Source organism: Rothia sp. P4278 (genome assembly GCF_048512945.1).
Classification (GTDB): domain Bacteria; phylum Actinomycetota; class Actinomycetes; order Actinomycetales; family Micrococcaceae; genus Rothia.
In genome coordinates this window covers 56,777-239,837 of sequence record NZ_JBLXXU010000004.1, presented here as the reverse complement: position 1 = coordinate 239,837, position 183,061 = coordinate 56,777, and the positions used below count along the sequence as shown (strand labels likewise).

General features: G+C 56.3%; 157 protein-coding genes, 2 tRNA genes and 1 riboswitch (1 of these 160 only partly in view). Of the genes, 61 read left to right on the top strand and 98 right to left on the bottom strand.

Annotated features, from left to right (window positions below; genetic code table 11):
* Window positions 1-144 precede the first annotated feature (144 nt).
* The 5 genes from dnaG to dusB all read right to left on the bottom strand — a co-directional run bounded on the left by dnaG (window position 145) and on the right by dusB (window position 6,760).
* Window positions 145-2,055 carry a DNA primase gene (dnaG, locus tag ACN085_RS09210; protein WP_419111345.1) on the bottom strand — a complete coding sequence of 637 codons (1,911 nt, stop codon included), beginning with the start codon at window positions 2,053-2,055 and terminating at the stop codon, window positions 145-147.
* Between the two features lie 39 nt (window positions 2,056-2,094).
* On the bottom strand, window positions 2,095-3,435 hold the full coding sequence (locus ACN085_RS09205) for a deoxyguanosinetriphosphate triphosphohydrolase (protein WP_419111344.1): 1,341 nt from the start codon (window positions 3,433-3,435) through the stop codon (window positions 2,095-2,097).
* 32 nt (window positions 3,436-3,467) lie between these two features.
* Window positions 3,468-3,983, bottom strand: a complete 516-nt coding sequence (locus tag ACN085_RS09200) for a GNAT family N-acetyltransferase (protein ID WP_419111343.1) — start codon at window positions 3,981-3,983, stop codon at window positions 3,468-3,470.
* 463 nt (window positions 3,984-4,446) lie between these two features.
* Window positions 4,447-4,818, bottom strand: coding sequence for a DUF6176 family protein (locus ACN085_RS09195; protein ID WP_419111342.1), 372 nt, complete (start codon window positions 4,816-4,818; stop codon window positions 4,447-4,449).
* Window positions 4,819-5,560: 742 nt separating this feature from the next.
* Complete coding sequence (gene dusB, locus ACN085_RS09190) at window positions 5,561-6,760, bottom strand: tRNA dihydrouridine synthase DusB (protein WP_419111341.1); 1,200 nt, start codon at window positions 6,758-6,760, stop codon at window positions 5,561-5,563.
* Window positions 6,761-7,001: 241 nt separating this feature from the next.
* Between dusB and ACN085_RS09185 the strand changes: the two genes are divergently transcribed.
* Both ACN085_RS09185 and ACN085_RS09180 read left to right on the top strand, forming a co-directional pair.
* A complete protein-coding gene (locus tag ACN085_RS09185; RefSeq protein ID WP_419111340.1) occupies window positions 7,002-7,541 on the top strand; it encodes a hypothetical protein in 540 nt (179 codons plus the stop codon).
* The gene (locus ACN085_RS09180; protein WP_419111339.1) at window positions 7,513-7,896 is read left to right on the top strand and encodes a hypothetical protein; all 384 of its coding nucleotides are present in this window, start codon (window positions 7,513-7,515) and stop codon (window positions 7,894-7,896) included. The genes ACN085_RS09185 and ACN085_RS09180 overlap by 29 nt, the downstream gene beginning before the upstream one ends.
* 88 nt (window positions 7,897-7,984) lie before the next feature.
* On the opposite strand, the gene ACN085_RS09175 is transcribed toward ACN085_RS09180, so the two are convergent.
* Window positions 7,985-8,317 (bottom strand): MGMT family protein, encoded by a 333-nt coding sequence (locus ACN085_RS09175; RefSeq protein WP_419111338.1) that lies wholly within the window; start codon window positions 8,315-8,317, stop codon window positions 7,985-7,987.
* A 3-nt stretch (window positions 8,318-8,320) separates the two neighbouring features.
* Window positions 8,321-9,328: a GNAT family N-acetyltransferase gene (locus tag ACN085_RS09170; protein ID WP_419111337.1), complete on the bottom strand. Its 1,008-nt coding sequence runs from the start codon at window positions 9,326-9,328 to the stop codon at window positions 8,321-8,323.
* Window positions 9,329-9,515: 187 nt separating this feature from the next.
* On the opposite strand from ACN085_RS09170, the gene ACN085_RS09165 reads away from it, so the two are divergent.
* On the top strand, window positions 9,516-10,136 hold the full coding sequence (locus ACN085_RS09165) for a GNAT family N-acetyltransferase (RefSeq protein WP_419111336.1): 621 nt from the start codon (window positions 9,516-9,518) through the stop codon (window positions 10,134-10,136).
* Between the two features lie 287 nt (window positions 10,137-10,423).
* On the opposite strand, the gene ACN085_RS09160 is transcribed toward ACN085_RS09165, so the two are convergent.
* Entirely contained in the window at window positions 10,424-11,806 is a 1,383-nt protein-coding gene (locus tag ACN085_RS09160) for a glycine--tRNA ligase (RefSeq protein WP_419111335.1), read from the bottom strand.
* A 142-nt stretch (window positions 11,807-11,948) separates the two neighbouring features.
* Between ACN085_RS09160 and ACN085_RS09155 the strand changes: the two genes are divergently transcribed.
* On the top strand, window positions 11,949-12,167 hold the full coding sequence (locus ACN085_RS09155; protein ID WP_419100238.1) for an RNA-binding S4 domain-containing protein: 219 nt from the start codon (window positions 11,949-11,951) through the stop codon (window positions 12,165-12,167).
* 161 nt (window positions 12,168-12,328) lie between these two features.
* Here ACN085_RS09155 and ACN085_RS09150 read toward each other — a convergent pair whose 3' ends face one another.
* Window positions 12,329-13,012, bottom strand: coding sequence for an alpha/beta hydrolase (locus ACN085_RS09150; RefSeq protein ID WP_419111334.1), 684 nt, complete (start codon window positions 13,010-13,012; stop codon window positions 12,329-12,331).
* Between the two features lie 349 nt (window positions 13,013-13,361).
* Here ACN085_RS09150 and ACN085_RS09145 point away from each other — a divergent pair, with 349 nt between their 5' ends.
* From ACN085_RS09145 to ACN085_RS09135, 3 genes are read left to right on the top strand one after another with little or no spacing between them, the layout of a single operon-like run.
* Window positions 13,362-15,530 (top strand): S9 family peptidase, encoded by a 2,169-nt coding sequence (locus tag ACN085_RS09145; RefSeq protein WP_419111333.1) that lies wholly within the window; start codon window positions 13,362-13,364, stop codon window positions 15,528-15,530.
* A 40-nt stretch (window positions 15,531-15,570) separates the two neighbouring features.
* Window positions 15,571-16,545, top strand: coding sequence for a hypothetical protein (locus tag ACN085_RS09140; RefSeq protein ID WP_419111332.1), 975 nt, complete (start codon window positions 15,571-15,573; stop codon window positions 16,543-16,545).
* Window positions 16,546-16,571: 26 nt separating this feature from the next.
* The gene (locus ACN085_RS09135) at window positions 16,572-17,513 is read left to right on the top strand and encodes a hypothetical protein (protein WP_419111331.1); all 942 of its coding nucleotides are present in this window, start codon (window positions 16,572-16,574) and stop codon (window positions 17,511-17,513) included.
* Window positions 17,514-17,919: 406 nt separating this feature from the next.
* Here ACN085_RS09135 and gatB read toward each other — a convergent pair whose 3' ends face one another.
* The 9 genes from gatB to ACN085_RS09090 form a co-directional block, all read right to left on the bottom strand.
* A complete protein-coding gene (gatB, locus tag ACN085_RS09130) occupies window positions 17,920-19,419 on the bottom strand; it encodes an Asp-tRNA(Asn)/Glu-tRNA(Gln) amidotransferase subunit GatB (protein ID WP_419099816.1) in 1,500 nt (499 codons plus the stop codon).
* Window positions 19,420-21,009 (bottom strand): Asp-tRNA(Asn)/Glu-tRNA(Gln) amidotransferase subunit GatA, encoded by a 1,590-nt coding sequence (gene gatA / locus ACN085_RS09125; protein ID WP_419111330.1) that lies wholly within the window; start codon window positions 21,007-21,009, stop codon window positions 19,420-19,422. It lies immediately after the preceding gene.
* Window positions 21,010-21,018: 9 nt separating this feature from the next.
* Complete coding sequence (gatC, locus tag ACN085_RS09120) at window positions 21,019-21,315, bottom strand: Asp-tRNA(Asn)/Glu-tRNA(Gln) amidotransferase subunit GatC (RefSeq protein ID WP_419099818.1); 297 nt, start codon at window positions 21,313-21,315, stop codon at window positions 21,019-21,021.
* Between the two features lie 197 nt (window positions 21,316-21,512).
* Window positions 21,513-22,220 (bottom strand): transglycosylase family protein, encoded by a 708-nt coding sequence (locus ACN085_RS09115; RefSeq protein WP_419111329.1) that lies wholly within the window; start codon window positions 22,218-22,220, stop codon window positions 21,513-21,515.
* A 529-nt stretch (window positions 22,221-22,749) separates the two neighbouring features.
* Window positions 22,750-24,888: an NAD-dependent DNA ligase LigA gene (ligA, locus tag ACN085_RS09110; RefSeq protein WP_419111349.1), complete on the bottom strand. Its 2,139-nt coding sequence runs from the start codon at window positions 24,886-24,888 to the stop codon at window positions 22,750-22,752.
* 184 nt (window positions 24,889-25,072) lie between these two features.
* Window positions 25,073-26,149 (bottom strand): PP2C family protein-serine/threonine phosphatase, encoded by a 1,077-nt coding sequence (locus ACN085_RS09105; RefSeq protein WP_419099820.1) that lies wholly within the window; start codon window positions 26,147-26,149, stop codon window positions 25,073-25,075.
* Complete coding sequence (locus ACN085_RS09100; protein ID WP_419099821.1) at window positions 26,146-27,273, bottom strand: adenylate cyclase regulatory domain-containing protein; 1,128 nt, start codon at window positions 27,271-27,273, stop codon at window positions 26,146-26,148. The genes ACN085_RS09105 and ACN085_RS09100 overlap by 4 nt, the downstream gene beginning before the upstream one ends.
* 280 nt (window positions 27,274-27,553) lie before the next feature.
* The gene (locus tag ACN085_RS09095) at window positions 27,554-28,027 is read right to left on the bottom strand and encodes a PH domain-containing protein (RefSeq protein ID WP_419111328.1); all 474 of its coding nucleotides are present in this window, start codon (window positions 28,025-28,027) and stop codon (window positions 27,554-27,556) included.
* Between the two features lie 99 nt (window positions 28,028-28,126).
* The gene (locus ACN085_RS09090) at window positions 28,127-28,984 is read right to left on the bottom strand and encodes a biotin--[acetyl-CoA-carboxylase] ligase (protein WP_419111327.1); all 858 of its coding nucleotides are present in this window, start codon (window positions 28,982-28,984) and stop codon (window positions 28,127-28,129) included.
* 116 nt (window positions 28,985-29,100) lie between these two features.
* Between ACN085_RS09090 and ACN085_RS09085 the strand changes: the two genes are divergently transcribed.
* The 8 genes from ACN085_RS09085 to ACN085_RS09050 all read left to right on the top strand — a co-directional run bounded on the left by ACN085_RS09085 (window position 29,101) and on the right by ACN085_RS09050 (window position 39,437).
* The gene (locus ACN085_RS09085) at window positions 29,101-29,379 is read left to right on the top strand and encodes a YciI family protein (protein WP_419099824.1); all 279 of its coding nucleotides are present in this window, start codon (window positions 29,101-29,103) and stop codon (window positions 29,377-29,379) included.
* 223 nt (window positions 29,380-29,602) lie between these two features.
* The gene (locus ACN085_RS09080) at window positions 29,603-31,207 is read left to right on the top strand and encodes an acyl-CoA carboxylase subunit beta (RefSeq protein ID WP_419111326.1); all 1,605 of its coding nucleotides are present in this window, start codon (window positions 29,603-29,605) and stop codon (window positions 31,205-31,207) included.
* A 14-nt stretch (window positions 31,208-31,221) separates the two neighbouring features.
* Window positions 31,222-31,539 carry an acyl-CoA carboxylase subunit epsilon gene (locus tag ACN085_RS09075; protein ID WP_419099826.1) on the top strand — a complete coding sequence of 106 codons (318 nt, stop codon included), beginning with the start codon at window positions 31,222-31,224 and terminating at the stop codon, window positions 31,537-31,539.
* Between the two features lie 92 nt (window positions 31,540-31,631).
* Window positions 31,632-33,335, top strand: coding sequence for a DUF885 domain-containing protein (locus tag ACN085_RS09070; RefSeq protein WP_419111325.1), 1,704 nt, complete (start codon window positions 31,632-31,634; stop codon window positions 33,333-33,335).
* A gap of 196 nt (window positions 33,336-33,531) precedes the next feature.
* Window positions 33,532-35,055 (top strand): aldehyde dehydrogenase family protein, encoded by a 1,524-nt coding sequence (locus ACN085_RS09065; protein ID WP_419111324.1) that lies wholly within the window; start codon window positions 33,532-33,534, stop codon window positions 35,053-35,055.
* A 171-nt stretch (window positions 35,056-35,226) separates the two neighbouring features.
* Entirely contained in the window at window positions 35,227-35,922 is a 696-nt protein-coding gene (locus ACN085_RS09060; RefSeq protein WP_419111323.1) for a Maf family protein, read from the top strand.
* Window positions 35,923-36,028: 106 nt separating this feature from the next.
* Window positions 36,029-37,846 carry an acetyl/propionyl/methylcrotonyl-CoA carboxylase subunit alpha gene (locus ACN085_RS09055; protein WP_419111322.1) on the top strand — a complete coding sequence of 606 codons (1,818 nt, stop codon included), beginning with the start codon at window positions 36,029-36,031 and terminating at the stop codon, window positions 37,844-37,846.
* A 199-nt stretch (window positions 37,847-38,045) separates the two neighbouring features.
* On the top strand, window positions 38,046-39,437 hold the full coding sequence (locus tag ACN085_RS09050) for an MFS transporter (protein ID WP_419099831.1): 1,392 nt from the start codon (window positions 38,046-38,048) through the stop codon (window positions 39,435-39,437).
* Between the two features lie 86 nt (window positions 39,438-39,523).
* Here the strand turns inward: ACN085_RS09050 and ACN085_RS09045 are convergent, their stop codons facing one another.
* The gene (locus tag ACN085_RS09045; protein WP_419099832.1) at window positions 39,524-40,939 is read right to left on the bottom strand and encodes an NAD(P)H-quinone dehydrogenase; all 1,416 of its coding nucleotides are present in this window, start codon (window positions 40,937-40,939) and stop codon (window positions 39,524-39,526) included.
* A gap of 174 nt (window positions 40,940-41,113) precedes the next feature.
* Here ACN085_RS09045 and ACN085_RS09040 point away from each other — a divergent pair, with 174 nt between their 5' ends.
* The 4 genes from ACN085_RS09040 to ACN085_RS09025 all read left to right on the top strand — a co-directional run bounded on the left by ACN085_RS09040 (window position 41,114) and on the right by ACN085_RS09025 (window position 44,831).
* On the top strand, window positions 41,114-41,938 hold the full coding sequence (locus ACN085_RS09040; protein WP_419099996.1) for a purine-nucleoside phosphorylase: 825 nt from the start codon (window positions 41,114-41,116) through the stop codon (window positions 41,936-41,938).
* 75 nt (window positions 41,939-42,013) lie between these two features.
* Complete coding sequence (locus ACN085_RS09035; RefSeq protein ID WP_419111321.1) at window positions 42,014-43,702, top strand: phospho-sugar mutase; 1,689 nt, start codon at window positions 42,014-42,016, stop codon at window positions 43,700-43,702.
* A gap of 22 nt (window positions 43,703-43,724) precedes the next feature.
* Complete coding sequence (gene deoC, locus ACN085_RS09030) at window positions 43,725-44,417, top strand: deoxyribose-phosphate aldolase (RefSeq protein ID WP_419099834.1); 693 nt, start codon at window positions 43,725-43,727, stop codon at window positions 44,415-44,417.
* Between the two features lie 87 nt (window positions 44,418-44,504).
* Entirely contained in the window at window positions 44,505-44,831 is a 327-nt protein-coding gene (locus ACN085_RS09025) for a hypothetical protein (protein ID WP_419099835.1), read from the top strand.
* Window positions 44,832-44,918: 87 nt separating this feature from the next.
* Here ACN085_RS09025 and mfd read toward each other — a convergent pair whose 3' ends face one another.
* The gene (gene mfd / locus ACN085_RS09020) at window positions 44,919-48,560 is read right to left on the bottom strand and encodes a transcription-repair coupling factor (protein WP_419111320.1); all 3,642 of its coding nucleotides are present in this window, start codon (window positions 48,558-48,560) and stop codon (window positions 44,919-44,921) included.
* 544 nt (window positions 48,561-49,104) lie between these two features.
* Between mfd and ACN085_RS09015 the strand changes: the two genes are divergently transcribed.
* The 10 genes from ACN085_RS09015 to ACN085_RS08970 all read left to right on the top strand — a co-directional run bounded on the left by ACN085_RS09015 (window position 49,105) and on the right by ACN085_RS08970 (window position 60,718).
* Window positions 49,105-49,701, top strand: coding sequence for a hypothetical protein (locus tag ACN085_RS09015; protein WP_419111319.1), 597 nt, complete (start codon window positions 49,105-49,107; stop codon window positions 49,699-49,701).
* 5 nt (window positions 49,702-49,706) lie between these two features.
* Window positions 49,707-52,850 carry a fibrinogen-like YCDxxxxGGGW domain-containing protein gene (locus ACN085_RS09010; RefSeq protein ID WP_419111318.1) on the top strand — a complete coding sequence of 1,048 codons (3,144 nt, stop codon included), beginning with the start codon at window positions 49,707-49,709 and terminating at the stop codon, window positions 52,848-52,850.
* A 399-nt stretch (window positions 52,851-53,249) separates the two neighbouring features.
* On the top strand, window positions 53,250-53,996 hold the full coding sequence (locus tag ACN085_RS09005) for a CDP-alcohol phosphatidyltransferase family protein (RefSeq protein WP_419111317.1): 747 nt from the start codon (window positions 53,250-53,252) through the stop codon (window positions 53,994-53,996).
* Between the two features lie 5 nt (window positions 53,997-54,001).
* Window positions 54,002-54,925 (top strand): glycosyltransferase family 2 protein, encoded by a 924-nt coding sequence (locus ACN085_RS09000; RefSeq protein ID WP_419111316.1) that lies wholly within the window; start codon window positions 54,002-54,004, stop codon window positions 54,923-54,925.
* A gap of 6 nt (window positions 54,926-54,931) precedes the next feature.
* Window positions 54,932-56,221: an O-antigen ligase family protein gene (locus tag ACN085_RS08995; RefSeq protein WP_419111315.1), complete on the top strand. Its 1,290-nt coding sequence runs from the start codon at window positions 54,932-54,934 to the stop codon at window positions 56,219-56,221.
* Entirely contained in the window at window positions 56,221-57,747 is a 1,527-nt protein-coding gene (locus ACN085_RS08990; protein WP_419111314.1) for a lipopolysaccharide biosynthesis protein, read from the top strand. Before ACN085_RS08995 ends, ACN085_RS08990 begins: the two co-directional genes overlap by 1 nt.
* Before the next feature lie 41 nt (window positions 57,748-57,788).
* Window positions 57,789-58,997, top strand: a complete 1,209-nt coding sequence (locus ACN085_RS08985; protein WP_419111313.1) for a YveK family protein — start codon at window positions 57,789-57,791, stop codon at window positions 58,995-58,997.
* A 6-nt stretch (window positions 58,998-59,003) separates the two neighbouring features.
* Entirely contained in the window at window positions 59,004-59,453 is a 450-nt protein-coding gene (pssD, locus tag ACN085_RS08980) for a PssD/Cps14F family polysaccharide biosynthesis glycosyltransferase (protein ID WP_419099844.1), read from the top strand.
* A 14-nt stretch (window positions 59,454-59,467) separates the two neighbouring features.
* The gene (locus ACN085_RS08975; RefSeq protein WP_419111312.1) at window positions 59,468-60,043 is read left to right on the top strand and encodes a glycosyltransferase; all 576 of its coding nucleotides are present in this window, start codon (window positions 59,468-59,470) and stop codon (window positions 60,041-60,043) included.
* Window positions 60,044-60,211: 168 nt separating this feature from the next.
* Window positions 60,212-60,718, top strand: coding sequence for a DUF2505 domain-containing protein (locus ACN085_RS08970; protein ID WP_419099846.1), 507 nt, complete (start codon window positions 60,212-60,214; stop codon window positions 60,716-60,718).
* A 77-nt stretch (window positions 60,719-60,795) separates the two neighbouring features.
* Here ACN085_RS08970 and ACN085_RS08965 read toward each other — a convergent pair whose 3' ends face one another.
* The 7 genes from ACN085_RS08965 to rfbB form a co-directional block, all read right to left on the bottom strand.
* Entirely contained in the window at window positions 60,796-61,224 is a 429-nt protein-coding gene (locus tag ACN085_RS08965) for an adenylyltransferase/cytidyltransferase family protein (protein ID WP_419099847.1), read from the bottom strand.
* A 238-nt stretch (window positions 61,225-61,462) separates the two neighbouring features.
* Window positions 61,463-61,921 (bottom strand): Fe-S cluster assembly sulfur transfer protein SufU, encoded by a 459-nt coding sequence (gene sufU, locus ACN085_RS08960; RefSeq protein WP_419104459.1) that lies wholly within the window; start codon window positions 61,919-61,921, stop codon window positions 61,463-61,465.
* A 99-nt stretch (window positions 61,922-62,020) separates the two neighbouring features.
* Window positions 62,021-63,328: a SufS family cysteine desulfurase gene (locus tag ACN085_RS08955; RefSeq protein WP_419104458.1), complete on the bottom strand. Its 1,308-nt coding sequence runs from the start codon at window positions 63,326-63,328 to the stop codon at window positions 62,021-62,023.
* Between the two features lie 115 nt (window positions 63,329-63,443).
* Window positions 63,444-64,037, bottom strand: coding sequence for an aminoacyl-tRNA hydrolase (gene pth / locus ACN085_RS08950; RefSeq protein ID WP_419111311.1), 594 nt, complete (start codon window positions 64,035-64,037; stop codon window positions 63,444-63,446).
* Between the two features lie 88 nt (window positions 64,038-64,125).
* Window positions 64,126-64,749, bottom strand: coding sequence for a 50S ribosomal protein L25/general stress protein Ctc (locus ACN085_RS08945; protein ID WP_419111310.1), 624 nt, complete (start codon window positions 64,747-64,749; stop codon window positions 64,126-64,128).
* 237 nt (window positions 64,750-64,986) lie between these two features.
* On the bottom strand, window positions 64,987-66,405 hold the full coding sequence (rfbD, locus tag ACN085_RS08940) for a dTDP-4-dehydrorhamnose reductase (RefSeq protein ID WP_419111309.1): 1,419 nt from the start codon (window positions 66,403-66,405) through the stop codon (window positions 64,987-64,989).
* Complete coding sequence (rfbB, locus tag ACN085_RS08935; protein WP_419111308.1) at window positions 66,405-67,403, bottom strand: dTDP-glucose 4,6-dehydratase; 999 nt, start codon at window positions 67,401-67,403, stop codon at window positions 66,405-66,407. Before rfbB ends, rfbD begins: the two co-directional genes overlap by 1 nt.
* An 84-nt stretch (window positions 67,404-67,487) precedes the next feature.
* Between rfbB and rfbA the strand changes: the two genes are divergently transcribed.
* From rfbA to ACN085_RS08915, 4 genes are all read left to right on the top strand, one after another.
* Complete coding sequence (gene rfbA / locus ACN085_RS08930; RefSeq protein ID WP_419111307.1) at window positions 67,488-68,348, top strand: glucose-1-phosphate thymidylyltransferase RfbA; 861 nt, start codon at window positions 67,488-67,490, stop codon at window positions 68,346-68,348.
* A 127-nt stretch (window positions 68,349-68,475) separates the two neighbouring features.
* Window positions 68,476-69,915, top strand: coding sequence for a polysaccharide biosynthesis tyrosine autokinase (locus ACN085_RS08925; protein WP_419104453.1), 1,440 nt, complete (start codon window positions 68,476-68,478; stop codon window positions 69,913-69,915).
* 94 nt (window positions 69,916-70,009) lie between these two features.
* Window positions 70,010-70,867, top strand: a complete 858-nt coding sequence (locus ACN085_RS08920) for a nucleotidyltransferase family protein (RefSeq protein WP_419111306.1) — start codon at window positions 70,010-70,012, stop codon at window positions 70,865-70,867.
* Window positions 70,864-71,163 (top strand): PqqD family protein, encoded by a 300-nt coding sequence (locus tag ACN085_RS08915; RefSeq protein WP_419104451.1) that lies wholly within the window; start codon window positions 70,864-70,866, stop codon window positions 71,161-71,163. The genes ACN085_RS08920 and ACN085_RS08915 overlap by 4 nt, the downstream gene beginning before the upstream one ends.
* A gap of 67 nt (window positions 71,164-71,230) precedes the next feature.
* Here the strand turns inward: ACN085_RS08915 and ACN085_RS08910 are convergent, their stop codons facing one another.
* The 12 genes from ACN085_RS08910 to ACN085_RS08855 all read right to left on the bottom strand — a co-directional run bounded on the left by ACN085_RS08910 (window position 71,231) and on the right by ACN085_RS08855 (window position 86,409).
* Window positions 71,231-72,352: a glycosyltransferase gene (locus tag ACN085_RS08910; protein WP_419111305.1), complete on the bottom strand. Its 1,122-nt coding sequence runs from the start codon at window positions 72,350-72,352 to the stop codon at window positions 71,231-71,233.
* A gap of 21 nt (window positions 72,353-72,373) precedes the next feature.
* Entirely contained in the window at window positions 72,374-73,315 is a 942-nt protein-coding gene (locus ACN085_RS08905; RefSeq protein WP_419111304.1) for a glycosyltransferase family 2 protein, read from the bottom strand.
* 1 nt (window position 73,316) lies between these two features.
* On the bottom strand, window positions 73,317-74,288 hold the full coding sequence (locus tag ACN085_RS08900) for an acyltransferase family protein (protein WP_419111348.1): 972 nt from the start codon (window positions 74,286-74,288) through the stop codon (window positions 73,317-73,319).
* 976 nt (window positions 74,289-75,264) lie between these two features.
* A complete protein-coding gene (locus ACN085_RS08895; protein ID WP_419111303.1) occupies window positions 75,265-76,338 on the bottom strand; it encodes a glycosyltransferase family 4 protein in 1,074 nt (357 codons plus the stop codon).
* Window positions 76,339-76,914: 576 nt separating this feature from the next.
* Window positions 76,915-78,165 (bottom strand): O-antigen ligase family protein, encoded by a 1,251-nt coding sequence (locus ACN085_RS08890; protein WP_419111302.1) that lies wholly within the window; start codon window positions 78,163-78,165, stop codon window positions 76,915-76,917.
* 2 nt (window positions 78,166-78,167) lie between these two features.
* Window positions 78,168-79,301: a glycosyltransferase gene (locus ACN085_RS08885; RefSeq protein WP_419111301.1), complete on the bottom strand. Its 1,134-nt coding sequence runs from the start codon at window positions 79,299-79,301 to the stop codon at window positions 78,168-78,170.
* Window positions 79,292-81,535, bottom strand: coding sequence for an N-acetylneuraminate synthase family protein (locus ACN085_RS08880; RefSeq protein WP_419111300.1), 2,244 nt, complete (start codon window positions 81,533-81,535; stop codon window positions 79,292-79,294). The genes ACN085_RS08885 and ACN085_RS08880 overlap by 10 nt, the downstream gene beginning before the upstream one ends.
* 6 nt (window positions 81,536-81,541) lie before the next feature.
* Window positions 81,542-82,264 carry a cytidylyltransferase domain-containing protein gene (locus ACN085_RS08875; protein ID WP_419099866.1) on the bottom strand — a complete coding sequence of 241 codons (723 nt, stop codon included), beginning with the start codon at window positions 82,262-82,264 and terminating at the stop codon, window positions 81,542-81,544.
* Between the two features lie 5 nt (window positions 82,265-82,269).
* On the bottom strand, window positions 82,270-82,947 hold the full coding sequence (locus ACN085_RS08870; protein ID WP_419111299.1) for a hypothetical protein: 678 nt from the start codon (window positions 82,945-82,947) through the stop codon (window positions 82,270-82,272).
* 386 nt (window positions 82,948-83,333) lie between these two features.
* The gene (locus ACN085_RS08865) at window positions 83,334-84,344 is read right to left on the bottom strand and encodes a CgeB family protein (protein ID WP_419111298.1); all 1,011 of its coding nucleotides are present in this window, start codon (window positions 84,342-84,344) and stop codon (window positions 83,334-83,336) included.
* Window positions 84,341-85,282, bottom strand: a complete 942-nt coding sequence (locus ACN085_RS08860; protein WP_419111297.1) for a glycosyltransferase family 2 protein — start codon at window positions 85,280-85,282, stop codon at window positions 84,341-84,343. The genes ACN085_RS08865 and ACN085_RS08860 overlap by 4 nt, the downstream gene beginning before the upstream one ends.
* Window positions 85,283-85,305: 23 nt before the next feature.
* Entirely contained in the window at window positions 85,306-86,409 is a 1,104-nt protein-coding gene (locus ACN085_RS08855; protein WP_419111347.1) for a Coenzyme F420 hydrogenase/dehydrogenase, beta subunit C-terminal domain, read from the bottom strand.
* A 308-nt stretch (window positions 86,410-86,717) separates the two neighbouring features.
* Between ACN085_RS08855 and ACN085_RS08850 the strand changes: the two genes are divergently transcribed.
* The gene (locus ACN085_RS08850; protein ID WP_419111296.1) at window positions 86,718-87,824 is read left to right on the top strand and encodes a polysaccharide pyruvyl transferase family protein; all 1,107 of its coding nucleotides are present in this window, start codon (window positions 86,718-86,720) and stop codon (window positions 87,822-87,824) included.
* Entirely contained in the window at window positions 87,821-89,284 is a 1,464-nt protein-coding gene (locus tag ACN085_RS08845; RefSeq protein WP_419111295.1) for a lipopolysaccharide biosynthesis protein, read from the top strand. Before ACN085_RS08850 ends, ACN085_RS08845 begins: the two co-directional genes overlap by 4 nt.
* A 66-nt stretch (window positions 89,285-89,350) precedes the next feature.
* Here the strand turns inward: ACN085_RS08845 and ACN085_RS08840 are convergent, their stop codons facing one another.
* The 4 genes from ACN085_RS08840 to ACN085_RS08825 form a co-directional block, all read right to left on the bottom strand.
* Complete coding sequence (locus ACN085_RS08840) at window positions 89,351-90,331, bottom strand: ribose-phosphate diphosphokinase (RefSeq protein WP_419111294.1); 981 nt, start codon at window positions 90,329-90,331, stop codon at window positions 89,351-89,353.
* Complete coding sequence (glmU, locus tag ACN085_RS08835; protein WP_419111293.1) at window positions 90,331-91,812, bottom strand: bifunctional UDP-N-acetylglucosamine diphosphorylase/glucosamine-1-phosphate N-acetyltransferase GlmU; 1,482 nt, start codon at window positions 91,810-91,812, stop codon at window positions 90,331-90,333. Before glmU ends, ACN085_RS08840 begins: the two co-directional genes overlap by 1 nt.
* A gap of 66 nt (window positions 91,813-91,878) precedes the next feature.
* Window positions 91,879-91,950 (bottom strand) — tRNA-Gln (locus ACN085_RS08830).
* A 125-nt stretch (window positions 91,951-92,075) separates the two neighbouring features.
* The gene (locus ACN085_RS08825; protein WP_419099873.1) at window positions 92,076-92,576 is read right to left on the bottom strand and encodes a hypothetical protein; all 501 of its coding nucleotides are present in this window, start codon (window positions 92,574-92,576) and stop codon (window positions 92,076-92,078) included.
* A gap of 262 nt (window positions 92,577-92,838) precedes the next feature.
* Here ACN085_RS08825 and ACN085_RS08820 point away from each other — a divergent pair, with 262 nt between their 5' ends.
* Together ACN085_RS08820 and ACN085_RS08815 are read left to right on the top strand one after the other, a co-directional pair.
* A complete protein-coding gene (locus ACN085_RS08820; protein WP_419111346.1) occupies window positions 92,839-94,671 on the top strand; it encodes an ABC-F family ATP-binding cassette domain-containing protein in 1,833 nt (610 codons plus the stop codon).
* A gap of 145 nt (window positions 94,672-94,816) precedes the next feature.
* A complete protein-coding gene (locus ACN085_RS08815) occupies window positions 94,817-95,464 on the top strand; it encodes an SA1002 family membrane protein (protein WP_419111292.1) in 648 nt (215 codons plus the stop codon).
* A gap of 22 nt (window positions 95,465-95,486) precedes the next feature.
* Here ACN085_RS08815 and ACN085_RS08810 read toward each other — a convergent pair whose 3' ends face one another.
* Complete coding sequence (locus ACN085_RS08810; RefSeq protein WP_419111291.1) at window positions 95,487-96,419, bottom strand: 4-diphosphocytidyl-2C-methyl-D-erythritol kinase; 933 nt, start codon at window positions 96,417-96,419, stop codon at window positions 95,487-95,489.
* Entirely contained in the window at window positions 96,416-97,306 is an 891-nt protein-coding gene (gene rsmA / locus ACN085_RS08805) for a 16S rRNA (adenine(1518)-N(6)/adenine(1519)-N(6))-dimethyltransferase RsmA (RefSeq protein WP_419111290.1), read from the bottom strand. Before rsmA ends, ACN085_RS08810 begins: the two co-directional genes overlap by 4 nt.
* 165 nt (window positions 97,307-97,471) lie before the next feature.
* On the opposite strand from rsmA, the gene ACN085_RS08800 reads away from it, so the two are divergent.
* On the top strand, window positions 97,472-98,725 hold the full coding sequence (locus ACN085_RS08800; protein ID WP_419111289.1) for a glycosyltransferase 87 family protein: 1,254 nt from the start codon (window positions 97,472-97,474) through the stop codon (window positions 98,723-98,725).
* Here the strand turns inward: ACN085_RS08800 and ACN085_RS08795 are convergent.
* Complete coding sequence (locus ACN085_RS08795; RefSeq protein WP_419111288.1) at window positions 98,684-99,763, bottom strand: TatD family hydrolase; 1,080 nt, start codon at window positions 99,761-99,763, stop codon at window positions 98,684-98,686. The two genes, ACN085_RS08800 and ACN085_RS08795, sit on opposite strands and share 42 nt — an antisense overlap.
* Window positions 99,764-99,768: 5 nt before the next feature.
* Window positions 99,769-100,653, bottom strand: coding sequence for a 16S rRNA (cytidine(1402)-2'-O)-methyltransferase (rsmI, locus tag ACN085_RS08790; protein WP_419111287.1), 885 nt, complete (start codon window positions 100,651-100,653; stop codon window positions 99,769-99,771).
* A 68-nt stretch (window positions 100,654-100,721) separates the two neighbouring features.
* On the opposite strand from rsmI, the gene ACN085_RS08785 reads away from it, so the two are divergent.
* Entirely contained in the window at window positions 100,722-102,329 is a 1,608-nt protein-coding gene (locus tag ACN085_RS08785) for a dolichyl-phosphate-mannose--protein mannosyltransferase (RefSeq protein WP_419111286.1), read from the top strand.
* A gap of 14 nt (window positions 102,330-102,343) precedes the next feature.
* Here the strand turns inward: ACN085_RS08785 and ACN085_RS08780 are convergent, their stop codons facing one another.
* The 4 genes from ACN085_RS08780 to ACN085_RS08765 form a co-directional block, all read right to left on the bottom strand.
* Entirely contained in the window at window positions 102,344-103,369 is a 1,026-nt protein-coding gene (locus ACN085_RS08780; RefSeq protein ID WP_419111285.1) for a TIGR01906 family membrane protein, read from the bottom strand.
* Window positions 103,370-103,483: 114 nt separating this feature from the next.
* Window positions 103,484-104,746 (bottom strand): Ig-like domain-containing protein, encoded by a 1,263-nt coding sequence (locus ACN085_RS08775; RefSeq protein WP_419111284.1) that lies wholly within the window; start codon window positions 104,744-104,746, stop codon window positions 103,484-103,486.
* A gap of 188 nt (window positions 104,747-104,934) precedes the next feature.
* The gene (locus ACN085_RS08770; protein ID WP_419099887.1) at window positions 104,935-105,198 is read right to left on the bottom strand and encodes a DUF3499 domain-containing protein; all 264 of its coding nucleotides are present in this window, start codon (window positions 105,196-105,198) and stop codon (window positions 104,935-104,937) included.
* Between the two features lie 18 nt (window positions 105,199-105,216).
* The gene (locus ACN085_RS08765; protein ID WP_419111283.1) at window positions 105,217-105,690 is read right to left on the bottom strand and encodes a WhiB family transcriptional regulator; all 474 of its coding nucleotides are present in this window, start codon (window positions 105,688-105,690) and stop codon (window positions 105,217-105,219) included.
* Between the two features lie 314 nt (window positions 105,691-106,004).
* On the opposite strand from ACN085_RS08765, the gene ACN085_RS08760 reads away from it, so the two are divergent.
* Window positions 106,005-106,754: a TIGR03089 family protein gene (locus ACN085_RS08760; protein WP_419111282.1), complete on the top strand. Its 750-nt coding sequence runs from the start codon at window positions 106,005-106,007 to the stop codon at window positions 106,752-106,754.
* Here ACN085_RS08760 and ACN085_RS08755 read toward each other — a convergent pair.
* Window positions 106,705-107,280, bottom strand: coding sequence for a GtrA family protein (locus ACN085_RS08755; RefSeq protein ID WP_419111281.1), 576 nt, complete (start codon window positions 107,278-107,280; stop codon window positions 106,705-106,707). The two genes, ACN085_RS08760 and ACN085_RS08755, sit on opposite strands and share 50 nt — an antisense overlap.
* Window positions 107,281-107,542: 262 nt before the next feature.
* Between ACN085_RS08755 and ACN085_RS08750 the strand changes: the two genes are divergently transcribed.
* From ACN085_RS08750 to ACN085_RS08735, 4 genes are all read left to right on the top strand, one after another.
* Window positions 107,543-108,718, top strand: coding sequence for a 5-(carboxyamino)imidazole ribonucleotide synthase (locus ACN085_RS08750; RefSeq protein WP_419111280.1), 1,176 nt, complete (start codon window positions 107,543-107,545; stop codon window positions 108,716-108,718).
* 64 nt (window positions 108,719-108,782) lie between these two features.
* Complete coding sequence (purE, locus tag ACN085_RS08745; RefSeq protein WP_419111279.1) at window positions 108,783-109,421, top strand: 5-(carboxyamino)imidazole ribonucleotide mutase; 639 nt, start codon at window positions 108,783-108,785, stop codon at window positions 109,419-109,421.
* Window positions 109,422-109,565: 144 nt separating this feature from the next.
* A complete protein-coding gene (locus ACN085_RS08740) occupies window positions 109,566-111,107 on the top strand; it encodes an LCP family protein (RefSeq protein ID WP_419111278.1) in 1,542 nt (513 codons plus the stop codon).
* A 40-nt stretch (window positions 111,108-111,147) separates the two neighbouring features.
* Window positions 111,148-112,167, top strand: coding sequence for a lipid II:glycine glycyltransferase FemX (locus ACN085_RS08735; RefSeq protein ID WP_419111277.1), 1,020 nt, complete (start codon window positions 111,148-111,150; stop codon window positions 112,165-112,167).
* Between the two features lie 83 nt (window positions 112,168-112,250).
* On the opposite strand, the gene glpX is transcribed toward ACN085_RS08735, so the two are convergent.
* Window positions 112,251-113,246, bottom strand: a complete 996-nt coding sequence (gene glpX / locus ACN085_RS08730) for a class II fructose-bisphosphatase (protein ID WP_419104418.1) — start codon at window positions 113,244-113,246, stop codon at window positions 112,251-112,253.
* A 200-nt stretch (window positions 113,247-113,446) separates the two neighbouring features.
* Here glpX and ACN085_RS08725 point away from each other — a divergent pair, with 200 nt between their 5' ends.
* From ACN085_RS08725 to ACN085_RS08715, 3 genes are all read left to right on the top strand, one after another.
* A complete protein-coding gene (locus ACN085_RS08725; RefSeq protein WP_419111275.1) occupies window positions 113,447-114,166 on the top strand; it encodes a DUF4245 domain-containing protein in 720 nt (239 codons plus the stop codon).
* 97 nt (window positions 114,167-114,263) lie between these two features.
* The gene (locus ACN085_RS08720) at window positions 114,264-114,890 is read left to right on the top strand and encodes a carbonic anhydrase (RefSeq protein ID WP_419099897.1); all 627 of its coding nucleotides are present in this window, start codon (window positions 114,264-114,266) and stop codon (window positions 114,888-114,890) included.
* A 69-nt stretch (window positions 114,891-114,959) separates the two neighbouring features.
* Complete coding sequence (locus tag ACN085_RS08715; protein WP_419111274.1) at window positions 114,960-116,366, top strand: class II fumarate hydratase; 1,407 nt, start codon at window positions 114,960-114,962, stop codon at window positions 116,364-116,366.
* Between the two features lie 63 nt (window positions 116,367-116,429).
* Here ACN085_RS08715 and ACN085_RS08710 read toward each other — a convergent pair whose 3' ends face one another.
* From ACN085_RS08710 to ACN085_RS08700, 3 genes are read right to left on the bottom strand one after another with little or no spacing between them, the layout of a single operon-like run.
* The gene (locus ACN085_RS08710; RefSeq protein WP_419099899.1) at window positions 116,430-116,915 is read right to left on the bottom strand and encodes an NUDIX hydrolase; all 486 of its coding nucleotides are present in this window, start codon (window positions 116,913-116,915) and stop codon (window positions 116,430-116,432) included.
* Window positions 116,916-116,953: 38 nt separating this feature from the next.
* The gene (locus tag ACN085_RS08705; protein ID WP_419111273.1) at window positions 116,954-117,487 is read right to left on the bottom strand and encodes a prepilin peptidase; all 534 of its coding nucleotides are present in this window, start codon (window positions 117,485-117,487) and stop codon (window positions 116,954-116,956) included.
* A gap of 9 nt (window positions 117,488-117,496) precedes the next feature.
* Window positions 117,497-118,258, bottom strand: a complete 762-nt coding sequence (locus ACN085_RS08700) for an isoprenyl transferase (RefSeq protein WP_419099901.1) — start codon at window positions 118,256-118,258, stop codon at window positions 117,497-117,499.
* A gap of 159 nt (window positions 118,259-118,417) precedes the next feature.
* On the opposite strand from ACN085_RS08700, the gene trhA reads away from it, so the two are divergent.
* Window positions 118,418-119,158 (top strand): PAQR family membrane homeostasis protein TrhA, encoded by a 741-nt coding sequence (gene trhA, locus ACN085_RS08695; RefSeq protein WP_419111272.1) that lies wholly within the window; start codon window positions 118,418-118,420, stop codon window positions 119,156-119,158.
* 105 nt (window positions 119,159-119,263) lie between these two features.
* Here trhA and ACN085_RS08690 read toward each other — a convergent pair whose 3' ends face one another.
* Together ACN085_RS08690 and mca are read right to left on the bottom strand one after the other, a co-directional pair.
* Window positions 119,264-119,632, bottom strand: coding sequence for a hypothetical protein (locus ACN085_RS08690; RefSeq protein WP_419111271.1), 369 nt, complete (start codon window positions 119,630-119,632; stop codon window positions 119,264-119,266).
* A 68-nt stretch (window positions 119,633-119,700) separates the two neighbouring features.
* Window positions 119,701-120,663 (bottom strand): mycothiol conjugate amidase Mca, encoded by a 963-nt coding sequence (gene mca / locus ACN085_RS08685; protein ID WP_419111270.1) that lies wholly within the window; start codon window positions 120,661-120,663, stop codon window positions 119,701-119,703.
* Between the two features lie 114 nt (window positions 120,664-120,777).
* On the opposite strand from mca, the gene ACN085_RS08680 reads away from it, so the two are divergent.
* Together ACN085_RS08680 and greA are read left to right on the top strand one after the other, a co-directional pair.
* Complete coding sequence (locus ACN085_RS08680) at window positions 120,778-121,215, top strand: DUF4307 domain-containing protein (protein ID WP_419111269.1); 438 nt, start codon at window positions 120,778-120,780, stop codon at window positions 121,213-121,215.
* A 155-nt stretch (window positions 121,216-121,370) separates the two neighbouring features.
* Window positions 121,371-121,871, top strand: coding sequence for a transcription elongation factor GreA (greA, locus tag ACN085_RS08675; RefSeq protein WP_419104411.1), 501 nt, complete (start codon window positions 121,371-121,373; stop codon window positions 121,869-121,871).
* Window positions 121,872-121,995: 124 nt separating this feature from the next.
* Here the strand turns inward: greA and ilvA are convergent, their stop codons facing one another.
* The 4 genes from ilvA to ACN085_RS08655 form a co-directional block, all read right to left on the bottom strand.
* Entirely contained in the window at window positions 121,996-123,252 is a 1,257-nt protein-coding gene (gene ilvA, locus ACN085_RS08670; RefSeq protein WP_419104410.1) for a threonine ammonia-lyase, read from the bottom strand.
* A gap of 11 nt (window positions 123,253-123,263) precedes the next feature.
* Window positions 123,264-124,544, bottom strand: coding sequence for an AI-2E family transporter (locus tag ACN085_RS08665; RefSeq protein WP_419104409.1), 1,281 nt, complete (start codon window positions 124,542-124,544; stop codon window positions 123,264-123,266).
* A gap of 212 nt (window positions 124,545-124,756) precedes the next feature.
* Entirely contained in the window at window positions 124,757-125,620 is an 864-nt protein-coding gene (locus ACN085_RS08660) for a Bax inhibitor-1/YccA family membrane protein (RefSeq protein WP_419111268.1), read from the bottom strand.
* Window positions 125,621-125,736: 116 nt separating this feature from the next.
* Window positions 125,737-126,636 carry an HAD-IIB family hydrolase gene (locus ACN085_RS08655; protein WP_419111267.1) on the bottom strand — a complete coding sequence of 300 codons (900 nt, stop codon included), beginning with the start codon at window positions 126,634-126,636 and terminating at the stop codon, window positions 125,737-125,739.
* A 441-nt stretch (window positions 126,637-127,077) separates the two neighbouring features.
* Here ACN085_RS08655 and ACN085_RS08650 point away from each other — a divergent pair, with 441 nt between their 5' ends.
* Window positions 127,078-127,971, top strand: a complete 894-nt coding sequence (locus ACN085_RS08650) for a hypothetical protein (RefSeq protein WP_419111266.1) — start codon at window positions 127,078-127,080, stop codon at window positions 127,969-127,971.
* Window positions 127,972-128,228: 257 nt separating this feature from the next.
* Here the strand turns inward: ACN085_RS08650 and ACN085_RS08645 are convergent, their stop codons facing one another.
* The 20 genes from ACN085_RS08645 to ACN085_RS08550 form a co-directional block, all read right to left on the bottom strand.
* Entirely contained in the window at window positions 128,229-128,795 is a 567-nt protein-coding gene (locus ACN085_RS08645; RefSeq protein ID WP_419111265.1) for a hypothetical protein, read from the bottom strand.
* 426 nt (window positions 128,796-129,221) lie between these two features.
* Window positions 129,222-129,500, bottom strand: a complete 279-nt coding sequence (locus tag ACN085_RS08640; RefSeq protein WP_419111264.1) for a hypothetical protein — start codon at window positions 129,498-129,500, stop codon at window positions 129,222-129,224.
* A 100-nt stretch (window positions 129,501-129,600) separates the two neighbouring features.
* Window positions 129,601-129,677, bottom strand: a tRNA-Leu gene (locus tag ACN085_RS08635).
* Window positions 129,678-129,750: 73 nt separating this feature from the next.
* Window positions 129,751-131,136, bottom strand: coding sequence for an NAD(P)/FAD-dependent oxidoreductase (locus ACN085_RS08630; protein WP_419099914.1), 1,386 nt, complete (start codon window positions 131,134-131,136; stop codon window positions 129,751-129,753).
* Window positions 131,137-131,310: 174 nt separating this feature from the next.
* Entirely contained in the window at window positions 131,311-132,687 is a 1,377-nt protein-coding gene (locus ACN085_RS08625) for a S8 family peptidase (protein WP_419111262.1), read from the bottom strand.
* An 8-nt stretch (window positions 132,688-132,695) separates the two neighbouring features.
* Complete coding sequence (locus ACN085_RS08620) at window positions 132,696-133,652, bottom strand: exopolyphosphatase (protein ID WP_419104402.1); 957 nt, start codon at window positions 133,650-133,652, stop codon at window positions 132,696-132,698.
* Window positions 133,653-133,706: 54 nt separating this feature from the next.
* Window positions 133,707-134,273 (bottom strand): DUF501 domain-containing protein, encoded by a 567-nt coding sequence (locus tag ACN085_RS08615; RefSeq protein WP_419099917.1) that lies wholly within the window; start codon window positions 134,271-134,273, stop codon window positions 133,707-133,709.
* A gap of 77 nt (window positions 134,274-134,350) precedes the next feature.
* Window positions 134,351-134,971: an FtsB family cell division protein gene (locus ACN085_RS08610; RefSeq protein WP_419111261.1), complete on the bottom strand. Its 621-nt coding sequence runs from the start codon at window positions 134,969-134,971 to the stop codon at window positions 134,351-134,353.
* A 227-nt stretch (window positions 134,972-135,198) separates the two neighbouring features.
* Window positions 135,199-136,479: a phosphopyruvate hydratase gene (eno, locus tag ACN085_RS08605; protein ID WP_419099919.1), complete on the bottom strand. Its 1,281-nt coding sequence runs from the start codon at window positions 136,477-136,479 to the stop codon at window positions 135,199-135,201.
* A gap of 277 nt (window positions 136,480-136,756) precedes the next feature.
* On the bottom strand, window positions 136,757-137,536 hold the full coding sequence (locus tag ACN085_RS08600) for a MazG nucleotide pyrophosphohydrolase domain-containing protein (protein WP_419111260.1): 780 nt from the start codon (window positions 137,534-137,536) through the stop codon (window positions 136,757-136,759).
* Window positions 137,520-138,731: an adenosine deaminase gene (locus ACN085_RS08595; RefSeq protein WP_419111259.1), complete on the bottom strand. Its 1,212-nt coding sequence runs from the start codon at window positions 138,729-138,731 to the stop codon at window positions 137,520-137,522. The genes ACN085_RS08600 and ACN085_RS08595 overlap by 17 nt, the downstream gene beginning before the upstream one ends.
* A gap of 112 nt (window positions 138,732-138,843) precedes the next feature.
* Window positions 138,844-140,820, bottom strand: coding sequence for a hypothetical protein (locus ACN085_RS08590; protein WP_419111258.1), 1,977 nt, complete (start codon window positions 140,818-140,820; stop codon window positions 138,844-138,846).
* Between the two features lie 48 nt (window positions 140,821-140,868).
* A complete protein-coding gene (locus ACN085_RS08585) occupies window positions 140,869-142,167 on the bottom strand; it encodes a thymidine phosphorylase (protein WP_419111257.1) in 1,299 nt (432 codons plus the stop codon).
* Window positions 142,168-142,294: 127 nt separating this feature from the next.
* On the bottom strand, window positions 142,295-142,696 hold the full coding sequence (locus tag ACN085_RS08580) for a cytidine deaminase (protein ID WP_419099924.1): 402 nt from the start codon (window positions 142,694-142,696) through the stop codon (window positions 142,295-142,297).
* Window positions 142,697-142,755: 59 nt separating this feature from the next.
* Window positions 142,756-144,048, bottom strand: coding sequence for an ABC transporter permease (locus ACN085_RS08575; protein ID WP_419111256.1), 1,293 nt, complete (start codon window positions 144,046-144,048; stop codon window positions 142,756-142,758).
* Window positions 144,049-144,050: 2 nt separating this feature from the next.
* On the bottom strand, window positions 144,051-145,349 hold the full coding sequence (locus tag ACN085_RS08570; protein WP_419111255.1) for an ABC transporter permease: 1,299 nt from the start codon (window positions 145,347-145,349) through the stop codon (window positions 144,051-144,053).
* A gap of 2 nt (window positions 145,350-145,351) precedes the next feature.
* A complete protein-coding gene (locus ACN085_RS08565) occupies window positions 145,352-146,929 on the bottom strand; it encodes an ABC transporter ATP-binding protein (protein WP_419111254.1) in 1,578 nt (525 codons plus the stop codon).
* A 196-nt stretch (window positions 146,930-147,125) separates the two neighbouring features.
* Complete coding sequence (locus ACN085_RS08560; protein ID WP_419111253.1) at window positions 147,126-148,226, bottom strand: BMP family lipoprotein; 1,101 nt, start codon at window positions 148,224-148,226, stop codon at window positions 147,126-147,128.
* 303 nt (window positions 148,227-148,529) lie between these two features.
* Window positions 148,530-149,756 carry an amidohydrolase gene (locus ACN085_RS08555; protein WP_419111252.1) on the bottom strand — a complete coding sequence of 409 codons (1,227 nt, stop codon included), beginning with the start codon at window positions 149,754-149,756 and terminating at the stop codon, window positions 148,530-148,532.
* Window positions 149,757-149,983: 227 nt separating this feature from the next.
* Window positions 149,984-150,745, bottom strand: coding sequence for a hypothetical protein (locus ACN085_RS08550; protein WP_419111251.1), 762 nt, complete (start codon window positions 150,743-150,745; stop codon window positions 149,984-149,986).
* Window positions 150,746-151,159: 414 nt separating this feature from the next.
* On the opposite strand from ACN085_RS08550, the gene ACN085_RS08545 reads away from it, so the two are divergent.
* Window positions 151,160-151,891 carry a hypothetical protein gene (locus ACN085_RS08545; RefSeq protein WP_419111250.1) on the top strand — a complete coding sequence of 244 codons (732 nt, stop codon included), beginning with the start codon at window positions 151,160-151,162 and terminating at the stop codon, window positions 151,889-151,891.
* 314 nt (window positions 151,892-152,205) lie between these two features.
* Here the strand turns inward: ACN085_RS08545 and ACN085_RS08540 are convergent, their stop codons facing one another.
* From ACN085_RS08540 to sdhC, 4 genes are read right to left on the bottom strand one after another with little or no spacing between them, the layout of a single operon-like run.
* The gene (locus tag ACN085_RS08540; protein ID WP_419099931.1) at window positions 152,206-152,991 is read right to left on the bottom strand and encodes a succinate dehydrogenase iron-sulfur subunit; all 786 of its coding nucleotides are present in this window, start codon (window positions 152,989-152,991) and stop codon (window positions 152,206-152,208) included.
* A gap of 1 nt (window position 152,992) precedes the next feature.
* Window positions 152,993-154,756 carry a succinate dehydrogenase flavoprotein subunit gene (gene sdhA, locus ACN085_RS08535; protein WP_419099932.1) on the bottom strand — a complete coding sequence of 588 codons (1,764 nt, stop codon included), beginning with the start codon at window positions 154,754-154,756 and terminating at the stop codon, window positions 152,993-152,995.
* A gap of 40 nt (window positions 154,757-154,796) precedes the next feature.
* A complete protein-coding gene (locus ACN085_RS08530) occupies window positions 154,797-155,282 on the bottom strand; it encodes a succinate dehydrogenase hydrophobic membrane anchor subunit (RefSeq protein WP_419099933.1) in 486 nt (161 codons plus the stop codon).
* A 3-nt stretch (window positions 155,283-155,285) separates the two neighbouring features.
* Window positions 155,286-155,666, bottom strand: coding sequence for a succinate dehydrogenase, cytochrome b556 subunit (sdhC, locus tag ACN085_RS08525; RefSeq protein WP_419111249.1), 381 nt, complete (start codon window positions 155,664-155,666; stop codon window positions 155,286-155,288).
* Between the two features lie 310 nt (window positions 155,667-155,976).
* Between sdhC and ACN085_RS08520 the strand changes: the two genes are divergently transcribed.
* Together ACN085_RS08520 and ACN085_RS08515 are read left to right on the top strand one after the other, a co-directional pair.
* A complete protein-coding gene (locus tag ACN085_RS08520) occupies window positions 155,977-157,086 on the top strand; it encodes a mannose-1-phosphate guanylyltransferase (RefSeq protein WP_419099935.1) in 1,110 nt (369 codons plus the stop codon).
* Between the two features lie 101 nt (window positions 157,087-157,187).
* On the top strand, window positions 157,188-158,507 hold the full coding sequence (locus tag ACN085_RS08515; protein ID WP_419111248.1) for a hypothetical protein: 1,320 nt from the start codon (window positions 157,188-157,190) through the stop codon (window positions 158,505-158,507).
* 110 nt (window positions 158,508-158,617) lie between these two features.
* Here the strand turns inward: ACN085_RS08515 and ACN085_RS08510 are convergent, their stop codons facing one another.
* From ACN085_RS08510 to ACN085_RS08500, 3 genes are all read right to left on the bottom strand, one after another.
* Window positions 158,618-159,154 carry a 2'-5' RNA ligase family protein gene (locus ACN085_RS08510; protein WP_419099937.1) on the bottom strand — a complete coding sequence of 179 codons (537 nt, stop codon included), beginning with the start codon at window positions 159,152-159,154 and terminating at the stop codon, window positions 158,618-158,620.
* Window positions 159,155-159,172: 18 nt separating this feature from the next.
* On the bottom strand, window positions 159,173-160,234 hold the full coding sequence (trpS, locus tag ACN085_RS08505) for a tryptophan--tRNA ligase (protein ID WP_419111247.1): 1,062 nt from the start codon (window positions 160,232-160,234) through the stop codon (window positions 159,173-159,175).
* Window positions 160,235-160,329: 95 nt separating this feature from the next.
* Window positions 160,330-160,782 carry a hypothetical protein gene (locus tag ACN085_RS08500; protein WP_419111246.1) on the bottom strand — a complete coding sequence of 151 codons (453 nt, stop codon included), beginning with the start codon at window positions 160,780-160,782 and terminating at the stop codon, window positions 160,330-160,332.
* Window positions 160,783-160,853: 71 nt separating this feature from the next.
* On the opposite strand from ACN085_RS08500, the gene ACN085_RS08495 reads away from it, so the two are divergent.
* The gene (locus tag ACN085_RS08495; protein ID WP_419111245.1) at window positions 160,854-161,579 is read left to right on the top strand and encodes a GntR family transcriptional regulator; all 726 of its coding nucleotides are present in this window, start codon (window positions 160,854-160,856) and stop codon (window positions 161,577-161,579) included.
* Between the two features lie 84 nt (window positions 161,580-161,663).
* Here the strand turns inward: ACN085_RS08495 and ACN085_RS08490 are convergent, their stop codons facing one another.
* Complete coding sequence (locus tag ACN085_RS08490) at window positions 161,664-162,548, bottom strand: bifunctional methylenetetrahydrofolate dehydrogenase/methenyltetrahydrofolate cyclohydrolase (RefSeq protein ID WP_419111244.1); 885 nt, start codon at window positions 162,546-162,548, stop codon at window positions 161,664-161,666.
* A 2-nt stretch (window positions 162,549-162,550) separates the two neighbouring features.
* Window positions 162,551-163,834 (bottom strand): serine hydroxymethyltransferase, encoded by a 1,284-nt coding sequence (gene glyA / locus ACN085_RS08485; RefSeq protein WP_419111243.1) that lies wholly within the window; start codon window positions 163,832-163,834, stop codon window positions 162,551-162,553.
* Window positions 163,835-164,568: 734 nt separating this feature from the next.
* Here glyA and ACN085_RS08480 point away from each other — a divergent pair.
* Window positions 164,569-166,287, top strand: coding sequence for a substrate-binding domain-containing protein (locus ACN085_RS08480; protein WP_419111242.1), 1,719 nt, complete (start codon window positions 164,569-164,571; stop codon window positions 166,285-166,287).
* Window positions 166,288-166,482: 195 nt separating this feature from the next.
* On the opposite strand, the gene purH is transcribed toward ACN085_RS08480, so the two are convergent.
* Window positions 166,483-168,090: a bifunctional phosphoribosylaminoimidazolecarboxamide formyltransferase/IMP cyclohydrolase gene (gene purH, locus ACN085_RS08475; RefSeq protein WP_419111241.1), complete on the bottom strand. Its 1,608-nt coding sequence runs from the start codon at window positions 168,088-168,090 to the stop codon at window positions 166,483-166,485.
* A gap of 116 nt (window positions 168,091-168,206) precedes the next feature.
* The gene (purN, locus tag ACN085_RS08470) at window positions 168,207-168,776 is read right to left on the bottom strand and encodes a phosphoribosylglycinamide formyltransferase (protein ID WP_419099945.1); all 570 of its coding nucleotides are present in this window, start codon (window positions 168,774-168,776) and stop codon (window positions 168,207-168,209) included.
* A 125-nt stretch (window positions 168,777-168,901) separates the two neighbouring features.
* Between purN and ACN085_RS08465 the strand changes: the two genes are divergently transcribed.
* Window positions 168,902-169,309 carry a hypothetical protein gene (locus tag ACN085_RS08465; protein ID WP_419099946.1) on the top strand — a complete coding sequence of 136 codons (408 nt, stop codon included), beginning with the start codon at window positions 168,902-168,904 and terminating at the stop codon, window positions 169,307-169,309.
* 81 nt (window positions 169,310-169,390) lie between these two features.
* On the opposite strand, the gene ACN085_RS08460 is transcribed toward ACN085_RS08465, so the two are convergent.
* The gene (locus ACN085_RS08460; protein WP_419111240.1) at window positions 169,391-171,112 is read right to left on the bottom strand and encodes a DUF6350 family protein; all 1,722 of its coding nucleotides are present in this window, start codon (window positions 171,110-171,112) and stop codon (window positions 169,391-169,393) included.
* 163 nt (window positions 171,113-171,275) lie between these two features.
* Here ACN085_RS08460 and ACN085_RS08455 point away from each other — a divergent pair, with 163 nt between their 5' ends.
* Window positions 171,276-172,049, top strand: coding sequence for an SDR family NAD(P)-dependent oxidoreductase (locus ACN085_RS08455; RefSeq protein ID WP_419111239.1), 774 nt, complete (start codon window positions 171,276-171,278; stop codon window positions 172,047-172,049).
* Window positions 172,050-172,079: 30 nt separating this feature from the next.
* Here ACN085_RS08455 and ACN085_RS08450 read toward each other — a convergent pair whose 3' ends face one another.
* Entirely contained in the window at window positions 172,080-172,511 is a 432-nt protein-coding gene (locus ACN085_RS08450; protein ID WP_419111238.1) for a plasmid stabilization protein, read from the bottom strand.
* Window positions 172,508-172,708: a nuclease PIN gene (locus ACN085_RS08445; protein ID WP_419104369.1), complete on the bottom strand. Its 201-nt coding sequence runs from the start codon at window positions 172,706-172,708 to the stop codon at window positions 172,508-172,510. Before ACN085_RS08445 ends, ACN085_RS08450 begins: the two co-directional genes overlap by 4 nt.
* 35 nt (window positions 172,709-172,743) lie before the next feature.
* A riboswitch (SAM riboswitch) is annotated at window positions 172,744-172,870 on the bottom strand.
* Between the two features lie 154 nt (window positions 172,871-173,024).
* Here ACN085_RS08445 and ACN085_RS08440 point away from each other — a divergent pair.
* Together ACN085_RS08440 and ACN085_RS08435 are read left to right on the top strand one after the other, a co-directional pair.
* Window positions 173,025-176,711 carry an SNF2-related protein gene (locus tag ACN085_RS08440; RefSeq protein ID WP_419111237.1) on the top strand — a complete coding sequence of 1,229 codons (3,687 nt, stop codon included), beginning with the start codon at window positions 173,025-173,027 and terminating at the stop codon, window positions 176,709-176,711.
* A gap of 103 nt (window positions 176,712-176,814) precedes the next feature.
* The gene (locus tag ACN085_RS08435; RefSeq protein WP_419104367.1) at window positions 176,815-178,128 is read left to right on the top strand and encodes an MFS transporter; all 1,314 of its coding nucleotides are present in this window, start codon (window positions 176,815-176,817) and stop codon (window positions 178,126-178,128) included.
* 99 nt (window positions 178,129-178,227) lie between these two features.
* Here the strand turns inward: ACN085_RS08435 and ACN085_RS08430 are convergent, their stop codons facing one another.
* The gene (locus ACN085_RS08430) at window positions 178,228-179,067 is read right to left on the bottom strand and encodes an aldo/keto reductase (protein ID WP_419104366.1); all 840 of its coding nucleotides are present in this window, start codon (window positions 179,065-179,067) and stop codon (window positions 178,228-178,230) included.
* 100 nt (window positions 179,068-179,167) lie between these two features.
* Window positions 179,168-181,531: a Tex family protein gene (locus ACN085_RS08425; RefSeq protein ID WP_419111235.1), complete on the bottom strand. Its 2,364-nt coding sequence runs from the start codon at window positions 181,529-181,531 to the stop codon at window positions 179,168-179,170.
* A 282-nt stretch (window positions 181,532-181,813) separates the two neighbouring features.
* Between ACN085_RS08425 and ACN085_RS08420 the strand changes: the two genes are divergently transcribed.
* Window positions 181,814-183,061, top strand: the 5' portion of a protein-coding gene (locus tag ACN085_RS08420; RefSeq protein ID WP_419111234.1) for a TY-Chap domain-containing protein. It continues 201 nt past the right edge of the window; the window shows 1,248 of its 1,449 coding nt (coding positions 1-1,248); it begins with the start codon at window positions 181,814-181,816; its stop codon lies off the right edge, out of view.

Below are 183,061 nucleotides of genomic sequence, written 5' to 3'. Positions count from 1 at the left end.
TAACCCTTCGATTAACAGTCGAATGCTCTGCCAATTGAGCTACGGGGGAATGTTGTGTGCGATATTGTTGTCGCTGCAACGTGTAATAACTTTACGCGAGGTCGGGGGCCTGCGCAAATCGAGATTAGGTTAGCTCAGTCACATTTAGTCTTGGCCTTGCATTTTGGTGCGGCGGCGTAGTTCCAGGGTGAGGAGCTGTTGTTGGATCTGGCGGAAGGTTTCTGCGTCAGTTTCGGGGTTGATCCGTTGGAGTTGCATGAGGAGGTCTGATTTTTGGCGGGTGATTTCCTGTTCAAAGAGGCGGTTGAGGATGTCGCGGCTGTAGCGCTGGAGCTGTTCTGGGGTGCGGGCAGGTATGGGGGCTACGGTAAGTTCTGCGATGAGGGCGTGGACGGGTTCGGGTGCCTGGCTCCGTACGGTGTTGACCCAGGCGTGCCCGGCAGCTGGTGCCATGGTTCCGGCTGCCCCGATAATGCCTTGGGCTATGCCACTGTGGGCGCGGTAGCGGTAGTGGACGGTGGCGAGTTCTTGCCACTGTTCCAGGCTGAGGGATTCGGGGTATTGCAGGATGACTTCGAGGGCTTCGCGTTCGGTGCGGGCGGCGGGGTCGCGCAGGTCGGGTAGCTCGTAGGGGTCCTGTTCCGCTGCGGTGTTGACGGTTTCTTGTTCTTGGCGGGAGGCGGCTCGTTGGGCTTCTGCGGCTTCGGCTTTTTGGCTGGCGCTGGCCTGCGGGTGGTTGATGGCGTAGGTGACGGCGCGTTGAACTTCGGCCGTCTCTAATCCTAGCTGGCCGGATACCTGGCGCACGTAGGCGGGGCGCAAGGCCGCGTCCTTAATGCCGGCGATGATGGGGGCGATAGCCCGCATACCGCGCACACGGCCTTCGAGGGTGCTCAGGTCGTAGTTGGCAAGGGTCGCGTCAATGGCGAACTCAAAGAGGGGTCGGCGGGACTCGATCAGGGACCGCACGGCGGAGTCGCCGCGTGCAAGGCGCAGGTCGCAGGGGTCCATACCGTTTTTGGCAACGGCAACGTAGGTTTGGGCGACGAAGCGCTGGTCTTCGGAGAAGGCGGCCAGGGCGGCTTTCTGCCCGGCGGCATCCCCGTCAAAGGTGAAGATAACCTCTCCCCCGGTGCCGTCATCGGAGATCAGGCGGCGCACAATTTTGATGTGGTCGGTTCCGAAAGCGGTGCCGCAGGTGGCCACGGCGGTATCGACCCCGGCCAGGTGGGCGGCCATAACGTCGGTGTAACCTTCGACCACCACGATCTGCTTCTTCTTGGCGATGGGCCGCTTGGCCAGGTCCAGGCCGTAGAGCACCTGGGATTTTTTGTAGAGGGTGGTCTCTGGGGTGTTGAGGTATTTGGGGCCCTGGTCATCGTCAAAGAGACGGCGGGCACCGAAGCCGATGGTTTCACCGGTGATGTTGCGGATGGGCCAAATGAGCCGGCCCCGGAAACGGTCGTAGAGACCGCGCTGGCCCTCGGAGAACATGCCGGTGGCGCGGAGCTCGTCGGTGGTGAAGCCCTTGTTCATGAGGTATTTGAGTAGGTTGTCCCAGCCTCGCGGGGCGAAGCCCACACCGAACTTTTGGGTGGAGGCGGGGTCAAAGCCACGACCTCCCAAGAATTTTTGGGCTTCTACGGCAGCGGGTGTGTAGAGGTTCTTCTGGAAGAACTCGGTGGCTATCTTGTGGGCATCGAGCAGGCGCTGGCGGCGGCCCACTTCTTCCCTGCTCATGCCACTACCTTGCTCATAGTGCAGTTCGTAGTTGATGCGGGCGGCTAGCTTCTCCACGGTTTCGGTGAAGGAGGTGTGGTCCATCTCCATGAGGAAGCTAATGACATCCCCTGATTCACCGCACCCGAAGCAGTGGTAGGTGCCCATCTGTGGGCGCACGTGGAAGGAGGGGGTTCGCTCATCGTGGAAGGGGCACAGACCCTTAAAGGAGCCGATACCGGCTGATTTGAGGGTCACGTACCCTTCAATGATTTCGCGGATGTCAGTGCGGGTGCGCACCTGATCAATATCTTCTTTTCTGATTAAGCCTGCCACGGGTTCAAGTTTAGTTGAGCGGTCAAGCCGGCGGGTGACCTACCAGAGGGGTTTGTCCCCGATCGCCCAGTGGCTACCGGTGATGCGTTTGAAAAGAGCGGCGGCTGAGCGGTCGGTTAGGCAGGCAACCTGGTCAATGACCAGGCGCAGGCGGGCGGTGTCCTCATTGGGGCCAAGCTCACGCAGGTCAGCGGCAAAAACCGGGTCCAGGTAGTCCGGGTTATCGAGTAGGGCGTGGACCAGGAACTCCAGGATCTCCTGCTGATTCTCGGAGTGGGCACCGGCATCACGCGGGGTCATGACAAAGGCGGTGGCAATGCCTTTGAGCACCGCAATTTCGTGCTCGGTTTCTTCTGGCACAACCAGCTGGGCCTGGTAGCGGGTGAGTGGTTGGTTGCCGTAGAGCTGGCGGGTAGCCACCATAGAACTGACGGCAAAACGGCCAATCAATTTGGAGGTCAGCGCCTTGAAAGCGGCCATCGACGAGCGGGTGCCGCTCATGTAGGGCACCCAGCGGCCCAGTGCTTCGAGTCGGCTTAGGGCCTGGTCCAGTGTGGAGTCCTCCACACCCGGTAGGTACCATTGGCGGGTCTTCTCAAAAACAGCTTGGCGAGCGGTGGGTTCTTTGAGCTGGTGCAGTTGCAGGTGCCCGCCAAAGACGGCGTCCTCCACGTCGTGTACCGAGTAGGAGATGTCGTCTGCGAGGTCCATGACCTGCGCTTCAATACATTTCTGAGTCGGTTCGGCACCGGCTTCGCGGGCACCGGTGCGGAACCAGTCAAAGACGGGCAGGTCATCGGTGTAAACCCCAAATTTGCGGTTGGGTTTGCCGTCGGTTCGGGCTGGTGCGGCCTGGCGGGTCCAGGGGTACTTGCAGGTGGCGTCCAGGGCGGCGCGGGTCAGGTTGAGCCCGGCTGAGCCACCGTCATGGCGGATAACTTTGGGTTCCAGGCGGGTGAGCAGGCGCAGGGTTTGGGCGTTGCCCTCAAAACCACCGGCGTCGGTGGCTAGACGGTCCAGGGCGGTTTCGCCATTGTGGCCGAAGGGTGGGTGGCCCAGGTCGTGGGACAGGCAGGCGGTGTCTACCACGTCTGGGTCACAGCCCAGCATACGGCCTAGTTCGCGCCCGATTTGGGCGACCTCTAGGGAGTGGGTCAGGCGGGTACGCACAAAGTCGTCTGTGTCCGGGTCTACCACCTGGGTCTTTGCCCCCAGGCGGCGCAGGGCTGAGGAGTGTAGGACGCGGGCGCGGTCGCGTTCGAAAGGTGAGCGGTAGACAAAGCGGTGGTGTTCGGGTACCCAGCGGGCGGCATCGGCGCTGGTGTAGCCGGGGGTGGGTGCTTGTTCCGGGGTGGGAACCTGGTCGGGTGTGGGTGTCATGCCCTGCTTTCTGGCTGGTGGGTTGTCGCGGGTTAGAGGTCGTCGCCCTGGTCAAGGCGGTATTCGGCAGGCCAGGTGACTTCCCCGGCCAGCGGCGGGTAGTCGGGTGTCAGGTTAAGCGCTTGCAGGTTCTGGGCCAGCTCGGCGGGGGTCATACCGTCAATGTAGGCGCGTACACCGCTGTGGGCCGCCGGCCTAAACCCGAAGCGGCAGTAGTAGGCGGGATCGCCCAGCACAATGACACTGGTGGGGGCGTTGGTTTCTTGGGCCAGTTTGCCAGCTAGTTCGAGGGCCTGGTGGACCAGGGTGGTACCTGCTCCCCTACCCCGGTGGTTGGGGTGAACGGCCAGAGTTGCCAGGGCGAGGGCGGGCCAGGAACCGACCCAGCAGCGGCTGAGAAGCACATAGCCAGCGAGCTCGGGGCTGTCTGCGGTGTCGGCGTGAGCGACCAGAGAAATACCGGGTTCCCAGGCGGCGGGGTTTGCCCCGTAAGTCGGTGACCAGTTGCGCTTGGTAGCCTGTAGGAAAGACCCTCTGGAGCAGGGCATCGATGGCCGGCACATCGGCGGGGCTTTCGGGGCGAACGGTGTAGCTGGTCATAGCTTCTAGTCTAGTGGCTGGGGCAAGCCGGTAGCCGCTGGGGCGTTCCCAGTCTCCGCTTCTATCTCGCCCCCCAAGCATATGTGCCGTAAACCTTCTGGGGTGCCTTCTTTGTAGGACCCCTGAAGGTTTGCGGCAGACACTGAATTGCGATATGCGCCAGGGGGTGTGCCGTCCTCCCGGTGGGGCCAGGGTTCTGCGCTGCTAGCGGGACCGCCGAACCAGCTGAGGCAGGCTCCATCAGGTCAGAGCTCTTCAAGTTCTGTGATTGATCTTGACAGATTGTCTTCGCACAGGAGCCTGGCTGGAGCCTGTTGTACAGGTAGCTTGTAGCTGGCAACCCATTCTGTGATGAGGGAATCATGGGCCTGGATAGGTGTTTGAAGTTTTTTCAGGTGGTAATGGCGGAGTCTAGGTGTTTTCTTGTTTGAGAGGTTTCATGGAGGCCTGCACCCGTTCGGGCATCATGTGGACGCGCGGGGTGAGTTGCTGGGGCTCGTAGGTGGGGTCGATACATTCACGCCAGTAGTAGACGTGCTTTTGGTCCAGCCAGTGCGGGGAGTCGCGAACCGAACGGCTTGCGCCTCGCTCGCCTTGAACGGAGTACCAGTAGAGGTAGTCCACCCCGTCGATAGTCTCAGCGAAGATGGTCTCCACATACATTTCTTCTGGTTCCAGGGTCTCTCGCACAGCTTCCATATTGGAGTTGAGGAAGGCCAGCCACTCATCCACCAGGGCACGCTTGCCCGGAAGAACACGAAAACGGGTAAGTTCAATAAGCATGGTTCCAGGGTAGCTTTCAAGGCTTATGTTTCCTACTACCGAGCCATGGCCTAACGGTGTTGACAACGTAGATTACATTTTTAGCGATGACGCTACACCCCATCAGAAGTTCAACGAAGTAAAACATGATAAACCTACTTTCAGCGATTTACATAGATGGTCATCAAAAAACTGGTACTTCCCCATGAGAAACCAACAAAGCACCTCCCCCAACCTTGTCGATATTCCATCAGCAATTTTGTTTTGCCCTAAAAATGATTAGGCAACGATGAGGAGCTCCTTCCATGGCTTCCATCATAAGATTACAGGAATTAAACAAGATAATAAAAATACATGTTCAAAATTATTTCAAAACTGGCCTAAGCGAAGCACAGTTGATGCATATGCCCCCATAATTATGGGGAAGGTCTCGGATACTAAAAATACATAGAACTACCCCGCCACAAGTCAAACACCAAAGCAGGAATCCAAGACAGAAGCAACTCTACCAGCTCCAAAGCGGTACGCCCCAAAGAGTAAAACGAGATAGACCGGTTACTATACAAGACAAACCTTTACAGTAAATCAGCCAACGCCTAGCAAGGGCACCCCCTTATCTTTATCCACAACGCCGTCACCATACTCAAACGCGACATCTAGATTCCTGACTGAAGCGCGGGGGTTTCTTTCCAGGTGTGAAGGTTAGCCCCGCCTGGGGAAAGATAGCCCGCATCTTGGCGGTGGCAGTTGTGGGCAGGCCGGTTTACCCGCCGCTGATGTCCAGTTCAGCGCCCACTAAGCCTAAACGTTCTGCGTCGCCCAGCAGGCGGGAGTCCAGCCAGCCGTCCGGCAAGTGCGGTTTCTTGGGGTTGCCCGCGCGCCCGCGCGGTCCCTCAACGGCCTCACCCGGGTAACCAATGGAATGGTCCAGCTCGGCCAGGTATTCGCGGAAGGCCTCCAGGGTAGGCACCGTGGACATCTTGGCGCGCAAACGCCCGCCCACCGGGTAGCCGTGGAAGTACCAGGCCACATGCTTACGGATCTCCCGCAGGCCACGAGTCTCGTCCCCAAAGGTCTCCACCAGTAGTTCCGCGTGCCGGTAAATCATGTCGGCTACCTCAGACACAGCCGGGCGGTGGCGTTCCTCAGAGCCCTCAAAAGCGTTCTGCAGGTCGCCAAAAAGCCAGGGACGGCCCTGGCAGCCACGCCCCACCACAATACCGTCCACGCCGGTCTGCTCGACCATGGCGATCGCGTCCTCGGCTGAGAAAATATCGCCGTTGCCTAAAATCGGCACATCGGGAATGGCCTCGCGCAGGCGCGCGATAGAGTCCCAGTCAGCCTTGCCGGAATAGTGCTGGGCGGCGGTACGCCCGTGCAGGGCAATCGCGGCGACCCCGGAGTCGCGCGCAATCTTAGCCGATTCCAGGTAGGTCAGGTGGTCCTCGTCAATGCCCTTACGCATTTTGATGGTCAGGGGAATATCCTTGCGGGAGGCCTCGCGCACAGCGGTCTGCACGATGGCGGTAAAGAGGTCAGTCTTCCAGGGAAGGGCCGAGCCGCCGCCCAGCTTGGTGACCTTGGGGACGGGGCACCCAAAGTTCAGGTCAATGTGATCGGCGCGGTCTTCTTCAACTACCAGGCGGATCGCCTTACCCACGTTCAGCGCATCCACACCGTAAATCTGGATAGAGCGAATCTGCTCGTCCCCATCGTGCTCGATGATACGCAGGGACTCCGGGTTACGCTCCACCAGGGAGCGGGCGGTCACCATTTCGGTGACGTAGAGGCCACCGCCGTACTCGCGGCAGAGCCTGCGGAAGGCCTTATTGGTGACCCCTGCCATGGGGGCCAGGACGACCGGGGTGTCAATGGTGTGCTTGCCCAGCTGCAGGGGCGGCAGCTTGAGCTGTTTGGTGCGGGCCTGCTGGGGGCTATCGGTGGATGTTTCTTCTGTGATCACCTAGCAATTCTGGCATAAACCCAGCGCGGGCGCAGTGGCTGGTGCCCCAAAGCGGGTGTGCGGTGCATAACCTGGCAGCTGTTACCCGAACAGCCGCACCGTCGCAGCCTGGTCTGGGGCAGGTCCTTGCGGCCCCAGACTTACCCAAAATGAGTACCGTCAACAAGTCTTGACAGGCACTCAGATTTTATTTCATACTTGTGGAAAGTCAATCTTTCTTGACAATTCCCCAGGAGGGTTTATGGATTCCAAAGACCCGCTCATGCTCGCGGTAGGCGCAGCCCATGCCGAGGTCACCCGCGCCAACCAGGCCCTTGAACAAGCAGTAGAGGCCGCCCGCGCAGGCGGTGCCACCTGGCAGCTCATCGGCTCAGCCATCGGCGTGACCAAACAGGCCGCCGCCCAACGTTTCTCCGACTCGGTCTATAACGCACGCTCACTGCCCCAAATCGAGACAAAACTGCAACAGGTAGCCGAAGCCGTCTTTGCCGCGCTCGCCCACAGCGACTACCAACACGTCCACCACCACATGACCTACACCGCCGCCCGAAAGCACTCCAAACGCAAGCTGGCTAAGGTCTGGCAGCAGGTCCTTGAGGCAAACGGCGACTTTATAGAGGTCCAAAGAACCGTGATTGAACAGGCCACCTTAGGCTATACCCTCACCTACCGGCTACGCCACCAGCGGGGCGAGCCGGTCGGCCAAATCTCCTTTAACTCAGCCCACAGGATCACAGGATTGGTGATATTCAATGACGACTCAGCCGAACTCCCCTGGTAGCGGCTCCTACGCACCCCTGGCCATGGTAGCGCTCTGGGGTTTACATGGGCTTATCGCCTGGTACCTGAGCCGGGACCTCTACATGACGGCCTTTGGGGTAGGCATTGTGGCCGTGGGTACTGTACTGACTCAGTTCTTCTCCAAACCCCAAGGAGCCCAGGCTATGGTCTGGCGGCCCGGCATGATGGCCTGGAATATTGTAATCTGCTGGTGTCTCTGGGGTGCCCTCCATGCCCTCTGGAATTTTGACGCTCTCTTTGCAATAATATGGCCGGCTATTGGCTACATCGCAAACTATTCAGGCCAATCATCTACCGGCAGGGGACGCCGCCGTGCCCAGGACATAGGGGTCTAAGGCACACACTAGCAGCAAGGCCCCGCCCTTTCGCTCTTGGGCCCGGTGGATAACCTCCGGCCTAAGAGCGAAAGGGCGGGGCCTTACGTCATACCTCTAGTTCAGCCAGCCAAGTGGCAGATAATTGAGCCAGTTCCGGCAGGCTTACCCGAGCTTGCCGCAAGTCAACCCGCCCGTCAGCGGTCAGGGCAGTACCCTCAGCTCCCCAGCGCTCGGTAGCAGGTGCGGCATGACCGGGTATCTCACCCCGGGCATTACACACGCGCCACCAGGGCGCCCCACTCCCCCAGGTCGCCATCACCCTGCCAACCACACGCGGAGACTCCCCGGCAACAGCACCCACATCCCCGTAAGTTGCCACCCGCCCGGGCGGAATAGATTCAGCAACCCTCAGGATGCGCTCAACCCGTACATCCTCCATCGGTTAGGCATCCGCAATCACCAGAGTTTCGCTGGTGACCTTTGCGGAGCCCATCTTGATGAGCTGGTCAATCAGCACAGCCAGATCTTCCATCGAGTCATCCACCTCAAGGGAGACCGCGTACTGGCCGGTCATGACCGAAAGTAGCTGCATAATAGCTTCACGGGCCTGGGGGTGGCCCAGCCGGTAGCCCACGGTGATTTCGGTAGCATCGTCCTCGGAGATTTCCATGAGGCCCGCGTCAACAGCCAGGGGCCGGTAGCTAACAGCAAAGGCCAGAATGTCACCTTTTTTACCCTCGGCTTGAGCGCGCAGAATATCGTCACGCAGCACGACCGCGCCGAGCGCTTCAGCTTCATCAGACAGGAAGAGCCTGTTTACCCGCCCAATGGACAGGTCAGCGGGCTGGTCCCAGCCGTGAATGCCCCGGTAGAACTCCCAGAAGCGCTGGGTCAGTTCCACAGAGCCGGTGGCTAGGTCTTCGATGGTCTGGGTCATGCGTTCGGAGGCGTCTTGGCGCAGGGGCACCGGTGGAACAGTACCGGCTTCAATGCGAACCATCCGCGAGCGCTGGATAACTTCAAAGCCCTGGGCCTGAGCAAATTCTAGGCCGCTAGAAGCCGGCTCTACCTTGGTGCGGAAGGCGCTGACACCACTGGGGGCTGCCTGGGCAGCGTGTTTGAGGGCGGCGATTAGGTGGTTGCCGAGGCCGGTTCGGCGATGGTCGGGTGCTACTTCCAGGTAGGCCCAGAGTCGCTGTGGGTGCAGGTCGGTTTCGTAGATGGTACCTGCGGCGACCGGAACCCCCTGGTGTTCAGCAACCAGGGTGCGGCTAAAGGGCGCGTCTGTATCAGGAGAGAAGGATGAGCGGAAGGCTGCGACCTGGCGGTTTTCGGGGTCCTGCCAGTATTGGAGCATTTCCATGTCGTCGCCGGTGCGCCAGGGGCGTAGGGTGTAGCCGACGGATAGGGGGGTCTTGGTCTCTGGTGCAGTGGGGGTGGTCTTGTCCACGGGGTTCTTGTCCTTGGCTCTTAGCGGGGTCTACCCCTCTACTCTAACGTCCCCTAGGGCTTCCCTGCCTGCCACTGAGGCGGGGTGGGCGCCCGAATGTGAGCAAGCTCCGCCCTGTAACCTTCTCTTCACCCGCTAGACTAGGAGAGCTTAAAGTTTATTTGACTCTATCGCTTAGTGTGGTTCCATGACATCCCTTTTTTCTCACAAACCAACCCTGACCGGCTCTTTAGTTCAGTTACGCCCTTTTAACGATTCTGCTATCGATGCCATGATTGAGATTCTGCGTGAGCCCGATGCTTTGCGTAAGACGGCTTCGGCGCATTCCCGACTCATTGGTGGCACTGATGCTGATGAGCAGGCAACCCGTGACTGGTATGCACTGAGGAATACAAAAGATAACCGTCTTGATTTGGCTGTTTTTGCCCCGGCCCTGAACCGCTACGTGGGTGAGGTTGTCTTCAATGAATACAATGCGACCAGCAGGTCCGTCAATTACCGTATTTGCATCAGCTCAGCGGGGCAGAACCGGGGTTACGGTACTCAGGCAACCAAACTGATGGTGGATTACGGCTTTGAGCACCTAGATTTGAACCGAATTGAGCTGGAGGTTGTCGATTTCAATCAGCGTGCCCGCCACGTTTATACCTCCTGCGGTTTTATTCCGGAGGGGCGCCGCCGCCAGGCATTCTTCATTGATGGCACTTACCACGACGCTGTGATCAAGTCGGTCCTGCGGAGCGACTGGGAGGCCAATCGTTCTATGAGCGGTCACCTGAATGTGAACTACGCGTCCGTAGAAGTTTAGGTTCATGCCCCTAGCTAGTGTCTTATAAGGCAAAAGCCGCCCGCTCCTGGTAACAGGGGCGGGCGGCTTTTTTGGCCTGATTTTTGCTGGTACTCCGGGCCAAATGCACTACCTTTGCCTCGGCAGCTGGCTCGGAGCTGGACTTAAGGGCCATTTCCGACCGAAGACGGCACCGCTCTCTGGCAACTGGCGGGGCTGGCCTTAAGGGTGTTGCTGAAGAGCGGTGACCTGTTTAAGGCTGGTGTTAAGGGTATTGCCAGAAACAGCAAGGTCCCAGAGAACCAGACTTACTTGGTCAGCTTGGCTGCAAGGTAGGCGGTGACCTGGTCCAGGGAGACGCGCTCCTGGGTCATGGTGTCGCGCTCGCGGATAGTGACAGCCTGGTCTTCTAGAGTGTCAAAGTCCACGGTGATGCAGAAAGGTGTGCCGATTTCGTCCTGGCGGCGGTAGCGGCGGCCGATTGCACCGGCGTCGTCATAGTCGATGTTCCAGTTGCGGCGTAGCTCATCGGCCAGTTTCTTGGCGGTAGGAACCAGGTCTTCCTTCTTGGACAGGGGCAGGACGGCGGCCTTGACAGGCGCCAGTCGCGGGTCCAGCTTGAGGACGGTGCGCTTGTCTACGCCACCCTTGGTGTTGGGGGCTTCGTCTTCTACATAGGAGTCTACGAGGAAGGCCATCATAGAGCGGGTCAGACCGAAGGAAGGCTCGATGACGTAGGGGACGTAGCGTTCGCCGGTGCCCTGGTCGAAGTATTCGAGTTTAGCGTTGGAGTGTTCGTTGTGGACGCCCAGGTCGTAGTTGGTGCGGTTGGCTACGCCCATGAGTTCGCCCCATTCGCCGCCCTGGAAACCGAAGCGGTATTCCAGGTCCATAGTGCCTGCGGAGTAGTGGGCGCGGTCTTCGGCGGGTACATCGAATTTGCGCATGTTGTCGGGGTTGATGCCGAGGTCTACGAACCAGTTCCAGCAGTCTTCGATCCACTGGTCGTAGTATTTGGGTGCGTCGTCGGGGTGGACGAAGTATTCGATTTCCATCTGTTCGAACTCGCGGGTTCGGAAGATGAAGTTGCCGGGGGTAATTTCGTTGCGGAAGGCTTTACCGATCTGGCCGATACCGAAGGGCGGGCGTTTGCGGGCAGCGGTGACGACGTTGTTGAAGTTGACGAAGATGCCTTGGGCGGTTTCGGGGCGCATGAAGTGCAGGCCCTCTTCGTTGTCGACGGGGCCCAGGTAGGTTTTCATGAGGCCGGAGAAGTTTTGGGGTTCGGTCCACTGCCCCTTGTTGCCGCATTTGGGGCAGGTGATGTCGTACATGCCGTTTTCGGGCTGGCGGCCCTTCTTCTCAACGAAAGCTTCGATGAGGTGGTCTTGGCGGTGCCGGGAGTGACAGGACAGGCACTCAACTAGGGGGTCGGTGAAGGTGGCGACGTGGCCGGAGGCTTCCCAGACCGCCTTAGGCAGGATGATGGAGGAGTCGAGGCCGACCATGTCTGCGCGGCCGCGGACGAAGGTCTGCCACCACTGCTGGCGGATGTTTTCTTTGAGTTCGGCACCGAGCGGGCCGTAGTCCCATGCGGAGCGGGAGCCGCCGTAGATTTCACCTGCTTGGAAGACGAATCCGCGTCGTTTTGCCAGTGAGATGACGTTATCAAGTTGTGACTTCGGTGCCATGTTTTTTGGTTTCTCCTGTGAGCCTGCGCCACCGGTTGTGGCGTGCTTGGATTGTGGGGGTAGTGCCCGGTTGGGCACACTGCCTTTAAGCCTACCGCACCGGTTGAAGGCGGGGAACCAACTGGTCGCTAGACTGGAGGCTATGAGTATTGAGTCTGTGTTTATTCGTGATGAGATGATTCGGCTGGGCCAGTTTTTGAAGCTGGCGAACCTGGTGGAGAACGGGGTTCATGCCCGTGAGGTGATCCGGGACGGCCTTGTTAAGGTGAACGGTGATATTTGTGAGCAGCGTGGCCGCCAGTTGCATGCTGGGGATAGGGTAACTCTCAATGGGGTCACGGTGCAGGTGGCGCACGACTAGGTAAGCGTGAACTCAGCACCCTAGCGGCCAAGACCCTTAACGCCAGCCCCGAGCCAGTTGGCCGCTAGGGTGCTGAGCCAAGGGCCTCAGCCTAGGCTTTGCTCTTTTGTGCCCTAGTACTGGCGGGCTGTTTGGCATGATTCAGCCCGCCGGTTTTCTCTTTAGTTCAAGATGTTCTCGCGGATAAAGGTGCTCATGTGCGCTAGTTCGCTGGGGGCAATCCCGTGGCCGATGCCCGCGTAGAGGTAGTCGGTAAGGGCGGTGTGGTCTTTGACCCATTCTTGGGTGAAGCTGATCTTTTCGGCGGTGATGATGGGGTCAGCTTCGTCCCGGCCCCAGAACAGTGGTAGAGGTTGAGCGGTGAGCTCGGCATCTTTGAAGTAGCCCTCTCCCCCGTCGACCACATAGCCGGACAGCCCAATCACAGTGCGCACCAGGTCGGGCCGGTGGCGGGCAATGCTGGTTGCTATGGCCATACCCTGGGAGAAGCCAAGCAGGTTGAGGCTGCGGTAGTTGGCGGCAAGGGGTTCTAGCCATTCCAGGACGTAGTCCACGGCCAGTTCGATGGCACGGAACCCTACGGTTTCTAGTTGTTGGTTGAGGGGCCACCACTGGTAGCCCAGGGCGGGTGCGCCAATGAAGGCGTCCTTGGCGTCGGCGGGCAGGGCGTAGCCTACCGGCTGGGGTGCCCGTACTGAGGCGTAGGTGATGCCCTCTTGGGGCAGGTGGTTGACCAGGCCCATGAGGTCTTGTTCGTGGGAGCCGTAGCCGTGCAAGAGGACGACCAGGTGGGTGCCCTTGCGAAAGGGTTCAGCTTTTGAGTAGGTAAGGGTATGGGTATTCATGGGCTTAGTCCTTAGCTGGTGGCTCATTTTTCTCAACTTATCATGGGTGGCCAAGCTGAGCCACGGCATGTGGCAGGGACGCTCGTTGAAGGTCTCGTGACTCATCTGCTTCTGCCAGCTTCAGATAAGGTCTTTCCTGGTGTCTAAAAACTGACCAACTACCTAACAATCACGACTCTCACTAGATAAAAGAGTCTCATTGGTCGCAAAAAAGCTATAGACTGCGTACACTCAGGATATTTGGTTCCACCAAATTACTAGAAAGTTGGTAGGCATTTTCTACCCTGACCGGGTAGCCCTACCTGCCTTGTAGCACACACCCACAGATCTGGCTGAAAGGTGACCGAGCATGCCCGTGCCCCCTCTTGCCCAACGTACCCCTCTTGAACGTACCCACCACGGTGATACTTTTATCGACCACTACGAGTGGCTCCGCGATAAAGAAAGCCAGCAGGTACTGGACTATCTGAAGGCAGAAAACGCTTACACCGAGGCCGTGACCGCCGACCAACAGCCCCTACGTGACGCTATTTTTGAAGAAATCAAGGGCCGCACCCAGCAAACCGACATGTCGGTGCCTTCGCGCAGGGGGGCCTGGTGGTACTTCAATCGCACCGTCGCCGGTCAGCAGTACCCGATTATGTGCCGGGTTCCCGCTCAGACCGAGGGCAGCCTGGCGGAGCGCTACGAGCCACCGGTCGTTCAGCCCGGCCAGCCTCTTGACGGTGAGCAGGTCGTCCTGGACTGTAACGACTTCGCCCGCGACATGGCTTTCTTCTCACTGGGCTCTTTTCAGGTCACCCGTGACGGCACCCTTTTGACTTTCGGTGTTGATGACTCCGGCGATGAACGCTACACCCAGTACTTTAAGAATCTGGAGACCGGTGACTTCCTCCCCGAAACTTTGGAGAACATCTTTGCCGGTGCTTTCTTTGCCTCCGGCGCAAGCCACCTGATCTACTCAGTGGCTGATGAGTCCTGGCGGCCCTATGAGATTCGCGCTCATGCGCTGGGCACCAGCCCGGAGCAGGACATTGTGCTCTACCGCGAGGACGACCCCGGTATGTGGCTGAGCGCGAACATGTCCTCATCCCGCACCCATCTTGTGATCACATCTGCCAACTCTGAATACTCAGAGACTCGCATTATTAACATTCACGAGCTGGGCCAGCTTGAGCCCACCCTCATCCTGCACCGGGATGCTGGGCTTGAGCACACCACCGACATTATCGATGTCAACGGAACCGGCTACCTAGTACTGGGGCACAATTACCAGGCTCCTAACGGTGAGGTTGTTCTTGCTCCCCTGCATGACCGGTATCTTGCTTTTGAGGACTTCCGGGCGGGCTGGCTTCCTCTGATGCCGCACAGTTCCGATGTCAGGATTGAGGGCTTCAAGTTCTCCCGTAACCACTGGGTGGTTATGGCACGTGAGAACACCACGGTCAAGGTCTTTATTGCCCCTCGGAATGCTCTAGCAGAGCAAATTGCAAACCCGCATGCTCAGGGAATTGAGCTCTATGAGCCGGGCGGTTTTACCGATGAGCTTTATACCTCGGCCTTTTCGGGGGTCAATATCATGTCCCCGGTGATACGGCTGAACTACACCTCCTATCTAACCCCCAATAGCGTCTACGATTATTTCCCGGACAGCGATGAGCTCATTTTGCGCCGGCAGACCCCGGTCCTTGGCTACCAGCCAGAGCAGTACACGGCCTACCGCATGTGGGCACCGGCTGAGGACGGGGCTATGATTCCGCTGTCTGTCATGCACCGCGCTGACCTGGATCGGAGTCAGGGACACCCTGTGATTCAGTACGGCTACGGCTCCTACGAGTCCTCCATGGACCCCTATTTCTCAACGGCCCGCCTGAGCGTGCTGGACCGAAACGTCGTTTTCGTTGTTGCCCATGTTCGGGGTGGCGGGGAGCTGGGCCGCGCCTGGTACACCGAGGGCAAGAAACTGGCTAAGAAGAACACCTTTACCGATTTCATTGCTGCTACCGACTTTTTGGCACAGCAGCCCTGGGTTGATGCCTCCCGCATCGGAATTATGGGCGGTTCTGCCGGTGGTCTACTGATGGGTGCGGTGGTGAACATGGCTCCCGAGAAGTACGCCGCTTGTCTTGCACAGGTACCCTTTGTGGATGCTCTGACCACCATTCTTGATCCTAACCTGCCGCTATCGTCCCTGGAGTGGGAGGAGTGGGGCAACCCCATAACCGACCGTGAGGTCTATGAGTACATGAAGTCCTACAGCCCCTACGAAAATATCCGCCCGGTTCGCTACCCTGCTATTGCAGCGGTCACCTCGCTCAATGACACCCGAGTTTTCTATGTGGAGCCAGCCAAGTGGGTTGCCGCTCTTAGGCACACCATTGCGCAGGACTCCCCCACGCCTCTGCTGAAGGTTGAGATGGAGGGCGGTCACGGTGGCGGTTCGGGGCGCTATACCGCCTGGAAAGAAATCGCCTGGGACTATGCCTTCTTACTACAAAAGTTAGGTGCTCAAGACTGAGCGGACACAGGCCGGACGGCCCCTTGCATAAGTTACGACTATGACAAACAATATTTCAAAGGTCCCTCTGAGCATCACTCAGGAGGTCTTACTCTCCATTCTCAGTAAACCTGCTTACCGGGCTCAGTGGATGCCCTATGCTCAGAGGCAAAGGGGCTCTTTGGTCAACCAAAGAGCTGTAGCCACCTTCATCGCCTATCATCTCTCTGATGAGACTGGCACAGAGGTATCAGTAGAATCGCTCAAGGACCGCGTATCACGCGCACTCACGGGCTATCTACCCTCCGATTCAACGCTTCAGCTCTTTGCGTCCGCTTTTGGTTTCACTCTCTCAGAGCGCCAGGAGCTACGCCAAGCCCTTTCGGCAGATACCTTCTCTCGCAGGGCTATATCCACTACCTCGGCAGATGAGGAAGAGCCACCAGATGCCCTAGAAAGAGCACGTTCAGACTATACTTCTTTGTCCACTATCATGATCTGCCATACGGATAGGGAGGGCCTTTTAACCAGCATCGACATTACAGAAGTGATCCAAGCTGACAGGGATCATGTCACCCGTATCCTACCCCGCTTTGAGGCCCCTCAGGCAGACTTTAATCTGCTGGAGGGGGGTCAGCTACAGGTGACCCAGGCGCCGGAGAAGATCAAACCCCACGGGGAGGATAACACCCTGTGGGAATTGGTTATCCGGCCTCCTAGCCCCATCCGTAAGGAACAGATCCACCAGGTACGGTATCGAATCGATATCGACCCCTCTGAAGATCAGCTCATAGATAACCAAAATTGCATCACCCTGGGGCCTTTTGAAAAGGCCCGTTACAATTTCACCTTAGTGATTGATGGACAGGCGCCCCTGAAGAACATGGTCAAAAAAATCTGGGGACCCACCATCGATGAATCCGAATTGATTGATTCTTCTAGCCTGCCCGACCAGTCCTATCATTCCCTGTCCCTACCCATTATTCAGGACACCATTGTTGCCTACCAGTGGGAGCACTCCCACTCAGATTCTTAAGGCTTTGAGAGAAAGTCACTCTAGTCATGAATCATAATCCTGATTTTCCTTCCCTGGACGAGGGTGCCCAGCTACCGGCGCCCCATTCTTTTCGTGACCAGTCGGTCAAACTAGCCAGCGCGATTCTGCGCCAGGAGCTACTTTCGGCAAGCAACCGCGCTATCTGGTCTAAGCACACCGCTTCAGATGGCGATCCGCCCTCCCAGACTCTCTCGGTCAGGGCCATATCCAGGGCCATCGCCGCCCATTGCAAACACTATTATGGTCAAGACTGCTCCAGCAGCCGCTATAAAGACCGGGTCAGCCGCGCTATTCGCGGGGAGCATATCAGTCTTGACACCCTCAATCTTTTCACCGAAACCTTCAGTTTCAGCCCCTCTGCCAGCGCTAGCCTCCATGAAGTACTGACCACTGGGATCGAGACGGATGAGATGCTCGGAATGCTCAGAGTGGTGCCCCAGGCATCAATCGTCAGTTCCTTTACCAGGGTTGATTTAGCCCCCTCCGATCAGGATGGGGAGGACCATGTCATGGCTCATATCAACGCCAAGCTCCTGAGCCTAGAGACCGGTTGCTCGGCCTTGCTACTACCGCTTTCAGCTACTAGCACAGTCACCGTCCGAGAGAGCAACTTCTTACTCAGCAGGCTAGAGGGTGGCCCGGAGTGGGTTTTTACTCCCATGCAGTACATACCACCCCTGCAAACCTTTATGCTCAGGTTTTCTGTCCTTATTCAGGCCCCTGCCGATTCCGAGGGCTTCCGAAAAATCCACTTCCCCTTAGCGACGCGCGTTCATTCCACCGGGATCCGGGTTGAGACGGGAGGGCAGAAGAAAGACATCGAAATTCTACTGGAGGGTCGCGGGTCCAAAGCAGACACAACTTTAATCCATGAAACAGTGGAGGACTACTCGTCCTGTTTTATCCCCCTACTCAGCGACGACTATCTGGTGGTTCGATGGCGCTAGCAGCTACCTTTTCCCGGTGCTACATAAGAACGACATGGGCACTTATAGAATCAAAGCACCGGTTGAGGTAAAACGGCTGAGGCCCTCTTGAGGGGTTCCTCAGCCAGCCAGGAGGGCTCTGACCAGCCTGACAAACCGCAGGTGCTCACCTCATATCTGCAGGCATGCTGGTCAGTAGGATCTCTCCCCCCAGAGATCTGGCTCTCCTAAGGGCGGAACCCACCCGGTCATTGATTCAGGTAGTTTTGGTGCGATATAGCTCCTGAATCTCTAGGGCTTGTTTTTCAAGCCCAGCTCTTGGCCCGAAAGGTCAAGATGATGCCCCCTAGGGTATAAATGGTGCGAGTCAAACAGCCCACCTGCTAGCAGGTGGGCTGTTTGCTATTGAGGCCCCTTTTAGAGGCTTTTATACGGCCAGTTTTTCTAAAATCAGCTCGCGCACACGTCCGGCATCTGCCTGCCCACGGGTTGCTTTCATGACCTGGCCAACGATAGCGCCAACAGCCTGAATCTTGCCGGCCCGAATCTTATCGGCAACATCGGGCATAGCTGCCAGAGCATCGTCGATAGCGGCGGTCAGCGCCCCATCGTCAGAGACAACAGCAAGGCCGCGTTTCTCGACGATTTCAGCGGGTTGGCCTTCACCGTCAATGACAAAGCCAAGTACCTGGCGGGCAATCTTGTCGTTAATCTTCTGAGCTTCAACCAGCTTATTTAGCTCGACAACGGTCTGGGCAGTCACACCGGTTTCCGTCAGTTCAACTTCACCTTCCTTGGCGATACGAGCGATTTCGCCCATCCACCACTTACGAGCAACGGAGGCGGGAGCACCAGCAGCTACGGTTTCCTCGATAGCGTCCATAGCACCGGCGTTTACTACGTCGCGGAACTCCTCGTCCGAGAAACCCCAGTCAGCCTTCAGACGGCGACGGCGCTCGGCAGGAGGCTCGGGTAGCTCTGCACGCAGGCGCTCAATCCATTCACTGTCGGTAACAACGGGAACCAGGTCGGGCTCCGGGAAGTAGCGGTAATCGTCGGCATCGGACTTGGGGCGACCCGATGTGGTTTCGCGGGTGTCCTCGTGCCAGTGACGGGTCTCCTGAACGACCTTCTCCCCTGCCTCAAGAACAGCCGCGTGGCGCTGAATCTCGTAGCGGACAGCACGCTCAACGGAACGCAGTGAGTTCACGTTCTTGGTTTCTGAGCGGGTACCGAACTCGGTGGTGCCCTTAGGCATGAGCGAGACGTTGGCATCACAGCGCACGTTACCGCGTTCCATCTTGGCATCGGAGATACCCAGGTTTTTGACGATTTCACGGATTGCCGCAACGTAGGCGCGGGCCAGCTCGGGCGCACGCTCACCGGCACCCACAATGGGGCGGGTCACAATCTCAATGAGCGGAACACCGGCACGGTTGTAATCCACCAGTGAGAAGTCAGCGCCCTGGATACGGCCAGCGCTACCACCCTTGTGGGTCAGCTTACCGGCGTCCTCTTCCATGTGGGCACGTTCAATCTCAATAGTAAAGACGGTGCCATCTTCCAGCTCGACATCCAATGACCCGTTGGCGGCGATGGGCTCATCGTATTGGGAGGTCTGGAAGTTCTTGGGGGTATCGGGGTAGAAGTAGTTCTTCCGCGCGAAATGTGAGATAGGAGCGATTTCGCACCCCAGTGCCAGACCCAGCTTAATCGCGGATTCAACAGCCTTGCCATTGACCACCGGAAGAACACCGGGCAACCCCAGCGAAACAGGGGTGATGTTGGTGTTGGGGGTGTCACCGAACTCGTTGGGGGCCGCGTCAAACATCTTGGTTTTGGTGTTGAGCTCTACGTGCACCTCAAAGCCAAGTACGGGGTCGTACTTCTCCATGGCTTCTTCAAACGACAGGATTTCGTCAGACATTTACTTAGCTCCCTCGAAGTCGAAGTCACGGATTAGGGTTTCAGTATCGGGTAGCTGCTCGTGCAGGTAGCCACCCCATTGAGAGACAAGCAGGGCTTCCAGGCCTGCACCTGCGCGGTAGAGACGGGCGTCCTCATGGGCAGGAGCGGTGAACTGGATACCCACGGGCAGGCCGTCTTCATCTGCTAGACCGGCAGGCAGAGACAGCGAAGGAACACCGGCTAGGTTGGTGGGCACGGTAGCGATATCGCCCTTGTACATAGCCATGGGGTCGCCCTTGGTCTTCTCACCCAGCTTGTAGGCGGTGGTGGGAGCGGTGGGGCTGATCAGTACATCTGCAAGCTCAAAAGCCTTAGCGTAATCGCGCTGAATCAGGGTGCGAACCTTCTGGGCTGAGCCATAGTAGGCATCGTAGTAGCCGGCAGAGAGTGCGTAGGTACCCAGAATGATGCGGCGCTTAGCCTCGGCACCAAAGCCTGCTGCACGAGAAGCAGCCATGACGCGCTCGATGGTAATGTTGCCTTCTTCGGGCAGCTTACGCAGGCCAAAACGAACGCCGTCATACTTAGCCAGGTTTGAAGAAACCTCCGAAGCCATAATCAGGTAGTAGGCGCCGATTGCTTCCTTGACGGAGGGCAGGGACACCTCAACGATTTCGGCTCCGGCTTCTTTGAGAAGTTCCAGTGACTCATTGAAGCGAGCCATGACACCGGCTTGGAAGCCCTCGCCGGTCAGTTCCTTGATGACGCCTACGCGCAGACCCTTGATGCCACCCTCAGCGGCACCTTCACGGGCTGCCTGAGCGTAAGCAGGGACCTGAACGGGCAGTGAAGTGGAGTCCTTGGGGTCATGCCCACCGATGACCTCGTGCAGTAGCGCGGTATCAAGGACGGTGCGAGCACAGGGGCCTACCTGATCCAGAGATGAGGCCATAGCAATGACACCGTAGCGGGAGACTGAGCCGTAGGTGGGCTTGACACCGACGGAGCCGGTAAGAGCCGCAGGCTGACGGATTGAACCACCTGTGTCGGTCCCCAGGGCCAAAGGAGCCTGGAAAGCCGCAACGGCAACGGCTGAGCCGCCGCCTGAGCCGCCGGGAATGCGATCCAGTGCCCAGGGGTTGCGGGTTACGCCAAAGGCGGAGTGCTCGGTGGTGGAACCCATCGCAAATTCATCGAGATTGGTCTTACCCAGAATAGGCATGCGCGCTTGGCGGAGCTTCTGGGTAACGGTACCGTCGTAAGGGCTTATCCAGCCCTCAAGCATGCGGGAGGCGGCAGTGGTGGGCTGGCCCTTGGTGACAATCAGATCCTTCACGGCGATAGGGACACCGGCCAGGGCAGGCAGTTCCTTACCAGCGGCACGGTCTTGGTCAACGCTCCGAGCAACAGCCAAAGCTTCCTCAGAGTTCAGGTGCAAGAAAGCGTTCAGGCCGCTCTTGCCAGCGGCCCGGTTATCGGGGTCAAGCGCCTGACCATCGGTAGCAAGGATATGGTCCAGGTAGGCCTGGGTCACCTCAACTGAGGTCAGCTCACCAGCGGCAAGCTTTTCAGCAATTTCGGCTGCGGACAGTTTAATAATGTCAGTCATGCCTGCTCCTTAATCTTCGTCCAAAATAGCGGGCACCTTGAACTTGCCGTCCTCAGCGTCGGGGGCGCCGGAGAGAGCTTCATCAGCGCTCAGGGTCTCCCCTACAAGGTCTTCGCGGAAGACGTTCTTGAGCGGAATCGGGTGGCTGGTTGCCGGGATATCGTCAGAGACAGCATCAGAGACAGATTTAACGGATTCAACGATGATGTCGAGTTCAGCGGCCATGGCAGCTAGTTCCTCGTCAGTCATCTCGATATGAGCCAGGGTAGCTAGGTGCGCTACCTGCTCACTCGTAATTACAGACATAATCACTTCCACATTTTAGATAGAGGTTTTCATGGTCTATCTTAGCCCGCTTGCCTGCTTAACACGATTTTCCCGCCCTTACCCAGGAGCTAAGAAACCCACGACCATGGAGAGCGCAGAAAAAGCTGTGGCCTACACCCTAGGGTGTAGGCCACAGCTACAGGTTTTATAACCGCTTGAAGCTAAGAGTTGAGGTCTTACTTAGCGGGGATGTTCAGTACCCAACCGATTTCAATGACGTTTGCGTCCTTGATGAGGTCGGAGTTAGCTGCTACCAGCTCGTCCCAGCCGTTGAAGCCGTGAGCGTAGGCGATAGCGGAAAGGGTGTCGCCGGCAACAACGGTGTAGGTCTGACCTGCGGGTGCAGCCTCAACAACGGGAGCTGCTTCAACGACAGGTGCAGCTTCAACAACGGGAGCTGCTTCAACAACAGGTGCAGCTTCAACAACGGGTGCAGCTTCAACAACGGGAGCTGCCTCAACAACAGGAGCAACAACTTCGGTTACGGTGGTTGACTGTGCTGCCACTGCAGGAGTCTCAGCAACGGCTGCGGGTGCGCTACCGGTGCCGTAGGCGTAGAGGTTCAAGCGAGATGAACATGCAGGCCAGGCGCCCCAGCCCTGCATCTGCAGGAGGTTTTCAGCTACACGAATCTGCTCTGCCTTTGAAGCAAACTGGGGGCTACCGGAGCCACCTGCTGCTGCCCAGGATGAAGGGGTGAACTGCAGACCACCGTAGAAGCCGTTACCGGTATTGATTGACCAGTTACCGCCTGACTCACACTGAGCCAGAGCTTCCCAAGCTTCGAGGGGGGCAGCGTTTGCTGCGGGGGTAGCTGCCAGAGATGCGGCTGCTGCGCCACCGATTGCCAGTACTGCTGCTGAACGACGAATATTGGAAGACATGTAATGCTCCGTGAGGCCACCTTATGCTCTTTCCATCCCTGGACGTCTTCGCATTGCCGTCTACCCGTAATCGTAGTGGGATCAGTTGAGGCTATACCCTGTAGACGGCATCAGGTGTGCGGTACAGCCCAGCATGCGTTCACGGCTTCCACCGTGAACTATTGACCGCCCATTCGGACGATCGTTTATTGATTCGTAGATAACGATAACGTAACGATTTCAGCTTTGCCAACCCCAATTTGAGACACAGCACAGTCAAAGGGCGCGACCCCCATCGCCTCTGGAGGGTGCGATACACACACTTAAAGACAGGCTTGTATCACCCTTCACACCTTAAAAAATCCCTGATTTTTGGGGATATATAGGTTTTGTATCTGGGAGGCTAAGAGCGGGACAAGCATTTTTTAGACAGGTTAGAAGGTTCTTTTAATTTCTCAAAAAAATTTTCAACCCCTAGCCTGGCAGGTGGTTCTAGGTCACAAAAAGGTCACAAGGTCCAAAAACCCTGTGACCTTTCTGTAATTACCCTCTAGTGGGTAGGTTCGCTTGCACCCGCCAGAAGCGCACGGAACCCAGCCTCGTCCAACACAGGGACACCAAGCTGTTCAGCCTTATCCAGCTTAGAGCCAGCTGAAGCCCCTGCCACCAGGTAACTTGTCTTCTTAGAAATCGATCCAGATGCCTTGCCGCCACGAATGATAATCGCTTCCTTTGCGCTATCGCGGGTAAAGCCCTCTAGAGTACCGGTGACCACTATAGTCAGGCCCTCCAGCGTCCTCTCAATTGCGGTGTCTCGTTCGTCCTCCATGCGGACCCCAGCAGCAGCCCAACGCTCAAGGATCTCCAGATGCCAGTCCTCACCAAACCATTCCATGAGGGAACGAGCAATAATTGCCCCTACCCCATCTACATGCGCCAGTTCTTCTTCACTGGCCGCCCTGATAGCATCCATTGAACCGAACTCTGTGGCCAGGGCACGAGCCGCAGTGGGCCCAACATGGCGGATAGAGAGTGCAACCAATACCCTCCACAAGGGCTGACTCTTGGCCTTTTCAAGCTGCTCGAAGAGCTTTTCAGTATTGCGAGTGGGAGCGCTCGGCTTTTTGGCGGTGCCACGGGTGTAGAAATAAGGCACAAGTTCGCTAGCACCGGTAGCAACACCCTTGACCTTCTTCTCTCGCTCAATCCGAACATCAGCTAAGTCTTCGGCGGTGAGGTCAAAAAGGAAGGCTTCAGATACCAGTGGTGCCTGGGCAGGAGCGGCAGGACTGGTCAAAGCTCGAGCGGCCTCGTACCCCAGGGCTTCAATATCAAAAGCACCGCGCCCGGCCAGGTGGTTAACGCGCTCGGTTAGCTGAGCCGGGCATGAACGAGCATTGAGACAGCGAATATCGACGTCCCCGTCCTTAGCCGGGGCAAGAGGCTGACCACATGAGGGGCAGTCTGTGGGCATCACGAACTCCCGCTCACTACCGTCACGTAGCGCAACAACGGGGCCTACGATTTCGGGGATGACATCCCCAGCCTTGCGCAGCACAACGGTATCGCCAACCAGAACCCCCTTAGCTTTCACCACATCCTGGTTATGCAGGGTAGCCATCTCAACGGTAGAGCCTGCAACCTTTACCGGCTCCATTACACCGTAAGGAGTGACGCGCCCGGTGCGCCCAACGTTGACCCGAATATCAAGTAGCTTGGTGTTGACTTCCTCCGGTGGATACTTATAGGCAACGGCCCAGCGAGGCACCCGTGAGGTATAGCCCAGGCGCTCCTGGGTAAAAAAATCATTGACCTTAATGACGATGCCATCAATCTCGTGCACCAGAGAGTGGCGCTGATCGCCGTACTGGGCAATGAAATCGAGAATCTCGGCCCTGCCAGTCAGCAGCTGGGAGTAGGGGCTCACCGGCAGACCCCAGGCTTTGAGCTGGTCGTAGGTCTCGTACTGGGTGCTGATATCAAGCCCGGTGCGCGAGCCAATACCGTGCACAAACATGCTCAGGGGGCGCTCGGCGGTCAAGGCCGCATCTTTTTGACGTAGCGAACCAGCCGCCGCATTGCGGGGATTAGCAAACGGCGCCTTGCCCTGGGCAATCATCTGCTCATTCAATGAACGGAAGTCAGCCGAGGAAATAAAGACCTCACCGCGAATCTCCAGCTCTTCGGGGTGGCCCTCCCCCGCTAATTGGGTGGGGATAGAAGCGATAGTCAGTACGTTGTGGGTGACGTCTTCGCCCGTGGTACCGTCGCCGCGAGTAGCGGCACGAACCAGCTTGCCCCGACGGTAGAGCAGGTTAACAGCCAGACCATCAATTTTCAGCTCGGTCAGCCAAGCCGGGGTCTTCCCGGTCATCTGCTGAGCATTAGCCTCAGCGCGGTCCAACCAAGCGCCCAACTCTTCTAGTGAGAAAACATCTTCCAGAGAGTACATACGGGCCAGGTGGGTTACCGGGGCGAAGGCGGCTGAAGCTTCGCCTCCCACCTCTTGGGTCGGTGAGTCGTTAGCTACCAGCTCAGGATACTGGGCTTCCAGCTTCTCAAGGTCCCGGTAGAGGGTATCGTAGGCAGCATCGGAGATGGTAGGAGCATCGTTCACATAGTAGCTTTGACGCGCCTGACGCACCCGGTCCACAAGCTGGTCATACTGCTCACGAATATCTGTGGGAATCTGCTGGCGCTCACCGCCGCTTGCTTGAAGCTCGAGGGCAGTTTCTTCGACAGAGGCTAAGTCTTTATTTTCACTCACGCTTCCATTGTGCCCTATAGGAGGGCTTGACCAAGAAAACCGGGCGTAGATATGGAACAAACCCCACGCAAAAGCCCCACCTGCATCTGCAGGTGGGGCTCTGTCATTAGCCGTTTATTTCACGGTGCAGGTCTTTCTCAGAGTGGAACTGCTCTTCTTCGGTTGTGGTTGTATGGTGGTAGTCATAACCGTCAATACCGGTCACAATCTGCTGGGCGGCGCTCTCAGTTAGCTCCTTGAGTTCATCGGCACGAGCTTGGGCATCCTCAGTTGTAATCGCATCGGCTACCACAACCGTGATGTTGTCGCGCCCGCCAGCACGCAGAGCCGCCATCTGAAGCACATCCGCCGCATCTTGGGGGTGCTCAACGGTAGCTAAGACACGCGCCATATAGTTATGGGACAGCTCGCCGGAAAGCCCATCGGAGCACATCATCAGGCGATCTCCCTCGCGGGCAGGAATTACCCAGAAATCAGGTTCCCAGTAGTTACCGGTACCCAGCGCACGAGTAATGACGTTGCGCCGGGGGTGTGTCAGCGCCTCAAGAGCAGTAATCTGGCCTGTATCGACCAGGTACTGAACCTCGGAGTGATCCACAGTAATCTGCTCAAGCTCCAAACCGTCGACAGGGCCGTTCGAGATAGAAAGAGCGTCCTCGGTTTCTACGTCTTCACTGCGCACCAGCCGGTAGGTGCGAGAGTCACCCACATTGAAAATAAACCACATCTGCTGGTCCCCTATATGGGTGAGCCAGGCACCGGTCACGGTGGTACCTGCTCGTAGGTCCAGGGCACCTTTAATGGCTTCATCGGCTTCCCCGATGATCCCTTTAATCTTGTCTAGAGTCTTGAGAATCTGACGATTAAGCGCTGAAGTTTCTTTACGACGTCGGCGGAGCAGGCGGCTACCTGCATCCCCAGAAAGAGCCTCGCTCGCGACCTCGGAGTCAAAGGCTTTTTCTTCTTCAGGTGTCATGCCACCGGGCAAACTAAAGATTGGAGAATAGGCCAGAGTACGAGTGCATAAGCGCGAAGCAACCTCGCCTTTCTCGTGCCCTCCCATGCCATCAGCTACCACGCAGAGAGTGCCAGCAACGACCACGGAGTCTTCATTATTATCGCGGTACTGGCCTACGTCAGTTGACTTGCCCGCATATACGGTGAGTTGTGGGGCCGGGGTCATTCGAAATCGATCTCCAGTTCGTTGCCTATGCCCGGGGTTATTGCCACGGGCCTAACATTACCGAACCCGCGCACGTTACGTACGCCCTGCGGGATCAGCACAAATCGTTTATCGTCTTCAAGCGCCTCAGCGGTTGAAGCATCGGTGAGCACAATTCCGGGCTCAGTCAAAGCTACCAGGCGAGAAGCCAGGTTAACAGTGGGGCCGTAGATATCGCCCAGACGGGGCAGAACCCGCCCCCATACAAAGGACACTCGAGCTTCGGGGAGCAGGGGGTCTTCGCTAATGAGCTTTGAGAGCGCCAAGGCGATACGAGCACCGTCTTCAGGGGACTCTACCAGGTACATGACCTCATCGCCCACGGTTTTGATGATACGCCCGCCCCCCACAGCAATAACTTCGGCGCATCGCTGCTCAAAGTTCTTCACCAGAGAAGCCAGTTTGCGCTCGTTCATCTCACGCGAGAGAGAGGTATACGAAACAAGGTCAACAAAGCCAACACCGCGCGCCAAGGGCAAATCACTATCGGCCAGTGGTGCGCCGTCTTCCTCGTTGCGCAAAGCAAGGCGCAAAATCGCAGAGTTAAGCATGCGACGGTAGCCATAGACCGTAATATCCTCGAGGTCTTCAATCAGACGCGGGAGCAGGTTCAGCAGTTCCCCCCGGGCTTGTGTATCGGTCAGACCCCCGTGGATTACCATGTCTTCAACCAGGGCCTCTACCTGCCAGACAACCATGCGGTCCATCATTTGCCCGACCGAGCGGGTAATGGAAAGAGCGGCCTCTTCGGAGAGCTGGCCTTCTTGCACTAGAGAGTTCACCGTCTTAAGCGCCTTGCTGTCGGCGTGCGTGAAGTGCTCGTCATCATCCTTGTGGTTAGGGAGCCCCAAAGACCGCCAAATTTTACGGGCGGTCAGCAGGGAAACACCGGCTTCTTCAGCCACCTCCCGGCGTTTCATGGTCAGGTTATCACCCAAGAGAGCACGCTCAAGCTCTAGCACTCCCCGGCGGGCTTCGTCACTGCGGTAGAGCAGACTCTGGACGCGATTATGGGGGCGCCTGCTCCGGCTGCTTGCACTGCCGGTTTCCTCGGCTCTTTCGCTACCGGGTGCTGACTTCTCCACTGGAGTATTCCTTCTCTTCTCTCTGGCCTGAGCTCGGTGCCTCGCCATTATTACTAGCTGGACCCCAAGGGGCCTTCTTCAAGAATACCCAAATCGGTGTGACTTGGGCTACGACCGGCAGGGGTAGAGTTTCATCTACCTGCATATTCTATGCCCCCGGTCACTTTTTCAAAAACCATACAGCCATATGTGGGCTCATCACAGGACTTTTTAGGCAAAAACCCAAGGCAACTCCTGCCTCGCTTGGTCAAAAGGGATACCCCTTAGACGCCCAAAGGTGCTAGCGCTCTAGATACTCTTCTTGAGCAGTGCGGATACGGGCACTAAATCTCTCGGGATCAGGAACAGCCCGCAAAACATGGCTGATGCCACGCCCATACACGGTCAAAGGAGCCGCTGCCACAACCCCCATCAAAGCTTTGTACCCCACGCTCACCCTCTCAATTTCATACAGGGGGACGCAAATGTCTTTCTTGGCAGATAAGCCCCGGCGAATGACCAGCCGATCACTGGTCAGCAGGTAACTGGTCAAAATCCAGGCTGCGAGGTGCCTGACGGCAAGCACAGCCAGCACCAAAGACACCATAAGGGCCGGGTATGAGATCCAGGCCTGCGCCGAGCCTAGCGCCGAGGAAAAACTCCACAGTGCCATGGCTACCAGCACATAGCACAGAGGGCGCACAAGCACGATCCCGTGAGCGCGCGTAGCGGTCAGCGTGTATTCATCTGGGTTGAGTGGTCCGCGTAGTTTCATCGCCTTTGAGTGTATCGGGGAAAGCTGAAAACATACCTCAACCCACCCTGAAAAGAGCCCTGTATATATAGGTATAAATGATTGGGAACAGGCCTCCCTTTACGCTCCAGCACCGTATCCTTCGGGTCGCACATGCACCACATCACCTACAGTGAAGCTGCGTTCCTGGCCGGTAGCTGAGCGAACAACCAGTTGACCTTGGTCGGTCAGGTCTACACCGATTCCTCGGAAAATCTCCTCCCCCGGAAGGTGAATGGTCAGTCTGGAACCCAGGGTACTCATGGCGTCTTTGAGTCTCTGAATCAGAGTTCCTGCTCCCCTGTCAATCCCAGCATCAAAGCCTGCCGCCGCAAAGTCACGATAGTGCTGTTCAAACCGCTGGGCCAAGATGTTGAGAGCGCGGTTAAGATTGACCTCCTGTCCGGTTGCAACAAGAGTGCTAGTGGCAGTGGGCACCGGCAGCTGTTCCTGCTTGACGTTCAGGTTCATACCAATACCTACCACTACCGAGATGTTCCCTTCTGGCTCTATGACCAGTTGAGCAAGAACCCCGCAGACCTTACGGTTTCCCAGCAAAACGTCATTGGGCCACTTGATGGAGGGGCTTAGCCCACACAGTTGCTCCAGGGCATCACAAGCCGCCAAGGCCACCAGCGAAGTAAACCAGTGATACTGATCAGGCGCTACCTTATTGGCAGGGTTGGCATGAGGGCGCACCATAAAACTCGTTGCAAGGGTTGCACCGGGCGGAGCGACCCACACCCTATCCAGACGCCCCTTACCTGCATTCTGGTCTGAGGTACTCACCAGTGAAAGTTCACCGTAGCTACGCCGAGTCAGCGCATCGCCTACCAGAATCTTGCGGGCGTATTCGTTGGTAGACCCGACCCTGGTCAGCACCTCAACCCGGTCGTACCCGGTCAGGTTAAGCTCAGTTGCGCTGAGTTTGGCGTGCATGATGGGCCCTTCTAGCTTGGGGTATCTTCTGCCCGTCATTTTACGGCTTTTGTAGCTTCCGCCGTAAGAGGGGTGAGATACTGGCTACACCATGCACCCTATGAAAGGCTATTCCCTTGGCAGTTTATGCAGTCCAGTACTCTTACGGTCCCGCCGAAGTTCAGGCTGAGCACCGACCCGCCCACCGTCAATACCTTGCCCAGCTCCACGAGCAGGGCAAGCTCTACGTCTCAGGTCCCTTGGTCGATGATCCCGCCGGCGCTCTGCTGATCTTTGAAGTACAGAACCGCCAAGAGCTCGACCAGCTTGTTGCAGCTGACCCCATGCACTCCGGCGGCGCCGTTACCGGCCACACTGTCCGCGAATGGAACCCTGTCATCGGCAAGCTCGGTTAGTAAATACAGTAAATACTGAGTATCTCCAGGGAGGGGTTAGGGCAGAGCTACGTCTCATGACATAGCCAGATGCTCTAGCCCCGTCTCTTATTTAGAAAAAATGACCTCAAAATCACAAGAATAATTGGGTGGCACAAGCGGCGCAGTCTATAGTTGTTAGGAAGGACCCCACCGCCGGTCAGTTCCCATCCGCCCTACCAACCCCCGCGTGAGAAGGCCCAGCATGAGCGAGAACTCCACTTCCGAAGCCCCCGATCTGACCACCACAGCCGGTAAGATTGCGGACTTCTACGCCCGCCGCGAGCAGACCCTAGCCCCTACCGGTCAAGGCCCTATCGACCGCCAGCATGAGCGAGGCAAGCAGACCGCTCGCGAGCGCATCGAGATGCTCCTGGATGAGGGTTCTTTCGTTGAGTTTGATGCTCTAGCCAAGCACCGCGCCACCGCTTTTGGTATGGAGAAGAAGAAGCCACTCGGTGATGGTTTGGTTTCTGGCTATGGCACTATTGACGGGCGACTGGTTGCTGTTTATTCTCAGGACTTCACTGTCTACGGTGGTTCACTGTCGCAGGTCAACGGCGAGAAGATTGTTAAGGTTCAGAAGTTTGCCCTGAAAAATGGTTGCCCCATTATCGGCATTAATGACGGTGGCGGCGCCCGTATTCAGGAGGGCGTGGCTTCGCTGGCTATGTTTGCCGATATCTTCCGCATGAATGTTCGGGCCTCGGGGGTTATCCCCCAGATTTCGGTCATCATGGGTCCTTGCGCTGGCGGTGCGGCTTACTCCCCCGCTCTAACTGATTACATTGTCATGGTAGATAAGACCAGCCACATGTTTATTACCGGCCCCGATGTAATTAAGACTGTGACCGGTGAAGAAGTTGATATGGAGACTCTGGGTGGTGCCCGCCAGCACAATGCTGTCACCGGTACCTCCACTTACCTGGCTGAGGATGAAGAGGACGCCTTTGACTTTGTGCGTGAGCTGGTAGAGTTTCTGCCCTCTAATAATCTCAGCGAGCCTTTCCCGCTGGATCATGACCAGGAGCCGCAGGTTACGGTCGATGACCTTGACCTGGATTTGCTGATTCCCGATTCCGCCAACCAGCCCTACGATATGCGGGCTGTGATTGAGTCGGTCGTTGATGACGGCCACTTCTTTGAATTACAGGCGCTTTATGCCCCCAACGTGATGATTGGCTATGCCCGCCTTGAGGGTAAGACCGTGGGCATTGTGGCTAACCAGCCCATGCAGTTTGCGGGAACCCTCGATATCAATGCTTCGGAGAAGGCCGCTCGCTTTGTGCGTAACTGCGATGCCTTCAACATCCCCATTCTCACTTTTGTTGACGTTCCCGGCTTCCTACCCGGTACCGACCAGGAGTTCAACGGAATCATCCGCCGCGGCGCTAAGCTACTCTACGCTTACGCTGAGGCGACGGTTCCGCTGGTTACCGTCATTACCCGCAAGGCCTACGGTGGTGCCTACATTGTGATGGGTTCCAAGAAGCTGGGCGCTGATATTAACCTGGCCTGGCCCACTGCCCAGATTGGTGTCATGGGTGCCCAGGGTGCCGTTAATATTCTCTACCGCCGTGAGCTGGCTGATCTTGCCCAAGAAGGTGGCGACATTGAGGCTAAACGGGCTGAGCTGATTCAGAAGTACGAGGAAGAACTGCTTAACCCCTACCAGGCGGCTGAGCTCGGCTTTATTGACGAGGTAATCGCGCCCTCCGAAACCCGCGTCCGTCTTGTAGGCGCCTTGCGTGCTCTGCACGATAAGCGGGCAGCAACCCCCGCCAAGAAGCACGGCAACATTCCCCTGTAAAGGTTTAGGTAGATATGGCAACCGCTAACCCGCTCTCCCTTCTGGGCTTCGGCAAGAAACAGCCTGCACCCCGTTCTACCCCTGCCAAAGTAGAGCACGATACACCGGGGGCTCTCGAAGAGCCCCCCGCTCTTTTTTCTGTGGTCAAGGGCAACCCAACCGAGGAGGAACTAGCAGCCCTTGCCAGCGTGATTGTCGCAGCTCAGCAGCAGGCTAATGCGCACAAAGAAACCGCGCTGGAGCTGTGGCAACGCCGTCTGAATAAGACCCAACGGCTAGGTGTGAAGCTTCGACCGGGGCCGGGGTCTTGGAGACGGGCGCGGCCCCAGTAGCATCATGTGGTGAGGGTAGCTAGCTAAGTTACCTAACCTTTACCTGTGACCGCTCCCATAAAAGCTAGGTCATACTGCCTACAATGGTAGGTATGACTATGCACCCTGAACTTCCTGAAATTTTCCGCACCGAACGCCCGGAAACCCAGATTGACCGGATCGCCAACGCTCACTTTGAGAAACTCCTAGAACTTGATCCTGCCTTTGCCACCATGGAGGGCTATAAGGGCCGGGAAACCGAGTACGCAGACTACTCCCCTGCGGGTATCGAAGAATATGTGGCTACTGTTCGGGCTACCCTTGCCGCACTTGATAGCGCCCAACCAGCAGATGATATTGATCTTGTCACTCTCGATGCTATGCGCGAGCGCCTGGGCCTTGAGATTGAACTGCACGAAGCAGGACTCGACAGCTGGGAGCTCAACAACATCGCCTGCCCCGTTCAAACAATTCGCGCCACCTTTGACTTGATGAACCGCTCCACTCCCGAGGACTGGGGGCACATCGCAGGGCGTCTGCACAATGTTGCTGCCGCTATTTCTGGTTTTACAGAAACCCTAGAACAGGCTCGTCAGGCAGGTAAGGTCTCTGCTGTTCGCCAGGTCGATACCATTATCGAGCAGGTGGGTGCTTACGTCTCTGAGGGCGGTTTCTTTGATTCGTTGGCTCAGGAAGTTGTGGAGGCCTGCCCCGAACACGCTGAGCAGGCCCGGTCCGGGGCAGAATCGGCCAAGGCCGGTTACGGTAAGTTCCTGACCTATTTGAAAGAAACTCTGCGCCCCGAAGCCCCTGAACAGGATGCCGTGGGCCGTGACCGCTATGCCCTGTACTCCCGCAAATTTGTGGGAACCGCCCTGGACCTTGAGGAAACCTACGCCTGGGGTGTGGAAGAACTCGACCGGATTATCGAGGCACAGAAGCAGGTTGCCGACCAGATCAAACCCGGGGCCAGTATCGAAGAGGCCAAAGCACTTCTTGACGCGGACCCCGAGCGAACTCTCAAGGGAACCGATGCTCTGCAGGCCTGGATGCAGAAACTATCCGACGCCGCAGTCGACTACCTGAGCCGTGAGCACTTCACCATTGAAGGTCCCCTGCGCAAGCTTGAGTGCATGATTGCCCCCACTCAGGAGGGCGGTATCTACTACACCGGACCGTCCGCTGATTTTGAGCGGGCAGGGCGTATGTGGTGGTCTGTTCCTGCGGGCGAGGACACCTTCGGTACCTGGCGTGAGACCTCGACGGTCTACCACGAGGGAGTCCCCGGCCACCACCTACAGGTTGCTTACGCAACCGCTATGGCCGATGCCCTCAACAAGTGGCGTGCCAGTGCCTGCTGGGTCTCCGGTTACGGCGAAGGCTGGGCTCTTTACGCTGAGCGCCTGATGGGTGAGCTGGGCTATCTTTCTGATTCCGGTGACCGGATGGGTATGCTCGATGCCCAACGCATGCGCGCGGCACGGGTGGTCTTTGACATTGGTTTGCACTGCCAGTTTGAGATCCCTGAGCGTTGGGTAGCTGAACTCGGTCTTGAACCGGGTATCTGGGATGCGGAGCGCGGCTACGCCTTCCTGGAAGCTAACCTGGATACCTCTGAGGGCCAGCGCCGCTTTGAGTTCCTGCGCTACCTGGGCTGGCCGGGCCAGGCTCCCTCCTACAAGGTAGGTGAGCGTGTCTGGCTCCAGCTCCGGGAGCAGGCACGAGCTGCCGGTATCTCTGACCGAGATTTCCATACCCGCGCCCTCCTTCTGGGCTCGGTAGGGCTTGACACCCTGCGCCGAGCACTAGCAGCCTAAATACAGCTCATATGCCCCGCACTCTTACCTGTGCGGGGCATGTGGCAAGGCCTCCACCGGTTAGGCCGGTGGCCCGCCAGCGCTTTAGACCTGGTTGAGAGGCCTTGACCTCTTCTTTTATAGTCATTGCGGTACTAGACTGTGATTTACCTTACCCATCGTGGGGGTAAATCCTCACCCAGCTCAAAGGAGAGCCATGACTGTCTATGCCGCACCTGGATCCAAGGATTCACTTCTTACTTTTAAGTCCCGCTACGATCACTTCATTGGGGGCCAGTGGGTAGCTCCAACCGGAGGAGACTACTTTGAGGACTACTCCCCGGTCACCGGCAAACCCTTCACCGAGGTTGCCCGAGGAAGCGCTGCGGATATTGATAAAGCCGTCGATGCTGCCGAGAAAGCCTTTATGACCTGGGGCAAGAGCTCACCTACAGAGCGAGCTACCCTCCTGCTCAAGCTGGCGAGCATCATGGAGGATAATCTAGAGAAAATAGCTGTAGCCGAGACCTGGGAGAACGGCAAACCAGTCCGCGAAACCCTTGCCGCGGATATCCCCCTGGCCATCGACCAGCTACGCTACTTCGCCTCGGCAATCCGAACGCAGGAAGGCCGTATCTCCCAGCTGGACGAGGACACCGTTGCCTACCATTTTCATGAGCCCCTGGGAGTCGTAGGGCAAATTATCCCCTGGAACTTCCCCATCCTTATGGCTATTTGGAAGATCGCCCCGGCCCTGGCAACGGGTAACACTATCGTACTCAAGCCGGCCGAGCAGACACCTGCCTCCATCCTCTTTCTCGCGGACCTTTGGAAGGATGTATTGCCGGCCGGTGTGCTCAACATTGTTAATGGTTTTGGGGCTGAAGCCGGTGCTGCGCTTTCTGGGCACAAGAGAATCCGCAAAATAGCCTTCACCGGCGAAACCACCACCGGCTCCATCATCATGAAAGCCGCCTCTGAGAACATCATTCCGGTCACCCTTGAGCTGGGTGGTAAGTCACCTAACATCTTCTTTGCCGATGTGGCTAGCCAAGAGGACTCTTTCTACAGCAAGGCCCTGGAGGGGTTTGCCTCCTTCGGCCTTAACCAGGGTGAGGTTTGCACCTGCCCTTCCCGTGCCCTAATTCAGAAGCCCATTTACGATAGCTTTGTGGAAGCTGGAATTGAGCGGGTCAAAGCTATGAAGCAGGGCAACCCCCTCGATACCGAGACTATGGTGGGTGCTCAGGCATCGCGGGAGCAGTGGGATAAGATTACCGGCTACCTGCGGCTGGGTAAAGAGGAAGGCGCGGAGGTCCTCGTCGGTGGCCAGGCCTGTGAACTGAGTGGCGATTTGGCCGGGGGTTGGTATATTCAGCCCACCGTCTTTGCTGGAAATAACGATATGAGGATTTTCCGTGAGGAAATTTTTGGTCCTGTGCTGGCAACCACCAGTTTTACCGATTTTGATGATGCTATTCGCATCGCCAATGACACCGACTACGGTCTGGGCGCGGGGGTTTGGAGCCGAGATCAGTTCACCGCCTACCGTGCTGGGCGTGCGATCCAGGCCGGTCGAGTCTGGGTCAATAACTATCACAACTACCCGGCGCACGCAGCCTTTGGCGGGTACAAGAAATCCGGTATTGGCCGGGAGAACCATCTGATGATGCTTGAACACTACCAGCAGACCAAAAACCTGCTGGTCTCCTACAGCCCTGAGCCGACAGGCCTCTTCTAGGCTCTGGGTGTTCCAGGCTCTGGGTGTTCCAGGCCCTGAGCCAGAGCCGAGCAAGAATAACCCCGCCCTTTCTCTCCTCACTCCGAGCTTATTCACCGGGGCTAGGAGAGAAAGAGCGGGGTTTTATGCACTTATCAAAGTCTCTTTCCTACAAGACACTAGACTGGTCATATGCAGACCTCTACCAGCACCGATGACAACGGCCAAGACTCGCCCCGCTTGATTCTGGCTTCAGCCTCCCCAGCTCGCAAAAAACTTCTTGAAGATGCCGGCCTTGAATTCACGATCATGGTCAGTGACGTCGATGAGAACGCCGCCCTAGCGCAAGCACAAAACCAGGCTTACGCGCGGGGGCTGGGGGAGATTACCCCCGCCCAGACAGCCCAGTTACTGGCCAAGGCAAAAGCTCAGGCCGTTGCAGCGCTCCCCGAAACCGCCGGTGCCCTGGTTCTGGGGTGCGATTCCGTCTTCGAGCTTGACGGGCAGGCCTACGGCAAGCCCGGCACCGCTGAGCAAGCCCTCCAACGTATCACCGCAATGAGCGGGCGGAGCGGGCTATTGCATACGGGGCACTGGCTCATCGACAACCGCACAGGCACCCAGCAGAAACTGCCCGAAGCCAGCGAGCTCCGCACCGCAACCGTCCACTTTGACACGCTCAGCCCGGCAGAAGCTGAACGGTATGTAGCCACAGGCGAGCCTATCTGGGTGGCAGGTTCCTTCACCATCGACGGCTTCGGCGCCGCCTTTATTCGTGGGATTGAGGGCGAATATCACACCGTCGTAGGACTCTCAATCCATGCCCTGCGTACAATGCTGGGCAGTCTAGGCGTTTCAATCACCGACATTTGGAAAAAATCGCGATAAATTTCAAGATGCGGCTTTTTCTGCTTGCCATCGTAAGCGTGCCTAAAAACCGCCTCACCCGCCAGCGCGCTGCACTAGGCGGGGTAAAACTACCGAGGAGCTGTACGTGACTGAAACCAAGACCCAGGATCAGCAATTTACCCCTGTTGCAGGCCGCCACACCGGCCCCGTCAGTAAGGTACTCATTGCCAACCGTGGTGAGATTGCTGTGCGCGTTATCCGCGCCGCTCAGGACGAGGGAATCGCCACCGTAGCGGTCTACGCTGACCCTGACCGCCAGGCCCAGCACGTCCAGCTTGCCGATGAATCCTATGCCCTGGGCGGCAACACCGCTACCGAGTCCTACCTGGTCATGGACAAACTCCTTGAGGTTGCCCGCCGCTCCGGTGCCGATGCGGTACACCCCGGCTACGGCTTCCTCTCAGAAAACGCCCAGTTCGCCCAGCAGGTCATTGACGCTGGGCTGACCTGGATTGGGCCCTCCCCCGAATCTATTAACCGTCTGGGCGATAAGGTAGCCGCCCGCCATATCGCGGAAAAGGTCGGCGCACCCTTGGTTCCCGGGACCAAGGACCCCGTCAAGAGCGCCGCTGAGGTCGAGGCTTTTGCCGATGAGTTCGGCCTGCCCGTTGCCATTAAGGCAGCTTTTGGTGGTGGCGGACGCGGTATTAAGGTTGCCCGCGAGCGCCAAGGTATTGGTGAGCTCTACGACTCGGCAGTGCGCGAAGCCCTTGCGGCCTTTGGGCGCGGTGAATGCTTTATCGAGCGTTTCTTGGATTCCCCACGCCATGTGGAAACTCAGTGCCTGGCCGATGCGCACGGCAATGTTGTGGTGGTTTCCACCCGCGACTGTTCACTGCAGCGCCGTAACCAGAAGCTGGTTGAAGAGGCACCTGCTCCTTACCTGACCGATGATCAGAACAAGCGTCTCTACGATGCTTCTAAGGCAATTTTGCGGGAGGCTGGCTACCAGGGCGCGGGTACCTGCGAGTTCTTGGTGGGTACCGACGGTACAATTTCCTTCTTGGAGGTCAACACCCGTCTGCAGGTGGAGCACCCGGTTTCTGAGGAAGTCACCGGTATTGACCTGGTACGTGAGCAGTTCCGGATTGCGCGCGGCGAAGAAATTAGCCCGGTTGACCCCCAGGTGCGGGGCCACTCCTTCGAGTTCCGTATCAACGGTGAGGACGCTGGCCGGAGCTTCATGCCCTCCCCCGGCACTATTGACAGGCTGGTTGTGCCCCAGGGGCCTGGCGTGCGCTGGGATTCCGGGGTCATTGCCGGTGATACCGTCAGTGGCAACTTTGACTCTATGATTGCCAAGCTCATTGTGACCGGTGCTGACCGTGACCAGGCTCTTGCGCGCGCCCGCCGTGCGCTGGGTGAACTGGTGATTGAGGGTATGCCCACGGTCGCCAACTTTCACGCTGCCGTTCTTAATGACCCCGCTTTTGCTCCCGGTGAGGGCGGCACCTTTGCTGTGCATACCCGTTGGATTGAGACCGAATTCAAGAATAATCTGCCCGCCTACGATGGTGCTCTTACCCTGGCCGAGGCTGAGGACGAGCGCCAGAAGATTACCGTTGAGGTCAACGGCAAGCGCATGGAAATTACCATGCCCTCCTTAGCCGGTACCGGTGCTAAGCCCGCCTCTGCGGCTAAGGCCCGTAAGTCCCGTTCGGCTCGTGGCGGCGCAAGCGGCCCGGCCAATAGCAATGAGCTGACCAGTCCCATGCAGGGCACTATCGTCAAGGTGGCGGTCAAGGACGGCACTAAGGTCGCTGAGGGTGATCTGATTGTGGTTCTTGAAGCCATGAAGATGGAACAGCCTATTACAGCGCACAAGGCAGGTAAGGTAACCGGTCTCAAGCTCAAAGCAGGCGATACCGTTTCTGCTGGGGCCCTTGTTGCAACCATCAAGTAGGTAGCCTGCCCTAGGTTTATGCCGGGGCATGCCCGCTGCCTGATACCCGCCCAAGGGCTGTCTGGTAGGTAGGGTATGCCCCTGTCTATTTGCCACCAGTGAATAGCGCTCTCAGAATATGAAACACGAGTTTCAGAATGAGAACCGGAGTCTTACATTAAAACCGTAGGCATACACCCATATATCCCGAGAGAAAACCATGTCCACCTCCACTAGGCCTCGTAGAGACTCCGCAGATATCACGGTGCCCCGCAGTCGGGTCATTCTGGCCTCGCTGATTGGTACCACCATTGAGTTCTATGACTTCTACATCTATGCCACCGCAGCTGTAGCTGTCTTCCCCGCACTCTTCTTCACCGGCAACGATGACACCGCCAAGCTACTAGCTTCTATGGCAACTTTTGGTGCCGCCTTTATTGCCCGTCCAATTGGCTCTGTCGTCTTCGGTCACTTCGGCGACAAGGTAGGCCGCAAGGCCACCCTGGTGGGCGCGCTACTGACCATGGGTATCGCAACCTTCCTGATCGGTCTGCTCCCCACCTACTACCAGATTGGCCTGTGGGCCCCTACTCTGCTAACTATCCTGCGCTTCTGCCAGGGCCTGGGCCTGGGCGGTGAATGGTCAGGTGCGGCCCTGCTGGCCACCGAGTACGCCCAAGAAGGTAAGCGTGCACGCGCAGCTATGTGGCCCCAGCTTGGGGCACCGTTTGGCTTTATTCTGGCTAACGGTTTCATGCTGCTTCTTACCCTGTCGATGGGTTTCACCTCCCTAGCGGCCGGTGACAGTCTGAACCACGACTTCCTGGTCTGGGGCTGGCGTATCCCCTTCATAGCTTCTATCATCATGGTGGCGGTTGGGCTCTACGTGCGTTTCAAACTGGAGGAAACCCCGATCTTTAAGCAGGCACTAGAGCAGGAACAGAAGGTTAAGACCCCTCTGGCTGAAGCTTTCCGTGTTGCCAGGTGGCCCATGATTCAGGGGACTTTCATTATGCTGGCTACCTACGTTCTCTTCTACCTGATGACTGCCTGGATCCTCTCCTTCGGTATCGGCAAGATTGAAGACGGCGGCCTGGGCATTGCCTATCGCACCTTCCTGGTTATCCAGATCATCACCATTCTCTTCTTTGCCGCAATGGTTCCTGTATCGGGCTGGCTGGCAGATAAGTATGGCCGCCGCTCCTCCCAGCTGGTGATTACCGCTTTCATCATGATCTTCGGTATGTCTTTCGGCTTCCTGATGGACCCTGCCAGTGTTGGTACCGGGTCCAACGCTAACATTGGGCGTATTATCCTCTTCATGGCCATCGGAATGACCCTGATGGGCCTGACCTTTGGTTCCATGTCGGCCTACCTGCCCGAGCTTTTCCCCACCAACGTTCGCTATACCGCTAGCGGTATCAGCTACAACGTGGCCTCCATCCTGGGGGCGGCGCTAACCCCCTACGCAGCGGTTTGGCTCAACGCCCACGGCGGCGTTGGCGCAGTGGGGCTTTACCTGGCCGGTGCAAGCTTGCTCACCCTAATCTTTATGGCTATTACCCATGAGACCAGGGACGTTAACCTAACTACCATGGAGCGAACCCAGTAGGTTCTATAAAAATCCAGCATCATAGAGCGCCGCCGGTCTTTCCCACACTGGAAGACCGGCGGCGCTTTTGGTATATCTATGGGTTTTTATTTGGTGTGAAGCTGACGGGCGGCTTCTGAGATAGAGCCGGTCAAGGAGGGGTAGACCGTGAAACACTCGGCAATATCATCGACGTGCAACTTCTTATCCACAGCCAAGGACAGCGGGAAGATGAGCTCCGAGGCTCGCGGACCAACCACAACACCACCGATCACGGTGCCCGAATGTTTGCGAGCAAAAATCTTGATGAAGCCATCCTCAACAGCCATCATCTTGGCACGCGGGTTAGTGGCCAACGGTAGCATGACCATATCGGCCTGGTACTTGCCCTGCTCGATTTCGCGCTGGCTGACGCCAACAGTGGCGATCTCGGGGGCGGTGAAGATATTAGCCGCTACCTGATGGGTTCGCAAGGGCTTAACGGTGTCCCCCATCATATGAGACACAGCTACTCGGCCCTGCATAGCCGCAACTGATGCCAGCGGGTAAACACCTGTGCAGTCACCGGCGGCGTAGATATTGGAGATATTGGTACGAGAGACGCGGTCCACGTTGATGTGCCCGGTCTCGTTGACCTCAACCCCTGCCTGAGCCAGGCCCAGGTTCTCTGTATTGGGGATCGAGCCCACGGCGATCAAAACGTGGGAGCCAGAGACCTTACGCCCGTCCCCCAGGGTTACGATAACGCCGTCACCCGCCTCGTTGTAGCAGGCGGCATCGGCCCGCGAACGCGGCATAACTCGGACGCCGCGGCGTTCAAAGACATTTTCAAGAACGGTTGCGGCGTCTTGGTCTTCGCCGGGAAGAACCTGGTCACGCGAGGAGATGAGTGTAACCGATGAGCCCAGGCCCTTGTAGGCTGAAGCGAACTCAGCACCGGTGACACCAGAGCCAACAACGATTAGCTCTTCGGGGAGCTTTTCAAGCTGGTAAAGCTGGGTCCAGTTAAGGATTCGCTTACCATCTGGCTGGGCAGTGGGTAGCTCACGGGGGTGAGTTCCTACTGCAAGGAGAATAAAATCTGCTGCAAGCTCATAGACCAGGCCGGTCTTGTCGGTGACTTCAATGGTGTGCTTGTCAACGAGCTTACCCCTCCCGTGGATAATCTTGACCCCACTACGTTCCAGGGTTCGTTTGATGTCCTGGGACTGCTGGTGGGCCAGAGCAAGTAGCCGCTCATTGACCTTTGCCAGGTCAACCGAGATAGGGGGCGGAGAGTCGTCCTCCCCCACCGAGATAGCTAGTTCTTGGGCCTTACCGAAGCGGTTGCGAGCATCTGCGCTTGCAATCAGTGTTTTGGATGGCACAACGTCGGTAAGAACAGCCGAACCGCCCATACCTTTGTCTTCAATCAGTGTTACATCGGCACCGTGGCTTGCGGCTACCAGGGCGGCCTCGTAGCCACCGGGGCCTCCACCAAGAATGACGAGTTTGTGTGATGCGTAGTCTGTTTTTAGAGTCACACCTTATATTGTGTCCTACATCGCAGGAACCCTCAACTTAAGAGGTGCAGGCGGTTGCAGTAGCCCGCCGAGTGTTCACTGTTTACCGGGTAAGGCTACTTCTTTTGTGCTCGCAGATATAGGTGGGTGGCGGGCGGGTTTGGTACCGTAGATAGGGTGTTGAATGATTCAAATATTTCCTCCGTATCCACCGCTGACCCCTCGCACCCGGCGCTTGTTCGCGCCCGCGAAGCAGCTGACTTTATTGCCGAGAAAACCGGTGTAGAAAAGCATGATCTGGCACTGACGCTCGGGTCAGGCTGGGGTCAAGCCGCCTCCCTGATTGGTGAGGCAACCCACGTCCTCTCCGCCGATGAGGTTCCGGGCTTTCACAAGGCCGCCGTGGTTGGCCACCCCGGGACCATTACCTCAATTTTGACCCCCGGCGGTCAGCGTGCCCTGGTCATCGGTGCCCGCACCCACTACTACGAGGGGCGCGGTGTTGAAGCCGTGGTCCATGGTGTTCGTACCGCTGCTGCAACCGGTGCCCGGACCATGATTCTGACCAACGGCTGCGGTGGCCTCAACCCGGCCTACTCAGCCGGTGAGCCTGTGCTGATTGCCGATCACATCAACTTCACCTCAGCGTCTCCACTCACCGGCGCCCACTTTGTTGATTTGACCGACCTATACTCACCGCGTATCCGCGACCTGGCAAAAGGTATTGACCCCAGCCTGCAAGAAGGCGTCTACATGCAGTTCCCTGGCCCCCACTACGAGACTCCTTCCGAAGTTGGCATGGCCGGTGTCCTAGGTGCTGATCTGGTGGGTATGTCCACCGCTCTTGAAGCCATTGCCGCCCGCGCCGCAGGCCTTGAAGTCTTTGGTATCTCACTGGTTACCAATCTGGCCGCAGGTATCCAGGAGACCCCTCTGAGCCACGCTGAGGTTATTGAGGCTGGCCAGGCCGCTGGCCCCCGCATCTCGCGCCTGCTGGCAGATATTATTGCGGCCCTCTAAACCCGGGCTTATCCCATCACCGGCCCCGGCATACTTTCTGCCGGGGCTTGACACCTCTCACCTTGGAGAACACACATGACCCCAGATATTAACCAGCTTCTTGAGCAAGCCCGCGCCTGGGTAGCTCTTGACCCCGACGCGGAGACCAAAAGCCAGCTTGAGGGCATCATTGCGCAGGTAGAGGCCGGCAGCCAAGATGCTGCCGCTGACCTGGCAGACCGCTTTAGCGGGACTCTACAGTTCGGTACCGCTGGTCTACGTGCTGAGCTGGGGGCAGGTCCCATGCGTATGAACCGTGTGGTTGTTCAGCGGGCTGCCCAGGGGCTAGCTAACTACGCGGTAGCACGAGCACGGGCGGAGGGCTGGGAGAAGATTTCGGCCGTCGTGGGCTTTGATGCCCGTAAGAACTCCGATATCTTTGCCACCGATACCGCCGCTATCTTCACCGCCGCAGGCATCGAGACCCACCTCATGCCCAGCGCCCTGCCCACCCCTGTTACAGCCTGGGCCACCCGCGAATACGGGGCAGAAATAGGGGTCATGGTCACGGCTTCCCACAACCCGCCCAACGATAACGGCTATAAGGTCTACCTCGGTGGGGCCGCCGTTGAGCCCGGTGCGCGCGGTGCCCAGATTATTCCGCCCTATGACGGTGATATTGCCGCCTCCATCGCGGCGGTTGAAGCCCCTGTGCTGGCTGCTGAGGGCTGGAATGTACTCCCCGCGAGCCTTGCCACCGACTACATCAACAGGGTCACTCCCCTGGTGGAAACCAAAGAACGGGACCTCAAGATTGTTCTGACCCCCATGCACGGCGTGGGCGGCAAGACCGCTCTTGCTGTGCTGAACCAGGCCGGTTTTAAGAATGTCACTCTGGTCCCTGAGCAGGCTGACCCGGACCCTAACTTCTCGACCGTGGCCTTCCCCAACCCAGAAGAGCCCGGCGCCCTGGACCTAGCGATGGCCCTTGCCCAGCACATTGATGCCGACCTGATTATCGCTAACGACCCAGACGCTGACCGCGCCGCCTTTGCCATCAGGCAAGAGGGCACCTGGCGTATGCTCCGCGGGGACGAAACAGGCACTATTTTGGCCTCTCGTCTGCTGGCTCAGCTGACCGATCCGGCACAGGCAACCTTTGCTAACTCGATTGTCTCCTCCCGCCAGATGGGCGCCCTGGCCCGCGCCGCGGGAGTCAAGCACGTTGAAACCCTCACCGGCTTCAAGTGGATTGCCCGTGTTGAGGACCTAACCTTTGGCTACGAAGAAGCCCTGGGCTACTGCGTCGATCATGCCCAGGTCCGCGATAAGGACGGCATCTCTGCCGCCCTGGTCATGGCCGACTACGCCCAGGAACTCAAGGATGCTGCTTCTTCTTTCCCCGCGCTTCTCGATGAGATTGCCCGTGAACACGGTGTCTACGCTACCGACCAGCTTTCGGTGCGCGTTGATGATTTAGCCCTGATTCCGGCCATGATGAAGCGCCTGCGCACCGCGCCTCCTCAGGACTTGGCAGGTTCGCCGGTGACTGTCAGTGATGACCTGACCCAGGGTAGCGAGGCTCTGCCCCCGACCGACGGCATGCGCTTCTATACCGAAGACTCATCGCGCGTCATTGTGCGCCCCTCTGGCACCGAGCCCAAGCTCAAGTGCTACCTTGAAGTCCTTGTGCCCGTTACCGAATCCGTAGCAGAGGCCCGTACGATAGCCGCAGACCGGCTTGCCCGCATTACCGAAGATATGAAAATCGCGCTGGGCCTCTAAGCCCACGTTGCAAGGAGAAACCATGACTCTTGAACTTACCCAGGCCGAGCTGGCCGCCATGATTGACCACACCATTTTGGCTCCCAGCGCCTCCGAAGAGGACGTCCGTCGGCTCTGTTCCGAAGCCAAGCGCTACGGCTTCGCCAGCGTCTGCGCTAACCCCGTTTGGGCACCGGTCCTAGCTGAAGAGCTAGCCGGCTCTCAGTCCCTTCCCTGCGTTGTAGTGGGCTTCCCCTTCGGCGCTTCCGCCACCGTGGTTAAGGCTTTTGAGGCTAAAACCGCAGTTGAGGCAGGTGCCGCTGAGGTCGATATGGTCATCAACATTGCCGATGCCAAGGCCGGCAAGAAGGAGGCCCTGGTTGCAGATATTAAGGCTGTAGCCGATGCCGTCCACGCAGGTGGCGCCCAGCTTAAGGTCATCATTGAAACCTCTGAGCTCACCGATGAGCAGAAGGTTCTGGCTTGCCAGGCTTCTGTTGAGGCAGGTGCTGACTTTGTGAAGACCTCCACCGGCTACTCAGCGTCGGGTGCCACCCTTGAAGACATTGCCCTCATGCGCAAGACCGTTGGCCCCGACCTGGGTGTTAAGGCTTCTGGCGGTGTGCGCACCCGCCAAGATGCGCTGGCCATGATTGAGGCTGGCGCTACCCGTATCGGTGCTTCTCAGGGTATCGCTATCATTGAAGCGGGGCAGGAAACACCTGGGGCCTACTAAAAGCGCGGGCCCCCGTAGGGGTGCAAACCTCTAGCTGAACACCTATACTATCTATAAAAGCACACACATCCCACTAAAGGATTTCTCATGGATAATGCCACTGAGCAGCAAGAAGCCGAGAAGCGGTCCAACGTTGAATCGTTGGGCCTGGAATCTGGTAATCGCAAGCGGAGCGGCGCCCCCCAGTACTCCGGCACCAAGGAGCTTGGCTCAAACATCGCCCTTTTTGTTCTCTGCTTTGTTATGCTCTTGGGCTGCCTTTATACCCTGGGCATGTACCCCGAGGGCGGCTGGGTCTGGTGGATGGTTGCCGTTATTCTCTACGGTGTAACCTTCATGGTTCCGCTTTGGATTCTTCCCTCTAAGACCAATGAGCGCGTGCACACCGGCGGTAGCGACCTCTTCCTTAAGTAAGTTCGGCTAGCACAAGGCAAGGCAAAAGGGGCTGGCCCACCGTCATGGTGGGCCAGCCCCTTTTATTACAGCTGCCCCAGCTAGGGGTTAAGCCGTACCTGCCTCAAAGATGGCGTGGATAAACTGCTCAGTCCACTCCACGATGGCTTCATCTACCAGGTCTTTGCCACCAAGCCGGGCTGTCTTGGGGCGGGGAACAAGAATCTGCCAGTTCTCTGTACCGGGAATCTGCCGGTAGGTTGAGCCGGGGTACATACGCTCTAGGCGCATCTGGCGGGACTCTGGCAGGTCATTGACCGGGAAAAACCGTATCTTGGGTCCCATAGCGACGATTTCCTCCAGACCCACAGCCCGAGCACGGTGGCGTAGAGAGGCAACTTTAAAGAGATTCTCCACGGGGGCCGGGGGCTGGCCGTAACGGTCAATGAGTTCTTCGCGGGCTTCGCCCAGTTCCTCAGCGGTCTGAGCCTGAGCAATCTGACGGTAGGCAGAAAGACGCAGGCGTTCGGAGGAAACGTAGTCGTGGGGCATGTGAGCGTTGACGGGTAGGTCCACCTTGATGTCGGCCGGTGTTTCTTCTTTATCTCCGTGTTGGAAGGAGGCTACGGCCTCCCCCACCAGGCGCAGGTAGAGGTCAAAGCCAACACCTGCAATATGCCCTGACTGTTCACCACCGAGCAGGTTACCGGCCCCGCGAATCTCAAGGTCTTTCATGGCAAGGCGCATACCCGCGCCCAGCTCGTTGTGGGTAGCAACAGCTTTAAGGCGCTCATGGGCGACCTCGCTCAGCATCTTCTCTACCGGGTAGAGGAAGTAGGCGTAGGCGCGTTCGCGGCCACGGCCTACACGCCCGCGCAACTGGTGAAGCTGGGACAACCCGTAGTTCTGGGCTTGGTCCACAATCAGGGTATTGGCGTTGGAGATATCCAGGCCGGTCTCCACAATGGTAGTTGAGACGAGCACATCGAACTTCTTTTCCCAGAAGTCCACAATGATTTTTTCCAGCCGGGACTCGCTCATGCGCCCGTGCGCAACGGCAATACGGGCTTCGGGCACCAGTTTCTGAATCTCGTTGGCGGTTTCTTCGATAGTGGCGACCCGGTTATGGACCACAAAGACCTGGCCTTCGCGCATGAGCTCCCGGCGGATAGCGGCGGTTACCTGTTGATCGGTCTTGGGGCCAACAAAGGTGAGAACCGGGTGGCGTTCCTCAGGCGGGGTGGCCAGGGTGGAGGTCTCCCGGATACCGGTCAGTGACATCTCCAGGGTGCGAGGAATGGGGGTGGCACTCATGGCTAGCACGTCCACGTTGGTGCGCATGGTTTTGAGCTTTTCCTTATGCTCCACTCCGAAGCGCTGTTCCTCGTCAATAATGACCAGGCCCAGGTCCTTCCATTCGATGGACTCGGACAGAATCCGGTGGGTGCCCACCACAAGATCGACGGAGCCGTGCTTGATTCCCTCGATGGTTTCGGCAGATTCTTTAGCTTTTTGGAAGCGGGAGAGCACCTTGATAGAGACGGGGAAGCCGGAGAAGCGCTCGGTGAAAGTCTCGTAGTGTTGCTGGGCCAGCAAGGTGGTGGGGACCAGAACTGCCACCTGCTTGCCATCTTGAACGGCTTTGAAGGCGGCACGCACAGCGATTTCGGTCTTGCCGTAGCCCACATCCCCCGAGATCAGGCGGTCCATGGGGATTTCTTTCTCCATGTCGGCCTTGACCTCGTTGATAGCCGAGAGCTGGTCGGGTGTCTCGTTATAGGGGAAGGCTTCTTCCAGTTCACTCTGCCAGGGGGTGTCGGGTCCAAAGGCATGACCGCGCGAGGCCTGGCGAGCAGAATACAGTTTAATGAGATCAGCGGCGATTTCCTTGACCGCTTTGCGGGCCTTTGACTTAGTCTTGGCCCAGTCGGAACCGCCCATTTTAGAGAGTACCGGAGCGTCACCGCCCACATAGTTAGAGACCTGGTCCAGCTGGTCGCTGGGCACAAAGAGCCTGTCCTTGGGGGCACCCCGCTTAGAGGGGGCGTACTCCAGTACCAGGTACTCTTTCATGGGCTTGGGCTGGCCCGGGGTGACTGTGGCCCCGGCAATGGGGCGCTGAATCAGCTCCACGAACTGACCGATACCGTGTTGTTCATGCACTACGTAGTCCCCCGCACTCAAAGACATGGGATCTACCGCGTTCTTTCGGCGGCGCACCGGTAGCTTGCCACTGCGCAAATCGCGGGTAGCGTAGGGGCTGGTACGGCCCAAGATATCCGCCTCGGTGAGCAGACCGAGCCGCTCGGTGTCCATCATGAAGCCGCGCCCCATGCTAGCGGTTGTCATCTCGATCAGGCCGGGCTCGGGTGGATTGGTCAGGTCTTGGACCCGTGATGCCGGAATCTCAGCCTGCTGGAAGAGGTCGAGTAAGCGGGCTAGCGGGCCGGGGCCGTCCGTCACGACGGTGATCCGCCAGCCGGCCTTAATCTTCTTACCGACCTCGGTGAGCAGTTCGTTGACATTGCCCGCGTAGGTGTGCGGGGCACGTGCAGCAAGCTGAACGGAGTCAATGCCGTCATCGACCGCATCATCTACACCCAGTGCAGTCATGGCCCACCAGCCAAAGCCTCGGGCAAGGGCTTCATCACGGATTGAGGCAACGGTCCTGAATCCACCTTGGCTCAGCTCCTGGGGGCTGCGGTCAGTCAGGTCAATAGGAGCCTGGGAGGTTTCGGTAGCTGAGTCCCAGGCAGCAAGGAGGAACTCTTCGTTGGTTGCTACCAGGTCGTGGGCTCGCGAGCGCACCCGCTCAGGTTCGAAGACAAGGGGCAGGGAGCCAGCAGGCAGGTGATCGAGCAGGGTCACCATGTCGTCAACCAGTAAGGGGATGAGGGACTCCATACCCTCTACGTAAATACCGCCTGCAATTTTTTCAAGCATGGCGGCTGCCCCCGGGAAATCGGCTTTGAGACGGGCTGCTTTGCTCATAACCGCCGGGGTTATAAGCAGTTCACGGCAGGGTGGTGCCACAAGTTCTTGGGGGTGCTCCTGTCCGGGGAGGGTTCGTTGGTCAGCTATCGAGAAGTAACGGATGCTCTCCACTTCATCGCCGAAGAACTCGACGCGTACGGGATGGGCGGCAGTAGGGGAAAAGATGTCGATGATTCCGCCTCGAACAGCGAACTCTCCTCGCTTAGAGACTAAGTCAACCCGTGAATAGGCGGCGTTTGCCAGGGTTTTGATGAGCTCATCGAAGTCTTGTTCTTGGCCTAGCTTGAGATAAACCGGGCGCATCTTTTCAAGACCAGCAACCAGCGGCTGGAGGACCGAGCGAATGGGTGCCACCACGATACGGGGGGCCTGAGGGCCTCCTTGATGGAGCGCACGCAAAACGGAGAGCCTTTGCCCTACGGTATCGCTTCGGGGTGAGAGCCGTTCATGGGGCAGGGTTTCCCATGCAGGAAAGAGCTGGACTGCCCCGGGCTCTACCAGAGCGCCAAGAGCTGTTGCGGTGTCTTCAGCTTCTCGATCGGTGGCTGTAATTGCGAGCAGGACAGGCTGAGTAGCTTCTGGTGCGGAGGCACTCAGTTGGTCAGCCAAACCCGCTAGCACAAAGGGGCGGGCTCCATCGGGAGCACCGATGATGAACTCATCAACACGTGATGATGGGCTTGCAAAAGCCTGATTGCAAATAGCCCGATAACTCGGTTCCTGGCTCAGGGCGGCGGTGATACCACGCAATGACATGTTCGCTCCATCGATCAGACCTCTAGTGCAGCCCCCATTATCCCATAGGCGGCCCCCTGCCAAGGTAGGGTGATATGGGTCATTGAAGGGGTCTTAGCAGGCAGTAACTCTTGCCCCCACATTTGGGGATTCTATACCCAGCATTGACATACTTTAGATAGATTCCCTGGTGAGGAATTTATTGCCCTGTCCCCACAAGTTACTACCAAGTAACCTGATTTTTTACAGGGGTTATACCGGTAAAATTGAAGTGTCTAGCTCACCTCCGGTTTCCTATAAATCTTCTCGCACAAGTCCCGGGGGCGCTAGCTTATTTCGCACCATCTTAAGGGACTACATGAACACATTAGGGACCTCTCTATCCTTTTTCCCCGCTATATCTCCCTTTCGGACTATAGCCCTCACCGCATCATTAGCAGCCAGTTTGGGATTGACGGCCTGCGGGTCAATGACCACCCCTGAAACTTCAGGCAGCAGTTCAGCTACGGCATCTGCAACCAAGGCCTCAGGAAATGCTACAAGCGCACCCGGGAGCGCTTCTGCTTTGGCGCAGCCATCTGCTAGCTCAAATAGCTCAGAAGAGGCTCTGCCCGAAAATAACCAGGCAGCAAGTGCTCTAGCCCAGGCCACTGAAGCGAAGTCGGATGCAGACGAGGTAAAGAAAACCGAAGAGCTCTACAACCAGGTTGAGGAGACTCTCTCCAAGGTCCCGCCCCTTGATGTGTCAGGAGCAGAAGAGCTCTCTCCCGAGGGTTCAACCGCACAGGACGACAAGGCCCTGGCCGAGCCTAGCTCCTATATCTCTCCTGAAACCATGTCGCAGCTAGAAACCATCACCACCGGTAGCGCCCTCGACCAGTACATTGCCACTGCCACCGAATACGCAATGAGTGGCTGGCATGTAGAAGGTAGCTCCAAGGTCATCGGTACACCCAAAATTGCCGACGGCGAATACCAGGGCCAGAAAGCAAAGATTCTCGAAGTCTGCCTTGATTCATCCCAAGTCAAAGTATTTGACTCCTCCGGAAACCTCATGAACTCGGCCCAGGCCACACGCTCCCTGAACATCTTTACCCTGATCGAAGACAAAGGGACTTGGAAAATAGCCTCCCAAGATTTCCCCAATAACGCAGATTGCTAACAGACATGAAAAAACCATCACTCATCACCAAGATCTCAGTAGGAGCTCTTGCCTTAGGCCTAGGTGTCTCCTTACTCCCCGGAGCAACAGCCACCAATGATTTTGCCCCTAACGGTCTGTCTTCGGAAACCGCCGCTGCCTCCTGCTGGGAGGTCAAACAAAACGACCCCACAGCAAAGTCAGGAACCTACTGGCTCTATACCCCCTCCATGGACGCCCCAGAAAAGTTTTACTGTGACCAGGAAACAGACGGCGGCGGCTGGGTTCTCATCGGCCGAGGACGAGAAGGCTGGGCTGAGGACTACTACGGTCGCGGCGATGCCTCTGAGCTCTATACTCAGCCTGAAGGCTCAACTGCCTTCACCCCCGTCCAGCTATCATCAGAAAAAGTGGATCAACTTCTCAATGGACAAAGAGTTGATTCTTTACAGGATGGAATCCGCTTCCGTCGCGCAGCAGACATGAATGGTCGTAGCTGGCAGAATGCCTACGCCAAACGATCACAGACAGAAAAGTGGAGCTGGGCCCTACGCGCCACAGCCAACTGGTCAGACATTCGTTTTGAGAATCCCCCCTTCACCAGTTCTAACTACAGCACACCTGCCTCCCTAGGTAGCGTAGGCAGCTGGGGTTCTTTCAACACTCTTGATTTCACCACCTCTAAAACCTATGGGTGGAAGAATGGTTTTGCCTACAAGGCCGGTGTGTGGGGTAGCTCATCAGCCACCTCCTACCTCTGGTCACCGAGCTACGGCACCCCGCCCATAGCCTTCACCCAGGTCTTTATCCGCCCCCGAATTACTCAGAACACGGCGGGTTTTAAGGCCATCGGTGATAGCGGATTACCCGCTGAGACCAACCGTCAACTGCCCAACAGCTACACGGCTTCTATGCGTTGGCGAACCTCCGAAGACTCAGGCACCGGTGTTGTCTCTGAACTCAACACCCGAGTCCAGGCCATTGCTCAGGTCGGCAACACTGTCTTTACCGGAGGGGACTTCAAGAATGTTGTCAGCGCCAGCGGCGAAACCGTTAACCAGGCTTTCATCGCGGGCTATGACGTCAACACAGCCGAATTAGTCCGCACCTTCACCCCCACCTTTAACGGGCAAATCAAGTCTTTGGCTGCCCTACCCAATAACCTGCTGGCCGTAGGTGGCGAGTTCAGCCGAGTCAACGGAAAACCAGCCAACGGGTTTGTCATTTTAGACCCGGTTACAGGTCAAACAGATACCTCCCTAGACTGGGATATTGAAAATAGGCTGGCCTCCGGAGTTCCCGTAGTCAAAACCATTGAAGTTCACGGCGATTATGTTTACATCGGTGGTGCTTTCACTCACGTCAAGGGGGCCAACCGCCTCAGCTACGCATACTCTCGTAACGCCGCCAGGTTCTCCTTGAGCGACGGGACAGTTGATATTAGCTGGCGCCCTGCCACTAACGGCACCGTTAACGGCATCTCAGCCAGCGATGACGGCGTAGCCCTTGCTGGCTACTTCACCACAGTCAGCGGCCAGCCCTCTCGAAAGCTGGCCTACCTAAAAACCACCGAGGGCACCCTGGCTAAAAGCTGGAATTGGGCCTTATCCCACCGGGCCGATAGGCCCTACCCCAGCGACGGCTTCCAGTTTGATGTTCAGGATGTAGGGGACTCCATCTGGGCCGGTGGTGCTGAGCACCTCATTGCCCAATACGATAAGTCCGATCTTTCTCGACGCTCATCCTCTATCACTAAAAAGGGTGGAGACTTCCAGGATCTGAGCTTTGACCCGCAGGCTAACGTTATCTACGGTTCCTGTCACTGTGGTGACTGGATTTATCAGGGAGGCCAGCAGTACAGCAGCCCTTGGGAGACCTCTTCTAATATCCACCGAATCCGGCTAATCGCCGCCTTTGACGCCCAGTCTGGTCACCTGCTACCAGAGTTCGCACCCGATCTTGCCGGGGCAAGAGGGTATGGCGTTTGGGCCTCCTTCCTCGATTCCACCGGTGTCCTATGGGTGGGTGGGGATATCACCCGTTCCCGAGGCGCAAACGGTACCCAAGCAACGGTGGGCTTTGCTCGCTTCACTCCCCAGGATGTTACTGCAGCTGCTGCACCTAGCAACCTGCAGGTCACCTCAGACGGAACTAATGACCAACTCACCTGGGACAGCAACACTGCCGGTCGCACCGATTACCAGGTACTGCGCAACGATCGCGTGATTGCTACAGTCACTCAGGGCACCTCCTACTCGGTTGCTCACACAGATGATGCGCGCTATTTTGTACGCTCAGTCGATAACGTAGGCAACTACTCTGAGACAACCCCTGTTGCCCAGGCTGAAGTCAAGGCCCCACCAGCGGAGCCCACTACCCCACCCGCTGAGGAGTCCCCGGTGACTCCCCCAGACCAGCCCCAACCCACCAAGGCCCCGGTAAGCCCACCTGTGGAACCAGGACCAGGCGAGGATCCGCTTACCCCACCGGATCAGCCGGAGCCCGGGCAGGACCCGGATCAGCCCGCCGATGGGGCTGACCCAGTGGCTCCCCCCATTGGGGAGGACACTCCCGCTGACCCAGAACAACCCGATGTTGAAGATAATCCGGCTCCAGCTGACCCGGTGGAACCGGTTGAGCCGGAGAAACCAGCCGACCAAAAAATCATTGCCTCTGGAGATGACTGGCGGGTAGCTTTTCACCTCTTCAGTGACTTTGACCGTAGCTGGCGCGATACCAATTACAGGTACAACACCGCCTGGCAGTGGTACACGGCACCAACTTCAATCGGTTGGGGTGAAGGTAGCCTGAAGACCCAGCTGACCTTCAACTTCTTCACCCAGCCCTCGTCCTTCTTCTTGCGTAAGGAGTTCACTTTGAACCCCGCCCCCAACCAGGAGCTGGTCCTGACTACCTACGCTGATGATGGCATCGCTATCTATGTCAATGGCAAGGAAGTGGCCCGTCAGAACCTTCCTGCCAATGCCTACCCCAGGACGGCTGCTCTTGCACGAGTTTCTTATGCTGATGCAAAGGCTAACCCGCTTACTATCACCATTCCGTCTAAGGATCTCAAAGATGGTAAGAACGTCATCGCGGTTGAGGTTCATTCCTACCGTCGTGGCGAACCTACCACCTTCGATATGGATGCAACTCTGGTAACACGCTAGAGGCTGCTCGGGCAAAGAATAGAAAATCCTGCTCCCCAAAGTTTTCCCTTTGATGAGCAGGATTTTCTATATTCGTATACAGCCCGGTAAAAGATTAAGCTCTGGGTCTTCTACATGTTGAGCGGCGGCTTATGAAGACAGGGGATCCTTTCGTCCACCGTTTAGCTGACAAATGATTGGGACAAGTCCTTATAAATATGGGCCTTGTCCCAAGAAGGTCGGCTACAGTTGGAACCTACTCTGACCTAAAATTAATGGGTACACCCCACCCTTGAGCGGCATCTACTTTTCCCTACACTTGAGGGGTAAAGCAATGGTAGGCCGCCTCAGGGGTTAACAAGCGGTCCGCACACCGCACTTATCTGCTCGCACTTTACTAGGGACTTCCAGGGCATGGCTATGACCTCTTCTTCCTCTGGCACCAAAGGCCGGTTCAGGGAAACACTTTCACATTTGAATGCAGCGCAGAAGCCCGGGGTGGGCGTACCTGCTTACACCCGCTGGGTTAATCGTCGGGTCGCACGCATCTTTGCAGCCGCTGCCGTTAAGTGTGGTATTACCCCCAACGGCGTCACCGCTATCAGCGCCCTCACCTCGCTGCTAGCCATGCTTCTCTTGCTGACTGCCCAGCCCGCTTTGGCTGTGGGCGCGCTTGCAGCTTTCCTCTTTGCCCTGGGCTACGCGCTCGACTCCGCTGATGGCCAGGTTGCCCGCGTGACAGGCAAATCCTCCCCCGCCGGGGAATGGCTAGATCACGTCGTTGATGCTATGCGTACCCCTGCCATGCACCTGACCATCCTGATCGGCTTCATCAAGTACCCCGGCAACTGGCCTGTGACAGGCTGGCAGCTCTGGTGGCTACCCCTGGCTTTTTCGGTTCTGATGACCGGCCACTTCATGAGCCAGATTCTGGCAGAGCAGCTCCGTAAAAAGCACGCTAGGCAGGAGCCACCCTCGGGGGGAAGTCTTCGCTCTTTTATCAATCTACATATGGATTCCGGTACTTTCTGCTGGGTCTTTATTCTCTGGGGAACGGGCTGGGGCTTCCTCATTGCCTACGGCCTCCTCTTCCTCTCAAACGCAGCAACGGTTCTTCTCTCCATGCGCCGTAAGTTCCTGTCACTCAGTACACCTCAAGGAGCATAGGTCCCATGTCCGACGTTAAAATTTCAGCACTTATTGCAACCGCAGGGGCCCGCCCCCAGCTGTTGCGACAGACCGTTCAATCCATGTTTGACCAGGACTACACCGGTCACATCGAGGTTATCGTTGTGTTTGACTACGTTGATATCGATGATCTATCCGATATGACGCTACCGCCCAACCGCTCTCTTAAGACCATTGTTAACTCACATTCGAAGGGTCTTGCCGGCGGACGGAACACCGGTGTGGTTGAGGCCAGCGGTGAATGTGTTGGCTTCTGCGACGATGATGATTATTGGTACCCCACCCGTATCTCTGAACAGATCAAACTCTGGAAAGAGCACCCGGAGGCTATCGCCATTTCATCTGGCATCGTCATTCGTTCTGAAGGTAAGGAGATCGAACGTCTTGCTCCTGCGCTTGCAAGATTCGACGACTTCCTGCGCTCTCGCATCACCGAGATTAATCCCTGCACCACGCTCTTTAAGCGTGATGACCTAGTTCCTGGAGGGCGTATTGGGCTGGTTGATGAAGAGCTCCCCGCCGCCTATGGTGAAGACTACGATCTGCTCCTGCGGGCAACCCGTTGCGGTGATATTTACTCAATTCAGAAGCCCGGCGCGCTCATACTCTGGGATCGCCCCTCCTTCTTTGCGGGGCGCTGGCAGTCAATGGTCGATGGTCTTACCTATATTCTCCAGAAGTACCCTGAGTTTGAGCGTCAGCCCAAAGGCACCGCGAGAATCGCCGGTCAGATCGCTTTTGCACATGCTGCCCTGGGCAACCGCAAATCCGCGCAGGCATACGCGAGATCGGCACTGCGTCGCGACCCCCTACAGGTTCGGGCCTGGGCCGCACGCTGTATTGCAGCGGGACTCATCAAGCCCGAGTTTCTACTGAACCTGGTGAATAAAACAGGTAGAGGGCTCTAGATCCGCATGACGGTTCCACTCTCCCCAACCTCACACTACAATCGATTTCTGTCGGCGGTGCCCCCCACCGTGGACGCACCGCTCCCGGCCTGGCCCATTTTAATCCTGCTCTATGGCTTCCCCCTTGTGTGGGCTATGGGTTTCATGCAGTTCGCCCCAACGGTTCTAGCCTTGATCATGATTGTTCTCATGGTCATGCGCCGACACGTGATGGTTCATTCCACCATGTGGATCTGGTTCGCTCTCATGTTCTGGGGGCTTATCTGCCTTGTCTCCATCAATACAGGATCGGAGTTTTTAGGCTGGTTCCAGCGCTACATGAACATCTTCAATGTGGGTATCTACACGGTCTATTTCTTTAATGCCCGTGAACGGATCCCTAACCACATCATGCTGGGCGGCCTGCTGACTATATGGGCAACGGTCGTTATCCTGGGCTACGCCGCCCTAGCTTTCCCCAACTTTAGGCTTCAAACGCCCATGAGTTTTGTCTTGCCGGGTTCGCTACTCAATAACGACCTGGTGAAAGCCTATGTGCTCCCCCCCATGGCAGAAGTTCAGCTCCCGTGGGGAGTCGACGTACCCTACAACAGGCCCTCAGCGCCTTTCCCCTACGCCAACTCATGGGGTTTAGCTTATGCGCTACTCACACCCGTTGTTTTTGCTGTGATTACCGGGGTTCACTCGCGTAAAACCCAGATCCTTCTTGTCCTTGCCGTAGTTGTTTCGCTAGTCCCAGCAGTGGCAACCTCAAACCGAGGTATGTTCATTGGCCTGGGTGCAGCTTTTGCCTATGTCCTCTTCCGTTTGCTTCTTCGCGGTGACTGGCGTGCTTTGGGTATAGGCTTTGTGCTCTTCCTTGGGGGCATCACCTACCTCACGGTTTCCGGTGCTATTGAGGAAATCTTGGGCCGCCAGGAGTATTCAAACTCAACCGGTGGTCGGGCCTCACTCTACGAGCTCACTTTTGAGTACACCTTGCGTTCACCACTCGTAGGCTATGGAACCTCCAAGATGGCCGATAACGTGGGTGTTTCAATGGGCACCCAGGGCCAGGTATGGGCTCTCATGTTCTGCTTTGGTTTTGTTGGTCTGGGGCTCTTCCTACTCTATGTAGTCTCAGTCCTCATCAATACCTGGAACGTTGCATCGCTGACCGGTATGTGGGTTCACTCGGTCATTGTGGCAGCGCTAGCAGTAGTCTTCTTCTATTCCTTCGACGTCATTCAGCTCACCGTTCTTATGCTGACGGTAGCCATGATGATGAGATCTCGAATGTACGGGGAGGGCCTCTAATGGCTCGTTCTCTTGCAAAAAGTGGAGCTTTCTCAACGCTGTACGTCATGTACGGTTCGGCTGCGGCCTTTGTGGCTACGCTTATAGTGTCAAATGGTGTAGGTAAAGCCGGTGCGGGTTCCTTCTTTCAAGTCATGGCACTCTTTGCGATTGCGACTTCGCTCTGTGTCTTTGGTGCAGATACCGGCCTTGTAAGAGCCATGAGCGCACAGCGAGCTCTGGGGCAGTATTCCCTTCTACCGAAGCTCTTACGATATGCTTTTGGACCCGCAACCCTCATTGCTTTCACGGTTCTTATTGCGGCAACCCTTATCGCGCTACCGGTAGTGACCCCCAATATGGGCACTGAAAACCGTACAGCTATCCTTGCCAGCGCACCTTTTATTCTGGTTGCGGCCTGGATGACACTGTGCTTCGGGGCACTCCGGGGACTGGGCTACACCGTAGAGTTCACCTTTCTCCAAAGCGCGCTCCTGCCTACCCTTCGTATTCTGGCTGTTCTGCTCGCTGTCAGTATCTCGGGGGCCATTCTCTCTTTGGCTCTGGCATGGTCACTCCCCCTGCTCCTTGTCTTTGCAGTTTCAGCGCTATGGGTTCGCAAGTACATGCCTCAGGGTCAAGATCTTCCCAGCTATCCAGCAAAGCATCTAGCTATTGAAGCCATGGCAAGTACACCTGTCACTGCGCCCGAGACCGCAAAAAGTTTCTGGGCCTTCAGCTCAGCGCGCGGTGTCTCGGCCATGGTCGAGGCGGTCCTGGAATGGATTGATGTCCTGCTCATCGGCCTCTTCTTAGGCCCGGCAGCCAGCGGCGTCTACGGCGCTGTCAATCGTTGTGTCCGTGTCGGTGCAATGGTTGAGCATACCGCCCGCGTGGTCACCGGGCCAGAGATCTCCTCAGCAATCGCTCGGGGTGACCTTATTAGAGCTCGCCAGATCTTTGTCTCCGCAACCCGGATTCTGGTGGCTGTTGGTTGGCCTTTTTTCATCACCTTGGCGGCCTTCGGCCCCGCGCTACTGGGATTCTTTGGCTCCGGGTTTGTTGAGGGAGCACCGCTCTTTTGGATCATCGGGGTAGCCATGCTGGTTCAGATGGCCGCCGGTGGCGTTCAGAGTGTACTTCTCATGAGCGGGCGTAGCCGCTGGCAACTTTACAACAAGCTCTCCGCACTAGCTGTTGCAGTCGCTCTCAACCTCACCCTGATTCCACTCTGGGGGCTAGCTGGGGCAGCAACCGCTTGGGCCTCAGCCGTCCTCACAGACTGTGTGCTGGCCACGGTTCAGGTCTACGGAAAACTCGGCATCAGGCCCCGCCCTTCCGAGCTGCTCCCGGTCATGGGTCTTGCGGCTGGAACTCCGTCTCTTGGAGCCGTGGGAGTTCACCTCATCTGGGGAAACCAATTCTTAGGACTCATCATCTACCTAGGTACGGTGGTACCGCTCTATGCGGCTCTCATCTACCGTTTCCGACATCAGGTAGGCCTGGAGCAAGTCATCGACTCGCTCACTCGTAAATTTAGCCGCTAGGCAACACATCTTGATTAATCTTTAGGGAAGGACTCATACTCATGGAACGCCAATCACGGTTAAGAACCAAGGACCAGCAAACCACACCCGTATCGCTCGGAGCAGCAGCTCGGCGGGTTCTGCGCCACCGCTTTGTGGTGCTTACCAGTTTAATGATCTTCGCGGCGCTGGGCGCTGTGGCAGGGCTTATCCTTCCTAACTCATACCAGTCTAAAGCCGTGATCAATGTAACCCAGCCCAGCTCCGGCGCATCGGGACTCCGTGCTAGCCTGAACACTATTGACATGGATACCGAAGAGGCTATTGCAGGTTCCCGCACTGTACTCGAGGCAGCTGCCAATCAGCTGGGTTTAGATGCTGATGACCTCAAAGATATGGTCAGCGTGGCAGGCCATTCCAACAGCACCATTCTCGATATTATGGTCAGCTCGGATTCACCTGAAAGATCAGCCGAGATCGCTAATACTGTAGCCCATGCTTACCTCAAACACAGGTCAGATACAATCCGGACAACCCGGGAAGAAACCCGCAAAAATATCGACGCTGTCTCTGCGGGGATGGATTCAGGAATCGTCAACCAGGCTATCCTGAGCCTAGAGGCCACCTCCACAGATACCGGCACTATTATCTCAAGCGCCCAAGCCCCTAGCAGACCATCAAATTTCACTCTGGCGCAAACCATCTTTATCGGTGCAGGAATAGGCCTGCTCCTAGGAATTTTTGCAGCCTACATCGTGGATAGAACTTCGAGGGTTCTCGGCTACCCCGAGCGTCTCTCTGAAATTGCTCAGGCTCCCGTCTCTATCATCAAGAGTGGTTCCGAAGAGGAATCTATTGCCCAGCTTCTACGCCGAATGGATGTTGCCGATGGCAATCTCAAAAAGGCTAACTTTGATGGTGTTACTGTCTTCTCCCCCACCCCTCGCGCGGCAGGTGCGCTGACTACCTTTCTCATCAAGGGGATTTCTGACCCCAATTTTGTCGTAACCGAGGCTCCGGTTTTCAACTCTCTAACCAACAATCAGCTCAAGGCTCATATCAAGCAGAACAAACCGCTGATTGTAGATACTCCGGCCTCAGCCTCTCTTGCAAAGGTCCTCCTTTCAGCTGACCAAAGCGGCGTTCTACTCCTGCCTTTTACCCCCAAAAGCACGGTGAAGAGCGTACGACGCCTGTTTAGTGAGCTCACTCCCTCAAGCTCCACCCAGGTTATCCCTGTTTACTTTGACACGCATACTCACGAGAAATAATCACCCATGAAGGTCCTTCTAACAGCAAGTGCTGGTGGCCATCTGGCTCAGCTTATAGCCCTTGAAAAGTTCTGGAAAGAGCACGATCGGGCCTGGGCAACCTTTGAGCTACCCGAAGTTAAGGCCGCTTTAGACGGCGAGCGCACCTACTGGGTACACTTCCCGACAACCCGGAATATTCCTAACGCAATCCGGAATATCGGTGTTGCCTGGCGGGTACTCCGCAAGGAGCGGCCCGATGCCGTTATCTCAACCGGTGCTGCGGTTGCCGTTCCGTTCTTTATTATCGCCAAGCTTCTTGGCATCAAAACGGTCTTTATTGAGTGCTATGACCGTATTACTATGCCAACGCTCACCGGCCGCATCTGCTACCCCATGAGCGATCTTTTTGTGGTGCAGTGGGAGGAGCAGAAAAAGATATTCCCTGAGGCCGTCAATATCGGCCATATTCTCTGAGCGAGGAGGTAGCTTTGAGCGAGAAAAAATATGATCTGGTTGTATCTCTGGGCACTGATTACCACCATTTTGACCGTCTTGTGCATTGGGTGGATGAGTATCTTGCGGCACGCCCTCAGGTGAGCTGTCTTGTTCAACATGGTTTCACGGCTCCTCCTCAACATGCTGAGGCTGTTGAGCGTTTGCCCCGTGATGAACTACTGGAACTCTACCGCTCTGCGAAGGTGGTCTTGGTGCAGGGCGGGCCAGGGTCAATTTTGGATGCTCGTGAGGTAGGTGCGATTCCGCTGGCAGTCCCCCGTGTTGCTGAACTTGATGAGGTAGTTGATAATCACCAGGTTGAGTTTTCTCGTGTGATGCAGACACACGGTGAGACCATCGTGGTCAACAGCGCAGAAGATCTCCTGAATAAGCTTGATGCAGCTTTCGCTGACCCGGATTCTCTGCGAGGAACCTACCGTGTACCCGGCAGTGATAAGGCTGCCGATAATCTTACGGAGTCCTTTAGCCGCATTGGTAGTGGCCAGCCAAGTGGGTTTGTTCGCAGGGTCTGGCAGATTCTGTCGGGAATGTGCAGGCGGCCAAGCTAGGTCTGCCCCCCTTACCGCTAGCGCATTAAGGTACAAGCCTGTGGATATCTGCTCTTGGGCTCAACGATTTAGCCATCAGTGAGCAGGGCTTGCATTTCTCAGTGTTCAAACATGTTAACCCCGTAGAATGGGGCAGGACAGAAACTATTTGCCCTGAAAGGCTTCACTATGGCTGTTCAAAGCTCCACCACTATTAACGCCGGCATCGATTTGGTTGCACGTGCTTTTGCCGACGAGAACTTTGCCCGTTTTGCAAGTGAAAAGGTACGGGTGACTTTTGAGTCTTTCCAGCTTCAGGGTGACCCTGCGGCAGCTTTTACCACCACCACTGTTCGTTCCGTACCTGCTGATCGTCTGCCCGATATGGCCAAGAAGATCCCCGGTGCTTCTCATGGCATCTCCCTGACCCAGGTCGATCAGGTCTCTGCGCCCGCGGCTGATGGTTCACGCACCGTTGTCTCAGAAGTATCTGTTAAGGGTGTTCCCGTAACCGGCAAAGCTAGCCAGAGCCTTACCCCCCAGGGAGATACGACCGTGGCTAATGTTGAGGGCGAAGTTAAGTGCTCTATCCCGCTGGTAGGTAAGAAAATTGCGGCGGCAGCTGAGCCTCAGATTGGCCGCGTGTTCTCGGCTCTGGGTTCCTGCGCAGAAGAGTTCATTCAGAACAACTACTAGGCCAGATAGCCCCATAAAGCTCAAGAGGCGCCCTACCCGTTCGGGTAGGGCGCCTCTTTTCTTGGCTTCAATGGGACTTAGGCCGCAGATGGCATAGAAAGTGCCTTCAGGGCGGCGCGTAACTTAGTGCTGGAGGTGTGAGCGGTGTAGGGGAAGTAAACTACGTGAACACCGACCTCCGCAAAACGGCGCTCTAACTCCTTACCACGAGCAGTACCTTTCCAGTCGTCACCTTTAAAGAAGGTGTTGAAGCGAACCTGTTCCCAGGTCTCTAGCTTATCTTCTACCGTTTCTGCTCGAACTTCATCGACAAAATCAATGTGAGAGACGATTTCCATACGCTCAGCCAAGGGCACGATGGGGCGTCGGCCCTTGGTCAGCTCTAACATTTCATCTGAGACGACTCCTGCAATCAGATAGTCGCAGTTCTTTTTTGCTTCACGCAAGATGTTGAGGTGGCCTACGTGAAAGAGGTCAAAAGCGCCAGCGGCGTAACCGATATTCATTGTTCCCCTGAAGAAAAGTGCGAAAGAACCCGCGTGCGAAAACGGGATGTTAGTGTATTTTCAGTCCTTAAGACTACGGGAGTTAACCTGCTATTGGTAGCCGTTTGAACCGGCTCTTTGGGGGACAGCCCACACTGAAAGAGACGGGCGTGACCTGCAACAAGACCCGACCCATCAGCTATCTTCCATAGCCGGGACGGGCCTTATGCCAGGGGCTAAGCCGCAGATAATACCGGGCCTAGAGGGCAGCGGCTTCCTTAGTGGCTTCTTCTGCCGCGACCCACGAAAGCATGGCACATTTCACGCGGGCCACAAATTTGGAGACACCGGCAAAAGCTGCAGCATCGCCGAGCGCTTCCTCATCGGGTTCAATCTGACCGCGTGAGCGGAGCATCTCGCGGAAGTCATCAACAAGTTTTTGGAACTCTTCTACGGTCATGCCAGGGGCCATCTCCGATAACACAGAAGCCGCCGCCATGGAGATTGAGCAGCCGTCGCCTTCCCAGGAGACCGACTGGATAAGGGGTTGGTTGGTATCAAGAATAATCCGCAGGTTAATCTCGTCACCGCAGGTTGGGTTGTACTGGTGGTTGGTGGCTACCCGTGCCCCTTCTGCCGGTTCAAGCAGGCCCTCACCGCTGCGCTGTTTGGAATGTTCAAGGATAATTTGCTGATAAAGCTGTTCTAGGCCGCTCATTACAGTATCTCTTCTTTCATCGTAGGTCTTAGAAATGGTGCAGACTAAGCACCCGCCCTCCCGGGTTCTTGCGGAGAGGGTAAGGGACTACAGCAGGTCTTAGTCGGTATACCCGAAGTAGGGGCGTACCTTTGCTAGCTCTTCAATGAAACGCTCAACGTCCTGGGTGCTCGTGTAGATGTAGGCTGATGCTCGCGTTGAGGCGGTGACGCCTAGGGCGCGGTGGAGGGGCTGGGCGCAATGGTGACCCACACGAACCGCAATGCCCTGCTGGTCCAGCAGCTGACCCACATCGTGCGGATGTACCCCATCGACATGCACGGAGACAAGCCCAGCACGCGGCTGCCCCACTGAGGGACCCAACAACCGCACACCGGGAATCTGGCTCACACCCTCAGCTAGGAGCTGCCCCAGGTGAGCTTCCCAGGCGTGGACGCGGTCCATACCTAGGTGTTGTAGGTAGCGCACGGCCTCGGCCCAGGCAACAGCCTGGGAGACCCGCTGGGTACCGGCCTCAAACTTAATGGGAGCAGGCATCCATTCAGCTTCGGTCATGGTGACCTTGGTGATCATGGACCCGCCCGTGAGGAATGGTGGCAGAGCCTCTAAAAGTTCATGCCGGCCGTACAGGGCACCGATGCCGGTAGGTGCCAGCATCTTGTGCGCAGAAAACACCGCAAAATCAACGCCGAGCGCTTTGACATCGACCTGCATGTGGGGTGCAGACTGGCAGGCATCGAGAACGGTTAGCGCCCCCACCCGCTCTGCCAGCTGGACCATGAACGCCACATCGGTCATGGAGCCAGCAACGTTAGAAACATGGGTGAAAGCTAGGACGCGGGTACGCTCTGTGACGATATTCTCCGCCGCCTGGTAGTCAATCAGCCCATCTGCCGTCACCGGGACATAACGGAGGGTTGCCCCGGTGCGGGCCGCAAGAATCTGCCAGGGAATAATGTTGGCGTGGTGTTCCTGCTCCGTAGTGATGATTTCATCACCGGGCTTGAGCGCAAAAGCTCGGGCGGCTTCTGCCCCAATACCGTCAGATGCGTTGCCCAGGGAGTAAGCCAGGAGATTCAGGGCCTCGGTGGCGTTTGAGGTCCATACCAGCTCGTTCTCCGCAGCTCCAAGGAATCCAGCTACCGTGCGCCGGGCGTCCTCAAAGGCATCGGTTGCATCAACTGCTAGGGTGTGGGCACCGCGGTGAACCGCAGAGTTAGCGCCCAGATAGTAGTTGCGCTCAGCATCAAGGACCTGAAGAGGATTCTGGCTCGTTGCACCCGTGTCGAGGTAAATCAGCGGTTGGTCGTTGACCGTGCGGTCAAGAATCGGGAAATCCTTACGCACTTCGGCCACAAGATCATCTGTGAGTTCCACCCCGGCCGGGGTGCGGTACTGGCTAGCCACTGATATCTGCCCTTCTTTCGAATCCTGCCTGTATAACGGCATGCTTTTATAGCCTATTCCCAAAAAAGGAAGAAAGGTAGTTAGGTGGGGCTGGCCTATTCCAAGTTCACAGCATCTAGGCCTGGTCCCTCTTGACGTGAAATTTTTGCTGGGCCGCAAGAAGCCCATCAGTGATCAGCAGTTCAAGGGCCTGCGCCGAATCAGACACCAGGAAGGGGAGCTCTTTCTTCTCAAGTTGTGAGAAGGGCCTGAGAACGAAATCTGCGGTCTGCATACGGCCTGGGGGTCGGCCAATCCCGGTACGCACCCGATAGTAATCTTTGGTTCCCAGGGCCTTTGTCATGTCGCGGAGCCCATTATGCCCGCCTTCTCCCCCACCGATTTTCAGTTTGATAGTGCCGAAGGGGATATCCAGTTCATCGTGTACTGCGATAATCCGCTCAGGCTCAATACCGTAAAATCTTGAGAGTTCTGCCGCGGGGCCACCCGAAAGATTCATATAGGTTAGAGGCTTTGCCAGGATCAGGCGGGGGCCTCCCATGCCCAGACGTCCTTCTAGCACTTGGGCACGAGCTTTCGTGTGCTTCTTAAAGTTACCGCCAATCTCACGCGCTAATTGGTCTAGGACCATCTGACCTATGTTGTGACGGGTTGCAGCATACTCAGTACCGGGGTTCCCCAGACCGATCACGAGCCAAGCCTCTGCCATGTAACTCACCTTTCTGAGCTGATGATACAAAGAGGGTCTGCGCCGTAAATGCTACGACGCAGACCCCTGAGGTTAGAAACCTCTAAACTTATTCAGCTTCATCTACCAGGGCATCAGCTTCGGCACCCTCAGGAGCGTTTTCGCCTTCTTCGCCGGTCTCGGGAACGTCAAGTTCCTCGGGCTCAGAAACGTTAACGATTAGAAGCTCGGGGTCCGCTACCAGAGTTACACCCTGGGGTAGCTTAACATCGGCTGCGTAAACGTGCTCCCCAGCTTCACGGCCCTCAATATCGATTGTGAGTAGGTCAGGTGACTTAAGAGCGTCTGCTTCCACCATGAGAACAACTTCTTCTTGGTTAGCTACAGCACCTACAGCAGGTTCACCTTCAACATGAACGGGTACCTCAATCTCAACCATTTCGCCCTTCTTAACGGTCAGCAGGTCCATGTGCTGAAGTTCGGGGCGGATGGGGTGACGCTGGATGTCCTTGATCATGACCAGGTGGGACTGGCCTTCAACATCCACATCGAGAATAGCATTAGCTACGCGAGCAGCTAGGGTGGTTGCGTGTCCGGGCATGACAACGTGCTTGGGCTCTTCGCCGTGGCCGTAAATTACTGCGGGAATGTCACCTGCCATACGGATGCGACGAGCGTAGCCCTTGCCGAAGTCGTTACGGGGTGTTGCGGAAATCTTGATGGTCTTTGACATGGTCAGCCATCCTTTCATGGGTTAGGAGTGATGCGCCAAGTGGTGTAGTGAACTGGCACCAGAAATCACTTTCTAACCAGCCACCGTCAGGTTCGGACCTACCGCCTATAAGACGGTATTCCACTGCCTTGGCCTGTCGCACTATTCAGTACAACTTTTCAAGTATGACCGATTTCGGCGGCAAAGACAAGAAAAGCGCTGTGGTCTTTCTAGGTCACCACAGCGCTTTGCCCTGTTTTAGTGCTCTGCCATGTATTCTGCAAGGGCTTCCCTGTGATTACGGGGGGTGAAGCCCGCTTCAATAATTTTTGACAGGTCCATGGCGGAGTTGGTGGGGCGGGGCGCGAATACCTCAGCCTTGGCGAAGTAGTCTGCCGTGCTGACAGGGCTTACCCGGTCAGCAGAGTGCCCGCCTGCTTCAAAAACAGCTTGAGCGATCTCTGCCCAGGTCACTACATCACCGGTGTTCGAGACATGATAGGTGCCGTAGTCACACTGATTTTCGAGCAGGTGCACAATGGCACCGGCCAAATCGCGGGTGAAGGTCGGACGCCCGTGCTGGTCGGCAACCACCGTGGGGTCGATGCCACGCTCAGCCAGTGACTTCATGATTTCGATAAAGTTCTTACCATCGCCCATGACCCAGGAGGTTCGAACAATATAGTGGCGGGCTACAGAGCGGGCCGCCATTTCACCGGCGGCCTTGGACTGACCATAGACACCCAGCGGAGCCAGCGGTGCATCCACCGCGTATTCCTGCCCCAGTGGCAGGCTACCGTCAAAAACATAGTCGGTGGATACGTGTACCAGCGGAACCCCGGCCTGATCGGCGACACGGGCAAGAGCGGCGACACCGGTGGCGTTAGCAGCCCAGGCATCGGCCCGACCCTGGGCGGTCTCTGCCTGGTCCACAGCGGTGTAAGCTGCCGCGTTGATGATGCCTCGTAAAGAGCGCCAACGATAGGCCTGCACCCACGAATCGGGGTCGGCCAGGTCAAGCTCATCACGGCCGGCGGCCAGGTAGGGAGTACCGCTTGCCTCAAGCTGTTTGACCAGTTCACGGCCCAACTGGCCCTTGGCACCAACCACCAGGAAGGGAGCGGGGGCAAGGGGTTCTACCTGAGCCAGGCGGGGGTGGTTCTTGTCCTTCTCCGATAGCTCAGCATCTTTAAGAGCAATGGGCCAGTCGATAGCTACGGTCTCATCGGCCAGGTTCAAGAAGGAGTACTCGGACTGGGCGTCAGCCGACCAGTGATCGTTGACCAGGTAAGTGTAGGCGGTGTTATCTTCTAAGGTCTGGAAGGAGTTACCCACACCGCGCGGCACGAACACCGCGGTGTCGGGGCCGATTTCTACGGTCACGGTTTTACCGAACGATTCTCCGGCGCGCAGGTCTACCCAGGCACCAAAGATGCGGCCGGTTGCCACAGAGACGTACTTATCCCAAGGCTCAGCGTGAATACCGCGAGTGGTGCCTACTGAGGCGTTAAAGGAAATGTTGTTCTGAACGGGTCCGAAATCGGGCAGACCGGCGGCCAACATTTTCTCCCGCTGCCAGTTCTCCTTGAACCAACCACGGTTATCACCGTGTTGCGGAATATCAATGACCAGCAGGCCGGGAATCTCGGTGGTGTAAACAGCAAGGTCTTTGGGCATTACTGACCAGCCTTTGCGTATTTAGCCTCAACCTCAGCTTTGAGGGGCTCCCACCAGGCGCGGTTATCGGTGTACCAGGCGATGGTGTCAGCAAGCCCAGCCTCAAAGTTGGTGAATTGCGGCTCCCAATCAAGTTCTTCGCGCAGGCGGGTGCCGTCAATGGCGTAGCGCAGGTCGTGACCGGGGCGGTCAACAACGTGCTCAAAAGCGTCCTCGGGCTGACCCATCAGGCGCAGGATAGTACGAAGCACAGTGATGTTGTTCTCTTCACCGTTTGCACCGATGAGGTAGGTCTCACCGATAGAACCCTTTTCCAGAATTGTGTGAACAGCGCTGGAGTGATCTGATGCGTGAATCCAGTCGCGGACGTTCAGGCCTTGGCCGTAGAGTTTGGGCTGGATACCTGCCAGGATATTGGTGATCTGGCGAGGAATAAACTTCTCGATGTGCTGGTAGGGGCCGTAGTTATTGGAGCAGTTAGAGATAGTTGCTTCAATACCGAAAGAACGTACCCAGGCACGCACCAGCAGGTCAGAACCGGCCTTTGTTGAAGAGTAAGGTGAGGAGGGATTATAGGGGGTAGTCTCAGTGAACTTAGCGGGGTCATCAAGCTCAAGATCACCAAAAACCTCATCGGTTGAGATGTGGTGGTAGCGGGTCTTATACTGACGGACTGCTTCCAGAAGCGTAAAAGTACCAACCAAGTTGGTGTGAACAAAAGGACTGGGGTCGTTCAAGGAATTATCGTTGTGTGACTCTGCAGCATAATGGACGACTGCATCAGCCTCTCTCACCAGAGGGTTGACGACGTCCATATCTGCGATATCACCTTTAACCACTTCACACCGGTCAGCAGGCAAGCCAGCCAGTGACATTTCATTGGCGGCATAAGTCATTTTATCGAGGACAAGAACACTATGATTAGTTTTTTCAAGAAGATAGTGAACAAAGTTTGAGCCGATAAAGCCGGCACCGCCGGTAACAAGAATTTTTCCCATGAAGCTAACAATAGTGGTAAATCACCTCAAAGTAGAGGCTATGTTAGCCCCACGAGATGTGGTGTTCATGCCACAATGGAAACTATGAAGGGAATTTTACTCGCAGGGGGTACCGGTTCGCGCCTCCACCCCATTACGCTCGGCATCAGCAAACAGCTCACGCCTGTTTATGACAAGCCGATGATTTACTACCCCATTTCGACCCTTATGTTGGCCGGAATCCAAGACATCCTGATTATCACAACACCCCAAGATCAGGAGCAGTTCAAGCGGCTTCTCGGTGATGGTTCGCAGTTCGGCGTCAATTTCAGCTACCAGGTTCAGCCCTCTCCAGATGGACTTGCTCAGGCCTTTATTCTGGGTGAAAGCCATATCGGAAATGACACCGCAGCCCTTGTGCTCGGTGACAACATTTTCTACGGCCCCGGTTTGGGCAATCAGCTCCGCAAATACAATGATGTGGATGGTGCTGCTGTTTTTGGTTACCGTGTTTCGGACCCCACTGCCTACGGTGTTGTTGAATTTGACGATAATTTCAGAGCTATTTCTATTGAAGAAAAGCCAGAAATTCCTAAAAGTGATTACGCAATCCCTGGCCTCTACTTTTACGATAACAAGGTTATTGAATACGCCAAGGCCATTAAGCCCTCCCCCCGTGGCGAACTAGAGATTACCGACCTCAATAGGATCTATCTAGAGCAAGGCAAATTGCAGGTTGAAGTTCTTCCGCGCGGAACAGCTTGGCTCGATACCGGAACCTTCGGCTCTCTTGCCGATGCAACAAATTTCGTCCGCACGGTTCAGGCCCGCCAGGGTCTTTCCATCGGCGCCCCCGAAGAAATTGGGTGGCGCATGGGTTGGATTGATGACGACCGGCTTGCTGAACTTGCACGACCTCTCGCTAAAAGCGGTTACGGCAAGTACCTGCTGGGCCTTCTCAAATAAGAGATATTTAACATTGCTGGTGTCTTAGGGTGAGTTCTGACTCCTAGGACTGCCAAACAGCTGCTGTTAGAATCAAAACAAACTTTATTCTTTTTTCAACTGCTTTAAACTCACATTTAGGTTACTGATGACCATACTTGACTTCGTGCGAATGTTACGCGCCAATCTAAAATTTCTCATAGTAGGAGCCTTGATCGGGGCTTTGCTGGGCTTTGGCTACTCCCTCCTACAGCCCAAGGTTTACTCCTCGTCGTCAACTGGCTATGTAACCGTTGGGGACGGCAGCGGTATTGGGGACGTTATAGCCGGATCCACAGCAGCCAAGGAGAAAGCCAACGCCTACCTAGCCCTGGTTAATAGCGGTGCTGTTGCTGAGGAGATCGTCGCCGCCAACCCCAACCTGAACCTGAGCCGGGGACAGGTCCAAGGCAATCTTTCCGCAAGCGTTGATTCCAACTCCGCACTCATCAAGGTCTCAGCCACAGGGTCAAGCCCCGAGACGGCCCAGGCTCTAGCCAACTCTTCGCTGGAAGCTGTAGCCAAAGTTGTTAACGACATGGAAGGCTCAAGCAGCGTAAAGGTTATCCCGCTTGAGGATGCCAGCCTTAACCAGCGTCCGGTAAGCCCGGATACCCAGAAGCTGGTTCTGACCGGCGCTGCCGCTGGCCTGGGGCTAGTTCTAGTAACTATCCTTTTGCGCCGAACCCTTGATACCAAGCTCCGCACTCGCAACGATGCCACTCAAGCAACCGAAGCTGGGATCTTGGGAGTACTGCCTGTGTCAGACGAGCTTGATGAGGAGAACATCCTCAAGGCAGGTAAGGATCATGTTTCACAAGAAGCTATCCGCCAGATGCGCACCAATCTGCGCTTTGTTAATATCGATAACCCCCCTCGTTCGCTGATTGTGACCTCTGCCGAACCCGGTGAAGGTAAATCAACCGTATCGACTTCCCTGGCCCGGGCCCTGTCCGATGCTGGTGAACCGGTTATTATTATCGACGCTGATCTTCGCCGCCCTACTATTGCCAAGAAGTTCAAAATTGACTCTAAGGTGGGTCTGACCCAGGTGCTAGCTGGCCAGGTCGAACTTGCCGATGCCGTTCGCCAGTTTGAGGACTCTCAGCTCTTCATTCTTCCAGCCGGCCGCATCCCCCCTAACCCCTCAGAGCTCCTAGGGTCCGAGAAAATGCGTCAGCTCATCGCTGAGCTAGCCGGCGAGTTCGTTGTCATTGTTGACGTCCCCCCGGTCCTTCCTGTTACCGACGCGGTCCTTCTCTCAACTGCTGTGGACGGTGTTGTGCTGGTCGGCACCGTGGGCAAGACCCGCAAGGAAAACCTGGCAGAAGCTACTGCCAACCTGCGTAAGGTCAGCGCTAAAATCCTGGGAGTCGTCATCAATAAGGCTCCCCGCACGGGTCTGGGTAACTCCTACTATGGCTTCGCCTACAGCTCCAATAAGGGTTACACCAGCTACTACGGCCAGGACACCACCAAGTCGAAAAAATCTAAGAAGGGGAAGAAAAGCTCAGCTAAGTCAGTTGAGTCCGCACCCCAGGAGTCTTAGAACTCAAATAGTGCTGTGAGTTGAGTTTTATGCCAGTCGTTTATGTAGCGACTGGCATAAACTCTATAGTCCAGGGATTATCGGAGTAAGGTCTATGTCAAAAGAACAAAGTGCCCAAACATCAGCTGTCTCTGATGTTCCCCTTGCATTGCGTATCAGCCTTTCTCATGCTTATTTTCAGCATTTAGCTAACCGGCACGGCATCGATATTCTGCATGTGAAGGGTTATGCCTTTGCGCAGGAGGTCTACCGCCAGGGTAGGGTGAGCACAGATGTTGATTTGCTGGTCCGGCCTGAGCACCTACAGAAGCTCATAGAAGCTGCCCAGAGTGATGGCTGGGAAATCATTGCTCGGTTTGAGACAGGGTCAATCTTTGAACATGCTATGACCCTCTACCACGGGTCATGGGGGCTTGTTGACATCCACCGGTACTTCCCTGGAATCGGTGATGCTCAAGGCTCAGCTTTTGAAACTCTCTGGCAACAACGGCGAACGCGGGAGATAGCTCATTATCCCTGCTACCTGCCTTCTCTAACCGACTCCCGTATTTTTGTTGTAGTACACGGGGCGCGTTCCGAAAATGAGTACAAGGCCGATATTGAGTATCTTCGTAAGACCCTCTCCCCCGGTCAGTGGCAGGACATGAGAGATCGTCTACCGGCGCTGGATGCTGAACTTGCTTTCGCGGCTGCTCTGCAGGAGTTGGACAGTTTCAGGGATCACCCTGACTATCTGCTCTGGAAGTCAGTATCGGAAAAGACCTCAACCTATATCCGGTGGAAGGCCCGGTTCATGCATGCCAAAGGGTTCAGAGCAAAAACGAGGGTGGTGTTCAGTATCGTGATGGTTAATAAAGATCATCTCGCCATGGAGCTAGGGCACCCACCCACCAAAGAAGAAATCCGTCAGAAGTTCTTCTCCCGGTTTATCTTCTGGAAAAAGAAGTCATGAAGGAACAAACGATGCGATACAGCCGCGCGAACCATATCGGCTTCATCATGGGGTTCGAGAGTGGGCAAAGCGCAGATGATGAAACCTATGTAGCGAATCTGCTGACCTCGGAGATTTCTGTTCTTCGCGGGCCCAGCGCCTTGATATGGGAGATTCTGGACTCTCCCCGTAGTTCCGAAGAGATTATCGCTGATATGCAAGATATCTACGGTGTGCCCCGTGAAACCGTGGCAGATAGCGTCCTCAATTTTCTGGACTCGTTAGTCCGGCAAAACCTTCTAGAGCTCACGGACTAAACCTAAAACTGATGAGGGCGGGTAACAGCTAGCTGTTACCCGCCCTCTCCTTTTAAGACCCGGTGCACTATTGCTTGACTTGTTCCCTGATTTGCTGGATAAACCGCTCCTCACTGAACTGGGAGATATGCTCCTGGATTCTCTGGGCTGAGTAGTCATCGGGACGAAAGTCTTCAACAGCCCGACGGATCTCAGGGGCTGTTGGGAGGTCGATGAAGGTACCGGTGATTCCCTCACGGATAGTGTCGAGGAAGCCACCTGCTTTCAGGGCAATGGTGGGCTTACCGAAGGCTCCACCCTCAAGCGGGGTGATCCCGAAATCTTCGTGAGAGACCGCTAGCAGAGCTCGCGCATGAGCATAGGCGTACTGCATCTGCTCATCGCTAAGTTCAGATGCAAAAGCTATGTTGGGGGTGCTCATCGCTTTAAGCTCATCCGCCATCGGGCCGGAACCGATGACCAAGAGTTTCTGGTCGAGCCCAGCAAAAGCCTCGACGGCATGCTGGATATTTTTGTAAGGTAGCAGACGGGAAACAAGCAGATAGTAGCCATCTGCCATGAAGTCTTCAAGACCCGGGATGGGACTCAGAGGACCGTTTGAATCCATAGAATGTGGGGGGAAAATTACCCTAGCTTGTTTGCCGTAGACATCAAAAATTCTTTGCTGGATGATGCTGGAGTTGGCTATATAGTGATCATGCCTGCCAGCAGCGCGCTGATCCCACCGACGCAAGAAGGGGCGCAAGGCTTTAAAACCAAACTCAATGGCCTTATTCATGCTGCTACCCATATATTGATCCGTGAGGTAAATCCAGCGGGCAGGAGAATGGCAATAAATCAGGCTCTGCGCGGGAAGGTTAAACCCGTGAGCCCACCCGGTTGACGATACGATCACCCGCTCAGCATCAACTTTGAGTCTGCTCGAGAAGAAGGGAAGTAGCGGTAGCGCTAGGCGGTGGTCTTTACGGAAGAGACCCACCTTGTTAAGGGGAGAAGTGATAACGGTGCAGTTCTTGAACTCAGGGTAAGTCTTCTCTGGGTCATAGAGAGTGGTGTAAATGGGAGCGTCAGGGAAGGCCTTGTGCAGGGCAAGAACTACCCGCTCGGCACCACCACGCTGGGTGAGGTAGTCGTGAGCTATTGCGACCGGGTAGCTTGCCTCTGCCGCAGAAGTAGAACGAGAACGCATGGGGGTGGGTTCTTCTTTCAGCTAGAAATTTTTTTGTGCACGGTGGGGGTATCTTGTACCAGCATAGCTGGAGGATTCAACGACGAGAGCAATAATCTTTTCAGCTATTTGGGCAGGCACCCGCGGGGCCAGCCAGTCAACTAGACTTCCCAGATAGTTTACGCTTCTTTCTGTCATAAACTGGGCCATAAACCTCACCGCAAACCCCCAAACCCCTGAGGGTTTTATTGGTTTCAGCGCATCCTGACCGTGTTTTTCAAGAAATATATTTCGAGCAGAACCGGAAAAGAGCGCTCTGCGAGCTTTTCCTGCAGTTGTTGTTGCCGCAATATAGTGCCTTACTTCAAGGTCTCGGGCAAGAACAAACCTTGCCCCAGCATCGGCGAGCATCTTGCCCATATCAACGTCTTCCCAGCCGTAGAGACGATATCGCGGGTCATAGCCACCTACCGTGTGGTAGAGCTCGGAGGACATTGAGCAGTTGGCAGCCCAGTAATGCCACCAGCCTGCGGGGTCCGATGAATAGGCATCGTCCCTGAACCTTTGATCGCGGTAATGTCCATAAAACTTAGCGTGAGGGGTAGCGGGAAAGATGTTGTGCACAAGACCCATCACAGCACGCCGGGGTTGTTCCTGATGGTACGCAATGTGTCGAGAAATGTATTCCTCGTTCATTTCGATGTCGTCATCGCAGCGTATCAAAATGGCGGCGTCGGCGGCCCGGTAGCCTGCATTCAGGGCAGCAACCCTCCCCTGGTTCTGGTCAAAAACAATCATGCTGAGGTTAAGTCGTCCACGGTCAATATAGCTCTGGACAACAGCGGCTGAATTGTCGATATCGCCATCAAGGACGACAATAACCTGAAAGTTCTTTTCGGTTTGAGCTTCTAAGGCGTCCAAGGGGTAGTGCAACTTGGGCGCTCCCCCGCGGCTTGGGATAATAACGGCGGCTTCGTAAGTCATTTTACTTCTTTACTTTCTCGACCAGTTGCAGAGCTTGGGGGACATTAAATAACCAGGGTACCCGCTTTTCTAAAAGCACAGCTGTAACCAGAGGTAATCCTACTCCAGTAGTCAGTGAAATTACCATGAGAATAACGGGGTTATCGACCCCGCTACGCACCAGTAAAATTCTGGTCAGTGGAGTAATTAGCAAATGCATGAGATAAATATGCAATGAATAACGGCCAATGAATTCTAGAGACGCAAAAGAGACCCATCGAGAGGCGGACGCAACGGCAAGAACAAGGCCCGTAACACCGGTAAGTGTTGCGATAATCCCAAACAGAATACTTGAATCAGTGCGGTAGGGGTCATCAAGCGTGGGTGTAGAAATATCAAGATTCGACAGAACCATCGACAGGAAAACAATAAGGCTGGACAAAGCAACCGAGATAGTTACCAGAGGCCGTGCCTTATCGAGCTGGCCCATTCGGTTGGTGCCGATGAGCGAACCAACCAAAGCAAAAAGGTAAATCGCTATACCGCTACCGAAGATCACAGCATAGTTCACTCCCCACAGCGCTACGGCAAAAGTAGCACATACGGTCAGCGATAAGACTGCGCGAACTTTTGTTTCCCAGGGTCTGACGATAACGAGGCACCCGAAGATAAAGACCATCCATGGCAGGTACCATAGGTGCGCGAGAGGGCGCGAAAGATTGGCAACATCAGCCCAGGTTGTTCCCCCATTGGAGAACCGCGCTCCCAGCACTTCTGCGGTGCCCTGTATCAATGACCATACCAGGTATAGATAGATAAACCCGATGATGCGGTTGGCAGCGTACACAAAGCTCCCCCGCCGTATCCAGGAACCAGGTATATTCAGCCCAAATAGTAGGGCGAATAGTGGCATGTGGACGCTGTATAGAGCGATGTTAAGGTGCTTATACGCTTGGGGCGCATCTTGTGTCAGCCCGGCCTGCATAATGCCCAGGTTGATGTGACCAAGGACTACCGCAAGGATGGCGATTCCTCGGAGGGCGTCTAGGGATCTATTACGTTGATTGAGCACAGAGGGATATGGGGAGTTAGTTCTAAGAAAGCTCATCAACTATGCCCTCGATATAGGCTGGTTGAGCAAATTTATTTTGGTCCTGAGAACATACACCAAGTACAGATATAGGATTCGTCAAGAACCTTAAAAATCCAGCAAGGTTATTATTTTTAACATATTTTTTGACTATGGCAATAGAGACAATGAAAGATTTAAGAACCCAGACCCTATTATTCACTTCAGGATAATTATTAGGGCACTTCTTCCAGATGAACACTTCGGAGAGGTTCGAATTATAAAACTTAAACAGCATACCTTTTAAAATTTCAGTATCCCAAAAAAATAAAATTATTTTGGGTTATAGTTACACGAGTCAATCAACCTGCAAAGACGTAATGTCAAATCTATATCTCCACCTCCACAGGCCGGTAAATACAGACCAAAACCACCAACCTCAATCAGCAAACTTTTTTCGATAACAAAATTACATAAAACCACGCGGGACCCTTAGGCGGGAAGGGGATAAATAGAGTTTCTCCTTAAATATCCGCACCGCATATCCATCACTCAAAATCTACAAAGGGCCACCTATAATACTAGCAGATTTCGAATACCGATAAATAGACCCGACCCACCAATCTTAGAATTTCGCATCAGCTTCAAAATTTCCTTTTGGCCTCAAGTAAGCCAAGGCCGCTCATTCAAGCCGCCTCCAGGAATTCTGACGAACTAATGTAAATCTGGAAGACTAGAGAATTCTCCGATAAATCTCTTATACACCCCCTGTATATTACCCGTAGATACGTTAACAGAAACGACCAATTCCCAGAGAGCTAAGGTCTTCTGCTGGGCTCATGCTTCAAGTTGCTTCTTAAGGAGCGGAAGAACCTTCTTATTAGGAATAACAATACTTATGTCAATCATAAGTGCCAATTTTTTCAAGCTTCCTCATTAGTTCCTCTACCCTGTTCTTGCCTGCAGATGGCGAAAATCTTTCCTGCCAGCGCCAAGAAAGGTTTTGAACTTCCTGTGCGAGACGCTGAGGATTTTCGCAGCCAAATTTTACTAAATTATCTATATTCTGGATTAGCGATTTAACATTACCCTGCTCCGCTATCCAGGGGTATTCTTCCCCCACAACTTCAGGTAAGGCACCTGCGTTTGATACAACAAGGGGCACACTGGCGCTCATGGCTTCTGCAGCTACCAGCCCAAAAACCTCATCCCAGTTAGAAGGAACAACCAGAACGTCCACCGCATCCAGAAGCTCATTGGGTTCTACCCACCCCAGACGATGGGTAACTGCATCTACCTTGCTCATGGCAGCCTCAATAGAGTTCCGAGCAGCTTGGTCAATATACTTAGCTTCGCCAGCTAGAACCAGTTTGTAAGTAACTCCGGAATTTCTCTTATTAAGCTGGTAAATCGCCTCCGCCAACAAGTCTGTACCTTTAATAGGGGAAGGCCTACCTAGAAAACCTACTTTTACTATGTTGCCTTCGAATCTAGAGTGAGGTGGAGAAAGCTCAATAGGCTGTACCCAATTGTAGAAGCACTTGGCGTTGACCACACGCTGGGAAGCGAATTTACTGGGCACCAAAATCTGCTCAGACCCATAGCTGGCAGCCCTGGCAAGCAGGGAATTTTTCCCCTGTGGTATTTGGTGTAGATGAACCAGACGCTTTTTGAATCCAGTTGTAGCCACCGCTGGAACCAAACCGTTACACCATAGCAGGGCACCTTTTTTAGTATTCTGTTTCCCCCACCAACGACGTAGCTGAATCATGTAATGAAGTCGGGAACGTGCAGGTAAACATACAGTAGCAAACCCCTCATCCCTAGCCGCTTCGATGAGCTCACCTGGCTCAGCTGGGCCAATAATTGTTATTTCTCTACCCGTGGATCTGATAGCACGAGCGACGTTGAGGAGCATTACCTCTCCCCCACCGATGTCGCCGTTGTTGGTGGCTATATATACGTCCCTTTTCATACCTAACACCAGCCCTTAGATAACTGCCTCTTCAAAAACAGTGTTATTCTCAGACTCAATCCTCTCTCAAGAAAAATATAACTGACATAAGACAAAGCTACTACAAGGCATAGTACAAGGCTATGACTCATCCAAGCGCCCAAATATCTTCTATGAGATGCTCCATTGTAAACCCTAGAACAGTGAAAACTGAGGGAAACGAGGATCCTTTTCCTCAAAAAAGATAAAAATCCCGTTATGAAGAGCTACTACACAGAGTTACAGCATGGATAAGAAAAAAATTAAAACAATAGCCATCGTTATAAATCATACAATATTACAGCATAAGGCGTTGGCATTGGAGCACCCATACATAGATATACCGAGCATAGATAGGGGGGAGAGATCTCGCTGACGCAGACTAACTGACTATCGTAAATTTTACACGTATAGTATCGATAAGTTTTAGAGGGAACCAGATTCTTGCTCACACGAGAGGCCAAAGCCTTCAACCCATATTCTAGTAAAAACTCATCGTATCTTTTCAGCGCCAAATAGTGAACAGCTAATAGCGCAGATACAGCTAATCATGTGCGGTTACCTATTCAAACTCCTGATTTGCTTATCGTAGCCGAATAATTCAATCTTATCGTTAGCCGGTAACAGAGTTACCGCGGCACGGAGCACATAGCCCATGCAGATAGCCCAAGGCAACGTATAAAAGACTTCGCCCAACCGGAAAGCGCAAATTAGCAAGGCAACACCCACCCCCTGGGCAAGCACTCTATAGAGGGGTTCATCCCTTCTCTTCTTACTCAGGGGGCGCACAGCAACAAACAGGGTCAGTGAAACAAGGACAAGAGCCCAAACCCAGCCACCCTCGACAAAAGCAGACCAATAGGAATTGTGGAAAAACCAGGTTCTATCTGCAGAAGAATCATAGACATATGCCTCCCCCAGCCCCTGCCCAAAGAAGCCGGTTTCTTGCACCTTAGTCCATGACATCTCGTCAATGCGGGCGCGTAGGGCGTCACTACCAGATCGGTCACCAAAGACCTTAGCATCAGCATAATCCTCAGTCACCAAGTTCAGGAGGAAGTAAAAAATCCCCAGAAGCAAAACCTTGATCATGGGGTGAAAACGCGACGCAATGAGAATCCAGAGATAGGCAAAAAGCAAGGCCGCCAGAGAAGTTCTTGAGCCTGTCTCCCACAACAGAAGACAGGAAACCGCCAGCCCCACAATCTGCTGCCAGCGCTTTGAATAGACGGTCATAATCAAAAGAGCAAAGAGTGCATGGACCAAACCAGCATAATTTTTGTCCCCAAGATACCCGGTGAGGTAGCCCCCGTAGGTGTCCGGCGCAAGACCAGCAAAGAACAAGCCAGCATTGATAAAAAGTGCAGTGCAATAGCCAAGGATAGCAGAGCGAAGATGTATTCTCCCTACCGCAATCACATAAATAAGCCCGGTTGTGGCCACAAGACGAATAAATCGTCGCGTAGCATCAGCGGCATAAAGGCTGGGGTCACTCACGGCAGATACAATGGCGATATAAGCCAGGATTATCCCCAGTACAACAAAAAAAGTTGAGTACCTGCCCAAAGAAAAAATTGACTTTCTGGTAAGGGCATAACCGACAATAATGAAGACAATGAGCTGGTTGAAAGGCAAGCCCAAGCCAGGAACAGGCACGCCATAAATCAAGGCAGCAAAAAGTAGGAAATCCACTATACGAACCTGTGAAACCTGAGTTTCTGTTCGCTTTAACAAATCCTTTCCATGCTCGCTCAGGGTCTTCTGCCCCAAAATCAATTTACCCTCGTCGGTCACACCAACAACAGCCATACCTATCTGCCCCTCTGATATTGTGCTACAAGCTGATATGCCATCTCTTCTCGGCTAGCCCAGCTAAACGTCTGTGGAGTATGCGCGGTCACAGCCTGCTCTAGCAGACACCGGGCAACCGTTCTTGCGGCGGTCTGGCGGTTCATCTGGTTGAGCGAGGGCACAAGCTCCTTGCCGTCCAGGATCTCGGGGTTGCCCCCAACCGCTGTTGCTACAAGAGCTAGCCCGGCTGCTTTGGCATCGAGCAGGGTATAAGAACAGTTCTCCCAGACCGAGAGCTGAACCAGCAGGTCTGAGCGGCCCATAGCTTCGATGGGGTCCACAAAGCCGGGAAAACTAACGGATTCCAAAAGCCCAAGTTCTGCAACCTGTCTCTGTAGGTCTTCTTTCAGTTGACCGCTACCGGCAATCTCCAAGGTAGCCCCCGGAATTTCCTGACGAACAGCGGCAAAAGCCTCCACCAGTACGTCCAGCCCCTTCTCAGGAGCTAGCCGAGAAAGCGATAGCACACGCAAAGCACCGGGGGCAGGCTGAACACGGCAGCTTTCAACGGCTGAGGCGACCCGAGCTGTATCAAGGCCGTTATAAACCACCGCAACCCCACGAGCACCCCACTTACCTTTCATCTGGTCAGCGGTGGACTGAGAAACAGCCAGCAAGCCATCTGTCCCCCACAAACGCACGCGGTGCACCAGCTCCATCACCCGCGAGCGCCAAGAAGTACCGTGGTAGACCGCGTCGTCCCCGGCAATACCGTGTTCGGTTGTAAAAACCCGAGGTATATGGGTGCCCCTGCGCAGTATCTTGTTGACCTTGCGTAGGTTCACGGTCGCAGCGGCTACCACATCCGCATAAGCCAGGTGGCTGTGCACGATTGCTGGTTTGAGTTCGTCAATGACGGTGTTAAGGGTTGCCCGGGAAGTTGAGAATCCTGCAGCTGGCCCAAAATCAGCTTGGCGTACTTCAGCCCCGAGTTCTTTAAGTCGAATGGAAAGCTCCCCTGGCGGGCAGAGAACCACCAGGCGGTAGCCGGGTAGCCCGACCTCAGCGAGGTCGCTGATGTGCCGGGCTACACCACCAAAATCGGGGACCGGAACGCAGTGAAGCGCCACCGGTAGGTCGCTGTTTACAGCCACTTTTCCAGCCTATCCAGGGCAGTGAAGAAGCCCTCACCGTTGTTGACGTGGCCCTGCCAGATTTCGGGGATAAAGGATGAGTTGGGGGTAAGTTCGCGCAGCTGCTTGCCCAGCGCGGCCCAGTCCACGTCGCCTTCGCCCACCTGGACGCCTTCGCCGTCCACGCCCACACCGTCAACTAGGTGCAGGTGGATAGAGCGGGGGGCCAGCAGGTCCACGGCTTCTGACAGCGGCATCTTGAGGAAATTAGCCGCCAGCATGGTGTGGGAGATATCCAGGCAGAGGGCGGTGTTGTAGGTATCGGAGAACTCTGCGGTATCCTTGGGGTCAAGGAAGAGGTTATGGTACTGCTGGCCACCCATGAGCCAGGGGTAAGGGGGCAGGGTCTGAGCAGCAATTCGCACGCCGGAGGTGTCCAGCTTAGCCAGGGCCTGGCCGATACGCTCGTATTTGTCGGCACGGGCGGCCGGGGCAATGTGGCCGTCCTTGGTGAAACCGCCCATGGTGACAACCATGACCGGGTCATCATCTAGGGTGAAGTAGCGGGTCAAGTCGCGGGTGATGTCGATGGTACGCTGGACCTCGGCGATGGAGCGTTCCCAGATTTCCTGGTCGCGTGAGGCTAGGTCTACCAGGAAGTCCCCGGCGAAGAGGTCGGGCAGGTGAGTGGTGAATGACATGTCTAACTTGCGGTCAAAGACATCGTCAATGTTGACTTCCAGGTCCTTATAGCTGAAGTGGAATTCAAGGAAATCAGGCTTGGCTTCTGAAATCAGCGGCTTGTAGTCGTGGTAGCGAACGGGCAGGCCCCAGGGGCGGTCGAATTTGAAGTCGCGGCGGGTCACCAGGTCGTCTTTGAGATCGCCCTCGAAGAAGAAGGAGCCGGCCTCAACCTCGCGCTGCATGGTGCGTCCCAGGAGCTGGGGCAGGTAGTTGGGCTGCAGTCCACGGCCAGGTGACTTGACCTCAACGTCGGCTTCGGTGACGACCTCGCCCTTGGCGATAGTGCGGGTAGCCACCAGTGACTTAGCCAGGTTCACACGGTTCATAAGCTCACCAGTGGATACTTGGCGGGGTGCGGCGGTACCGATGGACTCCTCAACCTCACGAATCTGCTGGACCATAGCCTTGAACTCTTCGGGCAGCAGGGAGACGGTATGGTCGTTGCCCTCAAGGGTCTTGTCAATGGTGAAGTGCTTCTCAATAATCTTGGCACCGCGAGCAACAGCAGCGATGGGTACATGATAGCCGCGTTCGTGGCCGGAGTAGCCAACCAAGCACTGGCCGATTTCTGCCAGGCGGTCCATATAGGCCAGGTTGACATCCTTGAAGGGCGCAGGGTAGGTGGACTGGCATTGGAGTAGCCCATAAGAGGCACCGAGTGAACGGAGCAGTTTGACAGATTCACGGATCTCTTCTTCGCGGCTCATGCCGGTTGAGATCAGCATGGGCAGGCCCCGTGAGGCCATGTCACGGAGCAGGTCATGGTTGGTTAGGTCTGCTGAGGCAACCTTGAGGCCCTGTACACCGTAATCCACCAGAGCCTGAACGGAGGGGGCATCCCAGGGGGTGCACATGATGTCCATGTCGTGCTGTTTGACATGGTTGAAGACCTCATACATCTGATCTACGGTGAAGGAGAAACGAGAGAGCAAATCGAGGGTGTACTGAACGCCTAGGTCCTCGCCTGCTGACTTGGAGCCCTTCTGGCGGTAGAGAGCGTCCATGTCACGAAGCTGGAATTTAACAGCATCGGCACCGGTATCAACGGCCAGGTCTACCAGGCGCTTAGCCAGGTCAACGTCGCCCTGGTGGTTGTTGCCGATTTCAGCAATGATGAAGGCCGGTGAGTCCTCGGAGATCTCGGTGCGGCCAATACGCAGGACGTTCTGCTCATCCATGGCGATAGCGACCAGGTGGCCGCGCTCATCGACCAGGGGAAGGTGGCTAATCCCCTTGGCGAACTCCTTCTGAAGTTCAGCGGGCTCAGAACCAACCGGTGCGGTCTTGACGCCCAGGTGAGCGACGTCAAGGGCGCTGGTTTCCAGCGAGGCGGTGGGGTTGGCAATCAGCCAGCGCCGGAAGTCGCCGTCGGATAGCGAGCCTTTGAGAACGCCGGATTCATTGACCAGGAAAATGATGCGCTGGCCGTTAGCGGAGATTTTGTGGAGGGCGGTTAGAACCGGGTCCTCTGAGAAAACGATGTAGGGGGTGATGTTACGTTCGATAATCATGGGGGATTAGCCTTTTTTCTTGTGCGAGGGTGCGAGGGTGGTAAGAAGCTGGTGTTCAGCGAGGGAGAAGTCAATCATGGCATCGATGTCCACGCCTTCTACCTCATCGAGAATGAAGAGCTCAATCTTTCCGCCCAGACGGTTATGGAGGCTTTCATAGAGCTCTGTGCTGGTGATGTACATGGACCCGTTTTCGCGGTAGCGGAAGGTCTCACGGGTGAGCTCCTGCCTGCGAGGCCGATTCATGACTTCGTACTGTGCTGTCGGAGGCTCTGTTGCCGCCCAGATGAAGGGGCCGATGGGGATAACCCCCACCATGGAGTCCGAGTCTGAGTCTGCAAACTGGCGGATAGCCCGTTCCAGGGTGCCGGGTAGGCGGACGGGGCTGGTGGCCTGCAAGAGCATAACCGCATCCGGCCGTCTGCCGTCCTGCGTGTAGAAGTCAATCGCGTGCTCAATCACCGGTTCGGTTGCGGTGGTGTCCTTAGCCAGGTGGGCCGGGCGGATAAAGGGCACCTCTGCCCCGTATTCACGGGCAGTATCGGCCAGTTCGGCGTCGTCGGTGGACACTACAACGTCTACTGTATGTTCACCTGCCAGAGCTTTCTGCGCCTCAAGAGCCTGCTCAATGGTCCAGGCAACCAGCGGTTTCCCAGCGATAGGCTTGAGGTTCTTGCGCGGGATTCCCTTAGACCCGCCGCGAACGGGTATCACGCAAAGAATACGCATGCTGTCTAGTTCTCCAATGATTGAGTGAGGATATGTGCGATGGTTTCCGCCGGTTCACGGCTCGGAAGCTGAGGTGCCGGGGTCGGTTCGCTCCCCCAGGGGCTCATGCCGTAGCGCTCCCAGAAATCCTGCAACCACTGCGGCGGATGCGGGTGGTAGACCCAAGCTGGAACCCCGCGAATAGCTGCTTCTAGGACCCCCGTTGAGAAGATGGAAACAATCGGATTATTAACCTGGTTCAGAGGCCGCTGTGAGCGATCAACTTCAATGCCCAGTCTATCCATCAAACCGTGTGTGAGGAGAGAAAGTTTATCTTTCTCACTCGGGTGAGGTCTGTAGATTGCCTTGTTCTCCCTGGTGAATTTGAGGGTGGAGTAAGCGAAGGAAGCACGGGGCAGCTCGGCCCCGTGCATTTGCCCAAGGAACAACGGAGTGGAGAGAATCTCGGCAGGATCAACCGCAGGTTGCTGAGAGGCCTCCCAGAAAAGCTGAGAACCCACGACCTGAGCCGTCACATCGGTACGACCGGAAATCCAGAAGTCAGCATCAGCCTGGCTGAAGGCCAAGAGGTGAGTACCGAAAGCCAGAGGCGGCGCATACGGGGTCTGCAACCCGTGTTGAATAGTAACGAACTGAGCTTCGTTCCTTTGCGAGAATCGGTAGGCGGCGGAGCCCCATGCCATATAGTGACCAAGCGCCACTATCTCTTGGACCTCAGGTAAAACAGTATCCAGCTTGTCTTCTTGCACCAATTGCACCGTCCAGCTCTGGTCTGGAAGATAGGCTGTAAGGTCGTTGGGGGCCCACACCGCATAGGGGGTTTGCCCCAAAAATTTGGTGGGGGTGACCAGAGAGTTCAGCGAAGTAGGTGAGGTGGAGTCCAGCGCGATTAGTATCTTTGCAGTTTCACCGGTGGTATGTAGGTAGCCAGTTACAAGCTCATTTAGAGGCTTACCTTTGCCCGTCGAAGGTAGTGAAGACGCAAAATTTTTGACAGTGCTTTTACCCCTCCGTAACAGATGGGCATTTGCCTGCCATCTATTCCAGGCTTCTAAGTCTGAAGGGTACTTTAGGCCCATAAAAGATTCATCTTCTGTGCTCGGTGGAAAAAAGTATGTTCAGCTTGGCTACGTTTGAGCCCTGCTTCGCGAATCGAATCACTCCAAGAGGGCTCTGCAATAACTCGCTGGCAAATCTCGATTAGTTCATCGGTGCTCTGGTAGAGCAGAACCTCCTTGCCGACTTCGTAAAATTCTTCAACATCGGGCCGGTCAATGAGCTGCAGGCCGTTCATGCCGGGTACCTCAAAAGTTCTCATGGACAAGCCTGCCTGTAGCCCATGAACATTCAGCGAGGCAGCAGCAGCAGCTTGAACCTTATAGGCTTCAGCAAGAGGTATATCTCGCTCTGCTGGAAGTTCGGGTCGCTTTATTTCCCAAGTACGTAAGCGGTCAAAGGGGTGGTGTGACCAGGCTCGACCATACGCCCTTACGGGGACCCCCGCTTCTTGGAGGGCAAGCATCATTTTTTCGCGGTTATCGTAGCGTGATCCTACAAAAACAATTTCGGGGATGCATTCAGTGGGGAAGTCAGCAAGCTTAGGGTCATAGCCGTTAGCCACAAAGTGGGCGTTAGCTCCATTGAGGGAAAATTCTTCAGCTTCTGAACGTGCATAGCTAACTACTGTGGGGCGGCTCTTAAGAAATTCAAGAGTGTAACGATGCCTTTTAAGATCGTCGTATAGCCATAAGATGTGAGGAATTCGTGATTCGTCCACTTTCTGCCAAAAGTTATCGCCCAACCCATCGGCTTTAATAACAATGAGTTTGTCAGGCTTTACTTCGTCAAGAACCCTCAAAGCCTTGGTAGTCGCTGCAATCTCAGCAGCCTTTTGTCCTTGCAAACCTATTTTTGAGGGAAGCTCGTACAGGGCCTTATTGCGAATCTTATCTTTGAAAGTGTCAAAAGCATCGTATCTGTGAACTGTAACCTCGTAACCAAGTTGGCTGAATCCATCAGCAATCGAGTGACAGTACCCATGAAATGCCGGGCTAACAATGAGTAGTTTTTCGGGGGTCATGTTTGAGCCTGTGCTTTCTTAATGTATTCAAGCTCTTCTTGGAGCGTAAACCTCGGAGAAACTTTAGCATTTCGGCACGAACGAACTGTATTGTAAATAAAATTCAGATATGTGGCTATCTTAAGGGCTACAACAAGATAATTACTTTCTTGCCATTTCTGCGCATATCTAAAGCGAGACTCAAGAAGCCAACGGCGGCGGCGGGTACTGTCACCGCTGGAACCGCCACCAAGGTGTTCGACCGTAATCGTTCCGTCAAAGACTCGGGGAACTCCCCGGTCACGCAGGCGGCGTTGCAGGTCTACCTCTTCACAGTTCATGAAGAATGACTCATCAAAGCCACCCATCTCCAGGAACAGCTCTGTCGGTAGCATCATGCAAGCACCGATAACCCAATCGGTTTCAACGACTGCTCCGGTTGTGCATTTGAGGTCATGGCCCACCATACGGTGCCAGAAGTTGGTTGAACGGAAACGCGCTAAGGGAGTGAACCATTCCCACACATAGTGAAAGGTCGTGGGGAAGGCACGGCCCACCCACTGGCCAATACCCTTGTGGTCAACAACCTGGGGGCTGACCAGAGCGTGCCCCAGGCGTTCGCCGGAATCAACCATAGCCTGCAAGAAGTTGGGCTTGAGAGTCAGGTCGCTGTTAAGGATAAACAACCAGCGGCCGGTAGCTACGGCAGCCCCTGAGTTCACAGCGCTGCCAAACCCGCCGTTTGTCTCCCGGCGGACCAGCCGGACTCCCTCAGTTTGTGGGAAAGGTACCGGCGAACAATCGTCAGAAACGATAATTTCAAGTGAGCTGGCAACAACTTGCTCCTGTAGCTGACGAATCAGTTCAAGAGTATCTTTAGGATCTCCGTAATAAGGGATAACAGCCGAAATCCCAGCTTTATCCGAATATCTATCAGGAATACGAGAAACCTCTTGCACGCCCTGCCCTTCCTAAAAAATTACTAGCTCTTGATGCCTGCACGTCGCCTGTGCCTTATACGAGAAATGGACCCTCGCAACTCACGATAAGTTCTAATGGGCTCTCCAAGAGTAGCCTTGATGATACCGAAGCCGCGAACTCGCGGCGCAGCCCCTAGAAAAATTTGACTTGCAAGCAAACGACCAAACAGATACCTACGCCGAGAGAACTGATATGGCTGCATCTTAGCAACAGCTTCTGGATCCGCTGGTCGTAGGGCAATTACGCCCTCTCGTTCGGCGGCCTGGACAAGCTCAAACCCGCGAGATGTCCTAGCAATCAGAACAGACCGGCCGGGCATGTCAGAAAACTTGGGGTAACCATTTTCATCAGCCTCCCAAAAGTCTCCTGCGGTAATGTCAGAAGATTCACCTACACCGTCTGGACACACGCGACATCGCCATTGAACAGTTGGCCCCAGTGCAGCCCCCCAAGACTCGTCATATGAAGTTTCGACACGCTGACCATCTTTAGCAATAGCTGTAAAATTCCCAGGCCACCCATTACCCCTGTACCACAAATCCTTGAGGGGTTTTGTTTTGGGAATCCCCAGTTTTTCGATAAGACTATCTGTGGCTTCTTGCGAGGGAGTGCCCGCGCAGAAGAAACTAAGCTTAATGCTGTTGTCCCTCCCCTCCATGTTCTCATAAGATCTCATTGCTGAGACTTCACAAGGTTTACCCACGACAGCGTTTCCCACTTTAAGAGCGGATTCACCGCTTAAAGCACTCACTGGCGCGTATCTAGATCCCGCAGCTTTGAGTGCCTGTTCTTTGGTGGTAATAGTAACTGGAACAGTACGCCTTGGGTTAGTGCTCTCTTTGGAAGCACCGGATACAGTGCTAGCTATCCCCCGTTCCAACATCCAGGCGCTAAGACTAGAGAGAACTCCACCACTTGAACCTTTATCTCGGAAAGTCTCGTCTAAGGCGTAGGCTTCCCATATGCCCACTATAGGTCCCAAAGTTGGGTGTCTCGTTGCAGAGGGATTTTTAACTGCCCGAACAAGTTTACCCGGGCAACTTCTATTGAAGGTTTTGATCAGCTTCCTGTCATTGCTATCCGAGCCAGATAGGACAGGACGCATAAAACCGCCACGGCTTTTCATCTCTAGTCCCGGTAACATAGCAGCACACAGCCCACATCCAGTACACATCTGTGAAGAGACAACTTTCTGTACTGAATCGTTAAAGGATTTCATGCTTACTTTGCCCCTTCGTGTTCCCTAGCTCCTGTTGATTCTAACATAGCTAAATGATCTCTAATCAGCTCAGTTGATGATGAAATTAATATCTCACCCTGTCTGCCGTGGACCCCTGAATACGGGGCTATTTACGGTGCTAGGATATAGAGCGGCATTCAGGCCACGCCACAATCACCATTAAGGAATCACCGTTGAAAATACTCGTACTTTGGGCCAATGAGCATCATGACAATCTAGGTGTAGCAGCCCTGGGTGTAGGAACTAGAAGCCTCGCGTTGAGAGCTTTTGGGGAAGGTACCGAGGTGAAATTCCATGGAACCGGCGATAGCAGCCTCCCGCACAACGATGGGCCAATCAATATTTCTAGAGTCAAATCGCTCCTCCTCAATGCGCTGAAACCTGGGAGTGAGTTCAAGAGCTGGATTAAGGGTTTTGACCTTATTATCGACGCGCGGGGAGGTGACAGCTTTTCTGATATATACGGAATAAAGAGACAGATTAAAACAAGTGCCCTGGGCTGGGTGGCGCGTTTGATGGGGATCCCAGTCGTGCTAGGACCGCAAACTGTAGGGCCCTTTAACAGCATCACCGGTAAATTATCTGCTTTTCTAACACTTCAACTCAGCTCCCTTACTATGGCTCGCGACCCATACTCCATGAAGTACGCACAAAAATTTCTGACAAAATCATCACTACTGACCACAGATGTTGTATTCGCGTTAGAATCAGCTAGGCTCGAAAAAAAATATGATGTACTTCTCAACGTCTCGGGGTTGTTATGGAATGAGAACCCTCATGTAGATTATCAAAAATATAGAACAATGATTCATGAGACAATTCAAGGCCTGATTGAGCAGGAAAGATCAGTTACTCTACTTCCCCATGTTCTTTCCGATAATCCAAAGCAACCTGAAGATCACGACCTTTACCCAATACCTGAGATTCTTGCTACATACCCAGGCCTAAGGGTGGCCATCCCTCAGTCGCTCTCACAAGCTAGACAGATTATCGGTCAGGCAAATTTAGTGATTGCAGCCAGGATGCATGCTTGCCTCAACGCTCTGTCTATGTCTACGCCCACAATCCCCATGGCATACTCACGCAAATTTGCGCCACTGCTGGAACAAGTGAATTGGGCTCACACCGTTGATATTAGGGATATCAACAGCAGCGCTAAGGATGTTCTAACTCTTGCTGAGCAAAACTCTGTTTTAGAACAAGAGTCATTGAGGGTACGCCAAGAGGCAGATGTCCTGGTTAGCAAAGCTGTTCAGGCACTGAAAAAATTTAAAAAATGAGTTCCCTAGGAGTCAAGGGTGCCAGGGGCGCGCTAATAGGGACGTTTGGACAATTTATTAAATTGGGCGTGAACATTGCCTCGCTTGTTGTTCTTGCTCGGTTGCTATCTCCCCACGATTACGGACTGATCGCAATGGTTACCGCAGTCATTGGGGTTGCAGAAATTATACGTGATATGGGCTTATCAGCAGCCAGCATCCAAGCCAAACACCTAACGTCCATCGAGAGGAGTAATCTCTGGTGGGCCAACACAGCTATTGGGCTATTCTGCGCCCTCGGCACAGCAATACTCGCACCAGTACTAGTAGCCTTTTACAATGAGCCAGCTGTGCTATACATAACTCTGGCTCTATCGACTACTTTTCTTTTCAACGGAGCAACAACCCAGTTCAGGGCTTCTCTGGTCAGGGAATTACGAGTTAAACCTATTGCATATAGTGATATTAGCGCCTCTCTAATCGCTTTTTTCGTTGCGCTGTACTGTGCTTTGACGGGCGCAGGCTACTGGGCGCTTGTGCTACAACAGATCTTGGGAGCATGTTTATCCTTCGTATTTATAGCCTTTTCTGCGGGTTGGTGCCCCCAGGCATATAACTCTTCAGTAAGCATCAAGCCCTATCTCAAATACGGTCTGCCACTCTTCGGTTCAGGTGTTCTCACCTACGCTGCTAGCAACCTCGATGTCACTCTCATCGGCAGGTTTTACGGCACAACCCTACTAGGCCAATATAACCGGGCTATGCAACTTATCAGAATGCCCATGAATCAGATTCGTAGCCCTTTAGGCAGTATGGCCCTCAGCACACTCTCTAAAGTTCAAGATGACAACCAACGGTTGGTAGAATTTGCGGGTAAAGCGCAGTTAATTTTCCTGTACCCGATTACGCTGCTGGGAATGTATGCCGCAGCAACTGCCGCAGAAACTGTGCCATTTGTACTCGGTAGCCGTTGGGCAGAAATAGCCCCCCTCGTGGCAATTTTTGCAATTGGAGACTCAATATCCAACCTGTCCTCTGCGGGAGGTTGGTTATATCTAGCCAAGGGTAGAAGCGGTACTTTATTCAAATACACCCTGCTGTCGGCGCTAGTCAGAATAACACTCTTTGTTTTTATGGTACCCTTTGGTTTCATGGCTATTGCCAGTGTTTACATCATAGCACCAATGATTTTATGGCCAATTTCGTTTTATATATGCGCAAGAACAACTAGGATCAACACTCTCCCACTTTTCCTAACGTCTCTCCGTGTCATCATCCTAGCAGGGTTTGCCTTGGGTGCTTCCTGGTCGGCCAAGTCATTCTTTGATTTTAGAGGCTCTCCTCTTCTCACCTTGACTATAACAAGCCTGATTTACATAGCGATTCCGCTACTGCTTCTCATGGTGATTCCCAGATATCGCAAAGACTTCATGGTCTGTCTTAAAACATTAAAATCAATATTAGGACGTTCTAAGCAATAAAGCCCTAAAAGAGGAGAGGGTACGTCTTATCCCAGACGCACCCTCTCCTCCCATTATTCCGTCTAGTCAGCAGGCACCCGCAAATAACTTAGTGACAGAGCCTTCATCGAAGACTTCCTTGATAGCGCGTGCCAGCAGGGGGGCAATGGAAAGCACGGTCAGGTTCTCAAACTTCTGTTCGGGGCGCAGTGGCAGGGTATTAGTGACAACAACCTCGCTAGCACCGCACTGGCTTAGCCTTTCAGCAGCAGGCTCAGAGAAAACCGCGTGGGTTGCCGCGATAATAACGTCCTTAGCGCCATTGTCCTTAAGGACCTTGACCGCACCGGCAATAGTGCCACCGGTGTCAATCATGTCATCAATCAGAACACAGGTACGGCCCTTGATATCGCCCACCACGGTCTTAGAAACAGCCTGGTTGGGCACGTTAATATCGCGGGTCTTGTGAACGAAAGCCAGAGGTGCACTGCCCAGGAGCTCTGCCCACTGCTCAGCGACACGTACACGGCCGGTATCGGGGGAAACAACAGTAACGTTTGAGGTGTCTACCTTGCTGGCAACGTGCTCAGCAAGAAGCGGGATAGCCATGAGGTGATCCACAGGACCGTCAAAAAAGCCCTGAATCTGCGCGGTGTGCAGATCAACGCTCATCAGACGGTCAGCACCAGCAGTCTTGTAAAGATCTGCAACCAGACGGGCTGAGATGGGCTCGCGGCCCTTATGCTTTTTGTCCTGGCGGGCGTAAGGGTAGAAAGGAGAAACAACAGTAATGGAACGGGCGGATGCTCGCTTGAGCGAGTCAATCATAATCAGCTGTTCCATGATGGCATCGTTAATGGGTGCCGGGTGAGACTGAATCACGAAAGCATCTTTACCGCGTACCGATTCGTTGAATCGGACGTAGGTTTCCCCATTAGCAAAAGTGTAGGCAGATGAGGGAAGAACCTCGTTTCCTAGCTCAGCAGCAATCTGCTCAGCCAGTTCGGGGTGGGCACGCCCGGAGACCAAGGCCATCTTCTTTTCGCCCGGATTCGTAATCTCAGTCATTACTGCTTATCGCTTTCCTTTTCAGGCTGTGCCGGCTGCTGCGCCAAAGCCGCCTCGGCGGCTTGGGCAGCCTCTGTTCCAGCGCGTTTTTCAATGACCCAGCGCTCGATATTGCGTTGGGGAGCTTCGTTGATGGCAAGAGCCCCAGCGGGTACGTCCTTGCGGATAACGGTCCCAGCACCAGAATACGCCCCGTCCCCAATATTTACGGGAGCAACATACATGTTGTCTGAACCCATACGAACGTTACTTCCCACGGTTGAGCGGGACTTATTCACACCGTCATAGTTAACGAACACTGAAGCGGCTCCAATATTGGAGTTCTCACCGATGGTGACGTCGCCAGCATAGGACAGGTGGGGGAGCTTAGATCCGGAACCAATCTCTGCGTTCTTGGTTTCCACGAAAGTACCGATCTTACCCTTAACACCGAGCTTGGTGCCGGGGCGCAGGTAGGCGAAGGGGCCAACACTTGCACCGTCTGCAATTTCTGAGTCGTAGCCTTCGGTGCGTGAAATAGTGACCTTCTCCCCTACCTTGACGTTGGTGAGCGTGGTGTCTGGGCCAATCACGGAGCCGGTAGCGATGCGGGTGGTTCCCTTGAGGTGCGTGCCGGGAAGAATGGTGACATCGTTCTCGATGGTTACGGTGACATCAATCCATGTGCTCTCTGGGTCAACAATGGTGACACCACCGACCATGTGGCCATGAGTAATGCGGTCATTGAGTTTGCGACCCAGCTGAGCCAGCTGAACACGGTCATTAGCGCCTTCTACCTCCCAGCGGTCCTCAATATCGAGTGCCGAGGTGCGGTGGCCGTCTTCGCGAGCAATGGATAGGACATCGGTAATGTACTTCTCGCCCTGAGCGTTATCGGTGGTGACGCGGGTTAGCGAATTACGCAGAACAGTGGCATCGAAAGCATAAATACCAGAATTAATCTCGGTGATGGCAAGCTGTTCAGGGGTGGCATCTTTAGCTTCAACGATGGCAGTGACTTCGCCTGATTCGTTGCGGACGATACGGCCGTAGGAGCCGGGCTCCTCAAGGTGTGTCGTCAGAACAGTGACAGCGTTTTTGCCTTCTTCGTGAAAAGCGATGAGCTTACGCAGACTTTCGGTCTTCAGCAGGGGAACATCGCCGTAGGTTACTACGACCGTCCCCTCTACCTGACCCACTTCGGAGTCAAGGCCCAGCAGGCCGACCTCTACAGCGCGGCCGGTTCCGGGAATCTCGTCCTGATCGATGATGGTAACCTGCTCATCAAAGGCGGTGACATGCTCAGCCACCTTGTCACGCTGGTGACGTACAACAACGGCAAGGTTCTTGGGTTCAAGTTCCCGCGCCACGGCAACAGCGTGCTCCACCATGGAGCGACCACCGATAGGGTGCATAACCTTGGGAGTTGATGACTTCATACGGGTTCCGGCCCCCGCAGCCAGAACGATCACGGCAGATGGGGCTGATGTAACTACTGTCACTGTATGGAACTCCTCAAGTGAGTGATACCCCAAAAAATATGCCATGAAGGCACCGGGGTGGTTGAGCTCCGCCACAAGGACTCGAACCTTGAATAACGGCTCCAAAGGCCGCTGTGTTGCCAATTACACCATGGCGGAATAGGGCTGTCCTAGCTCAGTCCCATGCTGGGTTGAGCAGGAGCAGACTTAGACCATAGTAGCAAAGATAAAGTTAGGGTGCTAAATAAGAACTTTCTGAAAGCTACCGTGTAGCTGATAAATTGCTAATTCCCTAGCCAGGGCACGACAATATCCAGTGCTTCTTGAATTCGCTGGACAGCTACCTTGGCGGCCTCTGGTCCACGCAGGTAAGGATCAGCAACCTCGTCTTGGGCAAGAGGTTCTTCGTCATACTGCATCATGAAAGCAACCGGGTCAACGCGCTTGCCTGCTTGCTTCTGAACCCTGGCCATCTGGCATAGCAGGTGAACCTTTGAACGATACTGGGGCCATTCATGCACGATCCAGTCCAGGTGCTCTTTCTCCATGACCAGCACAAGAGCTGACTCTCTGACCAGGCGTTCCGTGATTTGTTTGGCAAGGTGCTGATCGTACTGGGCACCACGTTGAGCGAGTTCGATATCAATATGGCGGGCAACCCCTGCCCCAACCATTGCACCGGTACCGGCACTATTAAAAGTCCAGGTAGAGCCATCCTCTAGCATTGCCTCTGCCAGATATTGGGCACTGGCGGAACGGGCTATATTACCGGTACAGACGAACAAGACCTCTTTTTTTGTATCTGCATGATCCGGTTCAGGATCTGTTCGATCCCCCACTTTTCTCAGTAGCGAGGAAACCCCAAAACTTATCATTGCACTCCGCTCAATCTCTCTTGTTTAGGCCAGACACCTGCCGCCCATAGAGATTCTACCTGCAAATCACAGCTTGGTGGTGGGCTAACACTCTGGGGATCTAGCCCAATACCCGCATGCTGTTTTCCTTATTTTTACCTCCTCATGTTCCCTAAGGCTGTAGCCTAGTGTGGTGGCACATTTACTGGGCGGCGAAGAGCTGCATATCGAATTTCCTACCCGCACTATCTTTGAGGGCATCACCGTAGGCCTCAACGAGGGTGACCGCATCGGCATCGTGGGTCGCAACGGTGACGGTAAATCCACTCTGCTTTCCCTTCTGGGCGGGCGCTTGGCCCCAGATTCCGGCAAGGTCACAGTGCGCTCAGGCACGCGAATTGGCTACCTTGACCAGGCTGATGTCCTGGACAACACCCTGACAGTGGGCCAGGCAATTGTGGGCGATACCCCCGAATACGAGTGGGCATCGGACCCCAAGGTACGCGACGTCATCGCCGGCCTGGTCTCTGATCTGAACTGGAATGCGCCAGTTGAGTCACTCTCAGGCGGTCAACGCCGACGTGTAGCCCTTGCAGCGCTGCTAGCCGGTGACTGGGATGTGCTCATGCTCGATGAGCCCACCAACCACCTCGATGTTGAAGCCATTACCTGGCTAGCCCAGCACCTCAAAAACCGCTGGCCCAAGAATGCCGGGGGGCTGCTGACAGTCACCCACGACCGCTGGTTCCTGGATGAAATCTGCACCGGCACCTGGGAAGTCCACGACGGACTGGTAGAACCTTTCGAAGGTGGCTACGCCGCTTACATCCTCCAGCGCGTTGAACGCGACCGTCAGGCCGCAACTGCCGAAGCTAAACGCCAGAACCTGATGCGCAAGGAGCTGGCCTGGTTGCGTCGCGGCGCCCCGGCCCGCACCTCCAAGCCCAAGTTCCGTATCGATGCGGCCAATGCTCTCATTGCTGATGTCCCCCCGGTACGCAACACTGTGGAGCTCTCCCAGATGGCGGTAGCACGCCTGGGCAAGGACGTGGTCGATATCGAGGATGTGGATGTCAGCTACCCCGATGCCCAAGACCCAACCCGCACCAAGGATGTCCTCAAAAAGGTCACCTGGAGGATTGCTCCTGGAGAGCGTACCGGCATTATGGGTGTTAATGGGGCCGGTAAGTCGACTCTGCTGGGCCTGATCACCCGTGCGGTGCAACCGACCCGTGGCCGGGTCAAGCACGGTAAGACGGTCAAGGTTGCTACCCTGACCCAGCAACTCGATGAGCTCGCAGAAGTGGCTCACGAGCGGGTTTCCGATGTCATTGGGCGCAAGCGCAGCACCTATGTGACCGGTGGTAAGGAGATGACTCCCGGCCAGCTTCTTGAACGGCTCGGCTTTACCTCTGCTCAGCTTTCAACCCCGGTGAAGGATCTTTCGGGTGGGCAGAAGCGCCGCCTGCAGCTATTGCTCATTTTGTTGGATGAGCCCAACGTACTCATTCTTGATGAGCCCTCCAACGACCTGGACACGGACATGCTGGCAGCTATGGAGGATCTTCTTGATACCTGGCCCGGCACCTTGCTGGTAGTCTCGCACGACCGCTACCTAATGGAGCGAGTCACCGACCAGCAGTATGCCCTCTTTGACGGCAGGTTCACACACCTGCCCGGTGGGATTGACCAGTATCTGCTCATGTCGGCACAGGCGGCGGCTCACCCTGCCCAGACTGCCCTTGATTCGTCACCCCTGGGCAAGCAGGGGTCTGCAGAAAGCAGCGCTACTAAGGTGGGCGGCGCAGAGCTGAGGGCCGCCCAGAAGGAAATCAACCAGATTGACCGTAAGCTCACCAAACTGGCCGAACAGAGGCAGAAGCTGGCTGAGAAAATGACGGTTCACGACCAGTCTGACTACACCGGTCTGGCGGAGCTGGGCGCCCAGCAAGAGGCAATCCAGAACGAGGTCGAAGAACTAGAAATACGCTGGCTAGAACTTGCGGATAGGGTTGAGGGGAATTAGTACTGGCCAGGAAACAATTGGAGGGCCCCTAAAGGTTGATGGACTTTCCGCCAGGGCATTTCTTGAAAACTGCGTCCCTTAACCTCTTGAGGTTTTATCCCCCTGGTTTCCGCTACTAGTAATTTTGGTTTAGGTTGATGACTTCATGACGTTCGTAATTCAGTTAATAGTATTACTATCCTTGCTCTACCTGGTGGGCAGACTCTCGAATCCCAAAAAATTTCGGGATTCCAATGATGATTATTCATTTATCACGGTTCTGGCCCATATGCTGATTATTTTAGTGACCTCAGCTTTGATTCTCAGCGGGCAGATTATAATTCTTTTGGCTGGTCTTGCGCTCTACACCTGGTGTACACAGGACCCGGCTGCCCCAGTACCGCTTGAAGACGACATGCTGAACGTGTGTTTCAGTAGCTATAAGTTTGATGGCGGAAACTTTTTGCTAGGGATCGCAATACTTATTCTTATAACAGCTATTGTCCACTTTTGGGTTAGGGCAAAATTTTTTGAAAGATTTCCTCGGCATAGCCCTGACATGAAAGAGATTGAAATATCTGAATACTTCATCCAGTGGCTAACCATTTATCTTGCTGTCTATCAGTTTATTTTTGACGGACTTAAAAACGCATTCTCTTTTGTAGACACCCCAGAAAACACAGCAGCTTTCTTTAATATTGCCCTCACACCGCAAAACATTAACCTAGTGCTCCAGCCGCTCCTTATCGCTTCTTGGATCACCCTTGTGATCTCAAAGATACGCCTACAACGTAAGCATGAAGCAGATTTATAGGATCTAAGACTTCAAGCGCTTCTTAGCCTGCGGCTCTCGTTCTTCCACGGATGCTTACAACGGTTGGCCCGGAGCCGGACACAAAGCTGGCAGCTACACCCGGTTGGTGGGCTAGCCCTTCCAGGGTCGATTGGAGTTCGGGCAAAAGACTGCTAGCGGGTGCGGCAAGGTCATTGCGGAGCAAGCTCGAAATGATGGGAAGACGCTCAGCCAAGGGAGCTTGTGAGGTCAAGGCCTCAATCAGGGTAGCAGGTACCTCCAGAACAGGGTCCGGTGCCGGGTAGCGCCCGGCTTCCCTGCCCGCGTCCAGTTCACGGAAAACCGCAGGTGTCGATAAGCCCGCCGAAGCAGGGCAGAAGCCAAAGCAAAGCTGCTCTGTAGCTTCCGGCACTTCAAGAGGGGTGAGCTTCTCCCCCAAGCCCAAACCCACGGCTAAACCGCCAAGCAGGGCAAAGGGCACATCCGCCCCCAGAGAGGCCGCTAGCTCCAGCAAACGCTCCCGGGGAACAGAATCCTGCACCAGGCCTGCCTGCACCAGATAGGCGTTCATAGCTTTCATGGCGGCCGCCGCATCAGCTGAGCCGCCTCCCATGCCACCGGCCACCGGCACCGCCTTCTCAATGTGGACTTCCACCGAGATATCTTGCAGCCTGAGTCCCTGCTCTTGGAGCACGGCCAAAGCGCCCCGGTAGGCTAGGTTACTGGCATCCAGCGGGACCAGGGCCGGGTCAAAAGTACCAGCAGCCACCTGCTCTGCCACGGGTGAGCCGGGAGTAACGCTCAAAGACTGGGCAATACCCGGGGCCTTAGCGGAACGAACGGTTACCCGCTCTAGAACATCTACCGCTGCGTATAGAGAGGCTACCTCGTGGTAGCCATCAGCCCGCAGAGGTCCTACTGCAAAATACAGATTAACCTTGCCGGGGGCAGTTGCAGAACAGCTCAGCACGGTCATTGCTCACCACCGGTAGAGACCGAGAAACCCTCTGCGGGTACCTGCCGCGCCGCTTGGGCAATCTTGATGTAGTCGTGGATATCCAGCTTTTCACCGCGCTCTTGCGGGTCAATCCCTGCGGCCTCAAGCACAGCACCGGCACGAGCAGCAGAACCCGCCCAGCTCGCAAGCGCCGCCCGCAGGGTCTTACGACGCTGAGCAAAAGCGGCATCGACAATAGCGAAAACTTCCTCACGCGGCAGGTCAGACAGTAACTCTTTGCGGCGTTTGAAGGATACCAACCCGGACTTGATCTTGGGGGCAGGCCAGAAAACATTGGTACCAATAACACCGGCCTTAGAGACCTCAGCAAACCAGTTGGCTTTCACACTCGGTACACCGTAAATTTTAGAGCCGGGCTGAGCCGATAGGCGGTCAGCTACCTCATCCTGAACCATGACCAAGGCATGTTCAATAGAGGGGAAAGTCGCAAACATGTGAAGCAGAACAGGCACAGCGACGTTGTAGGGCAGGTTAGCCACCAAGGCGCTGGGCCTGCGGGGTAGCTCGGTCACTCTCATAGCATCGGAAAGTACTACATCGATCCGGCTCTCGGAGCCGGGGCGCATAGCGGCAATAGTTGTTGGGAGCTCTTGGGCCAGGGGCGGGTCTATCTCTACAGCGACCATATCCTTGGCGGCATCCAGTATGCCCAGGGTTAAGGAACCCAGGCCGGGGCCAATCTCCACCACCGTCTCGTCGGGGCCGATATTGGCCGCCGCAATAATACGACGAATGGTGTTGGGGTCAATCACAAAGTTCTGCCCCAGGGTCTTGGTGGGACGGATGCCTAAGCGGTCGGCCAGGTCGCGGATTTGGTGGGGGCCAAGTAGTTGCTGTTCAGTCACCCCTCCAGTCTAGCGGTATCGCAACTTAGAGAGACCCCACAGGTAGACTCCGCGGGGAAACCACTTACCCCGGGTAAGCCACACCGCTCACTGGCTCGGAGCCTTTAGCCCGGTAAGCCGGTAAAATCATTGACCGTACTTGCTTTCCCACACCCAGAGGTCGCTATGCCCAATCGTCCCGCTGAGCCAACCCTACCGAGCATCGGCGTAAGCCTTGCGCGGGCGCTCACCAGCAGATGGGCCTTAGCCACAGCCCTGGCTCTCACAGTGCTCAGTATCTATCCATTCCTCTGGGACGAGAAAATGCAGGCCCGGCACTTCTTTGACCTTCAGGTCTACTACGGCGGGGTAGCTCACTGGCTGGAAACCGGCAGGCTCTATGACTGGGCCTTACCGCCCGAGGAGGTCTACGGCTTCACCTACCCGCCCTTTGCCGCCCTGGTCTTTACGCCCTTTGTTCTGCTGACCAATGCCCAAACAGCCGGGCCGATCTTCCTCATCTGCAACGTGGCGGCTCTGGTTACCCTGGTCTACCTGAGTTGCCGGGGTATGGGAGTCAGCAAGCGCCCAGCTCTGGCGGCAGGTTTGTGGCTCACTCCCCTGCTGCTCAAGTTCTTCCCCATCAGCTTTAACATGGAGTTGGGGCAGATTAACCTCTTCTTGGTCCTACTCATTCTGACCGACGTTATCTACCTGAAGAACACCCGCTGGCACGGAATCCTGATTGCCATCACCGCCTGCATCAAGCTCACCCCGGCTGTCTTTGGTCTGCTCTTTCTGGCAACCCGCGACTGGAAATCACTCGCCCGCTTTGTAGGCACTGGCCTGGCCAGCATCGTGCTCAGCTTCGCGGTTGATTTTGAGATCGCCCGCGAATACTTTACTGAAAAGATCTTCGAATCCGGGCGGGTAGGGAGCATCACCGGAGCGCTCAACTACAACCTACTGGGCACCTGGGCCATGCTCTTCCCCACAGGTATTGCAGCAGTTCTCTTTGTCATCTCTGCTGTATCCGCTCTGGTACTTTCCTACCTCGCAGCACGTTCCCTAGCCCGGCGGGGCCAGTACCTGGGGGCCGCCAGCGCGGTTGCGGCGCTGGGGCTACTACTCTCCCCCATCTCCTGGACCCACCACTGGGTCTGGTTCGTTACCTTCATCATCTTTGCTACCCTCTACGGGCTGGCCCGCAGGCAGAGTAGCTACCTCTACCTGGCGGCCACCGGCACCTTACTTTTCTCCATGCCTTTCGCCGTATGGTTTGGGGGCTATAACTGGGGAGGGAATGAATGGCCTAATTCATTGGCTCTCATTCACTCTCTACCAGTTTTCTGGGCTTTGCTGTATCTGCTAGTCCCAGTCCTTGAAGGGCGCAGAACCCTAGAAGCCCTCGATACCCCAGCTACCGTAAGCGGCCAGTGAGTTAGCCCGAATATCGCGGCACAACTCTTCGAGATCGCGGTCTAGGTGCGCGGCCATATACCGCACCGTGTAGTTGGTCATGTAGCTGGCATTGGGGCGGCCCCGGAAGGGGTGCGGGGTCAGGAAAGGCGCATCGGTTTCTGCCAGAATCAGCTCACGGCGAGCCATGCTCAGCGACTCCTGGATATCCCGTGAGTTCTTAAAGGTCACGGTCCCAGCAAAGCTCATATACCAGCCCCGCTCATTGCAGATTCGCGCCAGTTCTGGCCCACCGGAGTAGCAGTGGAAAATCACCGTCTCGGGTGCGCCCTCATCCAGCAGAACCCGCACAACATCGTCGTGGGCATCGCGGTCATGAATCTGGAGTGCTTTACCGTGTTTTTTAGCCATACGGATATGGGCACGGAAGGAGTCCTCCTGGGCCTGACGGCCATCTTTACCGGTGCGGAAGTAGTCCAACCCGGTTTCGCCCAGGGCACGGACGCGGGGGTCAGCGGCCAGGGTGTTGATGACGGCCAGGGCGGCTTCGAGCTGCCCGGCCTCGGCCAGTTTGGGTGCTTCGTTGGGGTGCAGGGCTACAGCGGCTAGAACGCGGGGGTCAGCCTGGGCCATGCTCACGGCATAGAGAGAGCTGGAAACATCGCAACCCACCTGCACGATAGCACCAATGCCCAGGGCCTCACCGGTGTCCAGAGCATCACGGGCGGTGATGGCTACCTCTCCATCGAGCAGGTCCATGTGAGTGTGATTATCCACGATTGCGTAGGGTAGGGGCGCGGGGGCGGGCGGAAAGGTTAGGTTACGACGGCGGCCGTCTTCCCCGGTGGTACCGCGGCGGCGGGTGCCCTCGCCGCTGGCTTCGCCCTCCACCCGGTAGTGTTCTGCCCGGTAGGCTGGGGGTATTTCGCCCTCATCGATTCTGGGCGGGTTCTCAAAGATACTAGCTCCCTGCTCCTGCCTGTCGGGCAAGAGGGTAGCAAAGCGCTCAGCTAACTGGGTGAGTTCTTCGGGGCTCAGGCTATGGTCACTGGTGCACATGGTTTTTAGCTTTCCTGGTTTTTAAGATCGAGAACTGCCTGGTAGAGGTCGCGTTTGGAGACCCCGTGTGCTTCGGCCACCTGGGCGCAGGCCGCTTTCAGGCGGATACCACCCTCGGTCATTTCAAGGACAAGGTCGGTCAGGTCTTCAGCCTGCGCAGCCTCAGGAGCGCCCGCGCCTTCAAGCACAATCACGATTTCACCGCGCATCTGCTTGGATTCGCTCCACTCAATCAGCTCTGCCAGGGTTCCTCGGGCTATCTCTTCGTGAAGTTTGGTCAGTTCCCGGCAGACCGCCGCCCGGCGTTGCTCCCCAAAGTTCTTAGCAAAGTCTTTGAGGGTCGCAGCCAGCCTGTGGGGTGACTCGTAGAAGACCATGGTGCGCTCTTCTGCTACCAAAGAGGCCAGTCTGCGGGAGCGGTCAGAACCTTTACGCGCCAGGAAGCCCTCAAAGGTAAAGCGCCCAGACGGCAGGCCAGATAGGGCCAGGGCAGTCACCATAGCTGAGGGCCCGGGGAGAGCGGTGACGGTCAGGCCTGCTTGGGCTACAGCGGCAGCGGCTACATAGCCGGGGTCAGAAACTGCAGGCATACCGGCATCGGACATGAGGAGGACTGTCTGCCCATCGGCCACCGCCTGCACAATCTGTCTAGCCCGTTCGGTTTCGTTGTGGTCGTGGTTGACCAGCACACGCCCCCGGGTGGTAACGCCCAGCCCGGAGGCCAGTTTACGCAGGGTGCGGCTGTCTTCAACGGCAAGGATATCTGCGGTTGCCAGGGCTTGGCGCAGGCGGTGGCTAGCATCGCCCAGATTGCCGATAGGGGTAGCGCCCAGTATGAGGGCACCGCTGCTTGTCTCGGTCTGGGCTTTAGGCTGTGGGGAAGATTCCATAGCTTTTAACCCTACTATCTCAGGTTGGCTCGAACCATGTGGCGGGCCAATCAATTACCATTGCTTAGGTGAAAGCAAACCCAACCAACGCCGTCCTTTCCCTGCCCGAAGCCTTTAGCGAGTCCGCTTTGCGGGCCCGCCTGGCTGTTACAGCCCTTACTTTCCCGCGCCGAGGGTGGCTAGCTCCCCTGCTGGTACTGATCCTGGCGGGGCTGATGCGTTTTGTAAACCTTTCAAACCCGAACGCTATTGTGTTCGATGAAACCTACTACGCTAAAGACGGCTATTCCCTCTTGCATTTTGGGTATGAGCGCAACTGGGTTGAGGGTGCTAACGACAGCTTTGTAGCCGGTGCCCCCAGCGGTATTTTGGAGACCCCGGAGTATGTGGTTCACCCGCCGGTTGGCAAGTGGATGATTGCACTGGGCATGGCGGTCTTTGGGGACGATAATCCCCTGGGTTGGCGTTTTGCTGCGGCTCTTACCGGTACCCTGTCGGTGGGGTTGGTCATGCTGGCGGGTTGGCTGCTCTTCCGTTCGGTAACGGTGGCTTCGCTGGCCGGTTTACTGATTTCGGTGGACGGACTTCACCTGGTGCAGTCTCGGTTTGCTCTGCTCGATATTTTCTTGATGTTCTGGCTCCTAGCCACCTTTGTTGCCCTGCTTCTGGACCGCTACCAGGGCAGGCGCAGGCTAGCCTCACGGCTGGCAGAAGCCGCCACCGCTAACGGGGGCACCCCGCCGGATAGCCTCATGGTCTACGGCCCCACACTGGGCTTGCGCTCCTGGAGATTAATTGCCGGTATCTGCGCGGGCCTAGCAGTCGGTGTTAAGTGGAACGCCCTCTTTTTTATCGCTATCTTCGGTCTGATGACCGTCTTCTGGGATGCCAACGCCCGCCGTATGGCCGGTATCAGGCGCTGGTACCTGGCCGGTTTCCTGCGCGACGGTATTCGGGCCTTCTTCTCGCTTATTGGGGTAGGTCTGGTCACCTACCTGGCTACCTGGAGCGGCTGGTTTGCCTCACAGGATGCCTACGACCGTCACTGGGCGCAGGAGCACCCTGGTGAGGGTGTTCTGTGGCTACCGGAGTCCCTGCGCTCGCTGTGGGAATACCACCGCTCAGCCTATGCCTTCCACTCGGGGCTGGATTCCCCGCATACCTATGCTTCACCGGCCTGGCAGTGGCTCATTCTGGGGCGGCCTACCAGCTACTACTACGAGTCCCCCAAGATGGGTACTGACGGTTGTACTGTAGATTCCTGCTCGCAGGCTATCTTGAACATTGGCAACCCGGCTATCTGGTGGAGCTTCCTTGTGGTTGGCGTGTTCTCCCTGGTTATTTTTCTGATTCGCCGCGACTGGCGGTTCGGTGCTCTCTTTGCGGTTTTTGCGGTGGGCTACTTCCCCTGGTTTGCCTACCCTACGCGCACCATGTTCTACTTCTATGCGCTCTCTTTTGAGCCCTACCTTATTCTTATGCTGGCAGGTGTTCTGGGTCTGGCCTTAGGACGTTCTGGCGATACCGTCCGCCGACGCAAGCTGGGCTTGGCTTTGGTTGGGGTCTTCGTGGTCTTTGTTCTCCTGGTCTCTACCTACTACTGGCCTATTTGGACGGCGCAGACCGTGCCCTATACCGAGTGGCGCGAGCGCATGTGGTTTGACGGTTGGATTTAGGAGGGGCCTGGTCTCTAGGCTTTCTGGTTGGCAGCACGACGTTTGAGAGCCTCTTGCCTGCGGCGGGCGGTGGGCCAGGTACTGACCAGAAGCACAAGCGTTACCAGCAGAACAATAATGCCGGCGGTCAGAGCGGCATCTAGCCAGAACTGAGGCGGGTAGAGACGAATCAGGGTGTCAGACATACGGAACTGCCAGTTTCCCTGGGGGAAGAAGACCTGGTGGAAAGTAGTGAAGAAGGATTCCCAGCCCAGGATTCCAGAGACGCCCAGAGCGGTAGCGAGTAGCAGGGTCAGCAAGCTGCCGGTAAAGAGGCTCGAGCGCACCAGACCGGGTGCTTTGGTGGGCAGAGTGCGGGCTGAAAGTAGGGCGGCCACCAGCATGAGAGCGGCCAAGGTCAGGGAGCAGAGAATGACCCGTTTGACGTCAGTCATGTGCTCAACCTCGGTCGGCAGGAAGGCGGCAACTCCCCCGGTCTGGATATCGGCCAGGTAGGATTCCGGTGCCAGGTTGAGGATATAGTCCAGCCCGTAAGAGCCCAGGCGCATGCGCTCAGCAGTGTCAAAGCCGTAGGTGTCAGCGGGGAACCCGGGGCGGTGGTATTCAGCCCACAGGAAGGCAGAGCTGGCTACAAAGCGTACAGCCAGCATCAGGGTAATAAGAGGGACGGACAGGGTGATGATCAGTCGGCGGAGCACCAGAAAACGCGGTTTTTCTGTAGCTTTCTTCTGAGTTTTCCGGGCCCGGAGCTGGGGAGATTCGGGGCCTACCACCGGCTCTGCAGCGTCCCTAGCCTGAGAAGCACGGGCAACCGGAGCAGCAGATACAGCAGCGGGCTCTGTAACAACCGGTTCCAGAGGCGCAGTCCACGGCGCTGGGTCAGTGACCTGCTCGGCTTCCTTCCCTGCCGCTGAGGGGGCCGAAGACCGGGTAACAGTAGCTGGTGTACCGGCGCTCTTTTTAACGGCGGGGAGTAATTTTTCCCATTCGCGGGTTGTCTCTGCGCCTTCAGGGGTGTTGTGGTTAGGTTCTATTGCCATGGTTCCTCACACGGGGTTAGTATCTCTGCTCTAGTATCTTACGCTGTGGGAACAAAAACTCCCGCCTGATTGAAACAGGCGGGAGTTTTTCAGGAGCGAGCAGAGAACCGGTTTTTACCAGTTACCCACCCATGCTTCGTCATCGTAATTTTCGAAAGGAATGTTCCAGTCGCCGTAGCCGTCATCGGGGTCAGCCTGGAGGTAGCCGGTATTGATAGTCTCTACAATGTCACCGACACCGAAGGTGTCGTAGAAGAACTTGACATCTTCGGGGAGCATCCCAATACAACCGTGAGAGACGTTATAGGCACCTACCGATGACCAGGCCCCGGGCAAAGCCTGATGAACGAACACGCCACCGGAGGTCAGGCGGGAAGTCCAGGAGGCCCAGAAAGGCTCATAGTAGTGGGCATCGCCCTTCTTGAGTTCTAGGGAACCGGGGTTGAAGTAGTAGCTCTCAGCCTTCTCCATGATGGGGAGCTGGCCAACAACAGAGGGCCACTCCGGGTTGCCCAGGGTGATGTAAGCTTCGCGCACCAGCACATCGTCAACGTACATTTTGATGGTTTTGGTGTTGTTATCGGCCAGAGCGTAGCGCTTGTTCCAGGTCTTGAAGCTGCGGGTGGTGGTGTGGTTACCGATCATGCCGTTGCCCAGGTCAAGGCCGAAGATATCGATAGTGACGGTCACTGTGGAGTTGGTGGCCCATTTATCTGCGGGGCGGTAGCGCACCATGTAGTCGCTGTACCAGCGGAACTTACCGGCTCGGTCACCGCCGCCGGTAACGGTAATCCGCTTCTCTACCTCTGCCTTATTGATGACAGGTTCTGAGAAGTTGAACTGGATAATCTGGCCGATGCCGTAGCTGGCACCGTCAGCAATGTTCATGTGAGCATCGGCTTCGTAGGCCGGTGACACGGTGGAGAAAGTACTTTCGCCTTGGCCTCTTGCTCCCTGAGCGTCTTGGGCAGTCCAGCTGACGGTGTAGGCGCTGTGGAAGAGCATATTCTCGGTGGAGGTCCAGCTGCTACCGTCCTCAGAGAGCGCACCAGCTAGTTTTTGGCCTTCGGCGGTGGTGACGGTGACCTCGGTCAGGGTGGAGTCAGCAGAAGTAACCTTGACCTTCTCTATGGGGTTGATTTCTATCTCATCAAGTGCGGGGTAAACCTCAACGGTGCCGGTAAATTCCTTGGGCGCGGCGCTAGTGCTAGCCGGTGAGCTGGCTGTTCCAGGAGATGCGGAGCCCTCTGCTACCGGCTTAGTCTGTGATGAGCAAGCTGCCAGAGCTAGAGTACCCAGGGCGCCAACGGCCACAAAGGATCGACGGGTAAAGACATCTGATAGAGCTGAGGAGGGTGGATTTACCACGTAGGTCATCTTCCTTAGGTGAATATGTGTGCGATTGTTCAGGTTGTGCACCTGAAAGCATATCTGAAATCAAAGGCTTCTAGGTCTCTATCAGGCCACCCCTAATGCTGGCAATCTGCTGGGAGCACCAAAAGGTAAAAGCCTACCCAGGCCCCAAAAGATAAAAGTCGGGGCGCAAGATTTAAAGTACCTGCCGCTTAGATACTGCGCAGAGGAGGAAAGGACTGCCCAAGGGGTTCACTAGCTTCCTGCCAGGCTTCACTTTCATCTAGGCGGACGACGCTCCAGCCCTGGGGCGCGGTCAGACGGTCAGCGTGGAACTCACACAGGTCGTAGGCGTGGGGCTCACGGTGCACCGACAGCGGCCCAATCACAGCGGTGGATTGGGCGTAGGCATAAGTCAGGGTGAAAATAGCCTCACGTTGGCAGGTCTGGCGTGAGCACTGGCGAGTTGATGCCATGAATCAAGCCTTTCTTTCTTAGATAGCTTGCTTGCGGAGACGGCGACGTTCACGCTCGGATAGGCCACCCCAGATTCCGAAACGTTCATCGTTGTCCATGGCGTATTCAAGGCATGCCTCACGCACGGGGCACTCACTACACACCCGCTTAGCATCGCGGGTCGACCCGCCCTTTTCGGGGAAGAAGGCTTCGGGGTCGGTTTGGGCGCACAGGGCATCTGCCTGCCAGGACAGCTCCCCTTCATCGCCATCAGTGCTGTAGATGCCCGCGGCCTGTTGCCAGAGCGATAGGGCATCGGCATCGCTGGAGAAAATATCGGCTGAATGCGCGGCAGAGGGCCTACCTGACTCACCTCGCCCGGTAGGGACTGAGCTGTTAATCAGTGCGGTGGCCTGGTCTTCAAGGTATTGGGTGGAGTGCATGTTGTGGTGATGGGCCAGATCAGGCTTTTGCCCGGCGACACCGTATGTGAGGCGGCTATGTAGGCCCATGGTCTTCCCTTTCATATCCCGGTAGAGGACTGAATGTAAGGTAACCGGTCTTGTGAACCTGGATTACCGGTTGATATGCACACAATCTGAGTACGATAAACCGTCTATGGCCTGCTGGCGCACAGGCGGTCTATAACGGTGCATAAAAAATTCCCTGCACCTAATTACACGCGTGTCATGCCCTATTCGTCAAGCTGAGATAAAAATTTCTCACGTTACACGAGATTTTTGTTCAATAATTTGCGTTTCTCTGTGGTATATGCAAGATGCGGTCGCCTAGAAGAATCGGCGCAAAGTGGCATAAAGTTAGGGGCATGACCTCAGCAGATATGGGCGCTAGGCCCACTTTCCCCCGTTTCATAGATACCCTGTCGCAACGGCAGACTCCAGCTCTGCTCTGGTATTCAGTACCGGGTGAACGTATTGAGCTTTCAGGCAGGGTTCTTAACAATTGGGTGGCTAAAACCGCTAACTTACTGGTAGACGAGTGCGACCTGGAGGCCACTCAGCTTCTTGCCCTGCCTAAGCGCTTGCACTGGCGGTCCCTGATTCTGGCTCTTGCGGCTCTTCGCGTGGGGGCAGAAATTACCTTTGATGGGGAGCGGTCAGCACAGGTTTTTGCGACTTTTGATCCGGCGGAGCGGGCCAAAGCAGATGCGGAGCATAGGCTGGTTCTTGCCAGTGAGCCCTTGGCACCGCGCTTTAACGGGGAGCTACCGGTAGGGGCTCTTGACTACGCAGCCGAGGTACGCTTGCACCCCGATGTCTACATGGGCTTCCCTGAGCCCGACCCGCAGGAGAAAGCCTGGGAGGGCACCAGTTACAGGGAGCTTATGCTGGCACTTGAAGAGCGAGTGCTGAACCTCGACAGCCAGCTGGGGCAGGAGACTGCTGCTCTCTGCCTACAGAGCCGGGATTTGACTACGGGCTCTCTTACTCAGGCACTTGTAGCGCTGAGCGCAGGGTACGCAGTGCTTATTCTGGACCCCCACATCGAGTGGGACCAAGAACGAATCAGTCGAGTTTTGGGCGACGAACGGGCCCAGCTTTATCCGGCTCAATAACAGGCAGAGAACCAGTTATTATCTTGGTTGCCTCTTCAATGAGCTCCGCGCGTTCCTCTTCAGCCGTCTTGTCTTGGGTGTGGCTCTTGCTCTGGGAGAAAACCCAGAACTTGTAGAGGAAGTAGCGAACGATAGTACCCAGGATTGTACCGATGATGGTACCTGAGATAAAGGATGCCATCGGGCTTGTTAGGTGAAGCACGTAGAGGCTGAAGAGCACACAAGAGGTTTCAACACCAATCCCAATAGCGTTGACGATGCCAAATTCGATAGCCTCACGGGTTTTGTTGCCGGTTCGCTTCTGCCTAAAGGTCCACATACGGTTGACGATCCAGGAGAAGACCGTAGCTACTACACCAGCGACTACTTTGGCCTTGGCATGTCCGTCTGCAAGGATTGAATGCATCAAGAACCAAGTAACCGCGGAATTCAGAACGAATGCAAGGCCCCCTACGGTTAAAAATTGGAGGATCTCGGTACCGTGTTCTTTCCACAGTACCTGCACACGTTGGGTCAAGGAACTCAATTTTCTCCCTTACTTGGCAGTGCTTCCCGGTTGTTTTCTTAACGGTAGGTAATAGCGTACCTGGCGGCGGGGAGCAAGACACTCATCTGTTCACATAGTACAGCCTGTCGAGCAGGCGCTTAGATCTCAAGAGTATTTTTTGCTTACATGTGGCGGTGGATTAGCTGGGAATAATCTCCACACCAGACAGGCGCTTCATTATGTGGGGAATACTTTTACAAGCCCCCTGCGCACGGGTAGCCTAGTGGATGTGACCTACCCTATGACTGGACCCAAAATTGGTGTTATTGGTGGTGGCCAGCTGGCCCGCATGATGGCCCCTGCTGCCACGGAACTTGGCTTTGACCTGACTGTTCTGGCAGAAGATTCGGGAGTATGTGCCCGTGCGGCGGTCGCGCAAGCACCGATTGGTGATTACCGCGACTACGAAACTCTGGCGGCTTTTGCCCGCGAGGTTGATGTTCTCACTTTTGACCATGAGCACGTTCCCACGGCTTTGCTGGAACGGTTAATCTCTGAGGGAATCAACGTCCAACCGCGTCCCTCCGCCCTGGTCTATGCCCAGGACAAGATTCAGATGCGTAAGGCGGTTGACCGGCTGGGGCTACCCAACCCGCGCTGGGCCGAGGTAAGAACCCTCGATGACCTCCTGGCTTTTGGTGACAGCATCGGGTGGCCGCTTGTGCTGAAGACTCCTCGTGGCGGTTACGACGGCAAGGGGGTCATGGTTCTTGATTCTGCTCAGCAGGCGGCCCAAGAATCTGCCTCCTGGTTTGAGCAACTCCCCCAGCGCACTGATTTCTCTGCCTTGCTTGCAGAAGAAAAGGTCCCTTTCAATCGGGAGCTCTCTGCCCTGGTAGCCCGCAACGATGCCGGCCAGGTTGAACCCTGGGCTGTAGCCGAATCTATCCAGGTCAATTCCGTATGCGATGAGGTCATGGCCCCCGCACCGGGCATCAGTGACCGGGTAGCCCAGAAGGCCCAGGATGCCGCTGTCACGGTAGCAACCGAGCTTGGTGTTACCGGCGTTATGGCCGTTGAGCTCTTTGAAGTACCCGGCAGTGATCACGGCTTCCTGATCAACGAGTTCGCCATGCGCCCCCACAACTCTGGCCACTGGACCCAGGACGGCTCAGTCACCAGCCAGTTTGAGCAGCACCTCCGCGCGGTAGCCAACTATCCCCTCGGTAGTACCGCGATCAAGGGCGAGGTGGCGCTCATGAAGAATTTCTTGGGTGGAACCAACGACGATATTTTTGGAGTCTATCCCGCCCTCATGAAAGCCTACCCGGCCGCCAAAGTGCACTACTACGGCAAGGCGGTTAAGCCCGGTCGCAAGATTGGGCATATTAACCTGACCGGGTCGCGCGCTGAACTCAGCGACCTGAGGCAGCAGGCAGCCCAGGCCGCCTCCCTACTCACCAACGGCCTAGCCTAAGGGCTCGGTCTGATGCTCAATCTTTAGTAACCCGGCTTTAGGCCACCAACCCCAAGGAGCGCTCATGGCTTCCCCTTACGATTCAAGCAACCCCATCGTCGGTATTGTGATGGGCTCCGATTCTGACTGGCCGGTCATGGAAGCCGCCGTTCAGGCTCTGGAAGAGTTCGGCATACCCTACGAGGTCGATGTTGTCTCCGCCCACCGTATGCCCCAAGACATGATTGCCTACGGCCGTAAGGCCCACGAACGGGGCCTGCGCGTGATTATTGCCGGTGCCGGCGGTGCCGCGCACCTGCCCGGTATGCTGGCTTCGGTGACTCCCTTGCCCGTGATTGGTGTGCCGATCAAACTCAAGAGCCTCGACGGCATGGACTCACTGCTCTCAATCGTCCAGATGCCCGCAGGGGTTCCCGTGGCAACGGTCTCTATCGACGGTGCCCGCAACGCTGGCCTGCTTGCCCTTCGAATCCTGGGTTCAGGCGATGACGGTTTTGCCCGCCAGGTCCGCTCAGATTTGGTCGATTTTGCCGCTTCGCTCCGCCAAAGCGCCCAGGACAAGGGTTCAGCCCTGCGCGCTAAGGTCCAGGAGTACAAAGACGAGCTCGATGAATCCGCTCCCCGGCCTGCGCTCTCACAGCAGGCTCCCAAGGCCGCTACCAAGCCTACCGATGAGGTACCTAAAACACCCTACGCCCCCTAAAGAGCGACAGAGGTGAGCAGAATAAAAACTCTTTTCTCACCGCGCGCCCCGTTAGCACCCAGTTTCTTTCGCTAGTGTGGTTGAGTAGTTTTCTACTCAGCCACACCGGCTTCTTGTGAACCATCATTTTCAGGGAGGCACCCTATGTCCCGCCAGAGTAACCAGCCCTTGGCACCCGAGCCTATTAGTGGCACCCGGGGGCGTGGTCAACACCTTGCTGAGCCTCTCTACACGGATCCTCTGCGCCACCCAGAAAAGGCCTCGGCGGGGGTACGATCACGCCGCGCCTGGGTCTTACTTCTACTTACCCTGGTTCTGCCCGGTTCAGCCCAGCTCCTGACCGGGCGTAGGGTGCTGGGGCGCAGAGCACTCATCGTCACCCTGTCCATGTGGGCGCTGGTTATACTGCTGGTTGTGCTGTGGGCGGTACGCCGCACCCTGGTTCTTTCACTCTTGACAAGCGCCTGGTCTCTCATGCTGGTCACCGGCCTGCTGATTCTGCTGGCCGCAGGCTGGGTGCTGCTTCTGGTCGATACCCTATTAGCTATCCGCCCAGGCCTACTCGAAGGCCGCTCCAAGACTCTGGTAACGCTGGCAGTCATAGCCTCAATTCTGGTGACCGGTGGTGGCCTAACCTACGGCGCTTACGTCACTTGGCTAGGACGCGGGGTCCTGGGCGATATCTTTGCCGGTGGGACCCAGCTTAAAGAACAGGACGGTCGCTACAACATTCTTCTCATGGGTGGTGATGCCGGGGCCGACCGTGTGGGCCGCCGCCCCGACTCCATGACCGTTGCATCTATTGATGCCAAAACCGGCCAGGCCATCACTATCTCGGTTCCGCGTAACCTCCAGAACGCTATCTTTGAGGAAAACTCACCGCTCTGGCAGGTCTACCCCGAGGGTTTTAACTGCGGTGATGAGTGCATCCTCAATGCCCTCTACCCCACTGTCACAGCTAACTATGCTGACCTTTATCCCGGAGCTGACGATCCCGGGGCCGAGGCCACCATGGACGCTGTTTCTGGGGTTCTGGGAATTACCGTAGAGAACTATCTACTCATTGATATGTCAGGCTTCGAACAGCTCATTGATGCCTTGGGCGGTATCACTATTGATGTGGGTGGTCGTGTACCCATTGGCGGCGGCACCAATGAGATTACCGGCCTGCCCAACCCCATTGACGGCTATATTGAGCCGGGTGTTCAACACCTTGATGGTTTCCATGCGCTCTGGTATGCCCGTTCCCGTGAGGGTGCCAGTGACTACGACAGGCAGGCCCGCCAGCGCTGTGTGCAGGCCGCTATGCTCAAACAGCTTGATCCTGCCAACGTTCTCACCAAGTTTGCCGATATCACCGCTGCCGGTGAGCAGGTCATCGAGACCAATCTGCCCCAAAACGGCCTGGCGGCCCTAGGCGATGTGGCTCTTAAGTCCAAGAATTACGGCCTCATTCAGTTTGCGGCTGGCCCTCCCTACTTTGACGCTTTGTTCCCCACCTACCCCGATTTTGACCAGCTCCAGGCCGCCATCCAGCAGGTAATTACGGACTCAGCCCAGGGTATCCAGCCCACAGCGGTCTCCGCCGCCGCAGAGGCAAACGGTGTCCCTGTCATTGAAACCGTGGCCTACCGCGCCCAGCCTGTCGCTGAGCTGAGCGAGAACGGGACCTGCTCAGTACCTTAGGAGCAGAAAGCCGGTGGCTAAAGGCGGTAAGCTGGTGAGCATGAGTAATATCTTGCAGTCAGATATCTGGGCTAAGTTCCAAGAAGCAAACGGCCACCAAGTTTTCCGTGGTCAGGGTGAGGGCTGGCGGTATATGGCCACCCTGGAAGGCGGTTCAACCGGCCGCTATCTTTATGCTCCCTACGGCCCCGACGCTGACAATGAAGTAGCTTTCGATGCCGCTATTGCCGATATGAAGCACCTAGCATCTGACGCTAACTGCTGGTTTATTCGGGTTGAACCCACTAACAGCGCTATCTGGGGTGAGCCTAGTGGCCAAGCGTTCCTTGCGGCCAAGGGTTTCAAGCTCTCTCCTCGCCAGATTCAGCCGGCCCACACCCAGGTCATTGATCTGACTCAGTCAGAAGAGGACATTCTCAAGGGGATGTCAGCAACCAACCGCAACCTGCACCGAAATATCCACAAGAAGGGTGTTTCTTTCGAGAAGTCTCAGAACCCAGCAGACGTCGATATTCTGCTAGGCTACTTGGACCAGACCGCTAACCGCCTGGGCTTCAACCGCCAGCAGGACGACTACCTCAGGACGGTCGCTGAGGTGCTGATGCCCGCGGGGGCGGCCAACCTGTTCATCGCTAAGGCTGACGGAGAGCCGATCGGCGCTTCACTCTGCTACGACTCAGATGACACTCGCACCTATGCGCACGCAGCGACCTCCTTTGAGCACCGCAGGCTCACAGTAGGCAACCCGCTCCTGTCACACATTATTTTCGATGCTAAAGAGTCCGGCCTCAGCTACATGGATCTCTTTGGTATTGCCCCCACCGATGATCCCGACCACGAATGGGCTGGTTTTACCAAATTTAAGAAATCTTTTGGGGGCGCCTCAGTGTCTTTCCCCGGCACCTGGGATTTGCCCGTCTCTACTAACGGATACAGGGCCTACAAGGGTATCCGTTCAGCCCGTGAGCTTGCGGGCAAAGGCAAGAGCCTTGCTACCGAGAGAGTCCTTCCCAAGGCCAAGGGCACCTTAGCGGCTCTTGGTACCAAGCTGGGTAAGTAAATACCTAAGCTAAGACATAAAGCGCTGGCCCACCGATACTCCTATCGGTGGGCCAGCGCTTTATCTTTTATCTCAGTGGCTATTTAGCCCTGCATCAGGCTAGAGAGAACCTCTGAGTAGCGGGAGAGCTTATGTTCAGCTTCAATCAGGCGTACAGTACCTGATTTGGCGCGCATGACCAGTGACTGGGTGGTTACGGTGTCGCGGCCGTAACGTACACCGCGGAGTAGTTTGCCGTCGGTAATACCGGTTGCGGCAAAGAAGCAGTTATCGGTGGTAACCAGGTCATCGGTGGTGAGAACCGCATCGAGGTCGTGTCCGGCATCCAGTGCCTTCTGGCGCTCCGCTTCATCGGTAGGAGCCAGACGGCCCTGAATGATGCCACCGGTTGCCTTAATAGCGCAGGCCGAAACAATACCTTCGGGGGTACCACCAATACCCATCATCAGGTCCACGCCGGTGCCCTCACGGCAAGCTGCAATAGCACCAGCAACGTCACCGTCCAGGATCATGCGGGTACGCGCACCGGTGGCGCGAATATCTTCAACCAGCTTGGCATGGCGGGGACGGTCCAGCACACATACGGTCAGCTGGCTAACGCTGGTGCCCTTAGCCTTAGCAACAAGGTGCAGGTTCTGCTTGACGGGCAGGCGCAAATCAACCAGATCGGCGGCCTCAGGGCCGGTGACCAGTTTCTCCATGTAGAACACAGCGGAGGGATCAAACATGGTTCCGCTTTCGGCTACCGCGATGACCGAAAGAGCGTTATCCATGCCCAGAGCGGTAAGGCGGGTACCGTCAATCGGATCGACCGCAACATCAAAGCGGGTTCCGCTACCGTCACCCACCTGCTCGCCGTTAAAGAGCATGGGGGCCTCATCTTTTTCGCCCTCGCCAATGACAACGGTTCCGTTGAATTGAACGGTTTTCAAACGGGCACGCATGGCATCAACGGCCGCGCCATCTGCCATGTTCTTATCACCGGCACCTACCAGGGGGCCGGACGCAATGGCTGCCGCTTCTGTAGCTCTCACCAATTCGAGCGCGAGATTGCGGTCTTCCTTGCTTATTGGGGACATCTTCTCACCTTCGAGTTCTTATCAATTATTTTTAGGCGCAACACCGCACTGGGACGCTTCGCTGCGCCGTATACCTTCTAGCCTACTCGTTTCATCTCTGCCTTTCATGGCCCCACCCCGTCCGCTCCAGCTAAATCGGCTATATGACACAATGAACCTCGGTTGGCGTAGGAGCCACTTCGTATATGAGAATAGGAGACGTGACTTCATCCATGACTCCTGACCCCCAGCGCCCCACAGACTCCCAGCAGCTAGCTGGCAACGACAGCCAGCCATCAGCTACCGCACCGGAGAACGGTGATGACCGTGTCCTGCCCCAGATCACAGAAAAGCAGGCCCAGCGCATCAACGCCCCAGCGCGCAATATGGTGATTTCCATGGTGGTCATGGTTCTTCTTCTGCTACCGGTTATCTGGCTCATGCCGCAGCCCAATAAGAACCCCTACCGCCCCTCAGTAGACCTACCCCTTGTAGCCTATGAGGCCAGTGACCAGGCAGGCTACCCGGTGGCGGCTGCCCAGCAGCAGGGCTGGCACTACAACTATGCCCGCTGGGTCACCGGCCAAGCGGATGGTATCAACTATTGGTCAACCGGCCAGGTCACACCCACCAACCATTTCATTGAGCTGATTCAAGCTACCAACACCAACCCCACCTGGATAGCCCAGACCGTAGGCAATGCGGTACCGGAGGCTAGGGTCAACGTAGCATCCCTCGAATGGGAAGTCCGGTCCTTGGCTGATCCCGACCATAAATCTAAGGTGACTACTTTCTACATTGGAGAGGTCAAGGGAACCACTCTCATCTTCAAGGGAGAAGCTGAAGCCTCTGAGTTCCAGGCCCTGATTGAAGCAACAGTCAGTTATATGGACTCCCCCTCCTCGACAGTCGCGCCCACGCCCTCCAGCGGCATCCGCTAGGACACACCACAAGATAAGTGGCAGTTCATCTGCCGGGAGCGGGAAACTGCCTGCTAGGTTAGTCTTCAACAGATTGATCGCCGGAAAGAAGCCCAGCATGAGCACCAGTATTGAAACCCCCATCCAGGCTTGGGAACGCCTGGTAGAAGGCAACGCCCGTTTTGTGGCGGGTACACGCTCCCACCCCAATCAAGACGCTACTCGTAGGGCTGAACTGGTCGATGGGCAGTACCCCTTTGCCGCTATTTTCGGCTGTGGGGACTCCCGCCTGGCAGCTGAGATTATTTTCGATTTGGGTCTGGGCGATGCTTTTGTGGTTCGTACTGCCGGGCAGGTACTCGATGATGCCGTTCTAGGTTCTTTAGAATACGCAGCCGGTGAACTCAACATTCATCTCATCATGGTACTGGGGCACGATGCCTGCGGTGCAATTACGGCAACCAGGCAGGCTCTCGAATCCGGGACTATGCCACCGGGCTTTATCCGCAACCTGGTAGAGGGAATCCTGCCCTCAGTTATCTCCCCCGAACTGCCGGAAAATGCCAGTATCAGCGACATGGTAGTTGAGCACACTCGCCAAACAGCAGCCCGTATTGCCGAACAGTCCGGGATTATCCGAGAAGGTATCGAGGATGGCAGTATTGCCGTCATCGGGGTTTTTTACCATCTGGCTGATGGCAAAGCCGACCTGGTCTATTCCTCCTCCCCACTCATCACAATTTAGTGGTCTTCTCAGCTGTCATCTTCCGACTCGGATGCGACAGGCATCACGCAAACGTACTAAGCTATAGCTATGACTGAAAACACTGAATACCGCATTGAACACGACACTATGGGTGAGGTTCGCGTCCCCAAAAGCGCCCTCTACCGTGCCCAGACCCAGCGTGCCGTTGAGAATTTCCCCATCTCAGGTCAAACTCTGGAGCCCGCCCACATTCGTGCTCTAGCTCTTATCAAGAAAGCAGCTGCGAGCGCCAATGAAGAGCTCGGTGTGCTTGACTCTACCCGTGCCCAGGCTATCCGCGACGCCGCTGACCTGGTAGCTTCGGGTGCCTACGATGAGCACTTCCCCATCGATGTTTTCCAGACCGGCTCCGGTACCTCATCGAATATGAACACCAATGAGGTACTCGCCACCCTGGCTAACCGCGCCCTGTCCGGTAAAGATATTGAGGTTCACCCCAACGACCATGTGAACGCTTCTCAGTCCTCCAACGATGTCTTCCCAACCTCCGTCCACCTGGCAGCTACCGAGGCTCTGCTCAAGGATCTGGTCCCTGCGCTGGAGTACCTGGCTGAGTCACTCGAGCGTAAGGCTCTTGAGTTCAAGGACGTTGTTAAGTCCGGCCGTACTCACCTGATGGACGCTACCCCCGTGACCCTAGGCCAGGAGTTCTCCGGTTACGCAGCTCAGGTACGTTACGGTATTGAGCGTATCCATGCCTCACTCCCCCGCGTAGCTGAGGTACCCCTGGGTGGCACCGCTGTCGGTACCGGCATTAACACACCTGATGGTTTCTCCGCGCGTGTGATTGAACTCTTGGCTGAGGAAACCGGCCTGCCCCTGACCGAGGCACGCAACCACTTTGAGGCTCAGGCCAACCGTGACGGTCTGGTTGAGGCCTCTGGCCAGCTGCGCAATATCGCCTACTCTTTCATGAAGATTAATAACGATATTCGGTGGATGGGTTCGGGACCCAATACCGGTCTGGGTGAGATCCATATTCCCGACCTTCAGCCCGGCTCCTCGATTATGCCTGGTAAGGTCAATCCCGTTATCTGTGAGGCGGCCATTATGGTTGCCGCCCAGGTCATCGGTAATGACACCACTATCGCCCTGTCATCGACCAACGGTGCTTTTGAGCTGAATGTGGGTATTCCAGTCATGGCCGCTAATTTGCTCCAATCGATCCGTCTGCTGTCCAATACCTCGCGTGTGATGGCCGATAAGATGATTGACGGGCTTGAGGCAAATGTAGAGCGTGCTCGATTCCTGGCGGAGGCTTCGCCCTCCACCGTGACCCCCATGAACAAGCTCATTGGTTACGAGGCCGCTGCAAAGATCGCTAAGTACTCGGTAGCTCATAAGACTACCGTCCGCGAAGCCGTGATTGCTCTGGGCTACGTTGAGCGCGGTGAAGTCACCGAAGAACAGCTCGATCAGGCACTCGATGTCACCAAGATGCTGGGTAGTTTCTAACCTCCCCCCGCTAGCTAAGAGCAAAGCCCCGGCGCCCTTGTATGGGCCGGGGCTTTGGCTGTCTTAGGGGTGGGAGAGAAGGTCGAAGCGGGCGCCCTGACGGTGCTTGAGGGCCGCGTCGATGCGGTCTAACATGCGCGGGCTACAGAACTGGGTGAGGTCTTCTAGCGGCACCCAACGTACCTCGCTTGATTCTTCGTCGTTGACGGTGGCTTCTCCTGACACATAGCGGCAATAGAAAGTGTGGTCCAGAAACTGGCAGCGATCCCCATTACCAAAGGTCATAGACGGGTCCGCTTTGACCTGCCCCAGGGCAACCACCTCAATCACCACGTTCGCCTCTTCCTGGGCTTCGCGTAGGCAGGTCAGGGCGGGGCTTTCCCCGGGGTCAACGATGCCGGTCACCGGAGTCCACTGACCGTTATCACTGCGGCGTACCAGGAGGATATCGCCATTCTCACGCTGGATAACCGCGGTAGCACCCGATAGCCACAGGAGCTCGTGGCCGACTTTGCTACGGAGCTGGGTGATGAAGTCTGGGGTAGGCATGGGGTCTCCTTTCAGGGAGCGACCGGGACGGGAGCACATTAGGTAGCGGGGAATAGCAAGGCAATGGTGGTGCCTAAGAGCATGAAAGGGCCAAAGGCTATATGGGTTCTGGCCTGTGCTCTGCCAGTGAGTATCAGTGCCAGGGAGTAGAGGCCGCCCAGGAGGAAGATGAGCAGGTTGCCCCAGAGCAGGTTAAGCGGGGAGAAGTAGCCCAGGAGCAGACCCAAGACACCGGCAAGCTTGATGTCGCCCAAGCCGAGGGCCCCGCCAGAAGCAAGGCGCATCACCCAGTAGAAGCCCCCCATGATCACCCCGGAGTAAGCAGTCTGGCGGGCAGTCTCAAAGCTATCGGGGGCTGTCAGCAGGGTAACCCCGAGTAGAGGTAGGCCGACTAGCGCGTACATGGGCAGAACAATCCGGTCAGGCAGGCGGTGCTCCCGCGCATCGATAATCCACAGGCGAGTGGCACAGAGAAGGTAGTAACCGGCCACCCACCCCATCAGGAGGGCCGCTAAGCCTGACTGCCAGCTACCTGCCAGAGCATCGGCTAGCAACTGATAAAGCTCGTGCACCATATTCGATTAAGAGCCGAAACGGCGTTGACGCTGGGCGTAGTCACGCAGGGCCCGCACGAAATCTACCCTGCGGAAATCGGGCCATAGGGCCTCACAGAAATAGAACTCAGAGTAAGCCGACTGCCAGGTCATAAAACCGGAAAGTCGTTGTTCCCCCGATGTGCGGATCAGCAGGTCCGGGTCAGGCATGCCGCTGGTATACAGGTGGCGGGAGATATCTTCAATGGTGACCTTCTCGGAAAGCTCTTCAAGGCTGGCACCCTGCTCGGCTGCTTCACGGAGCAGGCTCCGCACCGCGTCGGTAATCTCCTGACGACCGCCGTACCCGACGGCGATATTTACCTGAAGCCCGCACAGCGAGGCGGTCTGGTTCTCTCCCTCTTCAAGAGTGGAACGTAGACTCTCGGGGAGAGAATCGAGACGGCCCACAGCCTTAATCCGCGCAATTTGAGCGGCAGCAAGTTTTTGCGCGAATCCCTCGATGACCTCTACCAAATCATTAAGCTCTTCGCTGCTACGTTTTAAGTTCTCGGTAGAAAGCATGTAGAGAGTCACCATAGGAATCTTAAGCTCGGTACACCAGCCAAGAAACTCAATGATGCGGGCGGCACCGGCTTCATGACCGTGCTTGGTACTCTCCCCCAAGAGAGCTGCCCAGCGGCGGTTGCCGTCAACCAGCACACCAATGTGCTGGGGTAGCTTTGAGCCAGGAATCCCTGCTGTTAGCGACCGCTCATAGACCGTATAAAGAGGTTGCGGTAACTTCATGTAAGGCTCCTGAAAAGACGGTGCATGGTGAGTTCTACCCTGCTCATTCTACCCTGTCGCACATCGGCTGACCCCACCAGTACAAACCTAGCTTGAAGATCCGCATTCTATTTCTGGCAGGTAACAAACCAAGCCGGCTTAACCTGCCATACTGAGTATATGGATTCAGATGTTGGCAATCCCCAGACCGGTGGAACCGAAGCATTAGAGAATACGTATCGAGAACCTCAAGTCACCCAGGTCCAAGAAGAAATCATGGACTTCTACCGTACCCACGGTAAACCGCTCCTGCGCGGTTGGATTCACGCTGGCTTTACCCCTATCGCCTTTGTCGCCGGAATTATTCTGATTCTTCTCTCTGGCGGTGGCACCCTGGGCGTAGCCTGCGCAATTTTTGCATTCACCGGGGTTCTGCTCTTTGGTGCCTCGGGAATCTACCACCGGGGCTACTGGTCCGCCGGCCCGCGTATGGTGCTCAAACGGCTTGACCACGCCAATATCACCCTCCTGATTGCGGGCACCTACACCCCCATTGCTCTCACCTTGCTGACAGGCACCCAGCGCTCCGTTCTGCTCTGGGTTATCTGGGGCTGCGCGCTTTCAGTATCCCTCTTCAGAATCTTTTGGACGGGGGCACCCCGCTGGCTCTACACCCCGATCTACGTCATCATGGGCCTAATCGCTGTCTTCTTCCTGGGTGACTTCTGGCAGGTCTCCCCCACGGCCACCGTCCTCATTGCTACCGGTGGGCTCACCTACATTGTGGGGGCAGGCTTCTACGCCACCAAAAAACCGGCCCTACTGCCCCAGGTGTTTGGGTTCCATGAGCTCTTCCATGTATTCACCGTGCTGGGTTTTATCCAGCACTACATTGCAGTTCTTATCAGCCTATTGCACTAGCTAGCCTAGGGAGCCAGTTGTACGCATCCCCCGGTATAGCACGGGGCGGCACCCGGCATGGGGTACCGCCTCCCACAGGAGCGATAAAGCTATCAGACCGTTTTCCTAGTGCGGGCGTCGTAGATGATCCTGAGCAACAACAGCCTCATCACGAACTGTCGGAACAACCTGGCCCTGCTGCCCAGCAGCGGCTGCCTCCGCCGCAGCACGTTCCTCAGCTTCACGCGCAATAGCGTACTCACTGCGGTACCGCAGGCGCCGGGCACGGCGCGTCAAATCAAGACCCAACAAGATAATGGCAAGAGCCATAATAGAAGTCACGATAAAGCCAATAATGCCGGGTGAGCCCCTAAAAGAACCGTCCGGGTTCACCGTTGTAATAACGGTGGGGGTAGCCTCAGCGGCGAGGAGAATAAAGGGAGTCAGTGCTGACACGGTGATGATGTCCTCCGTTGAGGGGTTAAAAGCGGGCACGGCCGGTAGGACCGTAAACCATTCTACGCGCCCAGGTTGCCCCAAGCGATGACAGCTAGGTAAGGCACTTAGCTTGCAGTGAAGTCGATACCAGCCGCAAAACAGGTTTCGGGTAACTCGGTGCCCACCCGGGAATGAGCCAGCACATAGTCCTCAAAAGGCCAAATCTTCCGCTGAATCTCGGGCGATACCACAAAAAATATGGAGTCCGGCGCCACCTGGGAACGATGAGCCAGCAGAGCCTGATCACGCTTTTCAAAAAAGTCAGCACAGTTAATGCGGGTAGTAGTCTGGTGCCGGGATATCGGAGGCCGGTGCCCCTCAGCGTCCTCTTCCAAGGACATTGCAATCCACTGGGCAAAAGGAGACTCAAGACCCTCAGCCTCAAGATAGCTGTTAAAAGCCTTCATACGGTCCAGGCTAAAAGCGCGGTCATAGTAAATCTTAGAAACCTGCCAAGGTTGACCGGTCCCGGGGTAAGCACCGGGCTCCCCCGCCTTCTGGAAAGCCTCCATCGACACCCGGTGGGTCATGATGTGGTCCGGGTGCGGGTAACCACCTATCTCGTCATAGGTCAGAATAAGGTGGGGCTTGAAGTCCCTTACCAACCGGATCAAAGGAGCCGCAGCCTGCTCCAGCGGCAGGCTGGCAAAAGAGCCAAAGGGAAGCGGGGGCAAGGGATCACCTTGGGGAAGCCCTGAATCGACAAAACCAATCCAGCGGTGCTCAATCCCTAAGACCTCAGCGGCCTGCTTCATCTCAGCACGGCGAACACCCGCCAAATCACGGTGAGCAAGAGGGTTGCTCTCTACCTCAGCGTTCAGGATATCTCCGCGCTCGCCACCGGTCATCGATGCAACCATCACACGGGCACCACGAGCTACATAAGCTGCCATACTTGCGGCTCCCTTTGACGATTCATCGTCAGGGTGGGCGTGGACAGCCAGAATACGCAGGCCGGTGTAATCATCCTTCAGGGGAGCCACCAGGGCCGGGTCATAGGCTGGGGTAGATATTTCTGCTACGGTCATACGATAACTCTCTTAGGCAAGGTGACAGGCCGGTGTTTGGGGTATCGTAAGGAGTGCTACCCACTCGAACACACTGGTCAATTCTACCTGCCAGAAACCCGAAGATAGCACCCCATGTTACCCCGTATGAAAGGCCCGGCCATGGCCGCCACCAAGCTCCAAGACCGCTACGGTACAGCCCGCCAGCGAAAGCCCTTACCCAAGGGCTTTTGGTACATGCTCAGCCTCACAGCGGCTGTCATCGGTGGGGCTTTCGTTCTGTGGGTACAGCTCGATTCCAACGACCAGCCAACGGCCCGTGATGTGGGGTTCACCCTGACTAGTTCCGATGAGGTCAAGCTAACCTTTGAGGTCAGCAAACACCCCGAGGACACCGCCATCTGCGCCGTCAAAGCGCTCAACTCAGCGGGCGCGCCCGTAGGTTGGAAAGAAGTAGCAGTGGGCCCCTACACGGACCAGAACGGCAACGGCATTTCGGTTCAAACCGTACAGCTGCGGGTACTGGGCGAAGCTACCACCACGACCGTTGACAGTTGCTGGAAAGCCCCCTAACCGTCCGCTATCTCGTCTCAAGTTGAGGCGCGGCCACCGTCTATGGGTAGACTAGGCACGAAAACCTTGAAAGAGTACAAGCTATCGCTCTGTCTCTTTCTCAGATTCAGCCGGTGCAAGAGAATCTAACACCGCACCGATTACAAGGAGTAATAATGACAGAACGCGAAGGCGCTTGGCTCACTCCCGAAGCCTACGACAAGCTCAAGGCTGAGCTAGAGCACCTCTCTGGACCCTACCGCCAGGAAATCATCGACCGTATCTCTGCGGCCCGTGATGAGGGCGACCTCAAAGAAAACGGCGGCTACCACGCCGCTCGCGAAGAGCAGGGTAAGAATGAGGGCCGCATCAAACAGCTCCAGCAACTGCTTGAAAATGCCCAGGTGTCAGATAAGCCTGCAGCCGATGACGGCATTGTCACCCCCGGCATGGTCGTTGAAGCCAAGATCGGCGGCAAGACTATGACCTTCCTGCTGGGATCCCGCGAAGTCGCTGATACCCTGGTCGATGGTAGCGACCTGCAGGTCTTCTCTGAGAAGTCCCCCATGGGCGCCGCCATCAACGGGCACAAGGTTGGTGAAGAGCTCTCCTACGAGGCCCCGAACGGTAAGCAGATTCCTGTTACCATCGTCTCCGCTAAACCCTTCCAGGGATAGTAGCCAGCCATGAGGCAAAATAAAAGCCCGGGTGCTTCTCTTCTTGAAGGGAAGCACCCGGGCTTTTGAGGATCTATGCTGCTTCTGCAGTCCTTGCAGGCTACGGCAGGGTCTGACCCTTGGCTTAGTAGACCACAATCGGCTGATAGCCGGCGGCCTCTAGTGCCGCAATTACTTCTTTGCAGTGCTCAGCGCCCTTGGTCTCCATATCAATGGTGATGGACACATCGCCCATCGACAGGGCACCGCCCACACGGGTGTGGTCCACACCGGTCACATTGGCATCGCGCTCAGAAATGATGCGCGAGATAGTGGTGAGCTCACCGGGGCGGTCATTGAGCATCATCTTGATAGTCATGTAACGCCCAGCGGCTGACAGGCCTCGCTGAATCACCTTAAGCATGAGCATGGGGTCGATATTGCCGCCCGAAAGAACACAGACGGTAGTGCCCAGGTCACCGTATTTTTCTTTCAGGCTCCCGCTTATCAGAGCGGCAACCGATACAGAACCGGCAGGCTCAACAACTAATTTGTTGCGTTCCATCAGGAAGATAAGGGCACGGGCGATTTCGTCCTCAGATACCGTATGAACATCGTCCACCAGGGTTTTAATGATGGTGAAGGGGAGCTGACCGGGCCGGCCTACCGCAATACCGTCAGCGATAGTTGATACCTTTTTGAGGGGCACCAGAGCATCGGCAGCTAGTGAGGGTGGGTAGGCTGCAGCATGTTCAGCCTGCAAGCCGATAATGCGAATCTTTTTGCCGAGCTGTTTTTCTTTTTCACGCACAGCAATAGACAGGCCAGCCAGCAGGCCACCACCGCCAACACCTACCAGGATAGTGTCGACATCAGGAACCTGCTCCAGAATTTCAAGGCCCAAGGTACCCTGCCCCGCGATAATATCCTCATTATCGAAAGGATGAACAAAAACAGCACCCGTTTCCTCAGCGAAACGTTTGGCCTCAGCCAGCGCCTCATCAACATTAACGCCGTGCAGGATAACCTCTGCCCCGTGGCTGCGGGTAGCAGCAACCTTGGGCAGTGCAGCGCCCTGCGGCATGTAGATTCGGGCAGAGATCCCCAGGCGAGAGGCTGCAAGGGCTACGCCCTGGGCGTGGTTTCCAGCCGAGGCAGCGACCACTCCAAGGGCCTTTTCAGCCTGAGTCAGTTTAGCCATGCGCACATAGGCACCGCGTACCTTGAAGGACCCCGATCGTTGTAGATTCTCACATTTGAGAAACACCTCGGAACCTATCTGTTCACTGAGGGCACGGGAGTGAGCAACCGGGGTGCGTTCAATAACACCCTTGAGTAGTTGGGTTGCTTCTTCGATCTTATCTATGCTTACGTGGAGCTTTTCAGCTGCGGTATCTTGCACGGCTGTACCCTTTATTTGGTAGCTTCTTGGTGATTCATGGGACCTGTATCTGCTCTAGCTGTCGCAGCTTCTTCTGCCTTGAACTCGCCTTCTTTTTCTTTAATACGGTTGAGGCGTTCCTTGACCTTTTCGGCAATAACTTTTCGCTCTAACCGTTTTTGCTCGTGAGGATAGAGGAACTCGCTTTCTCGAATATAGGGGTCTTTCTCCCACTCTCGTCCCGCAAGGTAACGAATCACCGTGTTGGTAACTGCCAGGATGGGTACAGCGAAGAGAGCGCCAATGACGCCGTAAAGCATGGATCCTGCCAGTACCGCGATGACCACGGCCAGCGGGTGCAGTGATACAGCCTTACCCATGACCAGAGGCTGGAGAATATTAGATTCAATCTGCTGGACCAGCAGGACCATAAGGAGCATCACCAGAGCATTAACGGGGCCGTTGGCTACCAGGGCCAGCAAAACTGCAATAGCTCCGGTAAGTAAGGCACCGATAACCGGGATAAAGGAACCCAAGAAGACCAAGACGCCCAGGGGCACTGCCAGCGGGACGCCCAAGAAGAAAGCAGAGAGACCGATTCCCACCGCATCCACAGCCGCTACAAAAACCTGCACCCGCACATAAGACACTAGGGATCTCCAGCCCTGGCGACCGGCCCCGTTGACTGCCCGACGGGCCTCGCGCGGAAAGAGCTTGACGATAAACAGCCAGATTTTTTCCCCCTCTAAGAGGAAGAAGATCAGCGTAAAGAGGACGATCACCATACCGGTTCCAATATCGGCTGCAGTAGAGCTGACACTGGCTACTCCGCTAAGAATGCTCGAGGTGTTGTTTTGCAAGGTCGCTAGGAGCTGGCTGATATATTCATTGACCTTATCTGCCCCCAGATCAATGGGTAGGTTGTAAAGCAGGGCTAGGAGCTGGTTCCAGCCCTCTATGACTTGGTCAGAGAGAGACGAAAAACCTACGGTTAGTTGTTGCCCCACCATGGCTAGAAGCCCAATGACCAGGGCGATCAGACCAATTTCGGTAATAGCTGTTGCTAACCCGTTTGAAACTCTGTATCGGCGCAGGAAGTAAACCACAGGTGATACTAATCCCGCCAAGAGAGCTGCAATCATCACAGAAATAATGATGAGCGATACTTTGGCTAGCGCCCAGTAGAGGGTTGCGGCTGCAATGGCTATAATCATCAGCCTCCAGGCCCATGCCGAAGCAATGCGTAAGGCAAAGGGAAGCTGCTGACTGACAGCAGAGCTAGATCGAGATGATGGGGAGGTGTCGTTACTCATGCTGTCCATCTTCCCATGTTTTGAGTACCTGTGGCACCGACTAACCCATGTCGTTTCTCTGAGAGTGACTAAGCTCGCTCACACTGGGTACAAATAGCTGCTTGAAGGCTCAGGAGCGCCCCTGCCCTAGGTTGCTCTCAGGCCCTTGGAGATAGGAAGGGCAGAAGCCGGTTTCCCAGCTTCTGCCCTTCCCTATATTGGTTGTCTTACCCTTAGTCAGCCATGGAGCGAATGTAGTAAATAACGCGGAGAATCTCGATGTAAAGCCAGACCAGTGATACCACTAGGCCGAAAGCGATACGCCAAGATTCGCGCTCGGGCAGACCTGACTTGATAGCTTCACTTGCGTGGGTGAAATCAAGCAGTAGGGAGTAGGTTGCCAGCAATACAGCGAAAAGACCGATAATCAGTCCCAGAGGAATACCCATAACTTCAACGCTCCGAGCATTGAAATCAAAGAACATCGAGGTCACAAGATTGACCAGGCAGAAAACGGTGTAAGAGATAGCTGCGACCATGAAAAAGCGGGTCAGCTTAGCAGTGGCACGAATTTTGCCAGAGGAGAAGAGCGCCAGAATGGTCCCGAAGACGATGACGGTTGCCAGAACCGCCTGAATAACGATGCCAGGGTAGGAAGCCTCGAAGAAGAGTGAGAGGCCACCGACCAGGAAGCCTTCCATGACCGAGTAGGTCATGACCAGAGCAGGCGAAACCTGCTTCTTGAGGGCGTTGACGAAGCCCAGAACCAAACCGCCAACCAGACCGACAAACATCAGAATGGGGAACTGCCAGGCAATAACTGCGGCCACAAGGACCAGACCAAAGTTGAGGCCGGTCTTGACGATGATGTCGTTGATGGTAATACGATTAGTGTCTACTGGGGTTGCGGCAGGCGCGGTGTACATCTGGTTGAGCTGCTCAGCAGATACGGGCTGGCCGTAGGGAGCCTGCTGGCCGTAGGGGGCCTGCTGGCCATAAGGGTTCGATGCGGTGGTGGTTCCGCCGGCACCGAACTGCCCGAAGCGGGGATCCCCCTGAGGCTTAGTCATGTTGTTAATGAGTGGGTTTCCAGCCACGCTATGTTCTCCTCGCTGTGATACTGAGTTCACGTAAATATCTTGTTCACCAGCCTAGCTGATAGAACATCTTTTTTCTGCCCTTTTTTCTCAGGGCGTGATAAGGGAACTCAGTTCTACCCTGCCGAGGTCAGCTCCCCCTCAATAAAGTTCAAGACAGCGCCTTCCTTATGAGAGCCGATCTGCAGGCTGGCCTCGTCTAAGAGAACCGGATCGCTATTTGCCATTGCAAGTGCCCGGCCCGCGTAGCGGAACATTTCAAGATCATTGCCGCTATCACCAAAAGCCGTTGTCTGCTGCCCAGGTACCCCCAGGTGGTTAGCCAGCCACTCTAGCCCGTGCCCCTTGTGATGGCCCTCAAGAATCAGGTCAATAGCCCCAAAACCGCTTGAGGTCGCTACGATACCTTCAGGTAGAGCTTCTTGAACCATTGCCAGGGTTTCATAAGCATCCTCTTGCCCGGAGCTTGTCAGCGCCAACTTCACTACGGTATCAGCAAGCTGACTCCGATCTGTCAGAAGCTGAGCATTGGGGTAGAAAAGTCGCAGGGCACTGAGCGGGTTGCTCTCGTCAAGGTCTGGCACCTGAATACCCTTGGCCTTAATCTGGGCAAGGATCAGGCTTGCGATGGGCTCAAGCCGCTCCTGGGGGACATAAGATCCGTTTCGGCAGGAGATAACAAGACCGAACTGGGGGTGGGCTTGGAGTGCCTTCAGCGTCTGCTCAACCAATTCCGGGCTAAAACTCCAGAGCGCTAGGTCCTTCCCCTGATTGTGGATAATGGCACCATTCTCAGCGATGTAGTAGAGGTTGGAGTGGTGCTCATGTCCAGCCATGTACTGCTGGATCTTGGGCATCTGGTTGCCGGTAGCAATAGCCAGGTAGGAGCCTTGCTCCGCCAGCAGATTCATGACCCGGTCGAACTGAGCATGGTCATAGGTTTTATCTTCTGCAAGCAGCGTCCCATCAAGGTCTACAGCGTACAGGTGGGGGGCTTTCGCTTCCTTGTCATTCACCACAGGTTTTTCTCCTCGCTCACGGGTTAGCGGCTTGTCTTGACCAGGGGACCAAAGCGCTTTTGAACAAACAGCACAGCCAGAGCCCCTATGTCTGCTTGACCTTATTCTGCCAAAAGCAAGTATATAGGCCCCGCTAGAAAGAAGATCAGGGAGATCGTCCCCGGCTCTTTAGCCTGATCACCAAGGATGGACTTCCATCTAGGCCCTCTAGGCGGCTACACTTATATAAGTTTTGATGCCACCGGATTACCAGAAATAAGATTTTCAGAGGGCATCAGACGCCCTCCCATTAGATTTAAGGTGCCCGTCCAAGTTTGGTATTCATAGGCCAGTACTTCTAACTGCTTCCTCCGCATTTTAGCTAGCTTGAAGCATCCCATTACCCTTCTGCTCCATGACACTACGAGCTTGAAATGCTCAAAACCCAAAGGAATTTCTGTGAAAAGAACCCTGGCAACATCGCTGATTATCGCATCATCTATGCTCTTGAGTGCCTGCCATAATGAACCTGAAGCGCAACCTGCGCCCAGCCACATCAGCCAGGACGTCGTCCAAGAAGATGAGGGGCAGGAGGAGCCAGATCTTTACGCCCAATACGCAATCAAGGACGGTCAGATATCTTCTACTAACCTGGTTGGACAGGACGGTGCTGTCGATCGAGAGGACAAGATCATCTGGGAAAAAATCATACAAATCATCCCCCCGCAGTACCTATCGATGATTAGCACATACGAGGTAGTGACCGACGGTAAAGATGGGGTTCTTGCCTCGGTTAATCTCAACGAGGACCTGACAACCTGGACTATCTCCGTTGATCTGGACGACACTCTAAATAAGAACCAGCAGCTAACACCCTCCAGTACGGTTACTATCATCCACGAAATGGCACACATTATTGCCCTGAACAGTCAACAGATGAGTTCAGAAGAGAATCAAGATACTGCCCATGCCGTTCAAGAGGGAACCTTAAAAAAAGACTCCTACCTTAGTGCTTTTTACGATAAATTCTGGAAGGACCATCCCGGTATCAGCCAGAAAGATTCGGGCATAGGTGCGAATCGTATTGATTCTTACCAGGGTTCTTTTGACCAGCGCCCCGATGACTTCATCACTGAGTATGCTGCTGAGAATCCGGTTGAGGATCTTGCAGAATCATTTGCTTATTTTGTTGTTTTGGATAGGCCAGAGGACGACAGTCTCAAGTCACAAAAACTTTCATTTTTCTATAACTATCCAGAGCTTGTTAAAGTCAGGGACGACATCAGAGCCAAAAACGACCTGACGCAAATGGCTGGAGAGCTAGCCGAGCTAAAATCAGGTCACCGGCTCTGAGATTGCAGTATCCCTTACTGTTTGCTGATAGCACCCCCTGTGGCATGGCACCAGGGGGCTGTTCGGGGATGTGCTTGAGCTGAACTACACCCCGGAGGAGGGCGATTGGTTGAGAAGGCCGCTACCTCCCGAGTTGTAAGCCAATGGGTTAACACGGCGACTAAAGTAGGCTGATAGGCATCTCGGGGGAAAACTATATATAGACAAGGTTCTGCTTGGGAACATGAAAAGACACGGAAGAAAGCTCCCGTGTCCTTTTACAGATCGTAATATCGTTTCTTAAATAAATCCCGATGCGCAGAATCAACCTCTAGATCACGATATTTTTCCTCTAGATAACCTGCTTTAACCATATCTTTAGTCTGCTCAGACCTTTCCCGAATCTCAGCACGAGACAGACCTGGCTTCCACGGCTTAGACAAGAAACCCACAACTCCAAAAACAATAAAGAACACAAGCGCACACACAAGACCAGCCACTGCCTCATGAGAGATCAGAAAGGCCCCCGATCCCGCCAAACAAGGGAGCACTAGAAACTCAGGTAAAGCATAGCCCCATCCACCCGGGTCACCGTGAGACGCCTTGATAATAAAGGGACGTTGCAACAGCACCACAATCAGCTCACCCCCAAGGACCACAGCACTGATAAAGACAACGAGGCTTTGACCCCCAAAATCAAGTGCCGGGAAGAGGAATGAGAGTAACCAGTAGATAAGGCCTGCCAGGAAAGCCAGAAGAGCACTGGTCATCAGGTGCCCTAGATAGGCTGCGGACAAAGAAACGTATTCTGGGTGATTCTGATCGTATGCCTGGTTAGATGTCATGAGTACTGCTCCCCTTGATTTGAGAAACACGTGGAGGGATATCTGTGATTGTATCCCTCCACTGTTGAGAATAGTTGAGATACTGTCCGTGAGGGCGTCACTGCATCCTAATATTTCTTGAAGAACGCCTGCTAAGTAGTCACCGATTTTCGCTGCGGTGGTAACGGTTCGAGCAGCACGCCAGCTACCTCAAGAGTTGCGGTTTCACCGGTAGGCAATTCATCAGCAGTCCATATTGATAGGATGCCAGCCCCCCCCAAAAAAAACTACCCTCATGCAAAAACATTCAACCGCCAAGGATAACCAGCCCCGCCCAACAATACCCCTCCCTTGAACCCCAAGGAGAATCCTTTACTCCTGCGGCAGATGAAGATGCCCCGGAGCTAAATCCAGGGCATCCAACATACACGGCTACTTCCTATATATTCAATATATTCCCGACTGGGCACCAAGAACAGAGGCCACTAGAAAAGCAAACGGTATAGCGAAAACAGCTAGGATTGCGCTTAAAACAGCCATTTTTCTATCCCCCCCAAAGGCAAACAGGAAGAACGATAGAACAAAAAGAGAAGTAAGAGAAACTACCGTGACAAAGGTCTGAAGAGGGGTTTCGGTTCCCATCAACAAAAGATCTATATACCAAACAACTGCGGGGGCCAAAACTATGAACCCCAGACGCGAAAGCATCTTTTCTTTATTTTTCACTGTTCACTCTCAGTCTCAGTCTCAATCTCAGTGTCAATAGCTGCAGGAGACAAGAAAAACGCCCCGTTGGGCTTCAAACCAAACGGAGCGTCCTAGCAGGTGGTGCCCCCACTGGGACTCGAACCCAGAACACAAGGATTTTAAGTCCTCTGCCTCTGCCAATTGGGCTATGGGGGCTAGGGCGGTGCCAGCTCGGCGCTTAAGCCGGGCTGGCACATTCTTCGCCTCTACATTTATACCAGAAAAGTCTTTAGAGCTTGGCCTTAGACTTCTCGGGGGCGGTACCGGTCGCCTGCTGGAAAGCCCGGCGGGGTGAGCGCTGGTGACGGATTGATGAGGTGTCACGGCCAAAGACCTGGTTGAGCGCCCAGGTAGTCATGACACGAGCGGTACGCTCAGTAGTAGGGATAGCCAGGCCGTGGTAGCCACGGTGCATAATCCAGGCCAGAGGACCGCCGATGGTCTTACCCTTGATATTAGCAACACCCTTCCACAGGCCTAGACCGGCAACAACGCCAATAGTCTCGTGGTAGTAGTCGGTCAGGGCTTCGCCACGGCGCTTAGCCAGCAGGTTCTCTGCCAGCTTGAGAGCCTGGCGTGAAGCGTGCTGAGCGTTAGGCACGCAGAAGCCACCAACCCCGCCACCGGAGAGATCGGGGACAGCGGCATTATCGCCAGCGGCCCAAGCATCTTCAATCACGCCGTCCTCGCCAGCAACACGCAGGTCAGCCTGAACACGAACGCGGCCGCGCTCGTCAACGGGGAAGTCAGTTTCCTTGAGCATGGGGGAAGCAGCAACACCGGCAGTCCAAATCAAGGTGTCGGTGTCGAGCTCACCAGCGGGTGACTTATCGCCCATATTGATGAGCTTGAGGTGGCCGTCGGTTGCATCGGACAATGAGGTGTTTAGCAGAACCTCGATGCCGCGGGCACGCAGTTCAGCAACAACTTTCTCGGCGCGGTCTGCGGGGACCTCGGGCATGATGCGGGGGGCCGCTTCGACCATCACAAAACGCAGGTCAGAAACCCGCAGGCGCTCGTTACGGTTAACTGCCTCGCGGGCCATGTCTTCGAGCTCAGAGATGGTTTCCACACCGGCAAAGCCACCGCCGACGATGACGAAGGTAAGTGCACGACGGCGTTCGTCCTCATCGGTGGTCAGCGAAGCGATTTCGATGCGTTCCAGAACCCAGTTACGTACAGAGACAGCTTCTTCAACGGTCTTCATACCAATAGCAACCTCGGCCAGGCCGGGGATGGGGAAAGCACGGGTTACAGCACCGGCACCCAGGACGATTTCATCGTAGGTCAGCTCAAAAGGCTCACCGGCGTTGATGGGTTCGATGGTTGCGGTCTTGGAGGCATGGTTAATCGACAGCACGCGGCCACCGATAATTTCTGAATCGCGCAAGTGCTGACGAAGCGGAACGGTCGCATTACGGCCTTCCATGGAACCAGCGGCAACCTCGGGGAGGAAGGGCTGGTAGGTCATGTAAGGGTTGGGATCAACGATGGTGACAACACCACCGGATTCTTTGATAACCTTCTGAATCTTCTTTGCCACGGTGAAACCGACGTAGCCGCCGCCGACAATGAGAACGCGGGGGCGATCCTGTGCAATCTTGTTGAATGCCATTCGTGTTTAACTTCCTGTTGATGTGTTGCCGGTACTCCGGCAAAAAGTCTCCATGCTTATCTTGCCACTTTTAACTGCATAAATATAGTTTTTTCCCCAGCATGTGATGGGCAGAGCGGTCTGAAGGGCCTTGCAGGGAATAAGACCGGGGCTAGGTTCTCTGCTTCCGCTCCCCTAGCGTCGCCGGTTACGCCGTAGGATCCCGGTAAGTTGATGAATACTGCCCAGGGTAATAATTCCTAGCCAGAAAGCGAAAGCAGCTAGCACGATAAAGGGTAGAACCCCTGAGTCTTCCACTGGCCGGGAAGGAACGGGGGCCGCAAGCGGGCTAATGCTCTCGCCCACCTTGTGCAGAGGTGTTTGGCTGGGGCTGGGATCAGCGGTAGAACTGGCCGCGTTCTTTCGGTGAACCCTGATCCAGTCCTTCATGGAGCCTAAGGGGTTGGTCTGGGTATCATCCGGGGTATCGGCTGCCAGGGCTTTGGCGGGGTTGATAATGCCGTAACCGTAGAGCACGTCTCTCCCGGGTGCCCCCTCATCATCTGCCGACGAGATAATCCGTTCAATGACCTGATGGGCGGTGAGGTCCGGGTATTTCTCCATGATGAGGGCGGCCAACCCGGTCACCAGCGGTGCCGAGGCGCTGGTTCCAGACCAGGTAGCGTACTTGTTACCCGGGATAGCACCAACCATTGACTCACTCGGTGCGGACACGGCAATGGAGATACCCTGGGAGGAAGAAGACCAGGAATCCTGACGGTTGGTATCAACACCACCTACGGTGAGCACACCGGGCATGGTCGCTGGTGCCCCAACCTGGGTGATCCCAGCACCCCGGTTCCCCGCAGAAGCAATCACCAGAACCCCTTTTTCTTCGGCGTAAGCAAAGGCAGAATCCCAAGATTCCGGCCACGAGGTGTCGTTGGACCCTACGGAGAGGTTGATAATGTCGGCCCCCTTGTCCACCGCGTAGCGGACGGCATCAGGTATCTGCTCGTTGATGGAAGGGCTACCGGCAACGCTGGTTCCCAGTTCAAGAGAAATCGGCAGAATGGTGGCATCGGGTGCGACCCCTATCACGCCAGCAGGTTTGCCCGGCTGACCGGGGTTAACCGATGTTGAGCCGTCGCTGTGGCCGTGGCCAGCAATCATCGAAGCGACCAGGGTACCGTGCTCAGGCTCAAGGCCCAGGCCTTTCCACCCCTTAGAAGAACTGCTCACGCCCGAGGCATCGTAGCCATCAATGACGTTATTCACGAGGTCCTGGTGGGTTCCATCCACACCCGTATCAATGACGGCAACAGTGATTCCTTTGCCTGTGGTTTGCTTCCACAAGCCGGTGATACCGTACTGGGTCAGCCAGTACTCGCGGCTACGAATAGAATCACCCCGGGGAGATGTCGATGCTGAGGGGCTAGCCTGAGGGTCCGCTGAAAGGCTCGGGCTGGCAGTTACTGCCTGCGCGGTGGGGGCTAGGCCCAGGGCACCGCTACAGGCTACAAAAGTAGCGCAGAGCAGGGCTAGGCCTTTTCGCAAACGCTGGTGGGCCATTGGTTCCTCTAGAGCCCCGCGCGAGATGCTACTGACAGGGCAAGGCCATCCAGAATATCCTTTTCAGAGGCCAGGGCACTGGTGACGGCGCCCCCTGTCATGGCCGAAACTCGCTCTACAATGCGCGCCCAAATCACTGAGCCAGCGGGAATCACATCGACCCGCCCATCGTGCATGTACCCCAGCTTAGAGCGCTGGGCGCTAGTCATAGCCACCATGTCAGCAGCCGCCTTGCTGATGTCCTTGATGCAGATATCAGCCCGGTCGATACGGGCAGGGTCATAGCTCTCCAGGCCTAAGGCGTGAGCCGCAACCGTTGTCACGGTACCGGCCACACCGACAATGCGCTGGGTAGCGGAAAGGTCAACAGTACCCAAGGCGGTAGCAAGAGCTTTATCGGTATCGGCAATAACCCGAGCCACCTGCGAGACATTGGGCGGGTCAGAGCTAATGTGCCGCTCGGTCAGCCGCACGCAACCGATATCAACGGAACGAGCCGCAAGAACACCCTTCTGATTACCCAAAACGAACTCGGTGGAGCCACCGCCCAGGTCAACCACCAGAGTTGTTTCACCGGTGTTGCCTACCGATGACAGGGCACCCGCAAAGGACAGCTCAGCTTCTTCGGTCCCGGTTATTACCTCGGGCTCAATCCCCAGAATGTCCTGGATACCGCGGGTAAAAATATCGCGGTTACCGGCATCGCGGGTGGCGCTGGTCGCGGCAAAACGCACCTGCTTGACCCCGTACTCTTTCAGGAGCGCCGCATAGTCGCGGGTTGCCGCGAAGGTACGTTCCAGGGATTCCTTAGCCAGCCAGCCGGTCGCATCCACGCCCTTGCCCAAGCGCACAATTTTCATCTGCCGCTCTAAGTCTTTGAGCTGGATACCATTGTCGGTGGGCTGGGCTTCAGCGATCAAGAGGCGGATTGAGTTGGTTCCGCAGTCGATAGCTCCAAGGCGCATGGGTTCTCCCTCAGATAGTCTCGGGGTGGGGGTTGGCTTACTGGTGGCTGAGGTTTAGTCGCGCCAGGTGGGGTCGCAGTGACAGGTGTCAGGGGTCCACCACTGAGCAATCAAATCTAGGGTCTGGTCCCCGTAAGGGTTGATACCGCGCCCAACCGCCAGGGTATGCCCAAGAACAGCGTGCAGGCACTTTACGCGAGTCGGCATACCCCCGGCAGAAACACCCTCAATTTCAGGTACCTGATCGAGGCCGGCAAGGGAGCGGATACGGTCGCGTTCAGCCAGGTAGTTCTCGTGGGCCGCCCTGTATGCCTCAGCTTTATCGACCTTATCGGTAACCTCATCGGTCATTTCATACATGACCCCCTCGGCCTCAAGACGGGAGACCGCGGCGGTAATCACGGGGTGAGCCAAATAAAAAACGGTGGGGAAGGGTGAGCCGTTAGCCAGCCGGGGTGCGGTTGCCGCAACCAGAGGATTCCCGCACACACAGCGGGCAGGGATTTCCACAACGTCACGCACGCTTCGGCCTAGCTGTGCCGAAAGCACCCGGATATCAAGGTCGGTGGGGGCAAGAGTCTCGGCTGTCACGCCAAAGCCTTGGGGGTTGTGTGTGGTCATGGTGTCCTTTGATGTGGCCGGTGGGCATTGTCGGTTTAGTCTAGTGGGTGGCCCGTCACCGGGTACCCGGATAAATTCTAGGGAGCGGTCGGACTCCTAGGGGTTTCTGTTGGGGTAGCAGATCCCGTGGAGGTAGGGCCCTTTGCCTTCTCAGACTGAGGAGCATTGGGGTCTTCAGCCGCGAGCTGGAAGGAACCCCACAATTTAGTGGTCCAGGAGTCCTCGGGTGCTGTCTTGGCGGCGGCACTGGTGTCATCGGCAAGTTCGCTGGTGGGATCCAGCCCGACTACCAAGTAGGGGGTCTCCCCCGGCTCCACGTAGAAGAGACGGCTACGAGCCTGCTGCTTGACGTAGTTGTCGTCCTGCCAGAGGTTAACCTGGTTCTGTAAATCTTTCTTCTCAGCCTCCAAGCTAGTGATATTGTCCTTGGCGGCCTTAATCTCCTGGTTCTGTTTGATAAAGGATGTAAGCGGGCTGTAGACCGAAAGCGCGATAATGACCAGGACCAGGGCGAAGGTGATGAAGTGACCCGAGAAAGAGTGCGCCGCGACAGGCTTATCGGGGAGCTCAGAGCCGGTAGAGGGCACAGGCTGTTTAGCTCGCTGAGCCCGACCAGATGAGGCGGCCGGTTTTCCCAGGCCAAAGCCGAAGAAAGCCGCAATGCGGTTAGGCTTTTTGTTCCCCTGTTGCCGTGCCATGCTGTATTTCCTGATTCTGCGGGTTGGTCCGTCGCTCTTTTGCTAGGGCTTCATTCAGAAGCCCGCATGCTCTCTTCCGTCAAGATTACCAGTCTACCCGCTCCCCCACCCACCCCACCAAGGCAAAAGGTACGAGCTATGCCCTCATAGGCTGAACAGTGACCGAGTATAAAGAAGTGCCCCGGTAGGTAGCTACCGGGGCACCGCAGTCAGTCTATAAAACAGACTTACTTGGCAAAGCGGGGGAAAGCGCTCTTACCGGCGTAAACAGCCTGGTCGCCGAGCTCTTCCTCGATACGCAGGAGCTGGTTGTACTTAGCAACGCGCTCTGAACGTGCGGGAGCGCCGGTCTTGATCTGGCCGGCGTTGGTTGCAACAGCCAGGTCAGCAATGGTGACGTCCTCGGTCTCACCTGAACGATGTGAAACCATGCAACGGTACTCGCTGCGCTGAGCCAGTGCCATAGCGTCAAGGGTCTCGGTCAGTGAACCAATCTGGTTTACCTTGACCAGCAGGGCGTTAGCAGCACCGCCGTTGATGCCCTGGGCCAGACGCTCGGGGTTGGTCACAAAGAGGTCATCGCCAACAATCTGGACCTTGTCGCCGATTTCGGCGGTGAGGGTCTTGTAGCCCTCCCAGTCATTTTCATCCAGGGGATCCTCGATAGAAACGAGGGGGTACTTGGCAACCAGGTCAGCGTAGTAGGCGCTCATTTCAGCAGCGGTCTTCTTCTGGCCTTCAAAGTCGTATGCGCCGTCATTGTAGAACTCGGAAGAAGCGACATCCAGAGCCAGCGCAATCTGCTCGCCGGGCTTGTAGCCAGCCTTCTCGATAGCCTCAATGATCAGGTCGAGAGCTGCCGCGTTGGACTCCAGGTTGGGAGCAAAGCCACCCTCGTCGCCCAGACCTGTGGATAGGCCACGATCGTGCAGAACAGCCTTGAGCGAGTGGTAAACCTCAACGCCAGCCTGCAGGGCAGCAGAGTAGGTGTCGAAGCCGATGGGGGCAATCATGAATTCCTGGATATCAACGTTGGAGTCAGCGTGTGAGCCACCGTTGAGGATGTTCATCATAGGAACGGGCAGAAGGTGAGCGTTGGGGCCACCCAGGTACTTGAAGAGGGGCAAGTCAGCGGACTCAGCGGCGGCCTTAGCAACAGCCATGGAGACACCAAGGATAGCGTTTGCACCCAGCTTGCCCTTGTTATCGGTGCCGTCAAGGGCAATCATGGCTGCATCAACAGCACGCTGGTCAGTGGCATCAATACCAATAACCTCTTCAGCGATTTCATCAATCACAGCAGATACAGCGCCAAGAACGCCCTTGCCCAGGTAAACAGCCTTATCGCCATCGCGACGCTCAACTGCCTCCCATTCACCGGTGGATGCGCCTGAGGGAACTGCTGCGCGGCCAAAAGCGCCGTCTTCCAGAAGTACCTCTACTTCAACTGTGGGGTTGCCGCGTGAGTCGAGAATCTGACGGGCATGTACTGCGGTAATCAAAGCCATGAAAATGCTCCTTGAAGGATAAAAAGGTGGAATGGCTGTATAGCGTCAAGCTGATTGCTCAATAGGCCTCTCGGCCCAGACGCGTTTATGCTTCCAGTCTACCAAAAAACCCACATAAGCACACAGAAATTCAATATTTCCCACCTTTTTCTTCAACATGTCTGTGATTTGTGGGAGCAGAGCCAACGGCTCACAACACCGGAGCCTCCGAGCTGCCGAGTCCCCCTACAGGAGAGGTGCCCTACACTCACCCGCTCAGAGAGCACTGAAGGAGAGACTATTCAGAGTGGTGCTGAATATAGGAGCGGGTGTGGCTCCTCAGGGAGCGTTCAGCATCCAAACCAGCGGCACGGGCAGCAGCCACCAGCTCAAACAGGTAAGCGCCCAGGGCCTCTTCAGTCTCGATACCGGCAGGCAGACCGGCAGGATTCTCCCCCTGACACGGCCACAGACCGGCTTTTGAGGCCTTATCCAAGGTCTTATCTGCCAGAGCAAGGGCAGGCAGGTGCGGTGGAATACCGTCCAGAAGCCCCCTACGTTCAGGCTTCTCAAGCTTCTTGAGCCGGTCCCAGGCTTCACATATTTCCTGGGCGCTCGGGCCGGGCCCAGCACTCTCACGTGGAGAAAAGACGTGAGGGTTACGGCGAATCAGTTTTGTGGCCAGATCAGCTACCACATCTTCCATGCCAAACCCACCCAGCTCTGCGGGCACCTCTGAGGCCATCTGGGCATGAAAAATAAGGTTGAGAAGCACATCGCCCAGTTCCTCCCGGAGCAGGGGAAGGTTAAGACCCCGAGGGTCTTCAAGAGCTTCAAGAACCTCGTAGGTTTCTTCAATGAGATAGTGCATGATGCTCTGGTGGGTTTGTGCACCGGTCCAGGCGCACCCGCCGGGCTGACGCAGGGTCTGCATGATCTCCAGGAGCTGGGAGAAATCAGCCGCTGTGGGAGTCCTATCAGAGCCCGGTATCTGTTGCCCAGTCCCCTGCCTGTTAGTAGCTTCATGGGGTTTGGGAGTTGAGGGTTGAGGCTCCGAGGGTTTAGGCTCCTGAGACACGGCTCTCCCCTTCTTGTTCCTGGAGAGCTAGCTGGCTGTAGACCATCTGGACGCTCCGCAAGAGTGCCTGCTTCTCATCCTGGGAACAGAAAGCACCGTTAATGGCGTTGAGAGTGACCTCAAAGAATTCGGTCAGACCAAAGCCGTGATGTCGGGCCAGCTCAGCAAACTCACGGGTCATGCTGGTGGAGCTCATCAGCCGGTTATCGGGGTTGATTGTTACCGCAAAACCAGCCTGCAGGAGTAGCGCCACCGGGTGCTCCTCGTAGGAACGGGCAGGTTCAAAGTCGAGGCCGAGCCCCACCCGGTCAAGGTGTTCCGCCGCATCGGTTTGCAGGTTAGAACAGGGGCAGGTTTCCAGGGTAGTTCGGCGATTCTTAACCCATTCGGCAACCTCACCCAACTGTAGGACGGTCTGCTCCCGGTCAGCATCGGGCAGTAGCTCACCGGTCGGGTCAATCTCAGCCAGGGTACGAGCGGTAATGTCCTCTGTGATACGTACACCGTGGCCCAGGCGCAGAGCACGACCAGCCACCAGGGCTTGACGAATCGAGTCAAGCCCGTAAGCCTCTCCCGCATGAAGGGTGACCGGCAGAAAATGACGGGCCGCAAGATCAAGGGCCTCCGCGTGGTCAGCAGCAGAGAAGCCGTCCTCCGGGCCAGCTAGGTCAAAACCCACCACACCCAGGGGGCGGTAGGCCAGAGCTGTTTTCACAACCTCCAGGGAATTATTCTGGTGGCGCATGGCGCACAAAATCTGGTTGACCAGAATACGCCCGCCAGCCTGCCCTACCTGTTCCATACCGTCCATGAGCCCGTCAGCTACCGCTTCAACAGCCTGGGCCATACTCAGCCCCTGGGTCAGGTGCAGTTCGGGGGCCCAACGGATCTCGCCATAGATCACACCGTCAGCAGCCAAGGTCAAGACATGCTCCATAGCCACCCGGCGCAAGTTTTCAGCAGTCTGCATCAGCGCTACCGTGTGCTCAAAAGTTTCAAGATACCGTTCTAAAGAACGAGAATCAGCGGCCTGTTTAAACCATGCCGCTAGAGCCTGAGGCTCCTCAGCAGGCAGCTCGTGCCCTATCTCCTGCGCCAGCTCAATCATGGTTTCCGGGAGCAGACCACCGTCAAGGTGATCGTGCAGACAGACCTTGGGCAATGACTGTAACCAGGTAGTGGGGGTATCGCTCACTCGTTTTCTTCTCTCATGGTTTTCTTGTGGAAAACCGCCCCGCCACACGCGAAGGTGTGCCGGGGCGGTAGCTGGGGGCCGGTCATTAGTGAAAAACCCTAACGGTGACTAGCTAGAAATTCCAGGAGGCCAGAGCTTCACTCATATGCGCTGGGATATTAGCTCCGGTGCGGGGGAACATACGCAATTCCTCTACATACTGCTGTGCGGGCAGATGCTCGGGGTAGCGCACAAAAGCCTCTTCATCGGCGTAGTCAAAGGAGGCAACCACAGGAATGCCGGGGGTAAAGCGCAGATTGATAGCCAGCGGTGAACCGTAGCCTTCCTTGTAAGAATCAGCCTTGAGCTGCAAAATGCCCAGAACATCTTCGGGGATCAGGTCAAAGGTGCGGACCTGCTCCCAGAAACCGTTCCGACGCACGTGAGTCAGGGCATCGTAGTAGGAGCCCAGGGTGCGTACACGGATCAGAACTGTTGAAACATCCAGCGCGGTACCCTTGAGGCCGAACAGGGCATCATAAGCCGGGGCAAGTCGGGACACGACCTCAGCCTCAGTCAGAATCAGGTTGCCATCTGCCTTCTGCGTCTCAGAGGGCTTGGCCTGGCTCTGCTCAGAGTAAGAGGGAGCTACGTCCACGCTGGCGCCGGTCATAGGGGCATCCAGGGTGGCAGCGGCAACCTTGCTCGGGGCGGCGGGGATAACAGAAGCAGATGCCCTTGTTGAGGGTGCGGGCTCTTCGTCAGTACCGAATTCACTGTCGTCGATATGGCTGGGCAAATCCTCACTGGCGTAAGGGTCAGCTACAATGCTTTCACTGTCATCCTCAGTAACCAGTAGCGCCGGAACATCAGAAACAGGTTCAGGTGATGTGGCCTGGCCCAGAAGATATGAGGGAGCTTCTGCCTTCTCAGCCGGCTGCGAAGCCGCTTGAGAATCATCGATATCAACGGTGCCATCAAAGTGTCCGCCGGTTGCCGGGTACTGGCTTGCAGACTCGGAGTGAACAGCACCTCCTTCTTCAGCCTTGTTCTCAGCTTCGACAGGCTCATGGCTGGACTCAATAGTGGGCTCTTCTACACGGGGGGCCTCTTCAATCGCTTGGGGAGCGATGTGCGCTGAGCTATCTGCAACCTCGTCACTGAAGCCCAACTCGGGGTCAAGAGTCCCAGCTACAGAAAGGCTCTCTTCCCCAGGTTCTTGGGTTCCAGCCGCGTTTTCATCCTCGTCTGTGTGAGCAAACCGCTGGGCTAGGTAGCTGGTCTCAGAAACAGAGTCAGCTTGCTCAGTAGCCAGCTCAGAAGATTCTTCGACGGTCTCAGACAGGCTGAGGCTATCAAGGGGCTCGCCAAGGGCGCTGGCGGTTGATACCTCATCGGAACGAGTAACAGAATCGACGGTCCCTACCTCTTCAGCATCGGCCTCAGCCAGATCAGCATCGAGCCCCGCACCGCTCTGAGCGGTTTCTTCTTCATCAGATGCTAGACGAGCAGAAACCCGGTGCAGTCGCTCTTCAACAGGCTCCGGATTCTCCGTAGTTTCAGGTGCTTCTTCGGTCTGAGCAGCCGCAGCTACCACAGCAGGGGCCGCGATATGGCCCAAATTCAGAGAATAGTTAAGGTTGTGGGTCCGGCTGGCCTCAGTATTCATGAAAGAAACCTGGACCGCAGTTTCGTTACCCACAGCGGGGTTGACCACAATCAGTGCCCTAGTCCATGCACCGCGTTCGCTTTTTTCCTCTTCGACGTAGAGGTCAGCTACCGGGCTGAACCACTCGCTACCGGGCTCAATGACGCCAGATTCAATTTCCTGGCCCCGCTGGTAGAGCGTGTAGCTCATCTCATTACCCGCCTGAGTCAGGCTCAGTGTTACCTGTCCATCGGCCTTGGAGCGCATCTTCTCGACCGTGGCTTTGAAGCCTTTACCTGCGTTTGCCTCCGCAGAGACTCCCGCCGCAACAGCGGTCTCAGCAGGTGGCAAGGAGGCGGAACCCGCTGATTCTTTACTGGTTTCTGCGTCACTTGCAAGGACATCACGGGGTGATGCTGGGCTAGGAGCTGGCTGGTTTTTCTTTCGGCTAAAAAGTCCCACGGTTGTTCTCTTTTCTCGCGGTTGGACAGTTACTGGAGGGAGGTAACCCTATGCGTTGATTCGGTCCAAAATAATGGTGGACGGCGTGTACTCGCCGCCAATAGTCCACGCACCCTCAAGTGACTCGAGGGCTCGGGCAAATCGTTCGGGGGTATCTGTCATGAGAGTCATCAGGGGCTGACCTGCTGTAACAGTATCACCGGGCTTGGCGTGAAGCATAATACCTGCGGCAAGCTGAACGTCGTCTTCTTTACGTGCACGGCCTGCGCCCAAACGCCAGGAGGCTACCCCAACGGCGAGAGCATCCAAGCGGGTTAGAGTCCCTGAGCTATCAGCTAGCACGGTATGAGTTTCACGGGCTGTGGGCAGAGGTGCATCGGGGTCTCCGCCCTGAGCAGCAATCATCTGACGCCACTTATCCATAGCACGGCCATCTGCCAGCGCTTCAGCGGGGTCTGCCTCGACACCGGAGTTTTTCAGCATGACCCGGGCTAGCTCAACGGTCAGCTCCACAAGATCTGCAGGCCCCCCGCCCGCGAGCACCTCAACGGACTCAGCGACCTCACAGGCGTTACCAACGGCCAGACCCAGCGGAGTGTCCATATTGGTCAGCAGGGCACTGGTTGTTACGCCTGCGTCCTGGCCCAAATCGACCATAACCTCAGCCAGCTCGCGAGCCTGAGCCAGGTCTTTCATGAAAGCACCGGAGCCCACCTTGACATCGAGCACCAGTGAACCGGTGCCCTCAGCAATTTTCTTACTCATAATCGAGGACGCAATCAGCGGAATCGCCTCAACAGTGCTGGTGGTATCACGCAGGGCGTAGAGCTTCTTATCGGCAGGTGCCAGGCCTGAACCGGCAGCGGAGATAACCGCCCCAACACTCCCCAAAATCTCCAGGGTACGTTCCTTGCTGATATTGGCCTGCCAGCCAGGGATAGCTTCAAGCTTGTCCAGGGTGCCACCGGTATGGCCCAGACCCCGGCCTGACAGCTGGGGAACAGCGACCCCGTAGACAGCCACCAGAGGGGCCAGCGGCAGGGTGATCTTGTCCCCCACCCCACCGGTAGAGTGCTTATCGGCAGTAGCCAGCTTCTTGTCGGGACCAATGATTGAGGAAAAGTCCATGCGCTCACCAGAACGAATCATGGCATCGGTCCAGCGCACAATCTCGGGGCGGCTCATACCGTTGAGAAAAATAGCCATGGCAAGAGCACTCATCTGCTCATCGGCAACCACACCGCGAGTATAGGCATCAATGACCCAGTCAATTTGCTCGGGTGAGAGGACCCCTCCGTCTCGCTTGGTGCGGATGACATCTACGGCGTCAAAAGCTTCGGTGCTCACGCTGTCCTTTCTACGCGAGTGCTACCTTGCTCCCCGCGCTCTTCTTGCTTGCTACTAACTCTATGTTCAAGTATGCCAGTTCAAACCGGCGAGCGCCCGCTCCCGGGCAGGCAACCGCAGTGAAAGATTAGCCTCTTGCTGTCTCTAAGCGTTCGGGGCCAAAGGCATCGGGCAGCATCTGTTCAATCGTCATCAGCCCGCTCACAGACTGAAGGAGCATACCGGGTGCGCTGTGCTCAAAGAGAAGTTGGCGGCACCTGCCGCAGGGCATGAGCGCTTTTCCGTCCTGATCGACGCAGGCAAAAGCTACCAGCTGCCCTCCCCCGGTGCGGAAAAGTTCAGAAATCAAGGAACATTCGGCACAGAGAGTAATACCGTATGAGGCGTTCTCGATGTTGGCCCCGGTAATAACGCGGCCGTCCTCGGTGAGGGCTGCGGCACCTACCGGGTAGTTGGAGTAGGGAGAGTAAGAACAGGCCAGTGCATCGGTGGCGGCCTGGGTCAGCTCTTCCCAGTTAATCTCGGGCATCTTTGTTCCTTTGCTTAAGACAGGGGTGGCTACCGCACCAAGCGGTAGCCACCAGAGATTTATTCCTTGACGTAGGGAATGCCTACGGCTGCGGGGCCTCGTGAACGGCCCACCAGGCCTGCCACCGCGAAGATGGTCACCAGGTAGGGCAGCATGGCCAACAGTTCGGTGGGTACGCTGGTGCCCAGGATTGAGAGAACGAACTGCAGGTTCAGTGAGAAGCCAAAGAGCAGGGCGGCGCTCAGGGCACCGATCGGGGTCCAACGTCCGAAGATAAGGGCAGCAAGGGCAATGTAGCCCTGGCCGGCGGTCATGTCGGAGTTGAAGGATGAAACGGATACCAGGGTGAAGAAAGCTCCGCCCATACCGGCAACGGCACCAGCTAGCAGGACGTTGGTAGCGCGCAGGCGGTTAACATTCACACCCAAGGTATCAGCGGCCTTGGGGTGCTCACCTACGGCGCGGGTGCGCAAGCCCCAGCGGGTCTTGTTCAGTGCGAACCAGATAGTAGCAACGACGATATACATGATGTAGACCAGGACGTTCTGGTTGAAAAGCACCGGACCGAGCACGGGGATCTCCGACAGGCCGGGGATAGCGAAAGCAGGGAGTTTGGGTGCTGAGTTCAGCACTGATGCGTTGGGCTCCAGAACTCGGGTGAAGAAGAAGCCGGTCAGACCTGATACCAGGACGTTGACCACAACACCCACGATGACCTGGTCCACCAGGTATTTGATGGCGAAGACTGCCAGCAGGGCAGAGACCAGCATGCCACCCACCATGGCAGCTACCAGACCAGCCCAGGGGCTCTTGGTCAGAGATCCGACGAGTACTGCACTAAAGGCACCCAGCAAAAGCTGGCCTTCGATAGCGATATTGACAACACCAGAACGCTCACAGAGCAGGCCGCCCATTGAACCGAAGATCATGGGAACAGAGAGCAGAACAGCACCGTTAAGCAGGGAGACCAGTGACAGCGAGGGGCTAGCTGTTGAGCCAACTGCCCAGACCAGCAGGCCGGTTGCAAAGAGTAGCCAGAAGAGAGGGGCTACCCACTTACCCAGTGTCTTACCCGCCTTGGCGGTCACCAGAGAGTAAAGGGCCAGTGCCAGCATCAGGGCCGATGCAACCCACCCGTAGGTCTGGGGGTTGATCCGCAGCGGCTCAGCGCTAAACCAGCTCACGCCGTCTGAGATACCCAGGCTAATAGTTGCCTGGGGGGCGCGAAGACCTATCAGAAGGGGTGCAACTAGGGCCAGGAGGGCATAGATAACAGGGTTTTTCCAGTCTTTGACGACCAGAGTTTCAGTGTCGGAAGAAAGGCTGGTTGCCTTGGTTGCTTCTACACTCATGGTTATGCCTCCACAGCCTTCTTTTGAGCTGACTTTTTCTTGGTGGTTTTGCCGGTGGGGTCGGGCAGGTGGAAGATGGAGCGAACCAGCGGGGGTGCTGCGATGAACAGAACGATCAGCGCCTGCAGAACCAGCACGATGTCGATAGAGGTACCAGTAGATACCTGCATAGAAACCCCGCCTGCACGGAAGGCACCGAAAAGCAGTGCCGCGAAGAAAGTGCCAACGGGCTTGGACCGACCCAGCAGAGCCACGGTGATAGCGTCAAAACCCAGTGAACCTGCAATACCTGTGGTAAGTACCTTTTCGCTACCTGCCACCTGGGCGGCACCGGCCAGACCGGCGAGGGCACCGGAGAGCGCCATGACGATGATGTAGCCTGAGGCCACCTTGATGCCTGCGGTGCGAGCAGCGTGCGGGTTAGCGCCAACGGCACGCAGCCGGAAACCAACGGTGGAGCGGTTCAGGAGCCACCAAACAAAGGCTACAGCCAGGATAGCTACGATAAAGCCCAGGTGCAGGCGGAAGGCTGGCCCAAGAAGCTGGGGGAAGACCGCCGTATCGGGCAGTTTCTCGGAGATGGGGTTGGAGCTACCCGCACGCTGAAGGAGCGGGGTCTTGAGCAGGTAGACCAGCAGGTTGGCGGCAATGTAGTTCATCATGATGGACAGGATGACCTCGTGGGCGCCTGTCTTAGCTTTGAGGACACCGATGATACCGCCCCAGAGGGCACCACCGACGATACCGCCAACAATAATCAGGGGGACCATAGCAACTAGGGGCAGGCCAGCGTTCAGTGCAACCCAGCCTGAAACCAGGGCACCGAGGATAAGCTGGCCCTGGGCACCGATGTTAAAGAGACCGGCCCGGAAGGAGAGGGCGACAGCTAGGCCCGCAAAGATCAGCGGGGTGGCTACAGTCAGGGTTTCGGTGATGGGGCGAAGCTGCTGGTTAAAGGTGCGCCCGTTGGGGTTGAAAATCGCCCCCTGCAGCAGTGCCATGTAGGCGTCATAAGCTGCGCTCCAGCCTGCACTGAGGGTGTCAATGGGGCGGGCAAAGAAGTACTTTGAGGCGGCCTGGGTGGCGGGGTCCGTCGCGGCAATGAGCAGGCCACCCACGATAAAGGCGGCCAGGGCGGCACCGATTGACAGGCCGATGTTACCGCCGGCAATGCGGGCAAAGGTGGAAGGCTTGGGCTGGATGACGGTCTGACTTTCAGTTGCCGGCGCGGGGCTAGTAGCCGCACTCTTGGCAGTCTGAGCGGGGTCTACCTGCTCGGCTGCGGGCTTGTTGTCACTCACGCTTATTCTCCTTCTGCCCAGGGGGTTTGGGGGGTGGTTACGGCTGAAACTTCTTCATGTTCATCGGCGGCTCTCTGGGCCTCCTCGTAGGTTGCCCCGGCCATCATCTGGCCCAGTACCGAGCGGGGTGTCTCAGGCGGGACAATGCCCATGAGCTCCCCGTGGAAGAACACGGCGATACGGTCAGCAAGACCGTAGACCTCATCAAGTTCAGTCGAGACGATAATGACCGGTAGGCCCTTATCCCGTTCCTGAACTATGCGCTTGTGAATGAATTCGATGGAACCAACATCCACGCCACGAGTGGGCTGGGAGGCCACAAAGAGTTCGAGGGGGCGGCTGAGTTCGCGGGCCACCACAATTTTCTGCTGGTTACCACCGGAAAGAGTGGACGCGGTATGTTCTTTGGAGCCCATGCGGATATCAAATTCGGCTCCGGCGCGGTCCGCGTTCTCAGAAATCTTGGACCGGTTGAGGGTTCCCATGGACGAGAAATCTTTGCTGTCAAAGAGGTCAAGAATCAGGTTCTCGGAGATAGAGAAGGAGCCGATCAGGCCGTCCTTGCTGCGGTCTTCGGGAACAAAGCCAACACCCGACTGTAGGACCTGCTTGGTGGAAAGCCCCAGCAGTTCTTTACCGTTGAGCTTCGTGGATCCGGTTGCCTTGGGGTGCAAACCGATAATGCTTTCTGCCAGTTCGGTCTGCCCGTTGCCCTGAACGCCGGCTACGGCCAGAATCTCGCCGCCGCGGACGCTGAAGCTAACGTCCTTGAGCAGAGGAACACCGTTACTGGCAATCAGGGTGAGGTTTTCAAGCTCGAAAGTCTTTTGGGTGAGCTGGGGGGCGCCCTTATCGACGGTGAGCTGAACGGCCTTACCGACCATCAGGGAGGCCAGCTCGGTAGTGGACATAGCGGGGCTGGCCTGGCCGACCACCTTACCTCGGCGAATGACGGTAATATCATCGGAGATCTCACGGACTTCACGCAGCTTGTGGGAGATAAAGAGCAGGGATTTGCCGTCTTTGCGCAGTTCGTCCATGATGCCCAGGAGCTGGTCGGTTTCTGCGGGGGTGAGCACAGCGGTAGGCTCATCGAGAATCAGGATTTCGGCCTCCCGCACCAGGGCCTTAATAATTTCAACGCGCTGCTGAACACCCACGGGCAGGTCTTCTACTACCGCGTCGGGGTCCACGGCGAAGCCGTAGCGGTCAGAGATTTGGCGGATTTTACGGCGGGTAGTTTCCAGATCCAGGGTGACCCCCTTAAGGCTCTCTGAACCCAGAGCCACATTTTCTGCCACGGTAAAGACCGGAACCAGCATAAAGTGCTGGTGAACCATACCGATACCGGCGGCCATAGCATCGGAGGGGCCGGAAAACTCGACCGGCTGATCATCAATATAGATTTGCCCCTCGGTGGGCTGGTAAAGGCCGTAGATGACGTTCATCAGAGTGGATTTACCGGCACCGTTTTCGCCCAGCAGACAGTGGACTGTCCCCGGGTTGACCGTCAGGTCGATGCTATCGTTCGCGGTAAAATCACCAAATCTCTTGGTCACCTTGCGCAGTTCGAGTTTCATGGGGGGGTGGCTTTCTGTGAGAGAACCTGGGCACATCACCGCGCGGGGCGGCAGAAAGGTTTGCTTCGTGCTTTAGTTTAGCGGGTTGGGGCTTACTTACTGGACACTGCCCCTTCACCGCACAAACGGCTCACCCCTCTAGCGGGTAGAGGGTGTGAGCCGTTGCGGGGGTTAGCAAGTGGCTAACGGGTGCTTATTATGCAGCAGTGGGTGAGCCTTCGGTCTCAACCTTGATGGTGCCGGAGATGATATCTTCCTTAATCTTCTCCAGCTCCGCCTTGGTCTCATCGGAGACCTTGCTGTCGAAGTTGTGGAAGGGAGCCAGGCCAACGCCGTCGTTCTCCAGGGTACCGATGTAGGCCTCGGAGGTGAACTTGCCGTCCATGTCAGCTTTGATGGTCTCGGTGATAGCTTCGTCCATCTTCTTCATGATGGAGGTCAGGATGATGTCCTGGAAGTCGGGGTTGGTTTCGTAGCCATCAGAGTCAACCCAGACAACGGAGGCGGGGGCATCGGCGTGAGCCGCGTTGTATTCCTTGACAGCTTCAAGGGTGCCTGCACCTACGGGGCCAGCAACGGGCAGAATGATATCGGCGCCCTGGTCCAGGAAGTTCTGGGTATTGGTCTTGCCCTTGGTGGCATCTTCGAAGTCACCGGTGAAGGTGCCGGACTGGTTCTCGGTGTTCCAACCGAGGACCTCAACCTTGGTGCCCTTCTGCTCGTTGTAGTATTTGACGCCCTGGGCGAAGCCGTCCATGAAGATGGTTACGGTGGGGAACTGGGCACCACCGTAGGTTGCGACCTTACCGGTCTTGGTCTGGGAAGCGGCCAGGTAGCCAGCCTGGAAAGCGGCCTGGGCGGTGTCAAAGACGATGGGGCGCACGTTATCGAGTTCGATGGAGTTATCGTCCACGATGGTGAAGTGCAGGTCGCTGTTGGCTTCTGCTGCTTCCTTGGTCGCGTCTGCCAGACCGTAACCCACGGTGACGGTTAGGTTGCAACCGGCCTGGACCATTTCGTTGAGGTTGGGAGCGTAGTCAGTCTCAGCGCTAGACTGGGCCTTCTTTTCCTGAATGCCGTATTGGGAGACGGCGTCGGTCAGACCCTTGTAGGAGTTCTGGTTGAAGGACTTGTCGTTGAAGCCACCGGAGTCAGAGACGATGCAGCCCAGGTAGTCTTTGTTGTCGCCGGAGGCCTTGGAGGACTCTTCGGGGGCTGAGCCGCAGCCTGCCAGAAGCAGGGCGGAGATACCCAGGATAGAACCGGTTGATGCGAAGTGCTTGCGTGAGAGAGCCATGAAGGTCCTTTTCGTGCCACTCTGGGAGGTAGGTGCACCACTGCACTACTACCCGCGTGTGATGTGTAATCCCAGAAGAAATTTTGCGTAACACAACACATCATAGTGTGATTTATCTTCCGGTTCATCTCTGATTCACCTAAAAAGGAGTGACCCCAGCAACAAGGCTCTGCTATTTAATCACACCGGGATTATTGGCCCTGATCACCCAGCACCCCTAGGTAAAGAGTGCCAACTTGTTCTAATGATGCTCTGCTGCCCCAAGAAGCCACACCTCTTCCTCAAAAGTGGGCAGGCACCTCTTTAGGCAAGCCGTGAACGCTCTAGACTAATAGCCCTTAAAGCGGTAGCAGCCATTACTCGAACGCCATACTCGATAGCCCGCTCATCGGGGGCATAGTCTCCCCGGTGTAAATCGTAGGTTATTCCACCTGGCACACGAGTACCTAGGCGAATGAGGGCACCGGGGACTTCCTGCAGTATCCAGGCGAAGTCTTCACCCCCCATAGATTGTTCCACTAGCACCACAGAGTCCTCCCCCAGTTCAGCCCTGCTGGCTGCTTCGACCAGGGCGACTTCCTCTTCGGTGTTAACGGATGGGGGTACGCCGCGAAAATGCTCTAGTTCAATCTCGACCCGGTAGGGGGCCGCGACCTGCTCCACCACCTGATCGAGCATGGCTCCTGCCTGCTTCCAGACCTCAGCGTCTAAACAGCGCATAGTTCCGGCCAGGAAAGCGGTGGAGGGGATTGCATTGGGGGCCACTCCGGCTTCGATCTGCCCCCAGGCCACCAGCACACCACTGCGCACATCGGTCTTACGTGAGAGCACTGCTGGGACGTTGATAGCTATCTGGGAGAGGGCGTAGATGATGTCTTCGGTCAGGTGGGGGCGAGAGGTGTGCCCACCGCGCCCTTTGAGGCTGATTTTGATGGTGTCGGAGGCACTGGTGATAGCCCCAATACGGGTGCCAATTTTGCCCACATCTACCTTGGGTTCACAGTGTAAGGCAAAAGCGCGCGGCACCCCTTCTAGGATGCCCTGGGCAATCACATCAACAGCCCCGCCAGGCAGTTGTTCTTCGGCAGGCTGGAAGATGATGCGGATGCGCCCGCCCAGGGGCCTGTGCTGGTCAAGCCGATGCAGGAGGATGGCAACGCCTAGCATGACGGTCTGGTGGATATCGTGCCCGCAGGCGTGCATGATCCCGGCGTGTTTGGAGGCGTAGGGCAGTTCTGTTTGCTCTTGAATGGGTAGAGCATCAATGTCTGCGCGTAGGGCTGCTGCCAGGGGGCCCTGCCCTACATCCACATAGCAGCCGGTGCCCTTGAGGTGGCGGGGCGCTAAGCCTTCCTGGGTCAGGGCGCTAAAGATTCGCTCCGTGGTTTTTTTCTCTAGGTAGGAAAGCTCCGGCTGGCTGTGAACCTCCCGGCGGAAGGCGATGAGCTGGGGAAGTAGCCCGCTGATATCCCCCAGACTATCTGGTTGCTGGCTCTCTGTTCTGCCTCTGTCCTTGGCTCTCTGGCTCATGCCTTCTCTCGGCTTCTTGTCTCTAGTTTTTGTCTCTGGCTTCTTTACTAAGGGTAGCTGATATATAGAGTTTGGCTTAGGGTGCCCCACCCTGTCTAGGCCGGGCTAGAGGATACCCCTAAATGAAAGGCAGGCAGGAATTGCTTCTTATTAAAAAGGTAGGGCCCCTCAGCAGAGGGGCCCGTGGCCTGATGTAGGCCTTCTAGCTATAAGGCTAGAGACTGTTCTTAGCCGGCGCTACGCGATCCGGTGGTACCGCCCTGGCACTGGACGCACTCAGGAGTAGTGGAGTAGCGAATAGCTGAAACACCGATGTGCTGGGTATTATTGACATCAGATTTCAGGCTTCCGCAAACGTTCTGGAAGGTCAGTTCAATTGAGCTGACCGGCCCGTTGGCCTGGTAGAGAACCGCGCCGTTAGTTGACTCCCAGCCCCACTCGTATTCGTTGGCCTTACCCTCCAAAGCAGCATCGTGGCTGGCACGGGCGGTGGAACCCTCAATTTGGATGTAGGCGGGGTTGACAGCTGAAGCTGTGAAACCGGGTACGGTGACCTGGTCGCGGTAACGCCGACCTGTATTCCTATCGGACTGGGTATCAACGTCCTGGACATAGAAGGACACACAGTGGGCTTCTTCGGGCAGGGTAATGGAAATGGTCTGGGTGGCCCCAGCACGGGTACTGTATTGAGCCTGGTGCAGGTAGAGCCACTGCCCCTCGCTCAGGCCGCTAGCAGACATATCCACCAGGGTCATGTTGTCTCTCCGCAGGCGTGCGTTCTGCGAGCTGACCTGGTTAGCAGACAGCCCTTCTTCACCGGTAGCGGTTGTTCCACCAGAGGCGGAGAGCCAGTGGAGGGTCTTAAAGGTTTGGTCAATGGTGTTACAGGAGGAGGCGTAGGCCGGAACGGCGGAGGAGGCCAGTACGACAGGTGCGGCCCAGGCTGCACCGCGCGCTAGAGAGCGCCTGTTGAGGTTAGTGTCTTTCATAAATCCCCTAATGATTTCTTTAATTTTGAGAACAATTTTTCTAAGACTATCACTATTTCGACTTAAAGAGATATAGCTATTGCCAGCAACCTTCGTTACAGGAGAAGCAGCCGGATATTAAAAATTTTTTCTAGACTCTACAAAGACCCTAATCAAAATGGTTTCCCAGCAGGTCTCGGACAATTTGACGGTTAGGTTAAGGGCAACAGCATAGCCCAAAGTGACAGGGGCATAGTTATTAAGGTCATAAAATTTTCGTGTGGTTTTGTGGGAGAAATATTAATATTTTTAATACTATTTTTGCCACTTTACCCTACTGCGGTGCTAGTATAGTAGTCAGTTATGGGGACAAAACCCCCTTAGCTCTTACCTCAAACACACCATACCCAATCGATTAGGAAGTCACTTCGCACCATGACCCCTCAAATTTCACGCCGTAACATCGCCAAGGGGGCCGCCTGGGCCGCCCCGGCTGTTATCGCCACCTCAGCAATTCCAGCCTACGCAGCTTCCACCGATCGCACCCCCGATGATCCGCCCCTGGGCACTATCTGCTCCCTCTTCTTCGGCAGTGGTACCGTCAATTCCCAGACCAGTAAGGTAAAACTTGCCGTCCAGGCACCTAATGACATGCTTCATGCAGGCGACACCGTCACCTGGGTCGTTAACATGAGCAGTGGCCAGGTACCGGGCCTCAACTACTCCCAAAACGGTGCCTGGACCCTGACCACAGATATCCCCAAGGGCCAGACAGCTACCCAGTTTGTAGTTACCCTAACCGCCAACCAGGACGTTCCCGTCCAAGATGTTAACTGCGTGGCAGCTATGATTTGGGACGGGTCAGGCTCGGCAGAGTCCTCTAATATCAGCCCCAAGAGCACCCTGTCGGTGACCTCCAGCGGCAACAACACTAGCTACTCCTCAGGCACTATTACCATTCCAAAGCGCTACCCCACTTCTGTCAACAAAAGCGGTCGTGAGCCCCTACGCATTGACGGCACCTGCTACCCCACCGTTCAGTGGTCCTACCTGGGAAACACTACCCGCTACGACCTAGACGATCTCCTGGTCTTCAACGGTGGTAGCCCCATCGCTCCCGATAGCCACGCAGATAATAACCAGAAGGTAACCACCGGCACCTGCTAAGTAGGCACCGACAGGTCTAACCGTTCAGGGCGAGCTGCTCCTTTTGACAGGAGTAGCCCGCCCTTTAGTATTCTCTCAACCTGCTCTGCTTCAAAACTTCAGACCAGTTACAGGGGTCTAACTGTCAGCCTTTCTAAAGCTAGAGCCGGTGCCTACCAGACAGACTAAGCTGTGCCCCGCCCAGGCCAAGCTCACACAGACTAAAAAGTCCTCCCGGCCTACCCCCTGATTGGGGTAGGCCGGGAGGACTACTAGCAAGGCCAAGCAGCTAGCTGGTCATTCAGAGCTACCAGAGCACAGCCAGCTGAGAGTGCCTAAAGAACCCTAGCCACCACAGCCTGCTTGACCTCGGCAATAGCCTTGGTGATTTCAATGCCACGGGGGCAGGCCTCAGTACAGTTAAAGGTGGTGCGGCAACGCCAGACACCCTCCTTATCGTTGAGGATCTCCAGTCGCATATCCCCGGCATCATCACGCGAATCAAAAATGAAACGGTGGGCGTTAACAATAGCTGCCGGGCCAAAGTACTGCCCATCAGTCCAAAAGACAGGGCAGGAGCTTGTGCAAGCCGCACAAAGAATACACTTGGTGGTGTCATCGAACCGGGCCCGGTCCTCCTGGGACTGCAGGCGCTCACGCTCAGGCTCGTGGGTGTCATTGACCAAGAAGGGCATGATTTCCCGGTAGGCCTGGAAGAAGGGCTCCATATCAACAATCAGGTCCTTCTCGCAGGGCAGGCCCTTAATTGGCTCAACGGTGATCGGCTTGGACAGGTCAAGATCCTTGAGCAGGGTCTTACAGGCCAGGCGGTTACGGCCGTTAATACGCATGGCATCAGAGCCACAAATACCGTGAGCGCAAGAGCGACGGAAAGACAGTGAGCCGTCAATCTCCCACTTAATCTTGTGCAAGGCATCGAGCACCCTATCGGTGCCAAACATGGTCAGCTTAAACTCATCCCAGTGGGCCTCTGCCGACAGTTCAGGGTCGTAACGGCGGACCTGGACGGTCACATCAAAAGTAGGGATAGCGCCAGCTTCACCGGCCTCAGCCTTAAGAACGACCTTGGATTCTGGTTCGCGTGCTTCAAAATCAGCCATTTTAGTACTTACGCTCCATCGGTTCGTAGCGGGTGAAGGTCACGGGCTTGGTATCAAAGCGTAGACCCTTAATGCCTTCCATCTCTGCCTGCTCATCCAGGTAGACCATGGAGTGCTTCATGAAGTTGGCATCGTCGCGGTCAGGGTAGTCCTCACGGAAGTGACCACCACGAGACTCCTTGCGGTGCAGAGCAGCTACCGACATGACCTTAGCCAACTGGAGCAGGAAGCCCAGCTCAACGGCTTCAAGCAGGTCCAGGTTAAAGCGCTTGCCCTTATCCTGAATCTGAATGTTCTGGTAGCGCTCTTCCAGCTCAACAATCTTGTTGACCGCATTGTGAATGGTCTCTGCGGTACGGAAAACCTGCATGTCTGCATCCATGACATCCTGCAGTTCCTTACGCAGCTGGCCGACCTTTTCGGTGCCCTCGCCCTTGCGAATCTGGTTCAGCAAGGCCAGGGTTTCATCGGCTGCATCATCGGGGACGGGCAGGAAGTCCGCAGAAGCGGCGTACTCGGCAGCATACATGCCAGCACGCTTACCAAAGACGTTAATATCGAGCAGGGAATTAGTACCCAGGCGGTTAGAGCCGTGCACCGATACACAGGCAACCTCACCGGCGGCGTAGAGGCCGGGGATGATGTCCTCAGAATTGGAGTGGACCTCAGCCTTAATGTTGGTGGGGATACCGCCCATAGCGTAGTGGGCTGTGGGGAAGACCGGCACCGGCTCGGTGTAAGGCTCAACGCCCAGATAGGTACGAGCGAACTCGGTAATATCGGGTAGCTTCTCGTCAATATGGGCGGGCTCCAGGTGGGTCAGATCCAGCAGGACGTAATCCTTATTGGGGCCACAGCCACGGCCTTCGCGCACTTCGTTTGCCATCGAGCGGGCAACAATGTCGCGGGGCGCCAGGTCCTTAATGGTGGGTGCGTAGCGCTCCATGAAACGCTCACCCTCAGAGTTACGCAGAATACCGCCCTCACCACGGGCAGCCTCAGAAACCAGGATGCCCAGGCCGGCAAGACCCGTGGGGTGGAACTGCACGAATTCCATATCCTCCAGAGGAATACCGTTGCGTAGGGCAATAGCCATACCGTCACCGGTCAGGGTGTGGGCATTGGAGGTGGTCTTGAAGATCTTGCCGCAACCGCCAGAAGCGAAGACAACTGACTTAGCCTGGAAGACGTGCACATCACCGGTTGCCAGGTCGTAGGAGACAACACCGGCGGGGCGGCGGACGCCCTTTTCATCCTCCACCATGACCAAATCGAGCACGTAGTACTCGTTGTAGAACTCCACGTTGTGCTTAACGCAGTTCTGGTAGAGGGTCTGAAGAATCATGTGGCCGGTGCGGTCCGCAGCGTAGCAGGCGCGGCGCACAGGAGCCTTACCGTGGTCGCGGGTGTGACCACCAAAGCGACGCTGATCAATACGGCCCTCGGGGGTGCGGTTGAAGGGCAGGCCCATCTTTTCCAGATCCAGCACAGCGTCAATGGCTTCCTTAGCCATGACCTCTGCCGAGTCCTGATCTACCAGGTAGTCCCCACCCTTGATGGTGTCAAAGGTATGCCACTCCCAGTTGTCCTCTTCGACATTGGCAAGAGCTGCACACATACCGCCCTGGGCGGCACCTGTATGGGAGCGAGTGGGGTAAAGCTTGGTCAGAACAGCAGTGCGAACACGCTGGCCTGCTTCGATGGCGGCTCGCATACCTGCGCCACCTGCACCGATGATAACGACGTCGTACTTATGTACCTGCATTGTGGGAATGCTTCTTTCTAAAATCTAGAGCGCTGTAACTTTAGGGAGCAGTGCAGAAGGAGGGCAGAAGCTCTGCGCTAGCACCGGCGGGGCAGGGATCGAAGGTGAAAATCACCAGGGTTCCGAGCAGAATCACGAAAGCGGTTGCCAAGAAGAGCGCAATCTTGAGGACGGAACGAACACCGTCCTTCTCTGCGTAATCGTCGATGATGACGCGGATACCGTTGGCACCGTGCATCATAGCCAGCCAGAGCAAAAGCAGATCCCAGACCTGCCAGAAGGGGTTAGCCAGCTTGCCACCCACAAAACCAAAGTCGATGCGGTGGACGCCTTCGCCCATCATCAGGTTGACGAAGAGGTGGCCAAAAATCAGGACAACCAGCAGAACGCCTGAGACTCGCATGTAGAGCCAGGCGAACATCTCAAAGTTGTTGCGCTTGGAGGAAGAGCGGTTGTATTTGACTCCCGAGACGGTGTTATCGCGGCTACGAGGAACTGAAATCTTAGTTTTGAGAGGTGTTGCCATGTCTTAGTGACCCCCAAAGGCGAGCATGAGGTGACGGATAAGGAAGGGAACCATAACTATGGCCCATAGAATCAGAACACCCCAGAGCATGGCCTTCTGGTTCTTGGCACCGTTCTTCCAGAAGTCAACCAGAATAATACGGATACCGTTGAAGGCATGGTAGACGATAGCCGCAACCAAAGCGGCTTCACCCATGGCCATCAGAGGATTCTTGTAGATATGCATGATGGAGTTATAGGCCTCCGGTGAGATGCGTACAACTGCCGTGTCAAGCACGTGAATCAGCAAGAAGAAAAAGATAGCGATACCGGTGATGCGGTGGGCAACCCACGACCACATACCTTCGCGGCCGCGATACAGCGTGCCCTTGGATGTATTCGGCACTGAATAACCTCCTGTGTGATGCGGGCAAAGCGCCAGTTTTGTACTGCATGGCGCCCGCACACCAACCTAGTGTGTGTTCTACTCAACAGCAAGATTAGCAGGTTTTGAGGCAACTTACTTACAGGGTGTCACCAGTATCGGGCAAGAGAATCCCAAAAAATAGTAAACATTTTAATGCCCTTAACCCCTATAATCCCAGTATTTCGCGGAATTATAAGGTCGGAATCCCTCAGAAAGTGACTGCCGTCGTAGAAAGAACCCCAAAAATTTCAACACGATGACTTTAAAATATCGGTACACTATAGGGATAATGAGAACTCCACTTGAACGGTTCTACCCCCTCATTCCGGCCGGCGGCGTAGGGTCCCGCCTATGGCCTCTTTCTCGCGCTGTAGAACCTAAATTCCTTCTTGACCTGACAGGAACAGGCTCATCCCTGCTCCGCTCCACCTACGATCGGCTGGTTGACCTAGCCCCCAAGGGCATTATGGTCGTTACCGGGCAGGCCCACGCCAAGGCCGTAACCCAGCAGCTCAGCGAGCTCCGCGGATCCGATTTGGTTCTTGAACCATCACCGCGTGACTCAGCGGCTGCAATCGGTCTTGCCTGCGCTATCCTGCACGAGCGCGACCCCGAGGCCATCATCGGATCCTTCGCTGCCGACCATATTATCGACCCCGTAGAAGACTTCCAGGATGTCGTGCGTGAAGCCGTGCACGCCGCAGCCTCGGGTAAGATCGTCACCATCGGCATTGAGCCAACGGAACCTTCCACGGCTTTCGGTTACATCAAGGCCACTCAAAACCTAGGTCTGGACCATGCCCCCAGCGCCCTAGCAGTTGAGCAGTTTGTTGAGAAGCCTGATGAGGCGACCGCAAGCTCCTATGTAACTTCCGGCGACTACACCTGGAACGCAGGTATGTTCGTGGCACCTGCGGCTCTCATGCTCAAGCACCTTGAAGCTAAGGAACCCGAGCTCTACGCAGGCATCATGGAAATCGCCCGCGCCTGGGACACCTCAGAGCGCGACATCTGCATGAACCGCCTCTGGGAGAACCTACCCAAGACCGCCATCGACTACGCTGTAGCCGAGCCGGCCGCCGCAGCCGGCGATGTCGCTATGGTGCCGGGCCGCTTCAGTTGGGATGACGTCGGTGACTTTGACGCCGTTGCCCGTCTTAACATTGAGAAGAGCGGTGATGACCTCTTTGTTCTTGGCAACAAGGACAATGTCATTAGCGAAGGTAGCACCGGCATTATCGTCAACAACACCAACCGCAAGATTTCTGTGATTGGTATTGAAGATATCGTCATTGTCGATACCGCAGACGCTCTGCTGGTAACCGTCCGTGACGATGCCCAGAGTGTGAAGAACACGGTAGCTACTCTCAAAGAGCAGGGGCTGAACAATCTGCTCTAAGCGCTAACTTCTTACATAGCTCATGGCCCGCACTCTAAGGGTGCGGGCCTTACTTTCACTCAGCATATGCAAACGATTCTCATTTAAGTTAGCATGGGGGCATGCTTACACCACGACGAGTCTTCATCCCCACCATGACCTGCCTAACCGCCCTCATCATTAGCGGATGTAGTGCAACCCCCACCCCCGCACCCTCAGCCACCACAGAGACCGGTAGCACAAGCACCCAAAACACCACCATCTCCGAAGCCTCCTCCCCCAGCTCCCGCCTGGCCCTGACCTACGACGGCGGCATCATGATCCTGGACGGCAAAACCTTTGAAATTCTCACCAGCATAGACAAAGAAGGATTCCTCCGACTCCACCCCGCAGGCGACAACCGCCATCTAGTCGTCGCGGACGGCTCCAGCTACACCATGCTCGACCTAGGAGCCTGGACCCAAGAACACGGCGACCACAACCACTACTACACCACCACCCCCTCCCTCACCCAGCTGACCTTCCCCGCCGACAAAACCGGGCACGTCATCAGCAGCCACGGCAAAACCGCCATGTTCGCAGACGGCACCGGCACCTTCCAGGTCTACAACCCCGCCCAACTCACCCAGGAATCCCAAAACACAGCCAGCTCACTCGAACTACAAACCGTCACCCTGCCCGCAGCCCACCACGGCTTCGCCATTCCCCTAGCCGATAACCGCTACCTAGTCTCCCGAGGAACAGAAGAAAGCCGCACCGGCGCAGCCCTCATCGACGCCCAAGGAAACCTACTGGCAGAAAACAAGGACTGCCCCGGCATCCACGGCGAAGCCCAGGCCGCCAACGACACCTACACCCTCGGCTGCCAAGACGGCGCACTCATCTACACCAAGGGCACCTTCACCAAAGTCACCAACCCCCAAGACCCCTACTCGCGCTCAGGCAACCAGGCAGGCGACCCCGACTCCCCCATCGTCCTGGCCGACTACAAAACCGATCAAGACGCCGAGCTAGAACGACCAGAACAGTTCGCACTCATCAACACCCTCACCCAAGAACGGACCATCATCCCCCTCCCTGAAGGGGTCTCCTACACCTTCCGGTCCCTGGCCCGCGGCCCCGAAGGTAGCCACCTCCTGCTCACCACAGACGGCAAGCTCCGCTACTGGGCAGAAGACGGCACAGAACTAGGCGCTGTAGACATTATGGAACCCTGGACAGAATCAACCACCTGGCAAGACCCCAGGCCAGCGATCTGGGTAGACGGAGACACAGCCTATGTGACCGACCCTGCCAGTAAGAAGCTCCACGTCATCTCGCTAGCACAGATAGAGCAGGGAAGCGCAGAAGTTTTCGCAAGCATTGACCTACCGCACGTGCCCAACGAAATTAACGGTATTTCCAGGTCAGCTCACCCAGGGACGGATTCTGGGCACCAGTAAAATAAGTTCTTTTGTCTCTTAGATTGCTTGGCATCTTGCCTGACAACTCCCTTAAAGGCCAGCCCCCAGCCAGTTGGCAAGCAAGATGCCACACAGCCTTGAAGGCGGTTCTAGCCCAGGCTCACTATACCCAGGGCCTCCCAGCCCCCCTCCACAAATCTGTAGACACCCAAACGACTTACCGCGAACCGGGTCAGTTCATGGGGCAGATCCGAAAAATCAGCTATAGAAGCACGCAAGATAGCCGGATCATTCTGGTGGGCCAGGGTCACATGCGGCTCATAGGGGAAGGGGGAAACAGAAGGCCCAACCACCTCAGTACACAGGGTATGTGCTCGCGCCAGCTGCCAGGCACCGCCCACCACAGGCAAATAAGTCACGGGGGTAACCGGCTCAAAACTCAAAGGGGAACCCAGCGTGACCTCAAAAGGTTTCAGGCACGCCAGCCTGCCAGCTAGCACCTCCAGAAGACTCTCCCCACTCTGATCGGCACCAATAAGCACCGTAATATGGCAGGTCTCAACGGCAGGGCCAACCAGTCCGCGCTCAGCCCGCCAGCCCACAACACGCTCAGCCAGGGAGCCAGGCACCTCAGCAAGAACACTCAGATAACTAGCTCCCGGAACCAGAGTAGGTGATGCGGACATGAGCTCAACCAGCCAGCTCTACAGGGCAGGCAAGAAGCCAACCGCATCGTAAGCATTCTTCACGGTCACCGACGCAATCTCGCGGGCCTTAGCCGCCCCAATTGCCAGCAAACGATCCAGCTCAGCCGGGTCAGCCATCAGCTCCAAGGCACGCTCACGAATCGGTGAAAGCTCCTCCACCACAATCTCCGCTAAGTCAACCTTCAGGTGGCCGTACATCTTGCCCTCATACTCAGCCACAATCTGGTCGATGGGCTTACCGGTCACCGCCGAATAAATGGACAGCAGGTTAGAAACCCCGGGCTTGTTCTCACGATCGTAGCTAATCTCGCTCCCCGCATCGGTCACCGCAGACTTAATCTTCTTAGCGGTCTTCTTGGGGTCATCGAGCAACCAGATAATGCCCTTATCGGTGGTTGCAGACTTACTCATCTTGGAATCTGGAGTCTGCAAGTCATAAATCTTGGCAGTCTCCTTGAGAATCACAGGCTCAGGCACCACAAAAGTATCGCCAAAACGAGAGTTAAACCGCTGAGCCAGGTTACGGGTCAGCTCAAGATGCTGGCGCTGGTCCTCACCCACCGGCACAACATCGGACTGGTAGAGCAAAATATCTGCAGCCATCAGAACCGGGTAAGTAAAGAGGCCCACAGAAGCGTTATCGGTGCCCTGCTTAGCGGCCTTATCCTTAAACTGAGTCATACGAGCCGCCTCACCGTAACCGGTAATACAGTTCAAAACCCAAGCCAGTTGAGCGTGCTCAGGAACATGCGACTGCACAAACAAGGGGGTCTTGGCCGGATCAATCCCAGCCGCAATATACTGGGCTGCCGTCTTGCGGGTGCGCTCTAAGAGCACAGCAGGATCCTGCGGAACAGTAATAGAGTGCATATCCGGAATAAAGTACAGGCACTCGTGGTCCTTCTGCAGACCCACCCAGTTATTCACCGCACCAATATAGTTACCCAGGTGCATGGAATCAGCCGAAGGCTGCGCCCCCGAAAAAGCGCGAGGCACCCCCCTTGAAGCATTTGGGATAGCGGCTTTAGGATCACGGTCGGGTGTCTGTGAAGTAGTCACGGGTTCGTCCTTTGCTAGGAATACATCTGCGGGGCAGGCCTCTGCTGAAGTGACCCACCGGCCCACACACAGCGGGCACAAAAATGAGGGAGAGATTAGGAGCCTTCGCGGGCCAGCTCCATACCGTTCTTCGCGGTGAAATTAATGGTGTCCAAGGCACGATTGATCATGTCACGAGAATTTTCATCGTTCACATCCAACTGCTCAGCAATCACCTTGGACTGCACCAAACAAATCTGGAAAGAATGCGCCAGTTTCTCGGTATGCACATCAGCCTCATATTCAGCGCGCTGGACAGCATGACCCTCATAGGCGCGGCGCTGGGCAGCAAGCGTACGGTTAACATTCACCAGTAGATAAACAGCAATACCGAGCCAGGCAGCGATAATACCGGCCAGAATCCAACCCAGCGCCGAAGCCTCATGAGCAGACTGAATAATCGCCCACACCAGCAGGACAACTAAAATACCCATACCGATAGCAGCACCAATCAAGACGGTCTTGGTGTTCTGTTCTTGAGCTGTTTTTTCTAAGCCGTTATATTGCATGGTTCCCATTATGTCAAAGGAATGCGGTCGCAGTGAACCTTAGACTAGTCCCACCGCGTAAAGTGGTGAGCATGATGGTAAGTGCCAGAGAAACCAAATACCAGGCAGTGGCCCGTCATATCTGCGACCGCTACCTCACCGATACTCAGCCACACTCCCCTCTTCCCACAGAAAGAGAGCTTCAAGACCGCCTCGGTGTCTCCCGCGATACCGTACGCCGAGCTATCCGAGAGCTCATCGACCGGCAACTGGTCTACAACATTCAGGGATCAGGTACCTTTGTCGCCCCCCAAGAATCACCATCACGAGCGCCATTGCTACGCCCCTTCACCCAAGACATGCTCATCAGAGGGCATACCCCGCACTCGCTGACGCTCTCCTGCCACCTGGTCATAGCTCCCCTGCACGTCCAAAGAGACCTAGCCCTCGACCCAGACAGCAAAGTCATCGAAATTAGCAGGCTCCGTCAAGCTGACGGCTCGCCCATCGCCCTCGAAACAGCCTACTTCCTGCCCGAAGCCTTTTCCCAAATGCAACCCGAAGCCTCCACTTCGCTCGATGCCCAAATGCGGGCCAGCGGCTACCAAGTAGAAACAGCTCAGGTCAAAGTCACCGCCACCAACCTCACCCAGGCAGAAGCCCACCACCTAGGTGTACCCCAGGGAGCGGCAGCCCTGCGAGTAGACAAGGTAGGCTACACCGCCCGAGGCCTGGCCGTTGAAAGCACCCACACCCTCTACCGGGGTGACCGCTACGACTACGAGTTCCAGCTCCACCGCAGGCAAACCCACCGCTGAGGCACCCTAACTCATCCCCCGATAAAAGAACCGGGGCCGCTCCTCCCCTCCAGGAAGTAACGGCCCCGTTTTGCTTGGCGACCCCTAAGCGGTTTCAGCCAAACGCTCAGCGGTCTCTACCACATTCACCAGCAACATAGCGCGGGTCATAGGACCAACACCACCGGGATTAGGCGAATACCAGCTCGACTTAGCGGTGGCCTCGGGAGAGATATCACCGGTCAGCTTCTTCTTACCGGTTTCGGTATCTTCTACGCGAGAAACACCAACGTCCAGGAGGACAGCACCCTCCTTGACCTGCTCCGCTGTCACCACATGAGCAAGACCCACGGCCGCCACAATAATGTCAGCCTGGCGCAGGGCCTCACTCACATCCTCGGTACCGGTGTGAACCAGGGTAGCCGTGGAGTTTACATCCTTGCGTGTCAGGAGCAGACTCAGGGGGCGGCCCACAGTAATACCGCGCCCCAGCACAGCAACCTTCTTGCCCTTCCAGGAGATACCGTGACGCTCCACCAACTCAATCACGCCGTTGGGAGTGCAGGGCAAAGGCGAGTTCAGAGGCTCACCCACATTCAAAACCAGGCGACCCAGGTTCATGGGGTGCAGGCCGTCGGCGTCCTTCTCGGGAGCAATTTTCTCAAGAACCCGGTTGGTATCTAGGTGCCGGGGCAGGGGTAGCTGCACGATATAGCCGGTACAAGCCGGGTCGGCATTGAGCTTATCCAGCTCGGCCTCTAGCTCATCCTGGCTGATATCCTCGGGGAGTTCAACACGGATAGAGGCAATACCCACCTCGGCACAGTCGCGGTGCTTACCGCCCACATAGGAACGGGAGGCCGGGTCATCGCCTACTAACACGGTGGCAAGCCCCGGGGTAATCCCCTCTTCCTTGAGCTTGGCAACGCGCTGGGCCAGCTCACTCTTAATCTGGGCCGCTGTGGCAACCCCGTCAAGAATCTGAGGCATTCCTACCACTCCTCAATACCGGAGTAGAGCGGGAACTTCTCGCACAGAGCGGTCACGCGAGCACGCTGGGAGGCCACATCGACACCGGGCTTAAGAGTCTCAGCAATAATATCGGCGACTTCGGTAAAGGCCTCGGAATTAAAGCCACGAGTTGCCAGCGCGGGAGTACCGATGCGCAGGCCGGAGGTCACCATGGGCGGGCGGGGGTCATTGGGCACAGCGTTACGGTTGACAGTAATACCGGCTTCGTGGAGCAGATCTTCAGCTTCACGACCGTTAATCTGGGCATCGCGCAGGTCCACCAGAACCAGGTGAACGTCGGTGCCACCGGAGATAACCTTTACACCGGCTTCGGCCATATCTGACTGGTTGAGGCGGTCAGCCAGAATCTTTGCACCCTCTAAGGTACGAGCCTGACGGTCCTTAAAATCATCGGAGGAAGCAATCTTGAAAGCTGTTGCCTTACCGGCAATAGCGTGCATGAGCGGGCCGCCCTGCTGGCCGGGGAAAACAGCCGAATCAATCTTTTTCTTGAGGTCTTCAACGCACATGATGAAACCTGAGCGGGGGCCAGCCAGGGTCTTATGTACGGTTGAGGACACAACGTGAGCGTGAGGTACCGGATTGGGGTGTAAGCCAGCGGCGACCAGGCCAGCGAAGTGAGCCATATCCACCCAGAGATAGGCACCAATCTCATCAGCGATCGCACGGAAAGCCGCAAAATCAAGCTGACGGGTATAAGCAGACCAGCCCGCAATGATGAGCTTAGGCTTCTCAGCCAGCGCCAGCTCACGAACTTCGTCCATGTTGACCCGACCGGTTTCTTCATCTACACCGTAGGCAACAACCTGGTAAAGCTTGCCCGATACGTTCAGTTTCATGCCGTGGGTTAGGTGACCACCGTGTGCCAGGGACAGCCCCATAATTTTGTCGCCGGGATTCAGCAGGGCATGCATGACAGCGTTATTGGCCTGAGCACCGGAGTGGGGCTGGACGTTCGCGTGCTCAGCACCAAAGAGAGCCTTGGCCCGGTCGATAGCGAGCTGTTCAAGGACGTCCACAAATTCACAGCCGCCGTAGTAACGGCGGCCGGGGTAGCCTTCAGCGTACTTGTTGGTCAGTACAGAGCCTTGAGCTTGAAGAACAGCGCGGGGGGCAAAGTTCTCGGAGGCTATCATCTCGAGGGTGTTCTGCTGGCGGCTCTGCTCCTGGGCAATAGCCTGAGCGACTTCGGGGTCGACTTCGGCCAGGGGTAGGTTGGTGACGTTGGGTGAAAGGTTGGTCATGCCACTTCCTTGACTAGGGTGGATCGAGGTTTTCCTTTTGTGCGGCCTTGGTACCGCTCAAAGCCCGATACTTGGGGACTCACCCACCTTGGGGAGCCATCACCTTTAAAGTGTAAATTACCTCTAGGTGATGCAGGGCATATCTCTTCACATATGAGATTTTTTCTCTAGACGTCTACCCACACAATGTATCTAAAATCACAGAGAGGTATGTGTGCGATGCACCCAAGGGGAGCCGACGCCATAAGCCCCGCTTCTACGCCTGCTTGAGGATTGTTCGCGCGAACTCAAAGTAGCTATCAGGATCAAAATCTGTGACGGTCGCCGCCTGCACAAGGAAGCCGGTCACAACAGCCAGCACAGCCGACCCTATGGGGAGGGGGGAGCCAGCTCTCACGTCCTGACTCGGTGATCTCAAGTTCGGTTGCGGCCCAGCCCCGGTAGCTCTCAAGAATCCTCTTCCTCAGGTCTGTAAGTTGCTCCTGCGCTACCTTTTGGATCGCTGGCAAGGCATCTACTCTGCGCTAACCTTGGGCACCCGTCCACCTTAAAACAGACAAGCTGCTTGCCCCGAAGAAGGCACCCCGCAAACCGCTTTCTTGCTAGACTAGAGGGCGAACTAGCCGTAGTTACCTGTTCCAGTTACTACACAGGAGAGTTACCGGGTAGCGCACACCTGGATACCCCCATCTCGTCACCCATCACTCATGCATTAGGGAAGAGGCCTCACAATCGTGACCGAAACTCCAAAATCACGTCGCCAACAGCGCCTTGAACAACAGAAGAAGGCCAGCCGCAAGTGGATCGCAACTGGCGCAGCCGCAATTATCCTGCTCAGTGGCGGTGCTATCGCCTACGTCAACATGACCGGCGATAAGACCCCTTCAACCCCCAGCGGGCAGGCCGTCCCTGCAGCTTGCTCCACCACACAGTCTGTAACTGTTGCTACTACTGATGCCATGGCAACCGCACTTAAATCCATGCCGGTTGATGAGGACACCTGCGTAACCCTCGATATCACCACCACGAAGACCGCTAGCAACATCGTGACCGAAGTAGCCGGTGAGTCCGCCTCAACCAACCTGTGGATTCCCGATTCCAGCGTCCGTGCCCAGCTCGCCATGGCCGAAGCCAAAACAGAGCTAACCCCCATTGCTGAATCTCTGGCGAAGAGCCCCGGTGTTCTTGTATCCGAGAAAGACACTACCTACTCCAACTGGCTTGATGTCCTCAAGGCCCAGGACGCCGTTGGCATGGGCGATCCTAAGGTAGAAGCAGGCGCTTTCTCTGCGCTCATGGGCGGTATCTCCGAAGCTTCTAGCGGCACTGTCAGTCTTGAAGACCTCACTAGCGGTAGCGCCCTGCGCGCGCAGTCTATTGGGGTTGACGAACCAGCGCAGAACGCTTCTGAGCTCCTTGAGGCTGTTGACAGCGGCAGCAAAGACGCAGTGGTTGTCAGCGAAGCTGATTACGCAACCTACGCCGCATCGCACAGCGACTCAGGCCTTAAGGCTACCGTCCCCGGTGACGGCTCTTTTACCCTGGATTATCCCCTCTACCAGGCATCCTCTAGCACCAACACCACCGTTGATGAGGCAGCCCAGCAGATCGTTAAATTCATGTCCAGCGAAGAGGGCAAGCAGGCTCTGGCACAGGCCGGTCTGCGCACCGCTGAGGGCACAGTTGTTAACAACGATAAGAACGTCGGTGACTACAAGGCGCTTGTTCCTAGTAACAAGGAAACCCTGGGCCAGATGTGGACTTCCTACTCCTTGCAGTCCGCTCCCCTGAACGCACTGGTTGTGCTGGATGCTTCCGGCTCCATGCTCGATAAAGTAGCTGGTACTGATAAGACCCGTATGGATATTACCGTTGAGTCAGTGCTGGCTGGTTCTCAGCTCTTCCCGGCCCGTGACTCTATGGGCCTGTGGAAGTTCTCCCGCAACATTACAACCGCTGATGGCAAGGTCTCGGACTATGAAGAGCTGGTCCCTGTTCGCGGCCTTGAAGAAACCGTTGACGGCAAGACTCAGCGTGAGTTGCTTCAGGAGGCTGGTGCTGGTATTGCAGCTACCATTAACCCCGATGACCAGACCGCTCTGAACGATACCTTGCTGGCAACTTTCCGTTCTGCCAAGGCTAACTACCAGCCCGGCTCTGTTAACGCAGTCATTATGCTGACCGATGGCAAGAACTTTGATCCAGATTCGATTAGCCAGGAAGAGCTCATTAGCACTATCCAGGCTGAGCAGGATCCTGAAAACCCTGTGTTTGTGATTCTGATTGGCATTTCGGAAGAGGCTGATATGAACGCTCTGACAACCATTGCTCGGAGTGTTGGCGGTGAGGCTCACATCGCATCATCGCCCACTGATATTCAGCGTATTTTCGCTGAAGCTCTAACCGGCATCTCTGACGCCGCTAGTGAGGCCGCTGCTGCTCAACAGCATTAAGGTATCAGCCGGGTAGTTTTTGTTCCGGTATTCCGTTGATTTAGAGTCCCGCCCTACGATTCATCGTGGGGCGGGACTTTTGTGTGTGTTGGGTTGGGGTTTGGTGGAAGAAGTGGCGTGATGGAGGGCAGAATTCTGAGCGAGCGAAGATAAAAATTCTGCCCGTAATCGGTGCACGCCTCCCGAGGAAAGTTTTTAGTGGAAGAAGTGGCGTGCACCGGTAAAGTACATGCTCACTCCCGCTTCTTGGGCGGCTTGGATGACTTCTTCATCGCGGATGGAGCCACCAGGCTGGACAAGAGCGCGGATACCGGCGTTAAGAAGGACCTGAAGGCCGTCTGCGAAGGGAAAGAAAGCGTCAGAAGCCGCTACGGAGCCGCGGGCACGTTCTTGGCCTTGGGCTAGGGTGTTGGCGCGTTCTACGGAGAGGCGGCAGGAGTCTACGCGATTAACCTGTCCCATACCGATGCCGACCGCGGCACCGTCCTGGGCGAGCAGGATTGCGTTGGATTTGGCGGAGCGTAGGGCTTTCCAGGCGAAGGCGAGGTCTGCCAGGGTCTGAGGATCAGCGGCTTGGCCGGCAACCAGCTGCCAGTTGGCGGGGTCATCGCCTTCGGCCTGTAGACGGTCGGCATCCTGCAGAAGAGCGCCGCCGGAGATTTGGCGGTACTCGATGCTGTCGCGGGCAAAGTCTGCAGGGAGCTGGAGGATACGCAGGTTCTTCTTGCTCTGTAGAATCTCCAGGGCTTCGGTGGAGTATGAGGGGGCGATAATAACCTCGGTGAAGATACCCTTGACGGTTTGGGCCATTGCGGCGGTGACTTCACGGTTGGCGGCAATGACGCCGCCGTAGGCGGAGAGCGGGTCGCAGGCATGGGCCTTGGCGTGAGCGTCAGCAATGGGGTCGGCGGCCTTGGCGGCACCGACGGCAATACCGCAGGGGTTGTTGTGCTTGATGATGGCTACAGCGGGTTCCTCGAAGTCGTAGGCGGCGCGTAGGGCGGCATCGCCGTCCACGTAGTTGTTGTAGCTCATGGCTTTGCCGCCAAGTAGCTCTGCCTGGGCGATACCGGGTGCTGCGGTGGGATCAACGTAGAGTGCTGCGGCCTGGTGGGGGTTTTCACCATAGCGCAGGGACTCACTGCGCTCGAAGGAGAGACCGGCGAAGGGGGGCCAGTAGTTGGCCTCCCCGTCTTTTTCGAACTGGGCGGCAGTCCAGGTGGCTACGGCGGTGTCGTAGGCGGCGGTGTGGGCGAAAGCGGCTGAGGCCAGGCGGCGGCGTTCTGCCAGGTTGAAGCCACCCTTCTGGGCGGCTTCAAGAACAGCACCGTAAGAGGCCGGGTTAACAACGACCGCTACAGCGTCGTGGTTCTTAGCTGCGGCACGCACCATGGAGGGGCCCCCGATATCAATCTTTTCGATGATGGCGTCCTGGTCAGCGCCTGAGGCCACGGTATCGACGAAGGGGTAGAGGTTGACAACCACCAGGTCAAAAGGCTCAATGTCCATTTCTGTCAGGGTGTCAATGTGCTCTTGCTTGCGGCGGTCTGCCAGGATACCGGCGTGGATGCGGGGGTGCAGGGTCTTCACGCGGCCTTCAAGACATTCGGGGAACCCGGTGATATCGGAAACCTCAGTGACGGGCACTCCGGCGGCGGCGATGGTGGCGGCTGTTGAACCGGTGGAGACTAGGGCTACCCCAGCTTCGTGTAGGCCACGAGCCAGGTCTTCTAGCCCTGTCTTGTCATAGACAGAGATGAGGGCGCGTTTGAGGGGTAGGCGGTCAAGCTTAATGAGACTCACAGATCTTCTCCGTTTCGTATGCCGGCGAGGGGACCGGCAGGTTGTTACCTGAGTGTGAGTCGCTTTATCTGGAGCCCCGACCCTAGGCCCAGCCCCGAGTGGGGCTATAACTAGGGTTAGGCGGTGGGCTCTTGCGCCAGGGAGGCTATGGTGGCTACCAGGAGTTGGCGTTCTTGCACTTTGATACGTTCGTGCAGGCTCTCTTCGGTGTCACCGTCAAGAAGGGGAACGGCGGCCTGGGCCAGGATAGGGCCGGTATCAACTCCCGCATCGACCAGGTGTACGGTCACGCCGCTGATCTTGACCCCGTGGGCCAGGGCGTCACGCACGCCGTGGGCTCCTGGGAAGGACGGTAGCAGAGCCGGGTGGGTATTAATGATGCGCCCGGTGAAGCGTTCCACGAGCTGAGCATCGACGATCCGCATGAAGCCGGCAAAAACAATGTAGTCGGGGGCGTAGCTCGCTATTTTTTCTTCCAGCGCCCGGTTCCAGTCAGCGCGGGTGGAGAAGTCCGCAGGTTCTAGGAGGAAAGTTTCAATCCCGGCGCCCTGTGCTCGTTCTATGCCGAGGCAGGGCTTATCGGCTCCTACCGCCACAATATCGGCGGTTAGCTGACCATCTGCAAGGGAGTCAAGAATGGACTGTAAATTTGTGCCCGAGCCGGACACCATCACCACAATGCGCATGAACACCAGTGTATCGCACGCCACGGCTAACGATGGAGGCATGTCCATGATAATCAGCCAGGATGAGTGGGTTCTATCCTCCTCTGAAATTCTATGAAGTCCACTGAGGTTGTACAGTGGTGCTTATGTCAGAGAATCAGCAGGTTTCCCCCTACTCCGAATCAGCCCTTGAATCAGTCAAGGTCTGGTCGCGTTCTTCCTTCCTCCTGATAGTTGCTACGGTCGGTACCACCTATTTTGCTGGTACCCTAGCTGTTGCCACCTTGCTCTTAGCGCTACTGACCGTAGCCTGTGCTATCACGACCCTGGTCAAAATGGTTAAGGTGCGTTTCCCGGGGTTCTCCATCATGCTTATGGTCATGATTGTGCTCTGGTCCCTCTTCCTCAGTTTTGGGGCCGGTCTCCAGTTGATTTTTTCCGATGCCTCTTCTGCCTATTCAGAATGTCTGCAAGGGGCTTTGACGATTACCCGCCAGCAGGAGTGTGCTCAAGAAATGAGCGACGGACTCTTCAAGCAGATGATGGGTAACTAGCCTCACCTGGGCACCGTATGAGAAGCCCCGCCCCGCGGTGTGCGGTCTGGGGCTTCTTGAGCAGAGATTCTGCTGATGCGCTTATAATCTGGGTTCTTCCTCAGCTTGATCTTGAAGCTGCTGATTCCAACGGCGGCGCAAGGACTTAGGGCGTTTGACCACGGGGGCGGACTTCTTAGTAGGTTCCGCCTGCCTTTCTTCAGCATCGGCCAAGCTCTTAGGGGCCTCTGCCTCAGAATCAGTTTTTTCTGTTTCTTCGTCGTCCGTTTCGGGCTCTGTTTCAGGCTCAGCATCGGCTAAGTCTTTATCTGCCCTATCGGTCTGTTCTCGGGGAGCGTCCATCGGGGAGTTCGAATGGGCTAGGTTTGGTTCGGTCTCAGGACTGTTTTCTGAAGCTTCCTCTTCCTCAGCCGCCGGGTATTCATCCTTCTCACCCTGATCGCTGACCGCTGCCGTGGCTTTTTTCTTTTCTGCCCGTTCAGCGACACGCTTGGCCTTGGCTTCGGCCTTAGCCTGCTTCTTCTGGGCACGGGTGGGCTTCTGGTCGGCAAATCGCTCCAGTTCAAGGCTGCTATCACGGACCAGCAGATGAGCCAAGCCCAGGCCGATTATCAGACCCAGCACCAGCAGAAGGGCACCGCAAGCGCCGAACAGCAAGGGTGAAGGCCCGACCTCGGTAAAGCGACCAAGCCCCAGGGAACCGTGAGCGGCCCAGCCCAGAAGGAAGAGAAGAATAAAGGAGGGAATAAAGGCAAGCGCGGCAAGGCCCAGGGTGGACAGCGGCCAGGAGATCCAGCGGAAGCGAATCTTAAGAGAAAGCCACTCATCAAAGTGGTTTTCTCCCTCGCGGAAGAACCACCAGCCACCCACAGCACCTGCAATCAGGGGCACCGCCAACCCGATGTAGCCCCAGGGTTCAGCGGTATGCGGAAGAGCGCCCAGTACGGGGAGGGAGGGCATGACGCCCACGCTGGTGCCGGTGGGGCCTACGGAGGTCCCCACGCCCAGGGAGAAGCCTGCGCCGGAGCTCCAGGCCATAGAGTAAATCACCAGGTTCAGGAGCAAACCTAGCTGTAGGAGCGTCAGGGCAAAGCCGCCCACTGCCCCGGAGTGCAAAGCCTGGTAAAGGCCCACCACCTTGTCCCAGTGCACAAAAAGACTGGTCACAAGGAGCAAAGAACCACCGGCAACATAAGCCATAACCCCCACCAGGGAAGCCCGAACCATAGCCCAAATATAGGATCCAGCCCAGCGTGAGTACTGGCTAAACTTCTTGACCCAGTCGGCGGCATCCACACCAATCATGGCAGCTAGGGACCGCGACTCAGCAAAGCCCCCGGCAAGAATACCCAGGGCAGTCACCCACAGGGGAATGATAGCCGCAAGCACCGGTGAGGTGGTGAAATAGTCATCGGTAGATATCAGGCTGATGCCGGCGCTCACCAGCGAGTAGGCCACCATGCCACCTACAAGAGGCTCCCAAAACTGGCCCTCGTAGCTAGCACGGGCCAGCCTGCGACCCGACCTGTAGCACAGGGCCAGCGGAATAAGAGTGAGGCCCAGTGGGACCAGGCTCATCGTCCCAGACACCGCCGAAAAGCTACCCTGCGCGGGTATGTTCATATTCAGGGGGACACCGTGGACCAGCAACCAGATATGGCCCGCCACGGACAGGGCACCGGCAACGGTATCGGTATTAAAACCGTTGGTGTACCAGACCGCTGTGAGCATGAGCCCAACGGTGATATAGGAGACCAGGGCAACCAGAGCAAGTTCAACGGCGCCCTGAAGCCACAGGGGCATGGGAAAGGTTCTTTTGGGGTGCACGGTGGTATTCATCGCCTTTCATCATGTCATGTTTCCTGTCTCTACGCCTGGTCACGAACCGTAAGAATACTAGGTGCGGTGAAAATAACCTCAACCACGGCAGACAACGGACGATATTGCCGGGGAGTAGAGTGTCCCTATGAGTATCGAGAACACCTATGTTTTGGTCACCGGCGCTTCTGCCGGCATCGGCGCCGAGTTCGCCCGGCAGTACGCCGCAGCGGGCTATAACCTGGTGCTGACCGCGCGTAGGGAGAAGACCCTAGAAAATCTGGCTGGCCAGCTCCGCTCAACCTACAGGGTAGAGGTTGAGGTCATCCCCGCGGACCTACTGGTTTCCGGTGACGTTCAAAAACTCGTTGACCGGCTAGCTCAGGCTGAGCACCCGGTGGAAATTTTGGTCAATAATGCGGGCTTCGGTTTGGGCCAGCCTTTTGAGGAGGCCCCCGCCCAGCGGCATCTGGATCAGGTGCAGGTCCTGGCAGCTGTCCCCCTCCAGCTCATGCACGCAGCAATCCTCGCCATGCTCCCACGGGGCAGGGGCCGCGTTATCAATGTCGCATCGGTGGCGGCCTTTACACCAGGTGGCACCTACTCAGCAGTCAAACGGTTTATGGTGGTTGCCTCAGAGTCAGCAAATATCCAGTACCGGGACCGAGGTATTGATGTAACCGCCCTCTGCCCGGGCCTGACCCGCTCGGATTTTCACCATGCCATGGGGCAAGAACAGCCCAAAGTGCCGGGCGTATTCTGGCTCAGCCCCCAGCAGGTAGTTACCGAAGCCATAGCGGCGGTCAATGCCGGCAAACCGGTCTGTGTGCCCTCCCTGCCCTATAAGGTAGCCGCGGGTATCTCGCAGATTATCCCCCGCAGGGCAGTGGCGGCGCTGATTTCCCGCACACGGAACTATTAGAATCCACAGGCTGGGGGTGCTCTTCCCTGCTTAGTCCTCCCAAGGGTTAACAGCGCTAACCCCCCAGGTGCGGTAGACATCGGCTTTCCCCGAAATAATCTCAAGCCGGTGGACGGTCGCTGTGGCCGCCATCAGCCCCTCCAAAACAGCCCTTGCCAGGGGAGCCTGGCACTCAGAGCCCACCGCCTGCAAGGGCCTCTCAGCATGACGACCGGCCCACTCCAAAGACACCCGCGTGTCCACCTCAAGGAGGTGGTCACCAAACCGGTCAATCAGCTCAGCCAGCCACCGTTCAGTCTCCGGGTAGGGGTAGAGCCCTTTAAGCTCGCCCAGGCTTAGCACCGAGACGTACATGGTGCGGTAGGAGTTCCGGCGCAGGCAGTTCACAACCTGCTGGTGAGGGGTAGCCTTGCGAATCTCGGCAAGGACATCAGAATCAAGGAGCAGACCGACGTGGCTCATGCAACTTTCAGCGCACCGTACTCAGGGGCTGGGATACCGCTGGGGTTAGGAGCCAGAAGGAAGTTAAGGAACTCACTGCGCTCATTCGAGATACGCGCATAGTCCTGAATACTGATAGCGACAAAACCACCGCAGGCAGGCGTAGCAGCTGCAGACCTGTTCTTTTGAAGAGTGACATGGGGGCGGGTGTTTGACATATCGCCGTTGCACTTAAGGTGCGCATTCCTTTCGAAACTTGCTCTTGTCTACACCAAACAGCGCCAATATGCGCGATGAAGACCGCTTCGTCATCCGAGCCACCCGTGAACATGGGGTTGGCGTTCAACCAAGTCGGAGCTTGACAGTTGAATCTCTTGAAGCTGGTATAACCATAACTCACACCGCAGGCACCTGTAAACTCTTGCCCAGGTTTTTTAAAACGTGACCTCCCTCTCATCTTCTGGTGCCAGCTCTCATCAGCGTGCGATACGCTAGAAGACTAGGTCTATTTACTCCGCACGCGTGAGGTTTTTTGTGGCAGATTCAGCACCATTTCCCGACATCCCAGTCACAGCACCCGCCATTATTCGGCAGGTGGGCTCAGCCACCTACACCCGGGGGCAGGGCGCTATGCGGAAAGGGAGCGTTATCCGCTACCACTACGACGAAAACGAACGGGTTCTCGAAGGCCAGGTAGCAGGCTCAACAGCCCAGCCCTACAGCACCCGAATCACTTTCCCGGCCCAAGTTGCGGCAGGCTCCTACTCCTTTTCTGCCACCTGTTCCTGCCCCGTGCTCCACAATTGCAAGCACGCTGTGGCGCTCATGCTGACCGCCATCGACCGTTCAGCCAAAGCCAAGCGGGCGCTCACGGCCTCATCAAGCACCTGGACCACCCGCGCTACTGAGAGCGGCCGCACCCGACCCAGCGCAGAAGCCATGCGGGAACTCGAAAAATTTGGCATCACCACCGCCTCATCTCTGGCTGCCCCCCAAGACAGCCTGCCCCTTGAGCAACCTGCTCCCGCCGACAGCACCCCGGACCAGAGCGCCCTACCCACCTGGCGGCGTACCCTGGCCCATTCCCTAGCCGCCCGCCCCGGCTACGACAACCGCAACCACGGAGTATCCGGTGCCCTTGACCTGCGCCTGACCGTCCCCGGCAAATATGGCTGGACCAAAAGCAGCGGCTCACCCCGCATCACCGTTGAAGCTCGCCCCCTGATGATGGGTGCCCGTGACCGCTGGATTAAAGGCGGGCTAAGCTGGGAAAAGTTCTCGGGAAACGCCGCGGGCTCCGCCGGAACCGGACTGCTAGCTGAGCACGCCACCTGGTTCAACGAGTTCTACGCCGTCATTCGCGGCTCCCAATCCATATACACCTCCCACCGCGACTGGGCATCGCTTTCCACCGTAGATTCATCCCTACTCTGGCAGATGCTCCGGGCCGCCGACGATATCAACCTGCCCATTCTGCTCCACGGCAAAGAAACCGGGCTGGTCATTGCCGACACCCCGCAGGTAGAACTGGAACTCACGCCCGTCCCCGAACGCGGCAGCTCCCAGGACGCCCTCCAACTCACTCCCCTGCTCCGCTGGGGCTCCTACACCATTCCGGCAAGCTACACCCACAAGATGGGCACCAACCGGCAGGGCTTAATCGCCCTGGGTGGGAGTGCCCAAGCTAATTACGTAGAAGCTGCCGCCGCCGCCCGCTGGGACTCCGCCCTGCCCTCGGCACTAGCCCATGTGGAGGAAAGCGCCCCCATTCACACCGGCCAGCCAGAAACTCAACAGGCCCACCAGGCACCCGCGCCCCACCAGCACCGCCCTCGCTGGCTCAGCCCAGAAGCCGAGCTAGTCCTTATTCCACTGGACGAACCGCTCGATGCCGTCGCCGAATCCCTGATGTCCAGTCAACCGGTCACCGTTCCTTCCAAAGACCTACCGGCCTTTTTCTCTGACTTCTACCCCGCCCTCACCCGCGCCCTGCCGGTAGCGACCACCTCCGAAAAGCTGGAGCTCCCCACAGTACGCACCCCCTCCCTGGTTCTGACCATCACTTTTAGTGAACCCGGCCCGCCCTTTAGAGCCAGCACCGCCTGGCACTGGGAGTACCCCGCCAACCCCACCGGCACCGACGACGAAACCATCGTGCTCGATGCCCTGGGCTACCCCGGGGAAGACCGCGCCGATATCCGCGACACAGCCCACGAATATCGAGTACTCAAAGACGTCAAGCGAATCCGCCCCGGTGTGCCCTTTACCAAGCACATCACCGAAAACTGGGACACCCGAACCCTGCTCGAAACCTACCTACCCGCCTACCAGAAGATTGACGGGGTCAGGGTTCAGGTCCGGGGGCCACAGCCAGAGTTCAAGGAACTCGACCAGGCCCCAGACATTGTTGTGACCGTTGATGACACCCGCCGCCGAGACTGGTTCGGGCTGGGTATCGCCATCAAGGTCGGTGAATGGACTGTAGGCTTTGCCGACATCCTGGCCGCTCTGGCTAAAAACCAGACTCACCTGCTCCTGGGCAACGGCCAGTACTTTGCCCTGGACCGGCCCGAGTTCATGAAATTACAAGACTTGCTCCGTGAAGCCCAGCAGCTCACCGATAAGACAGGACCCCTGGAAATCAACCGCCATCAGGTAGGCCTGTGGGAAGAACTCGAAGAACTCGCCGCCGAAACCCACACCGTCACCGCCTGGGACGAGCAGGTCAGCGCCCTGCTTAACCTCGAACACCACCGTCTGGCGGAAGTACCCGCCTGCCTGCACACCACCCTGCGCCCCTACCAGGTAGAGGGCTACCAGTGGCTTACTTTCCTGTGGGAGCAGTCCTTGGGTGGCGTGCTAGCCGATGATATGGGCCTGGGCAAGACACTGCAAACCATTGCGCTCTTTGTGCACGCCGCCGAGCAAGCCAGCGAGCGCCGGGAGCAGATGGCACCTTTCCTGGTAGTTGCTCCCACCTCCGTTGTGCCCAACTGGGTACGGGAGATTAAGAAGTTTGCGCCCTCGCTGACCGTGGTAGGAGTCGAGGAATCTGTCCGTAAATCCAAACGCCCCCTGGAAAAGACCATTGCCGGGGCGCAGGTTGTGGTGACCAGCTACGCCCTCTTTAGACTCGATGAGGAAAGCTACTACTCTCTCGGTACCGCCCAGCCCTGGAACGGACTGATACTCGACGAGGCCCAGTTCGTTAAGAATGCCAAGACCAAGGCCCACCAGGCTGCCCGCGACTTACCGGCCCGCGTCAAAATTGCGGTCACCGGTACCCCCATGGAAAACAACCTCATGGAACTGTGGTCCATGTTCTCCATTACCGCGCCGGGGCTCTTCCCCTCCGCCCGCGCTTTTAAAGATTCCTACGCTACTCCCATCGAATCGGGCGAGGAAACTAAAGCTCTGGGCCGCCTGCGCCGCCGGATCCGCCCACTCATGAAACGGCGCACCAAGGAAGTTGTGGCCGCTGACCTACCTGAGAAGACAGACACCCGCATTGACGTCCCACTGGCCCCGGCTCACCGCAAGACCTACGACACCCACCTGCAACGGGAGCGACAGAAGATTCTGGGCCTGCTACAGGATATGGACAAGAACCGTTTTACTATCTTCCAGTCCCTCACCACCCTGCGCCGTTTGGCGCTCGATGCCTCACTGATTGACCCCGAAAAGTACGCTCAGGTGGACTCATCCAAGCTGGACTACCTGGCAGAGAACCTGCCCGAGATCATTCACGACGGGCACCGGGCCCTCATTTTTAGCCAGTTCACCGGCTACCTGCGCAAGATTGCCGACCGCCTCGCAGAGTTGGGCATCCCCTACCTCTACTTGGACGGCTCAACCCGCAACCGGGGCGAGCTCCTGCGGTCCTTTGAAGAGGGCGCCGCCCCGGTCTTCCTCATTTCGCTCAAGGCTGGTGGCTTTGGGCTTAACCTGACCACCGCCGATTACTGCTTCATCATGGACCCCTGGTGGAACCCCGCCGCCGAACAGCAGGCTGTGGACCGGGTCCACCGCATCGGGCAGACTAAGAACGTTATGGTTTACCGCCTGGTTTCCGCCGGGACGATTGAGGATAAGGTCATGGAACTCAAAGAGTCCAAGGCCGCCCTCTTTGATGCTGTTGTTGATGAGGGTGCCTTCTTTTCCTCCCAGCTCACGGCGGCACAAATCAGGGACCTGCTTACCGACGCGGAACCCACCAGCTAGGTAACCGGTGCGGGCTTTCCTTCCAGATGCGGGGGTACCGCGCGTGTTGAGCAGGAAACTGTGTATCTGGCACCAGGACAAGGGTACGAAAGGAGAATAAGGGGTGGCTAAACTGCTGATGGATCTGACCCCTCTGAGCTACTCCCCTGCCTTGAGGCGAATCTGGTTGGGCGGTATTTTCTCCACCGTGGGGTACTCCATTACCGGTGTTGCTATCTCGCTGGAAATCTACGCGCTGACCTCATCGGCGGCGGCAGTAGGAGCGGTTGGCCTGGTGGCGCTGGTGCCGCTTGTTCTGGGTGGCCTCTACGGCGGGGTTATTGCTGATACCTATGATCGGCGCAAGGTGGCCCTGGCCGCGACGCTGAGCTTGTGGGTGCTGACCGCGCTCATGGCCGCTCATTCCTGGCTCAATATCCACTCGGTCTGGGTGCTCTATGCTCTGATTGCCGCCGAATCCCTGTTTCAGCCCATTAACCAGGCAGCTCGCGGTGCCATTATTCCCCGGCTGGTCAAGCCCCGCCTACTGCCAGCGGCCAATACTCTCATGATGTCGGTGGGTACCCTGGGCATGAGCCTGGGCCCCATTCTTGGTGGTGTTCTGGTGGCGACTCTGGGCTATCAGCTGACTTATTCCATTAATGTTCTGGCTATGACGGTGGGTATCTGGGCGCTCTACCGGCTCCCGGCCATGAAGCCTGAGGGCACCGCCGAGCAACCACGGCGCGGCGGCCTGTCGTCCATTGCTGAGGGCCTGCGTTTTGTGCGCGGTAACCAGGTGGTGGGCATGTCCTTCCTCGTGGATCTTTTGGGTATGTTCTTTGCCCAGGCCCGCCCTATTATTCCGGCGCTTGCTGCCCTGTCCTTTGGTGGCGGTGAGATAGGGGCAGGGTTCCTGCTAGCGGCTGGCCCTATCGGGGCTCTCACAGGTATTGCCTTCTCGGGTTTCCTCAAAGACCTCTCGCGCCAGGGCCGCTTTTTGACTCTGAGCTATGCAGGCTGGGGGCTGGGCTTTACAGCTTTCGGTCTGATTGCCTGGGTTTTTGACGGCCAGGGGCAGGGGGCCTCGGTGCGCGAGAGCCTCCTGAGACTTTCGCTGGCGGGGCTTGCTCTTGCTTTTATGGGCTGGGCCGATGCCCTGGGCGGGGTCTACCGTTCTACCATTATTCAGACGGCTGCCCCCGACCATATTCGAGGCCGGATGCAGGGGCTCTTCATTATTACCGTGGTCGGTGGCCCCCAGTTGGGCACCGCTGGGGTGGGGTTTGCGGCTGAGGCTATGGGTGCCCCACTGACGGCGGTTATGGGTGGTGCTCTGGTGATTATCACGATTGCCCTGGCGACGGTGCGTGTGCCGGCCCTATGGCGCTATGTGCCTGAGCCGGTCCCTGATACCCGGCAAATTCCCTCCGTCTAGCCCAGCGGTCTAACAAACACCCGCCCTTTATCTCTTGCCCCCGGACTTATACACCGGGGGCAAGAGAGAAAGGGCGGGTGTTAGATGTAACGGGCCGATTTAGAAGTCAATGGTTGCCGGGTCGGGGCCGATGCGTCCCTCGGCAGAAGAGAGCGCATCAATGGCGGTGATGTCATCATCGGTAAGAGTGACCTTCAGTGACTCAAAGTTAGAGACAATACGCTCGGGGGTCACAGATTTAGGGATAGCCACAATGCCGTGAGCGCGATGCCAGGCCAGGATAACCTGTGCCGGGGTTGCGCCGTGAGCCTGAGCGATTTGACCAATGACAGGGTTTTCCAGCAGGCCAGAACGGTTACCCATACCCAGCGGGCTCCAGGCCTGGGTGATAATCCCCAGCTCTGCGTGCACCTGGCGCAAGCGCTCCTGGGCAAAGTAGGGGTGCAATTCAATCTGGTGAATCGCCGGGGTCACCCCGGTCTCGGCGATAATCTCGCGGAGCTGTTCTTCGGGGAAGTTGGACACACCAATCGACTTAGCCCTACCCTGCTTCTGAAGCTCGATCAGGGCCTTCCAGGTCTCCACGTAGAGGCCCTGAGAAGGCTTAGCCCAGTGAATCAGGAGCAGGTCAACATAGTCGGTGCCCAGACGTTCCAGGGATGCCTCCACAGCGGTCATAGCCTGCTCGTAGCCCTGCTCGTCGTTCCAGACCTTGGTGGTCACAAAAACTTCCTCGCGGGCAAGACCGGAAGCCGCGATAGCCTTGCCGGTGCCTTCTTCGTTCCCGTAGATTTTGGCGGTGTCGATGTGACGGTAACCGGCTTCCAAGGCCAGGCCCACCACCTTTTCGGCTACGTCGTTCTCTACCTGCCAGACACCGTAGCCTAGCTGGGGAATGGTCTTGCCGTCGTTAAAGCTTAGACGGGGTGCAGAAGTCATGGAAGGTATCCTTTCGCGGGGGGTTGGCTACCTCCCACTGTATGCCCGTGATCTGGCTCCCGGCTAGTAGTGTTCGGTAGTGGTGAACCAGATCTTAGGCTCAGGGACGTTTTTTACCTTTGTGCTGGGCGCCCCGCCCACGATGAGCCGATCGGGTATCTTCCAGAAGCAGGGAAAGCGAAATACGGCGGCGCTGAGGGTCAGCCTCCACCACCCGCACCTGCACAATCTGCCCCGAGTGGACGATGGTGTGCGGGTCTGAGACAAAGTTTTCGCTCATCTGCGACACGTGAATCAGCCCGTCCTGGTGAACCCCAATATCCACGAAAGCACCGAAAGCAGCCACGTTCGAGACGGTGCCCTCCAAAATCATGCCCGGGGCCAGGTCCTTGATGTTTTCCACGCCCTCAGCAAAGGCGGCGGTGCGGAAGCAGGGGCGGGGGTCGCGCCCGGGGGCGCTAAGTTCAGCAAAGATATCGGTAACGGTGGGCAGGCCCACGCTCTCGGTCACAAAGTTACGGGGGTCAAGCTGGCTGAGGGCTTCTGAGGGCACCCGGCTACCGTCCAAGCCACCGGCGGCCTGCACGATGGTGCGGGCCAGCGGGTAGGACTCGGGGTGAACCCCGGAGGCATCCAGCGCTTCGCTCCCACCCACAATGCGCACAAAACCAGCGGCCTGCTCGTAGGCTTTAGGCCCCAGGCGGGGTACATTGAGCAGGTCACGGCGGCAGGTGAAAGGGCCGTGCTCGGTCCGGTAGGCCACAATATTCTCGGCAATCGTCTTATTGAGGCCAGCTACCCGCGCCAAAAGAGCCGGGGAGGCAGAATTGACCAGCACGCCTACCGCGTTCACGCAGTCCTCTACCACAGCATCTAGTGAGCGCGTCAGGGCTGCCGGGGTGACGTCGTGCTGGTACTGGCCCACGCCAATGGATTGGGGGTCAATTTTGACCAGCTCGGCCAGGGGGTCTTGCAGGCGGCGGGCGATGGAGACGGCTCCGCGCAAGGAGACGTCTAACCCGGGCAGTTCACGCGAGGCCAGTTCTGAGGCGGAATAGACTGACGCCCCGGCTTCGGAGACCACGACCTTTTGAACGCCCCGGTGTCCTGCGGCGGTCAGGCCTTGAATGAGCTGGCCGGCCAGCTTATCGGTTTCCCGGCTGGCTGTGCCGTTACCCACCGCAACCAACTCTACTGAGTGCCGGGTCACCAGTTCTTCCAGGGTGGTCAGGGCGGCCTCCCACTGGTTGCGGGGGGCATGCGGGTAGATCACGGCGGTCTCCAGCACCTGGCCGGTAGCACCCACCACGGCCACTTTAACCCCGGTCCGCAGGCCGGGGTCCAGTCCCAGGGTGGGGCGGGAACCGGCCGGGGCGGCTAGCAGAACATCGCGCAGGTTAGAGGCAAAGACGGCAATGGCATCCTTCTCGGCCTGCTCAAAGAGCTGAGTACGCACCTGGCTGGCAAGACGCGGGAGCAGCCGTTGCCGCCAGGCCAGCCGCACCGTCTTGGCCAGCCAGCCCAGCACCATCTGCTCATCCGAGACAGTGTTGAGTACCTGGGCACCAATGCCCAGGGCCTCAGCTACGGTGCGTTCGTACCAGCCGCGCTCGCGCTCGTATTCCTCGGACAGAATCTCGGCGGCTTCGCGGGCCGCACCCTTGAGCTGGCTCTTGGGCGGGGGCAGAACATCTACATCGATATTGACTTTGACGGCCCCGGCTTTCTCCGCACGGAACAGGGCCAGCACCCGGTGGGAGGGGATCCGCCGGATTTCTTCGTTGAACTCAAAGTAGTCACTGAACTTAGCGCCGGTTTCCTGCTGTCCAGCAATGAGCCGGGAGGTAATCACACCCCTGCGAGTAAAGCGCTGGCGCAGGGTCTCTGCCAGGGTGGGGTCGCTCACGGCCTGTTCAATGAGCAGAGCACGGGCACCCTCCAGGGCATTCTCAACGGAGGCGACGGTAGCTTCTACGGTTCCGGGTTTAGCGCCTGCAAGCTCCGGCTCAACGTAGGCATCGGCAATATCTGCGGTGGGGGCAAAGGGTACTTCTAGCAGGTCCTCCACCAGAGAGTCCAGGCCGGCTTCGCGTGCTAGGTAAGCCAGGGTCTTGCGCTTGGTCTTGTGCGGGGCGTAGAGGGCTTCTAGCTCGTTCTTTGTCGGTGCCAGCGCCAAGGCCCGGGCTAGTTCCTCGGTCAGGACAGCCCGCTCGTGCAGGGTATTGACGATGGCTACCCGGCGCTCTTCCAGCTCGCGCAGGTAACGCAACCGCTCAGCAAGGGTACGAAGCTGGGTATCGTCTAACCCACCGGTCGCTTCCTTGCGGTAGCGGGCGATAAAGGGGACGGTAGCGCCGTCATCGAGCAGGGCTAGAGCCGCTATCACCTGCTCTGGCCGGACGCCCAGCTCCTGGGCAATCCGCTGCTCAATGGGGGAAAGTTCTGCCTCACCTGCTCTTGTCATAGTTTCTAGTTTCTCATTAAGACAGAGTGCCCAGAACCTATGCCGCTAGGCGGGCTATTTATACCGTGCTGACCGGCCAAGGCACCGCCTTGTACCATGGCAGGTTCGAGAGTCATAATGAGCTTATTTGTCTGTAACAGTTGGGCCTATGGTGGTCAGACAGGTGCCCAGCCACCTAAAGTGGTGTCAGGGGACTCAGGATCTCATATATCTATGGCCTAGCCTCAGCTACAGGTTTCTTCCCCCTCCAGTTCACCCGTCCCCTTTGCTTTGGAGAACCACGTGCCAGATGCAACCGATTTCGAATACGCCGACTTCTGCGAGAATTATGGCTCCTTGCTAACCGGCCTCGCCCGTATGGGGTGGACTGCATCTGAGGCCTTTAGCCGGATCGTTGTTCTTTACCCCAGCATTGACCGTGAGCTGCTAGAACGCGCTATCAACTCGGGCCGCTGGGTCTTTGAGGGCCGCAAAGAGCAGATTCACACCAATGTGCTGATGGCTTCAGCCCTCTGGTACGCGGTTGCTATCACCTACGACCTAGAAGCTGACTACGAGTACGCCGCGACGGGCCTTGACCCCACCATCGTCCAGGACCTGCCCCGCATGCTGGAATCTTTCTCAGTACCCGCTCAGGTGATCGCCGAGGTGGTGGGCCGCATCGGTGCCGCTCTCAAATACATGGCAGAGCACCCCTACACCGAGCTCGATGAGCAGACTTACGACGATTTTGTAGTCAACCTACCGGCAGAAGTTGATTACATCTCTCGGGACGACTTCGCCTGGCCGCCCTCTCGCGCCCTCATCGAAGACCGCCTGGGCAACCGTTCCTGGAGCAGGGCTCTGCTCAAAGTCGGCATCTGCCCGCCGCATGCGGACTCCCACGGGCTCAAACTGGCCGCAACGAGCCTGAGCGAACGCACCTTCCGCAATACCCTGGGCGATTTCCTCAGCTACTGCATCCGCTACGACCGTAAACCCTCCGTCTTGCTCTACGGTAGCTGGGCCGAAGACCCCGCCCGTACTGGCCGGGTGCCTCACCTGGGTGCTGTCCGCGCCAAATATGACTCTTGGAACCGGGCCCTACAGGTAGGCCGCCAGATGATTAGTGATGCCCTGAGCAGCGCGGCCGCCAGCATACCCGCTGGTGGGGGGCATCAGCAGGCTTCCGCGCCCACAGGCTCCCTCAAAATCAAAGATATCCAGGCGCAGGGAATCGGCGTTGTCCGACCCAAGTCTCTCACCGACGATGAGCAGATAGCCCGTGCCTGGCAGGAACTCACCGATGTCATGCGTCAGCGCCTTGAAGAGCTCCCCTGGAACCTGTCCCTACGCCTTTACTACATCTCACCGGAGGTTGTAGAAACCGGTGACTACACCAGCTACGTCAATATCCTGCGCTCACCGGCTGGCTATTTCTGTGAACTCACCTCACCCGACGAGTTTGAGACAGTCCTGGTTCAGCTCGACACCCAAGCCCTGCTCAACCGGGGCTGGACCGCCCCCACGGGCTCAGGTCGCTGGACCCGG

Coding starts and splice junctions, on each gene's coding strand:
- ACN085_RS09205 (WP_419111344.1), bottom strand. CDS start 3,435: ATGACACCCACACCCGACCAGGTTCCCACCCCGGAACAAGCACCCACC.
- ACN085_RS09200 (WP_419111343.1), bottom strand. CDS start 3,983: ATGCCCTGCTCCAGAGGGTCTTTCCTACAGGCTACCAAGCGCAACTGG.
- ACN085_RS09195 (WP_419111342.1), bottom strand. CDS start 4,818: ATGCTTATTGAACTTACCCGTTTTCGTGTTCTTCCGGGCAAGCGTGCC.
- ACN085_RS09185 (WP_419111340.1), top strand. CDS start 7,002: ATGGATTCCAAAGACCCGCTCATGCTCGCGGTAGGCGCAGCCCATGCC.
- ACN085_RS09180 (WP_419111339.1), top strand. CDS start 7,513: ATGACGACTCAGCCGAACTCCCCTGGTAGCGGCTCCTACGCACCCCTG.
- ACN085_RS09175 (WP_419111338.1), bottom strand. CDS start 8,317: ATGGAGGATGTACGGGTTGAGCGCATCCTGAGGGTTGCTGAATCTATT.
- ACN085_RS09165 (WP_419111336.1), top strand. CDS start 9,516: ATGACATCCCTTTTTTCTCACAAACCAACCCTGACCGGCTCTTTAGTT.
- ACN085_RS09160 (WP_419111335.1), bottom strand. CDS start 11,806: ATGGCACCGAAGTCACAACTTGATAACGTCATCTCACTGGCAAAACGA.
- ACN085_RS09155 (WP_419100238.1), top strand. CDS start 11,949: ATGAGTATTGAGTCTGTGTTTATTCGTGATGAGATGATTCGGCTGGGC.
- ACN085_RS09150 (WP_419111334.1), bottom strand. CDS start 13,012: ATGAATACCCATACCCTTACCTACTCAAAAGCTGAACCCTTTCGCAAG.
- ACN085_RS09145 (WP_419111333.1), top strand. CDS start 13,362: ATGCCCGTGCCCCCTCTTGCCCAACGTACCCCTCTTGAACGTACCCAC.
- ACN085_RS09140 (WP_419111332.1), top strand. CDS start 15,571: ATGACAAACAATATTTCAAAGGTCCCTCTGAGCATCACTCAGGAGGTC.
- ACN085_RS09135 (WP_419111331.1), top strand. CDS start 16,572: ATGAATCATAATCCTGATTTTCCTTCCCTGGACGAGGGTGCCCAGCTA.
- gatB (WP_419099816.1), bottom strand. CDS start 19,419: ATGTCTGACGAAATCCTGTCGTTTGAAGAAGCCATGGAGAAGTACGAC.
- gatA (WP_419111330.1), bottom strand. CDS start 21,009: ATGACTGACATTATTAAACTGTCCGCAGCCGAAATTGCTGAAAAGCTT.
- gatC (WP_419099818.1), bottom strand. CDS start 21,315: ATGTCTGTAATTACGAGTGAGCAGGTAGCGCACCTAGCTACCCTGGCT.
- ACN085_RS09115 (WP_419111329.1), bottom strand. CDS start 22,220: ATGTCTTCCAATATTCGTCGTTCAGCAGCAGTACTGGCAATCGGTGGC.
- ACN085_RS09105 (WP_419099820.1), bottom strand. CDS start 26,149: ATGACCCCGGCCCCACAACTCACCGTATATGCGGGCAAGTCAACTGAC.
- ACN085_RS09095 (WP_419111328.1), bottom strand. CDS start 28,027: ATGAAACTACGCGGACCACTCAACCCAGATGAATACACGCTGACCGCT.
- ACN085_RS09090 (WP_419111327.1), bottom strand. CDS start 28,984: ATGCACGCCAAACTCAGCGCAACTGAGCTTAACCTGACCGGGTACGAC.
- ACN085_RS09080 (WP_419111326.1), top strand. CDS start 29,603: ATGAGCGAGAACTCCACTTCCGAAGCCCCCGATCTGACCACCACAGCC.
- ACN085_RS09075 (WP_419099826.1), top strand. CDS start 31,222: ATGGCAACCGCTAACCCGCTCTCCCTTCTGGGCTTCGGCAAGAAACAG.
- ACN085_RS09070 (WP_419111325.1), top strand. CDS start 31,632: ATGACTATGCACCCTGAACTTCCTGAAATTTTCCGCACCGAACGCCCG.
- ACN085_RS09065 (WP_419111324.1), top strand. CDS start 33,532: ATGACTGTCTATGCCGCACCTGGATCCAAGGATTCACTTCTTACTTTT.
- ACN085_RS09060 (WP_419111323.1), top strand. CDS start 35,227: ATGCAGACCTCTACCAGCACCGATGACAACGGCCAAGACTCGCCCCGC.
- ACN085_RS09050 (WP_419099831.1), top strand. CDS start 38,046: ATGTCCACCTCCACTAGGCCTCGTAGAGACTCCGCAGATATCACGGTG.
- ACN085_RS09035 (WP_419111321.1), top strand. CDS start 42,014: ATGACCCCAGATATTAACCAGCTTCTTGAGCAAGCCCGCGCCTGGGTA.
- deoC (WP_419099834.1), top strand. CDS start 43,725: ATGACTCTTGAACTTACCCAGGCCGAGCTGGCCGCCATGATTGACCAC.
- ACN085_RS09025 (WP_419099835.1), top strand. CDS start 44,505: ATGGATAATGCCACTGAGCAGCAAGAAGCCGAGAAGCGGTCCAACGTT.
- mfd (WP_419111320.1), bottom strand. CDS start 48,560: ATGTCATTGCGTGGTATCACCGCCGCCCTGAGCCAGGAACCGAGTTAT.
- ACN085_RS09010 (WP_419111318.1), top strand. CDS start 49,707: ATGAAAAAACCATCACTCATCACCAAGATCTCAGTAGGAGCTCTTGCC.
- ACN085_RS09005 (WP_419111317.1), top strand. CDS start 53,250: ATGACCTCTTCTTCCTCTGGCACCAAAGGCCGGTTCAGGGAAACACTT.
- ACN085_RS09000 (WP_419111316.1), top strand. CDS start 54,002: ATGTCCGACGTTAAAATTTCAGCACTTATTGCAACCGCAGGGGCCCGC.
- ACN085_RS08995 (WP_419111315.1), top strand. CDS start 54,932: ATGACGGTTCCACTCTCCCCAACCTCACACTACAATCGATTTCTGTCG.
- ACN085_RS08990 (WP_419111314.1), top strand. CDS start 56,221: ATGGCTCGTTCTCTTGCAAAAAGTGGAGCTTTCTCAACGCTGTACGTC.
- ACN085_RS08985 (WP_419111313.1), top strand. CDS start 57,789: ATGGAACGCCAATCACGGTTAAGAACCAAGGACCAGCAAACCACACCC.
- pssD (WP_419099844.1), top strand. CDS start 59,004: ATGAAGGTCCTTCTAACAGCAAGTGCTGGTGGCCATCTGGCTCAGCTT.
- ACN085_RS08970 (WP_419099846.1), top strand. CDS start 60,212: ATGGCTGTTCAAAGCTCCACCACTATTAACGCCGGCATCGATTTGGTT.
- ACN085_RS08965 (WP_419099847.1), bottom strand. CDS start 61,224: ATGAATATCGGTTACGCCGCTGGCGCTTTTGACCTCTTTCACGTAGGC.
- sufU (WP_419104459.1), bottom strand. CDS start 61,921: ATGAGCGGCCTAGAACAGCTTTATCAGCAAATTATCCTTGAACATTCC.
- pth (WP_419111311.1), bottom strand. CDS start 64,037: ATGGCAGAGGCTTGGCTCGTGATCGGTCTGGGGAACCCCGGTACTGAG.
- ACN085_RS08945 (WP_419111310.1), bottom strand. CDS start 64,749: ATGTCAAAGACCATCAAGATTTCCGCAACACCCCGTAACGACTTCGGC.
- rfbD (WP_419111309.1), bottom strand. CDS start 66,405: ATGCCCAAAGACCTTGCTGTTTACACCACCGAGATTCCCGGCCTGCTG.
- rfbB (WP_419111308.1), bottom strand. CDS start 67,403: ATGGGAAAAATTCTTGTTACCGGCGGTGCCGGCTTTATCGGCTCAAAC.
- rfbA (WP_419111307.1), top strand. CDS start 67,488: ATGAAGGGAATTTTACTCGCAGGGGGTACCGGTTCGCGCCTCCACCCC.
- ACN085_RS08925 (WP_419104453.1), top strand. CDS start 68,476: ATGACCATACTTGACTTCGTGCGAATGTTACGCGCCAATCTAAAATTT.
- ACN085_RS08920 (WP_419111306.1), top strand. CDS start 70,010: ATGTCAAAAGAACAAAGTGCCCAAACATCAGCTGTCTCTGATGTTCCC.
- ACN085_RS08915 (WP_419104451.1), top strand. CDS start 70,864: ATGAAGGAACAAACGATGCGATACAGCCGCGCGAACCATATCGGCTTC.
- ACN085_RS08910 (WP_419111305.1), bottom strand. CDS start 72,352: ATGCGTTCTCGTTCTACTTCTGCGGCAGAGGCAAGCTACCCGGTCGCA.
- ACN085_RS08905 (WP_419111304.1), bottom strand. CDS start 73,315: ATGACTTACGAAGCCGCCGTTATTATCCCAAGCCGCGGGGGAGCGCCC.
- ACN085_RS08895 (WP_419111303.1), bottom strand. CDS start 76,338: ATGAAAAGGGACGTATATATAGCCACCAACAACGGCGACATCGGTGGG.
- ACN085_RS08890 (WP_419111302.1), bottom strand. CDS start 78,165: ATGGCTGTTGTTGGTGTGACCGACGAGGGTAAATTGATTTTGGGGCAG.
- ACN085_RS08880 (WP_419111300.1), bottom strand. CDS start 81,535: ATGATTATCGAACGTAACATCACCCCCTACATCGTTTTCTCAGAGGAC.
- ACN085_RS08875 (WP_419099866.1), bottom strand. CDS start 82,264: ATGCGTATTCTTTGCGTGATACCCGTTCGCGGCGGGTCTAAGGGAATC.
- ACN085_RS08870 (WP_419111299.1), bottom strand. CDS start 82,947: ATGGCATGGGGCTCCGCCGCCTACCGATTCTCGCAAAGGAACGAAGCT.
- ACN085_RS08865 (WP_419111298.1), bottom strand. CDS start 84,344: ATGACCCCCGAAAAACTACTCATTGTTAGCCCGGCATTTCATGGGTAC.
- ACN085_RS08855 (WP_419111347.1), bottom strand. CDS start 86,409: ATGCGTCCTGTCCTATCTGGCTCGGATAGCAATGACAGGAAGCTGATC.
- ACN085_RS08845 (WP_419111295.1), top strand. CDS start 87,821: ATGAGTTCCCTAGGAGTCAAGGGTGCCAGGGGCGCGCTAATAGGGACG.
- ACN085_RS08840 (WP_419111294.1), bottom strand. CDS start 90,331: ATGACTGAGATTACGAATCCGGGCGAAAAGAAGATGGCCTTGGTCTCC.
- ACN085_RS08815 (WP_419111292.1), top strand. CDS start 94,817: ATGACGTTCGTAATTCAGTTAATAGTATTACTATCCTTGCTCTACCTG.
- ACN085_RS08810 (WP_419111291.1), bottom strand. CDS start 96,419: ATGACCGTGCTGAGCTGTTCTGCAACTGCCCCCGGCAAGGTTAATCTG.
- ACN085_RS08800 (WP_419111289.1), top strand. CDS start 97,472: ATGCCCAATCGTCCCGCTGAGCCAACCCTACCGAGCATCGGCGTAAGC.
- ACN085_RS08795 (WP_419111288.1), bottom strand. CDS start 99,763: ATGTGCACCAGTGACCATAGCCTGAGCCCCGAAGAACTCACCCAGTTA.
- rsmI (WP_419111287.1), bottom strand. CDS start 100,653: ATGGAATCTTCCCCACAGCCTAAAGCCCAGACCGAGACAAGCAGCGGT.
- ACN085_RS08780 (WP_419111285.1), bottom strand. CDS start 103,369: ATGGCAATAGAACCTAACCACAACACCCCTGAAGGCGCAGAGACAACC.
- ACN085_RS08775 (WP_419111284.1), bottom strand. CDS start 104,746: ATGACCTACGTGGTAAATCCACCCTCCTCAGCTCTATCAGATGTCTTT.
- ACN085_RS08770 (WP_419099887.1), bottom strand. CDS start 105,198: ATGGCATCAACTCGCCAGTGCTCACGCCAGACCTGCCAACGTGAGGCT.
- ACN085_RS08765 (WP_419111283.1), bottom strand. CDS start 105,690: ATGGGCCTACATAGCCGCCTCACATACGGTGTCGCCGGGCAAAAGCCT.
- ACN085_RS08760 (WP_419111282.1), top strand. CDS start 106,005: ATGACCTCAGCAGATATGGGCGCTAGGCCCACTTTCCCCCGTTTCATA.
- ACN085_RS08750 (WP_419111280.1), top strand. CDS start 107,543: ATGACTGGACCCAAAATTGGTGTTATTGGTGGTGGCCAGCTGGCCCGC.
- purE (WP_419111279.1), top strand. CDS start 108,783: ATGGCTTCCCCTTACGATTCAAGCAACCCCATCGTCGGTATTGTGATG.
- ACN085_RS08740 (WP_419111278.1), top strand. CDS start 109,566: ATGTCCCGCCAGAGTAACCAGCCCTTGGCACCCGAGCCTATTAGTGGC.
- ACN085_RS08735 (WP_419111277.1), top strand. CDS start 111,148: ATGAGTAATATCTTGCAGTCAGATATCTGGGCTAAGTTCCAAGAAGCA.
- glpX (WP_419104418.1), bottom strand. CDS start 113,246: ATGTCCCCAATAAGCAAGGAAGACCGCAATCTCGCGCTCGAATTGGTG.
- ACN085_RS08720 (WP_419099897.1), top strand. CDS start 114,264: ATGAGCACCAGTATTGAAACCCCCATCCAGGCTTGGGAACGCCTGGTA.
- ACN085_RS08715 (WP_419111274.1), top strand. CDS start 114,960: ATGACTGAAAACACTGAATACCGCATTGAACACGACACTATGGGTGAG.
- ACN085_RS08710 (WP_419099899.1), bottom strand. CDS start 116,915: ATGCCTACCCCAGACTTCATCACCCAGCTCCGTAGCAAAGTCGGCCAC.
- ACN085_RS08700 (WP_419099901.1), bottom strand. CDS start 118,258: ATGAAGTTACCGCAACCTCTTTATACGGTCTATGAGCGGTCGCTAACA.
- trhA (WP_419111272.1), top strand. CDS start 118,418: ATGGATTCAGATGTTGGCAATCCCCAGACCGGTGGAACCGAAGCATTA.
- mca (WP_419111270.1), bottom strand. CDS start 120,663: ATGACCGTAGCAGAAATATCTACCCCAGCCTATGACCCGGCCCTGGTG.
- ACN085_RS08680 (WP_419111269.1), top strand. CDS start 120,778: ATGTTACCCCGTATGAAAGGCCCGGCCATGGCCGCCACCAAGCTCCAA.
- greA (WP_419104411.1), top strand. CDS start 121,371: ATGACAGAACGCGAAGGCGCTTGGCTCACTCCCGAAGCCTACGACAAG.
- ACN085_RS08665 (WP_419104409.1), bottom strand. CDS start 124,544: ATGAGTAACGACACCTCCCCATCATCTCGATCTAGCTCTGCTGTCAGT.
- ACN085_RS08645 (WP_419111265.1), bottom strand. CDS start 128,795: ATGACATCTAACCAGGCATACGATCAGAATCACCCAGAATACGTTTCT.
- ACN085_RS08630 (WP_419099914.1), bottom strand. CDS start 131,136: ATGGCATTCAACAAGATTGCACAGGATCGCCCCCGCGTTCTCATTGTC.
- ACN085_RS08625 (WP_419111262.1), bottom strand. CDS start 132,687: ATGGCCCACCAGCGTTTGCGAAAAGGCCTAGCCCTGCTCTGCGCTACT.
- ACN085_RS08620 (WP_419104402.1), bottom strand. CDS start 133,652: ATGCGCCTTGGAGCTATCGACTGCGGAACCAACTCAATCCGCCTCTTG.
- ACN085_RS08615 (WP_419099917.1), bottom strand. CDS start 134,273: ATGACCACACACAACCCCCAAGGCTTTGGCGTGACAGCCGAGACTCTT.
- ACN085_RS08610 (WP_419111261.1), bottom strand. CDS start 134,971: ATGGCACGGCAACAGGGGAACAAAAAGCCTAACCGCATTGCGGCTTTC.
- eno (WP_419099919.1), bottom strand. CDS start 136,479: ATGGCTTTGATTACCGCAGTACATGCCCGTCAGATTCTCGACTCACGC.
- ACN085_RS08580 (WP_419099924.1), bottom strand. CDS start 142,696: ATGCCCGAGATTAACTGGGAAGAGCTGACCCAGGCCGCCACCGATGCA.
- ACN085_RS08575 (WP_419111256.1), bottom strand. CDS start 144,048: ATGAGTGTAGAAGCAACCAAGGCAACCAGCCTTTCTTCCGACACTGAA.
- ACN085_RS08565 (WP_419111254.1), bottom strand. CDS start 146,929: ATGAAACTCGAACTGCGCAAGGTGACCAAGAGATTTGGTGATTTTACC.
- ACN085_RS08560 (WP_419111253.1), bottom strand. CDS start 148,226: ATGGCTCTCTCACGCAAGCACTTCGCATCAACCGGTTCTATCCTGGGT.
- ACN085_RS08555 (WP_419111252.1), bottom strand. CDS start 149,756: ATGAGCCAGAGAGCCAAGGACAGAGGCAGAACAGAGAGCCAGCAACCA.
- ACN085_RS08550 (WP_419111251.1), bottom strand. CDS start 150,745: ATGAAAGACACTAACCTCAACAGGCGCTCTCTAGCGCGCGGTGCAGCC.
- ACN085_RS08545 (WP_419111250.1), top strand. CDS start 151,160: ATGACCCCTCAAATTTCACGCCGTAACATCGCCAAGGGGGCCGCCTGG.
- ACN085_RS08540 (WP_419099931.1), bottom strand. CDS start 152,991: ATGGCTGATTTTGAAGCACGCGAACCAGAATCCAAGGTCGTTCTTAAG.
- sdhA (WP_419099932.1), bottom strand. CDS start 154,756: ATGCAGGTACATAAGTACGACGTCGTTATCATCGGTGCAGGTGGCGCA.
- ACN085_RS08530 (WP_419099933.1), bottom strand. CDS start 155,282: ATGGCAACACCTCTCAAAACTAAGATTTCAGTTCCTCGTAGCCGCGAT.
- ACN085_RS08520 (WP_419099935.1), top strand. CDS start 155,977: ATGAGAACTCCACTTGAACGGTTCTACCCCCTCATTCCGGCCGGCGGC.
- ACN085_RS08515 (WP_419111248.1), top strand. CDS start 157,188: ATGCTTACACCACGACGAGTCTTCATCCCCACCATGACCTGCCTAACC.
- ACN085_RS08510 (WP_419099937.1), bottom strand. CDS start 159,154: ATGTCCGCATCACCTACTCTGGTTCCGGGAGCTAGTTATCTGAGTGTT.
- ACN085_RS08500 (WP_419111246.1), bottom strand. CDS start 160,782: ATGCAATATAACGGCTTAGAAAAAACAGCTCAAGAACAGAACACCAAG.
- ACN085_RS08495 (WP_419111245.1), top strand. CDS start 160,854: ATGATGGTAAGTGCCAGAGAAACCAAATACCAGGCAGTGGCCCGTCAT.
- ACN085_RS08490 (WP_419111244.1), bottom strand. CDS start 162,548: ATGCCTCAGATTCTTGACGGGGTTGCCACAGCGGCCCAGATTAAGAGT.
- glyA (WP_419111243.1), bottom strand. CDS start 163,834: ATGACCAACCTTTCACCCAACGTCACCAACCTACCCCTGGCCGAAGTC.
- purN (WP_419099945.1), bottom strand. CDS start 168,776: ATGCGCATTGTGGTGATGGTGTCCGGCTCGGGCACAAATTTACAGTCC.
- ACN085_RS08465 (WP_419099946.1), top strand. CDS start 168,902: ATGTCAGAGAATCAGCAGGTTTCCCCCTACTCCGAATCAGCCCTTGAA.
- ACN085_RS08460 (WP_419111240.1), bottom strand. CDS start 171,112: ATGCCCCTGTGGCTTCAGGGCGCCGTTGAACTTGCTCTGGTTGCCCTG.
- ACN085_RS08455 (WP_419111239.1), top strand. CDS start 171,276: ATGAGTATCGAGAACACCTATGTTTTGGTCACCGGCGCTTCTGCCGGC.
- ACN085_RS08450 (WP_419111238.1), bottom strand. CDS start 172,511: ATGAGCCACGTCGGTCTGCTCCTTGATTCTGATGTCCTTGCCGAGATT.
- ACN085_RS08445 (WP_419104369.1), bottom strand. CDS start 172,708: ATGTCAAACACCCGCCCCCATGTCACTCTTCAAAAGAACAGGTCTGCA.
- ACN085_RS08430 (WP_419104366.1), bottom strand. CDS start 179,067: ATGACTTCTGCACCCCGTCTAAGCTTTAACGACGGCAAGACCATTCCC.
- ACN085_RS08425 (WP_419111235.1), bottom strand. CDS start 181,531: ATGACAAGAGCAGGTGAGGCAGAACTTTCCCCCATTGAGCAGCGGATT.